This window comes from Dokdonella koreensis DS-123, assembly GCF_001632775.1.
In the GTDB taxonomy this organism is placed as follows: domain Bacteria; phylum Pseudomonadota; class Gammaproteobacteria; order Xanthomonadales; family Rhodanobacteraceae; genus Dokdonella; species Dokdonella koreensis.
Genome location: NZ_CP015249.1, coordinates 57,672 through 288,357, shown reverse-complemented (window position 1 = coordinate 288,357; position 230,686 = coordinate 57,672). Strand labels below are relative to the sequence as shown.

187 protein-coding genes, 1 tRNA gene and 2 pseudogenes (2 of these 190 only partly in view) are annotated in these 230,686 nt (G+C 70.2%); 99 read left to right on the top strand and 91 right to left on the bottom strand.

All coding sequences use genetic code 11. The features are described 5' to 3' along the window. The 7 genes from bufB to I596_RS01110 all read left to right on the top strand — a co-directional run. Positions 1-319 carry the final stretch of an MNIO family bufferin maturase gene (gene bufB, locus I596_RS01140; RefSeq protein WP_067642973.1) on the top strand. Its footprint begins 530 nt before the window's first position, so 319 of the gene's 849 nt are visible here — the last part of the coding sequence; its start codon lies beyond the left edge, outside the window; the stop codon is at positions 317-319. Then, entirely contained in the window at positions 316-1,098 is a 783-nt protein-coding gene (locus tag I596_RS01135; RefSeq protein WP_067642970.1) for an HvfC/BufC N-terminal domain-containing protein, read from the top strand. The genes bufB and I596_RS01135 overlap by 4 nt, the downstream gene beginning before the upstream one ends. Positions 1,099-1,201: 103 nt before the next feature. Then, on the top strand, positions 1,202-2,098 hold the full coding sequence (locus I596_RS01130; RefSeq protein ID WP_067651247.1) for an AraC family transcriptional regulator: 897 nt from the start codon (positions 1,202-1,204) through the stop codon (positions 2,096-2,098). Positions 2,099-2,261: 163 nt separating this feature from the next. Continuing rightward, the gene (locus I596_RS01125) at positions 2,262-4,223 is read left to right on the top strand and encodes a heme lyase CcmF/NrfE family subunit (RefSeq protein ID WP_067642967.1); all 1,962 of its coding nucleotides are present in this window, start codon (positions 2,262-2,264) and stop codon (positions 4,221-4,223) included. Beyond that, positions 4,220-4,768, top strand: a complete 549-nt coding sequence (locus I596_RS01120; RefSeq protein ID WP_067642965.1) for a DsbE family thiol:disulfide interchange protein — start codon at positions 4,220-4,222, stop codon at positions 4,766-4,768. The genes I596_RS01125 and I596_RS01120 overlap by 4 nt, the downstream gene beginning before the upstream one ends. Beyond that, the gene (locus I596_RS01115; RefSeq protein WP_067642961.1) at positions 4,765-5,205 is read left to right on the top strand and encodes a cytochrome c-type biogenesis protein; all 441 of its coding nucleotides are present in this window, start codon (positions 4,765-4,767) and stop codon (positions 5,203-5,205) included. Before I596_RS01120 ends, I596_RS01115 begins: the two co-directional genes overlap by 4 nt. Beyond that, positions 5,202-6,443, top strand: coding sequence for a c-type cytochrome biogenesis protein CcmI/CycH (locus tag I596_RS01110; RefSeq protein WP_150131951.1), 1,242 nt, complete (start codon positions 5,202-5,204; stop codon positions 6,441-6,443). The genes I596_RS01115 and I596_RS01110 overlap by 4 nt, the downstream gene beginning before the upstream one ends. 56 nt (positions 6,444-6,499) lie before the next feature. On the opposite strand, the gene I596_RS01105 is transcribed toward I596_RS01110, so the two are convergent. After that, positions 6,500-7,381, bottom strand: coding sequence for a LysR family transcriptional regulator (locus tag I596_RS01105; protein ID WP_067642958.1), 882 nt, complete (start codon positions 7,379-7,381; stop codon positions 6,500-6,502). A gap of 98 nt (positions 7,382-7,479) precedes the next feature. On the opposite strand from I596_RS01105, the gene bla reads away from it, so the two are divergent. The 3 genes from bla (at position 7,480) to I596_RS01090 (ending at position 11,480) form a co-directional block, all read left to right on the top strand. Beyond that, positions 7,480-8,367, top strand: coding sequence for a class A beta-lactamase (gene bla / locus I596_RS01100; RefSeq protein ID WP_067642955.1), 888 nt, complete (start codon positions 7,480-7,482; stop codon positions 8,365-8,367). Between the two features lie 164 nt (positions 8,368-8,531). Beyond that, complete coding sequence (locus I596_RS01095) at positions 8,532-10,352, top strand: DUF4153 domain-containing protein (RefSeq protein ID WP_067642952.1); 1,821 nt, start codon at positions 8,532-8,534, stop codon at positions 10,350-10,352. 117 nt (positions 10,353-10,469) lie between these two features. Continuing rightward, on the top strand, positions 10,470-11,480 hold the full coding sequence (locus I596_RS01090) for an SMP-30/gluconolactonase/LRE family protein (RefSeq protein ID WP_067642949.1): 1,011 nt from the start codon (positions 10,470-10,472) through the stop codon (positions 11,478-11,480). Positions 11,481-11,753: 273 nt separating this feature from the next. Here I596_RS01090 and I596_RS01085 read toward each other — a convergent pair whose 3' ends face one another. Then, positions 11,754-12,368, bottom strand: a complete 615-nt coding sequence (locus tag I596_RS01085; RefSeq protein ID WP_067642946.1) for a hypothetical protein — start codon at positions 12,366-12,368, stop codon at positions 11,754-11,756. A 330-nt stretch (positions 12,369-12,698) separates the two neighbouring features. On the opposite strand from I596_RS01085, the gene I596_RS01080 reads away from it, so the two are divergent. Continuing rightward, complete coding sequence (locus I596_RS01080; protein ID WP_067642943.1) at positions 12,699-13,031, top strand: SMR family transporter; 333 nt, start codon at positions 12,699-12,701, stop codon at positions 13,029-13,031. A gap of 33 nt (positions 13,032-13,064) precedes the next feature. After that, entirely contained in the window at positions 13,065-13,511 is a 447-nt protein-coding gene (locus I596_RS01075; protein ID WP_067642940.1) for a hypothetical protein, read from the top strand. Here I596_RS01075 and I596_RS01070 read toward each other — a convergent pair whose 3' ends face one another. From I596_RS01070 to I596_RS01035, 8 genes are all read right to left on the bottom strand, one after another. Next, positions 13,512-13,883 carry a VOC family protein gene (locus I596_RS01070; RefSeq protein ID WP_067642937.1) on the bottom strand — a complete coding sequence of 124 codons (372 nt, stop codon included), beginning with the start codon at positions 13,881-13,883 and terminating at the stop codon, positions 13,512-13,514. A 218-nt stretch (positions 13,884-14,101) separates the two neighbouring features. Further along, positions 14,102-14,368 (bottom strand): hypothetical protein, encoded by a 267-nt coding sequence (locus I596_RS01065; protein WP_067642935.1) that lies wholly within the window; start codon positions 14,366-14,368, stop codon positions 14,102-14,104. 139 nt (positions 14,369-14,507) lie between these two features. Continuing rightward, the gene (locus I596_RS01060; RefSeq protein WP_067642932.1) at positions 14,508-14,945 is read right to left on the bottom strand and encodes a hypothetical protein; all 438 of its coding nucleotides are present in this window, start codon (positions 14,943-14,945) and stop codon (positions 14,508-14,510) included. Further along, a complete protein-coding gene (locus tag I596_RS01055) occupies positions 14,942-15,664 on the bottom strand; it encodes a hypothetical protein (RefSeq protein WP_223303891.1) in 723 nt (240 codons plus the stop codon). Before I596_RS01055 ends, I596_RS01060 begins: the two co-directional genes overlap by 4 nt. Positions 15,665-15,855: 191 nt before the next feature. Then, positions 15,856-16,227, bottom strand: coding sequence for a hypothetical protein (locus tag I596_RS01050; protein ID WP_067642929.1), 372 nt, complete (start codon positions 16,225-16,227; stop codon positions 15,856-15,858). Positions 16,228-16,247: 20 nt separating this feature from the next. Further along, the gene (locus I596_RS01045; protein WP_067642926.1) at positions 16,248-16,727 is read right to left on the bottom strand and encodes a hypothetical protein; all 480 of its coding nucleotides are present in this window, start codon (positions 16,725-16,727) and stop codon (positions 16,248-16,250) included. After that, positions 16,724-17,365: a lysophospholipid acyltransferase family protein gene (locus I596_RS01040; RefSeq protein ID WP_067642924.1), complete on the bottom strand. Its 642-nt coding sequence runs from the start codon at positions 17,363-17,365 to the stop codon at positions 16,724-16,726. Before I596_RS01040 ends, I596_RS01045 begins: the two co-directional genes overlap by 4 nt. Beyond that, on the bottom strand, positions 17,365-18,321 hold the full coding sequence (locus tag I596_RS01035; protein ID WP_067642921.1) for a phosphatidate cytidylyltransferase: 957 nt from the start codon (positions 18,319-18,321) through the stop codon (positions 17,365-17,367). The genes I596_RS01040 and I596_RS01035 overlap by 1 nt, the downstream gene beginning before the upstream one ends. An 84-nt stretch (positions 18,322-18,405) precedes the next feature. Between I596_RS01035 and tsaB the strand changes: the two genes are divergently transcribed. Both tsaB and I596_RS01025 read left to right on the top strand, forming a co-directional pair. Then, entirely contained in the window at positions 18,406-19,098 is a 693-nt protein-coding gene (gene tsaB / locus I596_RS01030) for a tRNA (adenosine(37)-N6)-threonylcarbamoyltransferase complex dimerization subunit type 1 TsaB (RefSeq protein WP_067642918.1), read from the top strand. 71 nt (positions 19,099-19,169) lie between these two features. Continuing rightward, complete coding sequence (locus tag I596_RS01025) at positions 19,170-19,661, top strand: hypothetical protein (RefSeq protein ID WP_067642915.1); 492 nt, start codon at positions 19,170-19,172, stop codon at positions 19,659-19,661. Here I596_RS01025 and I596_RS01020 read toward each other — a convergent pair. The 3 genes from I596_RS01020 to fdhD all read right to left on the bottom strand — a co-directional run bounded on the left by I596_RS01020 (position 19,619) and on the right by fdhD (position 22,170). Beyond that, positions 19,619-20,947, bottom strand: a complete 1,329-nt coding sequence (locus I596_RS01020) for an OmpP1/FadL family transporter (RefSeq protein ID WP_067642911.1) — start codon at positions 20,945-20,947, stop codon at positions 19,619-19,621. The two genes, I596_RS01025 and I596_RS01020, sit on opposite strands and share 43 nt — an antisense overlap. Before the next feature lie 149 nt (positions 20,948-21,096). Then, positions 21,097-21,330 carry a formate dehydrogenase subunit delta gene (locus tag I596_RS01015; RefSeq protein ID WP_067642908.1) on the bottom strand — a complete coding sequence of 78 codons (234 nt, stop codon included), beginning with the start codon at positions 21,328-21,330 and terminating at the stop codon, positions 21,097-21,099. A gap of 6 nt (positions 21,331-21,336) precedes the next feature. After that, entirely contained in the window at positions 21,337-22,170 is an 834-nt protein-coding gene (fdhD, locus tag I596_RS01010) for a formate dehydrogenase accessory sulfurtransferase FdhD (RefSeq protein ID WP_067651237.1), read from the bottom strand. A gap of 240 nt (positions 22,171-22,410) precedes the next feature. Here fdhD and I596_RS01005 point away from each other — a divergent pair, with 240 nt between their 5' ends. From I596_RS01005 to I596_RS00995, 3 genes are all read left to right on the top strand, one after another. After that, a complete protein-coding gene (locus tag I596_RS01005) occupies positions 22,411-23,796 on the top strand; it encodes an NHL repeat-containing protein (protein ID WP_067642905.1) in 1,386 nt (461 codons plus the stop codon). 213 nt (positions 23,797-24,009) lie between these two features. After that, positions 24,010-24,585: an ECF-type sigma factor gene (locus I596_RS01000; protein ID WP_067642902.1), complete on the top strand. Its 576-nt coding sequence runs from the start codon at positions 24,010-24,012 to the stop codon at positions 24,583-24,585. Between the two features lie 58 nt (positions 24,586-24,643). Next, a complete protein-coding gene (locus tag I596_RS00995) occupies positions 24,644-27,367 on the top strand; it encodes a serine/threonine-protein kinase (protein ID WP_150131950.1) in 2,724 nt (907 codons plus the stop codon). 15 nt (positions 27,368-27,382) lie between these two features. Here the strand turns inward: I596_RS00995 and fdhF are convergent, their stop codons facing one another. From fdhF to I596_RS00980, 3 genes are read right to left on the bottom strand one after another with little or no spacing between them, the layout of a single operon-like run. Beyond that, positions 27,383-30,328, bottom strand: a complete 2,946-nt coding sequence (fdhF, locus tag I596_RS00990; RefSeq protein WP_067642895.1) for a formate dehydrogenase subunit alpha — start codon at positions 30,326-30,328, stop codon at positions 27,383-27,385. 48 nt (positions 30,329-30,376) lie between these two features. Then, on the bottom strand, positions 30,377-31,945 hold the full coding sequence (locus I596_RS00985) for a formate dehydrogenase beta subunit (RefSeq protein WP_067642892.1): 1,569 nt from the start codon (positions 31,943-31,945) through the stop codon (positions 30,377-30,379). Continuing rightward, positions 31,942-32,454, bottom strand: a complete 513-nt coding sequence (locus I596_RS00980) for a formate dehydrogenase subunit gamma (RefSeq protein WP_083965264.1) — start codon at positions 32,452-32,454, stop codon at positions 31,942-31,944. The genes I596_RS00985 and I596_RS00980 overlap by 4 nt, the downstream gene beginning before the upstream one ends. A gap of 243 nt (positions 32,455-32,697) precedes the next feature. Between I596_RS00980 and I596_RS00975 the strand changes: the two genes are divergently transcribed. The 5 genes from I596_RS00975 to trxC all read left to right on the top strand — a co-directional run bounded on the left by I596_RS00975 (position 32,698) and on the right by trxC (position 38,596). Next, positions 32,698-33,765: a substrate-binding domain-containing protein gene (locus I596_RS00975; RefSeq protein ID WP_067651231.1), complete on the top strand. Its 1,068-nt coding sequence runs from the start codon at positions 32,698-32,700 to the stop codon at positions 33,763-33,765. A gap of 97 nt (positions 33,766-33,862) precedes the next feature. Beyond that, positions 33,863-35,254 (top strand): choice-of-anchor J domain-containing protein, encoded by a 1,392-nt coding sequence (locus tag I596_RS00970; RefSeq protein ID WP_067642889.1) that lies wholly within the window; start codon positions 33,863-33,865, stop codon positions 35,252-35,254. An 18-nt stretch (positions 35,255-35,272) separates the two neighbouring features. Next, positions 35,273-35,842: an ECF-type sigma factor gene (locus I596_RS18655; protein WP_190278955.1), complete on the top strand. Its 570-nt coding sequence runs from the start codon at positions 35,273-35,275 to the stop codon at positions 35,840-35,842. Next, complete coding sequence (locus I596_RS00960; RefSeq protein WP_067642885.1) at positions 35,839-38,088, top strand: serine/threonine-protein kinase; 2,250 nt, start codon at positions 35,839-35,841, stop codon at positions 38,086-38,088. Before I596_RS18655 ends, I596_RS00960 begins: the two co-directional genes overlap by 4 nt. A gap of 55 nt (positions 38,089-38,143) precedes the next feature. Continuing rightward, positions 38,144-38,596 (top strand): thioredoxin TrxC, encoded by a 453-nt coding sequence (gene trxC / locus I596_RS00955; RefSeq protein ID WP_067642883.1) that lies wholly within the window; start codon positions 38,144-38,146, stop codon positions 38,594-38,596. Positions 38,597-38,760: 164 nt separating this feature from the next. Here trxC and I596_RS00950 read toward each other — a convergent pair whose 3' ends face one another. After that, positions 38,761-40,080: a TolB-like translocation protein gene (locus I596_RS00950; protein WP_150131948.1), complete on the bottom strand. Its 1,320-nt coding sequence runs from the start codon at positions 40,078-40,080 to the stop codon at positions 38,761-38,763. Between the two features lie 457 nt (positions 40,081-40,537). On the opposite strand from I596_RS00950, the gene I596_RS00945 reads away from it, so the two are divergent. Then, positions 40,538-41,182: a hypothetical protein gene (locus I596_RS00945; protein WP_150131947.1), complete on the top strand. Its 645-nt coding sequence runs from the start codon at positions 40,538-40,540 to the stop codon at positions 41,180-41,182. Between the two features lie 109 nt (positions 41,183-41,291). After that, on the top strand, positions 41,292-45,569 hold the full coding sequence (locus I596_RS00940; RefSeq protein WP_067642874.1) for a hypothetical protein: 4,278 nt from the start codon (positions 41,292-41,294) through the stop codon (positions 45,567-45,569). A 41-nt stretch (positions 45,570-45,610) separates the two neighbouring features. Here I596_RS00940 and I596_RS00935 read toward each other — a convergent pair whose 3' ends face one another. The 3 genes from I596_RS00935 to I596_RS00925 are packed head-to-tail and all read right to left on the bottom strand — an operon-like array spanning position 45,611 to position 47,543. Beyond that, on the bottom strand, positions 45,611-46,105 hold the full coding sequence (locus I596_RS00935; RefSeq protein WP_067642870.1) for an arsenate reductase ArsC: 495 nt from the start codon (positions 46,103-46,105) through the stop codon (positions 45,611-45,613). After that, positions 46,102-47,157 (bottom strand): ACR3 family arsenite efflux transporter, encoded by a 1,056-nt coding sequence (gene arsB / locus I596_RS00930; protein ID WP_067642867.1) that lies wholly within the window; start codon positions 47,155-47,157, stop codon positions 46,102-46,104. The genes I596_RS00935 and arsB overlap by 4 nt, the downstream gene beginning before the upstream one ends. Before the next feature lie 35 nt (positions 47,158-47,192). After that, positions 47,193-47,543, bottom strand: coding sequence for an ArsR/SmtB family transcription factor (locus tag I596_RS00925; protein ID WP_067642864.1), 351 nt, complete (start codon positions 47,541-47,543; stop codon positions 47,193-47,195). Between the two features lie 40 nt (positions 47,544-47,583). Between I596_RS00925 and arsH the strand changes: the two genes are divergently transcribed. The 3 genes from arsH (at position 47,584) to I596_RS00910 (ending at position 50,115) form a co-directional block, all read left to right on the top strand. Continuing rightward, complete coding sequence (gene arsH, locus I596_RS00920; RefSeq protein WP_067642861.1) at positions 47,584-48,300, top strand: arsenical resistance protein ArsH; 717 nt, start codon at positions 47,584-47,586, stop codon at positions 48,298-48,300. A gap of 171 nt (positions 48,301-48,471) precedes the next feature. Continuing rightward, a complete protein-coding gene (locus I596_RS00915; RefSeq protein WP_083965263.1) occupies positions 48,472-49,410 on the top strand; it encodes a GDSL-type esterase/lipase family protein in 939 nt (312 codons plus the stop codon). 69 nt (positions 49,411-49,479) lie between these two features. Next, positions 49,480-50,115, top strand: a complete 636-nt coding sequence (locus tag I596_RS00910) for a hypothetical protein (protein WP_150131946.1) — start codon at positions 49,480-49,482, stop codon at positions 50,113-50,115. Between the two features lie 355 nt (positions 50,116-50,470). Here I596_RS00910 and I596_RS00905 read toward each other — a convergent pair whose 3' ends face one another. The 4 genes from I596_RS00905 to I596_RS00890 all read right to left on the bottom strand — a co-directional run bounded on the left by I596_RS00905 (position 50,471) and on the right by I596_RS00890 (position 55,759). Next, positions 50,471-51,367 (bottom strand): hypothetical protein, encoded by an 897-nt coding sequence (locus I596_RS00905; RefSeq protein ID WP_067642852.1) that lies wholly within the window; start codon positions 51,365-51,367, stop codon positions 50,471-50,473. Between the two features lie 209 nt (positions 51,368-51,576). Then, the gene (gene ada, locus I596_RS00900; protein ID WP_067642849.1) at positions 51,577-52,653 is read right to left on the bottom strand and encodes a bifunctional DNA-binding transcriptional regulator/O6-methylguanine-DNA methyltransferase Ada; all 1,077 of its coding nucleotides are present in this window, start codon (positions 52,651-52,653) and stop codon (positions 51,577-51,579) included. Positions 52,654-53,090: 437 nt separating this feature from the next. Further along, the gene (locus tag I596_RS00895; RefSeq protein ID WP_067642846.1) at positions 53,091-53,549 is read right to left on the bottom strand and encodes a hemerythrin domain-containing protein; all 459 of its coding nucleotides are present in this window, start codon (positions 53,547-53,549) and stop codon (positions 53,091-53,093) included. 113 nt (positions 53,550-53,662) lie between these two features. Continuing rightward, positions 53,663-55,759: a catalase gene (locus I596_RS00890; protein ID WP_067642843.1), complete on the bottom strand. Its 2,097-nt coding sequence runs from the start codon at positions 55,757-55,759 to the stop codon at positions 53,663-53,665. 76 nt (positions 55,760-55,835) lie between these two features. Between I596_RS00890 and I596_RS18330 the strand changes: the two genes are divergently transcribed. Then, positions 55,836-56,105, top strand: coding sequence for a hypothetical protein (locus I596_RS18330; RefSeq protein WP_150131945.1), 270 nt, complete (start codon positions 55,836-55,838; stop codon positions 56,103-56,105). Here I596_RS18330 and I596_RS00885 read toward each other — a convergent pair. Further along, a complete protein-coding gene (locus tag I596_RS00885) occupies positions 56,090-56,620 on the bottom strand; it encodes a dihydrofolate reductase family protein (RefSeq protein ID WP_067642840.1) in 531 nt (176 codons plus the stop codon). The genes I596_RS18330 and I596_RS00885 overlap by 16 nt on opposite strands. A gap of 875 nt (positions 56,621-57,495) precedes the next feature. Further along, a pseudogene (locus I596_RS00880) lies at positions 57,496-58,446 on the bottom strand (IS481 family transposase). A gap of 236 nt (positions 58,447-58,682) precedes the next feature. Between I596_RS00880 and I596_RS00875 the strand changes: the two are divergent. The 4 genes from I596_RS00875 (at position 58,683) to I596_RS00860 (ending at position 63,962) form a co-directional block, all read left to right on the top strand. Continuing rightward, entirely contained in the window at positions 58,683-61,091 is a 2,409-nt protein-coding gene (locus tag I596_RS00875) for a winged helix-turn-helix domain-containing protein (RefSeq protein ID WP_190278954.1), read from the top strand. A 123-nt stretch (positions 61,092-61,214) separates the two neighbouring features. Further along, positions 61,215-62,426: a hypothetical protein gene (locus I596_RS00870; protein WP_150131944.1), complete on the top strand. Its 1,212-nt coding sequence runs from the start codon at positions 61,215-61,217 to the stop codon at positions 62,424-62,426. 175 nt (positions 62,427-62,601) lie between these two features. Then, complete coding sequence (locus tag I596_RS18885) at positions 62,602-62,802, top strand: transcriptional regulator domain-containing protein (RefSeq protein ID WP_425478818.1); 201 nt, start codon at positions 62,602-62,604, stop codon at positions 62,800-62,802. A gap of 60 nt (positions 62,803-62,862) precedes the next feature. Continuing rightward, positions 62,863-63,962, top strand: a protein-coding gene (locus tag I596_RS00860) for an IS3 family transposase (RefSeq protein ID WP_150131943.1) whose coding sequence is annotated in 2 segments (ribosomal slippage) — positions 62,863-63,112 and positions 63,112-63,962 — 1,101 coding nt in all. Because the reading frame shifts where the segments join, the coding sequence is not laid out codon by codon here. Between the two features lie 87 nt (positions 63,963-64,049). On the opposite strand, the gene I596_RS00855 is transcribed toward I596_RS00860, so the two are convergent. Beyond that, a tRNA-Arg gene (locus I596_RS00855) sits at positions 64,050-64,126 on the bottom strand. 320 nt (positions 64,127-64,446) lie between these two features. Between I596_RS00855 and I596_RS00850 the strand changes: the two genes are divergently transcribed. The 4 genes from I596_RS00850 to I596_RS00835 all read left to right on the top strand — a co-directional run bounded on the left by I596_RS00850 (position 64,447) and on the right by I596_RS00835 (position 67,657). Beyond that, a complete protein-coding gene (locus I596_RS00850; RefSeq protein WP_067651228.1) occupies positions 64,447-64,926 on the top strand; it encodes a c-type cytochrome in 480 nt (159 codons plus the stop codon). A 255-nt stretch (positions 64,927-65,181) separates the two neighbouring features. Beyond that, a complete protein-coding gene (locus I596_RS00845) occupies positions 65,182-65,934 on the top strand; it encodes a TorF family putative porin (protein WP_067642825.1) in 753 nt (250 codons plus the stop codon). A gap of 27 nt (positions 65,935-65,961) precedes the next feature. Beyond that, positions 65,962-66,300, top strand: a complete 339-nt coding sequence (locus I596_RS00840) for a P-II family nitrogen regulator (RefSeq protein WP_067642822.1) — start codon at positions 65,962-65,964, stop codon at positions 66,298-66,300. Positions 66,301-66,319: 19 nt separating this feature from the next. Further along, complete coding sequence (locus I596_RS00835) at positions 66,320-67,657, top strand: ammonium transporter (protein ID WP_150131942.1); 1,338 nt, start codon at positions 66,320-66,322, stop codon at positions 67,655-67,657. A gap of 65 nt (positions 67,658-67,722) precedes the next feature. Here the strand turns inward: I596_RS00835 and I596_RS00830 are convergent, their stop codons facing one another. Beyond that, positions 67,723-68,310, bottom strand: coding sequence for an acyl carrier protein phosphodiesterase (locus I596_RS00830; RefSeq protein WP_067642819.1), 588 nt, complete (start codon positions 68,308-68,310; stop codon positions 67,723-67,725). A 67-nt stretch (positions 68,311-68,377) separates the two neighbouring features. Between I596_RS00830 and I596_RS00825 the strand changes: the two genes are divergently transcribed. Next, complete coding sequence (locus tag I596_RS00825; protein ID WP_067642816.1) at positions 68,378-69,058, top strand: alpha/beta hydrolase; 681 nt, start codon at positions 68,378-68,380, stop codon at positions 69,056-69,058. Positions 69,059-69,089: 31 nt separating this feature from the next. Next, positions 69,090-70,199: a cell division protein ZapE gene (gene zapE / locus I596_RS00820; RefSeq protein WP_067642813.1), complete on the top strand. Its 1,110-nt coding sequence runs from the start codon at positions 69,090-69,092 to the stop codon at positions 70,197-70,199. 150 nt (positions 70,200-70,349) lie between these two features. Here the strand turns inward: zapE and aqpZ are convergent, their stop codons facing one another. The 8 genes from aqpZ to I596_RS00780 all read right to left on the bottom strand — a co-directional run bounded on the left by aqpZ (position 70,350) and on the right by I596_RS00780 (position 78,007). Beyond that, complete coding sequence (aqpZ, locus tag I596_RS00815; protein ID WP_223303890.1) at positions 70,350-71,051, bottom strand: aquaporin Z; 702 nt, start codon at positions 71,049-71,051, stop codon at positions 70,350-70,352. 189 nt (positions 71,052-71,240) lie between these two features. Continuing rightward, the gene (locus tag I596_RS00810; RefSeq protein ID WP_067642810.1) at positions 71,241-71,702 is read right to left on the bottom strand and encodes a hypothetical protein; all 462 of its coding nucleotides are present in this window, start codon (positions 71,700-71,702) and stop codon (positions 71,241-71,243) included. 73 nt (positions 71,703-71,775) lie between these two features. After that, complete coding sequence (locus I596_RS00805) at positions 71,776-72,330, bottom strand: peroxiredoxin (protein ID WP_067642807.1); 555 nt, start codon at positions 72,328-72,330, stop codon at positions 71,776-71,778. 32 nt (positions 72,331-72,362) lie between these two features. Next, positions 72,363-72,941, bottom strand: coding sequence for a DNA-deoxyinosine glycosylase (locus I596_RS00800; protein ID WP_223303889.1), 579 nt, complete (start codon positions 72,939-72,941; stop codon positions 72,363-72,365). Then, entirely contained in the window at positions 72,919-73,542 is a 624-nt protein-coding gene (locus I596_RS00795; RefSeq protein ID WP_083965260.1) for a DUF1801 domain-containing protein, read from the bottom strand. Before I596_RS00795 ends, I596_RS00800 begins: the two co-directional genes overlap by 23 nt. A 48-nt stretch (positions 73,543-73,590) precedes the next feature. Further along, positions 73,591-74,307 carry an outer membrane protein assembly factor BamD gene (locus I596_RS00790; protein ID WP_067642797.1) on the bottom strand — a complete coding sequence of 239 codons (717 nt, stop codon included), beginning with the start codon at positions 74,305-74,307 and terminating at the stop codon, positions 73,591-73,593. A gap of 51 nt (positions 74,308-74,358) precedes the next feature. Beyond that, a complete protein-coding gene (locus tag I596_RS00785) occupies positions 74,359-77,703 on the bottom strand; it encodes an ankyrin repeat domain-containing protein (protein ID WP_067642794.1) in 3,345 nt (1,114 codons plus the stop codon). Between the two features lie 46 nt (positions 77,704-77,749). Then, a complete protein-coding gene (locus I596_RS00780; protein ID WP_067642791.1) occupies positions 77,750-78,007 on the bottom strand; it encodes a YcgL domain-containing protein in 258 nt (85 codons plus the stop codon). A 259-nt stretch (positions 78,008-78,266) separates the two neighbouring features. Here I596_RS00780 and I596_RS00775 point away from each other — a divergent pair, with 259 nt between their 5' ends. From I596_RS00775 to I596_RS00755, 5 genes are all read left to right on the top strand, one after another. Next, positions 78,267-80,648 (top strand): winged helix-turn-helix domain-containing protein, encoded by a 2,382-nt coding sequence (locus I596_RS00775; protein WP_067642788.1) that lies wholly within the window; start codon positions 78,267-78,269, stop codon positions 80,646-80,648. Positions 80,649-80,951: 303 nt separating this feature from the next. Further along, entirely contained in the window at positions 80,952-83,879 is a 2,928-nt protein-coding gene (locus tag I596_RS00770) for a choice-of-anchor J domain-containing protein (RefSeq protein ID WP_190278953.1), read from the top strand. A 118-nt stretch (positions 83,880-83,997) separates the two neighbouring features. Then, positions 83,998-86,133, top strand: a complete 2,136-nt coding sequence (locus I596_RS00765; RefSeq protein WP_067642782.1) for a DUF7933 domain-containing protein — start codon at positions 83,998-84,000, stop codon at positions 86,131-86,133. Beyond that, on the top strand, positions 86,117-87,253 hold the full coding sequence (locus I596_RS00760; RefSeq protein WP_150131941.1) for a hypothetical protein: 1,137 nt from the start codon (positions 86,117-86,119) through the stop codon (positions 87,251-87,253). Before I596_RS00765 ends, I596_RS00760 begins: the two co-directional genes overlap by 17 nt. Before the next feature lie 88 nt (positions 87,254-87,341). Continuing rightward, positions 87,342-90,896: a S8 family serine peptidase gene (locus I596_RS00755; RefSeq protein WP_150131940.1), complete on the top strand. Its 3,555-nt coding sequence runs from the start codon at positions 87,342-87,344 to the stop codon at positions 90,894-90,896. Positions 90,897-91,204: 308 nt separating this feature from the next. Here the strand turns inward: I596_RS00755 and I596_RS00750 are convergent, their stop codons facing one another. After that, positions 91,205-99,538, bottom strand: coding sequence for a GEVED domain-containing protein (locus I596_RS00750; protein WP_067642773.1), 8,334 nt, complete (start codon positions 99,536-99,538; stop codon positions 91,205-91,207). A 523-nt stretch (positions 99,539-100,061) separates the two neighbouring features. Here I596_RS00750 and I596_RS00745 point away from each other — a divergent pair. Continuing rightward, positions 100,062-101,453 carry a sensor histidine kinase gene (locus I596_RS00745; RefSeq protein ID WP_190278952.1) on the top strand — a complete coding sequence of 464 codons (1,392 nt, stop codon included), beginning with the start codon at positions 100,062-100,064 and terminating at the stop codon, positions 101,451-101,453. Between the two features lie 7 nt (positions 101,454-101,460). Here the strand turns inward: I596_RS00745 and I596_RS00740 are convergent, their stop codons facing one another. The 4 genes from I596_RS00740 to I596_RS00725 all read right to left on the bottom strand — a co-directional run bounded on the left by I596_RS00740 (position 101,461) and on the right by I596_RS00725 (position 107,586). Continuing rightward, on the bottom strand, positions 101,461-102,159 hold the full coding sequence (locus I596_RS00740; RefSeq protein WP_067642767.1) for a response regulator transcription factor: 699 nt from the start codon (positions 102,157-102,159) through the stop codon (positions 101,461-101,463). A 272-nt stretch (positions 102,160-102,431) separates the two neighbouring features. Then, on the bottom strand, positions 102,432-104,366 hold the full coding sequence (locus I596_RS00735) for a GGDEF domain-containing protein (protein ID WP_150131938.1): 1,935 nt from the start codon (positions 104,364-104,366) through the stop codon (positions 102,432-102,434). 359 nt (positions 104,367-104,725) lie between these two features. Then, positions 104,726-105,406: a hypothetical protein gene (locus I596_RS00730; protein WP_067642761.1), complete on the bottom strand. Its 681-nt coding sequence runs from the start codon at positions 105,404-105,406 to the stop codon at positions 104,726-104,728. A 68-nt stretch (positions 105,407-105,474) separates the two neighbouring features. After that, positions 105,475-107,586 (bottom strand): TonB-dependent receptor domain-containing protein, encoded by a 2,112-nt coding sequence (locus tag I596_RS00725; protein WP_083965257.1) that lies wholly within the window; start codon positions 107,584-107,586, stop codon positions 105,475-105,477. Between the two features lie 230 nt (positions 107,587-107,816). Between I596_RS00725 and exbB the strand changes: the two genes are divergently transcribed. From exbB to I596_RS00690, 7 genes are all read left to right on the top strand, one after another. Continuing rightward, positions 107,817-108,602, top strand: coding sequence for a tonB-system energizer ExbB (gene exbB / locus I596_RS00720; RefSeq protein ID WP_067642758.1), 786 nt, complete (start codon positions 107,817-107,819; stop codon positions 108,600-108,602). Positions 108,603-108,616: 14 nt separating this feature from the next. Next, positions 108,617-109,045 carry a TonB system transport protein ExbD gene (gene exbD / locus I596_RS00715; protein ID WP_067642755.1) on the top strand — a complete coding sequence of 143 codons (429 nt, stop codon included), beginning with the start codon at positions 108,617-108,619 and terminating at the stop codon, positions 109,043-109,045. Positions 109,046-109,350: 305 nt separating this feature from the next. Then, the gene (locus I596_RS18880) at positions 109,351-109,797 is read left to right on the top strand and encodes an energy transducer TonB (protein WP_223303888.1); all 447 of its coding nucleotides are present in this window, start codon (positions 109,351-109,353) and stop codon (positions 109,795-109,797) included. A 112-nt stretch (positions 109,798-109,909) separates the two neighbouring features. Further along, positions 109,910-111,223, top strand: coding sequence for an amidohydrolase (locus tag I596_RS00705; RefSeq protein ID WP_067642749.1), 1,314 nt, complete (start codon positions 109,910-109,912; stop codon positions 111,221-111,223). 232 nt (positions 111,224-111,455) lie between these two features. Further along, positions 111,456-112,019 carry an isochorismatase family protein gene (locus I596_RS00700; protein ID WP_067642746.1) on the top strand — a complete coding sequence of 188 codons (564 nt, stop codon included), beginning with the start codon at positions 111,456-111,458 and terminating at the stop codon, positions 112,017-112,019. After that, a complete protein-coding gene (locus tag I596_RS00695) occupies positions 112,016-113,002 on the top strand; it encodes a GlxA family transcriptional regulator (RefSeq protein WP_067642743.1) in 987 nt (328 codons plus the stop codon). The genes I596_RS00700 and I596_RS00695 overlap by 4 nt, the downstream gene beginning before the upstream one ends. Positions 113,003-113,027: 25 nt before the next feature. Continuing rightward, positions 113,028-113,810 carry an AMP nucleosidase gene (locus I596_RS00690; protein WP_067642740.1) on the top strand — a complete coding sequence of 261 codons (783 nt, stop codon included), beginning with the start codon at positions 113,028-113,030 and terminating at the stop codon, positions 113,808-113,810. Between the two features lie 119 nt (positions 113,811-113,929). Here I596_RS00690 and I596_RS00685 read toward each other — a convergent pair whose 3' ends face one another. Next, entirely contained in the window at positions 113,930-114,715 is a 786-nt protein-coding gene (locus tag I596_RS00685) for a TatD family hydrolase (protein ID WP_067642737.1), read from the bottom strand. A 285-nt stretch (positions 114,716-115,000) separates the two neighbouring features. On the opposite strand from I596_RS00685, the gene I596_RS00680 reads away from it, so the two are divergent. From I596_RS00680 to ntrC, 4 genes and pseudogenes are all read left to right on the top strand, one after another. Continuing rightward, positions 115,001-116,212 carry a hypothetical protein gene (locus tag I596_RS00680; RefSeq protein WP_067642735.1) on the top strand — a complete coding sequence of 404 codons (1,212 nt, stop codon included), beginning with the start codon at positions 115,001-115,003 and terminating at the stop codon, positions 116,210-116,212. A 376-nt stretch (positions 116,213-116,588) separates the two neighbouring features. Next, a pseudogene (locus I596_RS19250) lies at positions 116,589-117,086 on the top strand (histidine kinase dimerization/phospho-acceptor domain-containing protein); the annotation flags it as partial. 401 nt (positions 117,087-117,487) lie between these two features. After that, complete coding sequence (locus I596_RS19245) at positions 117,488-117,631, top strand: ATP-binding protein (protein ID WP_335340374.1); 144 nt, start codon at positions 117,488-117,490, stop codon at positions 117,629-117,631. Further along, on the top strand, positions 117,624-119,027 hold the full coding sequence (gene ntrC, locus I596_RS00670; RefSeq protein WP_067642731.1) for a nitrogen regulation protein NR(I): 1,404 nt from the start codon (positions 117,624-117,626) through the stop codon (positions 119,025-119,027). Before I596_RS19245 ends, ntrC begins: the two co-directional genes overlap by 8 nt. 137 nt (positions 119,028-119,164) lie before the next feature. Here ntrC and I596_RS00665 read toward each other — a convergent pair whose 3' ends face one another. Continuing rightward, positions 119,165-119,935 (bottom strand): hypothetical protein, encoded by a 771-nt coding sequence (locus I596_RS00665; RefSeq protein WP_067642728.1) that lies wholly within the window; start codon positions 119,933-119,935, stop codon positions 119,165-119,167. 91 nt (positions 119,936-120,026) lie between these two features. Here I596_RS00665 and I596_RS00660 point away from each other — a divergent pair, with 91 nt between their 5' ends. Beyond that, positions 120,027-120,959, top strand: a complete 933-nt coding sequence (locus I596_RS00660; RefSeq protein ID WP_067642725.1) for a lysophospholipid acyltransferase family protein — start codon at positions 120,027-120,029, stop codon at positions 120,957-120,959. On the opposite strand, the gene I596_RS00655 is transcribed toward I596_RS00660, so the two are convergent. Beyond that, on the bottom strand, positions 120,947-121,699 hold the full coding sequence (locus I596_RS00655) for a 2OG-Fe(II) oxygenase (protein ID WP_083965256.1): 753 nt from the start codon (positions 121,697-121,699) through the stop codon (positions 120,947-120,949). The genes I596_RS00660 and I596_RS00655 overlap by 13 nt on opposite strands. 54 nt (positions 121,700-121,753) lie before the next feature. On the opposite strand from I596_RS00655, the gene I596_RS00650 reads away from it, so the two are divergent. Beyond that, positions 121,754-123,031 carry an acetyl-CoA C-acetyltransferase gene (locus I596_RS00650; RefSeq protein ID WP_067642719.1) on the top strand — a complete coding sequence of 426 codons (1,278 nt, stop codon included), beginning with the start codon at positions 121,754-121,756 and terminating at the stop codon, positions 123,029-123,031. An 80-nt stretch (positions 123,032-123,111) separates the two neighbouring features. Continuing rightward, positions 123,112-124,221, top strand: coding sequence for an RDD family protein (locus I596_RS18650; RefSeq protein ID WP_223303887.1), 1,110 nt, complete (start codon positions 123,112-123,114; stop codon positions 124,219-124,221). Positions 124,222-124,296: 75 nt separating this feature from the next. Here I596_RS18650 and I596_RS00640 read toward each other — a convergent pair whose 3' ends face one another. The 7 genes from I596_RS00640 to I596_RS00610 all read right to left on the bottom strand — a co-directional run bounded on the left by I596_RS00640 (position 124,297) and on the right by I596_RS00610 (position 131,174). Then, a complete protein-coding gene (locus I596_RS00640; RefSeq protein WP_067642715.1) occupies positions 124,297-124,872 on the bottom strand; it encodes a YkvA family protein in 576 nt (191 codons plus the stop codon). Between the two features lie 574 nt (positions 124,873-125,446). Next, complete coding sequence (locus I596_RS00635) at positions 125,447-127,267, bottom strand: phospholipase D family protein (RefSeq protein WP_067642712.1); 1,821 nt, start codon at positions 127,265-127,267, stop codon at positions 125,447-125,449. Then, positions 127,264-127,839 carry a YceI family protein gene (locus I596_RS00630; protein ID WP_067642709.1) on the bottom strand — a complete coding sequence of 192 codons (576 nt, stop codon included), beginning with the start codon at positions 127,837-127,839 and terminating at the stop codon, positions 127,264-127,266. The genes I596_RS00635 and I596_RS00630 overlap by 4 nt, the downstream gene beginning before the upstream one ends. A 12-nt stretch (positions 127,840-127,851) precedes the next feature. Further along, positions 127,852-128,328 carry a SixA phosphatase family protein gene (locus I596_RS00625; RefSeq protein ID WP_067651215.1) on the bottom strand — a complete coding sequence of 159 codons (477 nt, stop codon included), beginning with the start codon at positions 128,326-128,328 and terminating at the stop codon, positions 127,852-127,854. Between the two features lie 71 nt (positions 128,329-128,399). Continuing rightward, positions 128,400-129,905, bottom strand: a complete 1,506-nt coding sequence (gene wsfD, locus I596_RS00620) for a glycan biosynthesis hexose transferase WsfD (protein ID WP_067642706.1) — start codon at positions 129,903-129,905, stop codon at positions 128,400-128,402. Between the two features lie 51 nt (positions 129,906-129,956). Beyond that, positions 129,957-130,463 carry a TlpA disulfide reductase family protein gene (locus I596_RS00615; protein WP_067642703.1) on the bottom strand — a complete coding sequence of 169 codons (507 nt, stop codon included), beginning with the start codon at positions 130,461-130,463 and terminating at the stop codon, positions 129,957-129,959. Between the two features lie 81 nt (positions 130,464-130,544). Beyond that, a complete protein-coding gene (locus I596_RS00610; protein WP_067642700.1) occupies positions 130,545-131,174 on the bottom strand; it encodes a ParA family protein in 630 nt (209 codons plus the stop codon). Between the two features lie 395 nt (positions 131,175-131,569). Between I596_RS00610 and I596_RS00605 the strand changes: the two genes are divergently transcribed. From I596_RS00605 to I596_RS00560, 10 genes are all read left to right on the top strand, one after another. After that, positions 131,570-133,168, top strand: coding sequence for a 2-isopropylmalate synthase (locus tag I596_RS00605; RefSeq protein WP_067642697.1), 1,599 nt, complete (start codon positions 131,570-131,572; stop codon positions 133,166-133,168). 27 nt (positions 133,169-133,195) lie between these two features. After that, the gene (locus I596_RS00600; RefSeq protein WP_067642694.1) at positions 133,196-134,182 is read left to right on the top strand and encodes a branched-chain amino acid transaminase; all 987 of its coding nucleotides are present in this window, start codon (positions 133,196-133,198) and stop codon (positions 134,180-134,182) included. Beyond that, positions 134,179-135,588 carry a 3-isopropylmalate dehydratase large subunit gene (gene leuC, locus I596_RS00595; protein ID WP_067642691.1) on the top strand — a complete coding sequence of 470 codons (1,410 nt, stop codon included), beginning with the start codon at positions 134,179-134,181 and terminating at the stop codon, positions 135,586-135,588. The genes I596_RS00600 and leuC overlap by 4 nt, the downstream gene beginning before the upstream one ends. Further along, positions 135,585-136,190, top strand: a complete 606-nt coding sequence (leuD, locus tag I596_RS00590) for a 3-isopropylmalate dehydratase small subunit (RefSeq protein WP_067642688.1) — start codon at positions 135,585-135,587, stop codon at positions 136,188-136,190. Before leuC ends, leuD begins: the two co-directional genes overlap by 4 nt. After that, positions 136,187-137,245, top strand: a complete 1,059-nt coding sequence (gene leuB, locus I596_RS00585; protein ID WP_067642687.1) for a 3-isopropylmalate dehydrogenase — start codon at positions 136,187-136,189, stop codon at positions 137,243-137,245. The genes leuD and leuB overlap by 4 nt, the downstream gene beginning before the upstream one ends. Next, on the top strand, positions 137,242-138,927 hold the full coding sequence (gene ilvD / locus I596_RS00580) for a dihydroxy-acid dehydratase (RefSeq protein WP_223303886.1): 1,686 nt from the start codon (positions 137,242-137,244) through the stop codon (positions 138,925-138,927). The genes leuB and ilvD overlap by 4 nt, the downstream gene beginning before the upstream one ends. Positions 138,928-138,974: 47 nt before the next feature. Next, positions 138,975-139,967, top strand: a complete 993-nt coding sequence (gene ilvC, locus I596_RS00575; RefSeq protein ID WP_067642684.1) for a ketol-acid reductoisomerase — start codon at positions 138,975-138,977, stop codon at positions 139,965-139,967. Positions 139,968-140,057: 90 nt separating this feature from the next. Further along, positions 140,058-141,866, top strand: coding sequence for a biosynthetic-type acetolactate synthase large subunit (gene ilvB / locus I596_RS00570; protein ID WP_067642681.1), 1,809 nt, complete (start codon positions 140,058-140,060; stop codon positions 141,864-141,866). Then, positions 141,866-142,369, top strand: coding sequence for an acetolactate synthase small subunit (gene ilvN / locus I596_RS00565; RefSeq protein WP_067642678.1), 504 nt, complete (start codon positions 141,866-141,868; stop codon positions 142,367-142,369). The genes ilvB and ilvN overlap by 1 nt, the downstream gene beginning before the upstream one ends. Before the next feature lie 681 nt (positions 142,370-143,050). Then, a complete protein-coding gene (locus I596_RS00560) occupies positions 143,051-144,241 on the top strand; it encodes an FHA domain-containing protein (protein ID WP_067642675.1) in 1,191 nt (396 codons plus the stop codon). Positions 144,242-144,274: 33 nt separating this feature from the next. Here the strand turns inward: I596_RS00560 and I596_RS00555 are convergent, their stop codons facing one another. From I596_RS00555 to I596_RS00540, 4 genes are all read right to left on the bottom strand, one after another. Continuing rightward, positions 144,275-146,497, bottom strand: a complete 2,223-nt coding sequence (locus I596_RS00555; RefSeq protein ID WP_067642672.1) for a serine/threonine-protein kinase — start codon at positions 146,495-146,497, stop codon at positions 144,275-144,277. Then, positions 146,494-147,063: an ECF-type sigma factor gene (locus tag I596_RS00550; protein ID WP_067651210.1), complete on the bottom strand. Its 570-nt coding sequence runs from the start codon at positions 147,061-147,063 to the stop codon at positions 146,494-146,496. Before I596_RS00550 ends, I596_RS00555 begins: the two co-directional genes overlap by 4 nt. A gap of 233 nt (positions 147,064-147,296) precedes the next feature. Further along, positions 147,297-148,751 (bottom strand): choice-of-anchor J domain-containing protein, encoded by a 1,455-nt coding sequence (locus tag I596_RS00545; RefSeq protein WP_067642669.1) that lies wholly within the window; start codon positions 148,749-148,751, stop codon positions 147,297-147,299. Positions 148,752-148,968: 217 nt separating this feature from the next. Then, entirely contained in the window at positions 148,969-149,181 is a 213-nt protein-coding gene (locus tag I596_RS00540) for a hypothetical protein (RefSeq protein ID WP_067642666.1), read from the bottom strand. 75 nt (positions 149,182-149,256) lie between these two features. Between I596_RS00540 and I596_RS00535 the strand changes: the two genes are divergently transcribed. Continuing rightward, positions 149,257-150,033, top strand: coding sequence for an SDR family oxidoreductase (locus I596_RS00535; protein WP_067642663.1), 777 nt, complete (start codon positions 149,257-149,259; stop codon positions 150,031-150,033). Positions 150,034-150,057: 24 nt separating this feature from the next. Here the strand turns inward: I596_RS00535 and I596_RS00530 are convergent, their stop codons facing one another. Next, positions 150,058-150,594 carry an SRPBCC family protein gene (locus I596_RS00530; protein ID WP_067642660.1) on the bottom strand — a complete coding sequence of 179 codons (537 nt, stop codon included), beginning with the start codon at positions 150,592-150,594 and terminating at the stop codon, positions 150,058-150,060. Further along, on the bottom strand, positions 150,588-151,055 hold the full coding sequence (locus I596_RS00525; protein ID WP_067642657.1) for a MarR family winged helix-turn-helix transcriptional regulator: 468 nt from the start codon (positions 151,053-151,055) through the stop codon (positions 150,588-150,590). The genes I596_RS00530 and I596_RS00525 overlap by 7 nt, the downstream gene beginning before the upstream one ends. Positions 151,056-151,178: 123 nt before the next feature. On the opposite strand from I596_RS00525, the gene I596_RS00520 reads away from it, so the two are divergent. The 3 genes from I596_RS00520 to I596_RS00510 are packed head-to-tail and all read left to right on the top strand — an operon-like array spanning position 151,179 to position 154,435. After that, positions 151,179-151,496 (top strand): metalloregulator ArsR/SmtB family transcription factor, encoded by a 318-nt coding sequence (locus tag I596_RS00520; protein WP_067642654.1) that lies wholly within the window; start codon positions 151,179-151,181, stop codon positions 151,494-151,496. A gap of 20 nt (positions 151,497-151,516) precedes the next feature. Further along, on the top strand, positions 151,517-152,962 hold the full coding sequence (locus I596_RS00515; RefSeq protein ID WP_067642651.1) for a DUF2867 domain-containing protein: 1,446 nt from the start codon (positions 151,517-151,519) through the stop codon (positions 152,960-152,962). 9 nt (positions 152,963-152,971) lie between these two features. Then, the gene (locus tag I596_RS00510; protein ID WP_067642648.1) at positions 152,972-154,435 is read left to right on the top strand and encodes a DNA-3-methyladenine glycosylase 2; all 1,464 of its coding nucleotides are present in this window, start codon (positions 152,972-152,974) and stop codon (positions 154,433-154,435) included. On the opposite strand, the gene I596_RS18320 is transcribed toward I596_RS00510, so the two are convergent. Beyond that, the gene (locus tag I596_RS18320; protein ID WP_150131937.1) at positions 154,410-154,742 is read right to left on the bottom strand and encodes a hypothetical protein; all 333 of its coding nucleotides are present in this window, start codon (positions 154,740-154,742) and stop codon (positions 154,410-154,412) included. The two genes, I596_RS00510 and I596_RS18320, sit on opposite strands and share 26 nt — an antisense overlap. A gap of 45 nt (positions 154,743-154,787) precedes the next feature. On the opposite strand from I596_RS18320, the gene I596_RS00505 reads away from it, so the two are divergent. After that, on the top strand, positions 154,788-155,342 hold the full coding sequence (locus tag I596_RS00505) for a methylated-DNA--[protein]-cysteine S-methyltransferase (protein WP_223303885.1): 555 nt from the start codon (positions 154,788-154,790) through the stop codon (positions 155,340-155,342). Positions 155,343-155,357: 15 nt separating this feature from the next. On the opposite strand, the gene I596_RS00500 is transcribed toward I596_RS00505, so the two are convergent. The 6 genes from I596_RS00500 to I596_RS00475 form a co-directional block, all read right to left on the bottom strand. After that, positions 155,358-156,014, bottom strand: a complete 657-nt coding sequence (locus tag I596_RS00500; RefSeq protein ID WP_067642641.1) for a DUF4124 domain-containing protein — start codon at positions 156,012-156,014, stop codon at positions 155,358-155,360. A 37-nt stretch (positions 156,015-156,051) separates the two neighbouring features. Next, positions 156,052-156,780, bottom strand: a complete 729-nt coding sequence (locus I596_RS00495) for an SDR family oxidoreductase (RefSeq protein WP_067642638.1) — start codon at positions 156,778-156,780, stop codon at positions 156,052-156,054. 61 nt (positions 156,781-156,841) lie between these two features. Continuing rightward, positions 156,842-158,404: an MFS transporter gene (locus tag I596_RS00490; RefSeq protein ID WP_067642635.1), complete on the bottom strand. Its 1,563-nt coding sequence runs from the start codon at positions 158,402-158,404 to the stop codon at positions 156,842-156,844. A 134-nt stretch (positions 158,405-158,538) separates the two neighbouring features. Continuing rightward, entirely contained in the window at positions 158,539-159,762 is a 1,224-nt protein-coding gene (locus I596_RS00485) for an MFS transporter (protein WP_067642632.1), read from the bottom strand. A gap of 32 nt (positions 159,763-159,794) precedes the next feature. Beyond that, positions 159,795-162,983: an efflux RND transporter permease subunit gene (locus I596_RS00480; RefSeq protein ID WP_067642629.1), complete on the bottom strand. Its 3,189-nt coding sequence runs from the start codon at positions 162,981-162,983 to the stop codon at positions 159,795-159,797. 74 nt (positions 162,984-163,057) lie between these two features. Continuing rightward, positions 163,058-164,272: an efflux RND transporter periplasmic adaptor subunit gene (locus tag I596_RS00475; protein ID WP_067642626.1), complete on the bottom strand. Its 1,215-nt coding sequence runs from the start codon at positions 164,270-164,272 to the stop codon at positions 163,058-163,060. Between the two features lie 201 nt (positions 164,273-164,473). Here I596_RS00475 and I596_RS00470 point away from each other — a divergent pair, with 201 nt between their 5' ends. After that, entirely contained in the window at positions 164,474-165,142 is a 669-nt protein-coding gene (locus I596_RS00470) for a TetR/AcrR family transcriptional regulator (RefSeq protein WP_067642623.1), read from the top strand. Between the two features lie 48 nt (positions 165,143-165,190). On the opposite strand, the gene I596_RS00465 is transcribed toward I596_RS00470, so the two are convergent. Next, positions 165,191-165,820, bottom strand: coding sequence for a 2-hydroxychromene-2-carboxylate isomerase (locus I596_RS00465; protein ID WP_067642620.1), 630 nt, complete (start codon positions 165,818-165,820; stop codon positions 165,191-165,193). Between the two features lie 88 nt (positions 165,821-165,908). On the opposite strand from I596_RS00465, the gene I596_RS00460 reads away from it, so the two are divergent. From I596_RS00460 to I596_RS00450, 3 genes are read left to right on the top strand one after another with little or no spacing between them, the layout of a single operon-like run. Further along, positions 165,909-166,472, top strand: coding sequence for an ECF-type sigma factor (locus I596_RS00460; protein ID WP_067642617.1), 564 nt, complete (start codon positions 165,909-165,911; stop codon positions 166,470-166,472). Beyond that, positions 166,469-169,375, top strand: a complete 2,907-nt coding sequence (locus I596_RS00455) for a serine/threonine-protein kinase (RefSeq protein ID WP_067642614.1) — start codon at positions 166,469-166,471, stop codon at positions 169,373-169,375. The genes I596_RS00460 and I596_RS00455 overlap by 4 nt, the downstream gene beginning before the upstream one ends. Before the next feature lie 50 nt (positions 169,376-169,425). Continuing rightward, the gene (locus I596_RS00450) at positions 169,426-170,115 is read left to right on the top strand and encodes a VIT1/CCC1 transporter family protein (RefSeq protein ID WP_067642611.1); all 690 of its coding nucleotides are present in this window, start codon (positions 169,426-169,428) and stop codon (positions 170,113-170,115) included. 7 nt (positions 170,116-170,122) lie between these two features. On the opposite strand, the gene I596_RS00445 is transcribed toward I596_RS00450, so the two are convergent. Next, entirely contained in the window at positions 170,123-170,977 is an 855-nt protein-coding gene (locus I596_RS00445) for an SDR family oxidoreductase (RefSeq protein ID WP_067642609.1), read from the bottom strand. Between the two features lie 149 nt (positions 170,978-171,126). Here I596_RS00445 and I596_RS00440 point away from each other — a divergent pair, with 149 nt between their 5' ends. Further along, complete coding sequence (locus I596_RS00440) at positions 171,127-171,510, top strand: winged helix-turn-helix transcriptional regulator (protein WP_067642606.1); 384 nt, start codon at positions 171,127-171,129, stop codon at positions 171,508-171,510. Positions 171,511-171,618: 108 nt separating this feature from the next. Further along, a complete protein-coding gene (locus I596_RS00435) occupies positions 171,619-175,992 on the top strand; it encodes a DEAD/DEAH box helicase (RefSeq protein WP_067642603.1) in 4,374 nt (1,457 codons plus the stop codon). Positions 175,993-176,114: 122 nt separating this feature from the next. Here the strand turns inward: I596_RS00435 and I596_RS00430 are convergent, their stop codons facing one another. From I596_RS00430 to I596_RS18875, 4 genes are all read right to left on the bottom strand, one after another. Then, a complete protein-coding gene (locus I596_RS00430; RefSeq protein WP_067642601.1) occupies positions 176,115-176,945 on the bottom strand; it encodes a YbaY family lipoprotein in 831 nt (276 codons plus the stop codon). A 307-nt stretch (positions 176,946-177,252) separates the two neighbouring features. Beyond that, complete coding sequence (locus I596_RS00425) at positions 177,253-178,164, bottom strand: diguanylate cyclase (protein WP_067642598.1); 912 nt, start codon at positions 178,162-178,164, stop codon at positions 177,253-177,255. Positions 178,165-178,374: 210 nt separating this feature from the next. Continuing rightward, positions 178,375-178,674, bottom strand: coding sequence for a GlsB/YeaQ/YmgE family stress response membrane protein (locus tag I596_RS00420; RefSeq protein ID WP_223303884.1), 300 nt, complete (start codon positions 178,672-178,674; stop codon positions 178,375-178,377). Positions 178,675-178,737: 63 nt separating this feature from the next. Then, positions 178,738-179,019: a hypothetical protein gene (locus tag I596_RS18875; RefSeq protein WP_223303883.1), complete on the bottom strand. Its 282-nt coding sequence runs from the start codon at positions 179,017-179,019 to the stop codon at positions 178,738-178,740. A 154-nt stretch (positions 179,020-179,173) separates the two neighbouring features. Here I596_RS18875 and I596_RS00410 point away from each other — a divergent pair, with 154 nt between their 5' ends. After that, entirely contained in the window at positions 179,174-179,803 is a 630-nt protein-coding gene (locus I596_RS00410) for a DUF4126 domain-containing protein (RefSeq protein WP_067651205.1), read from the top strand. Here I596_RS00410 and I596_RS00405 read toward each other — a convergent pair. Then, positions 179,760-180,776 (bottom strand): LysR family transcriptional regulator, encoded by a 1,017-nt coding sequence (locus I596_RS00405; protein ID WP_067642589.1) that lies wholly within the window; start codon positions 180,774-180,776, stop codon positions 179,760-179,762. The two genes, I596_RS00410 and I596_RS00405, sit on opposite strands and share 44 nt — an antisense overlap. Positions 180,777-180,895: 119 nt before the next feature. Here I596_RS00405 and aceB point away from each other — a divergent pair, with 119 nt between their 5' ends. The 4 genes from aceB (at position 180,896) to I596_RS00385 (ending at position 188,070) form a co-directional block, all read left to right on the top strand. Then, complete coding sequence (aceB, locus tag I596_RS00400) at positions 180,896-182,494, top strand: malate synthase A (RefSeq protein ID WP_083965254.1); 1,599 nt, start codon at positions 180,896-180,898, stop codon at positions 182,492-182,494. 141 nt (positions 182,495-182,635) lie between these two features. Continuing rightward, a complete protein-coding gene (gene aceA / locus I596_RS00395; RefSeq protein WP_067642583.1) occupies positions 182,636-183,940 on the top strand; it encodes an isocitrate lyase in 1,305 nt (434 codons plus the stop codon). Positions 183,941-184,126: 186 nt separating this feature from the next. Further along, a complete protein-coding gene (locus tag I596_RS00390; RefSeq protein ID WP_067651202.1) occupies positions 184,127-185,197 on the top strand; it encodes a GGDEF domain-containing protein in 1,071 nt (356 codons plus the stop codon). A gap of 203 nt (positions 185,198-185,400) precedes the next feature. After that, complete coding sequence (locus tag I596_RS00385) at positions 185,401-188,070, top strand: putative peptide modification system cyclase (RefSeq protein WP_067642580.1); 2,670 nt, start codon at positions 185,401-185,403, stop codon at positions 188,068-188,070. A 60-nt stretch (positions 188,071-188,130) separates the two neighbouring features. Here I596_RS00385 and I596_RS00380 read toward each other — a convergent pair whose 3' ends face one another. Next, positions 188,131-188,412, bottom strand: coding sequence for an NHLP-related RiPP peptide (locus I596_RS00380; RefSeq protein ID WP_067642577.1), 282 nt, complete (start codon positions 188,410-188,412; stop codon positions 188,131-188,133). Between the two features lie 167 nt (positions 188,413-188,579). Between I596_RS00380 and I596_RS00375 the strand changes: the two genes are divergently transcribed. Continuing rightward, positions 188,580-189,740, top strand: coding sequence for a putative peptide maturation dehydrogenase (locus tag I596_RS00375; protein WP_067642573.1), 1,161 nt, complete (start codon positions 188,580-188,582; stop codon positions 189,738-189,740). Positions 189,741-189,785: 45 nt separating this feature from the next. On the opposite strand, the gene I596_RS00370 is transcribed toward I596_RS00375, so the two are convergent. Continuing rightward, the gene (locus tag I596_RS00370; RefSeq protein WP_067642570.1) at positions 189,786-191,288 is read right to left on the bottom strand and encodes a YifB family Mg chelatase-like AAA ATPase; all 1,503 of its coding nucleotides are present in this window, start codon (positions 191,286-191,288) and stop codon (positions 189,786-189,788) included. Positions 191,289-191,455: 167 nt separating this feature from the next. Beyond that, a complete protein-coding gene (gene ubiK / locus I596_RS00365; RefSeq protein ID WP_067642566.1) occupies positions 191,456-191,728 on the bottom strand; it encodes a ubiquinone biosynthesis accessory factor UbiK in 273 nt (90 codons plus the stop codon). A gap of 367 nt (positions 191,729-192,095) precedes the next feature. Here ubiK and glnK point away from each other — a divergent pair, with 367 nt between their 5' ends. Both glnK and I596_RS00355 read left to right on the top strand, forming a co-directional pair. Next, complete coding sequence (gene glnK / locus I596_RS00360) at positions 192,096-192,434, top strand: P-II family nitrogen regulator (RefSeq protein ID WP_067651199.1); 339 nt, start codon at positions 192,096-192,098, stop codon at positions 192,432-192,434. 40 nt (positions 192,435-192,474) lie between these two features. Further along, positions 192,475-193,485 (top strand): aldo/keto reductase, encoded by a 1,011-nt coding sequence (locus I596_RS00355; protein WP_067642562.1) that lies wholly within the window; start codon positions 192,475-192,477, stop codon positions 193,483-193,485. Between the two features lie 132 nt (positions 193,486-193,617). On the opposite strand, the gene I596_RS00350 is transcribed toward I596_RS00355, so the two are convergent. Both I596_RS00350 and I596_RS00345 read right to left on the bottom strand, forming a co-directional pair. Beyond that, entirely contained in the window at positions 193,618-195,282 is a 1,665-nt protein-coding gene (locus I596_RS00350; RefSeq protein ID WP_067642559.1) for an MFS transporter, read from the bottom strand. A gap of 19 nt (positions 195,283-195,301) precedes the next feature. Continuing rightward, a complete protein-coding gene (locus I596_RS00345; RefSeq protein ID WP_067642557.1) occupies positions 195,302-196,666 on the bottom strand; it encodes a DcaP family trimeric outer membrane transporter in 1,365 nt (454 codons plus the stop codon). Between the two features lie 176 nt (positions 196,667-196,842). Between I596_RS00345 and acs the strand changes: the two genes are divergently transcribed. Beyond that, positions 196,843-198,783, top strand: a complete 1,941-nt coding sequence (acs, locus tag I596_RS00340) for an acetate--CoA ligase (RefSeq protein WP_067642555.1) — start codon at positions 196,843-196,845, stop codon at positions 198,781-198,783. Between the two features lie 129 nt (positions 198,784-198,912). After that, positions 198,913-199,593: a response regulator transcription factor gene (locus tag I596_RS00335; RefSeq protein ID WP_067642554.1), complete on the top strand. Its 681-nt coding sequence runs from the start codon at positions 198,913-198,915 to the stop codon at positions 199,591-199,593. A gap of 202 nt (positions 199,594-199,795) precedes the next feature. Here I596_RS00335 and I596_RS00330 read toward each other — a convergent pair whose 3' ends face one another. The 5 genes from I596_RS00330 to I596_RS00310 all read right to left on the bottom strand — a co-directional run bounded on the left by I596_RS00330 (position 199,796) and on the right by I596_RS00310 (position 204,548). Then, positions 199,796-200,809, bottom strand: coding sequence for a class I SAM-dependent methyltransferase (locus I596_RS00330; protein ID WP_083965251.1), 1,014 nt, complete (start codon positions 200,807-200,809; stop codon positions 199,796-199,798). A gap of 179 nt (positions 200,810-200,988) precedes the next feature. Continuing rightward, positions 200,989-202,359: a pyridoxal-phosphate dependent enzyme gene (locus I596_RS00325; protein WP_067642553.1), complete on the bottom strand. Its 1,371-nt coding sequence runs from the start codon at positions 202,357-202,359 to the stop codon at positions 200,989-200,991. Between the two features lie 105 nt (positions 202,360-202,464). Then, positions 202,465-202,692, bottom strand: a complete 228-nt coding sequence (locus tag I596_RS00320; RefSeq protein ID WP_067651193.1) for an HP1242/YdcH family protein — start codon at positions 202,690-202,692, stop codon at positions 202,465-202,467. A 480-nt stretch (positions 202,693-203,172) separates the two neighbouring features. Further along, on the bottom strand, positions 203,173-204,165 hold the full coding sequence (locus tag I596_RS00315) for an OmpA family protein (protein ID WP_150131935.1): 993 nt from the start codon (positions 204,163-204,165) through the stop codon (positions 203,173-203,175). Next, the gene (locus tag I596_RS00310; protein ID WP_190278951.1) at positions 204,162-204,548 is read right to left on the bottom strand and encodes a DUF4398 domain-containing protein; all 387 of its coding nucleotides are present in this window, start codon (positions 204,546-204,548) and stop codon (positions 204,162-204,164) included. Before I596_RS00310 ends, I596_RS00315 begins: the two co-directional genes overlap by 4 nt. 100 nt (positions 204,549-204,648) lie before the next feature. On the opposite strand from I596_RS00310, the gene I596_RS00305 reads away from it, so the two are divergent. Then, positions 204,649-205,755 carry a PilT/PilU family type 4a pilus ATPase gene (locus I596_RS00305; RefSeq protein ID WP_067642547.1) on the top strand — a complete coding sequence of 369 codons (1,107 nt, stop codon included), beginning with the start codon at positions 204,649-204,651 and terminating at the stop codon, positions 205,753-205,755. Between the two features lie 177 nt (positions 205,756-205,932). On the opposite strand, the gene I596_RS00300 is transcribed toward I596_RS00305, so the two are convergent. After that, entirely contained in the window at positions 205,933-207,888 is a 1,956-nt protein-coding gene (locus tag I596_RS00300; RefSeq protein WP_067642544.1) for a M48 family metallopeptidase, read from the bottom strand. Between the two features lie 71 nt (positions 207,889-207,959). Further along, complete coding sequence (locus I596_RS00295; RefSeq protein ID WP_067642541.1) at positions 207,960-208,547, bottom strand: LemA family protein; 588 nt, start codon at positions 208,545-208,547, stop codon at positions 207,960-207,962. A gap of 101 nt (positions 208,548-208,648) precedes the next feature. On the opposite strand from I596_RS00295, the gene I596_RS00290 reads away from it, so the two are divergent. Then, positions 208,649-209,953 (top strand): serine hydrolase domain-containing protein, encoded by a 1,305-nt coding sequence (locus tag I596_RS00290; protein ID WP_223303882.1) that lies wholly within the window; start codon positions 208,649-208,651, stop codon positions 209,951-209,953. Between the two features lie 115 nt (positions 209,954-210,068). Then, positions 210,069-210,701, top strand: a complete 633-nt coding sequence (locus tag I596_RS00285) for a GPP34 family phosphoprotein (RefSeq protein ID WP_067642539.1) — start codon at positions 210,069-210,071, stop codon at positions 210,699-210,701. 161 nt (positions 210,702-210,862) lie between these two features. Here I596_RS00285 and glnE read toward each other — a convergent pair whose 3' ends face one another. Beyond that, positions 210,863-213,751, bottom strand: a complete 2,889-nt coding sequence (gene glnE / locus I596_RS00280; protein ID WP_067642537.1) for a bifunctional [glutamate--ammonia ligase]-adenylyl-L-tyrosine phosphorylase/[glutamate--ammonia-ligase] adenylyltransferase — start codon at positions 213,749-213,751, stop codon at positions 210,863-210,865. A 121-nt stretch (positions 213,752-213,872) separates the two neighbouring features. Between glnE and I596_RS00275 the strand changes: the two genes are divergently transcribed. Together I596_RS00275 and I596_RS00270 are read left to right on the top strand one after the other, a co-directional pair. Next, a complete protein-coding gene (locus tag I596_RS00275) occupies positions 213,873-215,702 on the top strand; it encodes an LTA synthase family protein (RefSeq protein WP_067642536.1) in 1,830 nt (609 codons plus the stop codon). Positions 215,703-216,084: 382 nt separating this feature from the next. Continuing rightward, positions 216,085-217,908 carry an LTA synthase family protein gene (locus I596_RS00270; protein WP_083965247.1) on the top strand — a complete coding sequence of 608 codons (1,824 nt, stop codon included), beginning with the start codon at positions 216,085-216,087 and terminating at the stop codon, positions 217,906-217,908. Here I596_RS00270 and I596_RS00265 read toward each other — a convergent pair. Both I596_RS00265 and I596_RS00260 read right to left on the bottom strand, forming a co-directional pair. After that, positions 217,899-218,918 carry a chorismate transformation FkbO/Hyg5 family protein gene (locus I596_RS00265; RefSeq protein ID WP_223303881.1) on the bottom strand — a complete coding sequence of 340 codons (1,020 nt, stop codon included), beginning with the start codon at positions 218,916-218,918 and terminating at the stop codon, positions 217,899-217,901. The genes I596_RS00270 and I596_RS00265 overlap by 10 nt on opposite strands. Beyond that, positions 218,908-220,092: a class I SAM-dependent rRNA methyltransferase gene (locus I596_RS00260; protein ID WP_067642529.1), complete on the bottom strand. Its 1,185-nt coding sequence runs from the start codon at positions 220,090-220,092 to the stop codon at positions 218,908-218,910. The genes I596_RS00265 and I596_RS00260 overlap by 11 nt, the downstream gene beginning before the upstream one ends. 348 nt (positions 220,093-220,440) lie before the next feature. Here I596_RS00260 and I596_RS00255 point away from each other — a divergent pair, with 348 nt between their 5' ends. Both I596_RS00255 and I596_RS00250 read left to right on the top strand, forming a co-directional pair. Next, positions 220,441-221,400, top strand: a complete 960-nt coding sequence (locus tag I596_RS00255; RefSeq protein WP_067642526.1) for a TerC family protein — start codon at positions 220,441-220,443, stop codon at positions 221,398-221,400. A 45-nt stretch (positions 221,401-221,445) separates the two neighbouring features. Then, complete coding sequence (locus I596_RS00250) at positions 221,446-222,240, top strand: rhomboid family intramembrane serine protease (RefSeq protein ID WP_067642524.1); 795 nt, start codon at positions 221,446-221,448, stop codon at positions 222,238-222,240. Between the two features lie 20 nt (positions 222,241-222,260). Here the strand turns inward: I596_RS00250 and I596_RS00245 are convergent, their stop codons facing one another. The 3 genes from I596_RS00245 to mnmG all read right to left on the bottom strand — a co-directional run bounded on the left by I596_RS00245 (position 222,261) and on the right by mnmG (position 227,408). Next, on the bottom strand, positions 222,261-222,776 hold the full coding sequence (locus tag I596_RS00245; RefSeq protein WP_067642522.1) for a GNAT family N-acetyltransferase: 516 nt from the start codon (positions 222,774-222,776) through the stop codon (positions 222,261-222,263). Positions 222,777-222,843: 67 nt separating this feature from the next. Further along, entirely contained in the window at positions 222,844-225,210 is a 2,367-nt protein-coding gene (locus I596_RS00240; RefSeq protein WP_067642520.1) for a Tex family protein, read from the bottom strand. 317 nt (positions 225,211-225,527) lie between these two features. Then, positions 225,528-227,408: a tRNA uridine-5-carboxymethylaminomethyl(34) synthesis enzyme MnmG gene (gene mnmG, locus I596_RS00235; protein WP_067642518.1), complete on the bottom strand. Its 1,881-nt coding sequence runs from the start codon at positions 227,406-227,408 to the stop codon at positions 225,528-225,530. A 561-nt stretch (positions 227,409-227,969) separates the two neighbouring features. Between mnmG and I596_RS00230 the strand changes: the two genes are divergently transcribed. Continuing rightward, on the top strand, positions 227,970-228,164 hold the full coding sequence (locus I596_RS00230) for a hypothetical protein (protein WP_067642516.1): 195 nt from the start codon (positions 227,970-227,972) through the stop codon (positions 228,162-228,164). Between the two features lie 33 nt (positions 228,165-228,197). On the opposite strand, the gene I596_RS00225 is transcribed toward I596_RS00230, so the two are convergent. Both I596_RS00225 and I596_RS00220 read right to left on the bottom strand, forming a co-directional pair. After that, the gene (locus I596_RS00225; protein WP_067642514.1) at positions 228,198-228,617 is read right to left on the bottom strand and encodes a hypothetical protein; all 420 of its coding nucleotides are present in this window, start codon (positions 228,615-228,617) and stop codon (positions 228,198-228,200) included. A gap of 157 nt (positions 228,618-228,774) precedes the next feature. Then, the gene (locus I596_RS00220) at positions 228,775-229,188 is read right to left on the bottom strand and encodes a YiiD C-terminal domain-containing protein (RefSeq protein WP_425478817.1); all 414 of its coding nucleotides are present in this window, start codon (positions 229,186-229,188) and stop codon (positions 228,775-228,777) included. Positions 229,189-229,463: 275 nt separating this feature from the next. Here I596_RS00220 and I596_RS00215 point away from each other — a divergent pair, with 275 nt between their 5' ends. Further along, positions 229,464-230,264 carry a uroporphyrinogen-III synthase gene (locus I596_RS00215; RefSeq protein ID WP_067642510.1) on the top strand — a complete coding sequence of 267 codons (801 nt, stop codon included), beginning with the start codon at positions 229,464-229,466 and terminating at the stop codon, positions 230,262-230,264. Positions 230,265-230,350: 86 nt separating this feature from the next. Further along, on the top strand, positions 230,351-230,686 hold the 5' end (the start) of the coding sequence (locus I596_RS00210; protein ID WP_190278950.1) for a uroporphyrinogen-III C-methyltransferase. Its footprint extends 786 nt past the window's final position; the window shows 336 of its 1,122 coding nt (coding positions 1-336); it begins with the start codon at positions 230,351-230,353; the stop codon falls past the right edge of the window.

Below are 230,686 nucleotides of genomic sequence, written 5' to 3'. Positions count from 1 at the left end.
GGATCTCAACAACGTCCACGTCAGCGCCGTCAACCACGGCTTCGATCCGCTTTCCTATCTCGCGGGCCTGCCGGGCGCGCGCATCCAGCAGTTCCACCTGGCCGGCCACACGCCGGCCGGTACGCTGCTGATCGACACCCACGATGCGGCCATCGCCGATCCGGTCTGGACGCTCTACGCCGAGGCGGTACGGCGCTTCGGCGCAGTGTCGGCGCTGATCGAGCGCGATGATGCGATGCCGCCGCTGCCCGACCTGCTGGCGGAACTGGCGATCGCGCGCACGATCGCGCGGCAGGTGGCGGCCGGACGCGCCGCATGACCGCGCTGCGCACGCTGCAGCGGCAGTTCGCCGCGCATCTTCTGACCGACGACACGACGGTGGCCGGCGCGGTATGCACCACGCCCGGCGCCGACGCGGCGACGCGGCTGGGCGTCTATGCGCATGCCTATCGCCAGCGCCTGCACGAAGTGCTCGCCGAGGAATTCCCGGGCCTGCAGGCCCTGGCCGGCGAGGCCGCGTTCGCCGGCTGGACCGCACGCTACGCCCGCGAACGGCCCTCGCGCCATCCGAACATCCGCTGGTACGGCGCGGCGTTCGCCGACTGGCTGCGCGAGGCCGTTCCCGCGCAACCGGCCGCGGCGGCGATGGCCGAGTTGGAATGGGCGCTGTCGACCGCGTTCGATGCGCCGGACCTGCCGGCGCTGGAAGCGGGGCGCCTCGCCGCACTGCCGCCGCAGGCCTGGCCGGCGCTGCGCCTGGGGCTGCACCCCAACCTGATCGTGCTGCCGCTGGCCTGGAATCTCGACGCGATCCGCCGTGCCGCCGACGCCCGGATCACGCCGCCGGCCCTGGCCGCCGAGACAGCGGACCTGGCGATCTGGCGCCAGCAACGGCGCGTGCGGTACCGGCGCCTGGCCGTCGACGAGGCCGCCGTGCTCGCCGGGATGCGGCGGGGCCTGCCGTTCGGCGCGCTCTGCGCCGCGCTTGCCGAATGGCACGGCATGGACGCAGCGGCCCCGCGCGCCGCACAGGTGTTGCGCGACTGGGTCGAGGCCGGCTGGATCGGCGGCCTGGACGATGGACCGATCGCCGTCTAGGCGTCGCGAACACGCGACGACACATCGGCCTACACTGCGCTGGTCCGCCGATGCCCGCGTCGGCGCTGCTTGCCGGTTGCTGCCGACACCGGCCGTCCTGCCCATGCGCAACAACCCGATCGAACAGGTTCTGGAATCCGCCTTGAACGGCGTGCAGCTGCGCGTCGAGATCGTCGACGACCTGCGCTATTGCGGCGCCTGGCTCGAACGCGAGCCGGCCACGCGTCATGGCGCCTTCCACCTGATCGGCGAGGGCCGCTGCGTGATCGAGGCGACCGGTCTCGACGGCCCGGTGGTGCTGGAGGCCGGCGACCTGGTGATGTTCCCGCACGGCAGCGGCCACCTGCTGCGGGCGGCCGACGCCTGCGCGCCGGTCGCCACCACCGATCCGGATCCCGGCTACACCAGCATGCTGTGCGGGGAGTTCACGTTCCTGATCGGGACGCACAACCCGGTGCTGCGCGCACTGCCGGACTGCGTGATCGTGCGTGCGCGCGACGGCGGCGAGGCGTTCGCGCACCTGGCGGCGATCCTCGTCAGCACCTCGCGCCGCGGCGGGCTCGGCCGCCAGGTCATGCTCAACACGCTGGCGGCGAGCCTGTTCATCCTGGCCGTGTGCGAGTACACCACGCAGAGCGGCGACCCGCGGGGCCTGTTCGCCGGCCTGGCCGACCCGCGCATCGCACGCGTCCTGCAGGCGATCCACGCCCGGCCGGAGGAGGACTGGTCGATGGCGCGCCTGGCGGACCTGGCCGGCATGTCGCGCAGCGCCTTCGCCGAACGCTTCGCGACGCTGCTGGAAATCCCGCCGATGCAGTACCTGGCGCAATGGCGTGTCAGCCAGGCCTGGCACCTGCTGCAGAACCGGCGCCTGTCGGTGGCCGCGATCGCCGAGCAGCTCGGCTACAAGAGCGAGCCGGCGTTCCGCAAGCTGTTCAAGCGCCTGACCGGCATCGGCCCCGGCAAGGTCCGCGCCGGCGAAGGCCGGGGCGAACCGTAGGCGGCAAATCGCCGCAAGCGACGCCGCACGGGCTGCGCCGCGGCGCGGGGCGACGCGGCGCAGCAGGGCCGGCCGGTCTTTTTGGTAGTCTCGCCGATTGCGCGCCCTCCGCCGGAACGGCGCTTCGCCGTTTCACCCGCCGCCGCCATCGCCACGTGCCGCCATGCTCCCAGAACTCGGACAATTCGCGCTGATCCTCGCCCTGCTGCTGGCCGCGCTGCAGTTCGTGCTGCCGCTGGTCGGCGCGCAGACCGGCAACCGCGCGCTGATGGCGGTGGCCCGGCCGGTGGCCGCCGGGCAGGCGGTCTTCGTCGCGATCGCCTACGCGATCCTGACGCACGCCTTCCTGACGCAGGATTTCTCGGTCGCCTACGTGGCGCAGAACTCCAACCTGCTGCTGCCGTGGTACTACCGCTTCTCGGCGGTATGGGGTGCGCACGAAGGCTCGCTGCTGCTGTGGGTGCTGATCCTGAATCTCTGGATCGTCGCCGTGGCGGCATTCTCGCGCCACCTGCCGGAGGACTTCATCGCGCGCGTGCTCGGCGTGCTCGGCTTCGTGAGCCTGGGCTTCCTCGCATTCACCGTGCTGACCTCCAACCCGTTCGCGCGCGAACTGCCGATGCCGGCCGACGGCATGGACCTGAACCCGGTGCTGCAGGACCCGGGGCTGATCATCCACCCGCCGATGCTCTACATGGGCTATGTCGGGTTCTCGATCGCGTTCGCGTTCGCGCTGGCGGCCCTGCTCGGCGGCCGGCTGGACCGCGAATGGGTGCGCTGGTCGCGGCCGTGGACCAATGTCGCCTGGGCGTTCCTGACGCTGGGCATCGCGCTGGGCTCGTGGTGGGCCTATTCGGTGCTCGGCTGGGGCGGCTGGTGGTTCTGGGACCCGGTCGAGAACGCCTCGTTCATGCCGTGGCTGGTCGGCACCGCGCTGATCCATTCGCAGGCGGTCACCGAGAAGCGCGGCTCGTTCCGCGCCTGGACGCTGCTGCTGGCGATCTTCGCGTTCTCGCTGTCCCTGCTCGGCACGTTCCTGGTGCGCTCGGGCGTCATCACCTCGGTGCATTCCTTCGCCAGCGATCCGGGGCGAGGCCTGTTCATCCTGGCCTTCCTCGCGGTCACCATCGGCGGCTCGCTGCTGATCTACGCGCTGCGCGCGCCGAAGATCGCCGGCGGCGAGCCGTTCGCCGCGGTCTCGCGCGAGACCACGCTGCTGGTCAACAACCTGATGTTCGCCTGCGCCGCGGCAATGGTGCTGCTGGGCACGCTCTATCCGCTGATCGGCGAGGCGCTGAACCTCGGCCGCATCTCGGTCGGCCCGCCGTACTTCGGGCTGATGTTCGTTCTGCTGATGCTGCCGGTGGTGCTGCTGGTGCCGTTCGGTCCGTTCCTCAACTGGCGCCAGGGCGACCTGCGCGCCGCGCTGCGCGCGCTGCGGCCGGCGCTGGCCCTGGCGGTGCTCGCGATCCCCGTGGCCTGGCTGCTCGGCCGCGACCTGCCGGCCAAGGCGATCGCCGGCCTGGCGCTGGCGATCTGGGTCGGCACGGGCATCGTGCTGTTCGCGCTCACACGCTGGCGGCGCCTGCCGGCCGGGCGCCGCTACACGCCGGAAATGCTCGGCATGATCCTCGCGCACCTGGGCATCGCGGTGTTCGTCGCCGGCGTGCTGGTCACCGAGGCGACCAGCATCGAGAAGGACCTGCGCATGGCGCCGGGCGAATCGGTGACGATCCGCGAGGCGACGTTCCGCTTCGACGGCGTCGGCCACCACGAAGGCCCGAACTTCAGCGCCGACCAGGGCACGGTCACCGTGCTGCAGGGCGACCGCACGATCGCCGTGCTGCACCCGCAGAAGCGCCAGTATTCGCAGGGCACCCAGGTGCAGACCGAGGCGGCGATCCGCGCCGGCGCTTTCCGCGACCTCTACGTGGCACTGGGCGAGCCGCTCGGCACCGACGGCGCCTGGGCGGTGCGGGTCTACCACAAGCCGTTCATCCGCTGGATCTGGGCCGGTGCGCTGCTGATGATGCTGGGCGGTTTCGTCGCCGCCGGCGATCGCCGCTTCCGCGCGGTGCGCACGCCGGCCGCCGCGCCGGCCGGCGCAGCCGAGGCCCGCGCATGAAGCTCTCGCGCCTCGCGCCGCTGATCGGCTTCGCGCTGCTGGTGGTGCTGTTCGGCTTCGGCATCGCCTGGAACATGACGCACGATCCGCGCGAGGTGCGCTCGCCGCTGATCGGCAAGCCGGCACCCACCTTCGCCCTGCCGCTGCTGACCCAGCCGGACCGCACCGCCGGCAGCGCGGAGCTGGCCGGACGGCCGTACCTGCTCAACGTCTTCGCGAGCTGGTGCCAGGCCTGCCGCGTCGAGCATCCGTTGTTCATGGGGCCGATCCGCCAGCTCGGCGTGCCGGTGATCGGCTACAACTACAAGGACGAGACCGCCGACGCCCGGCGCTGGCTGGCGCAGTTCGGCGATCCGTACGACCAGATCCTGGTGGACTACGAGGGCCGCGTCGCGATCGACTTCGGCGTCTACGGCGCGCCCGAGACCTTCCTCATCGATGCGAACGGCGTGATCCGCTACAAGCGCATCGGCCCGTTCACGCCCGAGGCGGTGGAGAACGAACTCAAGCCCGCGATCGCCGCGCTGAAGGAGACCGCGCCATGAACCGGCTGTCCCGCCTCGCGCTGGCCCTGCTGCTGGCCGCCGCGCCCGTCCTGGTGCACGCCATCGACCCGCTGCCGTTCGCCGATGCGGCGCAGGAACAGCGCTTCCAGCAGCTCACGCGCCAGCTGCGCTGCCTGGTCTGCCAGAACGAGAACCTCGCCGACTCCCACGCGCCGCTGGCGCAGGACCTGCGCCAGCAGGTGTTCGAGCAGATGCAGGCCGGCAAGAGCGACGAGGAGATCAAGCGCTGGCTGACCGAGCGCTACAGTGACTTCGTGCTGTACGACCCGCCGCTGCGCGGCGGCACCGCGCTGCTGTGGTTCGGGCCGGCGCTGGTGCTGGCGATCGGCCTCTTCGCCGTCGTCGCAATCGTGCGCCGGCGCAGCCGCGCACTCGCCGCGGCACCCACCCGCACCACCGACGGGGACGACTGGTGACTCCAAGCTTTCTGCTGCTGGCCGCGCTGATGATCGCGGCCGCCCTCGCGATCGTCCTGGTACCGCTGCTGCGCCGGCGTGGCGCCACGACCGGCCCCGACGTCCGCGCACTGCGCGCGCTCGACCAGGCGCGTGCCGCCGGCGTACTCAGCGACGAGGAGTACGCCGCCAAGCGCGCGGCCCTGCCCGCCGTCGCCACCGGCTCCGCACGCCCGGCGCGCAGCACCTTCGCCACGCTTCTCCTGGTCGCGCTGCTGCTGCCGGTCAGCGCGATCGTGCTGTATCGCGTAGTCGGCACGCCCGAAGCGCTCGACCCCGCCGCGCTGACCGCCGCCGCACCCGGCGACGAACACGCCATGGGCATGGGCATGGACCAGGCGGTCGCCGGCCTGGTCGCCAAGCTCGAGAAGAGCCCCGACGACGCCACGGGCTGGGCGTTGCTCGGCCGCGCCTACCAGTCGATGCAGCGCTTCGCCGAGGCGCGCGACGCGCTCAAGCGCGCGCACGACCTGCTGCCCGAAGACAACAACCTGCTGGTCGAATACGCCCAGGCGCTGGCGCTGTCCGGCCCCGAGCAGCGCATCGAAGGCACGTCGCGCACCCTGCTCGACCGCGCGCTCGCCGCCGATCCGGCCAACCAGCGCGCGCTGTGGCTGCTCGGCATCAGCGAGTACCAGGCCCAGCGCTACCCGCAGGCGATCGACGCCTGGAACCGCGTGCTGGCGCAGCTGCCGGCCGGCTCGAACGTGGCCCAGAGCATCCAGGACCGCATCGCCGATGCGCGGCGCCTGGGCGGCCTGCCCGAAGCGCCCGCCGCGGCCGCTGCGCCGGGTGCACCCGGCATCGGCACGACCGCGCCTGACGCGGCACCGTCGGCCGCAACGGTGGACGGCCCGCGGCTCACGATCCAGGTCGCACTCGATCCGAAGCTCGCCGACCGCCTCGCCCCGGATGCAACGCTGTTCGTCTTCGCGCGTGCCGCCGAAGGCCCGCCGATGCCGCTGGCGATCCAGCGCCTGACCGCCGGCCAGTTGCCGCTGACCGTCACGCTCGACGAATCCAACGGCATGCTGCCGAACATGAAGCTGTCGATGTTCCCGAAAGTGGTCGTCGGCGCGCGTATCTCACGCTCGGGCCAGGCCACGCCGCAAAGCGGCGACCTGCAGACCCTGTCGGCGCCGCTGGACGTGCTGCACAAGGCGCCGATCGTGCTGACGATCGACCAGGTGGTGCCGTAGCGGCCGCATGACGCGCTGCTGCACGGCCCCTGCCCGAAGGGGTGGTGCGCGCCGCGCTAGCGGACCGCTGACGCCGTCTCGGCCGTCGCCAGCCACTCGCGGAATGCGCGCAACGCCGGTGTCTCCGGCCGCGAGCGCAGACGCGTCAGCCAGTAGCGGCCGGCATCGACCTCGACGTCGAACAGGCGTACCAGGCGGCCGCCGGCCAGATCCTGCGCGAACAGCCGCGCCGGCAGCAGGCCCACGCCCGCGCCGGCGGCCGCCGCGTCGGCGATCGCCAGCGACGAATCGAACACCGGACCCCGCGCCGGCGGCGCCGGCGTATGCGCCGCCTGGAACCAGCGCGGCCATTCGTCCTGGCGGTACGAGCGCAGCAACGTCATCGCGGCCAGGTCGCGCGGCTGGACGATGCGCCGCGCCAGCGCCGGCGAGGCGAGCGGCGTCAGCGCCGCGGGCACGATCGCAGTGGCCGCCAGCCCCAGCCAGTCGCCGTCGCCGAAGCGGATCGCGCAGTCCAGGCCTTCGGCGGCCAGGTCCACGCGGTTGTTGTGGGTCAGCACGCGCAGGTCCACGCCCGGGTGCGCGGCCTGGAACGCCGGCAGGCGCGGCAGCAACCAGCCGTTGGCGAACGTGCCGACCACGCCCACCGTCAATACCTCGCGCAGGTGCCCGCCGGTCATCCGGTCGAGCACCGCGGCGATGCGGTCGAACGCTTCGTTGAGCACCGGATACAGCGCCGCGCCCTCGTCGGTCAGTGCCACGCCACGCGGCAGCCGGCGGAACAGGGTCACGCCCAGGCGCGCCTCCAGCCCCTTGATCTGATGGCTGAGCGCCGCCTGGCTGACGCACAGTTCCGTCGCGGCGCGCGTGAAGTTGAGGTGGCGGGCGGAGGCCTCGAATGCCCGCAGGGCATTCAACGGCAGATGCGGGCGGATCATCGGCCGACATTAGCTGCGCGCATGGCTCCGATCAAATCTTCGCGCTGGTGGCCGTGCCCACGCCGCGAAATACTCGCCGCACCCTCCGAGGACACGCCATGACCGATCGACGCCAGTTCCTGCACCTCCTGGGCGGCACGCTGCTGCTCGCCGCTGCCCTGCCCCGTGCCGCAACGGCCGCGGCACCCCTGGCGCTGCCGCGCGACCGGCTGGCCGAACTGGAGCGCGCCAGCGGCGGACGGCTGGGCGTGGCCGTGCTCGACACCGCCACCGGCCGGAGCCTGGGCTGGCGCGACGAGGAACGCTTCGCGATGTGCAGCACCTTCAAATTTCTATTGGCGGCCGCCGTGCTGCAGCGGGTCGATCGCGGCGAGCTGACGCTGGACCGGCGCCTTCCGATCCGCAAGGACGACCTGATCCACCACTCGCCGGTGACCGAGCGTCATGTCGGTTCCCACGGCCTGGCCGTAGCCGACCTGTGCGAGGCGACGATGACGCTGAGCGACAACGCCGCCGCCAACCTGCTGCTGCCGCTGGTCGGCGGCCCGGCCGGCCTCACCGCCACCCTGCGCGCCTGGGGCGATGCCACCACGCGGCTGGACCGCCCCGAGCCGCACCTCAACGACGTGCCGCCCGGCGATCCGCGCGACACCACCACGCCGCGCGAAATGGCCGCCCACGTGCAACGCCTCGTGCTCGGCGACCTACTGCAGCCGGCCAGCCGCGAGCGACTGACCGGCTGGCTGGCCGGCAACCGCACCGGCGATCACCGCCTGCGCGCCGGCCTGCCGAAAGGCTGGCGCGTCGGCGACAAGACCGGCAGCGGCCCCGGCACCACCAACGACGTCGCGATCGTCTGGCCCGAGGGCCGTGCGCCGTTCGCGCTGGCCTGCTATCTCACCGGGTCGTCGCTGAAAGACGACGGACGCAACGCGATTCTGGCGTCCGTGGCGCGCGAGGTGGCCGGCCTCTACGCAGCCGCCTGACCATCCCCGTCGTCCCCGCGCGGCACGGCGCCCGCAAATCGCCCGCCGCCGACCCGGACTGCGTCCGCTCCCACGCCGATCGGTGCCGCATCCGGCGCCGACGATCGCCCCGGGTGCCGTCACCGTGCGCACCCGCTACGATCGGCATCCAGGGAGACCCGACCATGCAATCCGAAACGCCGCTGGCGCGCCCGGTGCGCCGCTTCATCGTGCTGGTATCGCTGTTGCAGGGCCTGCTGATGTACCTGGCCGAGACCGGCCACGACCACGGCTGGTGGCCGTTCTCGCTGCTCGGCGGGCGCGTGTGCTGGATCACCCTGGTGCTGGCCGTGCCCGGCGCGATGACACTGACGGTGCAACGCCTGGACGACCGGCGTTTCTGGCAGCACGCCGCCCTCATGCTGCTGGTCCTGGCCGTGCCGGCGGGCTGGGCCGCCTGGAGCGCGACCGGCGCGCCGGGCCTGGACGCGAGCGAGGTGCTGGGTCCATACGGCTTCACCACGGCACTGGCCGTGTTCGCCGCCCTGCCGTACCTGCAATGCAGCCTGCGGCACGGCCGCTGGTGCGCGCCGTACGCGGAACTGTTCGATCACGTCTGGCAGAACGGCCTGACGCTCGCCTTGGCCGGACTCTTCACCGGTATCTGCTGGGGCGTGCTGCAGCTGTGGGCGGAGCTGTTCGCCCTGGTCAAGATCGACTTCTTCCGCGAGCTGTTCCGCAACGATGCGTTCGAATACCTCGCCACCGGCACGATGGTGGGCCTGGGCATCCTGATCGGCCGCACCCAGCACCGGCCCATCCGCATCGCGCGGCAGGTGGTGCAGGCGATCGTCACCGGCCTGCTGCCGCTGGTCGCGTTCATCGCGGTCCTGTTCGTGCTCAGCCTGCCGTTCACGGGGCTGGCGGCGCTGTGGGATACGCGTTCGGCCACGTTCATCCTGATGAGCGTGATCGGCGTGATGGTGCTGTCGGTCAACGCCGTGTGGCAGGACGGCGAGCAGCCGTCGCCGTACCCGGCCTGGCTGCGCCACGCGATCGGCGCCGGTCTGCTGACGCTGCCGGTCTACGGCCTGATCGGCCTGTACGCGCTGTCCTTGCGCATCGGCCAGTACGGCTGGACCAGCGAGCGCGTGTTCGCCGTGCTGACATGCGTGCTGCTGACCACGCTCGCATTCGCCTACGCCGTTGCCGTGCTGCGCCGCGGCGGGCGCTGGCTGGCCGCGCTGCCGCGCATCAACGTGGCCGTATCGCTGGTGCTGATCGCGCTGATGGTCGCGGTGAACTCACCGCTGCTCGACCCGCACCGTATTGCGGTTGCCGACCAGCTGCGCCGCTGGGCCGAAGCGCGCACCGACGCCGCACAGCTGGATCTGAACTATCTGCGCTTCCGCAGTGGCCGCTACGGCTATCGCGCGCTGCAAACCCTGTCCGCCGATGCGCGCGTCGCCGCCGACCCGGCGCTCGCCGCCTCCGTGCAGAGCCAGCTGGAGCGCCAGACACGCATCTACCGGCACCACGACGAGGAGCAGCAGCATCCGCGGCTGACGACGGTCGATGCCCTGGCGGCGAGGCTTCGCCCCGCGCAAGGCTCGGCGCCACCGGACCCAGCCCTGTTGCAGGCACTGCTCGCCGAACCTGACGCCACCAACGGATGCCTGCGGGCGGATGCCGTTTGCCTGACGATCGACCGCGACTTCGACGGCGACGGCCGCACCGATACGCTGCTGTGCAATCTGGACGCGGAGAACACCATCGCCTGCTCGCTGTGGGACGCCGCCACCGGCGGCCGCTGGCAGCGCGTAGCGACCCTGTTCTGGCACGCACCGATGGACACCCAGCGCATCGCGCTGGCGCTGCGCAGGGGCGAGGTGACGACCCAACCGCGCCGCTGGCCGGACCTGGCGGTGGATAGCCAGATGGTCACGCCGGCACAGGTCACGAAGCCATCCGCACCGCCGAAAGAAGGCGCAGCCGATCCACCGTGACGATCGCGCTGCGCGCACAGCTGCGGCCGACGGTCGCACGCTGACCGCGTTCGATGTCCGTGAGGAAACGGGACGGCTCATGCGACCATGGCGTTCTTTTCCGCCGGAGATCGCCGCATGACCGATTCGTCCCCCGCCCGCCGATCTTCGCCGCGTCGACTCCCATCCCTCGCCGCGCTGCTCGCCGCATTGCTGCCGCTCGCCGCCGTGGCGGCCGATGGCGCACGCTCCACGATCACCCTCCCCGGCGAACGCGCCTTCCCCGAGGCGATCACGTCCACCGCCGACGGCACGCTCTATGTCAGCAGCCTCGGCAACGGCGGCATCTTCCGCGCGCGTCCCGGCGAGAGCCAGGCCACGCTATGGATCGCTCCCGGCACCTACGGCACACGTTCCACCTTCGGCGTGCTGGCCGACGAGAAGGCCGGCGTCCTTTGGGTCTGCTCCAACGACATCAGTGCCGTCATCGGCCCGCATGTCGCCGGCAGCGAGACCGGTGCCTGGCTGAAGGGCTTCGACCTCACGACCGGCCAGGGCAAGGTCAGCGCCCGGTTTCCGAATGAGCGCGCGCTGTGCAACGACATCGCGCTGGGCCCCGACGGCAGCGTCTACGCCACCAATACGATGGCGCCCGAGATCCTGAAGCTCTCCGCCGACCGCAAGACGCTGGCCGTCTGGGCCACCGACCCGCGCTTCGGCCCCAGCGGCAAGGACGCGGGCCTCGACGGCATCGTCTTCGGCGGCGACGGCCACGTCTACGTCAACACCTACACCAAGGCCGAGCTGTTCCGGGTCGACGTCAAGGATGGCAAGGCCGGCGCGGTCACGCCGATCACGCCCTCGCGGCCGCTGGTGCTGCCCGACACGCTGCGCCTGATCGAAGGCACCACCTTCTGGCTGATCGAAGGCGGCGGCCGGCTGGACCGCATGACGGTCAACGGCGACACCGCCACCATCGAGACCATCAAGGACGGCTTCGCGCTGCCGACCGGCATCACGCAGGTCGGCAAGCACCTGGCCTGGGTGTCCGAAGGCCAGCTCGACCTGATCCTGGACCCGGCCAAGCGCACGAGCCGGAAGCCGGCGGTGCCGTTCAAGCTGCATGCCGTTCCGCTGGGCGCCAAGTAGCCACCACCTCGCGCGGCCAACGATCTGTTTTTTTCCCTTCTTCCTTGCCCTGGATTGCCCGTGCTGCGGAGGGTCCACGGGTGAGTCTTCCAGAGGCGCCTTTCCAGCGATCGATCCCGCGCCTGGACCGCGCGGGCGACCGCTTCCTTCGACGCCGCTCCATGGCCATTCCCCTGGACCTTCGCATCGTGGACGTTGCATCCGCGACGCAGGGTGTGATCAGCCAAGACGGCTTCCAGACATTCGTGTCGGTAACACACGCCTGCACGCAGCCTAGAGGAAATGGACGAACCTGCGCGCGGTGACTTGCCAGCCATCGCCCTCGCGATGAAGCACGTAGACCGCAGCCGCCCCGTGGGGTGCGGGCGCCACATCCAGTACCGTCACTGCCTGGTCGCCATCCTCCGAAACGGCAGGCAGCATGAACGTGACCAGGCAGCGGACGGACGACGCCACCGCGGTGTAGCGGCTGTTGGTGTACCGGTACAGATCGTGCGTCTGGATGAGGCCGCTGCTCAAGGTCCCCCAGTCGACGCGCTGCGCCTCCGGATTTCGTGCACGCAGAGGCTCGATGAGCGACGACACATCGCCTTGCGCTGCCGACCCGATCTGGCTTCGAATCCAATCGTCCGATAGCCACGAGAGCGAGGTTGCGGTGGTGTTCACCGCGATACCGGCGGCTCCGGTTCCGTAGTCGCAATCGGGATGATGGGCGAAGTCTTCCGCCACCGCCCTGACGATGGCGCGATCGACGGGCGATGCCACGACGAGCCTGGCCGTGTCCACGCGCCCCACGCTGCAGGCCGCGGCCATCGCGATCAAAGCGAGGGGCGCCAGCTTCAGTACACACGTGCCCCGAGTGGCAGGGTGGGATCCGTTGGCGATCATGCGTTGGCCCCGGTGATCGTTGCATCGAACGAAAATGGCAATTGGTTTCGTCACGCAAGCCTGCCCCAGGCGAACCGGGGCAGGTGATCGGCCACTGTCGAACCCGGCCTTCGCGCACACGCCGCGACGCCGCGGATCGCGGCATGCGTCCGCTCCCGGCCCACCGGCCGGAGAGGGGACGGTCCGCGTGGAGACCGGCATCGTGTGCCGACGTAGCGTCTATGCCTTCTACCGCATGCCATGGTGCTCACAGGCCTCGTGCCGATACAAGCCTGTCGCCCGGCATGCCGCCGGACCATACTTGGCACGGCACGCTGGCGGAGAAGAACCATGAAGCACTGGCTGTTCCTGGGTGTCGCCATCGTCGGCGAGGTGATCGCCACGTCCGCGCTGAAAGCCAGCGAGGGTTTCTCGCGGCTGGTACCGTCCGTGGTGGTGGTCGCCGGCTACATCGTCGCGTTCTACTTCCTGTCGCTGACACTGCGCCACATTTCCGTGGGCGTGGCCTATGCGATCTGGTCGGGCCTGGGCGTCGTGCTGATCGCCCTCATCGCCTGGCTGCTGTACGGGCAGAAGCTGGACCTGGCGGCCATGATCGGCATGGCACTGATCGTTGCCGGCGTCCTGGTCATGAACCTGTTCTCCAAGGTCAATGCGCACTGACCGGGCCACTGCGGCGCCGAGGCGGGCGCGGCCATGACGGGCGACGATGCCGTCGCCTTCGTGCGCGAGCACGGCATCGTGCTGGCCTCGGCGAAAGGACGCGTGCCGCGCCTGACGGACGTCATCGCCGGCGCGCCGATCGCCGGCAGCTGGTGGGCGCACCCGGAAGGACGGCGGATCTTCGCGATCCTGCGCGCGGTGGAGACCTCGCCGGACGTCCTGGTCTGTCGCCTGGTCGACGGCAAGATCACGTTCGTCCACCGGCGGTTGTGGCCGGCGCTGGTACGGCTGGCGCCCCGGTTCGCCACCGCACGGCTGGCACGCGTGCAGCAGCGGCACACGTCGTCGGGCGCGCACGTCAACGACGTGCAGCCGTTCCCGGATTGGGTGCCGCCCGAGGTCGCGGCGGCCGCACAGCGGATGACGACGGCGGCCGCCGAGCAACAGCTTCGCGTCGTTGCCGGACCGGACCCGGCGTAGCTACCGGTGCTGGTCGACCAGGATCGGGTTGCCGTCCGGATCCACGGCGATGAAGCTGGCCGGGCCGGTGGTGCTCTCGTCCGCTTCCTGCTCGAACGCAATGCCCTGGGCCTTCAGCTGGCGCTGCAGCTCGCGTACGTCGGTGAAGCTGGGCAGCGGCTGGGCGTTGCTGTCCCACCCGGGATTGAAGGTGAGGATGTTCTTCTCGAACATGCCCTTGAACAGGCCGATGATGTGATCGCCGTTCTTGAGGATCAGCCAGTTCTGCGTGGCGTCGCCGCCGAAGACCGTGAAGCCGAAGGCCTCGTAGAAGCGCCGCGAGGCTTCGATGTCCTTGACTGCCAGGCTGATCGAGAATGCGCCGAGTTCCATGCTGCTCTCCGTGTGTGGAAGACGAATGTTCGGGCCCCGTCGCGGGGCGGGCATCGCACTGGATTCACGCCGTGATACCGGCGGTCCGGGACACGCGCATGACATCGCATCGCCAGCCAGCGGCGGTGCACCGGCGCAAAGTCCGGCATGCCTGCCGCCTCGCCTGGCGCGCCCTGACGGTGCCGGTGCCGGTCGCCGCGGGACGGTAGCAGAGCGTCCTAGAAGTCAGAAGTGCCGCGCCGGCCGGCCGCGCGGTAGCGCCGCTCGAACCACCACCACGTGATCGCGCCGAAGGCGGCGCCACCGAGCGTCCACAGCAGCGCGGAAACGGCGATGAAGCCGGGGCTGAGCTTGTCGCGATTCACGAAGAACGTCATGACGACGAACATCGCCAGGCCGTAGGACGCGATGCCGTTGACCAGCACGTAGCGCCAGCGCCCTTTCGCGCGGACGACCTTCCAGCGTTCGATCTGCTCGGGTTTCACGGCACTCGGTCGTCCAGGTGGGCATCAAGGTACAGCGACGGGATTCGCGATCCCGGTGCTGCGCCCTGCCGATGGTCGCGCGTCGGCGCGGGAAGGTAAATCCCGTGGGCCGGCCGGCGGTGCGTCCGGCCCTCGCCGTTCACCGCGCCGGCAGGTGCCGCATGCCGATACCGGCCCCCAGGCAGAACGCCAGGCCCGCGGCCAGCCCGATCAGGGCGCCCACCACAGCCGCGGCACCCAGCTCGTCGGTCACGTCGAACACCACGCCGGCCAGCAGCGAAAGCACCACCGCACCGATGATCGCCGCACCGAGGCAGACCCACGGCAGGCGAAGCAGACCGCGCGAGCGCAACCACACCACGTAGGGAAGGCCAAGCGCCAGGGCGGCAAGCGAGACCGGCAGCGAGAAGACCAGGGTGGACCCGAACGAGGCCAGCGCATCCCTCCAGGAGAACGCCAGCGTGGCCGCCCACGTCAGAAGCTGGACGCAGGCCGGCGGCACCAGCAGCGCCAGGCCCGCACCGAGCCAGAGCGGACGGCGATGAACGGAAGGTTTCGGGCCGGCCTCCCCTGTCATGCCCGGCACGGCAGCAGCGCCATCGCCTGGTCGAAGCGGTCGACGCTGTAGCGAACGGCATCCGGATGCCGCGTGAGCGTGTGCTTCCATTCGGTCTCGGGGAACGCGAACACCACGCTGGCGGGCAGCACGGCCGCAATCGCCCGGTACCACGCGACCAGCGGATCCTGCAGGCGGACGTGCAGGTCGAACTGGCGCCGCGCCCGGCCGGGATCGCCATCGCGCTGGCGGCGGGCAATCACAGGGTCGAGGGCTTTCACGTAGTAGCGATCGGCAAAACCCAGGCGCTGCCCGGCGAACAAGGCGCGGCTGGCATCCCGTTCGGCCTGCCAGCCGGCCTCGCTCGCCTCGCCGATCTGCCAGAGCGACCAGACGTAGTGCAGCTTGAACGGGTCGGTATCGCAGACGGCCAGGCCCGTCGCGCTTTCCATCGCCCGTGCGGCGGCCCACCGGCGGGCGTTGTGCGACGCCCAGAAGTCGGCCGCCTGCAGCGGCGCGGCCCGGCGATCCGGTGCGGCCGCCACCGGACCGGTCTCCGGTACGGCCTGATCGGGCGCATGGCGGCGACACCACGTGCTCTTGCCGACCGCGCTGATGCCTTCGACCACGACGATCATGCGCAGGTCCTGGGCGATGACGAAACCGCGGCGCGGTCCGCCGGCGAGCTGCGACAACACCGCCTGCGCGGCGGCCGGCAGGGCCGGAATCGCATCCGGCACGATAGCGGCACGTCCGGCTTACCCGGGGCCGTATCGGACTGCCGATCCGGAACGGCGGCGACCAGCGCCTGTCCTTCGGCCCGCGCGATCGCCGGACCGCGCGCATCGTGGCGGCGGCGCCGGGTGACGTAGCGCGAGAAGCTCATCGGGCGATCCCGGGATCGGCGGGAGCGTGCGTCATCGCGGTGAAGTCAGCGGCGCGCCCACGGCCCGTTGCCGGACCGCCAGTAGACGAAGGTTTGCGAGGCCTTGGAGCGCTTGCGGATGAAACCGGTGGGCGGCGCCATTGCCTTGATCGCCGCCGTATCGACACCGGCGGCCTCGACGGTCGGGCGGAAGTACGCCCAGACTGCATCGACCTCGGCCGCGAGCGCCTCCGCATCGGCCAGCGGCAGCTCGGTCTGGTACTCCAGGACCAGCGTTCTCGCGCCGGTCTCGGGCTCGACCTCGACCACCTGCAGCAGCGTGATCCGCCGGCCGTCCGGCAGCGTCTGGACCTCGGCGCCGTGGACCGTAGCGGCCAGCACCAGCAGCATCAACCCGACGATCCGGACGCTGGACATGCGAGGGTTCCTCATGAGGTTCAGTCGCTCCCCGGCGATGACGATGCCGTGCGGTCCCGCCGTGCGAACCACCGCAGTCGCAGTCCGGCGCAGAACGCGATGCCCGACAGCAGGCCGAAGCCGCCGCCCTGCAGCAGCGCCCTCCAGGCGGTCTCGACATCCCGCACTCTACTGAAGGGATAGGTCACCACAAAGAATGCTAGGGCGCCGATCAGCGCTGCGCCGAGGCAGATCCACAGCGGGTTCAAGCGGCCGCGCGACTGCAGCCAGAGCACGTAGGGCACGCCGGCGACCGCGAGGACGATCGCCGACACCACCGCCATCAAGCCGACCATCAGGCACAGCGTCGCGATGAGCTCGGCCGGCGGCCACTCGGATGCGCCGACCAGCATCAGCGCGACGGCGCACAGCGGCGGCACGAGCATGGCGTAGACGATGGCCCTGGCCATCGATCCGCCGCGCCGTTCGCCGGCCTGAAGCTGCCCATCGTCGGCGTTCATTCCCAGGCCGCCCCGTTGCGCTCGCCGGCCAACTGCTGCATCGCCGCGCGATAGCGCGCCATGAACGCTGCGCGGTCGCCGCCGTAGCGCAACGCCTCGCCGACGAAGACGTCCACGAAGAATGGCACCAGCAGCCACTCACCCTTGGGCAGCGACTTGCCCAGGCCGTGCGTGAACACCGGGATCACCGGCACCTCCGGCCGGCGCTCGGCGATGCGGGCCAGGCCGCTCTTGAACTCGGCCACCTGCTCGGGCTCCCCGCGCGAGCCTTCCGGGAAGAACACCAGGATCTGGCCGCGATCGAGCGCCTCGATCACGGGGGCGAGCAGGTCCTCGTCCGGATGGCTGCGCTGGCGGTTCAACGGCACGATGCCGACGATCGTCAACGCGAACCAGGCGATCAGCCGGTTGCGCAGGAAGTAGTCCGCGGCCGCGACCGGCCGCACCCGTGGCAGCAGGCGCAGCGGCAGCAGGCTGATCAGCGTCATCGCGTCCAGATGGCTGTTGTGGTTGGCGGCGAGGATGGCCGGTCCCTTGGCCGGCAGGCGCTCGCGGTGACGCACGTTGAGGCCGAGCACGACCAGCACGACGGCGCGCACGATCACGCCGTAGAAGAACAGGCGCAGCAGCAGGCCCATCAGAAGTAGAAGTACTTCATGAAGTGGAAGAACAGCGGCGCCGTGAACAGCAGGCTGTCGATGCGGTCGAGCAGGCCGCCGTGGCCGGGGATCAGCGTACCGCTGTCCTTCACGCCCAGGTCGCGCTTGAGCGCGGAGATCGTCACGTCGCCGATGAAGCCGCCGAAGCCGATCATCAGGCCGGCGGCGACCGCATGGGCGGGCACCAGCGGCGTCAGCACCGGCGCCAGGAAGAACGCGATCACGGTGGTGGTCAGCGCACCGCCGAGCAGGCCTTCGACGGTCTTATTGGGACTGACGCTGGGAATCACCTTGTGCCGGCCCAGCAGCCGCCCCCAGACGTACTGGAGGACGTCGTTGAGCTGGGTCAGCAGCACGACGAACAGCAGCAGGCCGGCGCCGTGCGTGGGCGCGCCGGGCCGGACCGGGCCGGCGTCGGGCAGCACCAGCAGGTAGGCCAGATGGCTCAGGCCGAAGACCATCGTCATCAGGCCCCAGTGGATCGTGCCGGCGGCGCGCAGGAAGTCGCGCGTCTCGCCGGACAGGACCATGCGCATCGCGACGAACAGGAACGCCCAGACCGGGATGAACACCAGGAACATGTGATACCAGGCCTGGTACACCCATACGTACTGCAGCGGTACGCACAGGTAGGCCCAGAGCAGCACGCGCCGGTCGGCGCGGCGCGTCGGGATCAGCGACAGGTATTCCTTGAGCGCCAGGAACGAAAGGACCGCGAAGAAGCCGATCGCCACGCCGCGGCGGAACGCGATCGCGACGGCGAACACCGCCACCATCACCCACCAAGCGTTGACGCGCGCCGCGAGCTCGCCGTGCCGGCCGGCGCCGGCGCCACGGCGCATCAGCGCCACGATCAGCGTCGCCGCCACCAGCACGGCGACGATCGCGCCGAACGTCCACAGCACCTCGCGTGGAATCCACAGGTCCAGCGTCATGAGAGCTCCCCCTCCCCGCGCCGGCACCTGCCGTCGCTGCGAGCACGCATGCTAACCTGCCGCGCCTGCCGCTTGCGCCGCCGCATGAACCTGCTCGCGATCGAAACCGCCACCGAAGCCTGCTCGGCCGCCGTGCTGACGGCCGCCGGCATCGTCGAGCGCTTCGAGATCGCGCCGCGGCGCCATGCCGAGCTGCTGCTGCCGATGTGCGAGGCGGTGCTGGCCGAGGCGGGCATCACGCGGCGGCAACTGGACGCGATCGCGGTGGGCCGCGGTCCCGGCGCGTTCACCGGCGTGCGGCTGGCGATTTCCGCCGCGCAGGGCGTCGCACTGGCGCTGGACCTGCCGGTGGTGCCGGTGTCCTCGCTGGCGGCGTTGGCGCTGGAGGCGCCGGCGGCCGGGCAGGACGCGACGCTGGCGGTCATCGATGCGCGCATGGGCGAGGTCTACGCCGGCTGCTTCCGGCCGACGGCCGACGGCCTCGTCGAAGCCTTCGGCGAAGAAACGGTCGGTCCGGCCGCCGCGGTGGTGCTCCCGGCCGCCGCGGGCTGGGCGGTGGTCGGCACCGGCTGGCTGGCCTGGCCCGATGCCCTGCGCGCGCACCTGCCGGGCGAGCCGCTGTTCGCCGCCGGCGAGCGCTTCCCGCGGGCGTCCTCGATCGCGCGCCTGGCGGCGCCGATCGCGAAAGCCGGTCGCGGCGTGGCGCCGGAGCTGGCGTTGCCGGTCTACCTGCGCGACAAGGTGGCGCTGACGCTCGACGAGCAAGGGCGCCGGTGATACGCCTGTCGCGCGCGGCGGCGCGTAGCGGTAGCCCACCGGATCCACGGCCCGCGGGCGCGGCGCATCGAATGGGCTGGCAGGACCGCTGCATCGCCGCCGTGTTGCTGGTCTACGGCCTCGGCGGCATCGCGCTGCTGATCTACCTGGCGACCGTGGTGCCCCTGCCCGCGGGTTACCTCGCCGCCAGCGCGGCGCTGTCCGGCGTCGCCCTCGCCGCCGGCGTTGGCTCGCTGCGGAACCGGCGCTGGGCGCGGTGGCTGGGTGCGCTGTTCTTCCTGGTCCAGGTCGCCCAGGCGGCATTGCCGGAGTCGGGGTCCAGCGTGCTGCTGGGCCTCCATTTCACCGTATCGGTCAGCGGCGTGCAGGGCGGCTCGGTCGCCATCGACCCGTTCGCGGTGCTGTTGCTGGCATGGTCGCTGGTGCGCCTCGTGCGTACGCGGGCAAGGCCAGCTGCCCCGCCGGCACTCTCTGAGTTGCCGACCGCCTCCGCCGCACGCGACGGAGGCGGGATGGGGCATCAGAAGCGGAACACGCCCGAGACGCCGAGCAGGTTGGAGTAGTTCTCGAACTTGCCGGTGAGGCGGTCGCCGGTGGCGTTGACCGTGTCGATGTGCGCGTCGTTGACGAACAGGTGCGTGTAGCCGGCATTGATCTCCAGCGTCTCGCTCGGCTTGTAGCCGACGCCGATGCTGACCCAGCGGCGGGTGGCATCGGGCACGCGTGGGGTGCGCGTGTCGACGTGGGTCGGCGTGCCGTCGACGGCGAAACCGGCGCGCAGTGTCCAGGCCTCGTTGAGCTTGTAGTCGCCACCGATCGAACCGAACCAGGTGTCGCGCCAGCCGAACGGCTCCACCGCATTGGGCTGGGCCGGATTGGCGAACTCGATCGTCAGGTCCTGGAAGCTGGACCATTCGGTATAGGCGACGCTGGCGCCGAAGCTGAAGCGGTCGGTGAAGGTGTGCCACCAGCTCAGCTCGGTGAACGCCGGCGTGTTGAGCGTGGCCGACCCGCGCGTGTTGGTGAAGGCCGGGTCGAGCAGCGGCGCGACGGCGGCGGGGACCTGGAAGGTGGCGTTGCCGCTGATCTCGTGCTTGATCTTGGAGTGGTAGTTGAGGCCGATGCGGTCGGCGCCGGTGGGCTTCCACAGGACGCCGAGCTGCCAGCCCCAGGCCCAGTCCTCGCCGGTCATGCGGATGCGGCCGTCGGCACCCTGCGGCAGGATCGCGCCCTGCGTGGGACCGGCCAGGATCGCACCGAGGTCGATGGCGTTGGACAGGTCGGCCTTGGCGCGCTGGGCGATCGCGCTGGCGCCGATCGAGAACGCGTCGTTGATGCGGAACGCGCCGGAGAACGTCAGCGCCGGCACCTGCAGGTCCGACTTGTAGGCCTGGTAGCGGCCGACCCAGCCGGTGTCGTATTCGGTGACGAAGCCGAACGGCACGGTCAACCCGGCACCGAGGCTGACGCGGTCGTTGATCGGTGCGAGGAAATAGATGGCCGGGACCGGCTCGGTGCCGCCGCCGTCGCCACCGTTGCCGCCGCTGATCGGCCGGCCGAGCGCGTCGGTGCCATTGCCCTTGAACTTGGCGCTGACCTGGATCGCGGTCAGGTCGACCTGCAGGCCACGGCCGGGGAGGTCGAGCATGGCGGCGGGGTTGTTCACGACGACGGCATAGTCGTCCGGTGCGGCGCCGGCGCCGGCGAACGCGCGGCCCATGCCCTTGACGCTGTTTTCCTTGAGCTGGAACGCACTGGCGTGCGCGTTGCCTGCGGCCAGCCCAACCGCGACGGCGAGCGGCAGCGCGGCGAGTGCCAGCGAAACGGATCTGCGTGGGGTGGTTTTCATTGTTTGAACTCGACTGCTTGAAGGTTGCCCTGGGTCTCCCGCGGCTATGAGGCCTGTTCGGCCCGCAACTTTCAAGCGTTCGTTTGAATTTCGTTCAGCCCACGCACCGGATGCGGCCACCGCCGGTGCCTCACCCGATCCGGCCCCGATCAGGCGCTGCGCGCGGTCTCGGCGGCGGCCAGGCGGGCGATCGCCTCGCCGGCCAGCGGCAGCAGCCCCTCACCGCCGGCCTGCCAGTGGGCCAGGATCTGGCGGCGCATGCGCGGCTCCCAGAACCGCCGGATGTGGCCGGCCATCCCTTCGATGCCGGCCTCGCGATCGGGCTCGGAAGCGAAATAGTTGGCAATGTCGTTGGCCATCTGCACGAGTCGTTCTACGTCCATCGGTCATCAGCTCTCGGGGGCGGAAATGCGGTGCGGGTGCGAGTAGACGGCATGGCCGTCGGGCCGGGCGAAGCCGACCAGGGTCAGGCCGGCCGAGGCCGCCAGGTGGATCGCCAGCGCCGTCGGCGCAGAGATCGCCGCCATCAGCGTGATGCCGACGGTGGCGGCCTTCTGCACCATCTCGTAGCTGGCGCGGCTGGTCACGACCACGAAGCCGGCCTGCGGATCGATCTCGGCGGCCGCCATGGCGCCGATCAGCTTGTCCAGCGCATTGTGCCGGCCCACATCCTCGCGGACCGCCAGCAGCGTGCCGGCGGGATCGGCCCAGGCGGCGGCATGCGTGGCGCCGGTCAGCGCATTGACCGGCTGGGCGCGGCCGAGCGCGGCCAGCGCCCGCTGCAGCGCGGCGGCGTCGATGACCGGGCCGGCGCCGACGGGCGGCGGATGGCGCACGACGTCTTCCAGCTCCTGCGTGCCGCACAGGCCGCAGCTGCTGCGGCCGGTCAGGTTGCGCTGGCGCGTGGCGACGGCGGCGGCGCGATCCTCGGGGATGCGCGCGGCCACCTCGATGCCTTCGAGCAGCGGATGGACCTGCACCTCGCCCAGTTCGTGCGCACCGGCGATCACCGCCTCGCTCAGCGAAAAGCCGAGAACGAAATCCTCCAGGTCCGCCGGCGTCGCCATCATCACCACGTGCGGCTGGCCGTTGTAGTGGATCGCGACCGGGATCTCGGCGGCGATCCAGTCGTCCTCCTGCAACCGTTGGCCGCCGCGCACGCGTGTGATCGGGCGCCGCACCGCACCGGCATCGACGGCCGGCGGCGACGGGGTGTCTCGGATAGGGCTTGGCGGTATCGGGGAGGGCGGCTTCACGGCGGCTCGAGGCTCCGGAGCGGCGCGCCGGGGCGGCCGGTCCATGGGACCGACTCTACCGGATTGGAGCGCGTCATGGACCCGCGGTGTACGGGATGCCGCGGCCCTGCGCGCGCATGCCGCAGGCAGGGGGCGTGATCCCTGGGACGGCGCCGCTGCGTATGTCCAGGCATCGGGGCGCTCGCCCTTTCCATCAAGAGGTTCGCCATGCATCGCTCGCACCTTCTCGCTTCATCGTTCCTCACGCTCGGACTCGCCGCCGGCGACGCCCTGGCGCAGGACGGCCTGCTGGATCCGGCTTTCGGCATCTTCGGCACTGGCCGCAACGTCATCACGCACGACCAGGGCGGTGCGAACGCCGACACCTCGGCCGGCGTGCTGGTCGCGGCGGACGGGCGCATCTACCTGGTCGGCACCGCGCAGACCGCCGGCGGATCGCGCCATGCGATCACGCGCCTGACCGCAGAGGGTATCCGCGACGAATCGTTCGGCGACGGCGGCACCGTCTATTCGGCCAACGCGGACGTGACCGCGCGGCGCGCCCGCCTCGACGCGGCCGGCAATCTTCTCGTCGCCGGCTACCGCACCGTCGCGGGCACCGATACCGACTTCCACCTGTGCCGCTACACGCCGCAGGGCCAGCCGCTGCCGTTCACCGCGATCGGCAGCGCCTGCCTGTCGATCGCCTTCGACGTGGAGGGTGGCGACCGCGCCGATGTCGCCAACGACATGCTGGTCGAACCGAACGGACGCATCCTGCTCGTGGGCACCGCACGGCTCTCCTCGGCCTTCGGCCTGGGCGCGGCCACCCGTCTGCGGACGGACGGCACGATCGACACGAGCTTCGGCAACCAGGGGAAACACCTCTATCAACTCGGTCCCGCACCGATCACGCGTCTCAACGCGGTCGATCGCATGCCCGATGGCACGTACGTCGCCGTCGGAGAGTTCGGCTCACCGGATGCGGAGAACGGCACGTCGGCGCTGATCCTGCGCATGACAACCAACGGCACGCCCGACCCGGCGTTCCAGGCCGGCGCCGGCTACGCGGGGCTGGCGATCGATGGCGGCGCGCCGTTCAACCGCGACGAGGCGGCCACCGGCGTCCGTGTCCAGCGCGACGGCAGCCTGCTGATGGTCGGCAATACGCAGATCGCCGACTCGAGCGTGCGCTACCGCCTGTTCGCGTACAAGATCATGCCTGCCGCTCTGCTCACGCTCGACAGCGGCTTCGGCACCAGCGGGCGTGTGCTGATCGAGGACGGTCACTCCCTGGTCGCCGACGACGTCCACGTGCAGACCGACGGCCGGATCGTCCTGGTCGGCACGCGCCGCCCGACGGAAGCCTTTGCGCTGGACATGGCGGTGCTGCGGCTGCGGCCCGACGGCACGCCGGACCCCGGTTTCGGCAGCAACGGCCGCGCCTACCTGGATTTCGTCCTGCCCGGCGAATTCGACTACGGGCTGCGCATCGCTTCGCAGGCGGGACGGCTGGTCGTCGCCGGCCACTCGCTGCGCGTCGCCCCGCAGAACTACGACCTGACCATCGCACGGCTCGACAACGATCGGATTTTCGCAGACGCGCTCGAGTGAACCGCCGCGCTGCACGTATCACTGCGTCCACCGACCACAACGGACAGACGAAGACGAACGGCCGCCTCGCATTCGCTGTCGCCGGCGGATGCGGACCGGCCGGAGAGCCGAGCGGCCCGGCGATCCGGGCCGCTCCGGAACGCTCGCGCTACCGCACCGCGGCTCGCTGCAGCGGTCACAGACGCGGCCCGGGCGAATCGCTAGTATCGGGCGATGGCCGACCTGTCGCCCGCGATCACGTCCGCTCTTGCCGAGGCGCACGACGCCGCAGGCCGCGACCGGCTGCTGGGCCTGGTCTACGAGGACATGCTGCGCATTGCCCGGGCGCAGCTGCGCCGGCAACGCTCGGGCAATACGCTCGACACGCGCGCACTGGTCAACGAGGCCTACCTCAAGCTGTTCGACGGCACCGGCCTGGACTACGCCAATCGCACGCACTTCTTCGCGACGGCGGCCCGCGCGATGCGCCAGGTGGCGATCGACTACGCCCGCGCGCGGCTGGCCGAGCGGCGCGGCGGCGGTGCCGAGCACGTCGACCTCGACGCGCTGGAAGAGCAGCCGCTGCCGGTCGATGCGCAAGCCGAGCAGCTGCTGGCGATCGACGCGGCGCTCCACAAGCTGGCCGGCCTCGACGAGCGGCTGGTCAAGGTGGTCGAGCTGCGCTTCTTCGCGGGCCTGGACGTGAAGGACATCGCCGTGCTGCTGGAGGTCTCGGAGCCGACGATCAAGCGCGATACGCGGGCCGCGAAAGCGTTCCTGCAGCGGGAACTGGCGGGCGCCGCACCGTAGGCGGGCGCCACTGGACATCGGAGGGGGTAACGGGGTGGATGCGCAAAGCTGGCGCCGCGTGCGCGCCCTCTTCGACGAACTGGCCGATGCGCCGCCCGATACCTGGCGGGCCCGCCTGCAGGCCTTGGCGCCCGGCGAGGGCGCGCTGCACGCCGAGGTGCTGGCCCTGCTCGCCGCCGATCACGGCCCGCGCCTGCACACCGGCCTGGGCGCACAGGCGCCGGACCTGCTCGATGACCTGGCCGCCGGCGGCCGGCAGGCGGACCTGGCCGGCCAGCGCGTCGGGCCGTTTCGCCTGCTGCGCGAACTCGGCCGCGGCGGCATGGGCACGGTCTGGCTGGCCGAGCGTGCCGACGGCCAGTTCACGCAGCAGGTGGCGGTCAAGCTGATCCGCAGCGGCTGGGACGCCGCCGACGTGCTGGCGCGCTTCCGCGCCGAGCGCCAGATCCTGGCAGGACTGACGCACCCGAACATCGCGCGGCTGATCGACGGCGGCCTCAGCGGCGACGACCGGCCGTGGCTGGCACTGGAATACGTGGACGGCACCGACCTGCGCCGCTACTGCGACGAGGCACAGCGGAGTATCGAGGCCCGGCTGCGGGTGTTCCTGACCGTCTGCGCGGCGGTTTCGCATGCGCATGCGCACCTGGTCGTGCACCGCGACCTCAAGCCGTCCAACCTGCTGGTGACGGCGGCCGGCGAGGTCAAGCTGCTCGACTTCGGCATTGCCAAGCTGATCGACGCCCGAGGGCCCCACGTCAGCGCGGCGCGCGTGTTCACGCCCGAGTACGCCGCTCCCGAACAGGTGCGCGGCGAACCGGTGACCACGGCGGTGGACGTGCACGCGCTCGGCCTGCTGCTGTACGAGCTGCTTACCGGCCGGCGCCCGTACCGGCTGGAGAACGCCACGCCGGCCGCCTACGAGCGCGCGATCCTGGACCAGGAGCCGACGCGCCCCAGCGCTGCCGCCACGCAGCCGCCCGGCGAGACGGCCGACGACGCGGCGACGCTGGCGGCGCAGCGCGACCTGACGCCCGAGCGCCTGCGTCGCGAGCTGCGCGGCGATCTCGACGCGATCGTGCTCAAGGCGTTGCGCAAGGACCCGGCGCAACGCTATGCCTCGGTGGCCGATCTGGCCGCCGACATCGAGAACCACCTGGCACGCCGGCCGGTCGCCGCGCGGCGCGGCGGCTGGCGCTATCGCGCCGGCCGCTTCCTGCGCCGCCATGCGCTGGCGGCGGGACTGGCGACCGCCGCCGTGCTGGCGCTGGCGGCCGGACTCGCCGTCGCGCTCTGGCAGGCCGGCGAGGCGCGCCTGCAGCGTGACCTGGCCCGCAGCGAAAGCGGCAAGGCGGAACAGACGATCCAGTTCCTGCTCGACATCTTCCGCAGCGCCGACCCGGCCCTGACACGCGGCCGCAAGGTTACCGCCGAGGAACTGCTGCAACGCGGCGTCGAGCGCATCGGCCAGCATCGCATCGACGATGCACCGATGCGCTACGACCTGCTGCTGGCGATGGGCGAGGCCTACCTCGGCATCGGCGACCGCGCGCGCGCCTATCCGCTGTTCGAGCAGGCACTGGCCGTGCAGGACGCGTCGCTGCCGGACGATGTGCTCAAGCGCGTGCGTGCGCTGGTGCTGATGGCGCGCAGCCGCAGCGGCACGGACGACCTGGCGGCCGCGGGCCGGCAACTGGACGAGGCCGCCCGCCTGCTGCCGGCCGCGGCGGCCGAAAGCGACCTGGCCGCCGACCTGCGGGTCTCGCGCGGCATCAACAAGCTGGCGCTCGGCGACGCCGCCGGCGCGATCGACGACATGGCGCGCGGCGTCGCCCTGTTCCAGGCGACGCGCGGGCCGGGCGACAGCCAGACCGTCAGTGCGGCGATCACGCTGAGCTGGGCCTACGACGCGCAGGACCGCCTGGCCGAGGCGCGCAGCGTGCTGGTGCCGGTCGTGACGGCGCTGCGGGCGGTGCCCGAGTCCAATCCGGCGCGGCTGGCCGATGCGCTCGACGCGCTGGCCAATACCTACGCCACCTCCGCCGAAGCGGTCGAGGCGGTGGTGTTGCGCCGGGAGGCGCTGGCGATCACCCGGCGCCTGTACGGCGATGCCCACGGCTACGTGCAGATCCGGCTGAACAACCTTGCGTTCAGCCTGCTGCGCGCGCACGACTATGCCGGCGCCAACGCGGCGATGAAGGAATCGCTGGCCGGCGTGCAGGCGACCGAACCGCCCGGGTCGCGCGCGCTCGGCTCCACGCTCAACAACCTCGCCACCACCGAGTACGCACTCGGCCACTGGGCCGAGGCCGAGCGGCTGTGGACCGAGGCCCTGGCGATCCGGCGCAACGGCGGCGACACCACCGACGTCGCCTTCAGCCTGACCGGCAGCGCCGGCGCGGCCCGCGAGCAGGGCCGGCTCGCCGATGCGAAAGCGCGCGTCGGCGAGGCCGTGAGCCTGCTGCGGGCACACGCCTCGCCCAAGCCCTCGCACCTGGCGCGAACGCTGACCGAGCAGGCGGAGGTCGAGCTGGCCGAGGGCCGCAGCGACTGCGCAGCCGCCGAGGAGGCCGCCGACCTGATGAAGCGTCACGCGGTCGCGGACGATCCGCAGCGGCTCTATGCCGACGTGGTCGCCGCCGGCTGCGTGCGGCGCCGGGACGACTCGCCGACGGCGCGCACGCACGCGGCCGTGGCACAGGCGGCCCTGCGGCAGGCGTTTCCGCCCGATGCGGCCCGCGTGCGCCAAGCCGCGCGCTACGCCGTGCCGGGCACGCGTTGAGCGCGACGTCCGGCCCTACGGCGCCGGGGCCGGCGCCTCGCGGCGTTCGCGCAACAGCGTCTGCTGGCGCTCGCTGAAGGCGCGGTAGCGCTGCTGCCATTCCGACGGCTGGCTGACGCGCGTCACCTCCACCGCCGTGACCTTGTACTCCGGGCAGTTGGTGGCCCAGTCGGAGTTCTCGGTGGTGATGACGTTGGCGCCGGAGAACGGGAAGTGGAACGTCGTGTAGACGACGCCCGGCTGCATGCGGTCGCTGATCGTCGCGCGCAGCACGGTCTGCCCGGCACGGCTCTCGATGCCGACCCAGTCGCCGTCGACGATGCCCCGTTCCTCCGCGTCGTGCGGATGGATCTCCAGCCGGTCCTCGGCGTGCCAGGTGTTGTTGGCCGTGCGCCGCGTCTGCGCACCGACGTTGTACTGGCTGAGGATGCGGCCGGTGGTCAGGATCAGCGGGAACTTGGCGTTGACCTTCTCGGCGGTGGGCACGTACTCGGTCAGCATGAACTTGCCCTTGCCGCGCACGAAGGCGTCGATGTGCATGATCGGCGTGCCGTCCGGCGCGGCCTCGTTGCACGGCCACTGCACGCTGCCCTCGCGGTCGAGCTTGGCGTAGCTGACGCCGTGGAACGTCGGCGTCAGCCGTGCGATCTCGTCCATGATCTCGGACGGGTGGCGGTAGTCCATCGGATAGCCGAGCGCATTGGCCAGCAGCTGGGTGACCTCCCAGTCCGCGTAGCCACCGCGCGGCTTCATCACGCGGCGCACGCGCGAGATGCGCCGCTCGGCATTGGTGAAGGTGCCGTCCTTCTCGAGGAACGAGGAGCCCGGCAGGAAGACGTGCGCGAACTTGGCGGTCTCGTTGAGGAACAGGTCCTGCACGACGATGCACTCCATCGCCGTCAGCGCGGCGGTGACGTGCTGGGTGTTGGGATCGCTCTGCGCGATGTCCTCGCCTTCGATGTAGAGGCCCTTGAACTCGCCGTCGAGCGCGGCCTCGAACATGTTCGGGATGCGCAGCCCCGGCTCCTCGTGCAGCGGCACGCCCCAGGCGGCCTCGAACTGCGCCCGCGTGGACGAATCGGACACGTGGCGGTAGCCCGGCAGCTCGTGCGGGAACGAGCCCATGTCGCACGATCCCTGCACGTTGTTCTGCCCGCGCAGCGGATTGACGCCGACGCCGGGCCGGCCGACGTTGCCGGTCGCCATCGCCAGGTTGGCGATCGCCATGACCGCGGTGGAACCCTGCGAGTGCTCGGTGACGCCGAGGCCGTAGTAGATCGCGGCGTTGCCGCCGGTCGCGAACAGGCGCGCGGCGCCGCGCACCAGCGCGGCGGGCACGCCGGTGTCGGCCTCGCTGACTTCCGGGGAGTGACGCGGATCGGCCACGAAGGTCCGCCACTTGTCGAACGCGTCGCCCTCGCAGCGCAGCGCGACGAAGGCCTCGTCGACCAGGTGCTCGGTGACGACGACGTGGGCGAGCGCGGTCAGCAGCGCGACATTGGTGCCGGGCCGCAGTTTCAGGTGGTAGTCGGCCTGGACGTGCGGCGTGCGCACCAGGTCGATGCGGCGCGGATCGACGACGATCAGGCGCGCGCCCTGGCGCAGGCGGCGCTTCATCTGCGAGCCGAACACCGGATGGCCGTCGGTGGGGTTGGCACCGACGACCATGATGACGTCCGAGGTCATGACCGAATCGAAATCCTGCGTACCGGCCGATTCGCCCAGTGTCTGCTTGAGGCCGTAGCCGGTCGGCGAGTGGCACACGCGCGCGCAGGTGTCGACGTTGTTGTTGCCGAAGCCGGCGCGCACCAGCTTCTGCACGAGGTAGGTTTCCTCGTTGGTGCAGCGCGAGGAGGTGATGCCGCCGACGGCGTCGCGGCCGTAGCTGGCCTGGATGCGGCGGAATTCGCGCGCGGCGTGCGCGATCGCCTCGTCCCAGGACACCACGCGCCACGGATCGGTGATCTTCTCGCGGATCATCGGCGTGGTGATGCGGTCCGGATGCGTCGCGTAGCCGAACGCGAACCGGCCCTTGACGCAGGAATGGCCGTGGTTGGCCTTGCCGTCGACGTCGGGCACCATGCGCACGACCTCCTCGCCCTTCATCTCGGCGCGGAACGAGCAGCCCACGCCGCAGTAGGCGCAGGTCGTCACCGTGCTGTGCTCGGCCTGGCCGAGCGCGATCAGCGACTTCTCCGACAGCGTCGCGGTCGGGCAGGCCTGCACGCAGGCGCCGCAGGACACGCATTCGGATTCGAGGAAGGCCTGGTCCTGGCCGGCGCTGACCTTCGAATCGAAGCCGCGGCCCTGGATCGTCAACGCATAGGTGCCCTGCTGCTCCTCGCAGGCGCGCACGCAGCGCGAGCAGACGATGCACTTGGACGGGTCGAACGTGAAGTACGGATTGGATTCGTCCTTCGCGGCGAACAAGGGATTGGCCGTCGTGTGCGCCGTGCGGCCGTGGACCGCCGCCTCGTGATTGCCGCCGGCCGGGATGCTCGCCTGCACGTGATTGGCGCCGTCGTAGCCGTAGCGCACCTCGCGCAGGCCGACCACGCCGGCCATGTCCTGCAGCTCGCAGTGGCCGTTGGCCGGGCAGGTCAGGCAGTCCAGCGGATGATCGGAGATGTACAGCTCCATCACGCCGCGGCGGATCTCGCCGAGCTTGGAGGTCTGCGTCGTGACCTTCATGCCGGCGGCGACCGGCGTCGTGCAGGAGGCGGGATAGCCGCGCATGCCCTCGATCTCGACCAGGCACAGCCGGCACGAGCCGAAGGCTTCCAGCGTGTCGGTGGCACACAGCTTCGGGATCGCGATGCCGCCGAGGGCGGCGGCGCGCATCACCGAGGTGCCCGGCGGCACGCTGACCTCGACGCCGTCGATCTGCAGCCTGACCGGCTTCAAGGTATCCAGCAGCTGGATGGCGGGAGTGCCGTAGTCGGCTTCGGCTATCGAACGCATGGCGTGAAACCTCGTTGATCCGCGCCGGCCCGGCCGGCCCGGCGCGTCTTAGGCAACCTGCGCACGCTGGCGCGGTTGGAAATCCTCGGGAAAATGGTTGAGCGCGCTCAGCACCGGATACGGCGTCAGCCCGCCGAGCGCGCACAGCGAACCGTTGAGCATCGTGTCGCAGAGGCTGCGCAGCAGCGCCGTGTTGCCCTCCACGTCGCGCGCCGCCTGGATCTTCGCCACGACCTCGGCACCGCGCGTGGAGCCGATGCGGCACGGCGTGCACTTGCCGCAGGACTCGATCGCGCAGAACTCCATCGCGAAGCGCGCCTGCTCGGCCATGTCGACGCGGTCGTCGAACACCACGATGCCGCCGTGGCCGAGCATCGCGCCGATCGCGGCGAAGGCCTCGTAGTCGATCGGCGTGTCGAACTGCGACTCGGGCAGGTAGGCGCCGAGCGGACCGCCGACCTGGACCGCGCGGATCGGCCGGCCGCTAGCCGTGCCGCCGCCGTAGTCGTACAGCAGCTCGCGCAGCGTCAGGCCGAACGCCTTCTCGACCAGGCCGCCGCGCCGGATGTTGCCGCCGAGCTGCAGCGGCAGCGTGCCGCGCGAGCGGCCGACGCCGTAGTCGCGGTACCACGTGGCGCCGTGCACCAGGATGTCCGGCACCGAGGCCAGCGTGATGACGTTGTTGATGACGGTGGGCCGGCCGAACAGGCCCTTGAGCGCCGGCAGCGGCGGCTTGAAGCGAACCTGGCCGCGCTTGCCCTCCAGGCTCTCGAGCAGGGCGGTTTCCTCGCCGCAGACGTAGGCGCCCGCACCGAGGCGCACGTCGAGCTCGAACGCGCGGCCGCTGCCGCGGATGTCCGCACCGATCCAGCCGGCCGCGCGGGCACGGTCGATCGCTTCGCGGAACAGCGCGAACGCCAGCGGGTACTCGCTGCGCAGGTAGACGTAGCCCTGGGTCGCGCCGACCGCGAGGCCGGCGATCGCCATGCCCTCGACCAGGCGGTACGGATCGCCCTCGAAGATCATGCGGTCGGAGAACGTGCCCGAGTCGCCCTCGTCGGCGTTGCATACGATGTATTTCTGGCCCGCCTCGGCACCGAGCACGGTCTTCCACTTGATGCCGGCCGGGAAGGCGGCGCCGCCGCGGCCGCGCAGGCCGGAATCGAGCACGGCCTGTACGATCGCGCCGCTGCTCATCGCCAGCGCCTGCTCCAGGCCCTGCCAGCCGCCGTGCGCGCGGTAGTCGTCGAGGTCGAGCGGGTCGATCGTGCCGATCCGCGCGAAGCACAGGCGCTCCTGGTCGCGGAAGTAGGCGATGTCCTCGACGCGGCCCTGGCGCAGCCGGTGCGCCGCACCGGCGAGGAAGCCGGCGTCGAACAGGCCGGCGACGTCCTCGGCGGCGACCGGCCCATAGGCGATGCGGCCGGCCGGCGTCTGCACCTCGACCAGCGGCTCCAGCCAGAACATGCCGCGCGAGCCGTTGCGGACCACGACGACCGGCTGGCCGCGACGCTGCGCCTCGGCGCTGATCGCCTGCGCGACCGCGTCCGCACCGACCGCGCGCGCGCTGGTGTCGAGCGGCACGTAGACCCGCACCGGTGTGACGGGCGCGTTCATCGGTCCGCCTCGCAGGTGGCGAGCAGGCGGTCGATCGCCTCGACGCCGAGCCGTCCGTGCACGTCGCCGTCGAGCATCGCCGAGGGCGCACAGGCGCAGTTGCCGAGGCAGTAGACCGGCTCCAGCGTCAACGTGCCGTCGGCCGTGGTTTCGTGGAAACCGATGCCGAGCCGGTCGTGCAGATGGCGCTCCAGCTCGCGCGCGCCCATCGCCTGGCAGGCCTCGGCACGGCACAGCTGCAGTACGTGGCGGCCGGGCGCCTCGCTGCGGAAGTGGTGGTAGAAGCTGATGACGCCGTGCACCTCGGCGCGGCTGAGATTGAGCGCCTGGGCGACGATCGGCACCGCGGCCGCGGGGACGTGGCCGAGCCCGTCCTGGATACCGTGCAGGATCGGCAGCAGGGCGCCGGGCAACGCGCGCAGCCGCTCGACGACGGCGATCACGTGGGCACGGGCGGCAGGCGGCAGGTCGGCCTCGGGCGCGGCGGCCGGGACGGGGGCGAGGCTCATGGCCGCGCCTGCCGGCCGGTGCGCACACCGGCGTGGATCGATCGGGCATCCGGCGCGAGGGGCCCGCGGATGCGGCTGGCAGTGCTGGCCATGGGTCCTCCCGGTGGCTGGCTGTCGGTCCCGATATATGTTGTGAAGAGCTTATCGGGGTTTTCGAGATTACCGCATTGGCCGCGCAATTCAATCGCTTCGTGGTCTAGTATTAGGCTCTGTACAGCCTATTTGCCGGAGCGCGGGCGCTTCATGTTCGAGATCGACATCCGGTCCGAGTGGTCGCTGCGTACCCACGGGGGCGCGGCGCTGCCGGACCACCTGATCCGCCTGCTGGCGGCGGTGCATGCCACCGGCTCGCTGGCCGCGGCCTGCCGCGCCTGCGGGCTGTCCTACCGCTATGCCTGGGGCCTGCTGCAGCAGGCGCAGGCGCTGCTCGGGGTGCCGCTGCTGCGGCCCGTGCGCGGACGCGGTGCGCAGTTGACCGGCTTCGGCGAGCGCCTGGTCTGGGCCGACCGGCGCATCGCGGCCCGGCTGTCGCCGATGCTCGAGAGCCTGGCGACCGAGATCGGCATCGAGCTGGAACGCACGCTGAGCGACCAGGCCGCGCCGCTGCGCATGCACGCCTCGCACGGGTTCGGCGTGGAAGCGCTGCGTCGCTTCCTGGCCGAGGCCGGCACGCCGCTGGACCTGAAATACCGTAGCCCGGACGATGCCCTGGCCGCATTGCGCGCCGGCGCCTGCGACCTGGCCGGCCTGCACCTGCCGGTGGGGCCGATGCAGCAGGAGCTGCTGGCCCACTATGCGGGGCGGCTGGACCCGCAGCACGACCGGGTGGTCCACCTGGCCGTGCGCCGCCAGGGGATCGTGCTGGCGCCGGGCAACCCGAAGGGTGTGCGGGCGCTCGCCGACCTGCTGCGGCCGGACCTGCGTTTCATCCATCGCCAGCCCGGTTCGGGCACGCGCCTGCTGCTGGAGCGGCTGCTGGCGCACGAAGGCCTGGACATCGCGCGCATCCACGGCTGCGACGTGGAAGAACTGACCCATGCGGCGGTGGCCGCCTATGTCGCCAGCGGGCTGGCCGACGCCGGCTTCGGCCTTGAACCGCCGGCCCGGCGCTACGGGCTGGACTTCATCCCGATCCTGTCCGAGCACTACTTCTTCCTCTGCGACGGCAGCCTGCTGGCACACGCGCCGCTGGCCGGCATCGTGGAGGTGCTGCGCGGCGAGCCGTTCCGCACCGAGCTGGACCGCCTGCCCGGCTACGACGCCAGCCTGTGCGGCCGCGTGCAGACCCTGGCCGAGGCGTTTCCGGCCTGAGCGGCGCCCCTTGGCGGGTTTTTCCCGGAATCGGCCTATTGATGGGAAGGACCCGTCGCGATCGCGCGGGCCACCACCATCCACGAGAGGGGTTTGCATGAAGACGCGCGCCGTGACCTGTTCCGCCCTGACGCTGGCCGCCTGGGCCGCCGTGTCGATCGCAGCGGCGATCGGCGCGATGCCGGTTTCCGCGCAGCCGCTCGCGCCGGCCGCCTGCACCGAGAATTTCGAGGACACCGCCACGCTCTACGCCAGCGGCGGCTGGACCCGCTTCAACACGAGCGAAGGGGTTCCGAACGGCTTCGAGCCAACCGTGCTGTGGGACACGATCGGCGCCGAGGGTGGCGTGGCGGATTTCTTCACCTTCGGCGCCCATCGCGGCACCGACTTCTCGCGCATCCTGGTCAACGCGATCGGCGTGGCCGGCGAGGAGCACACCGCCAGCGCGTGGACGCTGACACCGCAGATCCGGTTCCAGCCGGGCGCGCGACTGGCGTTCTGGACGCGGTCGATCTACCAGCCGATGCCACTGGGCGACCGCCTGTACGTGCGCGCCTGCAACAGCGGGCCGTGCACGTCGGTCGGCAGCGGGCCGGACGACCTGGGCGACTTCACGCAGGAGCTCCTGGTGATCAACCCGATGCTGTACCCGACCCTGGGCGGTGACGGTTCACAGGCGGCCTACGGCTATCCCACGTTCTGGACGCGCTACGAGGTCACCCTGCCGGCCAGCGGCGAGGGCCGGGTCGCGTTCCACTACCACGTGCCGAACGTCGGCTACTGGCCCGGCGTCAACAACGGCGTGCTGGTGGCGCTCGATTCGGTGGAACTGGCCGGCGCCGGCAACTGCCCGTTCCCCGGCGCCCCGCTGGATGATCCGCTGTTCGGCGATGCCTTCGACGCCGGCGCGGCCAGCGACACGGTCGCGATCACGCAGAACGCGAACCTGACCGACGTCGAGCCGGTTCCCGAGAACGCCATCTGCGGCCTGGTGGCCGAGTCGAACTTCTACCTGCGCCGCTTCGCGCTGGCCGCCGACCACGGCCTGCAGGCGCGCATCGTCGTCGACAGCGTCGACATCGGCATTGCCCGCGCCGGCACGGTCGGCCGGCTCCCGGTGACGCTGTTCGGCATCCCGCGCGGCGCACCGCTGACGTATGCCAACATGAGCGCCATCGGCAGCGGCGAGATGGCAGTGGTCGGCAACGAAGTGCAGTTCGTGCGCAACGTGCGCACGCCGGGCGTGATCGAGAACCCCACCACCCACGACCTGGTCGTGCAGATCGAGCTGCCGCGCGGCGTCTTCGAGTTCCTGATCGGCACCAACAGCGCGCCGCAGTCGGCACCGAGCTATGTCGCCAGCCAGTGCCAGGTGATGCCGAGCGAGCCCACCGACTGGTCCACCGTCGGCACCTACCAGACCGGCAACAGCCTGGTCATGGCGGTGCACCTGCGCGAGGAACCGCAGCGGCCGGCAGCGGCCGACTGAAGGCGCCCGATGACGGCGATGCATCCCTCCGCCCACGACGAGGACATCACGCGCCTGCTCCGGCAGGCGCGTGACGGCGAGCGCGAGGCCTGGGCGCACCTGCTGCAATGCACCTACGGGGACCTGAAGCGGCTGGCGCATCGCATGCTGTCGCGCGACGCCAGCGCACCCACGCTCAACACCACCGGCCTTCTCAACGAGTGGTACCTGCGCTTCAGCCATGCCGAAGGCGTACCTGAAAGCCGCCGGCACTTCTTCGCGCTCAGCGCCAAGATCATGCGCCAGGTCATGTGCAGCTACGCGCGCGAGCGCCTGGCGATCAAGCGCGGCGGCGAATGGCAACGCGTGGACCTGGGCGAGCTCGATGCGCGCGCCGATGCCGAGAGCCTGGGCTTCGTCGCGCTCGACCAGGCCCTCGATGCGCTCGCGGCCGAGAACGAGGCCCTGGTGCGGGTCGTCGAATGCCGGTTCTTCGCCGGCATGAGCGAGGTGGAGACGGCGGAGGCCGTCGGCGTCTCGCTGCGCTCGGTGCAGCGCCTGTGGTTCCAGGCGCGGGCGCAACTGGCCCAGTTGCTGGAGCCGCGATGAGCACCGGCGCGCCGCTGGACGGCTTCCTGCGCTTCGAGCCGGGCGCGGCGCTGCGCAGCAGCCTGGCGCAGCGCCTGCTGCTCGACGAACGCCTGGCGCTGCTGCCGGGTCAGCGCGTCGGCGCGTTCCGGGTGCTGCGCGAGATCGGTCGCGGCGGCCTCGGCGCGGTCTACCTGGCCGAACGCAGCGACGTCGACTTCAGCCAGCGCGTGGCTCTCAAGGTGGTCGGCTCGCGCAGCGATCGCAGCCGCGGCGAGATCCTGCTGGCACGCGAGCGCCAGGCGTTGGCGCGGCTGCAGCATCCGTGCATCGCCCGCCTGGTGTCCGGCGGCCGCAGCGGCGAATTGCTCTGGTTCGCGATGGAGTACGTCGAGGGCCAGCGCATCGACGCCTACTGCGAGGCGCGCGCCGCCGGCTGCCGCGAGCGCATCAGGCTGCTATTGCAGGTGTGCGCGGCGATCGGCCATGCGCATTCGCAGCTGGTGATCCATCGCGACCTCAAGCCATCCAACGTGCTGGTCACGGCGCAGGGCGAGGTGCGGCTGCTCGATTTCGGCATCGCCGGCCTGCTCGACGCCGAGTGCGGCGACGACCCGGCGGCAACGGCGTCCACGCCGGGCTACGCCAGCCCGGAACAACGCAACGGCCAGCCGGCCGGCATCGCCAGCGACATCCACCAGCTCGGCCAGCTGCTGGCACGGCTGACCGCCGGCCTGCCGGTGGCGGCACGGCGACACGCGGACCTTTCGGCGATCGTCGCCAAGGCGCTGGCGCCACGGCCCGAAGACCGCTACCCGAGCGTGGACGCGCTGGCCGCCGACCTGCGCGCCTTGCTCGACCTGCGCCCGGTCAGTGCGCGCCGCGCGGGTGCCGGCACGCGGCTGCGGCTGCTGACGCTGCGCCATCCCTGGTCGGTCGGCGCCTGCCTGCTGCTGGCGTCCCTGCTCGCGGCCAGCCACGCCTGGTACCTGGGGCGTGTCGACCAGGCCCGCCGGCAGGCCGAACGCGAGGCCCGGACCGCGCAGCAGATCGCCCGCTTCATGGTCGACGTCTTCAGGGGCGCCGGCCCCGACCAGCCGCGCACCGGTCCGCCCGACGTGGAGACGCTGGTCGCGGCCGGGGCGGCACGCGCGATGAACGACCTGGCCGGTGCACCGGAGCTGCAGGAACCGCTGCTCTCCGCGCTCGCCAGCGTCTACCTGCTCACGCTGGACAACCCGACGGCGGCGCTGCCGCTGTTCGAGCGGGCCGCAGCGCTGGCCGCCGAGCACGGCTCGACGCTGCCGGACGGCGAACGCCACGCCCGCATCCAGCTGCACGCCGTGGCGCTGCGCAATCTCGGCCGCATCGCCGATGCCCGCACGGTGATCGAGCAGGCGCTTCCGGCGCTCGGCGAGGGCATCGAGAATGCGCGGCCGCGCGCCGACCTGATCGGCGTGCTGGCCAGCCTGGCGTTCCACGACCGCCGGATCGCTGACTCGATCGCGTTGTTCGAACAGGCGATCGGCCAGGCGCGCCGGCTTGGCCCGGACGAGCCGACGATCCACTTCCTGCAGTTGAACCTGGCCGTCCCGATGCGCCAGGCCGGACGCATGGCCGAGGCGCTCGCCATCGCGCGCGAGGCCCTGGGCAGCGCCCGGCGGCTGTCGGGTCCCGATCATTCCAGCGCGATCCATGCCCAGCGCCTGCTGGCCGACCTGCTGACCGATGCCGGCGACGCCGCCGGCATCGACGAAGCCGGCGTGCTGCTGGCCGATGCGCACGCCCGGCTGATACGGCTGGACGGCCCCCGCTCGACGCGCGCGCTGTCGGCCGAGATGGCACTGGCACGCCTCGATGCCCGCCGCGGCGCCCCTGCCTCGGCACGCCGGAGGCTGATGGCCGTGCTGGAGACGTTCGATGCGCTGCCCGCGGGCACCCATATCGAGCGCGCGCTGCTGCTGCGCCTGCTCGGCGACCTGGATCTGGCCGGCGGCGACGCCACTGCCGCGCTGGCCCGCTACCGTGCGATGGAGCAGGCGATGACCGGCAACGAGGTGGTCGATTTCGGCGACTTCGGCGTCCGCACCGCCTGCGCGCTGCTGGCGCTGGGCCAGACGGCGCAGGCCCAGACGGCACGCGACCAGGCAAAGGCACGGGCGGACAGCGCCGGTCCGGCCGCACCGGTCCAGGGCGACCTGCAGGAACTGTCACGCCGCTGCGCGCCGGCGGCGGTGCGGGCCGGACTGGCCACGTTCGCCTCGTAGCGCAGCCACGGCCGCTGCTACGCTGGGCGGCGCATCCGTCCAGGAGAACGCGCCGATGAGCCGTACCGATCCAGCGCCGCTGCAGGTGGCCTGCCCGCACTGCCATGCCGTCAACCGCGTGCCGGCGCAGCGGCTCGGCGACCGCCCGGTCTGCGGGCGCTGCCGCGACACCCTGTTCGCCGGCGTGCCGTTCGCCCTGGCTGCCGCGCATTTCGACGCACATGCAGTGCGCGCCGATGTGCCGCTGGTCGTCGATTTCTGGGCGCCGTGGTGCGGCCCGTGCCGGACGATGGCGCCGGCCTACGCGCAGGCCGCGACCATCCTGGAACCGCAGGTTCATCTGGCCAAGATCGACACCGAGGCGGAGCCGGCGCTGGGCGCACGCTTCGGCATCCGCAGCATTCCTACGCTGGCGGTCTTCCTGCACGGCCGCGAACTCGCGCGCCAAGCCGGCGCGCTGCCGGCGCAGGCGATCGTGCAGTGGGTACGCCAGCAGCTTCCCGGCTGATTGGAGGAACCCGGCCGCCGGGCGGGAGCCCGGCTCCACCCGCCCGGCGCTGGCGCAGGTCGAGGATTTCGGCGTGATGACCCGGCGCGTGCGCCCGGGCGTGCCGGTGCCGGCCGGCGTCCCGCGACGCCGCCGGCTGGTTGCGCGCCGGCGCCGGGCCGATCTCACTCGAAGCCGGTGGCGAAGATCTGCTCCGGATACAGCGGATTGCGCGCGTAGAACACGTCCCAGGTGCCGTTGGTATCGCCCGGCACCAGGTCCGCGCTGGTCGAGTACCACACGATGCCGCTGCCGTCGGCGCTGATGCGCGGCGGGCCGGCATTGCCGCCGGCCGGCTGGCCGTTGGGCAGCAGGCTGACCAGTGCGATCAGGCCCTCGACCAGGTCCACCACGTAGATGCCGCTGGTCACGTCGGGCCCCGGTATCAGCTGGTCGGTCGAATAGAACACCAGGTACTGGCCGGTGGCCGAGAAGTCCGGCTCCTCGTTGAAGCCCTCGCGCGGCAGCGACGTGGAGAGCGGCACGCTGATCGCGACCGTCGTATCGCTGCCAGGCAGGCGCACGTACAGCGTGCTCTCGGCAAACGGCGCCCAGTCGGGCATGTTCGAGGCGGTGGTGGAGAACGCGACGATGCTGCCGTCCCAGTTCGTCGCCACGATGTTGCCGACCTCGGCGTTCGGCTGGGTGCTCACCGGCCCGAGGCTGATGCGGCGGGTCGAACCGTCCAGGCCGGCCACGAAGGCGTCACGCACGCCGTTGGTATCGCCCGGCACCAGGTTGCTCGCGGTGCTGGTGTAGATGGCGTGATCGCCGCCGGCCGCGATACGCACGTTGTCGACGTCCTGGTTGCCCTGCACGCCGCCGGGCCCCAGGCCGACACGGTAGGTCGTGGCGGTCGGCAGGTCGCGAATGAAGACGTCGGCCCAGCCGTTGGTGTCGCCGGCGACCAAGCCGTTGTCGCGGCTGCCGAAGGCGGCGCGGCGCCCGTCGTAGCTCAGCGTCGGCGGCTGGCAGACGGTGGTGGCCGGCTGGCCGCTGGGGCGGCGGTCGATCATCGACACCGTGCCGGCAGCGCGATCGAGCAGGTAGCAGTTGAGGAAGCCCGAGTCGGGCAGCAGGCCACCGTAGGAGGTGAAGGCGATCCGCGAACCGTCGCCGGAGATCGACGGATAGTTGCTGGCCCCCACGCTCTGCGCACCGGCGGCGGTCAGGCTGACGCGGGTCGTGGTGCCCAGCACGCGATCCCTTACGAAGACGTCGGTGGCGTTGTTGGTATCACCGGGGACCAGGGTGCTGGCATCGCTGGCGAAGGCGACATAGCGGCCGTTGCCCGAGATCACCGGGAAGCGGCTCTGCGAATTGCCCTGCGCGCCGGTGGTCGAGACGCTGATACGCTCGACCGCCGGGGCCGGCAGGGCGACGGTGCAGGCGGCCAGGGCCACAAGGGCCTGGTACGGACGGGCGACGAGAAGGCGAGGGTTCACGAGCGGCTCCTGGGCAGATGATCTCTACTGGAGACCTGCTACGCAGGAAGGCGGCGGAAACCCCAACGCGCGCGACAGCGCACCGGGCCGGCACTCCCGTCCTACCGGCCGGGTGCCTGCGCCCAGGCTGCCGGCGCTGCCGTTGCGGGACGCGGATGCACCTGCGGCAAGGGCGAAAAGCCCGGCGAGGCGCCGGACCTGGCCATGGGTCGTCCGTAGGAAATTTCCTACGCCCCCAAGAGCCCGTTTCCTACAGACAGGCGAGCCATCGATACCCATAGTCGGCGCGGGGACGCTACAGGCCGGCCATCAACCGCCGGCCGTAGCCGCGACGCGCATCGGCGCCGTCGATCGCAAGGGGAGTCGCTGGCGGGTTCATCGCGCTGTTCCGTGCACGAGCGCGGGCGGTGGCCATGCCACGGCGAAGAAGGCAGGCAACCACCAGGGGAATTGCGTCATGACCGCAAGAACCGTCGTCGCGTCGGCTTTGCTCGGAACGCTCTGCTTCAGCGGCTGCGCCACCGGATTCAGGGGAGCGCCCAAGCTGCCGTTCAATCCGGAACAGGCCTACGTCGCTTTCGAGAGTGGGAAGGAACTGGAGCGGCTCGCTGCACTCGGGCCGACCGACACCAAGGAAGAACGCAACGAACTGGTGACCCGGCTGATCTCGGCCGTGGACCTCCGGTACTCGGAGTTCAAGCACGATTTCGTCGCCAACCGCAAGCACGCATCGAGCATCGCCGACACCCTGACGCTGGCGATGACCGTGGCGGGAACGTTGACGACATCCGCCGGCGTCAAGGACCACTACCTTGCGGGCATCGCCCTGGTGACCGGAAGCCAGGGCATCTACGACAAGAACTACCTCTTCGCCCAGACCGTCTCCGCCCTGATCGCGCAGATGGATGCCAACCGCAAGGAGAAGCTACTGGAGATAGTCACCGCCATGTCCGAGGACATGGCCTCCTACCCGCCCATCTCGGCGTTCAACGACATCATTGACTACCATCATGCGGGCAGCGTGATGGGGGCGCTCATTGCGATACAGAGGGACGCCCGGAAGAAGGAGGAGAAATCGGCCAAGGCATTGCAGGGCCGCTAGGGTTGGCCCCTCACCGGGCCGGCGCCGGCATCGAAGGACGCCGGCGCAGCGAAAGCGTGTCGCCGGCGGTAGGCTCGCATCAGGCAGCTTCAAATCAGGGGGAGGCACCGTGACAGGATTCGATTTCCTTGCACCGGCCGATCTGGCCGAGGACGAGACCCGCCGCATCGCTCACGAGATCCAGCGCTACTACCCGCAAGTCTCCGATCCGCGGATCGAGGCGGCACATCAGCTGCCGTTCTATCCCGGATATGTCCTGCTGGCGGTACGCGCCGATGATCCCGGCGATGCTCCCCCCTACTGGTGCGTGGCCGACCTGGCGGCCGCGCAGGCCTGGATCGTCGATCCACAGGGAACCGCGATCGAGCGGATCGATCGCGTGGCGCCGCTGGTGCTGTCCTCGGATCGCCAGGCAGCCGACTACGTACGCTTCCGACTGGCGTTCCTGCACGATCGTCGACACAAGCGCCGGTTCAGCCTTGCCGGACCTTCGGACCAGGCCATCACCGCCATCCCCGAGAACGGCGGCTTCACCGTGCAAGTGCAATTGTTCGACCAGGCAGACCTGCAGAAACCCCGCGCAGCATCCGCGCGCATCTTCGTCCGACCGGGAAGCGGCATCGTCTTCGCGCAGCCCGAAAGCGGCTGGCGCGAAACCGTGGAAGGCATCGCACCGGCCGATGCGCGAGCCGTGCACCGAGGCGTTTCACTCGCTCGCGTGGCGACGCCCCATTTCGTCGATGCCTGGCCGACAAAATGGATACCCCCCGCACGATCCCGCGGTGGCCTCGACGACACTCCGTCGGTCGAGGCGATACCCGAGCCATACGCGAACCTGCTCGACGGTTTCGGTATCGGCGAGGAAGAACGAGACCGATCGCAGGTGATCGTGCGCTCCATACCGCTGCCCTTCTACCGCACCTTTCGGCTGTTCGAAACGATCGTGGCCAATGCCGACGGGACGGCGCAGACCGGCTATTGCCTGGGGCGCCTGCGACAGACCGGGAAGGGTTGGGAGTTCCATTGGCTCAACGGGAGCAGCGCGCCGATCCACGGCGCAAACGAGGCCGTGCTCGCCGACGGAAGCACGGAAATCGATCTCGACCCTGCCGCACCCCAAGATGAGGCCGGCGATGCGGCCGGCGATGCGGCCGGCGACCGGGTGGCGGCGTACATCCGCTTCTTCTGCTGGGCCGTGGAAGGTGACGAAGGTCCTTTCTTCGCGCCTGATCGACTACACCGGATCGAGCTGACCGAGGCGATGCCGGCATCGGTGGCGAGCGCAATCGATGATTCCGGCCTGCTGGAGCGGATGCGCGACACCGGCCGACATCCCGGCTCCGACACCGAAGAAGCCACGTTCCGGCGCGAAGCGCTACTGATCTACGGAAGTACCGTGTTCCGGGCGGAGTTCGCGGTGAGCCCGAGCGGCAAGATCGGCATGGTCGACGACGAAGCGCTGCAGGCGCCTGTCGCGCCGGAGGTGCGGAGCCTTCGCGCACCACCTCATCGCGTGTGGAACGGCGCCACGGCGCCCCCACCCGTCGCCAGTCCGCCATCGGACGAAACGCCGACAGCGCCCCCGCCCGATCGCGTGCGTGCGCCCAGAATCGAGAACGGTGCGGAGATCTTCGAGGGCTACGACTTCGACAGCGCCCCATCGATCGCGAGCCTGGCAAATCCGGCGCATGACCGCGTGTTCCGGGGATGCCGTTTCCGCTCCGGCCTGTCCCTCCAGGGGAAGAAACTGGCGTCGGTGCATTTCGAAGGCTGCATCTTCGAACCCATTCCGGATCAGCCGGGTGTCGCCGTCGATCTTTCCGGCGTGAATGCCACCGGCTCGGTGCGATTCGTCGATTGCCAGATGCAAGGAAGCCTGCGTGCCGTGCAGGCCGACGTCGGCGGCGAGCTGGAGGTGCTCGCGTGCACGCTCGCCAAGCAGGTCGCGGACGCCGCGTTCCGGCGCGTGCCACAGATGAAGGCAGGCGGCACCGAGTCGTTCCAGAACGTCTCCAATGCGCTCGTCCAGGACCGATGCGACATCGACTTCTCTGGCATCTCGGTAGGCGGCTCGCTGGTGATCGGCGCCGCTCGCCAGAACGCCGGGAACTGGATCCGGACGCTCGTCACCGGTGCAATCACCCTGCCGCGCGCGCGCGTGGGCCGGGACCTGCGGTTTTCCGGATTGTGGTGCCACCAGCTCATCGACGTCGGCAGCGCGCGCGTGGGGCAGGTGTGCATCTTCGGCAACGATGGGGAGGGCACCATCGACGACGGCACGTCCGAGGGATGTACCTGCCTGGACGTGCAGGCAATCGCCGCCAGCAGCCTGGTGTGCGAGGAAGCGGGCTTCTCGCACCTGCGCCTCGGTGACCAAGCGGTACCGGTCGCCGGACGCGGTTACGTGGATCTCAGTCATGCCAGGATCGGAAAGTATCTTCGGTTCTTCCGCGCCGAACTCGGTGGCCGCCTCACGCTTCGTGCAGTCGACATCGACGGCGATGTGCTGTTCACCCAGACACGTGTCGGCGAGACCATCGACCTCGCCTTTGCGTCGATACGCCGGTTCTTCGGCACCGGCTCGCGCAACTCGGCGTATCTGTCGGAGTACCTGCTGCGCTGTGGAGGCGACATCGTCTTCTCCGGCGCGACGATCGGCGGCATCGAGCTTTCCGGCGCCGAGATCGAAGGGCGGTTCGAGTTCATCACCGGCACGCTCGGCTGCCTGTACGTTCTACCCGCCTTAGTCCTGCGCAAGGATGGGCGCATCGACGTAGCGACCACCCGGATGCGCGGATTGGCCATGCGCAACGTAACGGTCGAGGATGACGTCAGGCTGCATTCGATCCGGGTCGGCGGGTTGCCGGGCATGCTGTTCAAGCGGTTCGTCCGCTGGCTGGACCAGCCCGACCGGATCGGCATCCAGATCGAGAACTCCACCGTAGGCGGCCATTTCACCACGCTGCCCGAGCATCGAAGCCTGGCCGAGTCGTTCCGTCTCGATCACGAAGAGCTCGACCGCAGCATCCCGGCCGTGCGCAGCTTCCTGGACCAGTTGGAAGACGAAGAACACGGTGCCCGCCCTAGGACCGAGCGCATCGTCGGCGGTGACGTCCTCCTGCGGGCCAACCGCTTCGAGGGCTCGCTGCACCTGCGCGACCTGTGCGTGTTCGGCCGGCTGATCGTGGCCGACAGCGAGATCGACATCGACTTCAACCTGGAGTCGAACCAGCCCACGACGCGGGGTATCCAGCGTGGCCTGCAGACGCAGTGCGTCGAGGCGGACTTCGAGAAGATCCTCTGCAAGGGCGACGTCAACCTGACCGGCCTGTTCGTGCGCACGCTCCTGGACGCGCCCAAGGGTCGCGGATCGGAGCTGCCGATCTGGGCGACCGGCAATGGCCGGCTGAACCTGCGCGATGCCGACATCAAGGGAGACCTGCTGCTGGTCCAGGAGGCCGTGGGTTCGGATGCTTCCGCAAGCAGCCATGCCCGCGTCGAGGGTCAGCTCGACCTCTCCGCCGTCAAGGCCAGCAAGCTGGCGCTGACCGGCGAGAACCTGACCAACGCGGAGTCCAGCGTGGTTCTCGAGCGCGCGCAGCTGAGCCGCCTGGAGATCATCCGCCCGACGCCCTCGACGATCGACCTCACGGCCATCAAGGTCGAGCGCTGGTGCTTCGGGCACCAGGACGCGGCGTCCCATTGGACCGATCCCACCGCCAAGGACTACATCGACGTGCTTTCGAAGATGGAGCCGGTCGATCGCGGCGTCTGGATCGCCGTGGAGTCGTCCCTGCGCAACCAGGGGCTGGACGCTTCGGCCAACGAGATCTATCGCGCGATGCGCACGCAAGGGCGGCGTCATCTGAGCCGCGTGCGCAAGGCGTTCGACAGCCTGTCGTGCATGACGCTGTCCTACGGGACCCGCCCCTGGCGTCCGCTGCTGCCGCTGCTGCTGTGCTTTGCCGTACTTGCCGTGCTGTTTTCCCAGTCCGAGAACGTCGCACCGACGTCGGACCTGATTCAAGCATCGGGGGGCGATTGCCGGAGCCTGTTGCCGCCGGATCTCACACTTCCCGCCTCCGGTCCGATGCACCCGGCGGTTCCATCCTGTGAACAGCTCACTCCCGTGCTTCTCGGCTACAGCTGGAGCGCCGTCGATGGGCTCTATCTGGCCCTGCGCCATACCGTGCCGGTGATCGACGTGCTCAGCCACGAGGATTGGAAGGCCGCGCACCGGCCGATCGCGCTGCCCGCGTGGACCGGCCGGTCCACACGGATCCGGATGGATGCGCTGGCGTCGCTGGTGTCTCTCTACGCCTGGATCGCCGTGCCGATCTCGCTGTTGTTCTTCGGCACCAAGGTGTTCCGCAAGAGCCGCGAATAGCCCGCTTCGCCGCTGATGCCGGACCGGTCGCGCGGACCGCCTCAGTCCGAGCGGCCGATCTGGCGCACGCGGGTTTCCAAGGCGAGGCGGTCCAGCGCCTCGACCGGCAGCGCCATCAGCAGCGACAGGCGGTGCTGGAGCACGCGCAACGCCGTGCTGAACGCCTTGTGGACCTGCTCGGGCGAGCCGTCGGCCTCGGCCGGATCCTCGATGCCCCAGTGCGCGGTGATCGGCTGTCCCGGCCAGATCGGGCAGACCTCGCCGGCCGCCCGATCGCAGACGGTGACCACCAAGTCCATTTCCGGCGCGCCGGGGACGGCGAACTCGTCCCAGGCCTTGCTGCGCAGGCCGTCGGTCGGCAGGCCCGCTTCCCGCAGGACCTGCAGGGCCATCGGATGGACCTGGCCTCGCGGCAGGCTGCCGGCGCTGTAGGCGCGGAAGCGGTCCTTGCCCAGGTGGTTGGCCACGGCCTCGGCCAGGATGCTGCGCGCCGAGTTGCCGGTGCACAGGAACAACAGGTTGTAGCGGCGATTCATGGAGGCACCTCGGAGGGAGAAGGGGACGGGGCTGCGCGCTCGTACCAGCCCTTGGACGCGTTGACGATGCGGACGACGGACAACATGACCGGCACCTCGACCAGGACGCCGACCACGGTCGCGAGCGCGGCGCCGGAGTGGACGCCGAACAGGCCGATGGCAGTGGCCACCGCGAGCTCGAAGAAGTTGCTGGCCCCGATCAGGGCCGAAGGGCCCGCCACGCAGTGGGCGACACCCAGCCGGCGGTTGAGTCCGTACGACAGGCCCGCGTTGAAGTACACCTGGATCAGGATCGGTACCGCCAGCATCGCGATGACCAGCGGCTGCGCGACGATCCGGCCGCCCTGGAAGCCGAACAGCAACACCAGCGTGACCAGCAGCGCGGCGAGCGACAACGGCCCCAGGCGCTTCAGGACGGCCTGCACGGCGGCCTCGCCGCCCCGCCGCAGCAGCCGCCGGCGCAGGCCGGCGGCCACCAGGACCGGCGCCACGATGTAGAGCCCGACCGAGGTCAGCAGGGTGGGCCAGGGCACGGTGATCGAGGAGAACCCCAGCAGCAACGCGACGATCGGCGCGAAGGCCACCACCATGACGAGGTCGTTCAGCGCCACCTGGCTCAGCGTGAACTGCGGATCGCCGTCGCACAGGTGGCTCCAGACGAAGACCATCGCCGTGCACGGCGCCGCCGCGAGCAGGATCAAGCCGGCGAGGTAGGCGTCGAGCTGGTCGGCGGGCAGGTACGGGGCGAACACGTGGCGGATGAACAACCAGCCCAGCAGGGCCATCGAGAAGGGCTTCACGGCCCAGTTCACGAACACCGTCACGCCGATGCCCCGCCAGTGCTGCCGGACCCGGCTCATCGCGCCGTAGTCGATCTTCAGCAGCATCGGAACGATCATCAGCCAGACCAGGGCGGCGATCGGCAGGTTGACCTTGGCGGCTTCCATCGCGCCGAGGGCGGCGAAGGCGGCGGGAAACAGGTACCCCAGGCCGGTACCGGCGACGATGCACAGCGCCACCCACAGGGTCAGGTGGCGCTCGACCACACCCATCCGCCGCGAAAGCGGCGCCGGAGCGACCGCCGTGCTCATCGGCGCGCCCGCCTGGGAGCGGCAGCCGGCGCGCAGGCTACCGGCAGGCAGGCGGCCGCACCGGCGCCGCCACAGCAGTTGCGCGTGAGAAACTCGATCAGGCCGTTCATCGCATCGAAATCGGCGCGATAGCAGATGCAGCGGCCGCGCTGCTCGCCCTGGATCAGCCCCACGGCACTCAGTTCCTTGAGATGGAACGAGAGGGTGGCGCCGGGCAGTGACAGCGCCTCGGCGATCTCGCCCGGCATGCGGCCCGCGGGACCGGCCTCCACCAGCAAGCGGAACACCGAAAGCCGGGTGACGTGCCCGAGGGCGGAAAGGGCGAGGCTTGCATCTTTTATTTCCATCTTTCTAGAATAATCGAATCAGTACCACTCGGCAATCATCGTGACCGACCAGCCCCTGCCCCATGTCACCCCCGCGGCCCTCCCGCGGCCCGACCTCGCCAGGCTGAGCCAGCCCGGCCCCGACCATCCACCCCGCATCCTGATCCTCTACGGCTCGCTGCGACCGCAGTCCTACAGCCGCAAGCTGGCGCTGGAGGCGGAGCGCCTGCTGCAGCACCTGGGCGCCGAGACACGGTTGTTCGATCCGCACGACTTGCCGCTGCTCGACAGCGTGGGGGCCGACCACGCCCAGGTGCAGGCCCTGCGCGCGCTGTCCCTCTGGTCGGAAGGCCAGGTCTGGATCAGTCCGGAGCGCCATGGCGCGCCGACGGCCGTGTTCAAGAACCAGATCGACTGGCTGCCGCTGGATGACGGCGGCGTGCGACCGACCCAGGGGCGGACGCTGGCCGTCATGCAGGTCTGCGGGGGCTCGCAGTCGTTCAACGTGGTCAATGCGCTGCGTGTGCTCGGCCGCTGGATGCGCATGGTCACCATCCCCAACCAGTCGTCGGTCGCCAAGGCCTGGCAGGAGTTCGACGAAGCGGGACGCATGAAACCTTCGCCCTACTACGACCGGGTCGTCGACGTGATGGAGGAACTGGTCAAGTTCACGCTGATGGTGCGTGGCCGCAGCGACTACCTGACCAGTCGCTACAGCGAACGCAAGGGCGCCGAGGCGGCGCGGGCACTGGCCCGTGCATCCGGCGCTACCGAATGAAGGGCGCAGGCACGCAAGGCGGCGGACATCCTTCCGGGGTTCTGCGTCGATGGCCGGCCGGATGCATTGCCGCCGGCCCGGCCCGGCTTCATTCTGTAACGGGTCGCGCCTACCTTGGGATCGCCGTGCGCGGCACCGGAGCGAGTCGCCCGTCCTCCCTGGAGCAGAGCCATGCGATTGAATGCAGCAGCGAAGCAAGCCCTCGCCACCGGCACCCAGCAGGCCGATGACCTGCTCAAGGCGCGGCGCAAGGCACGACAGACGCGGAACCTGGCACTGGCGGCGGCAACACCCGCCGGCACGCGGCGCGGCGCGCGCGGTGCGGCGGCGGCGAGGCAGAGCGCCGGCTGGCTGCTCGCCGAAGGCGATTCCTGGTTCGACTACCCGTTCAACGATGTCCTCAAGGTGCTGGAGGACGCCTACGGGTACGAGGTCGAATCAGTGGCGCACAAGGGCGACACGATCGAGAGCATGGCCTACGACGGCGGTCAGCTCGATGCACTGGTCCGGCGCCTGGAACGCATGCTGCGCTACGGACAGACGCCCAAGGCGGTGCTGCTGTCGGGCGGCGGCAACGATATCGCCGGCGAGGAGTTCTCGCTGCTGATCAACCATGCCCGGTCGCCGGTCGCCGGATTCAACGCGCGGATCGTGGACGGGCTGATCGACGAACGCCTGCGGACGGCCTACCTCACCATCATCGCGGCGGTGACGCGCGTCTGCGAAGGCACTCTCGGGCATGCGCTGCCGATCCTCCTGCACGGCTACGACTACCCGGTGCCGGACGGCCGCGGCTTCGCCGGCGGCTGGGGGCCGCTGCCCGGGCCCTGGCTGGAACCGGGCTTTCGCAGGAAGGGTTTTCTCGGCGAAACCGCACAGGCCTGGCAGGCGCGCATCACGATGCTCGGCGCGGTCATGGATGCGTTCAACGGCATGCTGGGCGAGATCGCCTCGCTCAACCGCCTGCCGCACGTGCACTTCGTCGAACTGCGGCGAACCCTGTCATCCGGCGCCGACTACAAGGAATGGTGGGCCAACGAACTGCATCCGACCCGGCAAGGCTTCGAGCAGGTGGCCGCGCGCTACCAGGACGTGCTCGTCACGCTCTAGGATCGACCGGCAGCGGCCACGGCGACATGTGCACGCCGACTGGCGAACCTGGGTAGGAGAGCATCGCGCGTGAAGCCCATGTCGTTCGGCCGGATCGCATCACGGCTGTTCCCGGAGCACTTCCGGCCCGTGACCCGCTGCCTGGCCTCGGACTACCCGATGTGCCCCGAGCTGGCCGGGACGCGTCTCGGCGAGGTGCTCAAGTCCTTCCGTCCCGGGTCGCCGCTGATCGACGCGCACAACCGGCTGCTGGGTCCCGACCGGCTCGAGGCCGAAGACGGCGTGGTCGTCTTCGGCGAGGAACACCAGCACGTCAGCTACTGGGGCGTCGCCGTCGCCGACCTGGCGGCCGACGACCCGCCGGTGCTGCGGGCGGAAAACCGCGAGCCGATCGCCTGGCATCCGGAGTTCGATCGCCTCGACACGTTCCTGTCGGTGTTCTGCCTCTGGCAGGCGATCAACGGCGCCTGGCCGTTCCACGGTGCCGGACGTACCGGTCCGAACGGCGTGACGAAACAGCTGCGCAGCCAGCTCGAACCGATACCGCTCCGCGCGAATGGATCGGGACTCGCGTTCTTCGCCGGCGGTTCCGAACGGATCGTCGCGATCGCGGGGCGCGAGCTGTTCGCCGCCGCCCGCACCGAGGCGGCATGGACCGCACTGCAGCGCGCCGCCCCGGCGATCGAGCCGCAGCACGAGACGTGAGCGCAGCGGTTTCGCCGACACGTGGTCCAGGATCGGTGGACAGCGACGGATGCAGCGCCCACGCGCCGCTTCGGCGCGGGCTGCGGGATTAGGGCGTGTCATCAATCCCCCGGCAGGTCGCGTTGGCCCTGGAAAGTCGTCAGGGGGTGGTGTGTGGCGCCGCGCCTGACTGGCCGTCAGGTCAAGCCGCGCAACGCACGCTGGCGGCTTTCCAGGGCCAACCCGTAGGGCCGCTCTTGCGTGCGCCCGGGACTGCGTCATCGCTCGGGCGTGGACCGACGTCCACTTCCTCCCTCTTCCTTGTCCCGGACGCACGCAAGAACGGCGCGGCCTACTGAGGGATTGATGACACGCCCTAGGTACCGCGCACCAGCCGGTTCTGCGCCAGGTCTGGATAGACCCGGGCCGTGCCGTCGAACAATTCCCAGGCGCCGGCCAGCGCGTCGACTGCCGCGTGCATAGCCGGCTGGGCCGATGCGTGTGCGGTCAGCGTGCCGCCGGCGCAGGCCACCTCCAGCGCGAAACCCTCCGGCTCCAGGCGCGCGCCGAGCACCGGTCCCGAGCGCAGCAGCGCGACCAGTTGCTGCACGGACGCCTCCAGCCCGGCCATCTGGTCGGCCGACAGGTTTCGCGGCAGCGAGGCAGTCGAGCGCACGCCGGCCGGCGTCGATACCGTCCAATGCCGCGCCTTGAGCACCAGGCCGGCGCCGAAAAGGATACCGACCCGGGGATCGTCGGGAAGCGAGCGGACGAAGTTCTCCACCCCCGTCCCGGGCAGCGCGGCCAGCCAGACGGCGAGCAGCGCGTCCGGCGACGAGGGTTTCGGCTTCGCACGCGGCTTTTTCCGCCCGCGCATCGTCCTGATGCGCTCCGATGCCCAGGGCAGCGCCGCCTCCGCCTCGATGCGCTCCCCCTCCGGCGTCTGGACGACCCCGCCGGCGATCAGCGCGATGTTGGCGGCGACCAGCACCGCGCACATCGCATCGGCGCCGGACGCGCCGAAGCTCAGCGCCGCGACGCCGTCGAACCGGCGCGATGCCAGCTCGGCCGGTACCGCTGCCGCGTCGTCCAGTTCCCATTGGAACCCGCAGCCGGCATCGCTCAAGCGACACGGACACCACCCGGTTTCCGTGGCGAAGTCGTACGGTTCGGCAAACGCGAAGGTCGGCTCCATCCCGCGGATGCTCGACGCCAGCCAGGCGTCGTCAGGCAACGCGCGCAGCGGAAGATAGACCACGTAGCTTGCGGACATGCGGATCCCGGCGGGTCGGCCCTTGCGTGGTCGCCATGGTAGCCGTTGGCAGTCATGTCCAGCGTGCTGTGGCGCCGCTGGTCACCCGCGCGCGGCGGAACGGCTCCGATCCGCCCTGAGCCCGCACTGTGCGGCGAGACCTGCGTGACCGGCACGTCCCTGCGCCAGGGCGTCGCCACCACGATGGGCCAGCCGTGCGGCCACGATCTTCACGCCTTCGCCTCTCGTTGCAGCAGCGTGCGCTTGCGCTCGACGCCCCAGCGGTAGCCGGACAGGCCACCGTCGCTGCGCACCACGCGATGACAGGGAATGGCGACCGCCAGGCGGTTGGCGCCACAGGCCTGGGCCACCGCGCGTACCGCGCGCGGCTGGCCGATGCGCCGCGCGATCTCGGCATAGGACGCCGTGGTGCCGGGCGGGATCTGCCGCAAGGCCTGCCAGACCCGTTCCTGGAATGCCGTACCGCGCACGTCCAGCGGCAGGTCCAGGCCGCCGGCCGGCGCCTCCACGAAGCCCACCACCGTGGCCACCCGGTCCTCGAACGCGGCGTCACCGCCGATCAGGTTGGCCTGGGGGAACTGGTCCTGCAGGTCCTGCACCAGCGCATCGGGATCGTCGCCGAGCAGGATCGCGCACACGCCCTTGCCGCTTTGCGCCACCAGGATCGAACCCAGCGAGCATTCGCCGACGGCGAAGCGGATGTCGGCGTTCCGGCCGCCGGCGCGGTAGTCCTTCGGGCGCATGCCCAGGCGCTCGTCGGCGGTCTCGTAGAAGCGGCTGCTGGAACCGAACCCGACGCCGTAGAGGGTATCGGTGATCGACGCGCCGTCACCCAGGCGCTTGCGCAGCTCCTGTGCGCGGTGGGCGGCTACGTAGTCCTTCGGCGTGAGACCGATCGCGGCCTTGAACACCCGATGGAAATGATGCGGGCTGAGGCCGGCGCGCGCGGCCAGCTCACCCAGGGACGGTGCCGTATCGCTGGCCTCGATGTACCGGCAGGCCTCGGCGACGAGCGCCGCGTGCTGCGCGTCAACCACGGTCCGATCCGCCGCCGCGTGGCGGCTGGGCCGGTAGCCGGCGGCCTCCGCCTCGGCCGCCGTGGCGAAGAACTCCACGTTCTCCGGACGCGGCAGGCGCGAGGCGCTGCTCGGGCGGCAGTACACGCCGGTCGTCCTGACCGCATAGACGAAGCGATCGTCCGCGGCCGGATCGCGCGCCACGACGGCGGCCCAGCGCGGGTCCCGGACGACATCGACGGCGGGGGAATGGGAAGGTTTGCGATTCATTGAACGATCCATCGGCCAGTTGCGATGGGACCACGATAGGCATGCGAGCCGGAAGACACACTCCGAGTCTTGCGGTCGAATTCTTCATCCGGTCTGAACCCGATTCTCCGGCCGCGACGGCACGGGCTTCAGGTCCGGCCGCTGGCGCACGTTCGTTCGATCGAAAGCGCCATGCGCGGACCTCCCGATGCGGGTTTCGCCGATCCCGCGCGGGTCACGGCTGGGCACGCCACGTCCCCACCTTCGTGGAATGGTCTGCGCACCGTGCGTAGGGCGCTGTCGGACCTCATCACCGGAACCTGGACGCGCGCCCGCCATTCTCCCTGGCCTCGCCGCGGGCGCTGGAGACGCCGGGCGGGACGGCAAGACGGCCGTGACCCGCCCGGGCGCAGGGAGAGGCCGATGATGCTCGCGTCACTCGCTACGCGAATGAGCCATCATTTCTCCCGCAGCATCCGTTGCATGCGCGCATAGTCCCGGCGATAGTGCTTTGCGAGCTTGAGTTTCTGGGGATCGGTGAGGATCTTGCCCGAGACCTGGAAGAACTTCCTTTCTTCCTCGCGCAGGTGGTGGTGCACTTCGTGCGAGAGCTTTCTCGCCGTCGCCAGCCAGCCTCGACCCGAGGTGTCCTCTTCCTGCAACTGCTCGACCAGTTCGTCCATCTCGTGATGCTCGTGCAAGGCATGGCGTGACGGACTCAGCCCCATGTCCTCCATCAGGATCGGGACATACAGGTAACGCTCTTCGGCAGCCGCATGAGCGGCAAGCTCGATGCGCAGGTCGCTGAACAAGGTGATGCGATGTTCCGTATGAGGCTTGGAGCGCAGCAGCCTCCGGCACAGCGAACGTTGGATCTGATGGCTCTCACGCAGCGCGTCATAGATCGTATCGCTCACGATGAAACTCCTTTGCCGATAGCGGGGTTAGCCGTAGGCACGGACACGATGGCGAAACCTCGATGTGCCCGATGACCCGGCGTCGCGCGGTCTTCCGGGATGGGGGCCGGTGCTCAGGCCAGTGTTCGCAGCCGGGGCTCTCGATTCCACTGCCGCGTCTGCGCGGCCTTGATGAAGCCCTTGCTGTCGGTGGCATCGATCACCCCGGCATCCTTGGCAATGCCTGCTGCCTGCAGCACCGGGCGTGCCCCGCCATCGAAGGCGATGGCCTTGAGGTGGCCGAACGCGTCGCGCAGCCAATCCACCGCGGCGGCTTCCTTCGCCAGCGCCTTGCCGGCGGTGTCCGACAGCACTATCGCTACCGCATCGAACAGGATCGACGGGGTGCCGGCGAGCTGGCCGTCCACGGCCTGCTTCCTGCCGTTGCTCAGCGTGGCGCCGCCGATCTTTGGAGCGACGATCTTGACGGAAGCCCCGGCGCCCTCGGCGGCCTTGCGCAAGGCCTTGATCGTGGCGGCATCGGAGCCGTCGTCGACCAGGATGCCGACCTGCCGGCCTGCCAGCGTGGCTTTCATCTTGCCGATGACCTGCAGCGCGGGCGACAACGGCAGGTCCTGCGGCTTCATCGCAGCCGGCGGCGCCGGCGGAATGGCGTCCAGGGCAAGCCCGCTGGCGACGCGCTTGGCCAGGTCAGGATCGACATGGCGTAGATGACCGACCACGGCCTCGCGCACATGCGTGGTTTCCACCTTGGACAACTCGAACACCAAGGCCGAGGCGATGTGCGCCTGTTCGGGCGGCGTCTGACTGCGGTAGAACTGCCGCGCCTGGCTGTAGTGGTCGGCGAAGCGCTCGGCGCGGATGCGGCCCTTGGCACCGTCGTCGGACGGCTGGGCATAACTGCGGAAACCGCTGACCGTTTCGCGTGGGCTGTCGGCCTGCAGCGAGCTGGGGTCGTAGTTCACTCGCCCCTTGGGCACGTGCATCTGCATGTGCCCATCCCGCTGCACGTTGGCGAACGGACACTTGGGTGCGTTGATCGGGATCTGGTGGAAATTCGGCGAGCCGAGTCGCGAAAGCTGGGTGTCGAGGTAGGAAAACAGCCGCCCCTGCAGCAGCGGATCGTTGCTGAAGTCGATGCCGGGCACGATGTTGGCCGGGCAGAAGGCCACCTGTTCGGTTTCGGCGAAGAAGTTGTCCGGCCAGCGGTCGAGAACCATCCGGCCGACCACGGTGAGCGGCACCAGCTCCTCCGGGATCAGCTTGGTCGGATCGAGATGGTCGAACGGAAACCTTGCCGCGTCCTCTTCGGTGAAGAGCTGCACGCCGAACTCCCATTCCGGATAGTCGCCGCGCTGGATCGCCTCGAACAGGTCACGGCGATGGAAGTCCGGATCGGCACCCGCGAGCTTCACCGCCTCGTCCCACACGGTGGACTGCAGGCCCAGCTTCGGCCGCCAGTGGAACTTGGCGAAGGTCGACTCGCCCTTGGCGTCGACCAGCCGGAAGCTGTGGACGCCGAAGCCCTCGATCATGCGCAGCGAACGCGGTATGGCGCGATCGCTCATCGCCCACATGATCATGTGCATCGACTCGGGCGTGAGCGAAATGAAGTCCCAGAAGGTGTCGTGCGCACTGGCCGCCTGCGGGAAGCCGCGGTCGGGCTCCATCTTCACCGCGTGCACGAGATCGGGGAACTTGATCGCATCCTGGATGAAGAACACCGGGATGTTGTTGCCCACCAGGTCCCAGTTGCCCTCCTGGGTATAGAACTTCACCGCAAAGCCGCGTACGTCGCGCGGTGTATCGATAGAACCCGCGCCACCGGCGACGGTAGAGAAGCGAGTGAATACCGGTGTTCTTTCGCCGACGTCGGTGAGCAGCCTGGCCGTGGTGTATTTCTTCAGCGACTTCGTCAACTCGAAATAGCCGTGCGCCGCCGATCCACGCGCATGCACGATGCGTTCGGGTATGCGCTCATGGTCGAAGTGGGTGATCTTCTCGCGGAGGATGAAGTCCTCCAGGAGCGTCGGACCGCGGGGCGTGGCGCGCAGCGAGTTCTGGTTGTCGCCGACCGGAATGCCCTGGTTGGTGGTCAGCGGCGGATGCGTGCCGCCGGCCCGCTGGTGCAGCTCGCCGCCATTGCCCTTCTGGTCGGGACTACTGCGTTGCGGACGGTTGGCAGAATTGCTCTTGGAGCTCCGGGCCATGACGTGCTCTCCTTGTATGGCTGGCTGCTTGTGCGTCTAGCTGCAAGGGAACCTAGACCTCACCGGACCTTGCCGAGTGAATTTTCCGTTACCCGGCGTGCGCATCACCGTTATTCACGGTTCGCCGTTCATGTTGCTCGTCGTGGTGGCAACGTACGGTCAGGAAATCCGTGAGATCGAGATGAAAGGCGGGCATGCACGGGTTGCCGAAGGGCGGCGGAAGAAGCGCGCCGGCAATGCCCGCGAAATCACGTTGGGCTTACGCCTGCCGCCTTGGGCCAGACCCAGGACCCGGCTGCAGCGCCGGCCTCCATCCGGCGAGCCGCGAGATCACGCTGGAACGTAGCTCAACCTGATCACGTCCTCGCCAATGCGATCGCTGGCCACCAGGCGGAGCGGCGGCCGGGGTCCGGCGAAGTAGGGCGTGCCCTGACCCAGCACGACGGGGTGCAGGTAGATCCGATACTCGTCGATCAGGCCCAGCTCGGTGAGGCTTCGCGCCAGGTTCGGGCCGGCAACTTCGATCTCCCCGTCGCGCCCGGCCTTCATCGCGCGGATTGCACCTTCGAGATCGTCCCCGACGAGGCTGGCGTTGGGGCCGACCGACTTCAACGAGCGCGAGACGACCCATTTCGGCTGGTTCCGCCACGCTGCCGCGAAGGCTTGCTCATCGGCACCCCATTCCGGGTGATCGTCGTCCCAGTAACGCATGACCTCATACATCCGGCGACCGTAGACACTGCCCGCCTGCCCCCGGGCTTCCTCGATGAAGTGGCGGAAGAGCGTGGGACTGGGCCCGAACGCCATGTGGTCGACGTAGCCGTCCAGGGACTGGTTCATTCCGAACACGAGCTTGGCCATACCCGTTCTCCTCACACGCACAGCCGCGCGGTCGTGTATGCGTCATGCGACCGGCTGAAGCCGGATCGACTGATCTTATCTCGCAATCGGTTGGGCGCGCGTGTACGAACGCCCACCCCCGGATGCCCTTGCGAGCCCGCATGGGCGGTCGGGACCCGCGTCAGATGTCCGCGTCGGAAGCGCGCTGCGCGCGCGCGAAATCCTCGGGGACGGAGGCCCGAAGCCAGGGCCCGCGTTCATGCAGGAGCTGCGGCGGCTTCCGAGAGGCGACAGACCCGCCCGACGGCCACGATGAGCTGCAAGGCCGCTGTCGCCTGCCGCGGCGGAGCCTTTCCGCATGGCTCAAAGCCGACGCCATGCCGGCGCACGCGCGACGGCTGTCGCGTACATGATGCTGTAGGCATAACTTGTCACTTCGCAGTGAGCATAACCTGTTCGTTTGCACGGCATTCTGACCGATAAACGGTTGATTCTGTAGGAAAAATTGGCCAGCAGCCTACAGCCTGGCTTTGCGCGCCCCTTCGAGCGTCCGCCGATCGTGCAAGGCGTGGTGGAGCGTTAGGTTCAAGCAACGCCTCTGTCGGAGATATGAGCTCCTTAGCGCGCCTGTGGTCGTGCTCTTGCCTGCGATCTCACCCGGGCCTCGCACGTCTGCCCGCCGATCCTGTTTGCTTACCAGGCATTGATGCGACAGGATAGATCAATCGCAGCAACGACTTGCGGGTGTACTGGCCATGGTAGACGTCCGAAAGGTTTCCGATCCGGCGGCTCACCGGACGAACACCGGTACTGCACGCTTCATGCCTGCCGAAGCCGCCTGCCAACATCGAGAGGCCTTTCTCGATCTCGGCTGGCCCACCTCGATTGAGGCGGGCCTAGCTGTGTAAAGCCAGCACGTTGTTCATCAGAGGAAGGATTCTGGAGATGGGGGGTTGATATCCAATGCCGGCATGTTGCCGATGCCAGTTCTAGTGGTGTAGCCAAGGCATGAGGTTCTCGGCTCGCTGGTCGGAGCTGTCGTAGGAGCGAGCGTATGCCCATTCGCGCAGACCGGTCTGGATGAAGCGCTCGGCCTTGCCGTTGGTGCGTGGGGTGTAAGGCCGGGTGCGACGGTGCTTGAGTCGGAGTCTGCGCAGGGCGCGGGCGAACAGGGCGGACCGGTAACAGGCGCCGTTGTCGGTGAGCACGCAGGTGAAGTGCACGCCCAGATGGCGGTAGTAGCGCAGGGACGCGATCAGCGCACGTACGGTGCTGATGGCCCGTTCGTCGTTCCTGATGCAGGAGAAGGCGACTCGGGAGTGGTCGTCGATGGCGACGTGGACATACTCCCATCCAGCGCCGTCGCTGGCTTGTGTGCGATCGCCGGCCACGCGGTGACCCGGACGGCGGAAGCGTCCGAGCTTCTTGATGTCCAGATGAAGCATGTCGCCCAGGGCGGCATGTTCATAGCGGTTGACCGGACGGGACGGTTCCAGTTCCGCCAATCGGTGCAAGCCGGCCCGCCGCACGATCCGGGCAATGGTGCTCTGGCCGATTCCCAGGGTAGTGGCGATCTGCCGATAGGTCTGGCGCTGACGCCGCGCTGTCAGCACCTGATCGACCAGATGATCGGGTGTGGCATGCGAGCAACGCCTAGGGCGGGATCGACGATCGAGCAGACCGGCTTGGCCTTCCTCACGAAACCGATGCAACCACTTGTGGGCCGTGCGCACACTCACGCCGCCCGCCTGTGCCGCTTCCCTGACGCGCAGGCCATGAACGAGGATGCGGTCCAAGAGCAGGGCTCGACCGCGGGGCGTCAAACGGGCATGTTTATACGGGTTCATCCGGGTCTCCTGGAGGGATGGTTGATTCGCACCTCCAGTCTTCCGGGATCGCCCCGGATGAACAACCTACTGAGAGATCACACCTAGGCACGTTCTGAGTGTCATCTAGTGCCTCCGTACTAGCCGTCGTGTCTGCTCATTTGCCGAGCCGGTGGGTTGGCCATCAAGGGCATTGGTGACGACCGGCTTTTTTAGCGCAATGGGCGTCCGCGTGTATGGGGCAGAAAAACGGAATCGTGGAGCGCTATCCTCTGAAAGCTATGCAACACACCGCCTACAGCTTTAGCGACTTCCGTATTGATCTCGCTCGGCGCGAACTCGATCGTGCGGGCGAGTTGCTGGCGCCCTCCGTGAAGGTATTCGACTGCATCGCGTACCTGATCGAGCATCGCGATCGCGCGGTTGGGCGCGATGAGCTGATAGCCGCTGTTTGGGGTCGCGCCGAAGTCACTTACGCGATGCTCGGTCAGCTCGTGATAAAGGCCCGGCGAATACTGGGTGGCAGCGGCGACGACCAGGACATGATCCGTACTCTGCCGCGCTTCGGTTACCGATGGGTTGGAGACGTGGCCGAGGACACGATCGTCATTGAAAGCGAGGCGGCTCGCACAATGCGTCCGCCCGTTTCCTCCCCACGTCCGCGTTTCCGCAACTTCGAGCGGTTTCGCCGGGTATTGCCGGTCCTGCTCGTTCCAATGGTCGCAGCCGTGATCGCGTTGGCCGTGCAGCACGTCCGTTCACCCTCCACCGTCAGGATTCCGGACCCACTCGTTCAGGCCTCCGAGGCCATGGCAGTGCTTCCAATCGAAGTGCAGGCAGACGGATCGTGGAGCTGGGTGAGGCTCGGTGTCATGGATCTGATCGCCGAACGTTTGCGCGGCGCCGGCCAGCCGGTCGTGCCCAGCGAGAACGTGGTTGCGCTTGTGCGCGATCTGGCCCATGCCGCTGAAGCCGTACGCGACGCGACCGGCGTGCGGCAGGTCGTCGTAGTAAACGCCACCCTGGTGGAAACGGAATGGACGGTCCGCCTGACGCTGACGTCCATGCAGGGCACCGAGCGGACCGTGGAAGCGCACGCGGACGAAGTTACCATTGCGGCGCAGAATGCGGCGGACAAGCTTCTCGCCACCTTGGGCAGGCCGGTACCGCAATCACCCGACGAGTTGTCCTCACGGCCGCTCGCCGAGTTGCTCGCACGAGCAAGGTCCGCGCTGTTCAACAACGAGCTGGAAGCTGCGCAACGCATCCTGGAATCCGCGCCAACGGAACTGCAGCGGTCGCCTGAGTTGCGTCGCCGACTCGCACAAGCGGAGTACCGCTCCGGCCGGCTGGGAGCAGCGAACGAACGCCTCGAGGTGCTGCTCGACGAAATCGGGACCGAATCTCATCCTCGACGGCGTGCGGGAGTGCTCAACGACCTTGGCGTCATTGCGCTTTATTCGGACCGGCCGGATCTGGCGAAACGCCGGTTCAACGAATCCCTGACGCTGCTTGCGAACGAGAGCGACCCGGTCGAACTCGGTCGCGCACACACAGGGCGTGGCATCGCGTACGCGTTGGGCGGCGACTACGACCATGCCGGCGCCGAATTCGCGCGGGCGCGCGTCGCGTACGGAATTGTGGGCGACGCCGTCGCGCTTGCGACGATCGAGATGAACGAAGCGGTGCTCGAGATCCGCTACGACCGGTACGCAGCCGCACAGCCAATGCTGGAGCGCGCGGCCACCCGCTTCGAACAGCTCGGCTCTCGCCATGAATTGTTCGGTGCGAATGCCTTGAAGATGCGCGTCGAGCTGGCGCTGCTCGCGCCTGCTCGGGCCTACGCGATCGGCGTACACTGGCTGCCGCACCTCGGCGAGCTGCAGAGCCCGAGGGTAAAACGCTCTTTCCTGCTGGAATGGGCGCGCACCCTCGCCGCGAGCGGACGCATGGCCGAGGCACGCATGACATTTGATGCCCTCACGCAGGGAAGCGAATCCGACGAGGATCCTTCCAACTTTTCGTTCGAGGTCTGGAGCGAGCATGCGTTGTTCGACTTTACGGAAGGAAGGGTTGACTCCGCGTCGGCCATGTCGAAGCGTGCGATCGAAAGACTTACGCTTCCGGACGACGTGCCGGCCCGCGCACTCGCCTGGCTGACCGTCGTCCGTGCACTGACCGGGCTCGGCCGCGACGCCGAGGCCGCGAGCGAAACGCAGCGGTTTTCGGAATGGGCGCGTACGAGTGGCGTAACGATCGCGCGGCTGCACGCTACACTGGCGGAAGCCGAGCGCGCCGACCGGGAAGGACGCCGAGAAATGGCTCGACAATCGGAAGAGACCGCGCTGCGCGAGGCGCTGCAAACTGGCGTTCCGGCGTACATCGCTGAAGTCGCCGACTCCTACGCTCCACGCCTGCTCGCATGGCGCGAGCTGGATCGTGCGGTCACGGTGATCGGCTCGGTTTCGCGGTACGCCGCAAACGACTATCGCTGCGCGCTGCTGGTCGCGCGGCTGTACCACGCACTTGGCCGACACGGGGACTGGCAAACTGCTCTGCAACAGGCGCGGGCGCTTGCCGGCGAACGGGCCATTCCGGCGGAGATCGTTTCGCCTCCAACAGACAATGGACCGCGCATCGCTGGAATCGTGTCCCCAACCCATTGATTCCACGAAAGAGAAAGTAAAGCGATAGCGTTCATGGAGTGTTCGATGAGTGAACGCGAATACGACCCCGCTTCGTTTCGTTGACGCTCTCCGGCTGTTCCGTCCGACCAAAAGGGGAGTCTCGTGCACAACCGCTTCATCCCGAACACATACGCATCCGTACTGACTTCCGGCGCCTCCGGAGCCCAGCGGCTCCTGGCCCTCTGCTTGCTGCTCATAGCCGGATATGCTCCCGGTGCCGGTGCCGTCGCGGAAATGCGGGCCTGCACGTCGACCGCGTGCGCGGTGGCGCCGGAAGCGGCCTCCACTCCGAGCATTCCATTCCACGCCACAGCGACTGCACGTCCGCGCGGCGGAGTTCCGGAGCTTCGCTTCGAACAGGCGAACATGGACTTCGGCGTCGTGGATACGGGGTCGAGCGGCCGGTTGTTGACGGCGGTGCTGATCAACGACAGCGATTCCGTTCCGGCGACACTGCTTCATTTCGAGTCGGATCCGACGTTCCCGTTGATGCACCAGTTCGGATCCTGCGAGGGATTCGAGTCCCTGGAGCCGGGCGCTTCGTGTTCCGTCCGCATCAAGTTCGCGCCGACGACACCGGGGCCAACGTCGGGCACACTGACCGCGGTCAGCGCCGAGGGCGTGGAGACGACGCTTCCGCTCAACGGCGTAGGCGGAGACGATCACATCCTCTACGCGCAGCCGCACGACTGGGAGGCGATGCCGTCCTTCTGGCTCAGGGTTGCCACGGCCTACCCGAAGACACCGGAATACACGTCGGACATGGCGGAAGACTTTCTGGTCGAGGGCGCCGGGTGGGTCATCCAGAAAGTCGGCATCGAGGCGAAGTCGCTCTACTCCCCGCCTTCGCTCCCCGCAATCGAATTTATCTTCCTGGCGGACATGGGCGGGCTGCCGGGGACTGAACCGTTGTGTCCGGAGTCCACGCTTTCGGTCGCGTACTGGGAGCCGCCGCAAGACGAAAACCGTATCGAAACCGTGTTGACGCCGCCTTGCACGCTGCCGCCGGGCCACTATTGGCTGCAAGCGAGATTTCGGGCTGAGGCCTACTCGCCAGCGTATGCATTCGGATGGGGTCTTCAGTACGTGTTGGAGCCGGACGAACCGCCGCCGGTCCATCTCAACCCGCCTGTCTGGCGGCAGCCTGGTGGCGGTTCAGGCTATCCCGGATGTTTCGACTGGACGCCGCTGTCGCCGCCTGCCTGCGGTCTCGAGGATTGGCTTCCGTGGCAGACCGCCTACGGAGCCGTCTTCTGGCTAGTCGGACAGGCTGCGAGTGAGCCGATATTCGAAGATGGATTCGACCTCCAGTAGCTGGAGCGACCTGCGTGTGATGGAAAAGGAAGGTCATGTCGGTGCGCAGAGTTAAGCCGTTTAGCGGTGCAGTTGTTGGCGTGCGGACTTCGAGGGTGCATCAGCAAGCGCGTTGCTTAGGAGTACACGCGTGCCTGCGATCAATGTCCACAGTACTTTCATTGATCGAGTCTGACTGTCGTATTACGCGTCTCGACGTACGCACGCTGAAATACTCGTAAAATACGATTGCTCGCCCTGGGAGACTTCCGCTGCCTATCTCTACGTCCTGCGGTTAGGACCGCCTGCGCTCGCTTGGGAGTACCTACGTCGCAACTCGGGCTATCGACGCGAGTGGCAAACGTTGCCCTCCGCATCGCGGTTGCAGCTGACCTGAGACGAATCGTGTAGCCATCCGGCTGGTGAGTTCTCTACCCTCAACAGGCAAGGAGAACTCATGAAGAAGCGTTTTACCGACGAGCAGATCATTGGCCTCCTGCGCGAGGCCGAGGCCGGCGTGATGTCGATCAAGGCGCTGTGCAAGAGGCACAACCTGACCGAGCAGACGTTCTTCCGCTGGCGCAACAAGTTCGGCGGGATGGACGTGCCGGACGCGCGGCGTCTCAAGGACCTCGAGTCCGAAAACAGCCGTCTGAAGCGCCTGGTCGCCGAACAGATGCTGGTGATCGACGGAATGAAGGAAATCGTCGGAAAAAAATGACGACCCCGTCGGCGCGGCGCGAGTCGGCCCAGGTGCTGGTCCGTCGGGGAGTTTCGCAACGCAAGGCGTGCCGGTATCTGGGCCTGAGCCGGCGCATCAGCAGCTACGAACTGACGCAGCCTGAGAAGGACCGGGCCGTGGCCGAGAAGCTGCTGGCGGCCTCGCCGCAGGTCCCGCGGTTCGGATATCGGCGGATGGCGGCGTGGCTGGCTCTCGGCGAGGCTCGCGTGCGTCGGCAATGGCGCGCGCTGGGTCTGAACATTCCGCGGCGCCGGCCGCGTCGTCGACGTTCGGGCAGCGACATTCGGCTACCGGGTGCCGTGCGACCCAACGCTGTCTGGAGCTACGACTTCGTGCACGACCAGATGGTCGACGGCCGCGCGTTGAAGCTGCTGTGCGTGATAGACGAGTACACCCGTGAGTGCTTGGCGATCGAGGTCGGGGCGAGCTTGCGGGCACAGGACGTGATCCTGACGCTGTCTCGGCTGATGCGGCTCTACGGAAAGCCGGCGTTCTTGCGTTCGGACAACGGCGCCGAGTTCGCCTCGGCCAAGGTGATGCGCTGGCTACGCGACGCAGCGATCGGCCCTGCCTTCATCGCACCGGGCAGCCCATGGCAGAACGGTTTCGTCGAAAGCTTCAACGGCAAGCTGCGCGACGAGTTGCTCAACCGCGAATGGTTCCGCAGCCGTACCGAAGCGAAGGTGCTGATCGAGCGCTGGCGGAAGTTCTACAACGAGCAGCGACCGCACAGTGCGCATCGCTACAAGACCCCGGCCAGCATCCGCCAAGCGTGGCACGAACCCGATACCATTCAATCTGGACTCACCACCTGACTGGCTACAAGATCCGTACGCAGGTCACCTGTCCGGCAGGACAATTTATGCCTACAACATCAACACGTGAAGGGAAACCGCGGAAATTGGCGCGCCCGGAGGGATTCGAACCCCCGACCAATGGCTTCGGAAGCCACTACTCTATCCGGCTGAGCTACGGGCGCGTTGTTGCGGGCGGCGACGCGGAATGTTGCCGTACAGGCACGTCGCCTGGGCGACCGGAGTCGCCGCGGGGTAGCGATCATAGCGTGTCGCGCGGGATTGATCCATGCGCCTGCGACCTTCGCGCCCTTTCGTGGCAAGGGTAGGCTGGCTATACTTCCGCGTCCTTTTTTGGCCTGCTGAATGATCCGGGCGGGGGTCGCTCCCGGTTGTATCGTCATGCGGGCCGTTGCCGGCAGCCGCTTAAGCTACCCGCCACCGAGGTGGATTCGTGAGCAATCCCGTAAACAAGACCGACCTGGCCTTCCTCAAGCATTTCTCGATGCTGATCGGCTTCCTGGTGGTCGTCGCCATCGGCCTGATCGCCCTGGCCCTGCACATCTATGCCGGCAATCCTTCGCCGGCCAATACCGAGCACGCCAAGATCGTCCAGGCACGCCTGGCACCGGTCGGCGCCGTCTATGCCGGTGACACCGGCCGGGCGGCGATGCTGGCCGCGCAGGAGGCCGCCGCCAAGGCGGCGGCGTCCCAGGTGGCCTACGGCGGTACCACCGACGGCAGCGTGATCTTCGGCAACCTCTGCCAGAGCTGCCACGGCACCGGTGCCGGTGGCGCGCCGAAGCTGACGGACAAGGCGCATTGGGGTCCTCGACTGGCCGAGGGGGTCGATACGCTGGTCAAGCACGCGATCGAAGGCTATACCGGCAGCAGCGGCATGATGCCGGCGCGCGGCGGCAATCCGGCCCTGACCGACGAGCAGGTCCGCGCCACGGTCGAGTGGATGATCGAACAGGTCAAGTAGCGCGCTCCCGGCGCCACCGTAGAACGCCGCCTGCGGGCGGCGTTTTCGTTTTCCCGGCACGGATTTCGCCGCCCTTCGCTTGTGCAAGGCCGTTTGCGCAGCGCACCACGCTGGTGCGCGCCGCTGCCGAATCCGGCCCGTCCGTCGATGTAAATCCTTGATAAATGGCGCGTGATGCGCCGCAACATGCATGGCATAGCGCTTGCTGAGCCGAGAGGGCTTGACCCTCGTCCGCACACAGCAAGAGGCCTGTCCATGAAAAAGCGACTTCTCGCGTTCTGCTCGTCCGTTCCGCTGGCGTGTTGCATGGCCGTTTCGGCCCAGGCCCAGGAAGACGATGCGTTCCCGGTCAGCGGCTCGTTCGCACTGACCAGTGACTACATCTTCCGCGGCACGACCCAGACCAATCGCAAGCCGGCGCTGCAGGGCGGCGTGCAGTACGACCATGCCAGCGGCTTCTACGCGGGCGTCTGGGGAAGCAATGTCAGCTGGCTGTCCGACGCGGCGGACGAGGTGTCTAGCAGCGTCGAGCTCGACGCCTACGCGGGGTTTTCCAGCAGTTTCGGCGACAGCGACTTCGGCTACGACGTCGGCGTGCTGCGCTATTTCTACCCGGGCCGCTACCCGGACGGCTTCGTCAGCCCGAACACCACCGAGGTCTATGCCGCGATCAGCTGGACCGACCTGACGCTCAAGTACTCCTACGCGCTGACCAACACCTTCGGCTGGGCCGACTCCAAGCACAGCGACTACATCGAGCTCAACTACAGCCTGCCGTTCGCGGAGGTCTGGACGCTGGACGCCCATGTCGGCCGGCAGACGATCGACGGCACCCGCGGCGCGGACTACACCGACTGGAAGATCGGCATCGGCTACGACTTCGGCCACGGCTTCTCGCTGGCGGCGGCGTATGTCGATACCAACGCGGACAAGGACTACTACACCAACGCCTACGGAAAGTACCTGGGCAAGCAGACCGGCGTGCTCACGCTGACCAAGTCGTTCTGAAGCCATGCCACGACACCGGAGACATCCATGAAGCTGATTACCGCCATCGTTCGACCGTTCAAGCTGGACGAGGTCCGCGAAGCGCTGTCGCAAGCCGGCGTATCGGGCATCACCGTGACCGAGGTCAAGGGCTTCGGCCGGCAGAAAGGCCATACCGAGCTCTACCGCGGCGCCGAGTACGTGGTCGACTTCCTGCCGAAGATCAAGATCGAGACGGTCGTCACCGACGACCGGGTCGAGCCCGTCCTGGAAGCGATCCAGGCGGCCGCCGCGACCGGCAAGACCGGCGACGGCAAGATCTTCGTCACTGCCATCGAGCAGGCCATCCGAATCCGCACCGGCGAAGTCGGCGCGGATGCCCTCTGACATCCATCGCGAGGAAGCCATGAACGATCGACTCTCGACACGGTGGAAGCACCGTCCCCTCGCCGGCGCGGCCCTGCTCGCCCTCGCCGGCGCCTCCTCCCTCGCCTGCGCCCAGGAAACCACGCCCGTGGTCGACAAGGGCGACGTCGCCTGGATGCTGACCTCCACCTTGCTGGTGCTGCTGATGACGGTGCCGGGCCTGGCGCTGTTCTACGGCGGCATGGTGCGCGCCAAGAACGTGCTTTCGGTGCTGATGCAGGTACTGACCGTGTTCTCGCTGCTGGTGATCCTGTGGGCGGTCTACGGCTACAGCCTGGCGTTCGCCGGCGGTGGCGCATTCATCGGCACGTTCGACAAGGTGTTCCTGTCCGGCGTGACGCTGCAGTCGCTGGCCGACACCTTCACCGACAACGTCAAGCTGCCCGAGTACGTGTTCGTCGCGTTCCAGTCGACGTTCGCCGGCATCACCGGCGCACTGATCGTCGGTGCGTTCGCCGAACGCATCAAGTTCTCGGCGGCCCTGCTGTTCTCGGTCCTGTGGTTCACGTTCGGCTACCTGCCGATGGCGCACATGGTCTGGGCGGCCGGAGGCTACCTGTTCGAGAAGGGTGCGCTGGACTTCGCCGGCGGCACGGTGGTGCACATCAATGCCGGCGTCGCCGGCCTGGTCGGCGCGTACCTGGTCGGCAAGCGCACCGGCTTCGGCCGCGAGGCGATCAAGCCGCACAACGTGACCTTCACGATGGTCGGCGCCTCGCTGCTGTGGGTCGGCTGGTTCGGCTTCAACGCCGGCTCCAACCTGGAAGCCACGGCGGGCGCGGCCCTGGCCTTCATCAACACCCTGTTCGCGACGGCGGCGGCGGTCCTGGCCTGGTCGCTGGTCGAGGGCATCACCAAGGGCAAGCCGTCGGCGCTCGGCGCCGCCTCGGGCGCGGTCGCCGGCCTGGTCGGCATCACGCCGGCGGCGGGCCTGGTCGGCCCGTTCGGCGCGATCGTGATCGGCCTGGCGGCCGGCATGATCTGCGTCTGGGGCGTCACCGGCCTCAAGCGCCTGCTCGGCGCCGACGACAGCCTGGACGTGTTCGGCGTGCACGGCATCGGCGGCATCGTCGGCGCGATCCTGACCGGCGTGTTCGCCGCGCCGTCACTCGGCGGCACCGGCGGCGAGGACTACGCGATCGGGGCACAGGTCGGCATCCAGGCGCTGGGCGTGGTCGTCACGATCGTCTGGATCGGCATCGTCTCGGCGGTCTCGTTCCTGATCGCCAAGCTGGTCTTCGGCCTGCGCGTCAGCGAAGAGGAAGAACGCGAAGGCCTGGACATCACCTGTCACGGCGAGTCCGCCTACGAAAGCTGAGTACGGGGAGTCGGTGGCGGGTGCCGGGAGCGGCACCCGCCACCTTCTTGTTCCGCCGTGGCGTGTCAGCTCCGCCACCGGCGCGGCTGGCGCGCGAAGGTCATCAGGTCCGGAAAGAACGCCTCGAATGCGGCCTGCAGCTGCGGCTCGATCGGTGCGATCGCGTCGAGGCCGGCGGCCAGCGGATTGTCGCGGCGCAGCCGGCTGCCGACACCGGCGAGCACCTGCGCGATCATCGGCCGTTCGCGATAGCGCAGCGGCAGGTCGTTGCGGCGCAGGTAGTGCGCGAAGCGCTGCAGGCCCTCCGGCAGGTGCGTGCCGCCGGCCGCCAGCACGCGATGGATGCGCGCGTTGAAGTCCGGCAGCGGCTCGGCCGACCAGCGCGCGAAGTCGCCGGCCAGCAGGTGGTCGAACCAGATGTCGATCAGGATTCCGGCATAGCGCCGGAACGGCGGCGCGAACAGCGCGCGCGCGGCGACGACCTGCGGATGAGCGTCGGTGTAGCGGTCGATCGCACGGTGCTGGGCGATGCCTTCGCCGACCGGCTCCGGCAGGGCGGGATCGATCGCGCCGCGCACGAAATCACCCATGAGGCTGCCGAGCACGCGCTGTGGATCGGTACCGGCGAGCAGGGCGTGGGCGAGATGGTTCATGACAGGACGACCGGCGAAGGAACCCGCGCACCGATCTGGGCGCCGCATCCCGTATTATCCAGCCCTCATGAGCACTTCGCCCGCCCCTGCACCCGCGTCGTTCCCGGATGCGGCATCCGACCTGCTGCTGCCCGGTCCCGTCGGCCCGATCGAGCTGGCCTGCGCCCTGCCCGAGCCGGACGTGGCGCGCGCCGGCACCGCCGTGATCTGCCATCCGCACCCGCTGCAGGGCGGCACGATGCACAACAAGGTCGTGACGATCCTCGAGCGCGCGCTGCGCGAGCTGGGCCTGGCGACGGTCCGCTTCAATTTTCGCGGGGTCGGCGCTTCCGCCGGCACCTTCGACGAGGGCAACGGCGAATCGGACGACCTGGCGGCGATCGTCGACTGGGTGCGCCGGGTCCGGCCGAGCGACGCGGTCTGGCTGGCCGGGTTCTCGTTCGGCAGCTACGTGGCCTTGCGCAATGCGCGGCGCCTGGATGCCGCGGCGCTGGTCACCGTGGCGCCGCCGGTGGGCCGCTGGGATTTCGACCCGATCGAGCTGCCCGCCTGTCCCTGGCTGGTCGTGCAGGGCGAGGAGGACGAGGTCGTCGACCCGGCGGCCGTGTTCGCCTGGATCGAGACGCTCAAGCAGCCCCCGCACCTGGTGCGCATGCCCGAAACCGGCCATTTCTTCCATCGCCGGCTGATGGATCTGCGCGGCCTGCTGAAGAACGCGCTGCAGCCGCACCTGCCGCCGCCGGCATGAGGGGCGCGGCCCGCTTCGGGAGCGCCACGCGATGAGTGGTGCGGACAGCGCGCGGCAGACCCCCGGCGAGCGCTACCGGGCCGGCGTCGCGGAAGGCCGGTGGCAAGCAGACCCGGCCCAGCTGGCCGCCCTGCCGGCGCTGGACCGCATCTGGCGCGAGCTGGTCGAGGCCGACCGGCCGGTGCCGCTGTGGCAGCGGCTGACCGGACGCGGCGCGCGCGCGCCGGTACGCGGCCTGTACCTGTGGGGGCGGGTCGGCCGCGGCAAGACCTTCCTGACCGAGCTGTTCGTCGACACGCTGCCGATCGCGGCGAAACGGCGCGTCCATTTCCATCGCTTCATGCAGGAGATCCACGCCGGCCTCAAGGCGCTGGCCGGGCGCAGCGATCCGCTGGTCGAGCTCGCGCGGCAGACCGCGGCGCAGGCGCGGCTGCTGTGCCTGGACGAGTTCCTGGTCAGCGACATCGGCGATGCGATGATCCTCGGCAACCTGCTCAAGGCCCTGTTCGCCGAAGGCGTGGTGCTGGTGACCACGTCCAATACGCCGCCGGCGGAGCTGTACCGCGACGGCCTGCAGCGGGATCGTTTCCTGCCGGCGATCGCGCTGATCGAGCAGCACTGCGAAACGGTCGAGCTCGCCTCGCCGCACGACTGGCGGCTGCGTGCGCTCAAGCAGGCCCCGGTGTTCCACACGCCGCCCGGGCCGGATGCCGAACGGCGCATGCTGGCCACGTTCCGCCGCGTCGCCCATGGCGAGGAACGCGCGAACTTCGAGCTGATGCTCAACGAGCGCCCGGTGCCGGTGCTGCGTGCCGCGGGCGGCGTGATCTGGTTCGAGTTCGCCGCGCTGTGCGAAGGCCCGCGCGGCGTGGCCGACTACATCGAGCTGGCACGCAGCTACCACACGCTGCTGGTATCCAACGTCCCGCAGTTCACGCCGCAGACCGAGGATGCGGCGCTGCGCTTCGTCGAACTGGTGGACGAGCTCTACGATCGCGGCGTCAAGCTGGTGCTTTCGGCGGCGGCGCCGATCATCGACATCTACGACGGCAAGCGGCTGCGCGCCGCCTTCGCACGGACCGAGTCGCGCCTGATCGAGATGCAGAGCGAGGACTACCTCGCCCGCGAGCATCGCGCCTGACGCCGGGATGAGGCCCCCGCGGCGGCGGCGCAGGTCCCGCCCGGGCGGCGGGGCCGCAACGGCTCGTATCGCCGTGTCACGCGCCGGTCGCGACCGGCAGACCGCGACCGGCGAGGCTGCCGGCGGGCGATGCCCGCCGGCAGCGGATCTTCAGCGCCGCGGGCCTTCGAACAGGCTGCGATAGACCAGTCCACCGATCGCGCCGCCGATCAGCGGAGCCACCCAGAACGCCCAGAGCTGGGTGATGTAGCCGCCACCGGCGAACACCGCCACGCCGGTGCTGCGCGCCGGGTTGACCGAGGTGTTGGTGACCGGAATGCTGATCAGGTGGATCAGCGTCAGCGCAAGGCCGATCGCGAGCGGCGCGAAGCCCGCCGGCGCACGGCCGTCGGTCACGCCCATGATGATCAGCACGAAGAACGCCGTCAGCACGATCTCGGCGACCAATGCCGCGGTCAGCGAATAGCCGCCCGGGGACAGCGCGCCGTAGCCGTTGGAAGCGAAACCCGCCGCCGCATCGAAGCCGGGCTTCCCGCTGGCGATCAGGTACAGCACGCCGCCGGCGGCGATGGCGCCGAGCACCTGGGCGATCACGTACGGGATGAAATCGCGGGCGGCGAACCGGCCGCCGGCCAGCAGGCCGATCGAAACCGCCGGATTGAAATGCCCGCCGGAGATGTGTCCCACCGCATAGGCCATCGTCAGCACCGTCAAGCCGAACGCCAGCGCGACGCCGACGAACCCGATGCCCAACTCCGGAAAGGCCGCGGCGAGCACCGCGCTGCCACAACCACCGAACACCAACCAGAATGTGCCGAGGAACTCGGCCGCCGTGCGCTTGCCTATCGACATGGTTTGTTTCCCTCTTTGTGCGTCCAGACACCGTATTCCGCGGCCGGCGCCGCGGAACGCCCCTCCCCGCCGGATACCCTGACGAGACGGCCTGATCGTACTCCTTCCTCTCCGAGGCATCTGAAAACTTCGGTGGAGAAAAAAGAACGGCGCCCGAAGGCGCCGTTGCACGGGAACGTCGGCAGCGGGCTACTTGCCGCCCTTGCCCAGCTTGCTGATCGTGAAGACACCGACGCTGATGCCCAGCCCCACGCCCTCGCCGGTACCGGCCAGCGCCAGCGAGACCGTGCCCTTGGTCAGCACCTGGGCCGCGGAGGACTTGACCGCGCCGGCCTGCGCCTCGCCTTCGGCATAGTTGCCGAGGACGTCGTTGATCGTGCGCACGTCCGAGAACGTGCCGCGCCCATCGTCGATCCGGTACTTGCCGACGGTCAGGCCACCGCCCTTGGCTTCGATCTTGACCCGCATCGACTGGCCGTTCTCGCAGGTGACCGTACCGGTACCCTCGGCATGCTTGACCAGGGCGGACCAGCCGCTCAGCGTGAAGCGCAACTTGCAATCCAGATCCGCCGCGCGCGCCGGCGTCACCATCAGTCCACTCACCATCAACGCGACCGCAGCCGCGCCTGCCATCAATGCACGTGTTGCCATGACCCGCTCCTGCCTGTGAGGGATGTTCAGTTTTGGGCGGCGAGGCTGAACGGCATGGAACTTGGCAGTGGCTTCAGCCGGCGGTCGGCGCCGCGGCGGTCTTCAACCGATCCAGGTCGGCCAGCACGTCCTTGACGTTCTGCTCCGGGTCGACGTCGACGTAGCGCCGTGCGACCTGGCCGTGCGGGTCGATCAGGAAGGTCTCCCGACGCGCATAGGAAAGCCCCATCCGCTCGCCGAGCACGCCGTAGCTGCGCGCGGCGGCTTTGTCCACATCCGCCAGCAGCGGGAACGGCACCTTGTGCTTCTCGGCGAACTCGGCATGCGACTTGACGTCGTCCAGGCTGACGCCCAGCACGTCGGCGCCGGCCTTGCGCAACTGGGCGATGTCGTCGCGGAACGCGCAGACCTGCTTGGTGCAGCCCGGCGTGAAGTCCTTGGGATAGAAGTACAGCACCAGCCAATGGCCCTGGTACTGGTCCAGCGTATGCCACTTTCCCTTCTGGTCCTGCAGACGGAACGCCGGGGCCGGCTGACCGTCGGTCGGGCCGGCCGGTGCCGGCTCGGCGGCGAACGCGGGAACGACCAGCAGCAGGCACCACACGACGGCAAACAGCACGCTACGCATCGCCAGACACTCCTTCAGGACCGGCCCGCAGCTTACTCCGCCGGATCGGCCGGCGTGTTATCGACCTGTGTCAGCAACACGCGCCAGCGCTCGCGCTTGGCGGCCGCCGGCATCGACGCATTGGCCGGGCTGGTGGAAGGCAGCGCCAGCACGGTGAGCCGGGCCAGGCGGGCGGCGTCGAGCGTCGGCACCACATGGCGGCGAAACGCTTCCTGCGCCTTGCCGCCGTTGAGGCCGATCGCCCGGATCGTCGGCTGGTCCGCCAGCAGGCCGGCGATGTCGTTGGCCACCTCGCTGCCGCGGACGATCGACGCATCGAGGCTGCCGGGCCGCTCGCAATCGCGCAGCACGTCCCAGATGCCGATGCCCCGGGTATGCAGGCGCCGGATGCGCTCGGCGTACGGAAGCTCGGGACCGGCCTGGAACATCTCGCCCATCAGCGGCCAGAACAGGTTGTGCGGATGCCCGTAGGACTGGCCGAGCGCCAGCGAACGGACGCTGGGCACGCTGCCGAGCAGCAACAGCCGGCAGCCCGCACCGACCTGCGGCGGGAAGCTGCTGACACGGTGGGTCACCGGCAATGGCGCATCAGCGTCGCGCGGCGGTGGCACGCTTGGCTCCGGCGCTGCCGGCCGGCTTCCGCGGCGGGGCGGTCTTGGCGGTCTTGGCGGTCTTGATTGGCTTGACGGTCTTGGAGGGCGCCGCCTTCACGGCCGTGCCGGTCGCCTTCTTCGTGGCGGCGGTCTGGGCGGTCTTCTTCGCCGGTCCGGCCGGGCGGCTGGCCTCGTAGTCGGCCAGATACGCCTGGACCGGCGTACCGGCGATGGCCGCAGCGATCGCGTCGAGCGGCAGGTCGTCGAGCCGGCCGAACCGCACGCAGGCCTTGCCCATGTCCAGCTTCTTGCCGGCTGCGCGGAACGCGTCGCGCAGCGCCTGCTCGCGCTCGGGCTTCATCGAGAGACCCATCAGGTAGAGCGAGTAGCCGTTCTTCTGCGCGGCGAGCGCGGCATAGGCCAGCGGCTGTCCGTTGTAGGTGGACGGATAGCGCGCGAGCGGGACCTCGTAGCTGATCATTCCCCAGTTCATCGACTCGGCATAGCCCGGCGGCAGATGCCGGAGGATCAGGTCGCGCAGCGGTGCCACCACCTGCCGCCGCTCGATCGGCAGGCTGTCGAGGTACTGCGCGACGGTCATCGCTGCACTCTTCACCATGGTCGATCTCCTCGCAGGCCGCGACGGTCCACCGCCTCGGCATGCACGCTATTTCTTCTTCGCCAGCTCCGGGAACCGGGCCGGATCATAGCCGCCCACTTCGAACTCGAACGTGTGCTTGCCGCCTTCCTTCAACGTGGCTTCCAGCTCGATCACGCCGGCCTTTTCCAGCCGTGCGACGAAGCCCTTCTCGTCCTTGATGAACAGCGCCGGCTCGCCGGTCTCGGGCAGGTAGGCCTCGACCCGCACCGACTGGCCGTCGATGCGTGCCGGCAAGGTGCAGACATTGCGGCAGGCGAACCCCTTGCCGCTGCCGAACAGGTAGACGCTCAGGCCCCACTGCGAATGCCGGCGCAGCACCAGCCGGATGCGATCGGCGTCGCGGCCACCGCTGCTGTAGATCGACGCGGTGTTCTGGGTGCCGCCCGACTCGGACGTGCCGGTCTGGTAGGCCCAGAGCCGCTCCACCCGGCGCTTCTTGGCGATGGCTTCCGCCTTCGCCTCGGTGTCGCCCAGCGTCTGCTTGACCTGGGCCGCCGCCGGGCTGTCCGGAAAGCGCCTAACGATGTCCTGTCCGATCGGCGCGGCGAGCTCGTAGCTGCCGGACTTGAGCAGGTCCTCGTACATCGCGACCTCCTTGGCGAGCTGCGCGTTGACCTGGGGAACGGCGGGGGCCGCCGGCGGCGGCGCGTCGCCGGACTTGGAGCAGGCACCGAGCAGGGCGAGCGACAACGGGAGAGCAATACGGCGGAGGCGGAACATCATTGGCAGGCGTACCCGAATGGACGGAGGAAGGCGGTCCGGCGACCGGGCGGGCTAGTCGCTGACCTGCCGCCGCAAGGTCTGGCGCACGCTCGGAATCGCACGCCGGTTGACGCCGAGCTCGGCCGCCAGGTCGACGTAGCCGAGCAGGGCGGCGACCTCGCCCGGCGAGCGCCCCAGCCGATCGGGCAGGTCCAGCGGCGCACCGCGCGTCTTGAGCAGGCGCGCGCAGCCGAGCAGCCCGTGCATCGCGCAGGCATGCAGCGGGCTGACGCCACGCTGGTCCTGCCGATCGAGCGGCGCGCCTTGTTCGACCAGTTGACCGGCGATCAGGGCCAGGTGCCGGGCGTCGCAGGACGTACCGGGATCGGCACGCGCGCCGAGCAGCAGCAGCAAGGTGTCGTAACCGGCCTCGTCGCGCCGGTCGAGCAGGGCGCCGTGGCGCAGCAGCGCCTCGAACACCGCATACGCCACGGCGGTATCGCGGCTGCTGAAGGCGAACTGTGCCGCGGCATGCAGCGGCACGATCCCGGTGTCGTCGGTTGCGTTGGCATCGGCGCCGGCGTGCAGCAGCAGCTCGGCGATCCTCGGCAATCCCAGCGCGACAGCGACCATCAGCGCAGTCCCGCCGCCCGGCAGCGGCTGGTCCGGCGGAACGCCACGCTCGAGCAGCGTGGCGACGACCGATTCGCGCCGGGCACTGACCGCCGCCGACAACGCATGGGCACCCGAATGGGTGAGATGCGCACGATCGGCGCCGGCATCCAGCAACAAGGTGACCAGGCCCGCATAGCCGGCGCCGCTGGCGCGGACCAGCGCGGTCGCGCCCTGCGCGTCGACACCTTCCAGCGGCAGGCCCATCGCCAGCATCCGTGCGACGGCATCGAGGTCGCCCAGGGCCGCGGCGGCCGGCAGGTCCTCGCCGCGCAGCCGGCGGCCGGGCAGGTGCCAGCGCGTCCAGTTCAGCCAGTACGCCAGATCGCGCTCGGGCCGCGCCAGGGCCAGGCCCAGGGCGGTCTCGCCGTGCGTCGAGGCGATTTCCGGATCGGCACCGGCGGCGATCAGGCTGCGCAGCAGCGGCACCGCGGCGGCGGCCTCCTGCTTCATCGCCGCGTGCAGCGGCGTGCGACCGACGACGTCGCGCGCATTCGGATCGGCGCCGCGCGCCAGCAAGGCATCGACCAGGCCGGTGTCGCCCAGCGATGCCGCCAGGTGCAGCGGCGTACGCTCGCCGGCCGCGCGGCCGAACGCATCGGCGCCCCGTGCCAGCAGCTCGGCGGCCAGCGCGCGCAACGGCAGGCCGGCCTTGTCGGGCGGCGCCATCGCGAGCACGCGCGCGACCACCGCGCTGCCGCCTGCCGCGGCGCCACGCGCCACCAGCTCGGCGAGGGCCTCGTAGGCATCGGGCAGTTCGGCGAGCAGGGCGTCGAACAGGCTGCGGCCGTCGGCCGTGCGCGCATCGACGTCCAGCTCGCGATTGAGCAGCCAATCGCGTGCGGCGCGGTGTTCCGGATCACGCAGGGCCAGGAAGATGCCGGCCAGGACCGTCTGCGGCCAGTCGCCGATCATGCCGGCGAACTCCTGCACTACCGGCCAGTGGCCGAACCGCAGCGCATCGAGCAGGTGCTCGGCGCTGGCGGCCTCCATCGGCAGTGTGCTGCCGACCAGGCTGCTCGGCAGCGGGTAGGCCGGATCGAGCAGGGCCACGATGTGCCAGCGTCCCGCCGCCACGGCATAGTCCAGGGCGCGCCGGCCGTCGGCGGCGCGGCGTTCGCGATCGGCGCCCTGGGCCAGCAGCGCGCGCACACATTCTTCGCTGGCATGGCGTGACGCGCAGGCCAGGACCAGGGCGGTGCGACCGTTGACGTCGACGCGATCCGGATCGACCTTGCGCCGCCCCAGCGCGTGCACGACCGGCACCGCGCCGACCTGGGCGGCGGCCATCAGCGCGGTCGTGCCGTGCTGGTCGGCCAGGTTCGGGTCGGCACCGGCGGACAGCAGCGCCTCGGCGATCATTGCGTGGCCGGCCAGTCCTGCAGTGAGCAGGGCCGTGCGGTCGAGCGTGCCGCGGACGTCGACCTGCGCCTTGCGCTTGATCAGCAGCCGCACGCCCGCCGGGTCGTCGTCGGCCACCGACGCTGCCTGCACCAGCGCCGGTTGCGCGTCGGCGACCTCACTGCGTGCGCCGCGCTCGAGCAGGAACCCGACGATCGCCCAGTTGGCGTTGGCGCAGGCGATCGACAGCGCGGTCATGCCTTCGTGGTTGATCGCGTTGATGTCGGCGCCGGCATCGACGAGCAGGGCGGCGACCGCCGGCTCGACGCACAGCCCCGCATGGTGCAGCGGCGTATTGCCGGCCGCATCGGCCAGGCGCGGATCGGCGCCATTGGCCAGCAGCATCATCACCGCGTCCGGACGCCCCTGATAGCTGTCACGCGTCGCCGCGATCAGCGGCGTCAGGCCCCCTTGTGCGCGATTGACGTCGGCCCCGCGGGCGATCAGCGTCCGCAACAGGCGCAGGTCCGGCTGGGTGACCGCGACCATCAGCACGCTGCGCTGGTCGCGCTCGTGGCCCTCCGGCGCGGTATCGGGATTGGCACCGTGCTCGATCGCCGCCAGCGCCAAGTCGATCTGCCCGGAGCGGGCCGCGTTCAACAGGATCGCGTTGAGCTCCGCGCGCGCGATGCCCGCCGGCAGCAACGGCGAGGGTGCCTGGACCGGGGCCGCTTCCGCCGCCGGCTCGGGACGGTCGCGACGGCGACGGCGGCGCGACAGCAGCAGGCGGATGCAACCGCTGGCGACGCCGAGGCAGGCCAACGGCACCACCACCGCCACATACAGCAGTCCCGCCAGGACGCGCGTACCGTCGGAGATCCGGTCCCCGGCCATCGGCACGACCAGGGCCCCGCCGACGATCAGCAGGATGCCGACGGCCGGTGGCAGGCCCTGGAACAGGTTGCTGCGGAAGTCGCGCGTCAGGTGCCAGGCGAACGAGATGCTGCGCCGCAAGGCGCCGAACAGCCAGGACTCGCCGTCGCCTCGCGGGTAGGCGTCGTCCCATTCGAACGGCAGCGCCAGCGCCGGCCACAGACGCCAGAACACATAGAGCGCGGCCAGCACGGCGAGGGAGGACCCCAGGGCGGTGGCCGCCGACGGCTGGTGCAGCAGCCACCACACCGGCACCGCCATGATCGCCGTCAGTACCGCCGTGCAACCGATCAGGAAGACCAGGCTGACCACGCCCGAGCGCGCTAGGCTGCGCGCGAACCCCGCCTCGCGACCGAATCCGATCGCGCGGCAGACGAGGGTCATGATGACGGCGTCCAGCGCGAGCAGGACCACCAGGGTGGCGGGATGGCGGATCAGGCTCGAAAGCAGTGTCAGTACGGGATCGGACATGCCAGCCTCGTGGGCGGTCTGCAGTGCGCGTCGGACGCGCCCGATGTCATGACGGTCCCATCATGAAGGAGTCGTCCGGCAACGGCAACTGCAGATGAAAGCCCTGTTCGTGCAGGTTGCGCATGACCACGTTGACGTCCTCGCGCGCCAGCTTGCGCTCCGGCGAGAGCTGCAACGCGATCACGAAGGCCAGCTCGCCGAGCTGCTCGGCCAGGGGCGCCGGCAACACGTCGAAACCCTCCTCATCGCGCAGGAAGATATAGGTGTCGTTCTTGCGCACGCTCTTATAGACGAAACAATCCATCCACTCCCCGCCTCGCATTGGCTTCCGGCAAGGATAGCGCGAACACCTGAGCCTGCCAGCCTGAATCTGCATCGCGACCGGCGGGTTTCCCGCTGCCGCTCCACCCCGCGGCCAGGGGCAGGGCCGCCCGATTCGCCGGCCAGCGCCTTGGCGATCGCCGTAACCGCCGGAGTTGGCGTGGTCGTGCAACTGGGCCGTCCGGCGGCGGCTGCGGACGGCCATATGGTCACGACGGATGCGTGGCGCTACGCTCGGGCCGATGACATCGCCGATCTTCCGCTTTCGCAACCTGCGCCTCGATCCAGCCACGCGCCAGCTCTGGCGCGAGGGCGAACGCGTGCCGTTGCCGCTGAAGTCATTCGATTGCCTGACCTATCTCATCGAGCATCGAGACCGCGCGGTCGGCCGCGACGAGCTGATCGCCGCCGTCTGGGGCCGCGCGGAGGTCAGCGACAAGCTGCTCGGACAGACCCTGCTGCGCGCGCGGCGGGCGATCGGCGATGTCGGCGGCGGCCAGACCGCCATCCGCACCCTGCCTCGTTTCGGCTACCACTGGGAGGAGCCGGTCGAGATCGAGATCGCACCGGCCGAGGCCGCCGCACCTCACACGGCGGAGCCGCCGTCGGCCGGAACCGTGCCAGTGGATCGGGCCGATCCGGCCAGTCCGGTCCCGGCCCCGGCTCTACCGACGGCCGCGGCCGAGCCGACGCACCGGCGATGGAAGAGCGGCCCCGCCAGCCTGGCCCTGGCGGCCCTGCTGGCGGCGATCGCGTGGTGGGCCTGGCAGCGGCCGTCGACGCCTCCCGCCGCCGCGCCGGCCGCGGCCACCCAAGGGGCCCTGGTCCTGATCCTGCCGGTATCGGGCGCCAATCCGGGCGAAGAGAGCTGGGTACGCCTCGGTGCGATGGACTATCTGGCCTCGCGATTGCGCAACACACCCGGCCTGCAGGTCCTGCCCAGCGAGCAGACGGTCGCCCTGCTGGGCCGCGACGGCACCTCCGATCAGCGCGACGAAAGCGACCTCTACCGGTTTGAGCAGATGACCGGCGCCCGCTACATCCTCGCGCCGCGCGTCTCGCACCTGGGCAGCAACTGGAACGCCGTGCTCGACGTCTATCACGACCGCGGCATCCGCAGCTACGAAGCGCAGGCGAAGACGCCGCTGGAAGCCCTCTCGCGCGTCGGCGTCCGCTTCGTCGAAGCCAACGGACTGCCGGTGGCGTCCGCGGCCGATCCACCCACCTCCGCCGCCGAATACCTGCAGCGCATCGACGCCGCCGTGCTGGCCGGCGACCTGGCCGAGGCCGGCTCGCTGGCCCAGGCGGTCCCGGTCGAATTCCGCGACGAGCCGGCATTCGTCATCCGCGCCGCGCGCATCGCCTTCCGCAGCGGTGATTCCGAACGGGCCGAGAAACTGCTCGTCTCGATCGATCGCGCCGACACGCGCATTCCGCTGGAAGACCGGGCGCAGGCCGCGGTGGGCCTCGGCGTCGCGGCGATCTATCGTCAGGACTTCACCGCGGCCGAGAACTTCTACAGCGAAGCCATCGCCCTGCTCGAGACGCACGGCACACCGGCCTTGCTCGGCAAGGCCTACGTGGAGCGCGGCGTGGCGCGTGGCGTCTTTCGTCGCTTCGACGAGGCGATGTCCGACTTCGCGCGCGGCCGCGTGCAGCTGGAACTGGCCGGCGATCGTCTCGGCGGCGCCAGCCTCGACACCAACCTCGGCCTGCTGGAAGTCCTGCGCAACCGGTATCCGGAGGCCTTGGCCGCCTATCAGCGCGCGGTGGCCACCTATGGCCGTTTCGGCGTCAACGACAACCTCGTCATCGCCTTGCAGGGGCTGGCCTACGTCCAGCGCATGCTGCTGGACCTGGACGGCGCCCAGGCCAGCAGCGAGCGGATCGCGCAACTCGCCGAGCACCTGCGCAACCCGACCCAATCGCGGCGCGCGGCCTTGACCCGCGCCAAGGTCATGCTGGATCGCGGCCGCTTGCGCGAAGCTGCCGAGCTGATCCAGCGCAATCTGCTGGAGGCCGACGGCAAGAGCCGCAGCCCCGTGTTCGCCGTGCTGCAGGCGCAGCAGCTCATCGCCCAGGGGCATCCGGCGCAGGCGCTGGCGGACGCCGATCCCATCATCGGAGAGATCGAGCGCCAGGGTGACGGCGCCACCGAAATGTACCTGTCGGAGGCGATCGGCACCTACATCGACGCCGCACTGAGCGACCGGCAACCGGCCGTCGCCGCCCATCTGCTGCAGCGCCTGCGCGCCGCACCCCAGGCCCCGCAGGATGACGGACGCCCCTTCGTCGAGGCATTGGCACAGGCGCGCATCGCCGCGGCGAATGAAAGCGGCGATGCGCTGGCCCGGTTCGCCGAAGCAATGACACTGGCCGACAACCGGTCGCCCTCCGATGTGGTCGCCGCCGCCTGCGCGTTCGCCGATGTCCTGCTGGCGCATGGCGTCTCGCAGGAGGCGCCGGTGGTTCTCGGACGGCTGGTGCCCTACGTGGAGCGCAACTACGACGCCGCCCGCAGCGCGGCACGGCTGTATGCGGCGCTCGGCAACAAGGACCTGGCGCTCGCCGCACAGGGCCATGCGCGGCAGCTCGCCGGCGAACGCCCGTTCGATCCGCCCTGACGCCCGACCGCCCCCACGACAGCCCCGACCCCGCGACGCCCATCCCGGCGCACGCGAAATGCCCGCTCGAACCGCTGCATCCAGTTCACCACTGCTGCCGGGTCCGGCAAAAAACCCGCCGGGTCAGCCATTTGCGAGGCATTTGGAGCCGATGTGGAAGTTGGTTGGAACGATGCGGCGACCTTTGTGGCGCAGCGCGACTGCCAATTACCCGAGCGGGTCACATGATCCGGTGATCACGCCTCGCGTGACTGCCGCGGTGCATCGCGGCACCGATCCGGTTCAGGCATGGGGAGCTACGACGTGAAACGCATCGCGATACCAATCCTTCTTTCGACCGGCCTGCTCGTGGCAGCCGCGCCCCTCATCGGCCGCGTCCACGCGAGCGAGGACGGCCCCGCGCGGCAGGGGCGTCCCGGCGACGGCACGGTCGACCGCCGCGGGCCGACACCGAATCCCGCCGCTCCCGCTGCGACCGGCAACCCGGTGGCCGTCAACGAGGGTTTCGAGCAGGTCAACGTCTTCGGCGGCGGCATCTTCGCCAACGGCTGGATCCGCCAGAACAGCAGCGACAGGCCCGACTCGTACTGGTGGCCCTGCGTGCCGGTGCGCGAGTTCGGCGCATGGGACGCCGCCGACGGTCCGGACGGCTCCTGCGTGCTGTCCACCTACGCCACGACCCAGACCAACGGCGGCACGATCAGCAACTGGATCGTGACCCCGCGGGTCGAGTTCGGACCCGGCTCCACGCTGTCGTTCTTCGCACGCACCAAGCCCGACAGCAGCTATCCGGACCGCCTGCAGGTCCGCGCCTGCAACAGCGGCCCCTGCTCGAACGTCGGCACCGGACCGGAGGACGTGGGCGACTTCACCCTCCTGCTGCTCGACATCAACCCGGCGGAAGCGGCCGGCGTGTTTCCCGAGGAGTGGACCCGCTACACGCTCGGCTTCGCCGAAGGCGTGCCGACCGGCGGCAACGGCCGGATCGCGTTCCGCCACTATGTGCACGATGCCGGAGACGGCGGAACACGCGGCAACCTCGTCGGGCTCGACCGCGTCGCGGTCACCGCCGCCGACGGCGCGAACGACGCGCTCGATCTCACCTATACGGTGGCTGCCGCCAATCCCGACGATCCGCAGGCCTGCGGCACCGAGACCACGATCAACGTCACGGTCGGCGACCAGGTCAACTATTGCTACCGCGTCACCAATCACGGCAGCGACACCCTGAGCTACCACTCCCTGCGCGATGACCTCACCGGCCCCCTGCTGACCGAGAAACCGGTGACGCTGGCGCCGGGCCAGACCCACCAGTACAACCGCATCGTGACGATCGGCGAGTCGCAGGCGCCGTCGGCGACCTGGACCGCGCAGGCCGATCCGAAAGGCTACACCTACGTCGCCACGCCCACCCCGGCCGAATTCATCGACATCAGCGACGGCACGCCGATTCCGAACAACGGGGCGGGCTCTTCGCCGATCCAGGCGTTTCCGCCGGACTTCGACTTTCTTCTCAACAATCAGCGGATCCGCCAGTACTGCCTGCTGACGCAGGGGTTGTTCGTGTCCGTCACCACGTTCTGCGGCAGCAATTTCATCTTTGGACGATTGCCCTCACCCAATCTGATCGCCGGGCCGGCGCTGGCACCGCTGTGGCTGAACCCAGCCTCCATCGTCACCGGCCGCTTCTATCAGAAGACGATCGGCACGGCACCCAACCGGCGCTTCATCGTGCAGTGGAGCGACGTGCAGACGTACCACGACGGCCCGGTGACGATGCAGGTCATCCTCAACGAGACCAGCGACACGATCGAGTACCGGTACGCCGGCAACTACGGCGACACCTCGCAAGGCTTCGCGACCGGCGTGCAGGACCAGTTCCTGGCCAACGTATTCCCCGGCAACGGCAATCTCGGCGACACCGGGCAGATCGTCTGGACGCCCGCCAGGCCGATCACGCACACGGCGACGCGACGCGTGAGCGTCAATGCCGCCCAACCGAAGCTGGCGCTCGACACGCAAGAGATCCGAGTCAGCACGCCCTCGCACGGCAGCGGCACGGCAGCGCTGTCGATCCGCAACGACGGTAGCGGGCGACTGGACTGGTCGCTGCGTGCCACCCCGTCGGGCAGCCGTCCCGCGCAGGCCGCGACGGTCGCCCCGCTTGCCGACCCGGCGCTGACCCGCCTGGGCCTTCCGGAGGCCTCGACGACGACGCCCGTGACCGAAGCCGCGATGCCGACGTTAGGCGAGGGTGGCCCTGGCTATGCGGTGTCCCTCTCGCAGGGTCCCTACCTGTGGTCCTTCGACCCGCACAACGTGAACGATTCGGCGCGCATCGTCGGCTACCTGGAAGCCGATTCGTTGCTGGTCGGCGCGACCTTCCTCGACGACGACTTTCGCACGCTCTACGCCTTCGACACGTTCAACAACCAGCTCGTTTCACTCGACCTGACCCAGATGTACGCACGCCCCAGGGTCGTCGGCGTCGCCGACGTCCCCGTCAACGGCATCACCGGACTGAAGCAGGATCCGACCTCGGGCGTGGTCTATCTGTCTTCGGCCGATGGCCAGACCAGCACCTTGTGGACGATCGATCCGGCCACCGCCGTCGCGCGCCGCATCGGCAGCACGATCGATGCGCCCGGCCTCATCGACATCGCCTTCGATGCGCAGGGCAACCTCTACGGCGTGGACATCGCACTGGACGCGCTGGTCGCCATCGACAAGGCCAGCGGCGCGGCTCAGCCGATCGGCTCACTCGGTTTCGATGCGAACTGCGCCGCCGGCCTCGCCTTCGACCATGCCAGCGACACGCTCTACTTCAGCTCGAAGACCAGCTGTGTCCCGGATACCGCGACGCTGTACACGATCGACACCGCTACCGGGCAGGCGCAAAAGGTCAGCCGGATCCTCGGCATCGACGGCTTCGACACGATCTGGGACGCGCTGGCGATCGCGCATCCGGCACGCCATGCCTGCATGGATCCGGCCAACGTGTCGTGGCTGCAGGCCACGCCCGCCAGCGGTTCGCAGCTGGCCGGCACGAACGGCGCCGCGGTCGAGCTGCGCGTCGATGCGTCCGGTCTGGCCGACGGCACCTACACCGCCCATCTGTGCGTCTACAGCAACGATCCGATGCAGCGGCGTCGGAGCCTGCCGGTGACGCTGACCGTAGGCGATGGCGGCGAACGCATCTTCGCCGACGGCTTCGACGGCGGATCCCACTGAATCGCGGCTCCGGCCCTGCGCCGAAGCCTTCGCACGCCCATCGATTGACGGACTGCCACCCGCTTCCTTGCCGAAGCGGGCCGGCAGGCCCCTCGTTCCCATTCCGGGAGGACCTCTTATGACGCTTCCGCATTCACGCGCCCGTGCGCCGTTTCGCCCCCGCCCGCTCGTCGCCGGCCTGGCCCTGGCGCTCGCACTGCCACTGGGCGTGCCGATCATCGGCCACGCAGCGCCACGGCGCGATCTGCCGGTGCGCCTGTCGCCCACGCCGGCCGCCACCGTCGCCGTCACCAGCTGTGCCGACGACGGCTCGCCCGGCACCCTGCGCCACGCCGTCGCCGGCGCGGTCAGCGACGACAGCATCGACCTGACCCAACTGCACTGCAGCACGATCACGCTGACCAACGGCGCGATTCCCATCGTGCAGAGCGATCTCACCCTGACCGGCCCGGGTGCCGCCAATCTCGCGATCAGCGGCGCCGGCAGCTCGGGCGTTCTCGACCATCGCGGCACCGGCACGCTGTCGGTACACGGGCTGGCATTGGTCGACGGCCACACCTCCACACCGGGCGGCTGTGTCTATTCGGCCGGCAAGCTCGACGCGACCGCGATCTCGGTGACCGGCTGCACGACCGCCGGCGAGCCGTACGTAAAGGGCGGCGGCCTCTACGTGAAAGGTGACGTCACGCTGGCCGACTCGATCGTCAGCAACAACTACGGCTATCACGGCGGCGGCATCTGGACGCGCGGCCTGCTCACGCTCCGGTCGACCACCGTGGCGGGCAACAGCGCCTACATGGGTGGCGGCATCTGGACCCACGGCAGCAGCCTGTCGCTGACCGATTCGACCATTTCCGGCAACCAGGCCGGGTTCAACTCGGGTGGCATGCTCGCCTACTCGGAAGCCAACCCGGCCACCGGCACGGCGACCATCGTCAACAGCACGATCTCCGGCAATCAGTCCGCCGACGTCAACGGCGCCGCCTACATCGCCAACATGGCGCTGCGGATGTCCAACAGCACGATCGCCTTCAACAAGACCAACACCGGCTGCGCCGGCCTGCGCTTGGGCGGCCAACGTCTCGCCAGCGCCAGCATGGACAGTTCGCTGCTGGCCGGGAACACCTCGACGGTGAACGGCTCGCCGTGCGATTTCCAGATCCAGCGCGTCGACGTGACCGGAGCGCACAACCTGGTCGTCGCGTCGACCAATCAGTTGCCGCCGGACACGATCCAGCTCGATCCCGGGCTTCTGCCGCTGGCCGACAACGGCGGTCCCACCCGGACGCATGCGCTCGGCGTCGGCAGCCCCGCGATCGACCAGGGGAGCAATCCGCTCGGCCTGGGCTTCGACCAACGCGGCCTGGGATACGCACGCGTCGCCGGCGCTGCCGCCGACATCGGCGCGTTCGAGCAGCAGCAGGCCAACAGCGTGCCCGGCGTCAGCAAGCAGTTCCAACCCAATACGATCCGCACCAACGGCCTCAGCACGCTGACCCTCTCGCTCGTCAATACCGACTCGACCGATGCCACCTTGATCGCGGACCTGACCGACGCCCTGCCGGCGCCGGTGATCCTGGCCAATCCGCCGAACGCCTCCACCACCTGTCCTGACGGCAGCGTGATCGCGAGCGCAGGCTCGGCGAGCCTCGGCCTCGCCAGCGGCGCGCGCATCCCGGCATCGGGCTCCTGCACGGTGACCGCGACGGTGATTGCCCATACCGCCGGCACGTTCACCAACGTCATTCCGGCAGGCGCATTGCAGACCAGCGCCGGCGCCAGTCCGGATGCCGCCACCGCCGTCCTGACCGTCAGCGGCCAGGCGATTGCACCGACGGTGTCCAAAGCGTTCACGCCCATGGCGATCAGCACCGGGCAGAGCGCGCTCCTCACGATCACGCTGGCCAACAGCTATCCGAATGCGGCCACCCTGACGGCGCCACTGACCGACAACCTGCCGACCCGGTTGACGATCGCCGACCCGGCCAACGCGGCGACGACCTGCCCCGGCGGTACGCTGGACGCCGCTCCCGGCGGCGGCGCGGTCACGCTGCACGCCGGCGCGCAGATTCCAGGCGGGACCTGCACGATTTCGGTGCGGGTGACCTCGAAGGAGGCCGGCAGCTACTTGAATCGCATCCCGGCCGGCGCCCTCGTGACCGACTTCGGCAGCAATACCGATGCCGCTCAGGCGGGCCTGGTCGTGACACCCGCGACGACCGACCGGATCTTCTTCGATGGCTTCGACGCATAGACAGGGGCGGCCACGCCCGATGACCGTGCTGGCGACCCGATCGGCGTGGCTGCTGCTGGCGGCTTGCCTGCCGGCGGCCGTCTCGGCAACGGGGTTCAACCCCCTGGGCCTGCCGGGCAGCCAGCTGCTGGCCCTCTCGCATGATGGCCGGTCCGGTGCCGGCAGCCTCGTCGGCGCCGAGAGCGGCGGCTTCCGCTGGTCGGAAGAGACCGGCGCCCAACTCCTGCCAAGCGCCATCTCGGTGCGCGCCCTGTCCGCATCGGGCCGTTTCGTGGCGGGGTCTTCACTGGATGCCGGCCAGCGCGAGGTGGCCAGCTACTGGGACGCTTCCGGCCAGCTCGTGCGCCTCGGCGGGTTGCCGGACACGGCCGGGCAGGGCGGGCTGGTCAGCATGGCGCTGGGGATTTCCGACGAGCCGCGCATCGTCGGCACCGCCAACAACCCCGAGCAGCGTTCGCTCGCTTTCGAGTGGACGACCGAACGGGGCATGCGCGCGCTGCCGCTGCCCGCGGGCAGCGCCGCGGCGCGTGCCAGCGGAATCAGCGCGGATGGCCAGCGCATCTACGGCTGGATCCAGTCCGCCGAAGGCATTCGCAACGGCATGCTCTGGCAGCGGGGCTCGGCCACGCCACCGGAGCGGCCGGACGACGGTGCATCGCTCGGCGAGGTGCTCGGCGGCAATCGCGACCTCAGCGTGATGCTGGGCGTGGACGGCGAACGCGACAACGGCATCGGCCGGCCCTACCGCTGGCAGAGCGGAGCGCCCCCCCAACCGCTGGAGCGCGCGACCGACCTGCCGTCGCCGCAGCGCCTCTTCGTCGGCAGCGACGACGGCCGCCTCCTCGCCGGAAGCGCCGGCACCGGAGCGGAACGGCTGGCCATCGTCTGGAGCATCGATTCGGGCTTCCGGCCGCTGCAGGTGTGGCTGGCCGACCAGGGCGTCGCCGTTCCCGCCGGCTGGACGCTGGCCGCCGTGACCGGCGTGAGCGGCGACGGCAGGCGTCTCGGCGGCTGGGGGCAGTATCGGGGACGCTTCGATTCGTTCGTCGTCGACGTGCCGCAGGCACCGGGCGAAGCGGTCCCGCAGCACACGACCTCGGACGCACGGCGAGTCGATTGACGAGACCGAGCGCCCCCTGCTCTCCCTTCCCATCATCAGCAGGCGCCGTGTCCGCTCGCGGGTAGGCGCCCCGGAATCCGGATTCGTCATGCCATCCCGTCTCGCAACCGCAATCGTGCTGGCGCTCGGCGCCGGCCCCTTCGTTACCGCTGTCCGCGCGGCCACCACGGCTGACGACGAAGCGTCCATTCTCCAGTTCACCGCGCATCCGATCGACACGCGCGTCGGCGTCACGCAGGTTCCCGCCGGCTTCCTGTCCTCACCCAGCGCGGGCCCCGGCCTGCAGCTCGTGCAGTTCGCAGGACCCGTACGGCAGGCCTGGCTCGACGAACTGAAGGCGCAGGGCGTCACACCGTTGCAGTACGTGCCGAGCAACGGCTACCTGGTCTGGGCCGACGAAACCGCACAGGCCCGTCTGGCCGGCCTTCGCGGCTCGACGTCCTGGCTGCGCTACGCGGCACCGTTCCTCGGCTTCCAGAAGCTCGCCCCGGAGCTGGCTGCGCGGCTCTCCGGCGTCGCTGCCGGAATGGACGAGGTCGACATCACCGTGCAGATCCACACCCATCCGGGTGCCGCCGCCACCCGGCAGTTCATCGCTGCGGCGGCGTTGCTGTCACCCTTGCAGCAGGGGCCGCTCGGCGGCGGCGCCGATCTGCAGTGGGCACCGGTCCTGAGATTCGAAAACCTCGACCTGCGCGTGCGCTTGTCCGACATCGCCGCGATCGCCGAACGAACGGACGTCACCTTCGTCGGACTGCGTGCCCCGCGCGTGCTGATGGACGAGAAGCAAGGCCTTCTGCTCGCGGGCGACCCGCAGCCGGGGCCGGCCTCCCCCAGCTACCTGCAATTCCTGCTCGACCGCGGCTTTTCGCGCGATCCGGCCGCCTACCCGATCGTCGACGTCACCGACTCCACGATCGACGAAGGCGGCACCGGTGTGACGGTACTGAACACCGTCGACCGCTTCCTGCGCGTGGACGGCGACCCGACCCGACCCGCACGGGTGAACCATTTCACCAACTGCTCGTCGAGACCGGATGCGACCGTGGGCGCCTACGACGGCCACGGTTCGCTCAACGCCGGCATCGTCGCCGGTTACGACCAGAGCACGGGCTATCCCTACCAGGATGCCGACGGGCAGCGGCTGGGCCTGGGCATCAATCCGTTCGCACGCGTCGGCTCGACCACCATCTTCTCCGGCAACCCGCAGACCTACGACGTCAGCCGCTGCGGCGGCAGCGACCAGGGCGTGATCCTGCGCAACTGGCGCTCCGGTGCACGCATCAGCTCCAACTCCTGGGGCGCCAATCCGGTACCGACGGTCTACGACGCCTCCGATCAGGCGTACGACGCCGGCGTGCGCGACGCCGATCCCGGCACCCCGGGCAATCAGGAAATGATCTACGTGTTCGCCGCGTCCAATGCCGGTCCGGGCGCAGCCACCGTCAGCTCGCCAGGTGCCGGCAAGAATGTCATCACGGTCGGCGCGTCGGAGAACCTGCGTCCGTTCGCGACGCCGCCGGGCAACATCTGCAGCAACGATCCGGCCAACAACCCGCAGAACATCGCTCCGTTCTCGGGCCGCGGCCCAGCTCCCGGACAACGCGCAAAACCGGAACTGGTCGCGCCCGGCACTCACGTCCAGGCCGCGGCCCCGGTCTTCGCCGGCTACACCGGCGGTGGCGTCTGCGTGCAGTACTACCCGCAGAACCCGTTGCAGACGCTCTTCACCTATTCCAGCGGCACCAGCCATTCGACACCCGCCGTTTCCGGCGTCGCTTCGCTCGCCTACTGGTGGATCGAGCACGGTGGTGCCGGCGCGGCCGCAGGATCGATCGATCAGATCGGTGGCGCACGCGCGCCGAGTCCGGCCTTGATGAAGGCATGGCTGATGGCTCACCCGACCTACCTGACCGGCGTGAGCGCGAACGACACCCTGCCCGGGCGCGGCCAGGGATACGGCATGCCGGACATGTCGGCGATGTTCGATGCGACGCCCAAGTTCATCGTCGACCAGAGCGAGGTGTTCGACGAGAGCGGGGCGTCGCGGGAGTATCGCCTGCGCGTCGCCGATCCGAGCCGGCCGGTGAGGATCACCCTCGCCTACACCGACGCGCCCGGCATGCTCGGCGCGAGCCCGCAGGTCAACGACCTGAACCTGGTCGTCGAGGCCGCCGGCCAGACCTGGCTCGGCAACCGGTTCGATGGGCAGTGGAGCGCGCCGGGTGGCAACCCGGACAGCCGAAGCAACTACGAGGCGGTGTTCCTGCCGGCGGGGCCGCAGGGCGAGTTCTCGGTCAGCGTCGTCGCAGCCAACATCGCCGGCGACGGGGTGCCCCACCATGGCGATGAGACCGATCAGGATTTCGCACTGGTCTGCTCGAACTGCGAACGCGTTCCGACCTTCACACTCGAGTCCCCGCCGGACGCGCCGCTGCTGTGCGCCGGCAGCACCGTGCCGATCGCATTCACGGTGGGCCAGGTCAACGGCTACGCCGAACCGGTGACACTGCGCGCATCCGGACAGCCGGCCGGAATCGTCACCACGTTCAGCCCGAATCCGGCGATGCCACCGGCAACGGCGATCCTGAGCCTGCAGGCCGGCACCGCGGCCGCGGCGGGCCGCTACCCGCTCTGGATCGAAGCGGTCTCCGGCACCACCACGCGGACGCTCGACCTGGATCTGTCCGTGTTCGACCGGGCGCCGACGGCGACGACGACGACCTCGCCCGCCGATGGCGCCAGCGAGCTGACGACGACACCGACGCTCTCCTGGACGGCGGTCGCGGCGGCACACCACTACCGGGTGGAGATCGCGACGGACATCGCGTTCACGCAGGTCGTGGGTTCTCACGAAACCCGCCTCACGCAGTGGACGCTGGAGGCGACCGAGGCGCTCGACCCGGGCTCGCGCTACTTCTGGCGGGTGATCGCGGTCAATCCTTGCGGCAGCGCGCCCGCCGTTCCGTCCGACGATACGGTCTTCGTCGATGGATTCGAAGTTTCAGCGTCCACCGTGAAGTCGTTCTCGACCCGGGCGGCACCCGGCGAATGCGCCTGGAACGAAACGCCGGCGATCGTGTTCGAGGACACGCTGGAAAGCGGTGCGCCGGGCTGGACGCACGGCGCGGCGGCCGGCAGCACAGACCTCTGGACGCTGGGCGGGGCGGCGCACACGGGCACGCGCGCGTGGCAGGCGTCGCCACCCGCCATCGGTACGGCGAACGACACCTGGCTCGCCACACCGGCGATCACCCTGCCGTCCGGCTTCGATCGGTTGAGCCTCTCGTTCTGGAACCGTCAGCAACTCAAGACCGTCACTTCCGGCGGCTGCTACGACGGCGGCCTGCTCGAACTGTCCACCAATGGCGGCAGCACGTGGACCGCCGTCGCCGACCGTTTCCTCTCGAACCCGTACGACGGCGCGCTGACGTCGAGTTTCGGCAATCCGCTCGGCGGCAGGGATGCCTGGTGCGGCGACCCGCGGCCGTACACCAAGACGGTGATCGACCTGGGCGACCATGCGGGACAGACCGTAAGGGTCCGCTTCCGCCTCGGGCAGGACCGGCTGCAGCACCGCGCCGATCCGAACTGGGCGATCGACGACGTGCGCGTGACGGGATGCATCGCGAACCCGCCGTGAGCGGGCGCGGCACGATCGTTTCGTCGAACAGCCGGCGCGCGCCCGCCGGTGCGTGGTCGGTGCTGGCATAGCAGACCGAGGTCGATCCCCTCGTCGCACAGAGCCATGACGCCTCATGTGCCGCGACGCGCACGTCGACGCCGGGCTGCACCGCCTGGAACCCGCATCTGCGGCGAGCTCCCCGCTGCCGGTCCTGCGCCGGCCCCGGCGTCCAGGCCCGATCCGGACAAAAAAAGCCGCCGGATCGCTCCGGCGGCGGAGGTGGATTCATGCGGCGCCCGGACCTGCGGGCGCCGTCGCGGAGTGCGTCAGCGGCGCTGCTCCCACAGCGCGCCGGCCATCAGCAGCAAGCCCAGCACCAGCAGCATCCAGCGGCTGTCCACCGGTACCGGCGTCGGTTCGCGCGGCGGCGCCACCGTGATCGGCACATCGGCCCGGCACGGCGGCGGCGTGTTCCCCGGCGCGCACACCGCATCGCCCGGCGGCGTCAGCGTCACCACGTTCACGATCGACCCCGGCGGATTGCCGCCGATCGTCGCGTGGATCGTGTAGACCACGGTACTGCCGGCCGGCAGGGTCGCGATCGTCTCGGCCAGCGCGCCGCTGCCGCTGGCGTTCGGGCAAACCGCACCGCCGGCGGCCGCGCAGGTCCAGACGTAGCTGCTGATGCCCGCCGGCAGCGGATCGCTGACCGTCACGTTGGCCGCATCGACGCTGCCCACGTTGGCCACCGTCACCGTGTACACCACCGAGCCGGTCGGGCTCACGCTCGAGGCGCTCGCCGTCTTGGTCACCTGCACCTGCGGCCGTGTCGGCGTCGGGATCGTTGCGCAATTGGCCGGTGCCGGCACGGCCGTGCAGACCGGCGGGGGCGTGCCGGCCTCGTGGGCTACGTTGGCGATCTGCCCGACACCGGCCGGCAGCGGGTCGTTGACCGTCACCACCACCGTCACGCTCAGCGTGCCGCTGGCCGGGATCGTCAGATTGGCCCAGGTGACCACACCGCCGGCATGCACGCCGCCGTTGTCGGCACTGATGAAACCCGTGTTCGGGTCGAGCGCGTCGGTCAGCCCGTAGCCGGTCACCGCACTGCCGCCGGTGTTGGTCAGCACGATCGCATAGGTCAGCGTTTCGCCCGGTTCGGCCAGCCCGTTGCCGCCGGCGTCGGTGACCGACTTGGCGACCAGCACCGCACCTTCGGTCGGGATCACCACGCACTGCGGCCCGCCCGGCGGGCACGGCGGCGGCGTGGTGCCGGCCTGGTAGGCGACGTTGGCCACCTGGGTCACACCCGCCGGCAGCGGGTCGTTGACCGCCACCACGACGGTCAGCGTCACGCTACCGTTGGCCGGCACCGTCGCCGTCCAGGTCACCACGCCGGCGTTGTGCACGCCGCCATTCGTCGCGCTGACGAAGCTGGTGTTCGGGTCCAGGCGATCGCTGACCGCGTAACCCGCGACGGCACTGCCGCCGGTGTTGGTCAGCGTGATCGTGTAGGTCAGCTGCTCGCCCGGCTCGGCCACACCCGGCGCACTGCCCGATTCGCCGGCCAGCGCCTTGGCGATCACCACGGCGCCCTCGGTCGGGATCACCACGCACTGCCCACCCGCAGGCGGACACGGCGGCGGGGTGGTGCCGGTCTGGTAGGCGACGTTGGCCACCTGGGTCACGCCGGCCGGCAGCGGGTCGTTGACCGCGACCACGACGGTCAGCGTGATGCTGCCGCTGGCCGGCACGGTCACCGTCCAGGTGACGACCCCGGCGGCATGCACGCCACCGTTGTCGGCGCTGACGAAGGCCGTGTTCGGGTCCAGGCGGTCGCTGACCGCGTAGCCGACGGCATCCGAGCCGCCGCTGTTGGTCAGCGTGATCGTGTAGGTCAGCTGCTCGCCGGCCTCGGCCACGCCGGCCAGGCTGCCCGATTCGCCGGCCAGCGCCTTGGCGATCGCCACCACCGCCGGAGTCGGCGTGATCGTGCAGTTGGGCGGCAGCGGCGTCGCCGTGCAGTCCGGCGGCGGTGTACCGGTCTGGTGCGCCGCGTTGGCGACCTCGGTCACGCCGGCCGGTAGCGGGTCATTCACCGTCACCACCACCGTCAGCGCCAGCGTTCCGTTGGCGGGCACCGTCAGGTTGGTCCAGGTGACCACGCCGCCGGCGTGCGTGCCGCCGTTGTCGGCACTGACGAAGCTCACGTTCGCATCGAGCGGGTCGGTCACGCCGTAGCCGACCGCATCGGCACCGCCGGCGTTGGTCAGCGTGATCGTGTAGGTCAGCTGCTCGCCCGGTTCGGCGATCCCCGCCTGGCTGCCCGACTCGGCGGTCAGGGCCTTGGCCAGCGTCACGTCCGGCGCGCCGGTGCAGGTCGCCGCCTCGCCGGTGGCGCTGCCGCCGAGCGTGGCCCGGTTGCGCAGGCCGCCGGCCGGATCGGCGCAGTCGCTGGCGGCCGCCGGGTCGGTCAGCGTGAACGTCACCGTGTAGGTGTAGCTCTCGCCGCCACCGGCCGCGATCGTCTCGCCGGTCACGATCGTCCCGCCGGCTGCCGTCAACGTGCCCAGCGTCGTCGCCAGCGGGTCCAGGCCCGCATGCACCACCGCGCTGACGGCGTCGACCGTCGCCCCGGCGTACGCGAACGCGTCGGCCAGGTCGTAGGTCCCGGCTGCCTCGCCGGCGTTGATCACGTCGACCGTGTAGGTGATCTCATACTGGCCGCTCACGCCGGTCGGCACCGGACCGGTCGCGGTCTTGCTGACCGCGAGGTCCGGCACGTTCGTGCAGGTCTCGACCTGCCCGGCCGCGCTGCCGCCGAGGGCCGCCCGGTTGCGCAGGCCGCCGCTGGCGCTGCACGTGCCGACGCCGGCCACGCTGTCGAGCGTGAAGGTCACCCGGTAGGCATAGGTCTCCTCGCCGCCGGCCGCGATCGTCTCGCCGGTCACGATCGTCCCGCCGGCCACCGTCAGCGTACCCAGCGGCGTGGACAGCGGATCACCGCCACCGTGCGTCACCGCGCTCACCGCGCTGATCGTGGCGCCCGGGAACGTGAACGTGTCGGCCAGATCGTAGACGCCGCCCAGCGTGCCGTTGTTCTGCACGCTGACCAGGTAGTCGATCGCGTACTCGTTGGCGGTGCCGGTCGGCGTCGGGCCGCTGGCGCTCTTGCCGAGCACCACCGCCGCCGCGCCGGTGCAGGTGCTGGACTGGCCGCTGAAGCTGCCGCCCAGGTCCGCCCGGTTGCGCAGGCCGCCCGCCGGATCGGCGCAGTCCTGCGCCGCGCCCGCATCGGTCACCACGTAGGTCGCCGTATACGCCCAGCGCTCCGCGCCGCTGGCGGCGATCGGTTCGTCGGTCACGATCGTGCCGCCCGCCGGTGCGGCGAACGCACCCAGCGTGCCGTCCTGCGGATCGCCGGTCGACGAGGCGAACACCGGCGTGCTGATCGCCGTCACCGTCGCGCCGGCGAACGTCAGCGTATCGCCCAGCGTGTAGAGCCCCGCCAGGCTGCCGGTGTTGCTCACCTCGACCGTGTAGGCCAGCGTGAACTCGTTCGGCGTGCCGGTCGGCACCGGAGCGCCGGCGGTCTTGAGCAGGTTCACGTTCGGCGCGCCGGTACAGGTCGTCGCCGGCGGAGCACCGCTCGCTCCCCCGCCGAGTGCCGCGCGGTTGCGCAGGCCACCGGCCGGATCGGCGCAGTCGGCCGCCGTTACCGGGTCGTCCAGCAGATAGGTCACCGTGTAGGTCCAGGTCTCGCTGCCGAGCGCGCCGAGCGTCTCGCCGGTCACGATCGTGCCGCCGGCCGGCGCGCCGAAGCCGCCGGGGATGCCGTCCTGGATGTCGCCGGTGCTGCTGGCATAGGCCGGCGTCGTCACCGCGGTCACCGTGGCGCCGTTGAAGTCGAACGTATCGGACAGGTCGTACTGGCCGGCACTGCCACCGGCGTTGCCGACGGTGATCGTGTAGGCCAGCGTGAACTGGCCCGGCGTGCCGGTTGCGGTCGGCGTACCGGCCGACTTGGCCACGCTCAGCTGCGGCACCGTCGGGATCACCACGCACTGCCCGCCCGCGGGCGGGCACGGCGGTGGCGTCGTGCCGGTCTCGTAGGCCACGTTGGCGATCCGGCTCACGCCGGCCGGCAGCGGGTCGTTGACGGTCACCACCACGGTCAGCGTCAGGCTGCCACCCGCCGGCACGGTGAGATTGGTCCAGCTCACCACACCGGCCGCATGGCTGCCACCGTTGCTGGCACTGACGAAGCTGGTGTTCGGGTCGAGCGCGTCGGTCACGCCGTAGGCGGTGGCGGCGCTGCCGCCGGCGTTGGCCAGTGTGATCGTGTAGGTCAGCTGCTCGCCCAGCTCGGCCTGGCCGGTCACGCTGCCCGACTCACCGGTCAGCGCCTTGGTGAGGGAAACGGACGGCGCGGTCGGGATCACCACGCACTGCCCACCCGCAGGCGGACACGCCGGCGGCGTCGTGCCGGTCTCGTAGGCCACGTTGGCGATCTGGCTCACGCCGGCCGGCAGCGGGTCGTTGACGGTCACCACCACGGTCAGCGTCAGGCTGCCACCCGCCGGGACGGTGAGGTTGGTCCAGGTCACCACACCGGCCGCATGGCTGCCACCGTTGCTGGCACTGACGAAGCTGGTGTTCGGATCGAGCGCGTCGGTCACGCCGTAGCCGGTGGCGGCGCTGCCGCCGGTATTGGCCAGCGTGATCGTGTAGGTCAGCTGCTCGCCCGGCTCGGCCTGGCCGGCCGCGCTGCCCGATTCACCGGTCAGCGCCTTGGTCAGCGCCACCGACGGGGCCGTCGGCGTCACGACGCGATGATCCTCGACCTCACCATCGGGCGCGACGCCGATCGAACGGCTGTCCTGGGCACCCGGCAAACCGGTGTTGCCGAGCTCGACGGTCGTGACGCGGAAACGGGCATACGTGTTCTGGCCGAAACCGAGCGCCTGGCTCGCGCCGCCCGGCCACGAGCACGTACCGCTGGTGGCCCCCGACGCGAGCGTCACCGTGGCCGCCTCGTCGTCGTCGAAGCTGCCGTTACCGTCGAAATCGATCCAGCAATACAGATGGGTCGCGATCGCGATGTTGGACACCGGAACCGCCAGCGTATGCGGACCGCTGCCGGCCGCCAGCGTGATCGGGCCGGTGAAGGCGTCCTCGTCGTCGATACCGTTGAGGTCGTCGCCGTCGGCGCCGGGGCCGGGAACACCGTCATTCTCGCCGTCACGCGCGGCGCCCAGCATCGGGCCCTGCAGCACATGACCGGCGCCGTCGCTGGCGTTGAGCGTGCCGTAGCTGTCCGGCGCATCGCCGAGCTCGCAGACCTGTCCGATCGCAATGTCGTCGAGCGCGAGGTCGTTTCCGCTGTAGCCGGGTGCGGCCGGCACGCGGTTGACCAGTTCCAGGCGCACGGTCGGCTGGCTGGCGACGAAGGTCAGGCTGTAGTGGTTCCACTGCAGCACGGTCGAGTGGGCGATCGGGCCGGTGTCCAGGCTTTGCAGCACGGCGCCGGTCGCCGGATCGATGATGCGGAACTCGACCTGCGGCAACGTCACGCAGGACGCCGATGCCCCGCGGTTGCAGACATTGGTGATCCACGCCGAGAAGTCGTAGCGCGCACCGGCGACCAGGTTCGTGAAGCTCTGGGCGAAGAAGCGCTCGTCCGGCCCGCCGGCGTTGACCAGCATCAGCCGTCCATCCGGATCGCCGGTATGGTCCGGGCCGGAGAACCACGCGCCGAGACCGTTGATGCCCGGGCTGATCGTGTAGAAGCCGTCGTTGGGCGCGGGGGAGGTCGTATAGGTGTAGGTCGTGCGCCCCAGCGGCAGCGCCGGTCCGGGGCCGGCGCCGGCGCCGAAGGTGTCCTTGTACGGAACCTCGCAGGTGAGCGGCACCGACGTCGCCACGACCACCGGATGATCCTCGACTTCGCCGTCCGGTGCGATGCCCAGCGCCCGTGCGTCGCCACCATTCGGTGCGGCGCCGGCCGGCAACGCCGCCGTCGTGAGGCGCAGTCGCGCATGGGTGGTGAGGCCGTCGGTGAGCGGGGCCAGGCCGGTCCAGGCCAGTGTCGCGCTGGTCGCGCCGTCGGCGACCGCCGTCGACGTGAACTCGCCGGCATCGAAAACGCCGTCGCCGTCGAGGTCGATCCAGGCGTAGAGGGTCGCCGCGCTGCCCGTGGCATTCGTCACGGGGACCTGCAGGGTGATGCTCGTTCCGCCCGGCTGCAGGACGATGGGGCCGCTGAGGGCGTCCTCGTCGTCGATGCCGGTGGCATCGTCGCCATCGGCATTGGCCGAGGGCTGGCCGTCGGCATCGCCGTCGATGCGCGCACCGAGCATCAGCGGCGCGGTGTGCGCGACCGGATCGTAGCCCGGGATGCCGTGTCGCGGGCCGTCGTTGGCCAGCAAGGTGCCGTAGCTGGCCGGCGCGTCGCCCCAGTCCACGGCCAGTGCGGTGACCGGACAGGTGAAGCCGTTGGGCAGGCCGCTGGTCGAAGCCGACCCGGGCGGGAAGATCCCGGGATTCTGCGAATAGCCGGCACCGGTTCCGACCACGTCCGGGAAGGCGACGATGTCCAGGCCGTTGACCGCGGTGTGGCTGCCGGACGCCTGCGCGACGTAGAGGCGGCCGTCGGGGCCGAGTTCGATCGCCTTGAAGCCGTTGGCCGCGCTGTCGAACGTCGCGGTCGCGTCGGCCGGCGTCGACGGGAACGTCGGCGCCGTCATGTCGAACTGGTAGACGCTTTGCACCGTCGCGCCGCCACGCGACGCGTAGAGCACCGCGCTGTTCGGCGAGAATTCCATGCCATAGGCACTCGGCACACCGGTGATGACGCGCTTGTTGCCGATCGTGCCGGTCGTGGTGTCGAAGTCGTAGACGTGGACCGTGCCGGCATTGACGTTGGCCAGCGCCAGGCGCGTGCCGTCGGGGGAGAAATCCATCTCGCCGGAGAACGTGATGGCTGCGCCGCCGGGATCCGGCGACGCGGCGAGCGTGACCCCGGACGCGGTGACCGACCAGACGTACAGCTGCGACCCGCTCTGGGTGCTCGTCACGACCCAGGCATCCTGTCCGTTGGCCTTGGCCACGCCGGACAGCTTCTCGGCGGCGTTGCCCAGGACGATCGGGCTCTCGGCGGGGTTGGCGGACTGCAGCACGACGTTCTTGGTAGCGGTCACGTCGCCGAGGCCGCCGTTGAGCGACATGTCCACGATGCTGTAGCTGATCCGGCCGGTGCCCGTGAACGACTGATTGGCGGCGAACAGGTAGTAGCGGTCGGTGCTGCCCGGCACCGGCACGATCAACGCGGACTGCGTGGAGGACGGATCGCCGAACAGGCCGGTGCCGTTCGGCATCGGGACATCATTGCGGTTCCAAACGGTCAGCCCGTCGGTATAGAACAGGAGATTGCCGGCGTTGTCGGAGGTGGTGGCCACGCCCTCGAGCGTATTGACCGCGGACGGGACGACCACGACCAATCCGCTGCTGAAGTCCAGGCCGGCGAACTGGCCGAACCGCCACTGCGAACTCATGTTGGTATTGGCGCAGATCGGCGCGCCGCCGCTGACGGCGGCATTGGTGATGTTGCAGGTGATCTGTTCGTTGGCAGCCGGCGTCACTTCCCACACGATCTCGGTTCCCGTCGACACCGGCGTCGGCACGAACGGGGTTCCGTTGCGGGTGCATTCGATCGAAGCCTGGTAGGCGTCGAGCGTCGATGCGCTGCCGGAAGCCATCGCATCGACCAGGCGGTAGCCGACACCAGCCGTCGCCGGCATCGCGCCGGTGCTGGCCTGCTGGCCGATCCCGCTGCCGACGGTGATCGCCTCGCGGAAATCGCCGGCGTTGCCGCCGTTGGCGACGCGCACGCGGAACTGGTCCGCGACGTCGACACGGGAATCGACGATCTTGTTCAACGTGATGCTGGTGCCGGTGCCGGTGATCGACCCGGCGCAGCCGGCCGAGCTGGCCGGGTCGCCCGGATCGAACAACTGCGCCGCGGGAATCAGCACGCCAGCGCTCACCGGTGCCGACGCCGGCGTACGCCAGGCCAGCCGTGCGAAATTGATGCCGCCTTGATTGTTCCAGTACATGCGCAGCAACGCGCAGCTGTCGGGCTGGCCGACCGTGAAGTTGCCGAGCGATTCGAAAACAGCCGGGCTAGTGGTCCACGAACCGATCGCGCCCACCGGAATGTCGTAGGAGGCGTTGCGGTAGTTGGTGTTGGTGTAGTCGGTCGAGAGCTGCACCTCGACCTCGTCGTCATGGGCGACGCTGAGGGCCCAGGTGCCTGCGGTCGGGAAGCGGATCAGGGCATAGGTGACGCGCCCTTGGAGCAGCAGGTCGCAGGCCGTGCTGCTCGGATTGTCGACCAGGTTGCAGAGCGTGACGTTGAGTCCGTTGTCGATCGCCGGGCTGCTGCCGGTCCGCGTCGCGTTTGCCGGATCAGCGGACACCGCGCGCAGGTTGTTCACCGCGCCGGCACTGAGATTCAGGTAGTTGTTGGCAGCGGCCGGCAACGGCGGATCGCTCGTTCCGGGGCTTCCCGGGACACTCGCACGTCCCTGGTAGTCCTCCCACACCGTCGTCGCGCCCGCGGGTGCGGCCAGCACGACGAATGCACCGGCGAGAAGGGCCATTGCCGCCGACCGGAGCAGGTTCCCGGCTGCCGCAGGAGGCAGGCGTCGCGGCGCTCCATCGCGGCAAGGACCACGATGAGTGAAGGAAAGTGTGTCGGCGGCGGACGGCCGTTGCGTTTCTTCGCGCAGCAGATCCATAGATTTCCCCTGGTTACCGGCTCACGGTGGTAGTGCTGCGGATCGACGGCGCACGCGCCACCGCGATCCTCCGAGCACCGCTCAGAACGCCCCGGCTGACCGCCGCGGCCGACCTAAGTTGTTGTTCCATTAATGCTAGGAGGGGCCGCCCAAGGCCATCACTAACGTATCCTCACCCCATGCTCACGAAATCTCTCATTCGCGTGAGGCGTTGCACACTTTTCCACTCGGAAAACATTGCGACACATTTGTTTTCAGACGGCGCAGCGCCTTGTGCGCCGATGCCGGCGCTGGCGATGCCCGGCTGGCGCTGGCGTCGAGGCGGTGTGTATAAGAGCGTTCCGTCCGGCGCATGCGCGTCGGCATCGCCCGCCTTCGAACCTCGATGAACGCCGCTACGCCCTCCCGTACGCCGCGACCGTTCCCGTCGCCCTGGCGCATCATCCGGCGCTGGCTGGCGGCCGCACCGATCGACGATCCGGTCGACCGGCGCAATGCACCGATGCTGCAGGTCGTGCTGATCGTCATCGGTTGCGTTCCGCCGCTGATGTGGCTGTACCGGATCGCGATAAGCGCCCTTCCGTGGCGTCCGGACGAGACGGCGAGCCTCGTGATGAGCCTGTCCCTGACCACGATGGCGTGGATCAGCCTGGCGATGATCCGGCACGGCCGGTTCCGCGCAGCCGCGAGGCTGCTGCTCGGCGTGGCCGCGCTGCTGATGGTGCTTTCCTATGCCGCCAGCGGTCTGACCGCCCAGGCCTACGAGCAGCCGATCCAGGTCGTGTGGATCGTCGTCGCCGGCCTCGTGCTGGGACGGCGCGCACTGTGGTGGATGTATGGCTGGCTGATCGTCGCGTTCGCGGTCGGCCTGGCGACGGACATGCGCACCGGCAAGATCGCTGCCGCCTCGGTCGTCGACGAGGTGATCGGCGCGACGATCACGGCCGTGCTGTTCCTGCTGATCTCGATCGTGATCGACCGTGCCGTGGCGGCACTGCGCGAGAGCCTCAACGAAGCGAACCAGCGCGGCAACGAGCTGGCCCGCGTCAACCAGCGCCTCGAAGCGGAAATCACCGAGCATGGGCGCGTGCGCGAGCAGCTGGTCCATGCACAGAAAGTCGAGGCCGTCGGCCGCCTCGCGAGCGGCGTGGCGCACGATTTCAACAACTTGCTCGGATTGATGCTCGGCTACGCGCAACGCGGCCGCAAGAGCCGCGACCCGGATGAACTGCGCCAGGCATTGGACGGCATGGAGTCGGCGGCGCGGCGCGCTGCGGCGATCACCCAGAATCTCCTGAACTTCAGCCGCAACGACGCCACCCGGATCGAGGTCTTCGACGCGGCCCGCGCGATGCGCGACATGGAGCCGATGCTGTTGCAGCTGTTCGACCCGGGCATCCGGATGCACATCGACGTGGTCGGCAGCGACGCGCTCCCGGTGGCGTTCGATCCGGCGCAGTTCGCGCTGGTGGCGCTCAACATCGCCGCCAACGCCAACCAGGCGATGACCGGCGGCGGCCGCTTCGACATCCAGGTCCGTCCGCACGAAGCCGCGGTGGACATCGTGTTCACCGACACCGGCCCGGGCATCGCAGCGGACCTTCGCGAGCGGATCTTCGAGCCGTTCTTCACGACCAAGCCGAACGGCCAGGGCACGGGCCTGGGCCTGGCCGTGGCGGCCAACCTGGTCCGCAACGCCGGCGGCGACATCAGCGCCGAGGACACCGCGGAAGGCGCGCGCTTCCTCGTCCGCCTGCCGCGGGCGACGGCTGCCTGAGCGGCGCCTAGCCCGACGCCGCGCCCACGCGGCCCGAGACCGCGAGCACGTAGCCCTTGCCGCGCACGGCGCGCAGCGGCAGCGCCTGCCGCGAGCCCGCGGCGACCTTCCGCCGCAGGCGATGCACCAGCATCTCCAGCCTGTGCGGATCGAAATCGTAGACGTCGCCGGTCAGGCAGGCGATCAGCTCCTCGCGCTGCACCGGCTGGCCGTCGGCGTTGAACAGCGTGCGCAGGATGCTGCGCTCCGACGCGGTCAGGTCGATGCAGTCGCCGTCCGGCGTCAGCAGGTTCCAGTCGCCGTCGCCGAGCCGCCAGCGCCCGCGCGCCGTGCCGGCCTCGGACGGTTCCAGGCGCCGTGACAGGCTGTGCAGCGTGGCGGTGAGGAGGTCGATGTCCAGCGGCTTGGTCAGATAGGCGTCGGCGCCGTGGCGCAGCCCGCGGACCCGGTCGGGGCTGCCGCCGCGGCCGGTGAGCATGACGATCCCGATCGACGACAGCGAGCGCAGGTAGCGCGCTACCTCGAAGCCGTCCTCGTCCGGCAGGGTGAGATCGAGGACGACGACGTCGAAGCTGCGGTGGAGCAGCGAACGGTACAGCGCGGCCGCGCTGCCGAATGCCGCAACCTCGAATCCCGCCTCGACCAGCGCCGGCGCCAGGATGGCGTCGCGCAGCTCGGCATCGTCCTCCACCAGCGCGATTCGCAACGGAGGCCTGCCGGTCCCGCTCTCACTCACACCTCTAGCCACCGCGCCCCCGTCGTCGTGCCGAACCGATACAGGAACGCCCGGCAGCGTGCTTTGTGGACACTTCCCTTCCCCCTGAGCGGCCTCCGGACGTGTCGGGCCGCTGTTCGATCGAACGCATTGTAGCGATGTGCGACGCGCGAATTCAGAACGGGCGCACGGCGCTGCAACGCCGTCGCCACGCGATCGGCGGCGATCCACCGGTTCGGCCGTCCAGACGGCCCCGCGCGCCGCTACGACGGCGGCAGCGCGGCCATGCCGATGCCGCCCATCGCGTCCGCGGCAGCTTCCGGGGCGGCCGCCTGCCAGCGCATCGGGCGGCTGCCCGCGAGCCGGATCCGGCCTTGCCGCGCCAGCGCTTCCAGGTCGCGCCCGATCGTCTGCGGCGCGACGCCGCTGCCGTCGACGCCCCACAGCCCCGCCCAGGCGTCGCGCCCGGAATGCTTGGCCACGTACAGCGCGATGTCCGCAATGCGCAGCGCCTTCTGCCACTGCTCGCTCGACGCATCCGGAAAGAACGGCAGCGGCGCGAACCCGATCGATACGCTCAACGGCCACGCCTCGTCGCCGGCCAGCCGGACCGGCCGCTGCACGGCGGCGCTGCGGAGCCGTTCGGCGGTCGCGGTGGCCTGCTCGAGCGTCTCGTGCGGGCAGGCGACGACGAATTCCTCCCCGCCCCAGCGCGCCAGGATGTCGCCGCTCCGGCAGGCGGCCTGGAGGCGCGTGGACAGTTCGACCAGCACGCGGTCGCCGGCGGCATGGCCGTAGGTGTCGTTGATCGCCTTGAACCGATCCGCGTCCACCAGGAACAGCACCATGCGCCGGCGGTCGTCGCGCTCGGCGGCGGCCAATCGCCGCGCGGCCTCACGGCGATTGATCAGGCCGGTCAGCGGATCGAGCGTGCTCCAGCGGCGCAGCCGGCGATTGACCCGGCGCTGGTACAGCACGAACGCGGTGCCGACGACGCCGACCAGCCCCAGCAAAGCGACCGCCGCGTTGCGCAGCAGGTCGGCACGCTCGACCCGCAAGGACTGGACCTGGTTCTGGTGCTGCAGCCGCTCGACCTGGCGCACCTGGTCCTGGCTTTCGAGCTGCGCCTGCAGCGCCGCCATGGTGCGCAGGTTGCGGTTGCGCAGCCGCGCCAGCTCCATGTCGTGCTGCCGCTGGGCCAGACCCAGCGCCTGCGCGAGCTCGCCGCGGCTGCGATGCACGTTCACCAGCAGTTTCAGGGCATCGCGCTGCTCGTTGATGAAGTTGCCCTGGTCGGCCAGGCGCAGCGCCGCCGTGGCGGACGCCAGCGCCGCGCCGGTGTCGCCGGCCGTGAGCTGGAGCGCGCCGAGCTTGGCCCAGCTGACCGCTTCGCCCTGGACGTCGCGCAGCTGCTGCTGGGCGAGGACCGATGTTTGAAGCTCGGCCAGCGCGCGGTCGCGCTCGCCCCGCGCCACCAGGACGTCGGTCCGGTTGGTCCGGATGCGGTACAGCAGCTGGTCCAGCCCCGGACCCGGGCGCGTGGCCATCGCCTCGGCGCGATCGAAGGCCCGCATCGCCTCGTCGTGGCGGCCGAGCTGGACCAGGTTCAGCGCGGCGCTGTAGTAGCGCATCGGGTTTTCCGCGCCGAGCATCGGCGCCAGTTCGATCGCCTGGCGGAAGTAGCCTTCGGCCACCTCGTTGTTCTCCAGGTCGGCCGCATGGAGCAGCGCCAGGCTGTCGAGCATCATCAGCTGGGACAGGCCCGGCGCATCGGCCTTGGCCGCGTCCAGTGCGCGTTCGAGCAGGGCGGTGGCGCGCTGCGGCTGGCCGATGGTCTGCAGGATGCCGGCGGCATTCATGCGCGCGCGGGCCTGCTCGCCGGCCGGCAGCGCGTGCAGGTCGAGCAGGGTGAGGACCTTCGTGGCCGCTTGGTCGGCGGCCGCGGGCTCGCCGAGCGTACCCTTGGCCATGCCCAGGCACACCAGGGCGCGCAGCTGCGTTTCGATTCGCACCGGCTGCGCATCGAGAATCCGCTCGGCCGTCGCCGCAGCGCCGAGCGGGTCGGTCTGCTGCGACTGGAAGCACTGGCGCAGCGCGCCGGCGTGGGGATCGGTCGCTTCGTCGTACGGCGTGGTCGCGACGGCCGGGACGGCGATCGCCAGGAGAATCGCCAGCCCCGTGCCGAAACCGCGCCGCACCGGCCCGTGCCGGGCCGGCCGGTCGCTGCTGGCCGGGCCGGACGCCGAAGGCCGCCCACCGGAAGCGCCGCCGCCGGGAACGCGGCCGGTCACGATACGGGCCGTCGCCGCAGCGGACCCGGCACCGGCGTCGAGGCAACCGCGGGACCCGCCGCCGGCCGCGGCATCGTGCCGTGCGGCGATGCCGACGCGTCGTTGCGATGCAGCCTGGCGGAGAACCGCCCGGCGTTCGCGCTCATCCTGAAGTCCATGGCACGCTCACGATTCGAGCTCGACGACCGGCTCGGGGCGCCGGCCGGGTCGAGTCGGCGGATCGTAGCGGACTTGGCCTACGCTCGCGAGCGACGCCGGCCCGGCTTTCAGTCGAAACCGCTGGCGAAGATCGGATCGGCGCCGGTGCCGACGCCGTCCACGGAGCCGGTCAGGTCCCAGACGTAGCGCAGGCTGCCGTGGGCGAAGGGGTAGTCGTCGTCGACGAAGATGTCGAACCGGTTGCCGGCGATCGCCAGCGTCCCGTCGTACGGCAGCCACCCCATCGACGGGATGTAGTTGGCGTCGAGCTCGAAGCTGATGGCCGCCTCCAGCCGGATGTCGGTGACCGCGCCGCCGGCGAAGGTGATCGTGCCGACCGGATTGCTGACCGTCGTGCGATAGCCGGTGCCGAGCACACCGTGCTCGGCGGTGACGTGCGGGGCCAGGTCGAGCGTCACCGCCGTGATGGCGAAGGTCCCGTTGCCGCTGCCGGTAAAGCTGATGGTTCCGACGTTTCCGAATGCCTGTTCGTGCGGGAACACGTCGACGCCCTCGCCGGCGGGCTCGAACACGCTCGGTGCGAACGGATCGGCTTCGGCGCCGATCCGGAAGAAGCCGTCGAGCGCCGGGTCGCCGCCGTAGCCCTTGTCGAGCTGGGCGAACGAGCCGGTGTAGAACTCGTACCAGCGGCTGCTGCCGTCGGCGGTGAACGAGAGCGGATGGTCCGCCGCGATGGCAGGTGCGGCGGCCAGGGCGGCCAGGATGGCGAAGGGCGTGCGAACGATCATGGGGTCGAATCCTCGGAGGGCACGGGCGCTGCCGGCGCGGACCAAAGAGGTCCGTGCCGGCAGCGCGGTCAGAACCGGAACTTGGCGGTCACCGACACCGTCCGGCCGCGGCCGGTGTCCAGGTCGCTGCCGCCGGCCGGCGTGCTGAGGACCGGCGTGTAGGCCTTGTCGCCCAGGTTCGAGACGTTCGCGCGCAGCTCGGTGCCGTTGGTGAAGACGTAGTTGGCGAACAGATCGACCAGGCCGTAGCCCGGTTCCCACGGATCGCCGGCCGGGGCATTGATCTCGCCGATGAAGCTGCGCGAGACCTTGTAGTAGCGCGTGCCGAGCGTGAGCCGGCGCTCGATCAGGCGGGCGCCGATCGTCGCGCTGAGCACGTCGTCGGGCACGTAGCTCTGCGCGCCGAAGCCGTTGACCTGCGAAGGCAGGTCCGAATCGGTGTGGGTGTAGCTGAGGTTCGCGAACACGAAGCCGGCGTCGTAGCCACCCTCCAGCTCGATGCCCTTCACGGTCGAGGTGCCGGGGTTGTTTCCGAAGTACACGCCCTGGCCCATGATCGCGGTGATGTAGTCGTCGACCCGGTTGTGGAAGTAGCCGAGCTTCACGCGCAGGCTGTCGTCGGCGGTGAACGCGGGCCCGCTCGTGAAGTTGGCACCGGCCTCCCAGCCGCGCGAGGTCTCCGGCTTGATGAACGGATTCGGGAAGAACGACTGCGGCGGACCGCCCGACGGCGGATGGCTGCCGCCGGTCATCGTCTCGGAGATCGTCGGCGGCCGGAACGTCTTGCTCCAGCTGACGTAGGGCTGCACCCAGTCGGCGGGGTTGAGGGCCAGCGTCAGCTTCGGATTGAAGCGGCCGTCCGAGCGGTCCACCACGTACGGCCCTTCCGGCATGCCGAGCGGATTGCCGGCCGTCACCGAGCCGCGCCCCTCGACGGTGTAGCGGTCGTAGCGCAGGCCGAGAATCACGTCGGCGATGCCGAACCGCACGCGCGTGTCGGCGAACACGCCGCCGATCGAGCTCTCGCCACTGGGATTGACGCCGCGGTCCGGCACGGCGGCGCTGTTGACGACGTCGACGTCGTCGTGGAAGTACTCGATGCCGTAGTTGATCGCCACGTTGGAGCCCAGGCGCGAGGTGTTGCTGATGTCGAAGCCGGTGCCGACGTCCTCGATCACGCGTCCCAGCGCCGTGCCGCCGGTGGGGATGCCGGGCGCATTGGAATAGGTCATCGTCACGTCGCTGCGATAGGCATTGACGCGCAGGTCGACCAGGTCCGTCCCGGGCGTGTAGGCGTAGTTGGCGGTGTACTGCTTGGAATCGATGTTCTGGTTGTAGGAGTTGGCGAGGAAGTCGTTGTCGTAGTAGATGCCGCCGAGGGTCAGGCGGTGATCGGCACTGGGCCGGTACTCGAACTTGACCAGGCCCGAGAGCAGGTCCTGCTCGGTACCCGGGACTTCCAGGCCGTCGCCGTTGTCGTAGTTGTCCGGCGATCGCTTGCTGACCGCGGCGGCGAGCGAGACCGTGCCGAAGCGCGCCGCGCCGGCGGCGACCGGCGCGAAGCCGGCGCCGTTGTCGCCGTAGTTGAGCGCCATGAAGCCGCCGGCGGTGCGGCCCGGCGACAGGATGTCGTCCGCGCCGAGCGTGCGGAAATTGACGGCGCCGCCGAGCGCGCCGGCGCCGCCGACACCGGAGACCGCGCCGCGGCTGACGTCGATGCCGGCCAGCAGGGCCGGATCGACATAGGTGAAGCCCTGCGCCTCGTGGCCGGTGAAGCGGAAGTTCTGGCGGACGCCGTCGATCATCATGTTGACGCGGCCGGAGCCTTCCAGGCCGCGGATGTTGACCGCCACGCCCGGGTTCTGCGGGTTGTCGCGGGTGAAGGTGCCGGCGGTGGAGCGCAGGACGTCGTCGAGGTTCTGGCCGCCGAACAGGTCGATCGCGTCGGCGCTGATCGCGCTCTCGGCGGCCGGCTCGGCATAGGGATCCTCCTCGTCGGCCTGTGTCACCAGCGGCGAGAGGTAGACCGTTCCCGGTGCCGGCTGCTCGGGCGCCTGGGCATAGGCGCCGGCGGCGGCGAGGATCGAGATCAGGGCCGTGGCCAGCCGCGCGGGTGCACGCGAGGTCAGGGCGGGAACGACCGGGTGCGGCCGATTGGCAACGAAGGGCAGGCTGGTCATATCATGGTCCTGTTACGAGTGCGCATAATAGTGAGAATGGTTCTCATTCTAATTGACAAGCGATCCCCGGGGAAGCGGCAGGCGCCGGCGCCTGCCCGCCCCTCGCCCATCCGTGTCCGGAGCCTCGTCGTGCCCGCCCGATCCGCCTCTCCGCCACCGGCCCCGCCGCGCCATCGAACCGTCCGCGCGCACGGGCCTCGCAAGCGGCTGCCCGCTCGGGGACCCAGGCCATGACCCGCGACGCCGCATCCAGCGCAGCGCCCGGGCCGGCGCTGCCTCACGACCTCTCGGTCTGGGGCATGTTTCTCGCCGCCGACTGGGTCGTGCAGGCGGTGATGCTGGGCCTGGCCGTGGCCTCGGTGCTGACCTGGACGATCCTGGTCGCCAAGGCCTGGGAGCTGCGCGGCAGCGCCCGCCGGCAGCACGAAACCGCACAACGCCTGGCCGCGACCGCATCGCTCGCCGACCTCGCTTCCGGCGCGACACCGCTCGACGCCGTCGCCGCCCGCCTGCTCGCAGCGGCCGAGCAGGAACTGCACCTGTCGCAGGGACTGGCCGACGCCGGCGGCATCAAGGAGCGCATCGCGTCACGGTTCGAGCGCATCGAGGCGGCGCACGCGCGGCAGCTGCGCCGCGGCACCGGGCTGCTGGCGACGATCGGCGCGACGGCACCGTTCGTGGGGTTGTTCGGCACCGTATGGGGCATCATGAACAGCTTCATCGGCATCGCCCATGCGCGCACGACGCAGCTCGCGGTGGTCGCGCCCGGCATCGCCGAGGCCCTGCTCGCCACCGCGCTCGGCCTGGTAGCCGCGATTCCGGCGGTGGTCGTCTACAACCATTTCGCCCGCAGCGCGGCGGCAGCGCGCGCGCGGACGTCGGACCTTTCCGCGGCCGTACAGCAGATCGTCTCGCGCGACCTCGACCGCCGCGCAGCGGCAGGTCCACGCGCCGCGACACCACTCCAGGCCGATCGGCCCGACCGCGGCCCGCTGCAGCCCGCAGCCGCACGCTGAGCGACCCCCGTCCCATGGCTGCCCGCATCCGCCCGCACGACGACGACGATCTCGAGGAATCGCACGAGATCAACGTCACGCCGTTCATCGACGTGATGCTGGTGCTGCTGATCGTCTTCATGATCGCCGCGCCGCTGGCGACGGTGGACACCGCCGTGGACCTGCCCGAATCGAACGCGGCCCCGCAGCCGCGCGAGGATCGGAGCCTGTTCCTGACCCTGCAGCCGGACCGGTCGCTGCAGCTCGACGACCGGCCGGTGGCGCGCGCCGACCTTGCCGCGGCGCTCGATGCCGCCACCGGCGGCGACCACGCGCGGCGGATCTTCCTGCGCGCCGATCGCGAGCTGGCCTATGGCGAAGTGATGGCGGCGATGAACGCACTGCGCGATGCCGGCTACCTGCACATCGCCCTGGTCGGGGCGGAGGCGGCGACCACGCCGTGATGCCTGCGACACCGTCGGCGCGGCGCTGGGGCCTTTCGCTGCTGGCGGTGCTGCTCGCGCATGGCCTGGCGGTCGCCTGGCTGGTCCGGCGGCCGGCGCAGCCACTGGCTTCCATCGGGGCACCGGCGGCGATCCTGATCGACCTGGCGCCGCCCGCTGCGCCAGCGGACTCCGCGCGACCGAGCCCACCGGCCCCGGCGTCCGTGCCTGTCACGCCTGCGCCTGCACCGGCCCCTGCACCGGCCCCGGCGCGGCGAACCACCGATGCGACTCCTTCCCCGCCGAAGCCACCGGAACAGACGCCGGTGGCACCCCGTGCCGATCCGGCCGCGGCGGCGCCTCCCGCATCCACCGCCGCGGCGGAACCCGACGCTGACGCAGCCGCCGCCCCTCCGCCGCCCGCCACCACGGCCGGCTCGGCGGTACCTGCCGGCCACGCCACCGGCGCGCAGCGGGCGGCTGAGGCCAGCTGGCAAAGCCGCCTGCTCGGTCACCTGGAAGGCTTTCGCCGCTACCCGATGCGCGCGCTGCGCCAGCGCCACGAAGGCGTGACCTACCTGCGCTTCAGCGTCGATCGCCGCGGTGCCGTCACGGCGGTCCGGCTCGAGCGCGGCAGCGGGTCGGCAGCGCTCGACGCCGAGGCACTGGAGGTGGTCCGCCGGGCGCAGCCGCTGCCAGCGCCGCCCCGCGAGATCGAAGGCGATCCGGTCGAGGTGGTGGTGCCGGTGGAGTTCCGCCTGCGGCGGCGCTGAGGCGATCGCGGTACGGCGGCCGCGGCGCCGGATCCCGCCCGGGCGCCAGGGGGTGCATCGGGCCGATCCAGGTGCGAAAGTGCACCCCTCCAGTCGCTTCCCCGGGGGAACCATGCACCTGCGTCTGCTGATCGGCGTCTTCGCACTGGCTGCCGCGCTGCCCGCGGCCGGCGCCGCACCGGATCCGGCCGCGGCCGAGGTCCAGCGCCTGCTGCCGCAGATCACCGCCTGGCGACGCGACCTGCACCAGCACCCGGAGCTCAGCAACCGGGAGTTCCGCACCGCCAAGATCGTCGAAGCCGAGCTTCGCCGGCTGGGCTACACGGTGCGTACCGGCGTGGCGCACACCGGCGTGGTCGGCGTCCTCAAGGGCGGGCGCGCCGGGCCGAAGCTGGCGATCCGCGCCGACATGGACGCCCTGCCGGTGACCGAGGAAGTCGACCTGCCGTTCGCCTCGCGCGCACGTGGCGAATACCTGGGCCGCGAGGTCGGCGTCATGCACGCCTGCGGCCACGACACCCATACCGCGATGACGCTCGGCGTCGCCGGCGCCCTGTCGGCGCTGCGCGAGCGGCTCGCCGGCGAGGTCATGGTGATCTTCCAGCCGGCCGAGGAGGGCGCACCGCCGGGCGAGGCCGGAGGCGCGCCGCTGATGGTCGAGGAAGGCCTGTTCGAGCAGTTCCGGCCGGATGCGATCTTCGGCATGCACGTCGTCAGCATCCTGCCGGCCGGAACGGTGGCGCTGCGGGAGGGGCCGATGATGGCCAGCTCCGACACGTTCCGCATCGTCGTGCACGGCCGCCAGAGCCATGGCGCGACGCCCTGGAAGGGCATCGACCCGATCGTCGTCGGTGCGCAGATCGTCAACGCGGCGCAGACGATCGTCAGCCGCCAGCTCGACATCAACCGCGAGCCGGCCGTGGTCACCTTCGGCATCTTCAACGGCGGCCAGCGCTTCAACATCGTGCCCGACAGCGCCGAGCTGCACGGCACGGTCCGCGCGTTCGACGAGGACATGCGCCGGCAGGCGCTGGCCAGCCTCAAGGCCATGGCCGAGCACATCGCCGCCGCCAGCGGCGCGACGATCACGGCCGAGATCCCGGTGGTCCCGGGTAGCAATCCGGTCAACAGCAACGATCCCGCCCTGACGCGGCGGGTACGCGCCAGCCTGGAACGCGCGCTGGGCGCCGCGCAGGTGCAGGAGGCCCAGCGCTGGACCGCCTCGGAGGACTTCCCGCACCTGGCCCTGGCGACCTCGGCGCCCAGCGTCTATTTCAATGTCGGCGTGACGCCGGCGGGACAGGATCCGGCGACCGCACCGGGCAACCACTCGCCACGCTTCTTCGTCGACGAGGCAGCCCTGGAAACCGGTACGCGCGCGATGCTGCAGGCGAGCCTGGACTTCCTCGGCTACGACGCCGAGTAGGGTGTCGAGCAGGACGCGAACGCCTGCGCCGGTCCGCCCGCCCCGCAGGGGCGGGGCGGCGCGACCCCAGATCGTCCCCTCCGCCGCGCGCCACCGGCCGCACCAGCCGCGCGCCGGTGGCGCGGGCCCCGTCCGGCGTGGCTTTTTTTGTCCGTTTTTGCGTCGGTCGCGGCCTATCGCCACGCATGACCGGTACCGACAATGCCGCTCCCACCTTTCTCGGAGCACCGCCATGTCCCCGGTCGATACCGCGCTGATCGTCGTCGACGTGCAGGAATCGTTTCGCCACCGTGCCTATTGGGACGCCGCCGACGTGCCGGCCTTCATCGAGCGCCTGCAGGCCCTGGTGGACGGCGCGCAGCGTGCCGGCCTGCCGATCGCGCAGGTCTTCCATGTCGATCCGGAGGGGCCGTTCGCAGTGGCGTCGGGCCACGTCCGCACGCTCGACGGCCTGTCGCTCCAGGCCGATGCCGTCTTCCACAAGCACCGCCACAGCGCCCTCGTCGACAGCGGCCTCGGCGGCTGGCTGGTCGAGCGGCGCATCGGCCGCCTGCTGGTCGCCGGCATCCGCACCGAGCAATGCTGCGAAACCACCACGCGCCATGCCTCGGACCTCGGCTACGCGGTCGATTTCGTCAGCGAGGCCACCCTGACCTTCGCGATGACCGACGCGCAGGGACGCCGGTGGACGGCCGGCGAGATCAAGGCGCGCACCGAGCTGGTGCTGGCCGGCCGCTTCGCCCGCATTGTCGACGTGCGCCAGGCGCTGGACGGCGCCCTGCCCGCCGCGGCATGAGCACCCAGGCGGTCCCGGTCCTGGTCGTCCTGCCGCCGCGCTGCCTGCTGCTGGACGTCGCCGGCCCGCTGGAGGTGCTGCGCCGCGCGAACATGGAGCAACGCGCGGTGCGCTTCGATGTCCGCTACGTCGCCGCGACCGCGGCGATGACCAGCTCGATCGGTCTGCGCCTGGCCGGTATCGCGCCGCTGCCCCGGCGCGTTCCGGGCGAGGCGATCGTGCTGATCGCCGGCAGCGTCGACCGCGTGGCCTTCGCCGCGGCTGGCGACCGCCACGCCGAGGACGCCGGGGAACAGGCGATCGTGGACTGGCTGCGCGAGCGTGTCGGCCAGCGGCCGACGATCGTGTCGATCTGCTCCGGTGGCCTGCTGGCCGGCCGCGCCGGCCTGCTCGACGGACGGGCCTGCACGACGCACTTCTCCTGCTGCGCCGAGCTGGCAGCCGTCGCCCCGGCCGCCCGCGTGGTCGAGAATCGGCTCTACGTCGAGGACGGCCGCTGCTGGACCAGTGCCGGTGTCACCGCCGGCATCGACCTGATGCTGCACCTGGTCGCACGCCTGGCCGGCGTCGCCTGCGCGGTCGCCGTGGCCCGCCACCTGGTGGTCTACCTGCGCCGCGGCGGCGGCGACCCGCAGCTCTCGCCCTGGCTCGAAGGCCGCAACCACATCCATCCGGCCGTGCATCACGCGCAGGACCTGGTCGCCGCCGACCCGGCCGGCACCTGGTCGCTGGCGGCGCTGGCGGCCCGGGTCGGCGCCAGCCCGCGGCACCTGTCGCGGCTGTTCAACCAGCATGCCGGCATGAGCCTGCCCGAGTACGTCGGCCGCCTGCGCATCTGCCTGGCCCAGGAACTGCTCGGCCAGACCCGGCTGGACATGGAACGCATCGCCGAGCGCTGCGGCTTCGCCTCGGCACGCCAGCTGCGCCGCGCCTGGCACCGGTCGCACGCCACGCCGCCGCGCCGCGCGCGCGAGGCCGATTGAGCGGCGCGCCGCTTATACTCGCGCCATGCGCAGCAAGAACGAGATCGTCGACAACTGGCTTCCTCGCTACACCGGCACGGCGCTGGACGGCTTCGGCGAGCAGATCCTGCTGACCAACTTCGGCCACTACGTCGAGGTCTTCGCGCAATGGCACGGCGTCGAGGTGAACGGCCGCGACCGGCCGATGCCCAATGCCACGGCCGACGGCATCACCCTGATCAACTTCGGCATGGGCAGTCCGAACGCCGCCACGGTGATGGACCTGCTCAGCGCGATCGCGCCCAAGGCCTGCCTGTTCCTCGGCAAGTGCGGCGGGCTCAAGAAGAAGAACCAGCTCGGTGACCTGGTGCTGCCGATCGCGGCGATTCGCGGCGAGGGCACGTCCAACGACTACCTGCTGCCGGAGGTGCCGGCGCTGCCGGCGTTCCAGCTGCAGCGCGCGGTGTCCACGATGATCCGCGACCTCGGCCACGACTACTGGACCGGCACGGTCTACACCACCAACCGCCGGGTCTGGGAGCACGACGAGGACTTCAAATCCTACCTGCGGCGCACGCGCTGCATGGCGATCGACATGGAGACCGCGACGATCTTCGCCGCCGGCTTCGCCAACCACATCCCGACCGGTGCGCTGCTGCTGGTCTCCGACCAGCCGATGATTCCCGAAGGCGTCAAGACCGAACAGAGCGATCGCGGCATCACCGCCCAGTACGTCGACGCGCACATCCGCATCGGCATCGAGGCGCTCAAGCTGGTGCGCCGGCGCGGACGCAGCGTGAAGCACCTGCGTTTCGAGGACGACGAGTAGGCGGAGCCGGCGAGCCGCCGACACCGGCAGCCCCGGAATGCGGCGCCGATCCCCCCCGGATCGCGGCGGCCCCCCTCTCGCGCCGCATCCCGCCCGCTGCCGGGCGCCGGGGATACGGCCTAGAGCGCGAAGAACGCGTGCGCGTTGCGCGTTGTCGCCGCGGCGATCTCCTCGATCGACTCGCCGCGCGCCGTCGCGACGGCGGCGCAGATATGCGCGAGGTACATCGGCTCGTTGCGGCGATGCGAGGGCTTCGGCACCAGGTCGCGCGGCAGGAGATAAGGCGCGTCGGTCTCGATCAGCAGGCGATCGCCCGGTATCAGCGCCGCCAGTTCGCGCAGGTGCAGGCCCCGGCGCTCGTCGCAGATCCAGCCGGTGATGCCGATGTAGCAGTCACGATCGAGGTAGTCGACCAGCTCGGCGCGCTCGCCGGTGAAGCAGTGTACGACCGCGCGGCCGACGCGGTCGCGCACCCGGTCGAAGGCGGCAATAAAGTCTCGGTGCGCATCGCGCTGGTGCAGGAACAGCGGCTTGCCGCAGTCAACCGCGAGCGCCAGCTGGCGCTCGAACGCGTCGATCTGCGCCGCCGCGGGCGAATAGTTGCGGTGGTAGTCCAGGCCGGTCTCGCCGACGGCCTTGACGCGGTCGTCGGCCAGCAGCTCGCGCAGCAGCGTATCGGTCGCGTCGTCGTAGTCGACGGCATGGTGCGGGTGGACACCGGCCGTCGCATACAGGAAGCCCGGATGCTCCTTGGTCAGCGCCCATGCAGCGCGGCTGCCGCCGGCGCTGGCGCCGGTGACGACGATCCGCTCGAGCCCGTGCGCCCGCGCGCGGGTGAGCACCGCGTCGAAGTCGGGGCGAAACGATTCGTGGGTGAGGTTGGCGCCGATGTCGATCAGGGTCATGGCAACGTCAGGGATGGGACGGCGGGTGCACGCGCGACCGGTGGCCAAGCCGGTTTCGCCGGCCGGCCGCGCGGGATCCGCAGGGCGTGCCGGCGCGTGGATCGCCGTGCGATCCGGCGAAGGGCGGCGAGGGGTCGCCGCACCGGCGCGACGAGGTTAGCATCGGTGTCCAGGCGCAGCCAGCGCGACGATGCCACGCCGATCCGCGTCTGATCGGTTCACCACGCATTCACGGCGAACCACTAGCGTGCGCTCACGCCTCTCGTCCCACCCAGGAGATTCCCCATGACCCACCTTTTCCGCACCCTGGCGCTGCTCGCCAGCAGCTTCGCCGCGGCGACCGCCTTCGCCGCCGCCCCACCGATCGACGCCGGCCGCACCGCGCGCGTGGCCGAGGAGCAGGCGGCGCGCGCCGGGCTGCTGCGCCGCCCGGCGGCCGCGGCGCCGGCCTCGACCACCGCCGGCGACGAAAGCGTCGACAGCCAGTACGCCGGCCTGCCGCAGGCCAACGTGCTGCGCACCTACCCGCCGAGCTGCCTGGCCGATCCGCTGCCCGACGAGCCGAGCGGCCTGCTGTTCGAGAAGCAGGTGACGCTGTACCAGATCCGCATGGGCCAGAGCGCGTCGACCGAGAACGTCGTCATCCGCATCTGGCGCGTCGCCTGCAGCAGCGACACGACCTTCAATTCGGCCACCCTGATGCGCATCCAGCGCGCGACGGCCAACGAAGGCCGCCGCGACATGTATCCGCTGTTCCCGGCGATCCGGGTCGCCCAGAACAATTCGGTCAACAACGTCTCGTTCGACAACCCCAAGAGCCTGATCCGCGTCGTGACCGAACCCAACACGGTCATCGCCGACTCGCTGATCGATTCGCCGGTCATCAACAGCACCACCTACGTGCTGGAGAACTACCCGTACACCGGGGCCGGCTATTTCGACTTCAACCTGCCGTTCTCGATCCGCTTCGACAACCTCATCAACAGCGGCGGCATCACGCGCTACTTCACCACCGACGTCAGCCTCTACAACCCGACCCAGCAGCTGTACCCGGACGCGTTCCGCAGCCTGCCGATCACCGGCTACCAGACCGCCGCCTACTTCGATCCGGCGCACGGCGGCGAAGGCATGTACGTCGACATCTTCGAGGTTCCCGCTTCGGGCAGCCAGCCGCGCCGCATGGTGCTGCAGTGGGCCTGGTTCACGTTCGACCACCTCGGCCTGCCGTTCTGGATCAACGGCAACGTCGACTTCCAGCCCGGCGCCCGCAGCGTGACCTCGCCGGCCATCTGGGTCGAAGGTGGCCGCTTCGCCGGCGGCGCAGGGTTCAACGCGCAGTCCAAGCCGTGGGGTTCGGTGACGTTCGAGTTCCCGAGCTGCGGCACCTTCGTCTTCGACTACGCCTCCAACAACAACCTGCCCGAGGGCGTGCCTTCCGGCAGCGGCGAGCGCGAGTGGATCCGCCTGGCCGACGTCAACGGACTGACCTGCGAGTAACCCCCCGGTCCCGCCGGCCGCATCGGCCGGCGGGACCTTCGCGCTGTGCGCCGCAACGGCGCCCGCGCCGCACCCGGCTCGCGCCGCGCACCCGTCGGTCCTTGCCGTTCCCTTTGCTCGCGCAACGCGCCGACGATCGGCCCGCCGGGCCCGTGCGCCTTTGCACGGCGGCCCCGCCGCAGCGAGTACCGTAATCCCTGCCGGCAGGCCCCACCGGTCCGCTGGCGCGATGCAAGGCGCGTGGCGGGATGCTTCACAGGTCCGCATGCCCGCGCAGACGACGCGCACCAGAGCGCGCAGCGTGCGAGCAGGCGCTCACCCCACGGACCTGTCCCAAGCTTGCGCCAATGAGGTGAATTCGCACTAGAATGGTGCTATGTCGCCAAAAAACGCCAGAACGGTGCAGACGGACGCGATCGAGGCCGAAGCGGTACTCGAAGGCTGCGCGACCGGCCTGGCGATCATCGACGACACCCTGCGGATGGACTGGCTCAATCCGGCACTGGCCGAGCGGTTCGGCGCACTGCTGCGCCGGCGCGCCGGCACCGGCCATCTGCTGCTGGACATCGACAACGACAGCTTCACCGAGGCGGCGCAGCGCGCCCGGCTGGAAGGACGCACGGTGCTGCTGCGCCAGGTCCGACTGGGCGACGGCACCGGCGGCGAACTGATCGGCGACGCCGCGTTCACGCCGTTCGGAGACGATCGCCTGCTGCTGGAATGGCACGGCCTGCCGGCGGCATCCGATGCTGCCGCCCCGGCGCTGTCGGCGTCGCTGCGCGGCTTCGCCCACGAGGTCAAGAATCCGCTGGCGGGCCTGCGTGGCGCGGCCCAGCTGCTGCGGCGCCACCTGGACGTCCCGGAGCAGTCGGAGCTGGCCGAGCTGATCATCGACGAGGCCGACCGGCTGGCGGCGCTGGCCGACCGCCTGCTGCGGGCCGGCGGCAAGCCGCGGCTGGCCCGGATCAATCCGCACGAGCTGCTCGAACGCGTCGCTGCCCTGGTCGGCGCCGAAACCGGCGCGCCGCAGATCCGCCGCGACTACGATCCGAGCGTGCCGCCGGTGCAGGGCGACCGCGACCGCCTGCACCAGCTGCTGCTGAACCTCGCCCGCAATGCGGTCGAGGCCGGCGCGACCCAGCTCACGCTGCGCTCGCGCGTCGAGCACGGCGTGCGGCTGGCCGAGCAACGCCGTCCGCTCGCGCTGCGGATCGACCTGACCGATGACGGCCGCGGCGTTCCCCGGAGCTGGCCGACACCCTGTTCCAGCCGCTGGTGTCGGGACGGCCCGACGGCACCGGCCTGGGCCTGGCGCTGGCGCAGGAGATCGCGCGCGAGCACGGCGGCGACCTGCGCCATGTCGGCCGCCCGGGCGCGACCACCTTCACCCTCCTGCTGCCGGTGAACGACGATGACTGAGCGTGCAACGATCTGGATCGTCGACGACGACCGCGGCGTGCGCCGCGTCCTCGGCGCGGCGCTGCGCGAGGCCGGCTTCGAGCTGCGCGAGTTCATCGACGCGCAAAGCGTGATCGAGGCGCTGACGGACCAGCGCCCGGCCGTCCTGTTCACCGACGTGCGCATGCCCGGCGCCAGCGGGCTGTCGCTGCTGGAACGGCTGCAGCCGCTGCAGCCGGCCTTTCCGGTGATCGTCATGAGCGCCTTCACCGACGTGGCGTCCACCGCCGCCGCCTACCGGCACGGCGCCTTCGACTACCTGGCCAAGCCCTTCGACCTGGACGAGGCCGTCGCCGTGGCGCGGCGCGCGCTGGCGCAGACGACGGTCACCGAGCCGGCGCCCGCGGCGACGCCGGCGCCGGAGGCCGAGCTGATCGGGCGCGGACCGGCGATGCGCGAACTGTTCCGCTCGATCGGGCGCGCCGCGGCGAGCGGCCTGACCGTGCTGATCGCCGGCGAGACCGGCACCGGCAAGGAACTGGTCGCACGCGCCCTGCATCGCGAGAGCGCCCGCGCGCGGCAGCCGTTCGTCGCGCTCAACACCGCCGCGATCCCGGCCGAGCTGCTCGAGTCGGAACTGTTCGGCCACGAGGCCGGCGCCTTTACCGGTGCGCTGCGCCGTCACGCCGGCCGCTTCGAGCAGGCCGCGGGCGGCACCTTGTTCCTGGACGAGATCGGCGACATGCCGCCGGCGCTGCAGACGCGGCTGCTGCGCGTGCTGGCCGGCGGTGAGTTCTACCGCGTGGGCGGCCGCGAGCTGCTGCATGCCGACGTACGGGTCGTCGCCGCCACCCACCAGGACCTGGACGCCAAGGTGCTGCGCGGCGAGTTCCGTGCCGACCTGCTGCACCGGCTGGACGTGGTGCGCATCAGCCTGCCCGCGCTGCGCGAACGGCGCGAGGACGTCGCCGCGCTGGCCGAGCACTTCATCGCCGCGGTCGCTGCCGAGGCGGGGACCGAGCGCAAGCACTTCACGCCGGCCGCATTGGCGATGCTGGCCGAACACGATTGGCCCGGCAACGTGCGCCAGCTCGAGAACCTGTGCCGGCGGCTGGGCATCCTCGCCAGCGGTCGCGAGATCGACGTCGGCGACCTGCCGGCCGACTGGCGCCGCGGGACCGGCATCGACGGCGCCGGCTGGAGCGAGCCGCTGCGCGACTGGGCGCGGCGCATGCTCGAAGCCGGCGCCGAGGACCTGCACGCCCACGCCCGCGCGGAACTCGACCGCGTCCTGCTGGAGGTCGCGCTGGCCGCTCATGGCGGCCATCGCAGCCAGGCCGCCGAAGCGCTCGGCATCGGGCGCAACACCGTCACGCGCAAGCTCGGCAGCTCGCGGCGCCGCAGCCGCTCCGGCTGACCCGGCCGCTCCGGGCATGGGGTGGAGATCGGGTGACCGGATGCGCGCCCGGCCAGCCAGCCGGACGGGCACGCCCTGCGCCGGCTCGGCAGCCATCGGACAGGTCGCCCGGGCAGCACCTGACCGGTGCCGGCCGGTCAGGCGTCGCGCAAGGTCAGCCCGTGGGCGCCCAGGATCGCGGCGCACTGCATGAACCGGCGGCGGTCGTCGACCGCCTCGGCTTCCACGCCGTCTCCGCCGCGCCAGCGCAGGCGCATGCCGTCGGGCAGGGTGGTGACCTGCTCGCGCTCAGGCGCGAGCAGGGCGGTTTCGATGATCTGCCAGAGCGCGCCGAGGCCGGCATGCTCGTACTGGGCGCAGGCCAACGCGCACAGGTCGAACACCGTCAGGTGCCGGACGTGGCGGATCGGCATGCCGAGCAGTTCGCGCAAGGTCAGTGCGAAATCGGCGCCGGCCATGCCGCGATCGAGCAGTTCGCGCTCCAGGCGCGCGCCGGTCGCCGCGATGCGCGACGGCTCCCCGCGCAACAGCCACGGCATCACCAGCATCGCGCTGCCGTGCAGGCGCGTGTCCGGGTCGAGCGCGGCGTCCGGGAAGTGTCCCGCGTGGGCACCGACCGCGAGCACGCGCGCCGGCCGCTCGGCCGATCCGAAGCGGGCGTCCAGCCCGGCCAGCGCCGCGTGCAGCGGCCATCCCGGGCGCAGCAGCTGGGCCTGGTCGTACAGGGCGCCGACGCAGACCAGATCCAGATCCGCCACGTCGGGAAACAGGCGCAGCAGATCGCCGGCGAGGGCGTCGCCGTAGCGTTCGGCGTGCTGCCGGTCGAGCGTCGCGGCGACCGGCGGACCGGCCTGCTCGCATTCGATCGCCAACGCGGCGGCGCAGTGCAGGAGAGAGGTATCGGGCATCGGGGCGCAACTTCGATCCGCCGGGGAGCGCGCGTGCCGCCGGAACGGGGCGCGGAGTGTACCATCGGCGGTTTGGACCGCTGCCACTCGCGTGAAGCCGTCAGACCGCATCCGGCGCGCCGGCGCCGATCTCCTGTTCCTGTTCGTGCTGCCGGGCCTGATCGCGTTGTTGCCGTGGCCGGTCGGTTTCGCGCTGCTCAAGCGTTGCGCGCGCATCGATCTTCTCTACCGCAGCAGCGTCGCGCCGGCCTGGGCGGGCGCGCGGCGCTACCTGCCGCAGGCCGACGAGCAGGCCTGGAAACGGCGGCATCGCTTGCTGCGCCTGGTCGAGCAGGTCGATTCCTACCTGACCCTGCTGCGCAGCGGGCGCTGGTGGCGCGCGCGCATCGTCAGCGAAGGCCAATGGCCGCCGCCGGATGCACCGGCGCTGCTGCTGACCTTCCACTGGGGCGCCGGCCACTGGGTCTGGAGCCAGTTGCGCGCGCACGGCATCGACGCGCATTTCCTGGCGCGGCGGGCGGCGCCAGGCGACCTGGGCGTGGGGCGCTTTTCCGTCCTCTACGGGCGATTCCGCGCCTGGGCCTTGCGCCGCATCGGCTCGGCCGGCCCGCTGTTCCTCGGCGGCAGCGCCGCGCGCATCGAGGCGGCGTTCGCACAAGGGCGCAGCGTCGTCGGCATGCTCGATCTGCCGCCCCGCAATACCCGCTCCTCGTCCTGCCAGCAGGTGCTGGGACGCGAGCTGCGGCTTCCGAGCGGCCTGGCCGAACTGGCGGGCCGGGCCGGCGTACCGGTCGCGATCTTCAGCTGCGGCCTGGACCCGGATACCGGCGGACGCACGCTGCGCATCGAGACGCTGCCCTCCGGCACGAGCACCGGGGAGATCATGGCGCGCTACGCCGCGCACCTGGACCGGCGCCTGCGCGAGCAGCCGGCCTATTGGCACCTCTGGAGCGCCGCTGCCGAGATGTTCGTCGACAGCGCTGCGCGACCGGCGCCGGGCAGCGGCGACCCTCAGTCGATGTGATAGCCCTTGTAGATGGTGCTGTGCGGCGCGCGCAATTCTTCCTCGGGCCGCGCGCTGGTGTAGTAGTAGAGCGCGATCGACTGCCGCTCGATCCCCTCCGGCGCGGACCAGGGCGCCGGATGGCCGTGGAAGCTGTCCGACCGGGTCGTGAACAGCACCGCACGGTTGAACAGGGGTTCGATCGTCCGCACCCGCCCCTTCGCCGCGGTGTCCCACAACTCCAGCTCGCCACCAAAACCCGGACGCCAGCCGCGACCGAGGTAGATCAGCAGGTTCAGCCGCCGATGCGCCTGCAGGCGCTCGTGCCAGTTGAAATCGGCGTGGACCCCGAGGAGGCCGCCGGCGCGTGTCAGGTGCAGCCCGCCGCCGGCCAGGTGGGGATCGGGCAGCAGGTGGTCGATACCGCTCAAGCGCTCGACGAAGCGGACGAACGGCCCGGCATTCATCTCGTGGATGGCGCGGCGCAGCGGTTCGGGGAACCGTTCCTCGCGGGAGGTGCCCATCTTCACCTCGAGGCCGGCCGCGGCGTAGTAGTCCCAGCCTACGTCGTCGCCCGCGGCCGGGAAGACATCGGCGAGCGCGGCCGCCGCCGCCGGCTCCAGGAATTCGTCGATGACTATGTGCGGATAGGGCTCGGCCGCACGGAACCGCGGGCCGTCCTCCGACGCGATGCGATCGAGTCGGTTAAGATCGAAAACGTAGGGCATATACACTAGGCAAAGGGTGTTTCGGCGCATCATAGCAACGCTTCGGCCCCCTTCCCTGACGTGGGTCAAGCGGCGACAGGAATCATCGTGACTGCAAGCAATCGCGTGGGAGTGATCGGAGGGATTCGGATCCCGTTCTGCCGCAACAACACGGCATACGCCGACGTCGGCAACTTCGGCATGGCGGTCAAGACGCTCGGCAGCCTGGTCGAGCGCTACGGCCTGCACGGCCAGGAGCTGGGCGAGGTCGCGTTCGGCGCGGTGATCAAGCATGCCTCGGACTGGAACCTGGCCCGCGAAGCGGTCCTCTCCTCCGGGCTCGCCCCGACCACGCCCGGCATCACGACCGCCCGCGCCTGCGGCACCTCGCTCGACAACGCTATCCTGATCGCCAACAAGATCGCCGTCGGCCAGATCGAGGCCGGCATCGCCGGCGGCAGCGACACCACCAGCGACGTACCGATCGTCTACAGCCGCTCGCTGCAGCAGCGCCTGCTGGCCGTCAACCGCGCCAAGACGCTCAAGGACAAGCTCAAGACCGCCGTGACCGGCTTCTCGCTGGGCGAGCTCAAGCCCTCGTTCCCGGGCGTGGCCGAGCCGCGGACCGGCAAGTCGATGGGCGACCATTGCGAGATGATGGCGCGCGAATGGCGGATCCCGCGCGAGGCGCAGGACCAGCTCGCGCTGGAAAGCCACCGCAAGGCCGCCGCCGCCTACGAACGCGGTTTCTTCGACGATCTGGTCGTGCCGTTCCGCGCGGTCCGGCGCGACAACATCCTGCGGCCCGATACCACGCTCGAGAAGCTGGCGGCGCTCAAGCCGGCCTTCGACAAGGCCGGCGGCACGCTCACCGCCGGCAACTCCAGCGCGCTGTCCGACGGCGCCGCCGCGGTGCTGCTGGCCAGCGACGACTGGGCCGCCCGGCGCGGCCTGGCCGTACAGGCGTACCTGACCCACGCGCAGGTCGCCGCGGTCGATTTCGTGCACGGCGAAGGGCTGCTGATGGCACCGACCATCGCGGTACCGCGCATGCTGGCCGCTGCCGGCCTGACGCTGCAGGATTTCGACTTCTACGAGATCCACGAGGCCTTCGCGGCGCAGGTGCTGTGCACCTTGCGCGCGTGGGAGTCGGCCGACTACTGCCGCGACCGGCTCGGCCTGGAGCGGCCGCTCGGCGCGATCGACCCGGCCAGGATCAACGTCAACGGCTCCAGCCTGGCGCTGGGCCATCCGTTCGCGGCCACCGGCGCACGCATCGTCGCCGCGCTGGCCAAGCTGCTCGAACAGAAGGGAGCGGGCCGCGGCCTGATCTCGATCTGCACGGCCGGCGGCATGGGCGTCACGGCGATTCTGGAGCGCCCCTGACGGGCGACGGGCAGCCGCGACGGGCGCATCATCATGGCAGGCATCGGCGGGCAGACGCCCGCCCCACGGGGAGAGGGGAGATGGCAGAAAGACAGGCTTTGGTGCTGACCGGCGAGTTGTCGCCCGGCTACGACGCCACACTGGTCTGGCCGGCGTTGGCCGGCTACTTCCGCATGGAGCCGGAGAAGCTGAGCGGCCAGCTGCTGGCCCGCGCACCGGTGACGATCAAGGAAAGCGAGGACCTGGCCAAGCTGCAGAACCTGCAGGCCGGCATCCACGCGATCGGCGCCGAGGCCGAGCTGCATCCGGCGGGCGAGGGGGCGTTCTTCGCGCTGGTGGATAACCGGCCGCGCGGGCCGGTACCGCGCGCCTTCATCGCCGAACGCGTACGGCTGGGATACTGGCCCGGCGACGTGCCCATCGCTCCCGTCGGCAGCAGCACCTGGACCGCCTTCTCGGCGACGCAGCCGGCCTATGCCGTTCCTTTCCCGGCCGCTGCCGAACCGGCATACGGGGCCGCAGCGGCAGCCGCCGCCGAGGCGCCGGCCGCGTTCGCGACCGCGCCGGTCGCCGCGGTGGCGCCCGGCGATCTGCTGCCGGGCGGCCTGGCGATCCACGCCGGCTTCTGGCGGCGTACTGCCGCCTATGTCATGGACGGTTTCCTGCTGGCGGTCGTCGGCTGGGTGGTGGCCCTGGTGCTCGGCATCGGCATGCTGGGCGCGCTCGCCGGCGGCAGCCTCGACGGCGCGCTCGGGGCGATGATGCTGCAATGGGTGTCGGGCATCGTGCTCGCCTGGCTGTATTTTGCGCTGCAGGAAAGCTCCGCCGCGCAGGCGACGCTCGGCAAGCGCGCGATGGGCCTGAAGGTGACCGACGACTACGGCCGCCGCATCGGCTTCGGCCGGGCGACCGGGCGTTTCTTCGGAAAGATCCTCTCCGGCCTGATCCTCTACATCGGCTTCATGCTGGCCGGCTGGACCGATCGGCGCCAGGGCCTGCACGACATGATCTGCGGCACGCTCGTCGTGTTCCGTGCCGTCGAGCCGGGCCAGCCGCTGCCGACGACGCGCCCGCCGATGCCGTGGTACGGCTGGGTCATCAACATCCTGACGGTCCTGCTGCTGTGCCTGTCCGTGTTCGGCCTGATCGCCGGCATCGGCATGCTGGGCGCACAGCTGGGCAACTACTGAGCCGCTACGCGCGGGCTCCTCGCGGAAACGAAAAGGCCCGGCAATGCCGGGCCTTTTAGCGAAAGCGCGGACGCGTCAGCCGACGCGGAACAGCACCGGCGACCAGCCGCCGACGTTCGCGTAGCCGTCACGGCGGCGACGGCGCATGCGGTCGATCAGCTCCAGGCGGCGCGCCTCGGCCCATTCGACGCGCTGGGTCTTGAGCGTGGCCGGATCGACGCCGAGGCGGTGGGCCTCGTGGTTGCGGAAATCGGTGAAGTCCGCATAGGCCTCGATCTCGTGCTTGAGCTCGCGCTGGCACAGCTCGATCATGATCGCGTCGTCGAGGAAGCCGAGCACCGGCACGCTGTCGTGGATCAGGTCGTCGGCGTCGGCGAAATAGGCGAGGCAGGCCAGCACGCGCTGACGGTCCTCCTCGGGCAGCGCGAAACCTTCGTCGCGCGCCATTTCGATCAGGTTGCGCAGCTTGTCGAGGCGCTCGCGGATGAAGGCCGGCGCATCGGTGGTCTTGCTGAGATCGAGCAGCTTCGACGCCGATCCGACGATGTCCTCGGCGGAACGGCCGCGCACGTTCTTCTCGGCGCGCTGCATCGTTTCGGCGAAGCGTTGGACGTCGGCATCGCCGAGTTCGATCGTGATGGCCAGGGACATGGAAGGAAATTCCTCGAAAAAGGCCCCAGCAGACTAAGCCAGACCTCCATTTTGCGTCAATCGGCAGAAACCGGCCGTCCGGCGCCGCGATCCGGCCCGATTCGCCGGGAAACCGGCCCGGCGCGCCGTTGTCCGGGGATCGCCGGCGCGTTCTCGCAGGCTGTCGAGAAACAGCCTGCTTGTGCGATCCAGGGATGGATCGCTCGCGGGTCGACGGCTGAGCGGCTGATCCGCGGAACCCGTGGCGCGGCTTTGCCGCGGCCGTGTGAGGTGAGAAAGGGCAGGACTGCCCTTTCTCACCCATCGGCTAGGGCGTGTCATCAATCCCCCGGCAGGTCGCGTTGGCCCTGGAAAGTCGTCAGGGGGTGTAGTGTGGCGCCGCGCCTGACTGGCCGTCAGGTCAAGCCGCGCAACGCACGCTGGCGGCTTTCCAGGGCCAACCCGTAGGGCCGCTCTTGCGTGCGCCCGGGACTGCGTCATCGCTCGGGCGTGGACCGACGTCCACTTCCTCCCTCTTCCTTGTCACGGACGCACGCAAGAACGGCGCGGCCTACCGAGGGATTGATGACACGCCCTAGAGCACGCCCTCGAGGGCGACGCCGAAGGCGGTGATGATGCGGGTATAGATGGTCTTCAGCGGCAGGTCGACCTCCGGGAAGTCGCCGACCGAGGTGTAGCACGCGTAGAACCCCGGATCGTTCGGCCACAGCGGCTCGCAGCCGGGATTGAGCTCGTAGCTGGTCGCATAGCGGAACGGCCACAGGTCGAAGATCGGCAGCGCCGCGGAGATCGTGCTCATCGCGTTGTTGATGCGCGCGACCGCATTGGTCAGCGGGCGGCGGGCGATGGTCCAGCTGTTCTGCGGCTCGATGTCGCGTTCGATCTGGGCCGACACCTCACGGGCGACGGCGCGGTCGTGGATGATGAAGCCCGACTCGGTGTTGTAGTAGTCCGAGCGCGGGTCGAAATTGTGGGAGCCGATCATCGTGACCCGGCGGTCGATCACGATCGACTTGGCGTGCAGGCCCAGCCGCACGCCGTGTGCCTGCTTCAGCGGCGTCTGGCCCTGGCGGCTGACCCGCCCGGTCTGGCCGCCGCCCGACAGCTCGTGGTAGTTGGCGATCATCTGCGCCGCGTCGCCGGGGAACGGCTTGAACTCGAACACGCGCAGTCCCAGGCGCTTGAGGTACTTCTTCTTGTGCTTGTAGGAGATGGCGTAGACATAGAACGCATCGGTCGCGGCCAGCGAATTGGTCGACACCACCGCGTGCAGCGGCGGGTCGCGCTCGCGCAGCTCCTGCAGCAGGTCCTGCGCGCCGCGGCTGAACACCAGGTACGGCGTCTGCGCGAGCACGTCCTCGTGCGCGTTGCGCAGCAGCGCCGCGATGCGCCCGCTCAGCTGCGCCGCCTGCTCCGAATCGGCATTCTTGCCGGGCGGATCGGAGAAGTACTCGGCGCGCCCCACGCGATGCGCGCGTGACGCGAACGCCGCGTCGATGAAGCCCTGGTCGGTCGCCCGGTCGCGCAGCGAGCCGACGCGGGCCCAGCGGATCGTCGCCGGAGGCGGCAGCGGACCCTCGCTGCCCCCGCCGACCAGGCGCCGGTTGACGTCGTTGAGCCGCGTCAACGGCACCGAGAGCGGATGCGTCCAGAATTGCTCGAACGAGGTGACCATCTCCTGGCCGGCCTGCGGGCCGAACACCAGCACGTCGCGATCCCGGTAGTCGAAGGTCTGGTCCCAGTCGAAGTAGCGGTCCTGGTAGTTGCGCCCGCCGGCGATGCCGAACTCCCCGTCCACCAGCAGCAGCTTGTTGTGCATGCGCTGGTTGAGGCGCGAGAAGCAGCAGGCCGCGCTCAGCGCCAGGTCGATGCCGCTGGCCTGCGCCTTGTGGAAGGTCACGTTGTAGAGGCGGAACTCGAAGTTGGCGTGCGCCCGCGCCAGCCGCGCGAACCAGTCCACGTCGCTGATCGAGAAGAGCTGGTCGGCCAGCACGCGTACGCGCACGCCGCGCCGGGCGGCGGCGATCAGCTCATCGAGGATCAGCCAGCCCGAATCGTCGTCGGCCCAGATGAACGTCTGCACGTCGATCGAGCGCCGGGCCGCGCGGATCAGGTGCAGGCGCAGCAGCAGCGCGTCCTCACCGCGTTCCAAGACGTTGACGTAGTGCACCGGCGCGTCCGGCCGGCTGGCCGCGCGCGCCTCGTCGGCCAGGCGCCGGTACGGCGTGGCGATCGCACAGCGGTCGGCGCGATCGCAGGTCAGCGCCGTGGGACGCTGGCGCTCGACCACGCCGTCGGCCTCGCGCGCCAGCTGGCGGTTGAGCGCGCAGCCGGACCCGAGCAGGACCAGTGCCAGTACCAGCAGCAGCCGGCAGCATGCCCATCGGTTGCTCATGGAGGCGCGAGCCCGGTTTCGCTGGGCATCGCGTAGATCGACAGTTCCAGGATCACCTTGTCCGAGAGGGTGGCTCGCCGCGTGCGCATGCCGAACATGCTGCGCCGGATCACGCCCTTGGCGCGCACCGGGCAGTCGCGCGCGGGCCGGGCGCAGGTCGCCGGCAGCAGCTCGAAGCTGGCGGCGCGGGTGATCCCCCGCAGCGTCAGCTTGCCGGCCAGGTCGCCGCCTTCGCTGAGCCGGCTCAACGGAAAGGCGTCGGAGCGGAAACGGATTTCCGGATAGCGTTCGGCATCGAAGAACTCCGCCGAGCGTGCCCAGTCTTCACGGCTGCCGCCGTCGATACGCACCGAATCGGCGGCGATCCGCGCGTCCACGACCGCTTCCTGGGTCTGGCGATCGATCTCGACGAAGCCGTCCACCTTGACGAAGCGGCCCACGACGTCGAACAACAGCAGCACGCCGATGCCGAAGCCGGCCTGCGAGCGGGTGGAATCGAGCGCGAGCACCTCCGCGTGGAGGCCGGGCGCGGCGAGCGCCAGCAGCACGGCGAGCACGGCGGCGAGGCGCATGACGATGGCGCGTCACGGCCACCAGAAGTGGAGCACCTCGGCCGATCCCGGTTCCAGCCGTCCCGGTTCGCGCAGCCGCAGCCACACCACCGCGCCCGGCGGGAGGCCCCGTCCGGCATCGGATGCGCCATCGGCCAGCAGGGCCACGAGGTCTTCCAGCCCGGGGTTGTGGCCGGCCAGCAGGACGCGCTCGGCATCGGCGTGGTCGTCCAGGACGCGAATCAGCGTCACCGGGCTGGCCTCGTAGATGCGCGGCTCGATCCGCAGGTCCGAGTAGCCGGTCACCGCCAGCACCTGCTGGAGCGTCTCGCGGGTGCGCTCGGCCGGCGAGCACAGGACCCGATCGGGCTGCGCGCGCTGCGCCTTCAGCCAGGCGCCGACCGCCTCGGCCTCGGCGATGCCGCGGGCGCTCAGCGAGCGGGTCCGGTCCTCCTCGCCGGGCGCCGCCGGATCGGCATGGGCATGGCGCAGCAGAATGACTTCGCGGATGACCATGACGTCTCTCCCCTCGATGGTGCGTCGATCATGCCGCAAGCGGCGGTCCCGTCAACCATGCCGCATCATTTTTTCAACGGAGCAGCCCGATCGGCCAGCTCGCCTGCATCCCTGTGCGCGATCGCCCGAGGCTGTGCCAGCTGCCGTACCAGGCCCGCGGCCGGCACCGCGAGCGAGGCCAGCGCCAGGCTGAACGTCAGGTGCGCGTGCTTGCCCAGCTCGACGTAGCCGTCGCCGAACAGGGCGATGCCGGCCGCCGCGACCGAACCGATCGCGCAGGCACCGGCGAAGCCGCGCGCCAGCGGACCGGCGCGCAGGATCCAGGTCGCCGCCCAGACCAGCCACGGCAGGCCGAACAGGGCGAGCAGCCCGAGCGGACGGTGGTCGATCCACCGGCTCAACGTGAACTGGCCGGCCGGCAGGGGTTTGCCATCGACGCCCTCGACGATACCCAGGTAGTCGGGAATCCAGAGCATGTACGGCGGCATCCGCTGCATCGCACGGAACCAGGCCCTCGGTTCGGCCAGCAAGGCGCCCCAGGCCGGCAGCGCACCGAGTTCGCGCAGGCCCGGACAGAGCGTCTCGACCGGCTCCTGGAGCTGGTAGATGCTCTTGCCGGACAGTTCGGCGCAGGCGGGCGGCAATCCCAGCCTGGCCACCGTCGCCCCGGCGTCGGCCACGTTCGGCAGCACCGTGGTCAGGACGAAATTGACCCGGTTGGTCGCGGCGATGGCTTCGGCGAGCGGAATCGCGCGCGTGCCCTGGTAGAGCTGCACCGCACCGCCGGCCAGCCCGCCGAGGAGCAGGGCCACGGCCGCGCGCCGCATCCGGCAGTCGTGCGCGACGATCAGGCCCAGTGCCAGCAACAGCGGCAGTATCGCGTGCTGGAACTTGCTGCCCGCCAGCAGCGCCGCACCGGTGGCGGCCGCCGCGAATGCGACCCGGCCCGGCCTGGCGATGCAGACCAATGCGCCCGCCAGCGCCAGATACAGGCCGAACAGGGCGCCGGCCTCGGCATAGAAGGTATTGAGGTACAAGGTATTGACGGGATCGGCGGCGACCACCGCCAGCGCCAGCAGGTGGGCCGCCGCCACGTCGGGGCGGCCGCTGCGGCACAGGCTGGCCGTCACCCAGACGGCAACCAGCAGCCACGCCGCCAGGCGCAAGGCACCGAGCGTCCGGACCGAATGCTCGGCCGGCCCGCCGGCCCACTCGGCGATGCGCCACGCCATCGCCACCGGCGCGCCGAACAGCAGGTCGGTGGACCAGTAGCAGTTGCCTTCGGGTATCGGCTGGGTGCCGTAGAGGCTCAGGGGCGCATGCGGATTGCTGTGCCAGGCCGGAACGCCTGGGCGGATCGGCCCCACGTCGTAGCAGCCGGTGTAGCGGATCTGGTCGTAGTTGTTGGCCAGCGCCAGCATCGGATCGTGCAGCAGCAGCGACGCGACCCGGTAGAGCGCGATCAGCGCCAGCGCGATCAGCACTACGCGGACGGACGAGGTGATGCGCAAGGGCCGGCCTTCGCTGAACGAAAGCGGTCGAGTGTAGTGGCTCGTCAGGCCGGTCGCCATGCACGCGAAAACGGCGCGCCGGCCGCGAGGGACGCGTGCGCGACCGGGCGGTCAGGCCGCCGGCACCGGTGCCGCCAGCAAGGTGTTGATCTCGTCGATGATGCGATCCAGGGTCTGCTCGCCGTAGCCGGCATGCGTGAACGCCACGCGCCCGTCACGCCCGATCATCACCAGGAACGGCAGCCCGCGCAGACCATAGCGGTTGCCGAGCTGGCCATTGCCGTCGTGCGTGAAGGTCATCTGCAGGTCCTTGAGCTTGGCCAGCATGCGCCGGTACAGCGCGGCCTCTTCCTTGAAGTTGACGGCGACGACTTCGAGCTGGTCCTTGCCCGCCACTTTCTGGATGCTCTCGAGCGCCGGCAGCTCCTTGAGGCAGTAGGTGCACCAGGAGGCCCAGAAGCTGATGACGACGACCTTGCCGCGGTGGTCGCTGATCCGCACCGGCGTGCCGCTGCGGTCCTTGCCGAGCTCGTCGGGCGGGACGTCGCCGACCGCGACCTGCGCCTGCGCGGCACCGGCCGCAACGACCAACAGCACTGCCAGGATGGCCTTGTACATGCCGCGTTTCCTTGTCGATGCCGGGGAGGCCGGCGGCGGTTGGACAGACGCACGCCGGCGGGGTTCCCGGCCGCACCGTGGCTACTGGCGCTTGATCCAGCGCAGCAACTTGGCCCAGTCGTCCTGGTGCGAGCGCACCTGTTCGGAGTGGTAGTCGAAGATGCTCTTGCCCAGGCCGGCCAGCAGCACATAGGCCTGCGTGTCGCGGATCTGCGCGACCAGGGGGAACGGCAGCTGCTTGATCTGGTCCAGCGCCTGCTGCGAGGCCGAAGTCCACGGCTTGAGCCGGTTGGCGACCAGGCCCACCGCGACCTTGCCGCGCTTGATCCGCGGCAGGTCGGCCAGCTCCGCCAGGAAGGCCGCGCTGGCCTCCAGGTCGATCGTCGAAGGGAGGACCGGCACGACGATGACGTTGACGTCGTCGATCCAGTCGGCGATCTCGCTGGCACGGATGCCGGCCGGCGTATCGATGACGACGCGCTGCGCGTCGGCAGGGATGCGCTGCTGCCAGCCGCGCCGCGTGCCGTCCACCGGCAGCACGATGCCGCCGAGCAGCACGCGTTTCTCGCACCAGCGCTGGCTGGACCCTTGGCGATCGGCATCGACGATGACCGTCCGCTTGCCGTCGGCCGCGTAGTGCGCCGCGAGATTGGTCGCCAGGGTGGTCTTGCCGCAGCCGCCCTTCGAACTTGCAACCAGCACTTTCAGCATCGAGGCCTCCCGTCGGTATGCAACGCCGGCAAGCGTACTACAGCGGGCACCGCGACCGGGGGCGCCCGGCGCGAGGCCTGGGAAGGCCATCGCGACCGATCATTTCTTTTTTTCATGAAACAGTTGACAGAACGCCACCAGTCGCCTTACGGTCACGCTCTATGACGCATCGCAACACCACCCGCCACGCGACGTTCCCACGGCCCATCCCGGCCGGACGCCCGCTGTGCGGCCGCGATGCCACCCTGGCCCTTGTACTCGTACTTCTCATTACCAGCGGAGGTGCGGGTTAAGGGCACGCGTCGATAAAACGATCGCAAACATCCCGAAAACCCCACCTCCGGCGACGGAAGTGGGGTTTTTTTTTGCCCGGCACCCGCGACAGCGGAAAAACCATGACCAACGACAATCCCCCCAGCGACGTAACACCCCCCGCAGCCGGCACCGGCCGCGAGCGGGTCCGGATCTTCGACACCAGCCTGCGCGACGGCGAACAGGCGCCCGGCTTCTCGATGGGACGCGCGGCCAAGCTCCGGCTGGCCCACGCCCTGGAGGAACTGGGCGTCGACGTGCTCGAGGCCGGCTTCCCGAGCGCCTCGGACGGCGACTTCGAGGCGGTCCAGGCGATCGCCCGCGAGGTCCGCCGGCCGATCGTCTGCGGCCTGGCACGCTGCGTGCCCGGCGACATCGACGCCTGCGCCCGCGCGCTGGCGCCGGCGGCCAAGGCACGCATCCACCTGTTCCTCGCGACCAGCCCGCTGCATCGCGAGTTCAAGCTCGGCATGAGCCGCGAGCAGGTGATCGAGAACGCGGTCGCCGCGGTCCGGAACGCCTGCCGGCATTTCGACGACGTGGAGTTCTCGGCCGAGGACGCGATCCGCACCGAGCCGGACTACCTGGTCGAGGTCTTCTCGGCCGTCATCGCAGCCGGCGCGCGCACGGTGAACGTGCCCGACACGGTCGGCTACACGACGCCGGCCGAGATGTACGAGCGGGTGCGCTACCTGCGCGAGCACGTGCACGGCATCGACCAGGCGGTGCTCTCCACCCATTGCCACGACGACCTCGGTCTCGCCGTCGCCAACAGCCTGGCCGCGGTGGCCGCCGGGGCGCGCCAGGTCGAATGCACGATCGGCGGCATCGGCGAGCGCGCCGGCAACGCCTCCCTGGAGGAGATCGTGATGGCGCTCGCCACGCGTGCCGAGTTGTTCGGCGTCGATACCGGCATCGACACGCGCAAGCTCTATCCGACCGCGCGCCTGCTCGGCCAGCTGACCGGCCAGCCGATCGCGCGCAACAAGGCGGTGGTCGGCGAGAACGCCTTCGCCCACGAGTCGGGCATCCACCAGCACGGCATGCTCAAGCATCGCGGCACCTACGAGATCATGAAGCCGGAGGACGTCGGCTTCAGCCGCTCGCAGCTGGTGCTGGGCAAGCACAGCGGCCGCCACGCACTGCGCGAACGCCTGGCGGCGCTCGGCTACGCCCCCGACGAGGCCCAGCTCGATGCGATCTTCACGCGCTTCAAGACACTGGCCGACCGCAAGCGCGAAGTGTTCGACAGCGACCTGGAAGCGCTGGCGGTCGGTCGCGACCCCGAAGCGGTCGGGCCCTGGCACCTGGAACACCTCAACGCCTCCAGCCACCTCGGCGGCAACGGCTCGGCCTCGGTGCGCCTGGTCCACGAGGACGGCCGCCGCGCCAGCGAGGCGGCGATCGGCGACGGGCCGATCGACGCGGTGCTGCGCGCGATCGGCCGCGCGATCGGCCACGACCTGGAACTGACCGACTTCCAGATCCGCGCCCTCAGCCACGGCGGCGACGCGCAGGGCCAGGCCACGCTCGGCGTGCGCCACCAGGACCGCGAGCTCAAGGGACGCGGCGTGTCGACCGACATCGTCGAGGCGGCGGCGCTGGCCGCGCTGGAGATCGCCAACCGCATCGAGCGGGGCACGCCGGCGGTCCCGCTGCGCCAGCTCGCCCAGGCCATCTGAACCCATGCATCCACGAGGACAGCAGCCATGAGCCACGCGCCCTTCATCTGGCACAACGGCCGACTCAAACCCTGGCAGGACGCGACCGTGCACGTCAGCGCCCACGCGCTGCACTACGGCTCGTCGGTATTCGAAGGCGAGCGGGTCTACGCCACGCCGCAGGGACCGGCCTATTTCCGTCTCGCCGACCACACGCGCCGGCTGTTCGAGTCGGCCCGGATCTACGAGATCGACATTGGCTACGGCGAGGACGCGATCAACGCCGCCTGCCTGGAACTGATCGCCGCCAACCGGATGCAGTCGGCCTACGTGCGGCCGATCGTGTTCCGGGGCGCCGGCGGCCTGGGCGTGCTGGCGCGCGAAGGCGCGCCGGTGGACGTGGCGATCCTGGCGCTGGACTGGGGCGCCTACCTCGGCGACGCGATCGAGCACGGGGCCGACGTGTGCGTGTCCTCGTGGCACCGGCCGGCCCCGAACACGTTCCCGAGCTGGGCCAAGGCCGGTGGCAACTACCTGTCCAGCCAGCTGATCGGCCTGGAGGCGCGCCGCGGCGGCTATGCCGAGGGCATCGCGCTCGGCAGCAACGGCCTGCTCAGCGAAGGCGCCGGCGAGAACCTGTTCCTGGTCCGCCGCGGCGTGCTGTACACGCCGCCCAGCAGCGCCGGCATCCTCGCCGGCATCACGCGCGACACCGTGATGACGCTGGCACACGACCTCGGGCTGGCGGTCGAGGAGCGCGACCTGCCGCGCGAGGCGCTCTACACCAGCGACGAGATCTTCATGACCGGTACGGCCGCCGAGATCACGCCGGTGCGCTCGGTCGACCGCAAGCCGGTCGGCGGCGGCACGCCCGGACCGGTCACGCGCGCATTGCAGCAGGCGTTCTTCGGCCTGTTCGACGGCCGCACGCCCGATCGACGGGGCTGGCTGACGCCCGTGCCGGGCGGCACCGACCCCCACCTGGCCGATGCCGACGAGCAGGCGCGGGCGCAGCCGGAGGGCATCGCGGCATGAACGCCCGCACCATCATCGACAAGATCTGGGATGCGCACCAGGTGCGCGCGGAAACCGCCGACACGCCCGGCATCCTCTACGTCGACCTGCACCTGATCCACGAGGTCACCACGCCGCAGGCGTTCGCCGAGCTGCACGCGCGCGGCCTTCCGGTGCGGTGCCCCGAGCGCGTGCTGGCGACGCTGGATCACTCGACGCCGACCCTGCCCGCGGGGCCGGACGGCGTGCGCCCGTACGCCACGCCGGAGGCGGCGCAGCAGGTCGCCCGGCTGGAGGCCAATTGCGCGGCGTTCGGCATCGCGCTCGAGGGCTGGGACAGCGCGCACCGCGGCATCGTGCACGTCATGGGGCCGGAGCTGGGAGCCACCCAGCCGGGCATGACGATCGTCTGCGGCGACAGCCATACCGCGACCCACGGCGCGTTCGGCGCCCTGGCCTTCGGCATCGGTACGACCGAGGTCGGCCACGTGCTGGCCACCCAGTGCCTGCTGCAGCGCAAGCCCCGGACCTTCGCGATCCACGTGGACGGGCGCCTGCGCCCCGGCGTCGGCGCCAAGGACCTGATCCTGCACGTGATCGGCAGGATCGGCGTCGGCGGCGGCACCGGCCACGTCATCGAGTACCGCGGCAGTGCGATCCAGGCGCTGTCGATGGAAGAGCGCATGACGGTCTGCAACATGTCGATCGAGGCCGGCGCGCGCGCCGGCCTGATCGCGCCGGATGAAACGACGTTCGCCTACCTCCGCGACCGCCCGCGGGCGCCGCGCGGGGTGGACTGGGCGCGCGCCGTGGCGTACTGGCGCACGCTCGCCAGCGATCCCGGCGCGCGCTACGACAGCGAGGTGCGCATCGACGCCGCCACGATCGGCCCGACGATCACCTACGGCACGCACCCGGGCATGGTCACACCGATCGCGGCGGCCGTTCCCGTCGCGCGCGACCCGCAGGAAGCCAAGGCCCTGGCCTACATGCGCTTCGAGGGCGGCCGGCCGCTGACCGGCGAGCCGGTCGACGTCGTCTTCGTCGGCAGCTGCACCAACTCGCGCCTGTCGGACCTGCGCGAGGCCGCGGCCGTGCTGGACGGCCGTCGCGTCGCCGACGGCGTGCGCATGCTGGTCGTTCCCGGCTCGGTGGCGACCAAGCACGCGGCCGAGGCCGAGGGACTCGACGCGGTCTTCCTGCGCGCCGGTGCCGAATGGCGCGACGCAGGCTGCTCGATGTGCATCGGCATGAACGGCGACATCGCCCAGCCGGGCCAGCTCGTCGTCTCGACCAGCAACCGCAACTTCGAGGGACGCCAGGGACCGGGCGTGCGCACCGTGCTGGCCAGCCCCCGCGTCGCGGCGGCGGCGGCCGTCGCCGGCCGCATCACCGACCCCGATGCCCTGCTGGAGCACGCCGCATGAAGCCGATCCACCACCTGCGTTCGCGATCGGCGGTCTTGCCGTTCGAGAACATCGACACCGACCGCATCATCCCGGCGCGCTTCCTGACCACGACCGAGCGCACCGGCCTGGGCCGGCACGCGTTCAACGACTGGCGCTACGCGGCCGACGGCAGCCCCAATCTCGACTTCCCGCTCAACCGCCCGGACGCGAAGGACTGCGCGATCCTCGTCGCCGGCCGCAACTTCGGCTGCGGCTCCTCGCGCGAGCATGCGCCGTGGGCGCTGCTCGACTACGGCATCACGGCGGTGATCTCTTCGGAGATCGCCGACATCTTCCGCAGCAATGCGCTCAAGAACGGCCTGCTCGCGATCGTGCTGCCGGCCGACCAGCACGCCGAACTGCTGGAGCACCCCGGCCTCGACCTCGCGATCGACGTCGCCGCCGGCACGATCACGCTGCCCGACGGCCGCGTGTTCGCGTTCGCGCTCGACGGCTTCGCCCGTCACTGCCTGCTGAGCGGCCTGGATCCGCTCGGTTTCCTGCTCGACGCCCGGGCCGACATCGATGCCTACGAGCAGCGCATCCGGTCCAATCCCTACCCGGTGGAGGTCATCGCATGAACGCCCACATCGCCGTCCTTCCCGGGGACGGCATCGGCCCGGAAGTCACCGCGGCCGCCGTCGCCGTGCTGCGCGGCGTGGCCGGCCAGGCCTTCGCCTTCACCGAGCACGCGATCGGCGGCTGCGCGATCGACGCCACCGGCGATCCGCTGCCGGCAGCGACGGTCGAGGCCTGCCGGGCGGCCGACGCCGTCCTGCTCGGCGCGGTCGGCGGGCCGAAGTGGTCGGACCCGAATGCGCCCGTGCGGCCCGAGCAGGGTCTGCTGGCGCTGCGTGCGACGCTCGGCGTCTACGCCAACCTGCGGCCACTGCGCGTCCATCCGCGCCTGGCGGCGCTGTCGCCGCTCAAGGCCGAGCACCTGCACGGCGTCGACCTGGTCTTCGTCCGCGAACTGACCGGCGGCGCCTACTTCGGCCGCAAGACACGCGAGGGCGACGTCGCCGTCGACGAATGCCGCTACAGCGTGGCCGAGGTCGAGCGTGTCGTGCGCCGCGCCTGCGAGCTGGCGCGTGCGCGCCGGGGCCGGCTGACCTCGGTCGACAAGGCCAACGTGCTGGAGACCTCGCGGCTGTGGCGCGCCACCACCGAGCGCATCGCCAGGGACTACCCCGACGTCACGCTCGAGCACCAGCTGGTCGACTCGATGGCGATGCTGCTGCTGACCCGGCCGTCCGCCTACGACGTCATCGTCACCGAGAACCTGTTCGGCGACATCCTGACCGACGAGGCGGCGGCGCTCGCCGGCTCGCTCGGCGTGTCGCCGTCGGCTTCGCTCGGCGACGGGCGGCGCGGCCTCTACGAACCGATCCACGGCTCGGCACCGGACATCGCCGGCCGCGGCGTCGCCAATCCGATCGGCGCGATCCTCAGCGCGGCGCTGCTGCTGCGCCATTCGCTGGGCCTGGACGCCGAGGCGGCCGCGGTCGAGGCCGCGGTCGACGCGGTGCTCGACGAGGCCGAGCTGACCGCCGACCTCGGCGGCCATGCCACCACGCAGCAGGTGACCGATGCGGTGCTGGACCGGCTCGCCGCGCGCCGGAAGGTGGCGGCATGAACGCGCCACCGCCCCGACCGAAGGCGCCGGGCCTGCGCAGCGACGCGATCAAGACCGGTCCCGACCGCGCGCCGGCGCGCGCGATGCTCTATGCCACCGGGCTCGACGCGGCGGCGATCGCCAAGCCGCTGGTGGCGGTCGTGCACACCTGGTCGAACATCTCGCCGTGCAACCTCAACCTGCGCGATCTGGCCGCCGAGGTCGCCGACGGCATCCGCGCCGCCGGCGGCACGCCGGTCGAGTTCAACACGATCGCGGTCACCGACGGCATCGCGATGGGCACGCCCGGCATGCGCGCCTCGCTGATCAGCCGCGAGCTGATCGCCGACTCGATCGAGCTGGCCGTCGACGGCCACTGCCTCGACGCGATGGTCGTCCTGTGCGGCTGCGACAAGACGATCCCGGCCGCGGCGATGGCGCTGGCGCGCCTGGACGTCCCCGGCGTCGCGCTGTACGGCGGCAGCATCGCGCACGGCACGCTCGACGGGACGCCGATCACCGTGCAGCAGGTGTTCGAGGCGGTCGGTGCCCACGGTGCCGGCCGGATCGACGACGCGCGCCTCGGCGCGGTCGAGCAGCGCGCCTGCCCGGGCGCCGGTGCCTGCGGCGGCCAGTTCACCGCCAATACGATGGCGATGGTGCTGACCGCGCTCGGACTGACGCCGCTCGGCCTCAACGACATCGCCGCCACCGATCCGGCCAAGCGCGCCGCGGCACGGCGCTGCGGCGAACTGGCGCTCGAATGCCTGCGCGACGGGCGTACGCCGCGCGGCATCCTCTCGCCGGCGGCGTTCCGCAACGCGATGCGCATCGTCGCGGCGACGGCCGGCTCGACCAATGCCGTGCTGCACCTGCTGGCGATCGCACACGAGGCCGGCGTCGCGCTGACGATCGAGGATTTCGAGGGCGCCTCGGTGCAGACGCCGGTCATCGCCGACCTGATGCCCGGCGGCCGCTACACCGCGATCGAGATGACCGCCGCCGGCGGTATGGCCGCGGTCGCGCGCGAGCTGCGCGCGGCCGGCCTGATCGAGGACGCCCCGACCGTCACCGGCCGCGGGCTGTTCGAGGAGATCGACGCGGCGCCGCCGACGCCGCCCGGCCAGCCGGTGGTCAGGCCGGTCGCCCAGGCGTTCAAGCCGCGCGGCGGCTACTCGATCCTCTACGGCAACCTGTCGCCCGAAGGCTGCATCCTCAAGCTGGCCGGCATCGACACGCTGCGCTTCGAAGGCCGCGCGCGCGTCTTCGAAAGCGAGGAGGACTGCTTCCGCGCCGTGCAGGTCGGCCGCATCGAGGCCGGCGACGTCGTCGTGATCCGCAACGAAGGTCCGGCCGGCGGCCCGGGCATGCGCGAGATGCTCGCCGTCACCGCCGCCCTGGTCGGCCGCGGCCTCGGCGATCGCGTGGCCCTGATGACCGATGGCCGCTTCAGCGGCGCCAGCTACGGCTTCGTCGTCGGCCACGTCGCCCCGGAAGCGGCGCGCGGCGGACCGATCGCCCTGCTGCGCGACGGTGACCGCATCGTCATCGACGCCGTCCGCCGCGTCGTGGAGACCGATGCCGATCTCGCCGCGCGCCGCGCCGACTGGTCACCGCCGCCGCCGAAGGTCGTCCACGGCGCGCTCGCCAAGTACGCCCGCCTGGTCGGATCCGCCGCGCTCGGCGCGGTGACCACCGGCTGACCCCTCACTCCCGCACCCGACCCGCCCCAATCCCCCCGGAGAATCCGATGAGCACCGAGACGATCACCGCCACCACCGACGCCCTCCGCCAGGCCCGCATCGCCGTGCTCGGCTACGGCAGCCAGGGCCGCGCCCATGCCCTCAACCTGCGCGACTCCGGCCTCGACGTCGTCATCGGCCTGCGCCCCGGCGGCCCGACCTCGGCGAAGGCCGCCGCCGACGGCTTCAGCGTGCTCACGCCCGCCGAAGCCGTGCAGGGCGCCGACCTGATCGCCGTGCTGACACCGGACATGGTCCAGGCCACGCTCTACAACGAGGTCATCGCGCCGAACGCCAAGCCGGGTGCCGCGCTGCTGTTCGCGCACGGCTTCAACGTGCACTTCAAGACGATCGAGCCGCGCTACGACATCGACGTCGTGCTGGTCGCGCCGAAGGGTCCCGGCGCGCTGGTCCGGCGCGAGTACGAGATCGGGCGCGGCGTGCCGTGCCTGTTCGCGGTCCACCAGGACGCCAGCGGCCAGGCGCGCGAGAAGGCGCTGGCCTATGCGGCCGGCCTCGGCGGCGCGCGCGCGCTGCTGATCGAGACCGACTTCAAGGAAGAGACCGAGACCGACCTGTTCGGCGAACAGGCGGTGCTCTGCGGGGGCGCCAGCGAGCTGGTCATCAACGGTTTCGAGACCCTGGTCGAGGCCGGCTACAAGCCGGAGATCGCCTACTACGAGGTCATGCACGAGCTGAAGCTGATCGTGGACCTGCTCTACGAGGGCGGCCTCGCCAAGATGCTGAGCTTCATCTCCGAGACCGCCCAGTACGGCGACTACACGCGCGGTCCGCGCGTCGTCGACGCCGGCACCAAGGACCGCATGCGCGAAGTGCTCAAGGACATCCAGGAAGGGCGCTTCGCCCGCGAATGGACCGCCGAGCACGCCGCCGGCCTGCCGAACTACTCGGCCTACAAGCAGAAGGACCTCGACCATCCGATCGAGCAGGTCGGCAGCCGGCTGCGCGCGCGCATGCCGTGGCTCAGTTCCGGCGCCTGACGCAGCCTCTACCGAATGCAGGACGATGACGATGAACGCCATACGTGAAGCCCCCCCGAGGCGACGCCGCACCCATTGGCCGGCGCCGCGATGACCGGTGCCGACATCGTCGTGCAGGTGCTGGCCGACGAGGGCGTCGAGGTCGTTTTCGGCTATTCCGGCGGCGCCATCCTGCCGGTCTACGACGCCGTGTTCCGCTACAACCAGACCCATGCGCAGGCCGGCGGCGGCGAACCGCTGCCGCTGATCGTGCCGGCCAACGAGCAGGGCGCCGGCTTCATGGCGCAGGGCTATGCGCGCGCATCCGGCAGGGTCGGTGTCGCCCTGGTCACGTCCGGCCCCGGCGCGACCAACACGGTCACGCCGGTACGCGACGCGATGGCCGACTCGATCCCGATCGTGGTCCTGTGCGGGCAGGTGCCGACCGGATCGATCGGGACCGACGCGTTCCAGGAGGCGCCGATCAGCAACATCATGGCCGCCTGCGCCAAGCACGTGTTCCTGGTCACCGAAGCCAGCCGGCTGGAGGCGACGCTGCGCACGGCCTTCGAGATCGCGCGCACCGGCCGGCCCGGCCCGGTCGTGGTCGACATTCCCAAGGACATCCAGAACGCCGAGCTGCGCTTCCGCGGCGAGGGCACGCTGCCGTTGCCCGGCTACCGCGCACGGCTGCGCGCGATCGACGCCGCGACCCTGGACGCGGCGCGGTGCGCGCCGTTCTTCGAGGCGCTGAAGGAGGCGCGCCGGCCGCTGCTCTACGCCGGCGGCGGCGTGATCGCCGGTGAGGCGGCCGGCGCCCTGCGCGACTTCGCGCGTGCCTTCGGCATCCCGGTGGCGACCACGCTGATGGGCCTGGGCGCCGTCGACACGACCGACGCGCTGGCGCTGCAGATGCTCGGCATGCACGGCACCGCATTCGCCAACTACGCCGTGGAGGACTGCGACTTCCTGATCGCCGTCGGTGCGCGCTTCGACGACCGGGTGGCCGGCGTGCCGCAGGCGTTCGCCGGCGGCGCACGCTTCATCGCGCACCTGGACATCGACCCGGCCGAGATCAACAAGGTCAAGCCGGCCGACTGGCACCACCTGGGCAACCTGTCCCGGGCGCTGGACACCTTGCGCATCTACGGGCTGCAGCACGGCTTCCGGCCGCGCGAGGAGGGCGCGTATGCGGACTGGCATGCGCACGTGGCCGCGCTCAAGCGCACCCATGCGATGAACTACGACCGCACCAGCGCGCGCATCCAGCCGTACGCGGTGATCGAGGCGATCAACCGCCTGACCCAGGGCCGCGCGATCATCAGCACCGGCGTGGGGCAACACCAGATGTGGGCGGCGCAGTACTTCGACTTCCGCGAGCCGCGGCTGTGGCTGACGTCCGGCTCGATGGGGACGATGGGGTTCGGCCTGCCGGCCGCGATCGGTGCGCGGTTCGCCCGCCGCGACCTGCCGGTCATCGACATCGACGGCGACGCCAGCATCCGCATGAACCTCGGCGAGCTGGAGACCGTGACCACCTACGGGCTGCCGATCAAGGTGGTCGTGCTCAACAACGTCGGCGACGGCATGGTGCGCCAATGGCAGCGCCTGTTCTTCAAGGGACGCTTCTCGGCCACCGACAAGAGCCTGCACAAGAAGGACTTCGTGCGCGCCGCCCAGGCCGACGGCTTCGAGTGGGCGCACCGGCTGGACCGGCCCGAGGACCTGCTGCGCGTCGTCGCCGACTTCATCGCCTTCGACGGGCCGGCCTTCCTCGAGGTCATGATCGACCCGGATGCCGGTGTGTACCCGATGGTCGGACCCGGCATGACCTACGCGCAGATGATCACCGGCGATTTCATCGCATCGCGGCAGGCGGCACCCGCCGTCGCCGAGGCCGCGCCGTCGGAGATGTTCTGATGCGCCGGATCATCGCCATCCTGCTGCAGAACGAGGCCGGCGCACTGGCCCGCGTCGCCGGCCTGTTCTCCGCACGCGGCTACAACATCGACTCGCTGACCGTCGCCGCGACCCACGACCCGGCGATCTCGCGGCTGACCCTGGTCACCAGCGGCGACGACGCCGTGATCGACCAGATCGTCAAGCAGTCGCGCAAGCTGATCGACGTGCTCGAGATCGCCGACCTGACCGGCCGCGAGCACCTCGAATCGGAGCTGCTGATCGTCAAGGTCGGTGTCGCCGGCCGCACCCTGACCGAGGTCGAGGCCTGCGTCGGCCGCCACCCGGGCGCGCGGATCGTCGACAGCGGCCTGCGCAGCCGCGTCGTCCAGTTCAGCGGTGCCGGCCGCGAGGTCAACGCGTTCTTCTCGGAACTGTCGAACCTAGCGCCGGTGCTGGAACTGGCGCGCAGCGGCACCGCGGCGCTGGAACGCGGCGACGCCGCGCTGGTGCCGAGCCTCTAGGGCGTGTCATCAATCCCCCGGCAGGTCGCGTTGGCCCTGGAAAGTCGTCAGGGGGTGTTGCGTGGCGCCGCGCCTGACTGGCCGTCAGGTCAAGCCGCGCAACGCACGCTGGCGGCTTTCCAGGGCCAACCCGTAGGGCCGCTCTTGCGTGCGCCCGGGACTGCGTCATCGCTCGGGCGTGGACCGACGTCCACTTCCTCCCTCTTCCTTGTCCCGGACGCACGCAAGAACGGCGCGGCCTACCGAGGGATTGATGACACGCCCTAGGCGGCTGCTCCCCGGGACTTGCCGCGGTCGTCGCGGCCGGCCAGGCCGGCGTCACGGCGACGGCCCGACGCCTGCCGCAGCGGCTCACCGCGGCCAGCCGGCAGGCCGCGCAGCAGCGGCGCGACCGCCGGGATACCGACAGAGCCGGGCCGCCCTACCGTCCGCCCAAGATCCGCCCGATCGATGGCGGCTGACCGCAGCGGCCCGATACATGGCAGGCGCGAATGTGACGGACGTCGCCATTGCGGACCGTCGGGCGCGGCGGCGCGGTTGCTGCCGCAACCGGGCCCTCGCATAATCGGTCGCTCCGTTCGGGAACCGGTTCGCGCGTCGGCAACCCGTCGCACCGCCGGAATCATGGCCGCACTGCGTCCACATTGATACCGCCGAGGCGGTGGCAGGGGAGAATTGACGATGGTCGATCCGACAACGGATCCAGATGCGCTCGACGGCGCCGATCTCGGCGTGGTCGATGCCTTGCGCGGCCTCAGGCAGGAGGCCGAGCTGCTGCGCGCCCGCCTGGCATCGCTGAAGGCCATGCAGGGCAACCTTGCCGATGCGGTGTTCCAGCGCGTGCACGAGGACTACAGCCAGCGCGTCGCCGACCTGGAGGCGCGCAGCGCTCCGTTGCGCGCGCAGGCGCGCCTGGCCTATGCCGGCCTGCGCGATCGCCTCGCGGCCATCCAGCACGCGTATGCGTCGATCCAGATCGATCGGCAGGAGATCGACCTGCGCCACCAGCTCGGCGAGTACGACGACGCCGAGCGCACCGAGCGCCTGGCCGCGATCGACAGCGCCCTGCGCGAGCGCAGCATCGCCCAAGATCGTGCCGAATCGCTGCGCGCACGCTTTCTCGAGGTCTTCGAGAGCGAAGCCGACCTCGAGCCGGCACCGCCGCCGCCCGTATCGACGCGGAGCGCGACGGTGCTGGCGACCCTGGCGGAGGAACCGTCGCCCGACGAGGAGCTGGCCGCCCTGACCCTCGATGCCTCGATGCTCGCCCAGATTCCGGAGCCGGGCACCGCCAGCGTCGTCGAGCCGCCGCCGGTACCGCGCGAGGACACCGCGCCGGCGCACGTGGAGGCCGCCGTGACCCAGATCCTGCAAGTGCTGGAGATGCCGGACCTGCCGAGCATTCCGCCGGCCCCGTCCGCCCCGGTGCCCGCACCGCCGCCGGCCAAGGCAGCGGCCGCCCCGGTCGCGGCGCGCGCCGCGTCGCCCGAACCGCGCATCGCCGTACCACCGGCCGCGCCGCCGGCGCCGCCATCGCCGGCAAGCGCACCGGCAGCGGCCTCGGGCAGCACGATGTTCCTGCGCATGGCGCGCCTGGTGCCGCAGAATGCCGAAGCCGGCCGCGCGGCCATTCCGCTGCCGCCCAAGCCGATCACGCTCGGCGCCGACGCCGCGAGCGACATCCGTGTCGGTGGCCCCGGCGTGGAAGCCCAGCACGCCCGCATCGAAGCCAACAGCCAGGGCTACATGCTGGCCGACCTCGACAGCCGGCACGGTACGCGCGTCAACGCCGAGCCGGTCCGCGAGCGCCTGCTGCGCCACGAGGACGTGATCCAGATCGGTACGGCGCGCTACGTGTTCCGCGAGGGCTGAAACCACGCCGGCGCGCCCCGGCGCAACCCGCGCTCAATCGCCGGCCGCGCGTTCGCGACAGCCGGGCAGCCCGCGCAGCCGAGCGTGGATCGGGTGGCCGTCGAACGCCGCCGCGGCGTGCTCGCGGGCCGCGCGCAGCCGGTCCAGCGCCTCGGCACAGCGGCCCTGTCCGGCGGAGGCCTGCGCGAGCCACAGTGCGCGCTGCCCCAGGTCCGGGCGCTGTGCCGAACGTCCCGCCACCGCACGTGCCTCGGCGTCCCGCCAGGCCGCCTCGGCGCCGGCGAGGTCGCCCTGGGCGAACAGGGCCTCGCCCAGCCAGTCGGCGGCGGTGACGCTGCTCGCGTCGTCGCCGGGCGCGTACCGGTCGCTGGCCGCCAGCACCTCGCGCAGCAGCGACGCGGCGTGCTCGGACCGACCCTCGCGCAGCCAGACGTAGGCCTTGCGCATGCGCGACCACAGCAGGTGCGAACCGTCGTCCTTGCCGTACAACCGCACCGCCAAGTCGATCGCATGATCGGCCGCCGCGTGCGCCTGTGCGAAGCGGCCGGCGTCGGCCCGCGCCATCGCCAGGTCGCCGCTGCCGAGCACCGTGTACGGGTGGAGCGCGCCGCGCTGCTCGACGGTCGCCGTCCAGGCCTGCTCGGCCATCGCCAGCGCCTCGTCGTACCGTTCCAGCTGCCCGAGCAGCAGGGACTGCAGTTGCAGGACCGAGGCCTCCTCCGGCAGGCCGTGCGTGCGGTTCAGGTACCGATGCTCGTCGAGCAGGGCCAGCGCGCGCGGGTAGTCGCCCATGAATGGATAGGTGCTCGCCATGCGCAGCTTGACGTAGAGCAAGGTGCGGATCGTCTTCGGATCGTCCGGATCGAGCAGGTCGATGACCGACTGGTAGCGCGCGATGGCCGCCTGCGCGAGGTCGTCGGGCATCGGCTGCCTCAGCAGCAGTTCGGCCAGCTCCGCCCGCGTGAACTCGGCGCCATGGCCGATCAGCGCCCGGGCCGCCTCGGCGAGCCGGTAGCCCTGCTGATCGTGGCGCAGGCGCAGATGGATGCCGCTCAGCGCGAACAGGATCGCCGCACGGATGCGCGGCTTGTCGTGCAGTTCGTTCTCGATGCGCGCGGTGCCCGCCTCGAGCACCGTGTCGATGCTGGGCTTCTCGCCCTTGTGCAGGGCCGGGTCGGCCTGCGCGAACACCGACACCATGAACTCGGTGACCGCCCGCGCCGCCGCGGCATCGTCCTCGGCACGCCGGCGCGCCGCCTCGGCCTCGGCGTTGGCCAGGCCAACCTGCCGCACGTAGGTGCCGGTCAGCGCGGCCAACGCGGCGGCGACCGCGAGTGCGCCCATCAGCGCCAGCCGATGCCGATGCAGGAAGCGGCCGGCGCGATAGCGCCGCGCGCCACCGGTCGCCGCGACCGGGCGCAGTTCCAGCAGCGCCTGTACGTCGGCCGCGAGTGCGCCGGCCGTGCGGTAGCGCGACGCCGGCGTCGCGTCGAGGGCGCGGCGCAGGATCGCCGCGAGATCGCGGTGCCGGTTGCGTGGCGGCGCCGCGGCCGCCGTCAGCAGGTCGAGCAGGCGACCGAGCTGGAAGATGTCGTCGCCGACGCCGGCCGCATCGCCGCGGTTCTGCTCCGGACTCGCGAAGCCCGGCGTACCGGCCTGCGGCGCCTGACCGGCGACGTCGTCGAGCGCCGCGGCGATGCCGAAGTCGAGCAGGCGGACCTGACCGCGCGCATCGACCAGGATGTTGGCGGGCTTGAGATCGCGATGCACGACCAGCTGTGCATGTGCGTAGTCCACCGCGTCGCAGACCTGCAGGAACAACCGCAGCCGCTCCAGGCCCGGCAGCCCGCGACGCTCGCAATAGTGATCCAGTCGCTCGCCCTCGACGACCTCCATCGCGAACCAGAGCCGGCCGCCGTCGGTGCGGCCACCGTCGATCAGGCGTGCGATGCCCGGGTGCTGCAGCCGGGCCAGCAGGCGCCGCTCGCGATCGAGCAGACGCTCGGCGAGCGCCGGATCGGCGTCACCGGCCATGACCTTGAGCGCGACCTGCTGGCTGTAGCTGCCGTCGTCGCGTTCGGCACGGTAGACGATGCCCAGGCCGCCGCGGCCGATCTCGCCGACGATCCGGAACGCACCGACCCGCTCGCCGGCCTGCAGCACGTCCTCGTCGTTGTCGAACAATTGCTGCGCCAGCTGGCTGCGCAGCGCTTCGCCGGGCTCCAGCCGCAGGCGCTTGAGGCCGGTAGGCGTCATGGTGCCGTCTCGCCGAGCAGGACCAGCAGACGCTCGCGCGCCCGCGTCCACAGCCGCCGCACGGTGCGTTCGGAAATGCCCATGGCCTGCGCGGTCTCCGGCTCGCTCATGCCGGCGAAGAAGCGGCACTCGACGACGCGCACGAGATCCTCGTCCTCGCGTCCCAGTCGCAGCAGGGCCGCGTCCACGGCGATGAAGTCCGCGCTCTCGGCGTCGAGCACGGCCGTGCCCTCGTCGAGCTCGACGCGATGCTGCTCGCCACCCCGCTTGAGCGTGAGCCGCGTGCGCGCATAGGCACAGATCACCTGGCGCATGACCTTGGCGGACAGCGCGAAGAAGTGCTGGCGCGTGGCCGGCACCTGGCTGCCGGATTCGGCCAGGCGCAGGTACCACTCGTTGATCAGGCTGGTCGCGTTGAGCGTCGGCAGCGTCGAGCCGCGCAGCAGCAGCTGGCGTGCCATGCGCTTCAGGTCACCGAAGGTACCGCGCAGCAGTGCTTCCCAGGCCGCGCGCTCGCCGGCGCGGGCCTGGCCGAGCAGGCGGGTTATCTCGTCTTGATCGGACACCGGGGACACGGCCGCACCAGAAGGCGGCGGCCATTGGACCTTGCCCGATGCCGCCGGTCCAGTGACCACGGTCACCGGCGCAGGCGCGCAAGGCACCGCCCGCTGTGCGCGGCACGGCGCCGGATCGGCCGTGGCCGGCGCACGGGCCGGCCATTCGGCGAGCAGGGACGACATCCCGATGCCGAAGTGCCGCGCCGGCCCCGGCACGATGCCGGAGCGGACGCGGCATCCGGTCAGAACGGCAGCTCCTCGAAGTGCGCGATGATCAGCGGCGCGTCATTGGGGAGGTAGAGTGGTCCCTGCGAGTACACCACGCTGTCGAGCGGCACGATGTTGTCGCCGGCGATGCTGCTGCCGTCACCGTAGCGGCACGCACCCGAGTAATAGGCGCCGCGCGTGTTCCCGGCCTGGTTGATGCCGATCAAGAATTCGGTGCCGGCCGGACCGTACTCGGAACTCACTTCCACGACCAGATCCTGGGTCTGTGCGTTCGGTACGAAGGCCTGCGCCGGCACATGACGCGTGACCAAGGAGTCGCCGGCGTAGACGAGCGCATTCTCGATGCCGATCACCGTGAGGTTCTCGACCGCCAGCTCGGCATCGCGCGGAATCGTGTACAGGCGGATCGGAAGATACTGCGTGGCGATCGAATCGCCGACACCGAAGTCGATGCCGGTGACGGCGACGCGCCCGGACAGATCGTGATCCTCGGCCAGCCGGAAGCGACGGAACCAGGCGTTGCGACGAACGCTGGTGCTGCTGCCCCACTGCCAGCAGACCGCGCCGCTGAGTGTGACGTTCGCCGGATCGTGATTCTGGATCAGCCGGTTGGCCGGCGCTTCGAAGTCGTGCGCGAACAGCCGGTTGTGGCGCAGCGGGCAGGTGGCCGCGCCGTCGATCTGCACGGTGTCCACGGCGGCGACGACGCCGTTGCCGTTCGGCTCCCAGCCGCCGCCCCAGCGCAGCGGATAGTGGTTCTGGATCGCGACCCGGCCGCGCCCGGATTCGGGCAGCGCGACGCTGACCCGGGTCCAGTTGAGCGGGAAGCCGTTGCAGGCGGTGGCATCGGACTCATAGCAGAATTCGTTCGTGACCAGCGCCTCGTTGACGACCGCCAGCTGCTGCGTGAACGCACCGACGTCGTCCGGGCCCGCGCCGACGTCGCTGCAGTCGCCGCTCGAGCAGGCGCGCACGTAGAGACGCTCGGGCAACTGGAACAGGTCGTCGATCGCGGCGCGCGTCCAGAAACTCAGGCGCATGCCCGGCGCGAAATCGATCTCCGGCGTCAGCAGCCAGCTGCTGTTGGTCATGAACGAACCGGACAGCGTCCAGCCGGCCGAGAGCACGCGCGTGTGCGGCTGTCCGCTGTGGCCGCCGAAGTTGAGCAGCCGGTTGGTCGGTTGATTGCCGTAGTCCCACAGCACCGGCGCCGCGTCACCGGTGCCTGCGCTGCGGTTGTAGCGCAGCCAGCCGTCCTCGGCGTAGAGCGTGTCGATGCGGTCGAAGTCCTCCCGGCACAGGTCGCCCGAAGCGCCGCCGTCGAGGACGATGGCCAGATCACCGTCGTGATGGACGCGCGTGCCGGCCGGCCCTTCCGGAAGCGCCTGGGCATGGACGAATGCAGAGGAAAGCAGACAACACCCGCCCAGCAGGGCGGCGACGCGAGCGGTCAATCGGTTGGCGGGCATGGAAGGCACTCCGGCAGAGGGTTGTGGTCGGGATCGTGGGGCGGCCGGCCAGCAGCGCCGCCTTCCCGTCTCATCAATAGGCGATCCGACGAAAAACCCGGCCAACCGGTGGCGCGAGGGCGAGACAGTCCCCCAGGCCTGCGGCGATTGCGCCTCTCCGGGCCGTGCTGGTGGTGCGCGTGCCGGCCGGCGCGGTGGAAGTCCGGCCTCGGCCGCCTCAGCGTGCCGGAGGATCGCCGCTGGCGGCGGCGCGTTCGAGATCGGCCGCGTGGCGGTCGGCGGCACCTTGCAGGGCCTTGGCTCGTTCGAGCGCTTCGCGCTGGCCGTCGACCAGGGTCTTCGGCGGAATCTCCACGGCCGGTGGCGGCGGCGGCGAGCAGGCCGCCAGCGCGAGCAGCGTGACGAGCAGGGGAACGCGCGACGGGTTCATCGGTGCTCCGCGGCGACGGGATCCGCTACAGTCTGCGCGTGGGCAAGGCCGTGGACAAGCGGCGGGAGGACGGTGATGAATCCGGCACGCTGGCGACTGGATGGGCAGGTCGCGCTGGTGACCGGTGCCAGCAAGGGCATCGGGCTGGCCTGTGTACGCGAGCTGGCCCTGCTGGGCGCCGACGTGCTGCTGGTCGCGCGCGACGAGCCGTATCTGGAGGCGATCGCCGGCGAGCTGGCGGACGAGTTCCCGGCGCGGCGCATGCTGGCCTTTGCCGCCGACGTCACCGATGCCGAACAGCGCCTGGAAGTGTTCGACTGGATCGCCGACCTCGACCTGCCGCTGTCGCTGCTGGTCAACAACGCCGGCGGCAACACCAGCCGGCCGGTGCTCGACTACAGCCTGGACGAGGTCCGTGCCCTGCTCGACACCAACCTGCTGGGCGCGTTCGAGATGTGCCGGCTGGCCCATCCGCACCTGGCCGAACACGGCGGCGCGGCGATCGTCAACGTCGGGTCGGTGTCCGGACTGACCGCGGTCCGTACCGGGGCGCCGTACGGCATGACCAAGGCCGCCCTGCACCAGCTGACCCGGAACCTGGCCTGCGAATGGGCCGAGGACGGCATCCGCGTCAACGCGGTCGCGCCCTGGTACATCCGCACCCAGCGCACCGAAGGCCCGCTCTCGGACCCGGACTACCTGGACGAGGTGCTCGAGCGCACGCCGATGCATCGCATCGGCGAGGTGGAGGAAGTCGCCGCCGCGGTCGCCTTCCTGTGCCTGCCGGCGGCCAGCTACGTCACCGGCGAGTGCATCGCGGTCGACGGCGGCTTCCTGCGCTACGGCTTCTAGTCGGCCGCCAGGGGGCAGACCGGCCTAGGTCGGCTCGGGCAGCCGTTCGCTGCGGGCCGTCTCGCCGAAGGACGCCGCCAGCGCGGCGAGATAGGCTTCCTGGGTACGGTAGTGGCCGAACACGTGGCGCGAGAAGAACCGGAAGACCGGTGAGGAAACCTCGCCGTCCTCGGTGATCGCCACGCGGCTGCCGCTGCCGTCGGGCAATACCTCGATCGTCCAGCGTCCGCCGAAGCCGAGATCGGTGTCGGCGATGCGGGTGACGAAACGATGCGGCGGCTCGGCCCGCTCGATGCGGTAGGTGATCGTGCCGTTGCCGTCCGTCAGCCGGAAACCGGCTTCGCCGTCCGCCACCGGCAGCAGCTCGACCGCCTTGACGTCCTTGCGCCAGGTGCCGGCCTGGGCGACGTCGCTGATACGCGCATAGACGGCCTCCGGTGCCGCGGCGAGCCGCAGCGCCGTCCGCGCGCGATGCGCGCTCGGCAGGCGGCTGCCAAGCCAGACGACCGCCACGGCCGCGGCGGCGAGCAGGCCGATGGTCGAGAGAACGATCTTCAACATGCCGGCTTCTCCTCCGTGGTCGTCACGCCGCCGAGCGCGCGTGCGGCGCCGGCCAGCAGGTCCAGGCCCTCGACGGCACGGCGGCGCTCCGCGGGTGACAGGCGCGCCAGCAGCAGCGCGACGCGGTCGGCATCGAGTACGGACGCCGCCGCCATCGCCTGCTCGCCGCGTGCGGTCAGCCGGATCCGCTGGACGCGCCGGTCGGCCGGTTCCGGATCGCGCGCGATGTAGCCCAGGGCCTGCAGTTCGGCCAGCGCGGCGGACAGGGTGGAGGGGCGGATGCCCAGGTGCCGTGCCAGCGCCGCAGCGCGCAGCGGCGCGTCGACCGACAGGTGGGCGAGGACGGAAGCATCCCGCGCACTGAGCGCCTGGGCGTTGCTGCGCGCGCGCCGGTGCTCGCTGTGGCAGGCGAAGTAGATCTGCGGATAGCCGCGCAGGACGGCCAGGATTTCGGCGTTCATGGCCTCGGATTCTAGGCAGGGCCGATCGTTCGTCAAAACGAACGATCGGCGGTCCGGCCCGCCGCTTGACAGACGAGGGGCACCAGGTAATTAATTAAGTAACTACCTAACTATCGAACGGCCATGGAACGTGTCTTCGAAGCGCTGGCGTCGACCGCGCGGCGCAAGATCCTTGCCTACCTCAACCAGGGCGAACTGACCGCCGGCGAGATCGGCGCGCGGTTCGCGTTCAGCAAGCCGGCGCTGTCCGGCCACCTGCGCGTCCTCGAGGACGCCGGCCTGATCGAGCGCGAGAAGCGCGGGCAGTACGTCTATTTCCGACTGGTGCCGGACCGCCTCGCGAACACCGTGTTCGCCTGGGCCGCCGAGGTATGCCCGGTTGCCCGGCCGCTCAAGCGCGAAAGCCGCGCGCGGGCGAAGTCCCGGCCCCAGCCGCGCTAACCCGGGCGGAACCCGATTCCATGTCGAGCACCGTCAGGGCCGTGCGCACGTTTCCGAGCACGCGCATTCCGTCGCGCAGCGGCGGGCTTCCCGTCGAGGTCGTGCTGGTGGCGCAGCTCGGACCCGGCGGCGGCGACCACCTGATCGAGCACGCGGCGGCCCGGCAGCGCGGCCACGAGACCTTCGTCGATGCACTGGACGAGCCCTCCGCCCGTCTCGGCGCCATGGACCTCGGCAACGGCGACGCCACCTCGCTGTACAGCTTCGTCGTCGGCGCGGGCGGCCACCCGTTCCACCGCCATGCCGGCCACCGCGTGTTCACCGCGATCTCCGGCAGTGCCGGCGCGCAGTTGCGCTTCTCCACCGCACCCGACGCGCAGGTCGCCGACGATCCGCACGCGTTCGTCGCGGCCCTGCACCACGTCGACATTCCGGCCGACTGCCTTTTCACCGTTCGGTTCGGCGGGGGAACCTGGCACCAGTTCGTGCCGTTGCGACCGCGATCCGCACATCCGGCCTTGTTTGCGCTGTCGTGCCATACGAACGAACTCGGCGGCGACCTGGCGCCGGAACTGCGCCGGCGCGTGCTCGCCAACGACGCCAGCATTCCCGCGCTGACCGAAGTACTGCCGGCCCCGGTGCGCGCCCTGCTCGAAAGCGCCGCCTTCGACGCGACACGCGTGGCGACGACGGCGCTTTCACTGGAGGCCCCGCCCATGTCCCGGCTCGGCCGGGCATCGGGCGCGCTGCGGCGCGTGCTGGGCCGGATACGCGCAAGGATCGCGCGCTTGCGCCGCCCGGTCGGTTTCCTTGCCGACAACGGCGCAGGCAGCCGCAGGACGGCGCCCGCCGCCGTCGCGGACGACTCGCTGCTGCGCGACCAGCTTGCACGGCTGCCGGTCCACGAAGACGCGGTCGAGTGGGTGACGGGCGCCACCGCGTTCGCGAGCCCGTCGGCGACGGCGGCCCTGGCCGCGATCCTGGCCGGCTTCCTCGAGAACCGCCCGCTCGGCGTGTCGCGGCTGATGCGCCTGCGCAACCGCCTCGTCCGTCCGCTCGGGCTGCGCACCTCGCCGCTCGGTTGCCCGGTGTCTTCGCTGTTGTCGTCGGAACCGTCCGCGCCCCTGTTCGAGGGGCGCTTCCCGGTGCTCGCACAACGGATCGATGCCGCGGACGCATCCGCCGAGGTGATCCTCGGCGCCGACGACGCGCATCTGGTGTTCCGGTCCTGCGTCGGCGTGGAACGGCTGCCCGACGGCCGGATGCGCTGCACGCTCGGTACGCGCGTGCATACGCTCAACCGGTTCGGCCGTTTCTACATGGCGATGATCGGCCCGGTGCATCGCCACTACATCGCGCCCACCCTGCTTCGGCAGGCGGTCGATCACGCGACGAAGCCGCAGCGGCAGCCGGGCGAGGCCATTGACAGCCGAAAACGGCCAGTTCGAAGCGGGCGGGACTGCTAGGTTTGCCGCATGGCCCTGGACCTTCCGACGATGCCCAGCCCCGCTGCCTGCGAACGGGCACGGCTGACCCGCGACCGCCGCTTCGACGGGTTGTTCTTCACCGCAGTGAAATCGACCGGCATCTACTGCCGGCCGGTATGCCCGGCCCCGGCGCCGAAGCCGCGCAACATCGTCTACTACCCCAGTGCCGCAGCGGCCGCAGCCGCCGGCTTCCGGCCGTGCCTGCGGTGCCGGCCGGAAGCGGCCCCGGGCTCCCCGCTGCATCGTGCCCGCAGCGAGCTGGTGGCCGGCGCCCTGCGCCTGATCGAGCAAGGTGCGCTGGACGACGGTTCGCTGCCGGCGCTGGCCCGGCGCATCGGCGTCGGAGAACGCCATCTGCGCCGCCTGTTCATGGACGAGCTGGGCGCCAGTCCGCTGGATGTGGCGGCGACGCGGCGGCTGCTGTTCGCCAAGCAGCTGGTCGGCGAAACCGGCCTGCCGATCACCGAGATCGCGCAGGCCGCCGGCTATGCCAGCGTGCGTCGTTTCAATGCCGCGTTCAGCGCCGCCTACGGGAAGCCGCCTCGCGAGATCCGCCGCACGCGCGCGGCGCTCGCCAACGGCGCCGCGGACGATCTCGTGCTGCGCCTGCCGTTTCGCGCGCCGTATGATTTCGCGCACCTGGCGGCGTTCTACGCGCGGCGCGCGATTCCCGGGGTGGAGGTCGCCGAGGCGCTGGCGTACCGGCGCAGCTTCATTCTCGACGGCGTCCCCGGCTGGTTCGAGGTCGCTCCGATCGCCGGCGACGAAGCCCTGGGCCTGCGCGTGCACCACCCTCGCAGCAGCACGCTCGGGACCCTCGCCGCCCGCGTCAGGCGCATGTTCGACGTCGACGCCGACCCGCATGCGCTGGCCGCCGTGTTCCGGCGCAGCGCCCTGCTGGCACCGCTGATCCGGCGCTGGCCCGGCCAGCGCCTGCCGGGCGCCTGGGACGGGTTCGAGCTGGCCGTGCGCGCCGTGCTCGGCCAGCAGGTCAGCGTCGCCGCGGCCCGCACGCTGGCAGCCCGCGTCGCCGCCACCCATGGCGCCGTCTATCCGGCCGGCGAAGCCGTCGGCCTCGGCCGGCTGTTTCCCACGCCGCAGCACCTCGTCGAGGCCGACCTCGAACAACTGGGGATCACCCGCGCACGCGCCGCCACGATCCGCGGCCTCGCGCGCGCACTGCTCGACGGCCGCGTGCAGTTCCGCGCCGAGCAACCACTGGCCGCATTCGAGCGCGACCTGGTGGCCCTGCCGGGCATCGGCGCATGGACCGCCCACTACATCGCGATGCGCGCCCTCGCGCAGCCCGACGCGTTCCCGGCAGCGGACCTGATCCTGCGGCGCGCCGCCGGCGGCGACCGGCCGCTGTCGACGCGCGAACTGGAACAGGCGAGCGAGGCCTGGCGGCCGTGGCGCGCCTATGCGGTCATGCTGCTGTGGCGCGCGAGTTGAACGGTGCGTCAAGCGGTGCACAGCCTGTTGCAGCTCGACCGAAGCAGCGATCAAGCACGATCGAAAAGCGCTTCCCAAGCGTGCAGTCATGGACGGCCGCTTCTAGACGTACCGCCAGCATCGAACGCCACGCTGATGCAACTCGACCAAACCAGCGATCAAGGACAATCGCAAAGCGCTTCCCAAACATGCGGCCATGGATGGCCGCTTCTGGACCTGCCGCCAGCACCGCACGCCACACTGACGCAACTCGACCGAACCAGCGATCAAGGATCGATCGCAAAGCCTTTTCCAAACGTGCGGCCATGGATGGCCGCTTCTGGACCTGCCGCCGGCACCACACGCCACGCTGATGCAACTCGACCGAAGCAGCGATCAAGGACGATCGCACAAACAAAGGACCCTGACGATGGAGTTCGACTACCTCCAGACACCGATCGGGCGGCTGCTGCTGGTCGCCGACGAAGCCGGGTTGCGGCACATCGACTTCCCGAACGCGGACCAGGATGCACGCATCGACGCGAGCTGGAACCGCGGCCGCCGCTTCCTCGGCGCCACGATCGAACAGCTCCAGGCCTACTTCGCCGGCGATCTCACGGCGTTCGATGTCGCGCTCGCCGCGCGTGGCACCGCGTTCCGCAAGACGGTCTGGGATGAACTCGTGCGGATTCCGTACGGCCAGACGATCAGCTACGGGGAACTCGCCCGGCGGATTCGCCAGCCGAATGCCAGCCGGGCGGTCGGCGCCGCGAACGGCGCCAACCCGCTGCCGATCATCGTGCCCTGCCATCGCGTCATCGGCAGCAGCGGCAAGCTGACCGGGTTCGGCGGCGGCCTGCCGACCAAGCAATGGCTGCTCGAGCACGAGCGGCGGCATGCGCCGCCCACGGCATTCATTCTGCAATGACCGCAGCGGTGCGGCTCAGCAGCCGCGCAGACGTTCGCGCAACTGGCGCTCCTGCCGCTCAAGCGTCGGCTGGGTGTCGCTGAACGCGCGCGTGAGCGCGTCGCGCACGCCGTCCAGTTCCTCCCGCAGATAGGCACAGGCCTCCTGCGGCGCGGCGCGATGACATGCGTCCTGGACCTCGACATAGGCTGCGGCGAGCGGCGCCTCGGTGGCCGGCAGGGTCGGAATCGCGCGCAGACCGGGCGCCGACACGCCGATACCGTTGCGACCGCCGTAGCTCTGCGCGAGACCGCGGCCCGAGCCGCCGAGCAGGCCGTACGGAACCGCGTAGCGATCGCCGACGCCGCTGTCGCTGAGATAGCGGCTGCCGTCGTAGCGCGTACACAGGAAGAAGCTCGGCGGTGGTTCGCGTGGGACCGGCGGCGCGGGCGGCGGCGATGTGGTCTCCACCGACGGCGCCGGTGCCTCGCCGCCGATAGCTTCGGCGGTACGCGGCGGCGGCGGCGTGTACTCCGGCAACTGCAGGCGCTGCTGGCGCGCGCCGCCTCCACAGGGACGATCCTGGAAGCTGACCGCGCCGTCCGCCGCGGTGCACTTGAACGCTTCGGCGGCAGAAGCGGCGAACGGCACCCCGGCCAGCAAGGCCAGGATCAGGGACGGATGGCGGCGCATCGGCCGAGTGTACGCCGCCGATTCCGTCACCCGGGAATCACCAGGGCAAGGTCTGGCCGAGGTGGGTGAAGCTGCCGGTGGGGCCGCCGGCATCGACCAGGGCGAGCTCCACGCTCGACTTGGCACCGTCGGCGATGTCGAGTTCGCCTTCGCCGCCGTTCATGTCGGTCTTCACGTAGCCGGGGTGGATCGCGTTGACCTTGATCGGCGTGTCGCGCAGCTCGTAGGCCAGGTGCACGGTCCAGGCGTTGAGCGCCGACTTGGAGGCGTTGTAGGCCGGCACCTTGAAGCCGTAGATACCCGAGGTCGGATCGCTGTGCAGGGTCAGCGAGCCGAGGATGCTCGACACGTTGACGATGCGCGCCGCCTCGGCCTTCTTCAGCAGCGGCAGGAAGGCCTGCGTCACGGCGACGACGGCGAACAGGTTCGTCTCGAAGGTCTTGCGCCAGGCATCGAGCGACTGTGCGGAAGGCGCCTTGGCGAGATCGTCGACGAGGATGCCGGCATTGTTGACGAGGATGTCGAGGCGACCCTGCGTGCGCTCGACCTCCGCGACGGCGGCGGCGATGCTGCCCGCGTCGTTCACGTCGAGCGCGATGGCTTCGACCGGCAGGTTCTCCTGCTGCAGCTTCGCCGCGGCTTCGGCGGCCTTGGCCGGGTCGCGGCCGGCGAGCAGGACGTGCACGCCGTGCTGCGCGAGCTGGCGTACGGTTTCCAGGCCGATGCCGCGGGTGGCACCGGTGACGAGGGCGATCTTCTGGGTCATGTCGAAATCTCCGATGGTGGCGCGGGTGTCCCGCGCGGTGGACGAATCCAGGAACGTGGGATCACGGGGTACAGGATGCCGCGTTCGGGCGGGCGGTGCCGTCCGCGACCGGCGGCTTCGCCGAGGCTGCGGCGCGACGGTGCGGGACGCCGAATACGACGACGCTCAGGGCAGCCAGGGCGAGCACGCCGAGACCGCCGTACAGCAGCGCCCAGCCGAAGCCCTGCGCCAGCGCCGCACGGGCGAGCAGGTCGGACGCTTCGAGATGGCCGGCCGCGACGCGCTCGGCTGCCGCCCGCAGCTGCGCCGGATCGGTGCCGGGACCGGCCGCCGCGAGGCGCGCGCGCACCCCTTCCTGCAGCAGCAGACCCATCACGGCGATGTTGATCGCCAGTGCGATCAGGCGTGCGCTGATGTCGATGCCCGACGCCATGCCGGCGCGATCGCCCGACACCGAGGCGGTGGTCGTGTTGGTGACCGGGCTGTTGGTCAGGCCGATGCCCACGCCGGCGAGCAGGATGCCGGGCAGGAGGGTCCAGCCGCTGGCCTGGTCGGCCGTGCTGCCGAGAAACATCAGCAGGAAGCCGGTGCCGATCGTGGCGAGGCCGAGCGGTACGGCGACGCGTGCACCGTAGCGCTGCAGCAGGTGTTCGGCCAGGGGTGTCATGACCAGGAACGGCAGCGTATAGACGAGCAGGAACAGGCCGACGGTCGTGCTGTCGTAGCCGAGCGCGCCCTGGAAATAGATCGGCAGGTAGATCATCAGCGGCCAGTAGCTGAAGTTCATGCCGACGCAGCCGACGATCGCGCCGGCGAAGCGGCGGATCCGGAACACCGAGAAGTCGAACATCGGATGCGCATGCCGCTGCTCGACGACGACGAAGGCGGCGAACGCGACGAGGCTGACGGCGAAGATCGCCAGCGCGGCGGGGCTGGCGAAGCCGAGATCCGGTCCCTGCGTGATGGCATAGGTCAGCGCGAACACCGCCACGGACAGCGTGACGATGCCGGCGAGGTCGAGGCGCTCGGCATGCGGATCGCGCGATTCGCGCACGTACGCCCAGGCCAGCAGGAACGCCACGGCGGCGAGCGGGACCTGGATCAGGAACACCCATTGCCAGCTCGACACGGCGACGATCAGGCCGCCGACCAGCGGGCCGAAGCCGAGGCCGATGCCGCTGATCACGCCCCAGGCGACGAAGGCGCGGCTGCGCTCGGCGCCTTCACGGAACTGGTGCGACAGCACGGCCACCGTGCAGATCAGCATCGCGCCGCCGGCCATGCCCTGCAGGAAACGGCCGGCGATCAGCACGGTCACGTCCGTGGCCACGCCACACAGCAGCGAGGTGGCGCCAAATGCGGCGATGCAGAGCAGGAACACGCGCCTGCGACCGAAGCGGTCGGCCAGCGTACCGGTCGCCATCAGCACGGTGGTGCAGGCGATCGTGTAGGCGTTCATGATCCACTGCAGGTCCTTGAAGTCGGCGCGCAGGATCTTCTCCAGCGCCGGCAGGATCACCGGCACGCTGGAGATCTCCAGGCCGAACATCAGCGAGGCGAGACAGACCGCGACCAGCGCGATCGAGTTGCGGCGGGCGTCGGAGGGAGTCGTCGTCGAAGCCATCGGTGAATCCTTCAGGGGTGTCGAGCGCCATGCTGTCCGAAGCGGCGCGTGCCGGCTGGCCGTTTTCGGCCGTCAACCCGCGGAAGCCGTCAGTACGTCCGTCGTCAGTACGTTCGTCGTCAGTACGTTCGTCGTCAGTGCGTCGCCGCGTTCGCAACGCCCGCGTGCAGGGGGATCCGGCTCGCGTAGGTCAGTACCAGCAATGCACCGAGGAAGGCCGCCCCCGCGCTGAGCATCAGGACCGGGTCGATGCCCCGGTGATCGACCAGCCAGCCGCCGAGCAGGGCGCTGCCGCCGATCATGATCTGGAACGCCACCACCAGGGCCGAGATGCCGCGTTCGGCCTTGTCCGGCGCGGTCACGAACATCCAGGTGTTGGCGAGCATCGGAAAGCAGCCCCAGGCGACGCCCCACACGCTCACCAGCACCACGATCGCGATCGTCGATTCCGCGAACACCTTCAGCAGGCCGATGCTCAGCATGAGGGCGACCGCCGTAGCCAGGAATCCGTAGCGCACGTCCCGGCTGCCGAGGTGTCCGCCGATCCAGGTGCCGACGACACCGCCGATGCCGAAGATCAACAACGTGATGGCGATCAGGTCGACACCGAAATGCGCCGCTTGCTGCAGGAACGGCGCAAGATAGGCGTAGGACAGGAAATGCCCCGTGCCGACCAGCAGGATGGCGGCGAACCCGACCCGTGGCGGCATCGAGGACAGCAGCAGTCCCATGTCACGCAGGCGGAAATGATCGATCACCGGAATGCGCGGCATGAAGCGCAGCAAGGCCAGCATCGCCAGCACGCAGACCAGGCTGATGACCGCGAACGCGGCGCGCCAGCCGATCGCCCCGGTCAACCAGGTCGCGAGGGGCACGCCGAGTACGGTCGCGGCGGTGACGCCGAGCATGTAGACCGACATCACCTTGGCGATGTGGACCCCCTTCGGTGCCACGCGCGGCACGACCGCCAGCGCGATCGACCAGAACCCGCCGACGGCGATGCCCTGGAACAGACGCCCGATCAGCAGCAGGGCGTACGTGGGCGCCGCCGCGGAGATCAGGTTGCCGAGCACGCCGGCCAGGACGGCCAGCAGGATCAGGTCGCGACGGTCGGCCCTGCGCCCCAGGTACGGCGCCAGCACGGCCGCGAGCGCCGCGGAAATGCCGGGCAGCACGATGGTCGCGCCGGCATCGCCGGCGCTGATGCGCAAGTCGGCCGACAGGACGTTGAGAATGCCGACCGGCAGGAATTCGCTGGTGACCAGGATGAAGGCGGTGACGCTCATGGCGATCACCGCCGTCCAGCGCGCCGTCGGACGGCACTCGTCGTTGCAGGGAATGGCGAGGGATTCGGACATGCGGACCTCGGGAACGAAAGGGTCGCCGACGGTCAGTGGCCCGGCGCCGGCTGCAGCGCCACCGCAGCGGTCGCGCGCCGCGCGCGCCGGCGCCGCACCAGCAGGTAGAACACCGGCGTCAGCAGCAGGCCGAAGAAGGTCACGCCGAGCATGCCCGAGAACACCGCCACGCCCATCGCCCGGCGCATCTCGGCGCCGGCACCGGTGGACAGGACCAGCGGCACCACGCCCATCACGAAGGCCAGCGAGGTCATCAGGATCGGGCGCAGGCGCAGGCGGCAGGCGTCGAGCACGGCCTGCCACACGGTCTCGCCCTGTGCCTCGCGGTCCTTGGCGAACTCGACGATGAGGATGGCGTTCTTGCAGGCGAGGCCGACCAGCACGATCAGGCCGATCTGCGTGAAGATGTTGTTGTCACCCCCGGAGGCGAGCACGCCGAGAATCGCGCAGAGCAGACACATCGGCACGATCAGGATCACCGCCAGCGGCAGCGAGAGGCTCTCGTACTGCGCGGCGAGCACCAGGAACACCAGCAGCACCACCAGCGGGAAGATGTAGACCATCGTGTTGCCGGCCAGGATCTGCTGGTAGGTGAGGTCCGTCCATTCATAGGCCATGCCGTTCGGCAGCTCCTGCGCGAGCACCTCCTCGATCGCCTTCTGCGCCTGGCCGCTGCTGTAGCCGGGCGCCGGCCCGCCGTTGATCTCGGCGGCGAGGTAGCCGTTGTAGTGCGGCACGCGGTCCGGCCCGGAGGTCTCGCGCGCGGTCACGAAGCTCGCGAGCGGGATCATGTCGCCGCGCGCGTTGCGCGTCTTCAGGCGGCCGATGTCCTCGGCGTTGATGCGGAAACCCGGTTCGGCCTGGGCGTTGACCTGGTAGGTGCGCCCGAAGCGGTTGAAGTCGTTGACGTAGAGCGAGCCGAGGTACATCTGCATCGTGTCGTAGATGTCCTGCAGCGCCACGCCGGCCGCCTTGGCCTTCTCGCGGTCGACCTCGACGTCGATCTGCGGCACGTTGACCTGGAAGCCGGAGAACACGCCGGTCAGCTCCGGCCGCTGGCTGGCCTTGGCGATGACGTTCTGCACCTGCTTGTAGAGTTCGTTGGCGCCGAAGTTGGAACGGTCCTGTACCTGCAGCTTGAAGCCGCCGATCGTGCCCAGGCCCTGTACCGGCGGCGGCGGGAAGATCGCGATGAACGCATCCTGGATCTTCGCGAACTCCGCGTTCATCGCCATCGCGATGCCGCCCGCCGACAGCGACGGATCGCGGCGCTCCTCGAACGGCTTGAGCGGCGTGAAGGCGATGCCGGAGTTGGGGGCATTCGTGAAGCCGTTGATCGACAGGCCCGGGAACGCCGGTACCGATTCGACGCCCGGCGTCTTCAGCGCGATGTCGCCCATGCGCCGGATCACGTCGGTCGTGCGGTCCAGCGTGGAGGCATCCGGCAGCTGCGCGAAGCCGACCAGGTATTGCTTGTCCTGCGCCGGCACGAAGCCGGTCGGCGCGTGCGAGAAGCCGAACGCGGTCAGGCCGATCAGGCCGATGTAGACGAACACCGCGATCGAGCTGGTGCGCAGGATGCGATTGACGGCGCCGACGTAGCCGTTCGACGCCCGTGCGAAGAAGCGGTTGAACGGCCGGAAGAACCAGCCCAGCGAGGCGTTCAGGATGCGCGTCAGCCGGTCCGGCGGCGCGCCGTGCGCCTTGAGCAGCAGCGCCGACAGCGCCGGCGACAGGGTCAGCGAGTTGATCGCCGAGATCACGGTCGAGATCGCGATCGTCAGCGCGAACTGCTTGTAGAACTGGCCGGAGAGGCCGCTGATAAAGGCCGTCGGCACGAACACCGCACACAGCACCAGGGCGGTGGCGACGATCGGGCCGGTGACTTCCTTCATCGCCTGGATCGTGGCGTCCAGCGGCGACAGGCCTTCTTCGATGTTGCGCTCGACGTTCTCGACGACGACGATCGCGTCGTCCACGACGATACCGATCGCCAGCACCAGGCCGAACAGCGACAGCGTATTGAGACCGAAGCCGAACAGGTGCATGACGCCGAGCGTGCCGATCAGGGACACCGGCACGGCCAGCAGCGGAATGATCGACGCGCGCCAGGTCTGCAGGAACACGATGACCACGATGACGACCAGGGCGATCGCCTCCAGCAGCGTGTGCGAAACCGCCTCGATCGAGCCGCGGACGAACACGGTCGGGTCGTAGGCCGGGTCGTAGTCGATGCCCTCGGGGAACGACTTCTTCAGCTCGGCCATCTTCGCGCGGACCGCGTCGGAGATCGCGATCGCATTGCTGCCGGGGCGCTGGAAGATGCCGACACCGACGGCGGTCTGGTTGTTCAGCATCGCGCGCAGCGCGTAGTTGTCCGATCCCAGCTCCACCCGCGCGACGTCGCGCAGCCGCGTGATCTGGCCCGCGCTGCCGGTCTTGATGATGATGTCGGCGAAGTCCTCCTCGTCGACCAGGCGGCCCTTGGTGTTGACCGCGACCTGGAAGTTCGGCTTGGCCGATCCGTCCGAGGTGCTCGGTGCCGACGGCGAGCCGAGCTGGCCCGCGGCGACCTGCACGTTCTGCTCGCGGATCGCGTTGGCGATGTCGGTGGCCGTCAGGCCGCGCGCGGCGACCTTCTCCGGGTCGAGCCATACGCGCATCGAGTAGTTGCCGCCGCCGAACTGCTGCACGTCGCCGACGCCGTCGATCTTGGCCAGCTCGTCCTTGACGTGCAGCACCATGTAGTTGGCGAGGTAGTTGAGGTCGTAGCGTCCGTCCGGCGAGGTCAGGAACACGCCCATGGTGATGTCGGGCGTGGACTTGTTGACGGTGACGCCGATGCGCTGGACGTCCTGCGGCAGCTTGGGCGTGGCCTGCGCGACCCGGTTCTGCACCAGCACCTGCGCCTTGTCGACGTCGGTGCCGAGCTTGAAGGTGACGGTCAGCGTCATGACGCCGTCGCTGGTCGCCTGCGAGAACTGGTAGAGCATGCCTTCCACGCCGGTGATCGCCTGTTCCAGCGGCCCGGCCACGGTATCGGCGATGACCTGCGGGTTGGCGCCGGGATAGGTGGTGCGCACGACCACCGTCGGCGGCACGACTTCCGGGTACTCGGAGATCGGCAGCGACGGGATCGCGATCAGGCCGGCAAGCAGGATCAGTGCCGACAGCACGCCGGCGAACACCGGGCGCGTGATGAAGAACTGGGAAAAATTCATTGCGTGTCCTTCGGGATGCCCGGGGCATCCGCGTTTGGGCCTATCCGTTCGTCCGGTCGTTCGTTGGCGCGCGATCAGCGCTGGGCGTGCTCGGTCGGCGCCGCCCGGCTCGCGAGCAGCGGGCTCTCGCCGGCCGTCACCTGCGCAACGCCGGTGCGGTTCGCGTCCATCGTCACCGTGGTCGGCTTCACCGTCACGCCGGGACGCACGTGCTGCAGGCCGTTGACGACGATGACGTCGCCCTGGCTGAGTCCCTGCTTGACCACGCGCAGGCCGTCGATCGCGGCGCCGAGCTCGACGAAGCGGTACTCCAGCGTGTTGTCGGGCTTGAGCGCCAGCACGAACTTCTTGCCGAGGTCGATGCCCACGGCCCGGTCGTCGACCAGGATCGTGTCGCGGCTCTCGCTGCCGACCAGCTTGATGCGCGTGAACAGGCCCGGCGTGAAGCGGCCGTCGGCGTTGTCGAACACCGCGCGGCCGCGGATGGTGCCGCTCTGGGTGTCGACCTGGTTGTCGATGAAGTCCAGGCGGCCTTCGTGCGGATAGCCCTGTTCGTCGATCAGCCCCATGAACACCGGGCTGGCCGCGTGGCGGCCGTCCGCTTCGCGCGTCGCCGTGCGCGAGAAGCGCAGGTAGGTCTGCTCGTCGGCGTCGAAGTAGGCATAGACCGGATTGTCGGAGACGACGGTGGTCAGCACGCTCGCGTTCGAGGCGAGGTTGCCGGCCGTGATCAGCGCGCGCGAGACGCGGCCGTCGATCGGCGAGCGCACCTCGGTGAACTCCAGATTGAGCCGGGCCGCTTCCAGTGCCGCCGCTGCGGCGCCGATGCCGTCGGCGCTGGTGCTGGCCAGCGTCGCGAGCTGGTCGAATTCCTGCCGCGAGATCATGTGCTGGGCGACCAGGCGCTGGCCGCGCTCGTGGTTGGAGGTCGCGAGCTGGGCCTGCGAGCGCGCCTGCTTGAGCGCCGCGGCCAGGCGGTTCACCTCGGCCTGGAACGGGCGCGGGTCGATGCGGAACAGCAGCTGCCCCTTCTTGACGCGCGAGCCTTCGGCGAACTGCACCGAATCGATGAAACCGCTCACCCGCGGCCGGATCTCGACGCTGTCGACCGCCTCCAGGCGGCCGGTGAATTCCTCCCAGTCGCGCAACGGCTTGGCCACCACGGCCGCCACGGTCACCTCCGTCGGCGGCGGGGCGGCCGCGGCGGCGGTATCGGCAGCGCCACGGCTGCAGCCGCCGATCAGCGCGGCAAGGCCCAGAATCAGAACGCTATAGCGGAAGGCGGACATGGCAGAATTCCTCGAGCTCGGAACGGGACTACGCCGGATCGCCCTGCGGCCCGGCGGAAACTGAAGATGGAACCGGCGTGCTGCGCTGCCGCTTGACCGGAACCCTTCGGTCCCCGATCGTGCCGGTAGTGCGTTACCGGTAAGTAACATTGTGATAGTGTTACTGACCGGTAACTCACCTGTCAAGAGGAGTTTTGCGTCATGAACAAGACCCGGTCCGAAGTGGTCGAGAAGGCCGCGTCGGACAAGCCGCGCGTCCGCGACCGCATCTTCGAGACGGCCAGCGAGCTGTTCTATCGCCATGGCATCCGCGCCGTGGGCGTGGATGCGATCGCCAGCGAAGCCGGTACCAACAAGATGAGCTTCTATCGGAGCTTCCCATCCAAGGACGACCTGGTGGCCGAGTACCTGTGCGGCCAGCAGCGCGAGTACTGGCAGTGGTGGGACGAGATCGTCGCGCCCCATGCCGGCAATCCGCGCCGCCAGATCGAGGCCCTGATCGAATCCACGGTGGACCTGGCGCGGATCAAGGCCAAGGCCGCGGCGGGCTGCAATACGGCGCGCGGCTGCGCGCTCGGCAATGCGGCGGTGGAGATTCCCCAGGACAACGAGCGCTTGTGCGACATCGTCCACAACTACAAGTCCGAGATCCGGCGCCGGCTGCGCCAGTTGGCGGCCGAGGCCGGCGCGCGCGAGCCGGATACGCTCGGCGACGCGCTGATGCTGCTGCTCGAAGGCGGCTTCTACACGCGCCTGACCTTCCCGGACAACAGCGGCCCGATCACCTCGATCACCAAGGCGGCGGCCTGCCTGCTGGACAGCTGCACCTGCACGGCGATCGCGCCGGATGCTCCGGCGAAGAAGCGCTAGCGCGGCCGGCCGGGTAGCCGGTCACGCGATGGCCGCACGGAAGGTCGCCTAGCGCGCGCGCTCGATGCCGACCGGCAGGTCGGCGAGGCGCGCGTAGTCCCCGTGCGCGAAGCGCGCCGGATCGTCCAGCCAGTCGACGATCATCGGCGTGGCGTCGTTGCCCCAGAACAGCAGCCCGCCGGCCGCCAGCGTCGGCACCCCGAAGACGCCGGCGGCGATCGCCGCCTCGGTGTTGGCGCGCAGGGCGTCCTTGACGGCGGGATCGGCCACGGCTGCCGCCGGATCGGCGATGCCGAGCCGCAGCGCGGGATCGGCCAGGGTCGCCGCGCTGTCACCGCTCCGGCCCTCGCGCCACAGATGCTCGAAGACCGCCTCGATCGCCTCCCAACCCGAACCGGCAGCGATCGCCAGCCGCAGCGCCGCCACCGGATTGAACGGATGGGCGGGCGGGAAGCGCAGCGGCACGCCGTCGCGCTCGGCCTGCCACTGCGCGATGCGGTAGGTGAAGGCGCGCTTGCCGGGGATCTCCGCGGGCCCGAGCTGGCCGTGATGCCTGAGCACCGCGCCGAACAGGATCGGCACCGGCGTAACGGCCAGGCGGTCGCGCAGGGCGACGATCTTCGGCAGCTGCAGGTACGAGAACGGCGAGACGAAGTCGAAGTACCACTGTGATCGCATTCCGGTTCTCCGTGTGAACGCGAGCACCGGGCGACCGCCAAGCCGCGACCGGAAACCCGCTGGCCGAAGGCGCTACGATAGCGCAGCCATGTCCGATACCGCCGACATCACCGCACTGCTGGCTCGCGCAGGTACCGGCGAACGGCAGGCGTTCGATGCCCTGCTGCCACAGGTCTACGAGCGGCTGAGGCGGCTGGCCCACCGCCAGCTGGCCGGCGAGGGAGCCCATACGCTGAGCACGACCGCGCTGGTCCACGAAACCTGGCTCGGCATGGTCCAGCAACGCGGCCTGTCCTTCGCCGACCGCTCGCGCTTCCTCGGCTACGCCGCCACCGCGATGCGGCACATCCTGGTCGATCATGCGCGTCGCAAGACGGCGCACAAGCGCGGCGGCGGCCAACCGGTGCTCGACTGGCAGGCCCAGGAGCTGCCGGTCGAGGAGGTCGCCGCCGGCCTGGTATCGCTGGACGGCGCGCTGAACGAGCTGGCCGAGCTCGATCCGCGCCTGGCCCGGGTCGTCGAGCTGCGCTTCTTCGGCGGCTTGTCGGTCGAGGAGGCAGGCGACGTGCTCGGCATCACCGCCCGCAGCGTCGTGCGCGACTGGCGCAAGGCACGGGCGTTCCTGCACCAGGCACTGCAGGACGACGCGTGAAGCCGGGCCTGCGCGCGCGCTGGCCGGAACTCGAACCCCTGTTCGACCGCGCGATCGACCTCGATCCGGAGGCGCGCGAGCGCTTCCTGCGCGAGGACGTGCAAGACCAGGAACTGCGCGACCTCCTGGGCGAGCTGCTGGCCGGCGACGATACCGACGGCGTCCTCGACGGCGAGAGCGCCCGCTATGCCGAGCGGCTGCTGCACGGCGAAGGCCCCGGAATGCCGGCGCGGATCGGTCCGTACCGGCTCGTGCGCCTGCTCGGCGAAGGCGGCAGCGGCAGCGTCTACCTGGCCGAGCGCGAAGCCGAGGGCTATGTCCGCCAGGTCGCGCTCAAGCTGCTGCGCGTGGGCCTGCGCGACCCGGCCGAGCAGGAGCGCTTCGGCCGCGAGCGGCGCATCCTGGCGCGGCTGACGCATCCGTCGATCGCACGCCTGCAGGATGGCGGCTTCACCGACGAGGGCGTGCCGTGGTTCGCGCTGGACTACGTCGAGGGCGAGCCGTTGACCGCCTGGTGCGACAACCGCCGCTGCGGACTGCAGGCGCGCATCACGCTGTTCGTCGCGGTGTGCCGGGCAGTCGCGTACGCGCACCGCCTGCTGATCGTGCATCGCGACCTGAAGCCGGCCAACATCCTGGTCGATCGCGACGGGCGCCCGCACCTGCTCGACTTCGGCATCGCCAAGCTGCTCGATGCCTCCGAGCGCAGCGACGACACGCGTACCGGCCTGCGCCGGCTGACGCCGGCCTATGCCGCGCCGGAGCAGTTCGGAAGCGGCGCGATCACGACCGCGACGGACGTCTATGCGCTGGGCGTCCTGCTGCACGAACTGCTCACCGGCCTGCGGCCGGCGGCCGGCGGCAACGGCGAGGCGCAGGCGGCTTCGGCCGCGCTGTCCGTACAGGCCGACCGGGAGGCACTGGCGCATCCGCGCGGATCGACGGCGCGCGCTTTGACGCGCGCGCTGCGCGGTGACCTGGACACGATCGTCGCCACGGCGCTGGCCGAGGATCCGCAGCGCCGCTACGGCGGCGCCGAAGCGCTGGCCGACGACCTGGAGCGCCACCTGCGCCAGCATCCGATCCGCGCCCGGCGTGCATCGGCGCGCTATCGCCTCGGCAAGTTCCTGCGCCGTCACCGTGTCGCGGCGGTATCCACCGCGCTGATCGCCGCCAGCATCGCGATCGGGGTCGCGGCCACGCTGCGCGAATCGCGTGCGGCGCGCCAGGCGGCCGTCGATGCGGCGCGGCAAGCCGAACGCGCCGACGCGGTCAGGACCTTCGTAATGGCGCTGTTCGCCGGAGTGACGCCGGACGAGAGCCGCGGCCGCAGCGTGACCGCGCGCGAGCTGCTCGAACGCGGCGAGGGGCGCATGGCCGAGGTCCTGGCGCGCCAGCCGCAGCTCAACAGCGAGCTGTCGGCGGCGCTGGCCGGCGCCTGGCGTCAGCTCGGTGCGCTGGACCGCGCCGGCGACCTGGCCGAGCGCGCCCTGGCCGCCGCGACCGGCGATGCGCAACGGCAGGCGGCGCTGCTGGAGGTCGGTGCCGTCCGCGTCGCGCAGGGCCGGTTGAACGATGCCGAGCGCGTGCTGCGCGAGGCCCTCGCCACCGCGAGCGATGAACCGGCGACCGGCGAGGCCCGCACGCGGCTCGCCGAGCTGCTGGCCGAAGCAGGCCGGCCGCAGGAAGCGCTGGCCCTGCTCGACGCCAACCTCGGCGTCGATCGTGCCGATCCTGCGGCGACCGGGCGCCTGACCCGCGACCTCGCCGCACTCGGCAGCATCCGCTTCCGCGCCGGCGACCTGCCTGGCGCCGAACAGGCCCTGCGCGAGGCGCTGGACCTGAGCCGCCACGATCATGCCCAGCCGCATACCGAGACGGCCCGCCGCGCCCATGACCTGGCCGTCGTGCTGCTGCAGAAGGGTGCGGCCGCCGAAGCGGCCGACCTGCTCGGCGAGGCGCTGGCCGCACGCGTGCAGCTGCTCGGCGAGCGCCATCCCGACGTCGCCCAGAGCCGGTTCAACCTCGCCGTCGCACGCCAGCGCCTGGGTGATACCGGCACCGCCGACCGCCTCTACCGCGAGACCCTGGACCTGCAGCGCGACCTGCTCGGACCGACCCACCCGGACGTCGCCGGCACCCTCAACTCCCTGGCGATGCTGGCCTGGCAGCGCGACGATGCCGACGCCGCGATCGCGCACATGGAGGAAGCGCTGGCGGCGGCCCGCTCGGCCTACGGCGCATCGCATCCGACGGTCGCGACGATGCTCGGCAACCTCGCTTCGTTCGAGCGCGCCAGCGGCCGCCTGGCCGACGCCGAGCGCGACCAGCGCGCGGCCCTCGCGATCGTCCGGCCCGCGCTGGGCGAGAACCACTATCTAGTGGGCGTGGGCCGGGTCGGCCTGGCCACGACGCTGGGCGAACGCGGCGAGCTGGATGCCGCACTGGCGGAGTACGAAGCCGGCCTGGCGGTGCTGGAAAGCGGCCTCGGCGCCGGCCACGCCGATGTCGCGCAGGCGCGCGTCGCCTATGCCGAGGCCTTGCAGGCGGCCGGCCGCAGCGAGGACGCGCGTGCACAGGCCGACCAGGCCATGGCCGCGGCCGAGCAGGCGTTCCCGGCCGGGCATCCGCGCCGTGCCCGCATCGAGCTGGCGACCCTGCGTCTGGCGGCCGACGGCTGCATTGCGCCCGACACACGCCTGCCGGCCGTGATCGAGGTCCTCGCCGGCGGCGGCAGCGCGCTGCGGCTCGACCTGGCGGCGGCGCTGCTGCTGCAGGCGGCCTGCCAGCGGCGGGCGGGCGATCCGCGCGCCGCCGAAGACACGCTCGCACGGGCCGATGCGGCGCTCGCCGCCGCGCGCTACGTGCCGCGCCGGCTGCGTGCCGCCCGCGCGGCGTTGTAGCGGCAGCCGCCGCGCTGGCAGACTGCCTGCCTCACCGTATCGAGTCCGTCATGCCCAGTGCCATCCATCATCACAGCCAGCGCATCGGCTGGCTGCGCGCGGCGGTCCTCGGCGCCAACGACGGCATCCTGTCGACCGCCGGCCTGGTGATCGGCGTGGCCAGCGCCGAGGCGAGCGCCGGCAACGTGCTGCTGGCCGGTGTCGCCGGCCTGGTCGCCGGCGCGATGTCGATGGCGGCCGGCGAGTACGTCTCGGTCAGCTCGCAAGCCGACACCGAGCGCGCCGACCTGGAACTGGAGCGCCGCGCCCTGGCGACCAATGCGCAGGGCGAACGCGAGGAACTGGCCGACATCTACGTCAGCCGTGGTCTCGATCGCGCACTGGCCCTGCAGGTCGCCGACCAGCTCAGCGCCCACGACGCCCTGGCCGCCCACGCCCGCGACGAACTCGGCCTGTCCGGCACGCTGAAAGCGCGGCCGGTGCAGGCGGCCGTCACCTCGGCCCTGACGTTCTCGGTCGGTGCGGCGATGCCGATCGCGGCGGCCGTGCTGGCGCCCGCGGACTGGATCGCGCCGGTGGTGGCCGGCGCCTCGCTGGTCTCGCTGGCGGGCCTCGGTGCGATCGCCGCCCGCGCCGGCGGCGCCTCCGCGCTGACCGGGGCACTGCGCGTGCTCGGCTGGGGCGCACTGGCGATGATCGCCACGGCCGCGATCGGCCGGCTGGTCGGCACCACGGTCTGACGGCGCCTCAGGCCAGCCGGGCCAGGTAGTCCGCGAGCGGCGTCGCCGGCCGGCCGGCGAGGCGGGCCACGTCGTCGGAGACGGCGGCGTATTCCCCCGCCGCCAGGGCCGCATGGAAGCTGGTGACGCCGGTGACGACGAACTCCGGCAGGCCGGCAGCGCGCAGGCCGTCGGCGAAATCGGCCAGCGGCACGTCGACCGCGCGCACGTCGCGCCGGTAGACCTGCGCCAGCAGCGCCGCGACCTGGTGGCCGTCGAGTGCTTCCGGTCCGGTGATCTCGTAGGTCCGGCCCTCGTGGCCGGCGGTGGTCAGCACGCCGGCCAGGGCCGCCGCGACGTCCTCGTGGGTGACGTAGGCGACCTTGGCATCCGGCCCCGGCAGGGCCAGCACGCCGGTACTGCGGGCCTGCGCATAGAGCGCGGCATTGTTGGCGGCGTAGGCGTTGTCGCGCAGGACCGTCCACGCCAGGCGTGAGGCCTTCAGCGCCGCCTCGGTCTCCCGGTGGGCACCGGCCCACTCGAACCGGCTGTCCAGGGTCGGATGCGTTGCGCTGGTATAGACGATGCGACGTACGCCGGCGCGTTCGGCTGCCTCGATCGCGTTGCGATGGTGGCGCAGCCGGTCGGCGTCCACGCCCATGCTGGAGATCAGCACGAGGCTGTCCGCACCGGCCAGGGCGGCGGCGAGCGTGTCCGGATCGTCGTAGTCGGCGCGCGCGATCTGGAACCCGCGCGCTTCGAGGTCGGCCAGCTTTTCGGGTGCGCGGGCGGCGAGGCGCACGCCGGCCGGAGCGATGCGCTGCTCGAGTGCGGCAGCGACGGCGCGGCCGAGGCGGCCGCCGGCGGCAGTGATGACGATCATGAGCGTCTCCTGAAGTAAGGGTCGGAACGGATGTTGGTTACTTGGCGAGAGCAAGATACGATTCGGCACGAATGCTTCAAGAAGGGTTTTTGAAGTGCCTCGGTTACGGCCCGGTAACCCGCCCGCCCTGCCACCCCTGGAGAGCCGCCATGAGCCTGCGCCTGATCCGCGATGCCGTCATCGACCCGGCCTGTCCGGTGCGTGACGTGCTCGACCGCATCGGCGACCGCTGGACGGTGCTGGTCCTGAACGCGCTGTCGACCGGCACGCGCCGCTTCACCGAACTGCGGCGCGCGATTCCCGACATCTCGCAGCGCATGCTGGCCAAGACGCTGCGCACGCTGGAGACCGACGGCCTGCTGACGCGCACGGTCTTCCCGACGATTCCGCCGCGCGTCGACTACACGCTGACGCCGCTGGGCGATTCGCTGCTGGAGCCACTGGGGCATCTGATCCGCTGGGCGGAAACCAGCCGGGCGGCGATCCATGCCGCCCGGGCACGCGCCGGGCAGGTCCGCGCCGCACGGGACTGAATGCGCCCGCCGGGCCGGCGCGGTTCACGCCGTCTCACGCCCGGAGACGGCAGCCGGCTACACCCCGGGGCTGCTTGAGTTTCCGACGACCAACCGCAGGTACCTGCCATGGCGGCCGCTTCCGTGCTCGACGATTTCCACCCCGCGGTCGCCGCCTGGTTCGGACGCCGCTTTGCCGCGCCGACACCGGCGCAACGCGAGGCCTGGCCGGCGATCCGCGCCGGACGCCACACGCTGATCGCGGCGCCCACCGGCTCGGGCAAGACGCTGGCGGCGTTCCTGGCCGCGATCGACGGGCTGGTCCGCGAAGGCGTCGCCGCCGGCGGCCTGCCGGATCGCACCACGGTCGTCTACGTCTCCCCGCTCAAGGCCCTCTCCAACGACATCGCGATCAACCTGGAAGCGCCGCTGGCCGGCATCCGCGAGGAACTCGCGCAGCGCGGCCTCGCCGACCTGGATCTGCGCGCCGCGGTCCGCACCGGCGATACGGCCCAGGCCGACCGCCAGCGCATGCTGAAGACGCCGCCACACATCCTGGTGACGACGCCCGAATCGCTCTACGTCCTGCTCGGCTCGGTCTCCGGGCGCCTGCTGCTCGGCGACGTGCGCACGGTCATCGTCGACGAGATCCATGCGATCGCCGACGACAAGCGCGGCAGCCACCTGGCGCTCACGCTCGAACGCCTCGAAGCGCTGTGCCAGCGGCGCCTGGTCCGGATCGGTCTTTCGGCGACGCAGAAGCCGATCGAGGAAATCGCGCGGTTCCTGGTCGGCGCCAGCCACGTCGATCGCGACGGCCGCCCCGACTGCGCGATCGTCGACAGCGGCCACACGCGTCCGCGCGATCTGGCGATCGAGATGCCGCCGGTGCCGTTGGAAGCGGTCATGTCCAACCAGGCCTGGGAACTGGTCTACGACCGCCTCGCCCAGCAGGTGCAGGCGCACCGCACGACCCTGGTCTTCGCCAATACGCGACGCCTGACCGAGCGCGTCACCCGCCACCTCGGCGAGCGTCTCGGCCGGCAGCACGTCGCCGCCCACCACGGCAGCCTCGCCAAGGAGCTGCGGCTGGATGCCGAGCAACGGCTCAAGCGCGGCGAGCTCAAGGTGCTGGTGGCCACCGCCTCGCTCGAGCTGGGCATCGACATCGGCGATGTCGACCTGGTCTGCCAGCTCGGCTCGCCGCATTCGATCGCCGCGTTCCTGCAACGCGTCGGCCGGTCCGGCCACGCCGTCGGCGCGACGCCGAAGGGGCGCCTGTTTCCGCTGTCGCGTGACGACCTAGTCGAATGCGCGGCCCTGCTCGACTGCATCCGGCGCGGCGAGCTCGACCTGCTGCACGTTCCGCAGGCCCCGCTCGACGTGCTGGCCCAGCAGATCGTCGCCGAGGCGGCCTGCGCCGAGTGGGACGAAGGCGCCTTGTTCGACTGGCTGCGCCGCGCCTGGCCGTACCGCGACCTGGAACGCGCGACCTACGATGCGGTCGTGCGGATGCTGGCCGAGGGTTTCACGAGCCGTCGCGGCGCCCGCGCCGGCTACCTGCATCGCGACGCCGTGCACGGCCGCCTGAAGGGACGCCGCAATGCGCGGCTGACCGCGCTGACCTCCGGCGGCACGATTCCCGACACCGCCGACTACACGGTCGTGCTCGAACCGCAGGCGATCACCGTCGGCACCGTGCACGAGGACTTCGCGGTCGAGAGCATGGCCGGCGACATCTTCCAGCTCGGCAACACGTCCTATCGCATCCTGCGCGTCGAGCGCGGCCGCGTCCGCGTGGAGGACGCGCAGGGCCAGCCGCCGAGCATCCCGTTCTGGATCGCCGAAGCGCCGGGCCGCAGCGACGAACTGTCGGCCGGCGTCTCGCGCCTGCGCGCGCAGGTGGCCGAGCAGCTCGAGGCCGGCCCCACGGCGGCCGAGCACTGGCTGGTCGAGACGCTCGGGCTCGATCCCGTGGCCGCACGCGCGCTGGTCGAGTACCTGGCACGCGCGCGCAGCGCGCTCGGCCTGCTGCCGACCCGCGAGCACCTGGCGATGGAGCGGTTCTTCGACGAATCCGGCGGCACGCAGCTGGTGATCCATTCGCCCTACGGCAGCCGCATCAACAAGGCCTGGGGCCTGGCGCTGCGCAAGCGCTTCTGCCGCACGTTCAACTTCGAGCTGCAGGCGGCCGCCACCGAGGACGCGATCATCCTGTCGCTGTCGACCAGCCACAGCTTCCCGCTGGCCGACGTCGCGCGCTACCTGCACTCGTCCAGCGCCGAGGATGTGCTGATCCAGGCGCTGCTGGACGCGCCGCTGTTCGGCGTGCGCTGGCGCTGGGCCGCGACCACGGCACTGGCCCTGCCGCGCTATGCCGGCGGCAGCCGCGTGGCGCCGCAGCTGCAGCGCATGAAGGCCGAGGACCTCCTGGCGACGGTGTTCCCGGACCAGGTCGCCTGCCTCGAGAACATCGTCGGCGAGCGCCAGATCCCCGACCACCCGCTGGTCCGCCAGACCCTGCGCGACTGCCTGCACGAGGCGATGGACCTCGACGGCTGGCTGGCGGTACTGCGAGGGCTGGAGAGCGGCGCGATCACGATGACCGCGCGCGACCTGCCCGAACCCTCGCCGCTGGCCGCCGAGATCCTGTCGGCGCGGCCCTATGCCTATCTGGACGACGCACCGCTCGAGGAGCGCCGCACGCAGGCGGTGCAGATGCGCCGCTGGAGCGAGCCGCAATCGGCCGGGGATCTCGGCGCGCTCGACGCCGACGCGATCGCCGGCGTCCGCGAGGAAGCCTGGCCCGACGCCCGCGACGCCGACGAGATGCACGAGGTCCTGATGGGCCTGGGCTGGATCACCGAGCACGAAGCGCAGGCCAATGCCGGCTGGAGCGACTGGCTGCAACAGCTGGCCAAGGCCGCACGGGCGACGCGTCTTCGCAGCGGAGCGCTGACCGTCTGGGGCGCCGCCGAGCGCCTGCCGGCGCTCACCGCGCTGCTGCCGGCTGCGGTCCCGCAGCCGCCGATCGCCGCGCCGGCCGAGTACGCCGCGGTCACCTGGAGCGCCGAGGCGGCGCTGGTCGAGCTGTTGCGCGGGCGCCTGACCGGACTGGGACCGACCACGGTAGCCGCCCTGGCCGCGACGCTGGACGTACCGGCCAGGGGGATCGTGGCCGCGCTGACGGCGCTGGAAACCGAAGGCTACGTCCTGCGCGGCCGCTTCACGCCCGGCGCTGCGGAGGAGGAATGGTGCGAGCGCCATCTGCTCGCGCGGATCCACCGCTACACGCTCAAGCGGCTGCGGCGCGAGATCGAGCCGGTCGAGCCGCGCGACTTCATGCGCTTCCTGTTCGAATGGCAGCACGTCGCGAGCGACGCCCGGACCCAGGGTCCCGAAGCGCTGCAAGGCGTGCTGGCGCAGCTGGAGGGCTACCAGGCCGCCGCGGGCGCCTGGGAGGCCGACCTGCTGCCGGCACGCGTGGCCGACTATGCGGCCGGCCGGCTCGACGACCTGTGCCGCAGCGGCCGCAGCGTCTGGGCACGCGTGGCCGACGCGGCCGTCGCCGGCCGCGAGCGCGCCGCCGGTCCGTTGCGCAGCACGCCGATCGTCGTGCTGCCGCGGCGCGAGCTGGCGCGATGGAGCGGCTTGGGTGCGCCGCCCAGCGCGGACGCGCCGCTGTCCTCGCGCGCCCGTGCCGTCCTCGACCTCCTCGACGAACGCGGCGCATCGTTCTTCGACGAACTCACCCAGGGCACGCGCCTGCTCAAGACCGAGCTGGAAGACGCACTCGGCGAGCTGGTTTCGCGCGGCCTGATCCACGCCGACAGCTTCGCCGGCCTCCGGGCGCTGCTGACGCCGGCTTCCAAGCGCAGCTCGCATCACGCACGGCGTACACGCCGCAACGCCCTGCTCGGCATCGAGGATGCCGGGCGCTGGGCGCCGATCCGGACCGCGCCGAATCCAGCCACCGCCGCAGCCAGTATCGACGGCGACACACTCGAGCACATCGTGCGCGTGCTGCTGCGGCGCTATGGCGTGATCGCCTGGCAGCTGCTGGCACGCGAGGCCGAGTGGCTGCCGCGCTGGCGCGAGCTGGTCCGTGTCTGCCATCGGCTCGAGGCGCGCGGCGAGATCCGCGGCGGCCGCTTCATCGCCGGACTGTCCGGCGAGCAGTTTGCGTTGCCCGAGGCGATTCCGCTGCTGCGCACGATCCGCCGCCGGGCCTGCAACGGCGCGCTGACGGTGGTCGCCGCCACCGATCCGCTCAACCTGGTCGGCATCGTCACGCCCGGTGCGCGCGTGCCCGCCGTCCTCGGCACCCGCATCCTCTTCGAGGACGGACTGCCGGTGGCGGTGCTCAACGGCGGAAAGACCAGCCTGCTGGTCGGCCGCAGCGCGGTCGAAGCCGAATCGGCGCCGCTGCCGGCGGACTGGCGGCAGGCGCTGATTCGCGGATCGGTCGTCTTGCCGGCGGCATTGCCGGCGCTGCCGCACTGACGCCGCGACGGCGTTTCCGACACCGGCCACGGCATCTTCACGCGATCGAGTCGAACCCCGTGAACGAAAAAGGCCGGGAATGCACCCGGCCTTTTCTTCGTCTTCGAGCTGAAGCAGGCGGCTCAGCGCCGCTTGGGCGCCGGCACCTTTTCCTGCGCCATCTTGAGCGCCTTGACCGCTTCTTCCTGGAAGGCCTTCACGGCGCCGTCATCGAGGCGACCGCCCTTGCCGTCCTCGTTGAGGATGGCGGTGCCGCCCTCGTCCCAGCCCAGGCGCGTCGAGCCGCTGATGACGCCGAGCGGCCGATCGTCCTTGAACGCGTACTGCACGGTCGAACGGCCGGCCTCGCCACGATCGGTGATCACGCGCGCAAAACGCACGTGGCCGTCCTCGACGAACGCGTCCCAGGCCACCGAGACCTGATCGTTGAGATACGAGCCCTCGATGCGCCGCATGCCGCCGGAATTGGTGCGGATCTTTCCGATCTCTTCCTTCAGCTTCTCGCCGGGCGTCGCCTCGGCATTGAGCACGACCTGGGTCGTCACGCCGTTCCCGCCGGTCAGCACCGGCGAGTTGAGGGCCGGAAGGAAGCGGCGCTCGCCGTCGACCAGGATCGCCTCGACGACATAGGTCCGCTTGGGATCGATCTTGCCGGGGTCGAAATCGAGCACGAACTGGAACGGCTGTACTCCGCCCACCGCCTGGACCTTCTCGGCCAGCGCGACCTCGGGCTGGGCCAGATCGACCAGCCGCGTGGTCAGCTTGGCCTCGGCGCTCAGCGGGATCTGATCGCGCAGCGTCACCGTACCGCTGATCGCGGTGGCCTGCTGCACCGGCGGCGCGCCGGACGCAGGCGCCGTTCCGGCTGGCGGCGCGCCCGCGTTCTGTTCGCCGGACTGGCAACCGCCCAGCACGATCAACCCCAACAGCGTCGGGGCGAGGAGCTTCCGCATGAGTACATCCTCCAGATTAAGTCGGCAAGTCAATCAACGAAACGTATCGTAGAACGAAACGGGGTCGGCGCGCTTTGCGGGACGCGAAAAAAAGCCCCATCGGCGCTGCTCGAAAAGGACACGGGGAGGTGCTGCAATGCGTCAATGATACCAGCACCGCGAAAACGGACCGGATCTGCGATTTCGCCGCGGGAAGGTTATCCCCCTGCCGCGCCGAAGGAGGCCTGAACGGGTCGCAGCCGGTGTACCAACCTGCCGAAGAACGCTTCGGGATCGCAGCGACGCGCCCCCGGGACGAACGGCCGGCCTAGCGCAGTGGCGAGCACACCTTGTTGCGCCCCGCCTGCTTGGCCCGGTAGAGCTGCTCGTCGGCTGCACGCAACAGCTTGCTGACGGTGGACGTCTCCGCGTCGCGGCTGGCCACCCCGATGCTGATCGTGATGCCGGGCGGTACCGGCGGTCCGGTATCGGCATGCAGGTCCAGCGCGGCGACCGCGGCCCGCACGCCTTCGGCGAAGGCGACGGCGTGCTCGATCGGCTGCTCCGGCACGATGATCGCGAACTCCTCGCCACCGATCCGCGACACGATCAGCTCCTGCGGCGCCTGATCGCGCAGGATCGACGCCACGCGGCGCAGCACGATGTCGCCGGCCGGATGGCCGTACCGGTCATTGACCTCCTTGAAGTTGTCCAGGTCGATGATCAGCAGGGCCAGCGGACGGCTGTGGCTGGCCGAGCGCGCCAATTCCTTCTCGAGCAGCTCGAGGAACTGCCGCCGGTTGTACAGCTCGGTCAATGGATCGAGCGTCGCCAGCAGGTACAGCTCCTCGTGGTAGCGCATCTCCAGCGAGGAGGCGTCCATGAACTTGAACACCCAGCTGCCGATCGTGATGTGGTCGCCGTCCTTCAGTTCCGCCTCGATGATCGGCTGGTCGTTGAGGAAGGTCTTGTTGGTCGAATCCAGGTCCTTGATCCGGTAACCGGACGGCTCCAGCCAGATCCGGCTGTGCTGGCGGGAGATGCTGTGCTCCAGCAGCTGCAGGTCCGCGTCCGGCGCGCGGCCGATCACCAGCGGACTGCGTCCCAGGTCGATGCGCTGGCCGAGCCGCTGGCCCTGAAGGACGATCAGGCAGGCTTGTCCGTGTTCGACACCCAGCTCGCGCTGCGGGCGGATCGTGCGTCGTTGGGTGGTGCTGGGGTCGTTGTCGCGCGAGCTCATGAGACGCCGATGCAGGGCAAACACCGGCTCGGGCGCAGACCCGATACCGAAGGAAGATCCGATCCCGGCTGGCTGCCGCTGGACGGGTCGATCGCCAGCGGCGCACAGGGGCACCGCACGTTCCTTAGCGTATCAGACCCGGGACGGAACGCGCCCCGGCAAGGCGAGGCGCCGCGCAGCGACTGGCTGCGCGGCGCAGACGAACGGCTGTCAGGCTCGTTTGATCAGCCCGATGATGAATAGCAGGATCACCGCACCGATCAGTGCATTGATGATCGCGGCGACGATGCCGCCACCGATGGCCAGGCCTACCTGCGGCAGCAACCAGCCGGCGAGAAAGGCACCGACGATGCCGACCACGATGTTGCCGACCAGGCCGAAACCATGCCCCTTCACGATCAGTCCGGCCAACCAGCCTGCAACGGCACCCACGATCAGCCAGACCAGGATTGTTTCAATAGCCACGATGGATCCCCTCTCCGCAGTGTCGCGGTTTGCGACGCGGCCCATTCTGCGCCCAGCTCCGGCTTCGAGCATGGCGCAGTGCGGCAGCGCGCCGGAGCCGCCGCCTCGTCAGTGGCCCTGGCGTGAATCGGAGGAGGACGGAGGACGGGCCGGACCGGCGGCGCGCTGCGCGCGCGCGCGTTCGCGGATCGCAGCCAGCGCCTCGGGACCGAGCATGGCCGAATCGGGACGGCTGCGCGAAGCCACCCGCTCGGCAGCCAGCGAAAAGACCACGCCGAACAGCCCGATCGCCGTGCACAACAGGCCGAGGCCGAGCAGCCCCGGGCTGCGTGTCGTCAACGACAGGGCAAGGCCGAGCACGGCCAGGCCGATCATGATCCAGCGAACCATCACGCACACCCCGAGGACCCGGCCTGCGGCCGGCGACGCAACGCTACCAGAAAGTCGTTCGCGCATTGCCCCGCCGGTCGGCTGTTTGCCGCCGCAAACCGGCACGCTACCCTGGGCGCACGGCCGCCGCCCCACGGCCGGACCGGAGACCGTCATGGAATCGCTGTCGCAGATCGCACTGGCCGCGGGTCTCGCCTGGGCCAGCGGGTTCCGGCTCTACGCCGCCGTCTTCGTGGTCGGGCTGCTCGGCCGTTTCGGCTACCTCGACCTGCCGCAGCACCTTGCGGTGCTCGAGCACGACTGGGTGCTGGCGGCCTCCGGCGTGATGCTGTTCGGCGAGTTCCTGGCCGACAAGGTTCCGGCGTTCGATTCGCTCTGGGATGCCCTGCACACCTTCGTGCGCATCCCGGCCGGCGCATTCCTGGCCTGGGGCGCGATGGGCGACGCCGGGCCCGCGGCGCAGGTCGCCGCGGCATTGCTCGGCGGCGCGGTCACCAGCGGCACGCACCTGTTCAAGAGCGGCGGCCGCGCCGCGATCAACACCTCGCCGGAACCCTTCAGCAACTGGGGCGCCAGCCTCGGCGAGGACGGTCTAGTGCTCGGCGGCCTGTACCTGGCGATCGCGCACCCGCTGGTGTTCCTGGTCCTGCTGGTCGCGTTCCTGGCGCTGGTGGCCTGGCTGTTGCCGAAGATCTGGCGCTTCGTCGGGCGGGTGCTGCGACGGCTGCGGGGCGATCCGGTCAGCGCTCCGAATGTCCCGGCTCGAAGTAGTCGCGACGCATGAACAGGCCCGGCCGGATCAGGTCCACGAACGCCCGTGCCTCGGCCGTCAGGTAGCGCCCCTTGCGAATCACCACCCCGTAGCTGCGCTGCGGGAAGTACTGCCGCAGGTTGCGTACCGCGAGCCGCGCGCGATCGGCATCGGTCACGCAGATGCCCGTGACGATCGAGATACCCAGGCCCATCGCGACGTACTCCTTGATGACCTCCCAGCCGCCCACCTCGATCGCGACGTGGAACGGCACCTTGCGCTGCTGGAAGATCAGGTCCACGAGGCGATAGGTCGTCAGTCGCTTCGGCGGCAGGATCAGCCCGTACGGCGACAGGTCTTCCAGGTGGATGTCGGTCCGCGCCGCCAGCGGATGGTCGAGCGGCAGGATCAACAGCGGATCGAAGTGGTAGATCGGCTCGTAGCTGAGGTCCACCGGCACTTCGAGCATCGACCCCACCGCGAAATCGACCTGGTCCGAACGCAGCAGGGCCAGGCCGTCGCGACCGGTGACGTTGTGCAGATGCAGCCGCACCGAGGGCTGCACCTCGCGGTAGCGCGCCACCATCGGCGGCAGCAGGTACTGGATCGTCGAGGCGCCCGCCGCGATGTTGAGCTCTCCACCCGCCAGGCCCTGCATGCGCGAGCGGAACTCGCCGTCGAGCGCATCGAACCCGTCGATCAGCGGCTGGGCCAGCTCATAGAGCAGCTGTCCTTCGCGGCTGAGGGCGACACGGCGGCGGCGACGCTCGACCAGGACCACGCCCAGCTCTTGCTCCAGCGCCGCCAGCTGCAGGCTGACCGCCGGCTGCGACAGGAACAGCGCCTCGGCCGCGCGTGACAGCGTACCCAGCTTGGCGATCGTGCAGAACGCCCTCAACTGCTTGATCCTGTTGCCTTTGTAGTAGAAGCGCGGCGCGGCGCCCGCGGCCGTGCCCGGGGAGGCGTGCGATGTTCGTTTGGCTGGGGTTCGCGTGGCCATCGCCATATTCAATCAATACGTTGCAGTCGACTTTATCAAAGTTAATACCATCCATTTAAATATTTGCTTTGTAAAATTGGCGCAACGCGACATACGGTAGGCGCTCGAAAGACGCGGAGTAGGCAATGGTTGCGATGCTGAACGGTCACCCGGGCCCGTCGCCGACGATCACCGGCGCGATCAAGCCCGGCCACGAGCGCGTGCTGACGCCGGCCGCCCTGGACCTGCTGCAGGACCTGCACCGGCGCTTCGACGGCCGCCGCCGGGCGCTGCTCGACGCCCGTGACCAGCGGCAGGCGCGGTTCGACGCCGGCGAGCTGCCCGATTTCCTGCCGCAGACGCGCGCGCTGCGCGAAGCGGACTGGACGGTGGCACCGATTCCCGCGGCACTGGCCGACCGGCGCACCGAGATCACCGGGCCGGTCGACCGCAAGATGATCATCAACGCGCTCAATTCCGGCGCGAAGGTGTTCATGGCCGACTTCGAGGATTCCACCGCGCCCACCTGGGACAACCTGATCGAGGGCCAGGCCAATCTCGCCGACGCGGTGGCCGGAACGATCAGCCTGGTCACGGCCGAGGGCAAGGCCTACGCGCTCAAGCCGCAGACCGCCGTCCTGATGGTCCGGCCGCGCGGCTGGCACCTGGACGAGAAGCACGTGCAGGTCGACGGGCAGGCGATGTCCGGGTCCCTGTTCGACTTCGGACTGTTCGCGTTCCACAACGCGGCGGCACTGCACGCGCGCGACCGCGGCCCGTACTTCTACCTGCCCAAGCTGCAGAGCCACCACGAGGCCGCCCTTTGGGAGGAGGTGCTCGCCCATACCGAGCACGCGCTCGGCCTGCCGCCGGGCACGATGAAGGTCACCGTCCTGATCGAGACGCTGCCGGCGGTCTTCGAGATGGACGAGATCCTGCACGCGCTGAAGAGCCGGATCACCGGCCTGAACTGCGGGCGCTGGGACTACATCTTCTCGTACATCAAGACGTTCCGTGCCCACCGCGACCGCATCCTGCCCGAGCGTGGCCAGGTCGGCATGACCGTGCCGTTCCTGAAGGCCTATTCGGAGCTGCTGGTCAGGACCTGCCACCGGCGCGGCGCGTTCGCGATGGGCGGCATGGCCGCGCAGATCCCGATCGCCGACGATCCGGAGGCCAACGAAGCGGCGATGGCACGCGTGCGCGCCGACAAGAAGCGCGAAGCCGGTGCCGGGCACGACGGAACCTGGGTGGCCCATCCGGGTTTGCTTGCGGTGGCGGTCGCCGAGTTCGACGCGGCGATGCCCGGTCCCAACCAGCTCGACGTGCGGCGTGAGGACGTTCGCGTCACCCGCGACGACCTGATCACCGCGCCGGCGGGCACGATCACGCGTGCCGGCTTCCAGGCCAACGTGGACGTCTGCGTGCGCTACCTGGCGGCCTGGCTGGACGGCCTGGGCTGCGTTCCGATCCATCACCTGATGGAAGACGCGGCCACCGCCGAGATCAGCCGTGCCCAGTTGTGGCAATGGCTGCATCACAGCGGCCTGTCGCTCGAGGACAGCACGCCGATCGATTTCGCCTTGTTCCAGGCCGTGCTGACGGGCACCGAAGACCGCCTTCCGAAGGCCGGCCTGCCCGGCCAGGACCGCGTGCGGGAGGCGATCGCGATGCTCGACGCGCTGACGCGGGCCCGCACGCTGGCCGATTTCCTGACCGTTCCGGCGTACGAGCGCCTGCCCTGACGCGGGCGCCAGCACACCCCCGCCCCCGGCGGGCAACCACGGGAAGCGCACAGAGCGAGCGTCTCCCGCCGGCACAGGCCGATCGCTCCCCCTTGCCCCGCCTCCGCTGGAGACGGGTTTTGCCAATCAGGAGTCCCTTCGATGAGCAAGACCTCGCTGCCGACCGCCGACCAGATCAAGCTGGACTGGGACAACAACCCGCGCTGGGCCGGAATCACGCGCAACTACACGGCCGAGGACGTGGTGCGCCTGCGCGGCACCGTCGCGGTGGAGCACTCGCTCGCCCGGCTGGGCGCCGAGAAGCTCTGGAAGTACCTGCACACCGAGAACTTCGTCAATGCGCTCGGCGCGTTGACCGGCAACCAGGCGATGCAGCAGGTGAAGGCCGGCCTCAAGGCGATCTACCTCTCCGGCTGGCAGGTGGCGGCGGACGCCAACCTGTCCGGCCAGATGTACCCGGACCAGTCGCTCTATCCGGCCGACTCGGTTCCCGCGGTCGTCAAGCGCATCAACAACGCGCTGCTGCGCGCGGACCAGATCCACCACGCCGAAGGCGACGACAGCGTGGACTTCCTGCAGCCGATCGTGGCCGACGCCGAGGCCGGCTTCGGCGGCGTGCTCAACGCCTTCGAACTGATGAAGGCGATGATCGAGGCGGGCGCCGCCGGCGTGCACTTCGAGGACCAGCTGGCCAGCGTCAAGAAATGCGGGCACATGGGCGGAAAGGTGCTGGTGCCGACGCGCGAGGCGGTCGAGAAGCTCAATGCGGCGCGCCTGGCCGCGGACGTCTCCGGCGTGCCGACCCTGCTGGTCGCGCGCACCGATGCCGAGGCCGCCGACCTGCTGACCAGCGACGTGGACGAGAACGACCGCCCCTTCACGACCGGCGAGCGCACCGTCGAGGGCTTCTACAAGACGCGCAACGGCCTGGATCAGGCGATCTCGCGCGGCCTGGCCTATGCGCCCTACGCCGACCTGGTCTGGTGCGAGACCGGCAAGCCCGACCTCGCGTTCGCCCGCCAGTTCGCCGAGGCGATCCATGCCAAGTTCCCCGGCAAGCTGCTCGCCTACAACTGCTCGCCGAGCTTCAACTGGAAGAAGAATCTCGACGACGCGACCATCGCCCGGTTCCAGAAGGAAATCGCCGGCTACGGCTACCGGTTCCAGTTCATCACGCTGGCCGGCTTCCACGCGCTCAACTACTCGATGTTCAACCTCGCGCACGGCTACGCCCGGCGCCAGATGAGCGCCTTCGTCGAGCTGCAGGAGGCGGAGTTCGCCGCCGCCGATCGCGGCTTCACGGCGGTCAAGCACCAGCGCGAGGTCGGCACCGGCTATTTCGATCAGGTCACCCAGGCGATCCAGCAGGGACAGTCCTCGACCACCGCCCTGACCGGATCGACCGAGGAGGAGCAGTTCCACGGCAGCGCCAAGAGCGCCGCCTGAGCCAGCGCCGTCACGAACCCGGCGCCGGCCCTGCCGGCGCCGGCGGCCGGGCCGCGACACGTCCGGGCCGGCCGGTTCCACGGCCGGTCCTCGCGCAAGACGCGCGCGGCGGCCCTGCTGCACTGGCGGCCCTTATCCAGTACGCTATGATTCGCGGTTTGGTACGAACCACGCGGGGTGGTCATCGTGTCGTCAGCGCCGTCGTCCGTCTCGGAAGCGAATGCCGCTCCGGCTGCGGCCAGGCATCCGTCTGCCTCGAACGCGACGCACCCCCGCCAGCTGTCCACCGCGGAGATCGAGCTCTTCGCACGTGTCGGCGCCCGCCGCGAAGCACTCGCCGACGACCTGATCTTCCACCGGGGCGAGCAAGGCCGCAGCATGTTCATCGTGCAGGCCGGCCAGGTGCGCCTGCAGTTCGGCGACAGCGTCGTCGACAAGCTGATCGGTCCGGGTGAATTCTTCGGCGAGCTGGCGCTCTTCATCGGCAACCATGCCCGTGTCGCCAACGCGATCGCAGCGCAGCCGACCACGCTGTGGGTGGTCAGCCACGACGCCTTCTCCGACCTGCTCGACAGCGAGCCGCGCCTGCTGGCGCGCTTCATGCAGCGCTCGTTTTCGTACCTGGTCGCCAGCGAGCAGCAGCTGATCGCCAACCTGCGCCGCAGGAACGAGGACCTGATGGTCACGCTCGATTCGCTGCGACAGGCCCAGACCCAGCTGACGACCGCACAGCGGCTGGTCCAGACCGACGAGCTGACCGGCCTGTGCAATCGCCGCGGTCTCTATCTCTACCTGGAGCAGCTGCAGCAGCGGCGCATCCACGACACGACACTCGGCCTGCTGCTGATCGACGTCGACCACTTCAAGCAGATCAACGACCGCTGCGGCCACCTGGTCGGCGATGCCGTGCTGAAGGCCATCGCCGACGCCCTGCGCGACGCCGCGGCGGCCTGCGACATGCCCTGCCGCCTGGGTGGCGACGAATTCGCCTTCCTGGCCCAAATCACGTCCCTGGACGAGCTCCAGGCACGCGCCGACCAGATCGCCGGGGCGATCCGCGCGCTGCGCTTCCCGGCCGGTGCCGATACGCTGCAGATCGCCGTCAGCATCGGCGGCGGCCTCTGCCCCCTGGAGGCTACCTGGACTGCCTGGTACAGCTATGCCGATACCGCGCTCTACGCGGTAAAAGGCGAGGGCGGCGATGGTATAAACGTAAAGCATATGGACGCCGGCGGCGATTCTCCGGCATTCTGCTAATGCGGTGGCCGGTTATCGTCGGAAGTTGAGGGACTTTCGACCACTGGAATCGTCGAAGCGAAACCGATCCGATAGAACCGGTTTCGGGAACAAGCGCAGCCGTGCATGGCGCCGGATGCGTACCTAGATCGATCGGCCATACGCCGGTCAATGAGGTGCGGGGTTCCTGAGCCCCGCGTGTAGCCAGGGAGTGTCGCTGCTTCATGGAAGCCATCGCCCAGTCTTTGCCCGCCGCAGGATCTGCGTCACCCGATCGCGCCAGGCCGCTGCTACGCACGCTCGTCCTGTGCGACCTGGTCGATTCGACCGCCCTGGTGCACAACCTCGGCGACCTGGCCTCCACGCAGCTGATCCGCCGCCACGACCGTTTCACGCGCGCGTTGCTGCAGGTCCACGACGGCCACGAGATCGACAAGACCGACGGGTTCTTGCTGATGTTCGACCGGCCGATCCAGGCCGTCGCCTTCGCGCTCGACTATCAGCGCACGCTGCACCAGTTCAATCTGCAGGAAAGCAGCAATCTGAAGGCACGCGTGGGCATCCACGTCGGCGACGTGCTGCTCTGGGACAATGCCGAGGAGGAAATCGCCAAGGGCGCCAAGCCGGTCGACATCGAAGGCCTGGCCAAGCCGATCACCTCGCGGCTGGCTTCGCTGGCGCGCCCCGGCCAGATCCTGCTGTCGGGCATCACCTGGGCCCTGGCCCACCGCGCGCAGGGCGAACTGACCGAGGCGGTCGACAAGATCCGCTGGCGCGCCCACGGCCGCTACCGCTTCAAGGGCGTGCCCGAGCCGGTGCCGGTGTTCGAGGTCGGCGAGGAAGGGCTGGCGCCGTTCCAGACCCCGCCGTGGTCGGGCAAGGCCTATCGCGAAGTACCGTTCTGGCGGCGGCCCTCGGTGCTGGTGCTCGAAGCGCTGCTGATCGCGGCCGCGATCATCGTGCCGGTCTACACGATGCTCCGGTCGCCGCCGGCCATCGCGTTCGCCAGCCGCGACTGGGTCGTCGTCGGCGACTTCCAGAACCACACCGACCAGTCGATCTTCGACGACTCGCTGCAAATGGCGTTCCGGATCGGCCTGGAGCAGTCGCGCTACGTCAACATCCTCTCCGACCTGAAGGTCCGCGACACGATCGCGCGCATGAAGCGCGACCCGAACGGCACGTCGATCGATCGCGCGATCGGCTCGGAGGTGGCCCTGCGCGACGGCGCCCGGGCCCTGATCCTGCCGAGCATCGCCGAGATCGGCGGCCGCGTGCGCGTCACCGCCGAGGTGATCGACCCGAAGACGCAGACCACCGTGTATTCCGAATCATCCGACGGCCTGGGTGCCGATTCGGTGCTGCCGTCGATGGACAAGGTCAATCGCCAGCTGCGCGAACGCCTGGGCGAAGCGGTCGCGGTGATCTCCACCGACAGCAAGCCGCTCGAGAAGGTGACCACCTCGAACCTCGACGCGCTGCGCGCCTATACGCTGGCCGTCACCGAGGACAGCAAGGGAAACCGGAAAGAGGCCATTCCGCTGTTTCGCCAGGCCGTCGCGCTCGACCCCGACTTCGCGCTGGCGCGGGTCGGCCTGGGCCGGACCCTGCTGCTGACCGGAGCCGGCGACCCGGCCGAGATCGCCAAGGAACTCGAGCACGCCGTGAACATGGTCGACCGGCTGTCGACGCGCGACGCGCTGTACGCACAGGCCTGGCTGAGCAACAACGGTACGCCGCGGGTCGCCCTGGAGAAGTGGCGCCTAATGGAGCAGCTCTACCCCGATTCGATCCCTGCCAGCGGCGGCCTGGGCTATTTTTCGTGGCAGGCCGCCAATCGCTTCGACGACGCCATCCGTGCCATCGAGAAGATCGCGGTATCGACCAACCCGCGGCGCGCGATGGCGGACTACCTCCTGGCGACGCTCTACCTCGGCCAGGAGCGCTTCGACGATGCCGAGCGCCGCTTCCGCGAAGCGGCGGCCAACGACTACGCGACGCAGAACATCTTCTACGCCTACCTCTACGCCGCGCAGCGAAAGTTCGACCAGGCCGACCAGATTCTCGCGAAAGGCGCCGCGACCGGATTGCCCACCAGCGATGCCGAGGTCTGGTTCGCGCGGACCGCGCTGACGATCGACCGCGGCCGATGGCAGCAGGCACTCGAAATCCTCGGGCACGCGAAAGCGGAAACCCGGGCCATCAAGGGATCGTTCTACTTCGATTTCCAGACCATAGAAAACATCGTCAGGGCGCAGACCGACTCACGCGATGCGGTCGTCGCGCGGCTGTCGTCCTACGTCAAGGAACTCGACGCGGCACAGATCCGTCCCGTGGACCTGCAGTTCCATCGGCTGATGGGGGCGTATCTCGCGGCGACTCAGAACGACGTGGCGCTCGCGCAGCGGTTCCTGGCCGGCGCCGCGGCATTCAGCCGCAAAGGCGATCATCCGTTTCTGGCAAGCCTGCTGACCGTCGTCGAGGCGGAGATCGCCCGCGCGCAAGGCAAGCCCGGCGAGGCGATCGCGATGCTCAAGCCGTACTTCGACGGCCACGAGTTCTACTTCAGCCACCAGGTGATGATGCGGGCCTACGCCGAACAGGGTGACATCGACGCCGCGCTGGCCCAGGCCAAATGGCTGGGCGACCATCGCGGGCGCGCCTACGCCGAACAGTTCGGCCAGCTGGTCCTGATACCGGTCAACGTGCTTTTTTCCGACCTGGCCGTGCTGGAATCGGCACGCCTGTCGTCGGTGAAGGGGAAGGCCGAGGATGCCCGGCAGTTCTACGACAGGTTCCTGGGCCTGTGGCCGGGTATCGAGGCGGTGCCTGCATTCAAGGAACGGCTGGCCGCGGTGAAGCTCGCCGAGCGTCCCACCTCGCCGGCTCGATGACGCCGCCGGTTGACGCTCCGACCCGTCAGAAGCCCGGATCGGACCGGCAGGCCTCGCCCGTCAGCACTGCTCCATCTTGATCCAGGGCACGTTCATGCCCATCGCCGCGTTGACGGTCACTTCCCGGTACTTCTTCAGCAGATCGTCCAGCGTGGCCTTGGACGCGAGCGTCTTGGGAATCAGGCACGCAGCGGGCAGGTTGATGATGATGTCGTCCGGAATGCCAAGAACGCTCAAGGCCTTGGCCGGCGCCGCCTGAAACAGGGCCCGGAACGTATCGTCGGTCGCGACGCGCTTGAGCAGAGCCTCGGCCTGCGCGGCCGTCAATTCGCATTCACCCATGACAACTCCCCTGACGAGGTTCTCAGTTTACCTTCAGAACTTCGTGCTTGCCATTGCCGGTCGAACCTCATCGGCGTCATCACCCGATCCGCGCGGCGGCACCGGCGGCCGGGCCCGGATCGCACCCGGCATCCTACAATCCCGGTTTTGTTCCGATCGGAATGTCCATGCGCCTGCGCCGTTGTCACTGTGTCGTCATCCAGCCCCGTGAGCGGTTCACGATCGACCTGGAGCTGATGCTGAGGGAAACACCGCGCCTCGCCTCGACCTTCGAGTGGGTGGCATTGGCGGCGCACCTGGACGCCGAGGTCCGCGTGGACCTCGACGAGATCGCCGTCCTGGGCAAGGTATCGGCTCATGCCTGGACCGATCGCTCGCAGCTCGAATACGAACACCCCACCCAGACCCTGCAGTCACTGGAAGCCAAGGGCCTGCTGGTCGCCGAGCACACGGCGACGGCCAACGCCGACGACAGCGTCCGCACGACGCATTGGGAAGGCCTGTCGGCTGTCGCGCATCGTCATCTGCGCTGGCGCGACATCGACAGCGAGCGCGAACGCGGCCGCTTCCAGGAGCTCGTCGAGGGCGAACCCCTGGCGCACCTGGGCCCGCCTCCTGCCACCTCGGTCGAGCGCGGCCCGCCCGAGGCACGGATCGCGCTTCCCGGCACGCCCGCCTCGCCGCTGGCTGCGCTGATGGCCCGGCGCGTGACCTGCCGGAACTTCGATCCGGTCCGCCCGCTGGCGCCCGACGACCTGGCCTCGGTCCTGGGCCTGGTCTTCGGCGCACGCGCCGAAGCGACCGTCACCGGTGTTCCGGTGCTCAAGAAGGGCTCGCCGTCGGCCGGCGGATTGCACCCGACCGAGGCCTACCTGCTGGTCCGTCGGGTCGACGGCGTCGCGCCCGGCCTGTATCACTACCACGCCGTGGCCCACGCGCTGGAGCCGCTGCGCCAGCTGGAAGCCGCCGAGGCCGACGCACTGGCGCTGCGCTTCGTCGCCGTGCAGCGCTACTTCCTGGAGGCGCCTGTCCTGGTGATCTATGCGAGCCGCTTCGAGCGCAATTTCTGGAAGTACCGCCAGCACGCCAAGGCGTATCGGGCGACGATCCTCGATGTCGGCCACCTGTCCCAGACGCTCTATCTCGCGGCGACCGAACGCGGCCTGGCGGCGTTCTTCACGGCGGCCGTCAACGAGGTCGACATCGAGGCGGCCTTCGGTCTCGACCCGATGACGCAGGGCGTCATTGGCGTCGGCGGCTTCGGCCATCGAGCCGATACCCGCGAGGAGATCGAGTTCGATCCGCTGCATGCGGTATGGCCGGCCTGATGAGCCGGCCGCGGGCATCCCCCGCCGGCCGCGCACGCCGCACTGTCAGTGCAGGTCCAGGCGCCGGTACTGGATCGCCTCGGACAGATGCGGCGCCTCGATGCGGTCGCTGTCGGCGAGGTCGGCGATCGTGCGCGCCAGGCGCAATACACGGTGATAGGCGCGCGCCGAAAGGCCGAGCCGCTCGACCGCCCGGTCGAACAGATGTCTCTCGCTCGAGCGCAAGGCGCAGTCGCGCTCGGCTTCCCGGTTGCCCAGCCAGGCATTGGGCTTGCCGGCACGCCTGAGCTGGCGCATGCGCGCCGCGCAGACGCGCGCCTTGACCGAGGCGCTGGATTCGCCGGCATTCTCCGCGCGCAGCTCGGCCAGCGGAACCCGCGGCATCTCCAGCTTCAGGTCGATCCGGTCCAGCAGCGGCCCGGACACGCGCGACCGATAGCGCGCGACCTGTTCCGATGCGCAGCGGCACCGGCCCGACGGATCGCCGGCGTAGCCGCAGGGACACGGGTTCATCGCCGCGACCAGTTGGAAGCGGGCCGGGAACTCGGCCTGGCGCGCGGCGCGCGAGATGACGATGCGACCCGATTCCAACGGCTCGCGCAGCACTTCGAGCACGTGGCGGTCGAACTCCGGCAGCTCGTCGAGGAAGAGCACGCCGTGATGGGCCAGGGAGACCTCGCCGGGACGCGGTATCGATCCGCCACCGACGAGGGCGACGGCAGAAGCCGTGTGGTGCGGACTGCGGAACGCACGCCGCTTCCAGCCGTGCAGGTCCCCTCCCAGGCCGGCAACGGACCGGATCGCGGCCAGCTCGATCGCCTCGTCCTCCTCGAGCGGCGGAAGAATGCCGGGAAGCCGGCTGGCCAGCAGCGTCTTTCCGGTACCGGGAGGGCCGACCAGCAGCAGGTTGTGCATACCGGCCGCGGCCAGCTCCAATGCCCTGCGCGCCTGCGGCTGCCCACGGACGTCGGCGAGGTCGGGCTCGTCCTCGGGAGCTTCGCCGGAACCGTCCGACGCGACCGCCACCGGCAGCTCCGCACGGCCGGCCAGGTGCGCGCAGACGTCGAGCAGGGTGTCCGCCGCACGCACGTCCGCCGCGCCGACCAGCGCGGCCTCGGCCGCGTTGCCGCGCGGGACAATCACGCGCCGGCCGCTGCGGGCGGCACGCAGCACCGCCGGCAGGACGCCCCGGATCGGCCGCAGCTCGCCGGAAAGCGCCAGTTCGCCGACGAACTCGTGCTCCGCCAGCGCCGCCGCCGGCAGGTTGCCGTTGGCCGCGAGGATGCCGAGCGCGATCGGTAGGTCGAACCGCCCGCCATCCTTGGGAAGGTCGGCCGGCGCGAGGTTGACGGTGATCCGGCGGGCGGGATAGTCGAACCGGGCCGTCAGGATCGCCGCACGGACGCGGTCGCGCGCTTCCTTCACCGCCGTTTCCGGCAGGCCGACGATCGAGGTGCCCGGCAGGCCGCCCGAAAGATGCACCTCGCAGGTCACCAGGGGAGCCGCGACGCCATCCTGGGCGCGGCTGTAGACGCGGGCAAGGCTCATCGGACTGCATCCTGCAAAAAGGGCCCGCCACCCCGACTGGGGTGAGCGTAGCGGGATGGCGGGCTTCCCGGGAAACGCCGACCGGCGGGCTCCGGCACGCCGGAGCCCAAGAATGCAGGGTGGACCGCGGCCCGGCCGCTATGCGGCGGCCGCGGACCGGTCTCTCGTCAGTGGGTGGCCGGGCCGCGCCCCGGCAGCACGAGCGCCGCTTCCAGCGCACCAATCTGGCGCTCGAGTTCCTCGAGCTTCTCGCGGGTCCGCAGCAGTACGCAGCGCTGGACGTCGAACTCCTCGCGCGTGACCAGATCGAGCTGGCGCAGACCGCTCACCAGGATGCTGCGGACGTTGGATGTGAGATCTTCGCGAGCCTGGCGCACGCCCGAAGGCATCAGGTCGGCCAGGCGCGCGGCGAGTTCGTCGATGGAGCCGATTACCGTCATGGATACACCCCGCTTGAATTCGTCAGCTGCCGGCTCGGTGCCCTTGGGGCGGCCGGTCTGTTTTAAGGAGACGCAAGTATGCGCCTGCCGGCTCGTTCCCTGAACCGGCAGGCGCGGCGTCCCTGCATGCATCCTGCAATGCGTCCTTGCCCCCGCGCTTCCGGTCCCTTTGGCCAGCGCGGCGTTCCGTGCTGGAAATAAGTCTAGGCGCTCTCCCGAGCGGTGCCATCGGCTGGATTCGGAAGATCGTGTAGGAAATTTCTTACACGAGCGGACCGCCGATGCGGCGCCTGGCGACCATCCGGTATAGTCGCGGCCGCCGGTGGCGATGGCCAACCTGCCGGCGATCCAACAACCGGAGGTGCCGATGAAGATGGTCATGGCGGTCGTCAAGCCGTTCAAGCTCGATGACGTGCGCGAGGCGCTGGCGGAGGTCGGCATCCAGGGCATCACGGTGACCGAGGTCAAGGGATTCGGCCGGCAGAAGGGGCATACCGAGCTCTATCGCGGCGCCGAGTACGTCGTGGATTTCCTTCCCAAGGTGAAGATCGAGATCGCCGTGGCCGACGACGCGGTCGACCGGGTCGTGGAAACGATCATCCAGGCCGCCAACACCGGCAAGATCGGCGACGGGAAGATCTTCGTCTATCCGCTGGAACGGATCGTGCGCATCCGGACCGGCGACCTCGACGCCGACGCGCTTTGACCGCGCGGTACCGGGTCTTGCCCGGCCGGAGGGAAAGCCGGTGATCTATCGCCGCCTGGGAGACTCCGGCCTCAAGCTGTCGGCCCTGTCGCTGGGCACCTGGCTGACCTTCGGCGAGACGGTCGACCGGCGCGCGGCACGCGAGCTGGTCGCCGCTGCGCTCGACAACGGCGTCAATTTCTTCGACGGCGCCGAGAACTACGCACACGGCGATGCCGAGCGGCTGCTGGGCGACGTGCTGGCCGATCTGCGCCATCCGCGCGATGCCTGGTGCGTCTCGAGCAAGGTCCGGTTCGGCGCGGTCCCCGATCCGGCACCGACGCAGCAGGGTCTTTCGCACAAGCACGTCGTGGAAGCCTGCAACCAGGCGCTGCAGCGGCTGCGCGTGGACCATCTGGACCTGTACTTCTGTCATCGCCCCGATCCGGATACGCCGCTGGAAGAAACCGTGTTCGCGATGGACACCCTGATCCGGCAGGGCAAGGTGCTCTATTGGGGCACCAGCGAATGGCCGGCCGAGGCGATTCGCGAAGCCCATCGGATCGCTCGCCTGCATCACCTGCAGGCACCCCGCATGGAGCAGCCGCAGTACAACCTGCTGCACCGGCGGCGTTTCGAAACCGAGTACGCGCCGCTGGCGCGCGAGCTGGGGCTCGGCACCACGATCTGGTCGCCGCTGGCGTCCGGCCTGCTGAGCGGCAAGTACCGGGACGGCATCCCGACCGGATCACGGGCCGCCGCAGCCGGCAACCCGTGGCTGCGGGAACGCGTCGCGGACGAGCAGCGGCAACGCGCGATCCGTCAGCTGGACGCCATCGCAGCGGACCTGGGGGTCGCGCTGGCACACCTGGCGATCGCGTGGTGCCTGATGCATCCGGCCGTTTCCACCGTGATCCTGGGCGCCCGTCACCGCGAGCAGCTCGAACAGAACCTGCAGGCCGTCGCGCTGGTCCCGCGGCTGGATCGCGAAACGATGCGCCGGATCGGCAAGGCGGTGCGGGCGGGGCTCGGTGCCCGCCTGATGGCGCGCTGGCGGCGGCGCGGATCCTGAAGCTCGCCACGGCGCTGTCGCGGGCGACCTCCGGGCGCGCCCGGCACCTCCCGCAAAGGAAACGGCCCCTCCCCAACCGGGGAGAGGCCGTCGGGTACCGCCGGCGGCGGCCGGCGGTGGGGCGCCCGGTTGCTACTGGTTGATGTCCACGTCCTTCGTATCGTGCAGGAACAGCGTGCCGACGATGAAGGTGAAGACCGCCACCACGATCGGATACCACAGGCCCGAGTAGATGTTGCCGGTCAGCAGCACCAGAGCGAACGCGGTCGTCGGCAGGAAACCGCCGAACCAGCCGTTGCCGATGTGATACGGCAGCGACATCGAGGTGTAGCGGATCCGTGTCGGGAACAGCTCGACCAGCCAGGCCGCGATCGGTCCGTAGACCATCGTCACGTAGAGCACCAGGAGCACCAGCAGCAGCAACACCATCGGCTTGTTCATCTGGGCATTGTCGGCCTTGGCCGGATAGCCGGCGGCGTTGATGGCGGCCGTGAGATCGGCGGTCAGCTTCGCCTGCGCGGCCTTGGCATCTTCCGGCGAGAGACTGCTGACGTCGACGCCCTGGATGGTCGTGCTGCCGATGCGGACGCTGGCCAGGGTGCCGGCAGGTGCCTGTTCGTTGGTGTAGGTCACGCTACGGCCGTTCAGCAGGTTCTTGACCAAGTCACAGGAGCTGTTGAACTTGACGTGGCCCTTGAGCTCGCCGGGCACGAACTGGAACGCGCAGTCCTTCGGATCGGCCACCACCACCGCCGGCGAGTTCTTGGCGGCCGCTTCCAGCGCCGGGTTGGCGTAATGCGTCAGCCCCTTGAAGATCGGGAAGTAGGTGATCGCCGCCAGCAGGCAGCCGGCCATGATGATCGGCTTGCGGCCGATCTTGTCCGACAGCCAGCCGAAGAAGATGAAACCGCCGGTCGCGATCGCCAGTGCCGCGGCGATGAACAGATTGGCCGTGACCGCGTCGACCTTCAGCGTCTGCGTCAGGAAGAACAGCGCGTAGAACTGGCCCGCGTACCAGACCACCGCCTGGCCCGCGGTGGCGCCGAGCAGGGCCAGCAGCACGATCCTGCCGTTCTTCCAGTTCGCGAAGCTTTCGGTCAGCGGTGCCTTGGAGTGCTTGCCCTCGGCCTTCATCTGCTGGAAGACCGGTGACTCGTTCAACTTCATGCGGATCCAGATCGAGACCAGCAGCAGCACGAACGAGATCAGGAACGGCACCCGCCAGCCCCACTCCTTGAACGCGTCCTCGCCGAGCATCGTGCGGCAGCCGAGGATCACCAGCAGCGACAGGAACAGGCCGATGGTGGCGGTGGTCTGAATGAAGCTGGTGTACAGGCCGCGCTTGCCGTTCGGTGCATGCTCGGCGACGTAGGTGGCCGCGCCGCCGTACTCGCCGCCGAGCGCCAGGCCTTGCAGGCATCTCAACACCACCAGCAGGATCGGCGCGGCGATGCCGATCGACGCGTAGGTCGGCAGGATGCCGACCAGGAACGTCGAGATGCCCATGATCACGATCGTCACCAGGAACGTGTACTTGCGTCCGATCATGTCGCCGAGGCGACCGAACACGATCGCGCCGAATGGACGCACGGCGAAGCCGGCGGCGAACGTCAGCAGCGCCATCACGAACGCGCTGCCCGAGGGCAGGGACGTGAAGAAGTGCGCGGCGATGATCGCGGCCAGCGAGCCGTACAGGTAGAAGTCGTACCACTCGAAGATCGTGCCGAGGCTGGAGGCGAGAATGACGCGCCTGTGGCTCTGGGTGAGCGCTGCGCCCGATGCTGGAACGGATGCCATCGTGTGTTCTCCCCTGTCGTCAGAATGAATACTTCGTGGTGAACTGCAGGCGCGTGAGCCTGCCGTCCGTTCCGTTCTCGAGCTCGCGCTCGCCGACCATCAGCTCGGCACCGACGTCGACCTTGGGCAACGGCGAATAGAACACGTTGGCGCGGATGCTCTGCACCATCTCCGTCGCGTTGCCGCCGGTCAGCGCGACCGGGTTGTCGTACTGGCTGCGCGCGTAGATCAGGTTGAACCGCGTCTTCGGCGAGAACGCATGACGCCAGGCGACGAAGCCGGCCAGGCCGCCGATCGAATCGAGATTGCCGTCGGTGTCGATCGCCGTATCGCCGGTGATGCCCAGACCGATGTAGCGGCTGAAGCCGTTGCCGGCGGTCAGCTGGTAGCGCAGATCGTCGTTCTTGCCGAGGTTCCACTTGCCGCCGACCGTCACGGCGCCGCCGACCGAGCGGTCGTCGGCTGCGGCTACGCTGCCGGCCGCGGGACGGTCGACCGACAGGTCGCGGATCAGGCCACCGATGCCGAACGTGCCCCAGTCGCCCTTCCAGCCGTAGCGCAGCGTGAGATCCGGGAAGGCGCCGCGGTCGGACGCCACCGTGGCGCCGCCGCCGTTCGGGATGATCAGGGTTTCCGGATTCTCCAGCGCGACCGAGAAGCCGCCGGTGGTGTAGCGGACCTGCGCCTGGCGCACGAAGATCACGCCGTCGGTCGGGCCGATGAAGTCGACCGCCTCGGGCAGCGCGCCGACGTCCATGAAGTTGGACCAGGTCTGGCCGGCCAGCCACTTGTTCCAGTAGGCGTAGGCATGGCGCAGCGTCACGCCGTAGGTGTTCGTCGCGTTCTGGTTGCCGAGCGCGTTGCCGAAGAAGTCCATCTCGACGAAGGCGCCGCCCTTGTCGCCGTTCTCGCTGACCGTGTCGACACCGAGGCCGAAGCGCGAGAACTTGGCGTGGGCATCGTAGTCGATGTCCGAAGCCGATCCGCCGACCGGCGTCTGGCTGGGCACGTAGAGCGCACGGCCGACGGCGCCGTCGGCCAGCTGCCCGTCGTGCGCCTTGGTCGCCATGAAGTCCGCCTTGATGAAGCCCCCGTAGCGGAACGTGGTGCCCGCCGGCGAGCCGGGCGTGATCGAAACGACCTGGATCGGCTGTTTGCCCGCCGGAACCACCGCTGCCGCGGCAGGGGCCGGCGCCGCGGCGGCAGCGGCCCGTTGGGATCTGAGCTCGGTCAGGACCTCGGTCAGCTGCTGCTCGAGCTGGCTGACGCGCGCCTCCAGGGCCGCTTCACGTGCTTCGTCGGCCGCTGCCAGGCCGGGCAAGCCCAGCGCGCAGGCGAGCGCCAGCGCGGTCCTGCGCAACGAGGTTCCGCTGCGTACATACATGACATCCCCTCCCGATGGTGTGTTGTCGGGCCAGCATGCGCAGGGGAAACCGGCGGGGCCTATTCGCCTATGGTCGAATCTGCGACCAAAGTCGTACGATCGGACCGGGCCTCCGAGCGGCGTGGCACCATTCGCGGCTCAGTACCCTATCGCCCGATCCGACCTGGGAGGCCGCCATGACCAAGCTCCATCCCGTCCCCGACACCTTCGCGGCCCATGCGCGCATCGACAGGGCGCAGTACGAGACGGCCTATGCCGAATCGGTGAAGGATCCCGCCGCGTTCTGGGACCGGATCGGCCGACGCCTGGACTGGATCACGCCCTACACCCAGGTGAAGGACGTCTCCTATGACGCGCGCGACCTGCACATCCGCTGGTACTACGACGGCGAGCTGAACGTCTCGGCCAACTGCCTGGATCGGCACCTGGCCGCACGCGGCGACAAGACCGCGATCATCTGGGAGGGCGACGATCCGGCCGAATCACGTCGCGTGAGCTACCGCGAGCTGCACGCCGAGGTGTGCAAGGCGGCGAACCTGCTCACCAGCCTCGGCATCCGCAAAGACGACCGTGTCGCGATCTACCTGCCGATGATCCCCGAAGCGGCAGTGGCGATGCTGGCCTGCACGCGCATCGGCGCGATCCATACGATCGTCTTCGCGGGCTTCTCGCCCGACTCGCTGGCCAGCCGCATCGCCGACAGCCAGTGCAAGCTCGTGATCACGGCCGACGAGGGCCTGCGCGGCAAGAAGAAGGTGCCGCTGAAGGCCAACGTCGACGAGGCACTCAAGCGTCCCAACACCAACAGCGTCGAGACCGTTCTCGTCGTGCGCCGCACCGGCGGCGCGATCGACATGCAGGTGCCACGCGACCGCTGGTGGCACGCGCTGCTGGCCGACCAGCCGGCGACGCACGCACCGGTCGCCTGCGAAGCCGAGCATCCGCTGTTCATCCTCTACACCTCCGGATCGACCGGCACACCCAAGGGCGTGCTGCACACCACCGGCGGCTACCTGGTCTACGCCAGCTTCACCCATGAAGCCGTCTTCGACCTGCGCGAGGACGACGTCTACTGGTGCACGGCCGACATCGGCTGGGTCACCGGGCACAGCTACCTGATCTACGGACCGCTGGCCAACGGCGCGACCACCGTCATGTTCGAGGGCGTGCCGAACTTCCCGGACTCCTCGCGGTTCTGGCAGGTCGTGGACAAGCACAAGGTCACGCTGTTCTACACGGCACCGACGGCGATTCGCGCACTGATGCGCGAAGGCGAGGATCCGGTCAGGAAGACTTCGCGCGCATCCCTGCGCCTGCTCGGCTCGGTCGGCGAGCCGATCAATCCGGAGGCCTGGGAGTGGTACTACCGCGTGGTCGGCGACAGCCGCTGCCCGATCGTCGACACCTGGTGGCAGACCGAGACCGGCGGCATCCTGATCACGCCGCTGCCGGGCGCGACCGACCTCAAGCCCGGCTCGGCGACGCTGCCGTTCTTCGGCATCACGCCGCAGATCGTCGACGCCAACGGCGCCGTCCTGGAAGGCGCGGCCGAAGGCAACCTGGTGCTGACCGATTCCTGGCCCGGCCAGATGCGGACCGTCTACGGCGATCACCAGCGCTTCATCGACACCTATTTCCGTACCTACCCCGGCACCTATTTCACCGGCGACGGGGCGCGCCGCGACGAGGACGGCTACTACTGGATCACCGGCCGCGTCGACGACGTCATCAACGTGTCGGGCCACCGCCTCGGCACGGCCGAGGTCGAAAGCGCCCTGGTCGCTCATCCGCAGGTGGCCGAGGCCGCCGTCGTCGGCTGCCCGCACGACATCAAGGGCCAGGGCATCTACGCCTATGTCACCTTGAAGACCGGCGTCGAGCCGACCGACGCGCTTCGCAAGGAACTGGTCGCCTGGGTGCGCAAGGAGATCGGACCGATCGCCACCCCCGACCACCTGCAATGGGCACCCGGCCTCCCGAAGACCCGCTCGGGCAAGATCATGCGGCGCATCCTGCGCAAGATCGCCGAGAACCAGCCCGACGCGCTCGGCGACACCTCCACGCTGGCCGATCCGTCCGTGGTGGCGAATCTCGTCAACGAGCGGCTGGTCCGGTAGGCCGCCCGCCGTGAAAACCGCCGGCTTCGCGATCGCGACGACCCGCCCGTCGCCGGCGCTTGCGAACGCGACGACTCCGCAGCGGCCATCCGGCCTCCTGGCGCCCTCACTCCCTGCCACGGCCACGTCATGCGCGAAGTCCTGATCGCCGACGACCACCCGCTGTTCCGCGATGCGCTCAAGCGCGCGGTACTGAAGGCGCTACCCGACGCGATCCTTCGCGAGGCCGACAGCGTGCCGGCCCTGCAGGCGCTGATCGACCAGTACCCCGACGCCGACTTGCTGCTGCTGGACCTGCACATGCCGGGTGCCAGCGGCTTCTCGACGCTGGCGCACCTGCGCGGCCAGTACCCGGGGCTGCCGATCATCGTCGTTTCGGCCCACGAGGAAACCTCGGTGATGGCGCGCGCGGTCGCGCATGGCGCCTCGGGCTACATCCCCAAGTCCGTATCGGTCGACACGATCGTCGGCGCGGTTCAGAGCGTGCTGGACGGCGACGTCTGGCTGCCGCCGGGCAGCGTCGGCCCCGAGAAGTCATTGCCGCCCGGGGAAGCGGAGGCCGCCGCGCGCGTCGCGGAGCTGACGCCGCAGCAGTTCCGCGTGCTGACGATGATCGCCGAAGGCCTGCTCAACAAGCAGATCGCCTACGACCTGGGCGTCTCGGAGGCCACCGTGAAGGCGCACATGACCGCGATCATGCGCAAGCTCGGCGTGTCCAACCGGACCCAGGTCGCGCTGCTGGCCAGCCACTTGGCGCTCGAGCGCGACGTGATCGCACACGAGCTGGAAAACGAGCCGCGCCCGACCTGAATACGTTGCCCGGCCGCCGATCGGCACCGGCCAGCCCGGCCGGCCGGTCGCTTCCCTGCAAACCGGCTGCCGACCGGCCCCGGACCTTTGACACCCTGCCCGCGCCGGACGGTCAACGGGGGCACGGTCATGCAACAGGTGGAATGCAAGGACACCGACGCTTCGCCGGTGTCCGCACGCATCCGCGAAGGGATGACCTGCCCTAGTCCTTCTTGAAAACGAACGTATTGGAGCGCTCGCGCGGGATGCCGGTGCAACCGTCCTCCACGATCGATACCGGCACTGCGCCGGCCTGCGCGAAGATGCGGAAAATGCGGTCCTGCGGGTACACGTGCATCTCCATGCCCGGCTTGAGCGGATTGCGCAGGTACTCGGCCAGGCGGAAGTCGTAGCCCACTCGATAGGTCGGCACCTGGAAGTAGGCGATCCCGCCCGGCCGCAGGATCCGTGCGAACGTCTTGATGATGCGCTCGATGACCGGCGGCGGATTGTGCTGCAGCACGATCAGCGAGTAGATGACATCGACCTCCGGCAGATCGGCCAGCTGGTCGAGCGATCGCAGGTGGAGCCAGTCGATGCCGCCGATGCCCTTCGCTTCGGCGAGCGCCTTGGCCTTGGCCAGATGCGCAGCGGAGATATCGACACCGGTCGTCCGTTCGAAGTGGGGGGCGAGGTGGCGCGTCACGCGGCCCAGGCCACAGCCGTACTCCAGGCACGTCCGCCGGCCGTCCAAGCCGAGGCCGATGCGCGCCAGCGTCTTCTGGAAGCGCTCGATCTCGGCCTTCCCACTGGCGAAGAACCGGTCGATCGCGGCGTCCTGGGGCTGGTCGCGGTACTCGGGCGCGGTCAGCACCGACCAGAACGGCTGCTCTTCGCCGAACTGATGCCAGGAACGGTGCACGTGCTCGAACAACCGCGCCAGCAGCTCGGGGCTGCCGTCGCTCTCGATCACGCTCGGAGGCTCTCCGCCGTGCAACTGGATGCGCACCCCCGGCGGCAAGGTCGGCGCGAATTCGGGGCTGCCCAGGAAGTTGTTGCGCAGCTGGGCCAGGTTCTGGTTGCCCTCCATCTGCAGCGCGATGACCGCCTCGCTTTCGGGATCCCGCCCCAACAGGAGGCGGTAAGCCCATTCGACGGCTTCCCGCGATACTCCTTCCTTCATCACGTCAGTCTTGTTTCCCGAGCGGACCAGGCGGTCGACGAGCTTGTCGAACATGGGTTCTCTCCTGAAAAAGGCGGGGGTGTGTCTGGCTGTGGCACCGGAGAACTATCCGGACGCATCGGCGGCGAGAAACCTATCATTTCCGATCCGCTCCGGATGTGCCGCGAGGCCTCCTAGAGAACGGCCCGGCGGGTGCGCACCCCCGATCCGCCCGAACACCGGCGGCCGAGCGTTCAGCCGGCACGCCGCCGCAGGAAATTGAGCAGGTCGATACGCGTGATGAGGCCCAGGAAGCGCTCGCCCTCCACGACGATGGCGACGTGCCCGGCACCGAACACCGGCACCAGCGCCCGGATCGGCTCGTGCACGTCGAGCACCTGCAGCTTGCTGACCATCGCCGTCGATACCGGATCTCGGAACCGGCCCTCATCGTCGAGCACGTGCATCAGCACGTCCGATTCGTCGAGGATACCGACGATGCGGTCGCCGTCCATCACCGGCAACTGCGAGACGTCGTAGAGCTTCATGCGGTTGTAGGCGACGATCAGCAGATCGCCGGGACTGACCACGACGGTATCGCGCTGGGCATAGGGGCGCAGGATCAGGTCGCGCAGGTTGCCGTGGTTGGGACGCTCGATGAAACCGTTGTCGAGCATCCAGTAGTCGTTGTACATCTTGGACAGGTACTTGTTGCCGGTATCGCACACCAGCGTCACGACCCGCTTGGGCGTGGTCTGCTCGCGGCAATAGCGCAACGCAGCGGCCACCAGCGTGCCGGTCGAGGAGCCGCCGAGGATGCCTTCCTTCGCCAGCAGCTCACGCGCGGTCAGGAAGCTGTCCTTGTCGGCGACCGCATAGGCCTTGGTGACGCGGCTGAAATCGCTGATCGACGGCAGGAAGTCCTCGCCGATCCCCTCGACCATCCAGCTCGCGGACTTGGTCGACAGGGTGCCCTCGTTGATGTACTGGGCCAGGATCGATCCGACCGGATCGGCCAGGATGAACTCCGTGGCCGGCGAAACCCGGGCGAAATAGCGCGAAAGGCCGGTCATCGTTCCCGACGAGCCGCAGCCGAACACGATCGCGTCGACGCGGCCTTCCAACTGCTCGTAGATCTCCGGTCCGGTGGTCTGCTCGTGCGCGAGCGGGTTGTCCGGGTTGCCGAACTGGTTGATGAAGTACGCGCCGGGGGTCTCGCGCGCGACGCGCTCGGCCAGGTCCTGGTAGTAGTCCGGGTGTCCCTTGGCGACGTCCGAGCGGGTCAGCATCACGTCCGCACCCATCGCGCGAAGATTGAAGATCTTCTCGCGGCTCATCTTGTCCGGCACCACCAGGATCAGCTTGTAGCCCTTCTGCTGGGCGACCAGGGCCAGACCGATGCCGGTGTTGCCGGCCGTGCCCTCGACCAGGGTGTCGCCGGGCCGGATGCGCCCGGCCTTCTCGGCGGCCTCGATCATGCTGAGCCCGATACGGTCCTTGATCGAACCGCCGGGATTGGCGCTTTCCAACTTGAGGAAGAGGTCGCAACGGCCGGTATCGAGGCGTTGCGTCTTGACGACCGGCGTGCGGCCGATCAGCTCCAGAACGCTGTGGTGGATCGTCATTCGGATTCCCGGAAACACCCGCCAGGGGGTCGACGCGCCGGGATCATACCCGAGGCGACACCGCCCCGATGTGCACGGGGCGGCGCGCGCGGGATTCGGGAACGGTCAGGCCGACCGCGACGGGCTTTGCGCTTCCCACATCTGCAGGAGCTTTTCCTTGGCCCAGAGCTTTTCCTTCTTGAGATTGTGCAGGGTAACGTCGTCCAGCGGCAGGACGCCGATCTCGGCGTTGTGCACCTTGCTGTCCAGCTCCCTGTGCTTGTAGTAGAGCGTGCGGAACTCGCTGTTGGACTGCATCAGCGATTCGACGTCTTTCTCATTCTCTTCGAACATCAGCATCTCTCCTCGAAGGGGAACGCCGGAAGGCTTCCGGCGATTCCACGGGCCGGGGTCGCGGACCCGGTGGCGTGGCGCGGAGCTGGGCGCCACGCCACAGGTCGGCGGGTGGTGCAGGTCAATGAGCCTGCCATGGGCAGGCCGCCAGGCCGAAGGACGCGGGACGGACCCGGAGGAAGCGCGCAGAAGGATGTCACTGCCAGGAACACCCGGACGCACGGGCCGGTGCTCGCCCACCGAGGCGACCCTCTCCGCTGGCATGTCTGCGTTCGTCGGCATGGGCTTGACCCATGCGGACCTGGAATTTCCATCCCCGCATGGGAGATCGAAACTACTCTTCGACAGGACCCGGCGCAACCGCCATCGGCCGCCTTCCTCATCGGTGATTTACAAACCTTTTTTTAACGAATTTCGAGGAAACGCACGCGCCCCCCAGCCCCCGGCTCGGACGGTGGCGGCAGGCCCGGGACCGCCCGGTCAGCGCTCTTCGAGGATGACCTCGACGCGGCGATTGCGGGCGCGTCCCTGCGGCGTGTCGTTGCCGGCCACCGGCTGCGCCGAACCGGCACCGACCGCCGTGATCCGCCCGGCGTCGACCCCGGCCGCCACCAGCGCATCGCGCACCGCCTCGGCCCGCCGCTGCGAAAGGACCTGGTTGGCATTGGCGTTGCCGGTCGAATCGCTGTGGCCGAGGATGCGGATCGGCCGGCCCGCATCGGCGTTGACGAAGTCGACCACCTTGCCGAGGCCGGCGCGTGCCTCCGGCTTGAGTGCAGCCTGCCCGGGAGCGAACGCGACATCGTCCAGCGTCATCTGCATGCCCTGGGCGCCGCGGGTCGCCTGCAGCGAGCCCAGGCGCGCGCGCAGCGATTCGGCGGCCGATGCCGCCAATGCCGCTTCCTGCTTGGCCAGGGCGGCCGCCTGGGACTGTGCGTCGGCGATACGCCGCGCCTGCGCCGCTTCGGCGCGAGCCGACTCGGCCGCCAGGTTGGCCTCGTCGCCCTGCAGCCGCGCCGCCTCGGCTTCCTGCGCCAGCCGCGCGGCTTCCTCGGCCTGGATCTGCGATGCCAGGCGCTGCCGTTCGAGTTCGGCGCGCGCCATCGCCGCATCGAGCCGCGCGACCTGTAGCTGCAGGCGGTCGTGCTCGCGCTGCAGGCGTTCGCTCTCGTTCTCCAGTTCCTGCGCCTGGGCAGTGGCCCAGGCGATGTCGAGCAGCCGTTCGGCCACGTAGACCTGGTGCGTGCCTTCCTCGCCACCGAGGCGCGACTCGCGCAACGCGGACAAGGCCGCGCGCGTACGCGCGATCTCGGCCGGTGCCAGGCTCCCGAGGCGGGCGTCGCCGGCCAGTTGATCGAGGCTGCGCTCCAGGCGTTGCAGATCGATGTCGCGCTGGGGCGAGGTGGTCTGGCAGCCGGCGAGGATCAGGCCCGACAGCGCCACGGTCCAGGTCCATCGGAACGCCGGGCTCATCGCCGCACCTCCCCGCCGCGCGTGTCCAGGTCGCGCTGCAGCGCCGCGTTCTGCTGGCGCAGGGTATCGGCGGTCTCGCGCGCCTTCCCCAGGCGCGCCTTGACGGTGGCCAGCTCGCCGTTGGCTTCCGATTCGCGCGCCAGGCGCACCGCCACCGGATAGTCTTCGCGGGCGTTGGCCGCCTGCGCCTGGGCCAGGCGCTCCTCCGCGAAGCGCAGCTCCAGCGGCGCATACGTCTGCGCGCCGGCTTGCCGGGCCGCGGCCAGGTTGCGGTTGGCGCCCGCGAACAGGTCGCCCGGCGGCCGGGTGGGGCTGCAGGCAGCCAGCAGGCAGATGCCCAAAAGGGCGATCCACGCATGGATTTTTCGGAGCGCTGATGTCATAAACATCTTCTAACGTGCGGAGCGGGCTGAGGCTGGCTATTGTGGGAAGCTCGGCACGGCTTTGGCAACCGCGCCGCCGGCGGCTTGGGGGAATCGTGCGATGGATATCGGCTACTTCCTGAAATTGATGACCGAAAAGGGGGCGTCGGACATGTTCCTGACGACCGGCGCGCCCGTGCACATCAAGGTGGAAGGCAAGCTGTATCCGCTCGGCAACACCGGCCTGCCCAACGGCATGGTCAAGAAGATCGCCTATTCGCTGATGGACGAAGGCCAGGTACCGCAGTTCGAGCGCGACCTGGAGCTCAACATGGCCATCGCGGTCAAGGACGCCGGCCGCTTCCGCATCAACGTGTTCAAGCAGCGCGGCGAAGTCGGCATGGTCATCCGCGCCATCAAGAGCGAGATCCCGTCCATCGAGGAACTGCGCCTGCCGCAGATCTTCAAGGACCTGATCATGGAGCCGCGCGGGCTGATCCTCGTCGTCGGCGCCACCGGCTCGGGCAAGTCGACCACGCTGGCCTCGATGATCGACTACCGCAACTCCAACATCTCCGGGCACGTGCTGACCGTCGAGGACCCGATCGAGTACCTGCACCGGCACAAGAAGTCGATCGTCAACCAGCGCGAGGTGGGCCTGGACACCCACGGCTTCCACGAGGCGCTCAAGAACGCGATGCGCGAAGCGCCGGACGTCATCATGATCGGCGAGATCCGCGACGCGCTGACGATGGAAGCGGCGATCGCGTTCTCCGAGACCGGCCATCTGTGCCTGGCGACGCTGCACTCGAACAACGCCGACCAGACCCTCGAGCGCATCCTCAATTTCTTCCCGGAGTCGGCGCACAAGAACATCCTGATGAACCTGTCGCTCAACCTCAAGGCGGTCATCAGCCAGCGCCTGGTCATGGGCAAGGACGGCCGCCGGCTGCCGGCCGCCGAGGTGCTGATCAATACCCCGATGATCCGTGACCTCATGCGGCGCGGCCAGGTCCACGAGATCAAGGAAGCGATGGACCGCAGCCTCCAGGAAGGCATGCAGACCTTCGACCAGGCGCTCTACGCGCTCTACAAGGAAGGCAAGATCGACCTGGAAGAAGCGCTCAACAAGGCCGACTCGCGCGACGGCCTGGCGCTCAAGATCCGCCTTGCCGAAGGCGGTGATACGCCGATCGCCGAAGAGGCATTCGATACCGGCGTGTTCTAGCCGATTGGCGAGGAAGGGCAGTCCTGCCCTTCCTCACCCCGCACGGTCGCGGCGAAGCCGCGCCACGTGTTCCGCGGATCAACCGCTCAAGCCTTTGACCCGCGGGCGATCCATCCCTGGATCGCGCAAGCAGGCTGTTTCTCGACAGCCCGCTTGCGCACGGGATCGCCGCGGACGTTACCGCTGCAGAATCGGCGGCAACGGGCAGTGCAGGGACGCGCAGATCGTCCGCAACAGCTCCGCTTCGGCCACGCTCATGACGCCATCCTCGCTGATCGCGGCGGTCAGGCCGCGCACGACCAGTTCCTTGCCGGCCGGTGCCAGCCGGTCCAGGCGCGGCAGCGCCTGGTCCAGCGCCGCACCCCAGTCGGCCGGCGGAGCGTAGGGCGCGGTCGAGGCCGGCAGCGCCTCGTGCAGCCCGAGTCGATAGGCGCGCAGCGCGACCACCGGATCGGCATGCCCCTTCTGCGCGAGCGTCGCGAACACGTCGGCGAGTTCAGCGGCCACCTGCGGGAGCTTGAGCCGGCCGGCGATATGCGTGGCCGAGGGATCGAGCGCCTCGATCACCTGTACGCGGATCAGGCGCGCCAGGCAGTACTCGGCCAGCGAAACCTGCCCGTCGGCGGCGATCAGCTCCTGCAACACCGCCAGGAACACCTGCAGCTGCGGACGCGGGCGGCGGCGCAGCGCGGGGAACGCCAGCGCAGCCAGCGGCAGGTGCTGGACCGGGTGCAAGGCAGCGACACCGATCGCCAATGCCTGGACGTCGGCACGCGTGCCGCGGTCGAAGCGCTGCTCGATCGTCTGCAGCTGGCGAGCGCGTACGGCGCTTTCCTGGCCCAGCAGCAGCGCGAAGATCACCGCCATCGCGCGCTCCTGGCGATAGGCCGCCTCGCGCAACGGATCGGGAATCGCCCTGTGGATCGCGGCTGCCGCGCGCTGGTCGTCGGTGCCCGGGTTGCCGACCTGCCGCGATACCCGCTCGGGATCCACCTGGACGGCGACCTCGACCGACGGCAGACGCGCCGCCGCGCCGGCCGGGTGCGCCGAGGCCAGCCGCGACGCCACCTCGGCCGGCGCGAACCCCGCGATCGAGACTTGCGCGGCCTCGACGTCGCCGACGCGCACCGGATGGGACCAGGCAGCGGCGATCGCCGCCAGCTCCGACGGGTCGAACGCCGGCTGCAGGCGCTTGATCCGGCCGATCAGCGGCGGATGCGTCGCGAACAACGCCGAATAGCCCACGCCGTCGCCGAACAGCATGTGGGCGACCTCTTCGCGGTCATCGCCGGACAGCCGCGAGCCCTCGGCCAGGCCGCCGATCTTCTTGAGGGCACCGGCGATGCCGTCCGTCTGGCGCGTGAACTGCACGGCAGATGCATCCGCCAGGTACTCGCGATGGCGCGAGATCGAGGCCTTGATCATGCGGCCGAACAGCACGCCGATGTATCCGGCGGCGAACAGCGCGGCGCCGAAGAGCACGATGCCACCGCTGCTGCGGCCACGGCCGCGGCCGGTCACCTCGATGATCTTGCGGCCGATCGTGGCCATGACCAGGATGCCGAAGACGACTCCGATGAGGCGGATGTTGAGGCGCATGTCGCCGTTCAGCACGTGGCTGAACTCGTGCGCGATGACACCCTGCAGCTCGTCGCGGTCCAGCTTGTCGAGCGCGCCACGCGTGACCGTGATCGCCGCGTCGGTCGGCGCATAGCCGGCGGCGAACGCGTTGATGCCCGCATCCTCCTCCAGCACGTAGACCTCGGGCACCGGCACGCCCGAGGCGATCGCGATCTCCTCGACGACGTTGCGCAGCCGCCGGTAGGCGAAATCGGGGGTGTTCTCCGGAACCGGCACCGCGCCGAGCTGGCGGGCCACCGCACCGCCACCGCCGCGCAACGTGGCGATCCGGTACATCGAGCCGGCGGCGATCGCACCGACGACGACCAACGAGACCACGGCGACGCCCGCGATGCCGTTGCCGGCCGGCGACCCCACGCCCAGGTCGCGGCCGAAGGCGGCCAGGAAGACCGCGTCGATCAGTGCGACGATCGCGATCACCGCCAGCACGAAAAGCGCGATCATCCGGCGCGACTGCCTGCGCGCCTGGGTCTGGTGGGCGAAGAAATCCATCGGGCGCTGTCCCTGGGAATCGGCGGGCGGAACGGCCTTTCGGTCAGGTCCTGCCCGCCGGCACTAGCGGATCAGGTGAACGACACCTTCACTGCCTCGCGCTTCTCCGGCGCCTCGATCTGCAGCAGCTCGGCGGCCTGGAAATTGAACATGCCGGCGACGATCGAATTCGGGAAGACTTCGCGCCGGTTGTTGTAGTTCATCACCGCGTCGTTGAACGCCTGGCGCGCGAAGGCCACCTTGTTCTCGGTCGAGGTCAGCTCCTCGGAGAGCTGCATCATGTTCTGGTTGGCCTTGAGGTCCGGATACGCCTCGGCCAGGGCGAACAACCGGCCGAGCGTCGCGCCGAGCGCGCCTTCGGACTGGGCCAGCTGCTGCATCGCCGCCGCGTCGCCCGGGTTGGCCTTGGCGGCGGACAGGCCGGACATTGCCGCATTGCGTGCCTGGATGACCGCCTCGAGCGTCTCGCGCTCGTGCTTCATGTAGCCCTTGGCGGTCTCGACCAGGTTCGGGATCAGGTCGTAGCGCCGCGTCAGCTGCACGTCGATCTGGGCGAAGGCGTTCTTGTAGCCGTTGCGGGCGGTGATCAGGCCGTTGTAGAGACCGACTGCCCAGAACGCGAGGGCCGCGATGATGACCAGAAAAATGATCAAACCCATCGGATCACATCCTCATGCATGAATGGCTGAGTCGCCGGCCGAGGTTGAACCGGCGCCGCACGCAGAATAGCATGAGGCCGTCGACCTCCCGGAGGGTCTCGTTGAGCCGTACCACCCGTACTCTGTTCGCGTTTTTTCTGGTTCTGCTGGCCGCGGCGACGGCGACGACCGATGCTGCGGCAGCACGCAAGAAGAAGGCCGCCACGCGCGCCGCACCGCCGGTGCTGGCCGTGCCGGTGCCGATTCCGCGCGTCGATCCGCAGGCGGTCGCGGCCGATGCGGAAGGTGTCGTCGGCGACGCGAACCGCTGGATCGATGCGATCGAAGGCTCGGGCCAGGTGGCCGGCCTTGCGGTCGCCATCGTCAAGGACGACGCGGTCGTCCTCGAGCGCGTCGCCGGCTACGCCGACTGGGATACGCGCACGCCCGTCACCGCGACCACGGTGTTCCGGCTGGCCTCGTTGTCCAAGGGCTTCGCCAGCGCGCTGGCGGCCCTGATCGTCGGCGAGAACCGCCTGCGCTGGGAAACGCGGATCACCGACCTGCTGCCCACGTTCACGCTGGCCGACATCGAGGGCGGCCAGCAGCTGACCGTGCGCGACATCCTGAGCCAGCGGGTCGGCCTGCCCAGCAATACCTACGACCGCCTTCTCGAAGCCGACGAGCCGTACCCGCTGCTGGTCGAGCGGCTCAGGGACGTGCCACTGGTCTGTCCGGTCGGCGCCTGCTACGGCTACCAGAACATCAGCTTCAGCCTGATCGGCGACGTCACCTACGCGGCAACCGGCGATTTCTTCTACCACCAGGTCGAGAAGCGGCTGTTCCACCCGCTGGGCATGGACACGGCCACCTACGGCCGCGACGGCCTGGAGAGCTCCGCCGCCTGGGCGCGCCCGCACCGCCGCGCGGGCACCGGCTTCCGGTCGTTCCAGCCGAAGGAGACCTACTACCGGATCGCCCCGGCCGCGGGCGTCAACGCCAGCATCCGCGACATGGAGGCCTGGCTGATCGCGCAGATGGGCGGGCGGCCCGGCGTGCTGCCGCTGCCGATCCTGGACCTGTTGCACACCCCCCAGATCGCCACCGACCACGAGCAGACCACGACGCCGTGGCGGCGCGGACGGCTGCTGGCCGCGCACTACGGGCTGGGCTGGCGGGTGTTCGACTACGCGGGCGAGACGATGGTCTTTCACGCCGGCGCCGTCCAGGGCTACCGCGGCGTGGTCGGCTTCCTGCCCAAGTACCGGTTCGGCATCGTGATGCTCTGGAACAGCGAAAGCCCGCTGCCGTCGGGCCTGCTGCCGATGGTCATGGACCGCTACCTCGGTCTTCCGGCCGTGGACTGGGCCGGCATCGAGGTGCCGCCGGCGGCGATCGCCGGTGTCCCGGCCCGCCGCGCGAACTGAGCGGCCGCGCGACGAGGCATTTTTCGACACCGGCGGGCTGTACGGCGCCGCGCCGCTGCGTGATGATCCTACCGGGCAGGGACCATCCGCGCCCGGAGCCGCAAGGACGACCATCGTGCTGATCGCCGAACAATCGATGCTGCTGGTGCTGGATCCGGCCAGCGGCGTCCTGGCACCGGTCCGCAGCCACATCGATCCGGACGTGCTGGCAGCGGGCGCACTGCTGCTGGACCTGGCCGAGCAGCAGCGGCTTCGCTACGACGCCGATCACATCGCGCTGCGGGCGACCCTGCCGATCAGCCACCCCTTGCTGGCCCAGGCGCTGCGCGTGCTCGGCACGCCCAGCCACGGCCTGCGTGTCTCGGCCGCCATCGACCTTCTGGCCACGCGCATGGCCCCGCTCGCCCGCGAGGTGCTCGACGGCATGGTCCGGCGCGACCACCTGCACCGCACGCGCCGGCCGGCCTGGTGGCCGTGGGCACCGATCCACTACCCCATCCGCTCGCTGCAGGCACGCAACGAAGCGATCACCGCGCTGCAGGCCGCCGTGGCCGCGCCGACGCCGACGCTGCGCCAGCTCGGCCTGCTGGTCGTGACCGAGTACGCCGGGCAGATCGAGCAGCACGTGCACGGCGATGCCTACGACCACGCGATCCGCCTGCTCCTCGGGCTGCCGTTGAACCGCCACGAGACGACGCCGGAACGTGCCGTCGTGGCCGGTATCCGCCACGCCCTCGCGGACTACTAGCGCGCACGACCGGCCGGTTGTCGGGAAACGGCGGTCCTGCCGATTCCAGATGCGCGCGGTCGCGGCAAGGCCACATCTGTCGCGCAGATCAACGGCCTGCGCTGCCGGCCCGCGAGCGATCCATCCCGGGCCGCGCACGCGGCCTGTTTTTCGACGGTCCGCTAGGCGCCGCGGCCGCTCGCCTCGAACCGGAAACCGAGCTGGCCGGCCACGGCGCTGACCTGGCCGGCATGCTGTTCGATCTGCGGATCGCGCCGGACCACGCGCGAGCGCGCGTCTAGCGTGCACGACAGCGCGCGCGCCAGCAGCTCGGCATGCGCCGCACCCAGGTGCTCGGCCTGCGTCGCGGAAAGGCAGCCGACCTCGGCCGCGACCCGGATCAGGTCGGCACTGTTGCTGGCCGTGAGCAGGGCCGGGTGGGCGGCGCCGTGCTGCAGGACCAGGCCCTGCAGCAGGAACTCCAGATCGACCAGTCCGCCGTATCCCTGCTTGAGGTCGAACCGCTCCGCATCCGAGCGGTCACGCTCGCTGCGCCAGCGTGCGCGCATGTCGACGATCTGGTCGTGCAGCCGCTGGACGTCGACCGGCGCGGCGAGCAGCTCGTTGCGGTGCTCGCCGAAACGGCGGCCGAGGGCGACGTCGCCCGCCACCGCGCGCGCGCGCACCAGCGCCTGGTGCTCCCAGGTCCAGGCACGCTCGCGCTGATAGGCGACGTACGCGTCCAGGCTGGTGACCAGCAGGCCCTTGCCGCCGTCCGGGCGCAGGCGGACGTCGACTTCGTACAGGCGGCCCGACCGCGTCAGCGTGGTCAGGAAATGCACGACGCGCTGCGCCAGCCGTGCGTAGTAGCGGGCGCCGTCCAGCGGACGGGGACCGAGTGACTCGGCCTGCGCCAGCGCGGCGTCGTACAGGAAGACCAGGTCCAGGTCGGAGCCGAAACCGAGTTCGCGACCGCCGAGGCTGCCGTAGCCGAGGATGACCAGGCCCGAGCTTTCCTCGGTCCGGTCCGGCAGGCGTCCATGGTTCACCGCCAGGTCACGCTCGGCCAGGCGCAGCACGGTCGCCAGCACGGCCTCGGCCACCGCGGCCAGGGCGCGTGCGGCCGCCACCGCGTCGATGCGGCCGGCCAGGAAATCCAGGCCGATGCGGAATGCCGCCGCCAGGCGCTGCTCCTGGACCACCTCGATTTCCGCCTCGGCGTCGGCGTCGGGCATCGCCGCCAGCCGGCGGCGGATATCGGCCTCGACCGAGTCGCGATCGGGCACCGGCGCTTCGTGCCGGTCGTCGAACAGCTCGTCGAGCAGCAGGGGATGGGCGATCACGCGCTCGGCGAGGAAGGCGCTGGTGGCGAAGACGCTGGTCAGCCGCTTGAGCGCGGCGGGCTGCTCGTCGAGCAGGGCCAGATAGGCCGAGCGGCGTGCCACGGCGTGCACCAGGCCCAGCAGGCGCACCAGGCAGGCCGAAGGCGCCGGTGTCTCGATCGCGGCCGCGAGCAGGGCCGGCACGACGCGATCCAGACGCGCGCGCGCGCGCGCCGAAGCCGAGCGCAGGGCGGGGCTGGCCAGCAACGCCTCCAGCGCGCCGGCCGGATCCTGCGGCGGGTCGAAGCCGGCCTCGGCCAGCACGGCCGCCTGCACGCCGTGCTCGGCGAAGTCCTGCCACAGGCGGGTCCAGCCGGCGAGCGGACGCTGTTCGCGTGCCTGCCGCGCCGGCGCCATGACCGCATCGAACTCCTCGGTCACCACGCCGCGCTGGTGATCGATCGCCGCCTTGAGCGCGGGCCAGTCCGGGTAGCCCAGGCCCAGCGCCAGGCGCCGGCGCGGCGCCTCCTCGTCCGGCACGTCGTGGACCTGCTGGTCGGCGAACATCTGCACGCGATTCTCGACCTGGCGCAGGAACCGGTAGGCCTCGCGCAGGCGGCGCGCGCGCTGCGCCGGTATCACGCCGAGCTGCTCGCAGGCCGACAGCGCCGGCAGCAACCCGCGCGCGCGCAGCGCCGGCTCGCGGCCGCCGCGGATCAGCTGCATGAGCTGCACGACGAATTCGACCTCGCGGATCCCGCCCGGCCCGAGTTTCAGATTGGCGGCCAGATCCTTGCGCGTGACTTCCGCATCGATCAGCGCCTTCATCTCGCGCAGGCCGGCGAAGGCGGTGTAGTCGAAGTAGCGGCGGAACACGAACGGCCGCAGCGCCTCGATCAGCCGGTTGCCAGCGGCCAGGTCGCCGGCGACGGGACGCGCCTTGATCCAGGCGTAGCGCTCCCAGTCGCGGCCCTCGCGCTGGTAGTACTGCTCCATCGCCGCGAACGACAGCGCGACGCGCCCGACGCTGCCGAACGGGCGCAGGCGCAGGTCGACCCGGTAGACGTAGCCGTCCACGGTATGTTCGGCCAGCAGCGAGACCAGCTGCTGGCCCAGGCGGGTGAACCAGGTTTCCGCGTCGAGCGGGCGCGCGCCGTCGCTGGTGCCGCCCTCCGGATAGGCGAGGATCAGGTCGATGTCGGACGAGAAATTGAGCTCGCTGCCGCCGAGCTTGCCGAGGCCGAACACGACCAGGCGCTGGCCTGCACCGTCGGCGGACCGGACCTGGCCGTGCCGCATCGCGAGCTGGCGCTCGGCATGGCGCAGCGCCGCCTCCAGGCAGCACTCGGCCAGGACGCTGGCGCCGGCCAGGGTGGACTCGACCGGATCGAGCCCGTTGACGTCGCGCCAGATCAGGCGGATCGCCTCGCGTTTGCGGAAGCGGCGCAGTTCGGCGCGCAGCTCGGCCTCATCCTCGATCGTCGCGAGCAGGCCGGCGCGGGCATCGGCGTGCCGCGGATCGCCCATCAGCCGCACCAGTTCCGGGCCGAGCAGGATCGGCGAGCGCAGCAGCGTTTCATAGGCGAAATCGCTGACCAGCAGCACCTTCCGCAGGTGCGTGTCGACACCGGCGTCGTCGTAGAAGGGTACCTGTGCCTGGCGGCAGGCCGCCTCCAGGCGCGACAGGCGCTGGTCGAGCTGGTTGGCGAGGTCGCGGGGCCAGAGCGGCCGTCGAGGGGAGGCGGGCATCGGGTGATTATCGGGGATCGCGCCGATGTTTGAACTTCGGTGTCGCCGCAGGCGCCAGGCGCCCGCGACCCGGAAGATTCATGCGCGACTCATCGGTTCATGGCATTGTCACAGCCCTGTCATGAACATCCTTCTCGCTCTCCGCCAGTCGCCGGCCGGACGCACGCCCATGCGCCTGGTGCTGGCGCTGGTCCTTTGCGCCGGCCTGCTGATGGGCGTGGTCGACCGGCTCGATCCCGCCTTTGCCGCGCGCGCCGCGTCGGCCGGCGGCAATCTCGGGTTGCTCGCACTCAATACGCTGCCGGCCGTGGCCCTGCTGCTGGCGCTGTGGGCGCTGACCCGGCGCCTGTTGCTGGCCTGCTGGCTGACCCTGCTGGCGATCGCCGGGCTGTACGCGGCGAACGCCGCGAAGATCGAGCACCTGCAGACGCCGTTGCTGCCGGCGGACCTGCGCTTCTTCAGCGAGCCGGGTCCGGCGCTGGAGCTGTTCGGCCACTATGTCTCGTTCGAGATGCGCCACCTGCTGCCGGCGGCCGCCGTCATCCTGTTCACGTTGCTGCTGTGGAACCGGCCCGGCTTGCCGGGGCTGGCCGGCTGGCGCCGGCTGGCGCTGGGCGCCGTCGCCGTCGTCGCCACCGTCACGATGGTCGCCGGCAGCGGCCCGTGGAAGCGGGTCTTCGACGCCCGGCGCCTGGGGTTCGAGCCCTGGGCACTGGCCGAGAGCACGACGCACGTAGGCCTGATCGGCGCCCTGCTGATGTACCACTGGGAGCTCGGCGGCGGCGACGTGCCGCGCGCGGACCGCGAGGCGGCGCTGGCCCTGCTGCACGATCACGGACCGGCATTGCGCGCGCGCCTGGCCGCCACCGCCGCCGGCGAGCCGGCACCGGACATCGTCGTCGTACAGAGCGAATCGCTGTTCGACCCGGCGCGCCTGCGCGACATTCCCAGCGGCCAGTACCTGCGCGAGTACCACCGGCTGCGCAAGCGCGCCAAGGCCGGAGAGATGACGGTGCCGACCTTCGGCGGCGGCACGATCCGCACCGAGTTCGAGGTGCTGACCGGCGTGCCGCTCGATACGCTCGGCGGCCTACAGTATCCGTGGCTGGAGCTGCATCGCCACGACCTGCCGAACCTGGCCTCGGTGCTTTCACGGCAGGGCTATCGCACCACCGCGATCCATCCCAACTCCGCCGCGTTCTGGAACCGCAGCAAGGCCTATCCCGCGCTGGGCTTCGACCGCTTCCTCGATATCGGCGCATTCTCGAAAGAGGACGTCGTCGGCTTGTTCACGTCCGACGCGGCCCTGACCGATCGCATCCTGGCCGAGCTCGACACGGGCGGGCAGCCCCACTTCATCTTCGCGATCAGCATGGAGAACCACGGCCCGTTCGACTGGCGCCCGGGCCTGGACGCCGAGCGGCTGTCGCGGCTGTCGATGCCCGAGCGCCTGGACGAGGGCGGGCGCTACTGGCTCGGCAACTACCTGTACCTGCTGGAGGACGCCGACCGCGAATTGGGCCGGCTGATCGGCGCGCTCAAGAAGCGCGAGCGCCGCACCCTGGTGCTGTTCTACGGCGACCACCTGCCGGCGCTGCCGCCGGTGTACCACCAGCTCGGCTTCGAGGACGAACGCGACGCGCAGCTGCAGACCGTGCCGTGGCTGCTGTACGACAGCGCGCGCACGCGGCCGCAGCGCTTCAACACGCGCAGCTGGCTGCTGCCCTCGCTGCTGCTCGATGCCGCCGGCGTCCACGACGAACCCTACTTCGCCGTCATCGACACGCTGCGCTCGCAGATCGACCTCGACGACCGCGAACTCGACGGCACCGAACAGGCCGGGCTGCTGGCACTGGCGCGTCTGCAATTGCGCGGTGAACTGCCCTCGTTGCTCGACGAGGCGCTGGCGGCCGAACCGGCCGCGCAAGACGAACAGGCGCTGGCGCCGTAAACGAAGACACGGTTTCGCGCTCGCTGCGAAACCGCGCACAGCGCGAAACACACCGACAGAAAAAAGCCCGCTGCGGCGCCGTAGCGACCGCAGCGGGCTCTCCCTCCCCACGAGTCAAATTTGTTGCTGCCCGTCCGATTCTAACGATTTGGCAACAATTGCCACGTCGCGTCGCAACATACTTCCCGATCTGGGGCATCCGGGCGCAGGCAGCGCCCGTGCCACCGTGCCGGACCTAGGGGAACGCGGGGGGACCGAGCCAGCTTCCTATCGGCCCGAACGCGAAAACCGGCCACGCAGTCGTCCGGACGGGCACGCCCGGTGGATGGCGCCATGAGTCGTCGGCCTGCGGGGGCCGGCCAGGGAGGTCCAGCACAGCGCGATGCGACTTCGTGACGGAACGGTTTCCGAGGCCCGTGGCGCGCGCTCGGCTTCACGTCTGGTGGGCGGCATCGCCGGCTCGTTGCTGGCACTGGCGCTGCTGTCGCTGATCGTCGTCGCCCTCGACCCGGCGTTCCAGGATGCCGATACCGGAACGGAATGGCTGCTGCCGGTCCTCAACGCCCTGCCGGTTCTGGCGGCCTGCCTGCTGGTACTGGCACTGACGCGGCGTCCCTTGCTGTCGCTATGGCTGGGTGCCGTCGTGCTGGCCCTGCTGTACGGGATCAACGCGCTGAAACTCGAGCATCTGGAAACGCCGTTGCTGCCGGCGGATTTCATGATGCTCACGACACCGCGGGCAAGCGCGGGACTGCTCCGGCACTACCTGCCGGCGAGCGTGGACGCATGGGCACCGTGGCTGGGCGTGATGCTCGTCACCGCCGGCCTCGCCCGCTGGGAGCGTCCCTGGCGCGGCAGCGGCGGCCGCCGCCGGTCGCTGCCGCTGCTGGCGGCCGGGCTGGTGGTCGTCACGCTGGTGACGGGCGTGCAGCCGTGGCGGCTGCTCTACGCGCAGGAAAAGGTCGCCTTCGTGCCGTGGTCGCCGCGGGAAACGGTCTCGAACATCGGTCTCGTGGCCGGCTTGCTGCGCTTCCGCTGGCAGTACTCCGAACCGGTACCGACTCCCGACCGTGCCGCCGCAGCCGCACTGCTGGCGCAGATGCCGGCCGGCACCGCGCCGCGACCGCCGCCGGCGGCATTGCCCGACATCGTCATCGTGCAGAGCGAATCGTTCTTCGATCCGGGCCGCCTGCAAGGACTGCAGCAGCGCGAGCACCTGCCGCACTACCGGCGCCTCGCGCGCGAGGCGATCCACGGCGACCTGTGGGTGCCGGCTTTCGGCGGCGGCACGATCCGCACCGAGTTCGAGGTGCTGACCGGCCTGGCGATGCGCCATTTCCCGCAGAACGAGTACCCGTACTTCCAGCTGGTCGGCAACGGGCTGCCGGGCCTGGTGTCGGTCCTGGCGGCCCAGGGCTATCGCAGCCTGGCGCTGCATCCCAATGACCCGGCGTTCTGGAACCGCGCGGCGGCGCTGAAGAACCTCGGCATCGAGCGCTTCGAGAGCGAGGCGGATTTCGCCGGCGCGCCGCGCGACGGCTTCTTCGTCAGCGACCAGGCACTGGCCGAACGCATCGTCGAGCGGCTGCCGGACAGCGGGCCGCCGCAGTTGATCGTCGCGATCAGCATGGAGCTGCACGGTCCCTACGATGCGTCCAAGCCGCTGGCCGAGCCGCGGCGCCGCGATGCGATCGAGGTGCCGGCACGGCTGCGGCCGGCCAGTGCCGGGCGCCTGCGCACCTTCCTCTATCACCTGGGCAATGCCGACCGCGCCCTGGGCTGGCTCGCCGATGCCTTGCGCCAGCGCGAGCGGCGCACCCTGCTGCTGTTCTACGGCGACCACCTGCCGGGGCTGCCGATCACGTTCGAGACGCTGGGCTTCGTCGACGGCCATCCGCCGCACCAGCAGCCCGTGCCCTGGCTGCTGCTGGATTCGGCGGCCCCGCAGGCGGCGCGCGAGGACAGCGCCTCGTTCATGCTGCCGGGGCGGCTGCTCGCCCTGCTCGGCATCGACGACCCGTGGTTCGCGCTGACCGAGAAGCTGCGGCAGGAAACCGTTTTCGGACCGGCCTTCGTGCCGGCCGGCGATGCCGGCCTCGCGGCGCTCAGCCAGCTGCGCCAGCGCGGCGAGCAGCCGCCGGCCGTGGAGGCGGCCGCGGAGGAAGCGGCGGCTGCGCCGGCCGCCGCCGCTGCGGCTCAGCCGTGAATGCCGTCGACCTCGACCAGCAGCTCGCGCCGGCAGACGTCGCCGGCCAGCACCAGCACGGCACCGCCCGGCACGTGGGTGCGCAGGCGTTGGAGGATCGCGGCGGCGTCCTGCGGCCGGCGCACGTAGACCTTGAGCACGCTGCCCGATCCCAGCCGCAGCCCGGATGAAACGGCCGCGCACAGGCTGTCCAGGTTGGCCAGTGTTTCCTCGAGCTGCGCCACGACGTCCTCGCGGTGGCGCGACGCGTGCCCGACGATCGCCGCCGTTCCCGAGATCAGCAGCTGGTCGCCGGGACTGCGCATCGCGCGCGCGAACCGCGGCGCGGTCGGACCGTAGTCGCGCGGGTAGCGCCAGGCGCTGAGCTGGCGCGGATTCTCGATCGCCTCGCCGGGCCGGCGCGCGGCCAGGCCGTAGACCTGCAGCACGCGCTCGCCGTCGCGGCGGCCGATCACGGTCGCCGCCGGATAGACGGCACCGAACAGATCCTGCATGCCCAGGACACGCCCGGTACAGAACTGGCGGTAGCGTTCCTCGTCACCGTCGCCATCGTTGATCGCGTCGAAGTAGTTCCACAGCCGCAGCAGGTGATGCGGCTGGGCCGCCAGCCAGGTACCGAGCCGGCGGTAGAGCCGCTCGGCGGCACCGCCGAGGGCGGAGCCAGGCTCCTCGGCCACCTCGATCGCGAAGAACGTGTAGTCCTCGTCGCGGCTCCAGCGGATGCCGGCATCCTCGCCGTGCCTCACCGGGCCCTGGCCGTACCAGACCTCCAGCGGCGCCGGGCCGATCGGTTCCAGGCCGACGCGCAGGCACCGTGGATCGGCGGGAAGACCGGTTCGTCCGAAGCCGATGACGGCGAGCACGTCGTCGCGGGCCAGCAGTCCGGACGGGTCGGCCTGTTCGAGCGCGATGCGCAGCGCCGGCAGGCGGTCGGCAACCGCCGCACGGTGTGACGGACCGCCGGCCACGACGTCCAGCGCCGGGCGATGAGCGGTCCGGTCATTCGACACGGCAGAACACCGCCTTGAGGTACCGGCTCTCCGGCACGTGCGCGAGGAACGGATGATCGGCACCGGCACCGCTGACCTTGAGCACCTGGACCGTCCGGTTGGCGTAGAACGCCGCGCGCCGCAGCATGTCGAGGAACTGCTCCTCGCTGACCAGGCCGGTGCACGAACAGGTCACGAAGATGCCGCCGGGCTTGACCGCGCCGAGCGCCAGCTTGTTCATGTCCAGGTACTTCTTGAGCGCCGGAATCACCTGCTCGCGATCGCGGGTCATCTTGGCCGGATCGAGCACGACCACGTCGAACCGCTCGCGGCCGGCGACCGCCAGGTCGCGCAGCCACGGGAAGATGTCGGCCTGGACGAAACGGACCCGCGCCTTGTTCAAGCGGGCGTTCTGCTCGGCGATGCCGAGGATCTCCTCGTCCAGGTCGACACCGACGACTTCGGCCGCCTGGCCGATCGCCTTGGCGTAGATCGCGAAGCCGCCGGAGTTGCAGCACAGGTCCAGCACGCGGCTGCCGTTGCAGAAATCGGCCAGCAGCCGGCGGTTGTCGCGCTGGTCGGCGAAGAAGCCGGTCTTGTGCTTGGTGCCCGGCGCGGCATGGAACTTGACGCCGTACTCGTGGATCACCGTCGGCTGCGGCGCCGCCGGGATCGCGCAATCGAAGCTCTCCTGCTTCTGGACGTGCTCCTCGGCGAACCAGTAGAGGTCGGCGTCCGGGAAATGCTCCAGCAGGCAGCGACGGATCAGGTCGCGCTGCTTGAACATGCCGGCGGAGAAATACTCGATGACCAGCGTATTGGCGAAGCGGTCCACCACCAGTCCGGACAGGCCGTCGCCTTCGGAGTGGATCAGCCGGTAGGCATCGGTGACGGTGTCGAGCTTGAGCACCTCGCGGCGCAGCGCGACCGCCTGGGCGATCCTGCGCGCGAAGAACGCCTCGTCGACGGCCTCGTCCGGATCGGCGGTCAGGACCCGCAGGGCGATGCGCGAATGGCCGTTGTAGAAGCCACGGCCGGCGAAGCTTCCTTCGCGGTCGACGATGTCCACGACCGTGCCCGGTCGCGGCTTGACGGCGGGCTTCTCGACCATCTTCTGGAAGATCCAGGGATGGTTGGAACGGCGTTCGGTCTTGAGCTGAATGACGGGCAGCGGCCCGGAAGCATGCGAATTCATCGACAGATGATAGAGCGTGTCGTGGACTTTGGATGCGTGCCGGGGCCCCCGGCGCGGTAATCCGCCGCGCCGGGGGGGCGTTCAGCCGGGGCGTCCATCCCGGACGGCGACGGCCGGCCGGGGATGGTGTACAGTCGGCCCCGCAACGAAGGGGAGTAGCTCCCGCCGCCACGGTCGTCATCACGGATCGTCCCGATCCCGGCCCGGTGGGCAGGCCCGTCAAGGACCTGCGAGCGAGACCTTCGCCGTGACGACGGCGAAGGTGTGCCCCGAGAAAACGAGGCCCCGCGCGCTGACGCTCGCGGGGCCTGTCTTTTTCTCGGTACGGCATTCCGGAGTGAAGTTCTCATGCATACGATCGGTACGGTCGAACTTTGGGTGGTCTTCGGCGCGATCGTCCTGATCGCCCTGGCCGTCGACTTCCTGATACTGAGGGCCAGCGGCGCCCACAAGGTCTCGTTCCGCGAGGCCGCGATCTGGAGCGCCGGCTGGATCGGCCTGGCCCTGCTGTTCAACCTCGGCCTGTGGTGGTGGCTGGACCAGCAGGCCGGGCGCGTCGTCGCCAACGACATCGCGCTGGAGTTCCTGACCGGCTACGTGGTCGAGAAGGCGCTGGCGATCGACAACATCTTCGTCTTCCTGCTGATCTTCGCGCGGTTTCGCGTCAGCCCCGAGCTGCAGCAGCGCGCGCTGATGGTCGGCATCCTCGGCGCGATCGTGCTGCGCGCGCTGCTGATCCTGATCGGCGCGGCGCTGATCGCGCGCTTCCACTGGATCCTGTACCTGTTCGGCATCTTCCTGGTCTACACCGGCATCAAGATGGCGCGGGCGCCGAACGAGGAGGCGGACTTCGAGGGCAATCCGCTGATGCGCTGGATGCGGCGCCACCTGCGCCTGACCGACCGCTACCACGGCACGGCGCTCAGCATCGTCGACAACGGCGTGCGCTACTTCACGCCGATGTTCGTGGTGATGGCGCTGATCGCGGTGACCGACGTCATCTTCGCCGTGGACTCGATCCCGGCGATCTTCGCGATCACCGAAGACCCGTTCATCGTGCTGACCTCCAACGTGTTCGCGGTGCTCGGCCTGCGCGCCCTGTTCTTCCTGCTGGCCGGCATGGCCGACCGCTTCCACCTGCTGAACTACGGCCTGGCCGCGACGCTGGTCTTCATCGGCATCAAGATGCTGATCGTCGACGTCTGGAAGGTGCCGGTCGGCCTTTCGCTGATCGTCGTCGCGCTGTGCATCGGCACGTCGATGCTGGCCAGCCACCTGGTCCGGCGGCGCGAGCAGCGGGGCGCCTGATCGCGGCACCCTTGCCTGGATCGGGTGCGGCCCCACGTGATCCGGATGGACATCGCGCCCGCGCTTCCGGAACCCGACCGCGTATCGGCCGCCAACGACCGTATCCGCCTGCGCTACGCCATCGCCGGCAGCCTGATCCTGGCGGCCGGCATCTGGGTGGTCTGGCTGGCCGGCTGGCTGCTCGGCTGGCCGCCCGGTGATTTCGGCGTGGTGCCGCGGCAGGCCGAAGGCCTGATCGGCATCGCGCTGGCGCCGCTCGCGCACGGCTCGTTCGAGCACCTGATGTCCAACACGCTGCCGCTGGGCCTGCTGACCTGTCTGGCGCTGTACGCCTATCCGCTGGCGACGCGCTGGGCGCTGCCGGCGATCTGGCTGCTGTCGGGCCTCGGCGTCTGGCTGTTCGGTCGCGATTCGAGCCACATCGGCGCCAGCGGGCTCACGCACGGGCTGATGTTCTTCCTGTTCGTGATCGGCCTGCTGCGGCGGGACAAGCTGGCGGTGGCGATCTCGCTGGTCGTGTTCTTCCTCTACGGCGGCATGCTGATGACGATCCTGCCGCGCGAGGCGCACGTGTCGTTCGAGTCGCACATGGCCGGCGCCGTCGTCGGCATCCTGGCCGCCATCGCCTTGCGCCGGCGCGATCCGGAGCCGCCGCGCAAGCGTTACAGCTGGGAGGACGAAGGTGAACCGCCGGCCCAGGACGAGGAGCTGGAGCTGCCGCGCCCCGCCGACGTGCCGGTGCTCTGGCGCCGCTCGGCCGTGCCGGGCGGCGCGCAGATCATCGCGTTCCCGACCGCTCGCGCTTCTCGCCCCACCCGCGACGAGGAACCGGCCGAATAGCCCCGGCGGGCCGCGGTCGGTCAGCCGCCCAGCGCGCGTCCGTAGAACCTGAGCGGGGCGGTTCCATCCGGGACCTCCAGCCAGCGCTCGAACGCGAAACCGAGCTTTTCGAGCAGGTGCATCGATCGCAGGTTGGCCGGCGCCACGATCGCGCCGACGCGCGCCAGGCCGCAGGGATGTGCCGCATGCCCGAGCACTGCCACGGCCGATTCGGCCGCGTAGCCCTGACCGCAGTGCCGGTCGAGAAACGCGAAGCCGATGTCCGGCTCCGGCAGGTAGTCGCGCTTGACCAGGCCGCAGAGCCCTAGCGGCAGGCCGTCGCTGCGACGCTCCACGCAGTACAGGCCGAAGCCGAAGCGCGCGAACGTCGCCAGGGGGCCTTCGGCGATGTACCTGCGCGCATCGTCGAGCGAGCGTACCTGCTTGTCGCCGATGTGCCGCAGCCACGACGGCTGGTTCACCAGCTCGTGGACGAAGCCGGCGTCCGCATCGCCGGGGCGGCGCAGCGACAGGCGCGCGGTGACCAGCTCCGTCACGGCGAGCGGCCCGCACCGGATGTGCCGGCGGGCACGGGGGCGGGCGCTGCGACCGGCGTCATCGCGGTCAGCGCTGCCGTGCCTTGGCGAACGCGTCGGCGAACGCCGTGTTGGCCGGCGCCGACGGGGCCTTGGGGCCGGCACCGGGCGCACCGCGGGGGCGATCGGGCCGGCGCGGCTCGGCGCCACGGGTCGGCGCCGGCGCACCCACCGGATCGTCGAGCCGCATCGTCAGGCCGATCCGCTTGCGCGGCAGGTCCACCTCGAGCACCTTGACCTTGACGATGTCGCCGGCCTTGACGACCTCGCGCGGATCCTTGACGAAGCGGCTCGACAAGGCCGACACGTGCACCAGGCCGTCCTGGTGCACGCCGAGGTCGACGAAGGCACCGAAGGCGGCGACGTTGCTGACGACGCCCTCCAGCACCATGCCGGGCTTGAGGTCGCGGATGTCCTCGACCCCCTCGGCGAAGGTAGCGGTCTTGAACTCCGGACGCGGGTCGCGGCCCGGCTTCTCCAGCTCCTTGAGGATGTCGCGCACCGTCGGCAGGCCGAAGGTCGGGTCGGTGAACTCCTCGGCCTTGAGCGACCGCAGGAAGCTGCCGTCGCCGATCAGCGATTTCACTTCCCGGCCGCAGCGCTCGATGATCCGCTGCACGACCGGATAGGCTTCCGGGTGGACGGCCGACGCGTCCAGCGGGTCGTCTCCGTGGGGAATCCGGAGGAAGCCGGCGCATTGCTCGAAGGCCTTGTCGCCGAGCCGCGCGACCTTGAGCAGCGCCTTGCGCGTACGGAACGGTCCGTTGAGGTCGCGGTGCTTGACGATGTTCTCGGCGACCGCCGCCGACAGGCCGGCGACCCGCGCCAGCAACGGTGCCGACGCGGTGTTGACGTCGACGCCGACGGCGTTCACGCAATCCTCGACGCGCGCGTCCAGCGCATGCGCGAGCTTGACCTGGTTGACGTCGTGCTGGTACTGGCCGACGCCGATCGACTTCGGGTCGATCTTGACCAGCTCGGCCAGCGGATCCTGCAGCCGGCGCGCGATCGACACCGCACCGCGCAGCGACACGTCCAGCCCCGGGAACTCCTTGGCCGCCAGTTCCGAGGCGGAATAGACCGAAGCGCCGGCCTCGCTGACGACGATCTTGCCGAGCTTGAGCTCGGGATGCTTGCGGATCAGCTCGCCGGCCAGGCGGTCGGTCTCGCGCGAGGCGGTGCCGTTGCCGATCGCGATCAGGTGCACGCCGCACTGCCGGCACAGCGCCGCCAGCTGGGCGATCGACGCGTCCCACTGGTTCTTCGGCTCGTGCGGATAGATCGTGGCCGTGGTCAGCAGCTTGCCGGTGCCGTCGACGGCGGCGACCTTGACGCCGGTGCGCAGGCCCGGGTCCAGGCCCATGACCACCTTCGGGCCCGCCGGCGCGGCCATCATCAGGTCCTTGAGGTTGTCGCCGAACACCCGGATCGCCTCGGCCTCGGCCGCCTCGCGGGCGCGGCCGAACAGGTCCAGCGTCAGGTGCAGGTGCAGCTTGATGCGCCAGGTCTGGCGCACCGTCTCCAGCAGCCACCGGTCGGCCGGGCGGCCCTGGTCGGCGATCGCGAAATGGACGGCGACGCGCCCCTCCGCCTCGGCATTGCCGGCGGCGACGGCCTCGTCGAGCGCGGCGGCCGGATCGTCGGTGGCGGTCGTCGCGCGCAGCGCCGTGGTCGGCATCGGCGCGAGTTCCAGGTCGAGGATGCCTTCGTTGCGGGCGCGGAACAGCGCCAGCAGCCGGTGCGAGGGAATCGTGCCGATCGGCTCGGCATGGGCGAAGTAGTCGCGGAACTTGGCGCCCTCGCTCTCCTTGCCGGCGACGATCCGGGCACGGATCTGCGCCTTGGCGCCCAGCCACTCGCGCAGGCCGCCGATCAGCGCCGGGTCTTCGGAGAAGCTCTCCAGCAGGATCGCGCGGGCACCGTCGAGCGCGGCCTTGACGTCGGCCACCCCGCGCTCGGCATCGACGAACGCCGCCGCCACCGCCTCGGGCACCTGGGTCGGATCCTCGCGCAGCCCCAGCGCCAGCGGCTCCAGGCCCGCTTCGCGCGCGATCTGCGCCTTGGTCCGGCGCTTGGGCTTGTACGGCAGGTACAGGTCCTCCAGCCGTGCCTTCGTGTCGGCACCGAGCAGCTCGGCACGCAGCGCATCGGTCATCTTGCCCTGTTCCTCGACGCTGGCGATCACCGCGGCACGGCGATCCTCCAGCTCGCGCAGGTAGCCCAGCCGCTCCTCGAGCAGGCGCAACTGGGTGTCGTCCAGACCGCCGGTGACTTCCTTGCGGTAGCGTGCGATGAACGGCACGGTCGCGCCTTCGTCGAGAAGGGCGACCGCGGCCTGGACCTGTTGCGGCTTGGCGGCGATTTCTACTGCGATACGTTGTTCGATGCTGAGCATGCGTCCGATGATCCGAGTGACCTTGAAAAAGCGGCGGGCCGCCGAAGCGGCCCGCCGGGGCGATTCTAGAGCGTGTCACGGAGTTTGAGACAGCTGCCGCACCGGCCTCGGCGTTTCGGCGCGACGCGGCCGGCTCCGATGGCCGGCCGCGCCGGTCTGCAGGTTGCCGGACGCCGGGCCTGCTGCGTTCCGATTCGGTGTGCCGACGACCGGCCCGCGCGGCGCGAAGCGCCGGACCGCGCTTCGCGCGATGGATGCGGGCGGGCCTGTGCAGGAATCCCGCTCGCGGGACGCGTACGCCGAGACCGAGCGGGCCTTCAGGCGACGCGGCGGTGGCGCTTGAGATGGACCAGCAGCAGGGAGATCGCCGCCGGCGTGACGCCGCTGATGCGCTGCGCCTGACCGATCGTCGCCGGCAGGCCGCGCTTGAGCTTGGCCAGGACCTCGGCCGAGAGGCCGCGCACCGCATCGTAGTCGAAGCTGTCGGGAATCGCCGTTTCCTCGTGCCGGCGATTGCGCTCGATCTCCTCGCGCTGCCGGTCGAGGTACCCGGCGTACTTGACGCCGACCTCGACCTGCTCGGCGACCTGGGGATCGGCGACCGCCGGACCGATGCCCGGTATCGCCGTCAGCCCGGCATAGTCGAGCTCCGGCCGGCGGATCAGGTCCAGCGCCGTGGATTCACGCGAGAGGGCGACCCCGAGCGCGGCTTCCAGCGCCTGGGCCAGGCGGCCGGCCGGCGCGACCCGGATGGCGGCCAGCCGCTGGCGCTCGTGCTCGATCGCCTCGACCTTGCGGCACACGGCCGCATAGCGTGACTCGGGCACGCAGCCCAGGCCATGGCCGACCGCGGTCAGCCGCAGGTCGGCATTGTCCTCGCGCAACTGCAGCCGGTACTCGGCGCGCGAGGTGAACATCCGGTACGGTTCCAGCGTGCCGTTGGTGGTCAGGTCGTCGATCAGCACGCCGATGTAGGCCTCGTCGCGGCGCGGCGTCCAGGGCGCCTCGTCGCGGGCGGCCCGCGCCGCATTGAGGCCGGCGACCAGGCCCTGCGCGGCGGCCTCCTCGTAGCCGGTGGTACCGTTGATCTGGCCGGCGAAGTACAGGCCGGCGATCGCGCGGGTCTCCAGCGACGGCTTCAGCCCGCGCGGGTCGAAGTAGTCGTACTCGATCGCGTAGCCCGGGCGCGTGATATGGGCGTTCTCGAAGCCTTTGATCGAGCGCACCAGGGCGAGCTGCACGTCGAACGGCAGCGAGGTGGAGATGCCGTTGGGATAGACCTCGTGGGTGTCGAGGCCTTCCGGCTCGATGAAGATCTGGTGCGAGGACTTGTCGCCGAAACGCACGACCTTGTCTTCGATCGACGGGCAGTAGCGCGGCCCGATGCCCTCGATCGCGCCGGTGTACAGCGGCGAGCGATCCAGCCCGTCGCGGATGACCTGGTGGGTTCGCTCCGAGGTATGGGTGATCCAGCAGCCGACCTGGCGCGGATGGTCGGCGCGCGAACCGAGGAACGAGAAGACCGGTGCCGGATCGTCGCCGGGCTGTTCCTCGAGTCCGGAGAAGTCGATCGTGCGTCCGTCGATCCGCGGCGGCGTGCCGGTCTTGAGACGGTCGGCGCCGAGCGGCAGCTCGCGCAGCCGGTCGGCCAGCCGCTGCGCCGGCGCATCGCCGGCGCGACCCCCGGCATAGCTGGCCTGGCCGATATGGATCTTGCCGGCGAGGAAGGTACCGGCGGTCAGGACCACGGTGGCCGCCTCGAAGCGCAGGCCGGCCTGGGTGACGACGCCGCGGATGCGCTCGCCGGCGAGGTTCAGGTCCTCGACCGCCTGCTGGAACACCCACAGACCGGGCTGCGACTCGATCAGACGGCGGATGGCAGCTTTGTACAAAACCCGATCGGCCTGGCAGCGCGTGGCACGGACCGCCGGCCCCTTCGATGCATTCAAGGTACGCCACTGGATGCCCGCCCGGTCCGCCGCCCAGGCCATCGCGCCGCCGAGGGCGTCGATCTCGCGAACCAGGTGGCCCTTGCCGATCCCGCCGATCGCCGGGTTGCAGCTCATCTGGCCGATCGTCTCGATGTTGTGGCTGAGGAGCAGGGTGCTGGCGCCGGAGCGCGCCGCCGCCAGGGCCGCTTCGGTTCCGGCGTGGCCGCCGCCGACGACGATCACGTCGAAACGGGTCGGGTAGTGCATGGCGTGGGTGTCCGTCGAGGAACGGCGGGTGATTCTTCGGAGCGAGCGATTGTATCCGAGTCCGTCGGCGGACCTGGCACGAAAACTGCTGGTAGAGAGCGCACTCCCGCCGACGCACGGCGAATGCGAGCTCGTCGGACCGGAATTCAGGGGCCGGTCGCGCGTCGGCGGGAGGACGCTATCAATCGTCGATCGCGGCGCGCATGCGCGGATCCCGCAGGATCGGCACAGAAAGGCTGACGCCCGGCGGTCTTAGGAACAGGGGGAATCCAGAGGACCATTGCCGGGCGTCAGTTGACTTGAAAATCTGACGTTGCATGAAAGCCGCAGGTGAACAGCCTGCGGCTTTTGTCATTCTGTGACGCGGCTAGCCTAGCCGCAAGTTGCTTCACAGTCTGTGACAATCGTCGCCCCCCTTCGATTCAGGTTGCGACCTGTCGAGGCCGGTCCGAATGCGACGCGGAACGTCAGATGTTTCGCAATGCAGGCTTGGCCGCAGGATCGCCCGCAACGCTGGCATGCTCCTTGCTCCAACGCAGATATCCCATCAGGAATCTGGCCATGAGCACCGCCGCCGCTGCGTTGAACATCAACCCGCTGTTCCTCCGCCACGACCTCATGATCGAACTGGGTCGCCTGGACATGGTGATCGAGGATGCGCGTTCGCGCCAGCAGACCCCGCAGAACGAACTGGTCGTGCAGCTGGAAACGCGCCGCGCCCGCATCAACGAAGCGCTGAGCCGACTGCCCGCGTGATCGCGCCGCAGGCGCAAGGCGGGAACGGCGGCGCTACTCGCGCCGCGTGATGTCGGGCAACCCCGACGTCAGCCACCAGCGCTTCTGCTTGGCGTCGTAGCGCCAGGTCTGCCGGTCGACGATGCTGCGCACGTTCTGCGTATGCACGTTGATCACGCCGATCTCGACCACCTGCTGGATTTCCGTGTCGCTGACCGGCACCGAAGGATGCTCGTTGTACTGGCTGACCTGCACCTGCCGGTAGCGCGCCAGGTCCACCTCCGAGAGCGGGTGCTCCTTCAGGTACTCCGGGTCGAGAAAGACCTGCGCCTGGGCGATGTCGCCCCAGCGCAGCGTGCCGGCGTACGAACGCAGCGTATCGCGCAGGGCCCGCTCCTTGGTGCGCGTGGGATCGTTGGCGCAGGCGGCCAGCAGCACCGGAACGAGCATCGCCACAATCCAACGCAGTCTCATCGCCTACCTCCGCTAGTGGGTGCGCCGTGCACCGGCCTCGTCGCCGGGCGTCCTCCGCCGGGCACGCCCGACGCCGCGCCGGGAACCGCAACGCCGGACACCGGTCTTCGACGTGATTGTCGCATCGAATCGTCGCAGCGGTGTCGCCGCGCGCGGGTCAGCCGGCTGCCTTGCGGCTGCGCGCCTCGTCGATCGCCGCGAAGCGGGCGATCAGCACCGCGGCCGGCTTGCCGTCCGGCAACGGGACCTCGCACACCACGCTGATCCGCGATCGGCCGCGCACGGCCAGCATGCCGGCGAAGCCGTCGAACGACTCGCCGTCCGCCAGCCGGGCGACGGCGGTGATCTCGCTCCAGACCGGAGCGAGATAGCGGATCGTGCTGTCCGCCACGTAGACCCCGGCGGACAGGCCGCGCTGCTGGAGTTCCAGGCAGACCAATCCCCAGCCGGCCAGCGTGAGGATGCTGGCCAGGCTGCCGCCGAAGGCGCAGCCCTTGTCGTTGATGTTCGGCGACAGCGGCGCCGTCACGGTCAGCGACTGCGCGTCGTGCGCCACGAACCGCAGGTCCATCGCCTGCGCCAGTGGAATCTCTTTGCGCACCTGCCGCTCGAACTCGGGGAGGGAAGCGGACGTCTCGGGAGTGGAAGGCGGGGTCATCGATCGAGCAACGAAGGCGGGGCGCAACGGCGGGGCGCGCGAGTGTGCGCAATGGCGCCGGGCTGCACAAGCCGGCGCCGGCACGCCGGACGATGACCGGCGGCCGTTCCGGGAGGGCGCGACGATCGCGCGGGTATCATCGCCTCGGCCGGTGCGAACGCGCCGGCGACCGTCATGGAGCAGCTGCGATGCGAACACGCGAAGGCAGGCCGCGGATCGTCGTGACCCGGCCGACGCTGACGGCCGCGCCCCTGCGCCGCGCCATACGCCGGCGCGGTGCCGAGCCGCTCGGACTGCCCGGCCTTGCGCTGGAACCGGCAGCCGACCCGGCGGACGCGCGCCGCCATCTGCGGGCAGCGCTGTCCTCGCAGGTCTGGATCTTCACCAGCCCGGCCGCCGTGCATTTCGCCTGGACGCTCGTGCCGGACCTGCGGCTGCCGCAACGGATTTCCGTCGTGGCGGTGGGCCGCGGCACCGCGCAGGCATTGGCACGCGTCGGCGTGACCGCGATCGCGCCCGCCGGCCGCGAGGACAGCGAAGGCATGCTGGCGCTGCCGGTACTGGGCGCGGTCGAGGGCCAAACGCTGGCCCTGATCGGTGCGCCGGGCGGCCGCGACCTGTTGGCACCGGCGCTGCACGCGCGCGGCGCCACGGTGCAACCGGTCCACGTCTACCGGCGGACGCTGCCGATGTGGCGGCCGGCGCAGATCGATGCCTTCTGCCGAGCGGAAGAGCCGTTGGCCACGCTCGTTTCGAGCGGCGAAGCGCTGGACAACCTGTCCCGGCACCTGCCGCCGCCGGCCTCGGCGCGGCTGCGCGGCGTGCCGGTGGTGGTCAGCAGCGAGCGGCTGGCCGGCCTGGCGCGGGACCTGCGCTTCGGCGAGATCCTGGTCGCGCGCTCGCCGGCGCCGGCCGATCTCCTCGACACCGCACTGGCCCGGCTGCAGCCCGGGGGCGAGGGTCGTTCGCGCACCGTACCGGTGTCCTAGACCGGCGCGCGCGTGGGTCGATTTCGCCACGATCGTTGACCGATTCGTTAATGATTTGTTGGCAGTCCTGCACTACGATGCCGCTCATGGATGAGACGATCGAACCGCGGCTGCCGTCACCTGCCACCCCGCCGGCCCAGGCGGACACGCGCGTCAGGCGCGGCAGTCCGCTGGCGGTCGTGCTGGGTCTGCTGGCAATCGGTGCCGGGGCCTATGCGGTCTGGCGCGTGACCGATCTGGAGCGCGGCCTGGCAGCGGCCAGCGCCGCCGGGCGCGACGACATCCAGACCCGGCTGCAGCCGCTGCTGCAGAACGACCAGCAGGTGCAGCGCGAACTGGACGCCCTGCGCGCCCGCCTGGCCGACGGCGACAGCGTCAATCGCAGCCTGCGCGAGGAAGTGCTCGGCCTCGGCGAACGCTCG

What these genes read in the sequence shown, in the direction of transcription:
- I596_RS01000 (WP_067642902.1), top strand. Translation starts at nt 24,010, where the DNA reads ATGGCCGACCTGTCGCCCGCGATCACGTCCGCTCTTGCCGAGGCGCAC.
- I596_RS00805 (WP_067642807.1), bottom strand. Translation starts at nt 72,330, where the DNA reads ATGCGTAGCGTGCTGTTTGCCGTCGTGTGGTGCCTGCTGCTGGTCGTT.
- I596_RS18650 (WP_223303887.1), top strand. Translation starts at nt 123,112, where the DNA reads ATGGCAGAAAGACAGGCTTTGGTGCTGACCGGCGAGTTGTCGCCCGGC.
- I596_RS00410 (WP_067651205.1), top strand. Translation starts at nt 179,174, where the DNA reads ATGGAATCGCTGTCGCAGATCGCACTGGCCGCGGGTCTCGCCTGGGCC.
- I596_RS00535 (WP_067642663.1), top strand. Translation starts at nt 149,257, where the DNA reads ATGAATCCGGCACGCTGGCGACTGGATGGGCAGGTCGCGCTGGTGACC.
- I596_RS01085 (WP_067642946.1), bottom strand. Translation starts at nt 12,368, where the DNA reads ATGATCGCCAACGGATCCCACCCTGCCACTCGGGGCACGTGTGTACTG.
- I596_RS00695 (WP_067642743.1), top strand. Translation starts at nt 112,016, where the DNA reads ATGAGCACCCAGGCGGTCCCGGTCCTGGTCGTCCTGCCGCCGCGCTGC.
- I596_RS00505 (WP_223303885.1), top strand. Translation starts at nt 154,788, where the DNA reads ATGCAACTCGACCGAAGCAGCGATCAAGGACGATCGCACAAACAAAGG.
- I596_RS00325 (WP_067642553.1), bottom strand. Translation starts at nt 202,359, where the DNA reads ATGACGATCCACCACAGCGTTCTGGAGCTGATCGGCCGCACGCCGGTC.
- I596_RS00500 (WP_067642641.1), bottom strand. Translation starts at nt 156,014, where the DNA reads ATGCGCCGCCATCCGTCCCTGATCCTGGCCTTGCTGGCCGGGGTGCCG.
- I596_RS01125 (WP_067642967.1), top strand. Translation starts at nt 2,262, where the DNA reads ATGCTCCCAGAACTCGGACAATTCGCGCTGATCCTCGCCCTGCTGCTG.
- I596_RS18875 (WP_223303883.1), bottom strand. Translation starts at nt 179,019, where the DNA reads ATGGTTCGCTGGATCATGATCGGCCTGGCCGTGCTCGGCCTTGCCCTG.
- ubiK (WP_067642566.1), bottom strand. Translation starts at nt 191,728, where the DNA reads ATGACGGTAATCGGCTCCATCGACGAACTCGCCGCGCGCCTGGCCGAC.
- I596_RS00705 (WP_067642749.1), top strand. Translation starts at nt 109,910, where the DNA reads ATGCACCTGCGTCTGCTGATCGGCGTCTTCGCACTGGCTGCCGCGCTG.
- I596_RS00240 (WP_067642520.1), bottom strand. Translation starts at nt 225,210, where the DNA reads ATGCTCAGCATCGAACAACGTATCGCAGTAGAAATCGCCGCCAAGCCG.
- I596_RS00975 (WP_067651231.1), top strand. Translation starts at nt 32,698, where the DNA reads ATGTTCGAGATCGACATCCGGTCCGAGTGGTCGCTGCGTACCCACGGG.
- I596_RS01095 (WP_067642952.1), top strand. Translation starts at nt 8,532, where the DNA reads ATGCAATCCGAAACGCCGCTGGCGCGCCCGGTGCGCCGCTTCATCGTG.
- I596_RS00935 (WP_067642870.1), bottom strand. Translation starts at nt 46,105, where the DNA reads ATGAATCGCCGCTACAACCTGTTGTTCCTGTGCACCGGCAACTCGGCG.
- I596_RS00425 (WP_067642598.1), bottom strand. Translation starts at nt 178,164, where the DNA reads ATGAGCTCGCGCGACAACGACCCCAGCACCACCCAACGACGCACGATC.
- I596_RS00255 (WP_067642526.1), top strand. Translation starts at nt 220,441, where the DNA reads ATGCATACGATCGGTACGGTCGAACTTTGGGTGGTCTTCGGCGCGATC.
- I596_RS01020 (WP_067642911.1), bottom strand. Translation starts at nt 20,947, where the DNA reads ATGAAAACCACCCCACGCAGATCCGTTTCGCTGGCACTCGCCGCGCTG.
- I596_RS00295 (WP_067642541.1), bottom strand. Translation starts at nt 208,547, where the DNA reads ATGGGTTTGATCATTTTTCTGGTCATCATCGCGGCCCTCGCGTTCTGG.
- I596_RS00600 (WP_067642694.1), top strand. Translation starts at nt 133,196, where the DNA reads ATGAGCCACGCGCCCTTCATCTGGCACAACGGCCGACTCAAACCCTGG.
- I596_RS00825 (WP_067642816.1), top strand. Translation starts at nt 68,378, where the DNA reads ATGAGCACTTCGCCCGCCCCTGCACCCGCGTCGTTCCCGGATGCGGCA.
- I596_RS00665 (WP_067642728.1), bottom strand. Translation starts at nt 119,935, where the DNA reads ATGCCCGATACCTCTCTCCTGCACTGCGCCGCCGCGTTGGCGATCGAA.
- I596_RS00310 (WP_190278951.1), bottom strand. Translation starts at nt 204,548, where the DNA reads ATGACATCAGCGCTCCGAAAAATCCATGCGTGGATCGCCCTTTTGGGC.
- trxC (WP_067642883.1), top strand. Translation starts at nt 38,144, where the DNA reads ATGAGCCGTACCGATCCAGCGCCGCTGCAGGTGGCCTGCCCGCACTGC.
- I596_RS00350 (WP_067642559.1), bottom strand. Translation starts at nt 195,282, where the DNA reads ATGGCATCCGTTCCAGCATCGGGCGCAGCGCTCACCCAGAGCCACAGG.
- I596_RS00745 (WP_190278952.1), top strand. Translation starts at nt 100,062, where the DNA reads ATGAACGCCGCTACGCCCTCCCGTACGCCGCGACCGTTCCCGTCGCCC.
- I596_RS00635 (WP_067642712.1), bottom strand. Translation starts at nt 127,267, where the DNA reads ATGAGCAACCGATGGGCATGCTGCCGGCTGCTGCTGGTACTGGCACTG.
- I596_RS00765 (WP_067642782.1), top strand. Translation starts at nt 83,998, where the DNA reads ATGACGCTTCCGCATTCACGCGCCCGTGCGCCGTTTCGCCCCCGCCCG.
- I596_RS18655 (WP_190278955.1), top strand. Translation starts at nt 35,273, where the DNA reads ATGCATCCCTCCGCCCACGACGAGGACATCACGCGCCTGCTCCGGCAG.
- I596_RS00885 (WP_067642840.1), bottom strand. Translation starts at nt 56,620, where the DNA reads ATGGCCAAGCTCGTGTTCGGAATGAACCAGTCCCTGGACGGCTACGTC.
- I596_RS00545 (WP_067642669.1), bottom strand. Translation starts at nt 148,751, where the DNA reads ATGCCCGCCAACCGATTGACCGCTCGCGTCGCCGCCCTGCTGGGCGGG.
- I596_RS00510 (WP_067642648.1), top strand. Translation starts at nt 152,972, where the DNA reads ATGGCCCTGGACCTTCCGACGATGCCCAGCCCCGCTGCCTGCGAACGG.
- I596_RS00440 (WP_067642606.1), top strand. Translation starts at nt 171,127, where the DNA reads ATGAGCCTGCGCCTGATCCGCGATGCCGTCATCGACCCGGCCTGTCCG.
- zapE (WP_067642813.1), top strand. Translation starts at nt 69,090, where the DNA reads ATGAGTGGTGCGGACAGCGCGCGGCAGACCCCCGGCGAGCGCTACCGG.
- I596_RS01115 (WP_067642961.1), top strand. Translation starts at nt 4,765, where the DNA reads ATGAACCGGCTGTCCCGCCTCGCGCTGGCCCTGCTGCTGGCCGCCGCG.
- fdhF (WP_067642895.1), bottom strand. Translation starts at nt 30,328, where the DNA reads ATGCGTTCGATAGCCGAAGCCGACTACGGCACTCCCGCCATCCAGCTG.
- I596_RS00700 (WP_067642746.1), top strand. Translation starts at nt 111,456, where the DNA reads ATGTCCCCGGTCGATACCGCGCTGATCGTCGTCGACGTGCAGGAATCG.
- I596_RS00370 (WP_067642570.1), bottom strand. Translation starts at nt 191,288, where the DNA reads ATGAGCCTTGCCCGCGTCTACAGCCGCGCCCAGGATGGCGTCGCGGCT.
- I596_RS00750 (WP_067642773.1), bottom strand. Translation starts at nt 99,538, where the DNA reads ATGGCCCTTCTCGCCGGTGCATTCGTCGTGCTGGCCGCACCCGCGGGC.
- aqpZ (WP_223303890.1), bottom strand. Translation starts at nt 71,051, where the DNA reads ATGTCGATAGGCAAGCGCACGGCGGCCGAGTTCCTCGGCACATTCTGG.
- I596_RS00970 (WP_067642889.1), top strand. Translation starts at nt 33,863, where the DNA reads ATGAAGACGCGCGCCGTGACCTGTTCCGCCCTGACGCTGGCCGCCTGG.
- I596_RS00345 (WP_067642557.1), bottom strand. Translation starts at nt 196,666, where the DNA reads ATGTATGTACGCAGCGGAACCTCGTTGCGCAGGACCGCGCTGGCGCTC.
- I596_RS01025 (WP_067642915.1), top strand. Translation starts at nt 19,170, where the DNA reads ATGGGCTGGCAGGACCGCTGCATCGCCGCCGTGTTGCTGGTCTACGGC.
- aceA (WP_067642583.1), top strand. Translation starts at nt 182,636, where the DNA reads ATGAGCAAGACCTCGCTGCCGACCGCCGACCAGATCAAGCTGGACTGG.
- I596_RS00785 (WP_067642794.1), bottom strand. Translation starts at nt 77,703, where the DNA reads ATGTCCGATCCCGTACTGACACTGCTTTCGAGCCTGATCCGCCATCCC.
- I596_RS00320 (WP_067651193.1), bottom strand. Translation starts at nt 202,692, where the DNA reads ATGTTCGAAGAGAATGAGAAAGACGTCGAATCGCTGATGCAGTCCAAC.
- I596_RS00515 (WP_067642651.1), top strand. Translation starts at nt 151,517, where the DNA reads ATGTCGAGCACCGTCAGGGCCGTGCGCACGTTTCCGAGCACGCGCATT.
- ilvN (WP_067642678.1), top strand. Translation starts at nt 141,866, where the DNA reads ATGCGCCGGATCATCGCCATCCTGCTGCAGAACGAGGCCGGCGCACTG.
- I596_RS00520 (WP_067642654.1), top strand. Translation starts at nt 151,179, where the DNA reads ATGGAACGTGTCTTCGAAGCGCTGGCGTCGACCGCGCGGCGCAAGATC.
- I596_RS00830 (WP_067642819.1), bottom strand. Translation starts at nt 68,310, where the DNA reads ATGAACCATCTCGCCCACGCCCTGCTCGCCGGTACCGATCCACAGCGC.
- leuD (WP_067642688.1), top strand. Translation starts at nt 135,585, where the DNA reads ATGAAGCCGATCCACCACCTGCGTTCGCGATCGGCGGTCTTGCCGTTC.
- I596_RS01080 (WP_067642943.1), top strand. Translation starts at nt 12,699, where the DNA reads ATGAAGCACTGGCTGTTCCTGGGTGTCGCCATCGTCGGCGAGGTGATC.
- I596_RS00925 (WP_067642864.1), bottom strand. Translation starts at nt 47,543, where the DNA reads ATGGAAATAAAAGATGCAAGCCTCGCCCTTTCCGCCCTCGGGCACGTC.
- ada (WP_067642849.1), bottom strand. Translation starts at nt 52,653, where the DNA reads ATGAATCGCAAACCTTCCCATTCCCCCGCCGTCGATGTCGTCCGGGAC.
- leuC (WP_067642691.1), top strand. Translation starts at nt 134,179, where the DNA reads ATGAACGCCCGCACCATCATCGACAAGATCTGGGATGCGCACCAGGTG.
- wsfD (WP_067642706.1), bottom strand. Translation starts at nt 129,905, where the DNA reads ATGGCGACCGGCCTGACGAGCCACTACACTCGACCGCTTTCGTTCAGC.
- ilvD (WP_223303886.1), top strand. Translation starts at nt 137,242, where the DNA reads ATGAACGCGCCACCGCCCCGACCGAAGGCGCCGGGCCTGCGCAGCGAC.
- glnK (WP_067651199.1), top strand. Translation starts at nt 192,096, where the DNA reads ATGAAGATGGTCATGGCGGTCGTCAAGCCGTTCAAGCTCGATGACGTG.
- exbB (WP_067642758.1), top strand. Translation starts at nt 107,817, where the DNA reads ATGACCCGCGACGCCGCATCCAGCGCAGCGCCCGGGCCGGCGCTGCCT.
- I596_RS00540 (WP_067642666.1), bottom strand. Translation starts at nt 149,181, where the DNA reads ATGAACCCGTCGCGCGTTCCCCTGCTCGTCACGCTGCTCGCGCTGGCG.
- I596_RS01045 (WP_067642926.1), bottom strand. Translation starts at nt 16,727, where the DNA reads ATGAACGCCGACGATGGGCAGCTTCAGGCCGGCGAACGGCGCGGCGGA.
- I596_RS00655 (WP_083965256.1), bottom strand. Translation starts at nt 121,699, where the DNA reads ATGATGCGCCGAAACACCCTTTGCCTAGTGTATATGCCCTACGTTTTC.
- I596_RS01005 (WP_067642905.1), top strand. Translation starts at nt 22,411, where the DNA reads ATGCATCGCTCGCACCTTCTCGCTTCATCGTTCCTCACGCTCGGACTC.
- I596_RS00450 (WP_067642611.1), top strand. Translation starts at nt 169,426, where the DNA reads ATGCCCAGTGCCATCCATCATCACAGCCAGCGCATCGGCTGGCTGCGC.
- I596_RS00690 (WP_067642740.1), top strand. Translation starts at nt 113,028, where the DNA reads ATGCGCAGCAAGAACGAGATCGTCGACAACTGGCTTCCTCGCTACACC.
- I596_RS01090 (WP_067642949.1), top strand. Translation starts at nt 10,470, where the DNA reads ATGACCGATTCGTCCCCCGCCCGCCGATCTTCGCCGCGTCGACTCCCA.
- I596_RS00790 (WP_067642797.1), bottom strand. Translation starts at nt 74,307, where the DNA reads ATGATGTTCCGCCTCCGCCGTATTGCTCTCCCGTTGTCGCTCGCCCTG.
- leuB (WP_067642687.1), top strand. Translation starts at nt 136,187, where the DNA reads ATGAACGCCCACATCGCCGTCCTTCCCGGGGACGGCATCGGCCCGGAA.
- I596_RS01070 (WP_067642937.1), bottom strand. Translation starts at nt 13,883, where the DNA reads ATGGAACTCGGCGCATTCTCGATCAGCCTGGCAGTCAAGGACATCGAA.
- glnE (WP_067642537.1), bottom strand. Translation starts at nt 213,751, where the DNA reads ATGCCCGCCTCCCCTCGACGGCCGCTCTGGCCCCGCGACCTCGCCAAC.
- I596_RS00525 (WP_067642657.1), bottom strand. Translation starts at nt 151,055, where the DNA reads ATGAACGCCGAAATCCTGGCCGTCCTGCGCGGCTATCCGCAGATCTAC.
- I596_RS00985 (WP_067642892.1), bottom strand. Translation starts at nt 31,945, where the DNA reads ATGAACGCGCCCGTCACACCGGTGCGGGTCTACGTGCCGCTCGACACC.
- I596_RS01035 (WP_067642921.1), bottom strand. Translation starts at nt 18,321, where the DNA reads ATGACGCTGGACCTGTGGATTCCACGCGAGGTGCTGTGGACGTTCGGC.
- mnmG (WP_067642518.1), bottom strand. Translation starts at nt 227,408, where the DNA reads ATGCACTACCCGACCCGTTTCGACGTGATCGTCGTCGGCGGCGGCCAC.
- tsaB (WP_067642918.1), top strand. Translation starts at nt 18,406, where the DNA reads ATGAACCTGCTCGCGATCGAAACCGCCACCGAAGCCTGCTCGGCCGCC.
- I596_RS00380 (WP_067642577.1), bottom strand. Translation starts at nt 188,412, where the DNA reads ATGGGTGAATGCGAATTGACGGCCGCGCAGGCCGAGGCTCTGCTCAAG.
- I596_RS00275 (WP_067642536.1), top strand. Translation starts at nt 213,873, where the DNA reads ATGAACATCCTTCTCGCTCTCCGCCAGTCGCCGGCCGGACGCACGCCC.
- I596_RS18320 (WP_150131937.1), bottom strand. Translation starts at nt 154,742, where the DNA reads ATGGCCGCACGTTTGGAAAAGGCTTTGCGATCGATCCTTGATCGCTGG.
- I596_RS00810 (WP_067642810.1), bottom strand. Translation starts at nt 71,702, where the DNA reads ATGGCAACACGTGCATTGATGGCAGGCGCGGCTGCGGTCGCGTTGATG.
- I596_RS01040 (WP_067642924.1), bottom strand. Translation starts at nt 17,365, where the DNA reads ATGGGCCTGCTGCTGCGCCTGTTCTTCTACGGCGTGATCGTGCGCGCC.
- I596_RS00555 (WP_067642672.1), bottom strand. Translation starts at nt 146,497, where the DNA reads ATGACGCCTACCGGCCTCAAGCGCCTGCGGCTGGAGCCCGGCGAAGCG.
- I596_RS00915 (WP_083965263.1), top strand. Translation starts at nt 48,472, where the DNA reads ATGCGATTGAATGCAGCAGCGAAGCAAGCCCTCGCCACCGGCACCCAG.
- I596_RS00755 (WP_150131940.1), top strand. Translation starts at nt 87,342, where the DNA reads ATGCCATCCCGTCTCGCAACCGCAATCGTGCTGGCGCTCGGCGCCGGC.
- I596_RS00890 (WP_067642843.1), bottom strand. Translation starts at nt 55,759, where the DNA reads ATGGCCCGGAGCTCCAAGAGCAATTCTGCCAACCGTCCGCAACGCAGT.
- I596_RS00470 (WP_067642623.1), top strand. Translation starts at nt 164,474, where the DNA reads ATGAACAAGACCCGGTCCGAAGTGGTCGAGAAGGCCGCGTCGGACAAG.
- I596_RS00475 (WP_067642626.1), bottom strand. Translation starts at nt 164,272, where the DNA reads ATGTCCGCCTTCCGCTATAGCGTTCTGATTCTGGGCCTTGCCGCGCTG.
- I596_RS00905 (WP_067642852.1), bottom strand. Translation starts at nt 51,367, where the DNA reads ATGTCCGCAAGCTACGTGGTCTATCTTCCGCTGCGCGCGTTGCCTGAC.
- I596_RS00420 (WP_223303884.1), bottom strand. Translation starts at nt 178,674, where the DNA reads ATGGGCCGCGTCGCAAACCGCGACACTGCGGAGAGGGGATCCATCGTG.
- I596_RS00725 (WP_083965257.1), bottom strand. Translation starts at nt 107,586, where the DNA reads ATGACCAGCCTGCCCTTCGTTGCCAATCGGCCGCACCCGGTCGTTCCC.
- I596_RS00835 (WP_150131942.1), top strand. Translation starts at nt 66,320, where the DNA reads ATGAACGATCGACTCTCGACACGGTGGAAGCACCGTCCCCTCGCCGGC.
- I596_RS01120 (WP_067642965.1), top strand. Translation starts at nt 4,220, where the DNA reads ATGAAGCTCTCGCGCCTCGCGCCGCTGATCGGCTTCGCGCTGCTGGTG.
- I596_RS00270 (WP_083965247.1), top strand. Translation starts at nt 216,085, where the DNA reads ATGCGACTTCGTGACGGAACGGTTTCCGAGGCCCGTGGCGCGCGCTCG.
- I596_RS00960 (WP_067642885.1), top strand. Translation starts at nt 35,839, where the DNA reads ATGAGCACCGGCGCGCCGCTGGACGGCTTCCTGCGCTTCGAGCCGGGC.
- I596_RS01015 (WP_067642908.1), bottom strand. Translation starts at nt 21,330, where the DNA reads ATGGACGTAGAACGACTCGTGCAGATGGCCAACGACATTGCCAACTAT.
- I596_RS00610 (WP_067642700.1), bottom strand. Translation starts at nt 131,174, where the DNA reads ATGCTGAAAGTGCTGGTTGCAAGTTCGAAGGGCGGCTGCGGCAAGACC.
- I596_RS00780 (WP_067642791.1), bottom strand. Translation starts at nt 78,007, where the DNA reads ATGGATTGTTTCGTCTATAAGAGCGTGCGCAAGAACGACACCTATATC.
- I596_RS00980 (WP_083965264.1), bottom strand. Translation starts at nt 32,454, where the DNA reads ATGAGCCTCGCCCCCGTCCCGGCCGCCGCGCCCGAGGCCGACCTGCCG.
- ntrC (WP_067642731.1), top strand. Translation starts at nt 117,624, where the DNA reads ATGACTGAGCGTGCAACGATCTGGATCGTCGACGACGACCGCGGCGTG.
- I596_RS00405 (WP_067642589.1), bottom strand. Translation starts at nt 180,776, where the DNA reads ATGGCGATGGCCACGCGAACCCCAGCCAAACGAACATCGCACGCCTCC.
- ilvB (WP_067642681.1), top strand. Translation starts at nt 140,058, where the DNA reads ATGACCGGTGCCGACATCGTCGTGCAGGTGCTGGCCGACGAGGGCGTC.
- I596_RS01060 (WP_067642932.1), bottom strand. Translation starts at nt 14,945, where the DNA reads ATGACAGGGGAGGCCGGCCCGAAACCTTCCGTTCATCGCCGTCCGCTC.
- I596_RS00775 (WP_067642788.1), top strand. Translation starts at nt 78,267, where the DNA reads ATGACATCGCCGATCTTCCGCTTTCGCAACCTGCGCCTCGATCCAGCC.
- I596_RS00465 (WP_067642620.1), bottom strand. Translation starts at nt 165,820, where the DNA reads ATGCGATCACAGTGGTACTTCGACTTCGTCTCGCCGTTCTCGTACCTG.
- I596_RS01075 (WP_067642940.1), top strand. Translation starts at nt 13,065, where the DNA reads ATGACGGGCGACGATGCCGTCGCCTTCGTGCGCGAGCACGGCATCGTG.
- I596_RS00760 (WP_150131941.1), top strand. Translation starts at nt 86,117, where the DNA reads ATGGCTTCGACGCATAGACAGGGGCGGCCACGCCCGATGACCGTGCTG.
- I596_RS01050 (WP_067642929.1), bottom strand. Translation starts at nt 16,227, where the DNA reads ATGTCCAGCGTCCGGATCGTCGGGTTGATGCTGCTGGTGCTGGCCGCT.
- I596_RS00335 (WP_067642554.1), top strand. Translation starts at nt 198,913, where the DNA reads ATGCGCGAAGTCCTGATCGCCGACGACCACCCGCTGTTCCGCGATGCG.
- I596_RS00530 (WP_067642660.1), bottom strand. Translation starts at nt 150,594, where the DNA reads ATGTTGAAGATCGTTCTCTCGACCATCGGCCTGCTCGCCGCCGCGGCC.
- I596_RS00630 (WP_067642709.1), bottom strand. Translation starts at nt 127,839, where the DNA reads ATGCGCCTCGCCGCCGTGCTCGCCGTGCTGCTGGCGCTCGCCGCGCCC.
- I596_RS00330 (WP_083965251.1), bottom strand. Translation starts at nt 200,809, where the DNA reads ATGTTCGACAAGCTCGTCGACCGCCTGGTCCGCTCGGGAAACAAGACT.
- I596_RS00495 (WP_067642638.1), bottom strand. Translation starts at nt 156,780, where the DNA reads ATGACCCAGAAGATCGCCCTCGTCACCGGTGCCACCCGCGGCATCGGC.
- I596_RS00685 (WP_067642737.1), bottom strand. Translation starts at nt 114,715, where the DNA reads ATGACCCTGATCGACATCGGCGCCAACCTCACCCACGAATCGTTTCGC.
- I596_RS00680 (WP_067642735.1), top strand. Translation starts at nt 115,001, where the DNA reads ATGACCCACCTTTTCCGCACCCTGGCGCTGCTCGCCAGCAGCTTCGCC.
- I596_RS00615 (WP_067642703.1), bottom strand. Translation starts at nt 130,463, where the DNA reads ATGTACAAGGCCATCCTGGCAGTGCTGTTGGTCGTTGCGGCCGGTGCC.
- I596_RS00850 (WP_067651228.1), top strand. Translation starts at nt 64,447, where the DNA reads ATGCTGATCGGCTTCCTGGTGGTCGTCGCCATCGGCCTGATCGCCCTG.
- I596_RS00560 (WP_067642675.1), top strand. Translation starts at nt 143,051, where the DNA reads ATGGTCGATCCGACAACGGATCCAGATGCGCTCGACGGCGCCGATCTC.
- I596_RS00640 (WP_067642715.1), bottom strand. Translation starts at nt 124,872, where the DNA reads ATGTCCCTGGCCATCACGATCGAACTCGGCGATGCCGACGTCCAACGC.
- I596_RS00260 (WP_067642529.1), bottom strand. Translation starts at nt 220,092, where the DNA reads ATGAATTCGCATGCTTCCGGGCCGCTGCCCGTCATTCAGCTCAAGACC.
- I596_RS00305 (WP_067642547.1), top strand. Translation starts at nt 204,649, where the DNA reads ATGGATATCGGCTACTTCCTGAAATTGATGACCGAAAAGGGGGCGTCG.
- I596_RS00230 (WP_067642516.1), top strand. Translation starts at nt 227,970, where the DNA reads ATGAGCACCGCCGCCGCTGCGTTGAACATCAACCCGCTGTTCCTCCGC.
- ilvC (WP_067642684.1), top strand. Translation starts at nt 138,975, where the DNA reads ATGAGCACCGAGACGATCACCGCCACCACCGACGCCCTCCGCCAGGCC.
- I596_RS00605 (WP_067642697.1), top strand. Translation starts at nt 131,570, where the DNA reads ATGACCAACGACAATCCCCCCAGCGACGTAACACCCCCCGCAGCCGGC.
- I596_RS00460 (WP_067642617.1), top strand. Translation starts at nt 165,909, where the DNA reads ATGTCCGATACCGCCGACATCACCGCACTGCTGGCTCGCGCAGGTACC.
- I596_RS00480 (WP_067642629.1), bottom strand. Translation starts at nt 162,983, where the DNA reads ATGAATTTTTCCCAGTTCTTCATCACGCGCCCGGTGTTCGCCGGCGTG.
- I596_RS00300 (WP_067642544.1), bottom strand. Translation starts at nt 207,888, where the DNA reads ATGGATTTCTTCGCCCACCAGACCCAGGCGCGCAGGCAGTCGCGCCGG.
- I596_RS00730 (WP_067642761.1), bottom strand. Translation starts at nt 105,406, where the DNA reads ATGATCGTTCGCACGCCCTTCGCCATCCTGGCCGCCCTGGCCGCCGCA.
- I596_RS00385 (WP_067642580.1), top strand. Translation starts at nt 185,401, where the DNA reads ATGGAAGCCATCGCCCAGTCTTTGCCCGCCGCAGGATCTGCGTCACCC.
- I596_RS00485 (WP_067642632.1), bottom strand. Translation starts at nt 159,762, where the DNA reads ATGTCCGAATCCCTCGCCATTCCCTGCAACGACGAGTGCCGTCCGACG.
- I596_RS00490 (WP_067642635.1), bottom strand. Translation starts at nt 158,404, where the DNA reads ATGGCTTCGACGACGACTCCCTCCGACGCCCGCCGCAACTCGATCGCG.
- I596_RS01135 (WP_067642970.1), top strand. Translation starts at nt 316, where the DNA reads ATGACCGCGCTGCGCACGCTGCAGCGGCAGTTCGCCGCGCATCTTCTG.
- I596_RS00225 (WP_067642514.1), bottom strand. Translation starts at nt 228,617, where the DNA reads ATGAGACTGCGTTGGATTGTGGCGATGCTCGTTCCGGTGCTGCTGGCC.
- bla (WP_067642955.1), top strand. Translation starts at nt 7,480, where the DNA reads ATGACCGATCGACGCCAGTTCCTGCACCTCCTGGGCGGCACGCTGCTG.
- I596_RS00315 (WP_150131935.1), bottom strand. Translation starts at nt 204,165, where the DNA reads ATGAGCCCGGCGTTCCGATGGACCTGGACCGTGGCGCTGTCGGGCCTG.
- I596_RS00430 (WP_067642601.1), bottom strand. Translation starts at nt 176,945, where the DNA reads ATGCGGAAGCTCCTCGCCCCGACGCTGTTGGGGTTGATCGTGCTGGGC.
- I596_RS01105 (WP_067642958.1), bottom strand. Translation starts at nt 7,381, where the DNA reads ATGATCCGCCCGCATCTGCCGTTGAATGCCCTGCGGGCATTCGAGGCC.
- aceB (WP_083965254.1), top strand. Translation starts at nt 180,896, where the DNA reads ATGGTTGCGATGCTGAACGGTCACCCGGGCCCGTCGCCGACGATCACC.
- I596_RS00375 (WP_067642573.1), top strand. Translation starts at nt 188,580, where the DNA reads ATGCGCCTGCGCCGTTGTCACTGTGTCGTCATCCAGCCCCGTGAGCGG.
- I596_RS00445 (WP_067642609.1), bottom strand. Translation starts at nt 170,977, where the DNA reads ATGATCGTCATCACTGCCGCCGGCGGCCGCCTCGGCCGCGCCGTCGCT.
- I596_RS00795 (WP_083965260.1), bottom strand. Translation starts at nt 73,542, where the DNA reads ATGGTGAAGAGTGCAGCGATGACCGTCGCGCAGTACCTCGACAGCCTG.
- I596_RS00840 (WP_067642822.1), top strand. Translation starts at nt 65,962, where the DNA reads ATGAAGCTGATTACCGCCATCGTTCGACCGTTCAAGCTGGACGAGGTC.
- I596_RS00435 (WP_067642603.1), top strand. Translation starts at nt 171,619, where the DNA reads ATGGCGGCCGCTTCCGTGCTCGACGATTTCCACCCCGCGGTCGCCGCC.
- I596_RS00845 (WP_067642825.1), top strand. Translation starts at nt 65,182, where the DNA reads ATGAAAAAGCGACTTCTCGCGTTCTGCTCGTCCGTTCCGCTGGCGTGT.
- arsB (WP_067642867.1), bottom strand. Translation starts at nt 47,157, where the DNA reads ATGGGTGTGGTCGAGCGCCACCTGACCCTGTGGGTGGCGCTGTGCATC.
- exbD (WP_067642755.1), top strand. Translation starts at nt 108,617, where the DNA reads ATGGCTGCCCGCATCCGCCCGCACGACGACGACGATCTCGAGGAATCG.
- I596_RS00250 (WP_067642524.1), top strand. Translation starts at nt 221,446, where the DNA reads ATGGACATCGCGCCCGCGCTTCCGGAACCCGACCGCGTATCGGCCGCC.
- acs (WP_067642555.1), top strand. Translation starts at nt 196,843, where the DNA reads ATGACCAAGCTCCATCCCGTCCCCGACACCTTCGCGGCCCATGCGCGC.
- I596_RS01130 (WP_067651247.1), top strand. Translation starts at nt 1,202, where the DNA reads ATGCGCAACAACCCGATCGAACAGGTTCTGGAATCCGCCTTGAACGGC.
- I596_RS00945 (WP_150131947.1), top strand. Translation starts at nt 40,538, where the DNA reads ATGACCGCAAGAACCGTCGTCGCGTCGGCTTTGCTCGGAACGCTCTGC.
- I596_RS00215 (WP_067642510.1), top strand. Translation starts at nt 229,464, where the DNA reads ATGCGAACACGCGAAGGCAGGCCGCGGATCGTCGTGACCCGGCCGACG.
- I596_RS00220 (WP_425478817.1), bottom strand. Translation starts at nt 229,188, where the DNA reads ATGGACCTGCGGTTCGTGGCGCACGACGCGCAGTCGCTGACCGTGACG.